We start from the raw sequence: 226,596 nt of genomic DNA on the forward strand, positions 1-226,596 counted from the left end.
ACACGTCGGGAGCGGCGCCGGCGAGGTCCGCAGCTCGCCCGTCGGCCCTGAACGTGTCAGCGAATCGGACATGCGCTGTCGGGTTGGTTGACACTCCGCCCCCCTTCCACCGCTCGATGCCTTGCGCCGGCGGGCGGTCCGGCGTGGCATGGCCTTTGCGACGCATGCCTCGTTACGTGACCGCTCCGATACCTTCTAACCGAGGACATGCGACATGCGTTGGACCGACCCCACCGGCTTTCCCGAAACACGCGGCAAGGCCGCGCGCTGCCTGCTCAACCCGCACGGCGAACCCGCCGGCGAGCCGCAGGCGCACCGGCGGGCCTGTGCCTGGCCGACGGAGGCGGCGCCATGTTGAGATGGGTGCATTTCGGGGATCTTCATGCCTCGAGCGACGACGGCTACGAGAGCCTCGACCATCTCAGGTCGATGATTCGCCTGGTGAATCAAGGCCTGTCCGACCGGGTCGATTTCGCGTTCCTGCCGGGCGACAACGCGAACAACGGAACGCCGGAGCAGTTCCGGCGAATCTCCGCCGAATTGTCGGCGCTGAGGCTGCCGATCTACGTGATTCCCGGCGATCACGATTACGAGCCGGGCAATCTGGACGCGTTCAATGCGTTCGCCCAGGCCCGGTTGCCGGCATCGCGCGTCCTGAATGGCCATCGGTGCATCTTTCTGGACCTCGTCTCGGCGGGGCGCGGCGGCCCCGACTTCCGGCTCTCGGCTCCGGACCGCCAATGGCTCGAACGGGAGCTGGCCTGCTGCGCCCAGGATCGCGAGCCGCCTGCCGTCTTCATGCATGCTTATCCCGGCGACGTCGGCGACGGGCCGGCGCTGGCGGAGGCATTCGCACGCGCCAAGGTGGCCGTGGTGGACACCGGGCACACCCACTACAACGAGCTGCTCAACGACGGCTTCGTGATCTATGCGGCGACGCGGTCCACCGGGCAGATAGAGGAGGACGGCGGCCGGCCTGGCTTCTCGGTGGCAGCGGTGGACGGCGGCGTGGTGAGCTGGAAGTTTCATCCGCTCGATGCGGCCTGGCCTTTCGTCATGATTACGCGGCCATCCGACCGGCGGCTGCAGCGCGGCCTGCCGACGGAGGCGGCGCACCGGCCTGGCGTTCGCGTGCTGGTGTCGAATCACGACATCGTGTCCGTCAGCGGCGAACTGGACGGCATCCCGTTCGAGTGTTCGCCGAGCCTCACCGAAGCGGGGATCTGGCAGGCCACGCTGCCCGCGGTCCAGGCGAGCGACCCGATACCGTTGACCGTGACGGCGCGTGCGGCCGACGGGCGAAGCGGCGAGGATTCGATCACCCTGAGGGCCGGCGGCCCGGCGGGCGGGTGCGTCGAGCGCCCGGCCCCGCTCGGCACCGACGCGCACGTGGTCGAACCGTGGCCGGAGCATGGCCTGCTCGGCTCGCAGCTGGGGCCCAACAAGAACGGACGCCATTGGTGAAACATGACTGCTCTGTATGCGCTCGAAGGATTGAATTTTTTCATGGCCGATGTGCAGGCGGGCATCGGGCCTTTCCTCGGCGTCTTTCTTCAGGCGAACGGCTGGCATCCGCAGATGATCGGCACCGTCATGACGCTCGGCGGCATCGCCGGCATGCTCGCGACTTCGCCGGCGGGCGCGTTCGTCGATGCCACGCATCATAAGCGCGGCGTCATCGTCATCGCCGGATCGATGACGACGCTGGCGTCGCTCGTGCTGTGGTTCTCGCACGGTTACTGGATGGTGGCCGCCTCGCAGGTCTTCACGGCCGTGACGGGTGCCGCGCTGGGTCCGGCGGTAGCGGGCGTGACGCTCGGAATGGTTCGCGAGCAAGGCTTCGACCGGCAGTTTGGCCGCAACCAGGTGGCCAATCACGCGGGCAACGTTATCGGCGCCGCGCTCTCCGGTTGGCTCGGCTGGCGGTACGGCTTCGGCGCGGTGTTTGCGCTCGTCGGCGTGTTCGGCGTCCTGACCATCGTGTCGGCGCTGCTGATCCGCCGCGAGGCCATCGATCACGACAGCGCACGCGGCCTGGGCGGCGCGACGGCGGGACCGCCCGGGCACGCGCAAGCGAGCGGCTTTCGCGTCCTGGCAACGTGCCGCCCGCTGCTGCTGCTCGCCGCCGCGCTCGCCATGTTTCACCTTGGCAATGCCGCGATGCTTCCGCTTTACGGCCTCGCGGTGGTCGCCGCGCATCAGGGCAATCCCAGCGCGTTGACCGCGCAGACCATCGTGGTCGCGCAACTGGTGATGGTCGTGGCCGCGTGTTTCGCGAACCGGCTGATTCAACGGATCGGCTATTGGCGCGTGATACTCGTCACCTTTCTGGCGTTGCCGCTGCGCGGACTGGTGGCCGCGATGTTCATCACCGCCTGGGGCGTATGGCCGGTACAGGTGCTCGACGGCATTGGCGCGGGCCTGCAGAGCGTGGCGGTGCCCGCCCTGGTGGTGCGGCTGCTGCAAGGAACCGGACGGGTCAACGTCGGGCAGGGCGTGGTCATGACCGTGCAGGGCATGGGCGCCGCGCTCAGTCCTGCGCTGGGCGGCGTGCTCGCCCAGCATTTCGGTTACGCGAGCGCCTTTCTCGTGCTGGGCGCCGTGTCGATGGGATCACTCGCGCTCTGGCTGCCGTTTAGCGCATCCCTCAAAAAAGCTTGCGGCATTCGCCGCGACGTCATTGAAGATGGCCCTCTGACCACATGAATCCAACTTTCCTCGCATGGGGCATTGCGCTCGCCGCGACGGCCGGCGTCATCCTGCGGCCGTTCCGCTGGCCCGAAGCGATCTGGGCCGTGCTCGGCGCGCTGATGCTGGTCGTGCTCGGGCTGCTGCCCGCGAAGCTCGCGTGGCAGGCGGTGGGCAAGGGCACGGACGTCTATCTTTTCCTGATCGGCATGATGCTGCTCTCGGAGCTTGGACGCAGCGAAGGCCTGTTCGACTGGGTCGCGGTCCATGCCGTCAATCTGGCCCGGGGATCGCCGCGCAGGCTCTTCCTGCTGGTGTATCTGGTGGGTGTCGTGGTGACGACGTTCCTGTCCAACGACGCGGCCGCCGTGGTTCTCACGCCGGCGGTGTTCGCCGCCGCGAGAAAGGCGCAAACGAAGGCGCTGCCCTTGGTCTATGTCTGCGCATTCATCGCCAACGCGGCGAGTTTCGTCCTGCCGATCTCGAACCCCGCCAATCTCGTGCTCTATGCCAACCACACGCCGGCGCTCGGTTCGTGGGTGGCACGCTTCGCCTTGCCTTCGGTGCTTGCGATTGTCGCCACGTTCCTGATGTTGCGCTGGACGCAGCGGGCCAGTCTCGGTGGTGCGTGCGCGCGCGACTTGCCGGTGGAAGCGCTCGGCGCGAACGGCAAGCTCACGCTGGCGAGCATCGGCGTGACGGCGGTGGCGCTGCTCGTAGTCTCGGCCTTCGATCTGCCGCTCGGTCTGCCCACCGCGGTTCTCGGCATGCTCACCGCGCTGGTCGTGCTGATCAAGAAGCGGCAGTCGCCGCTCGAGCTCGTCGGCGAGATATCCTGGAGCGTGCTGCCGCTCGTCGCCGGTCTCTTCGTGCTGGTCGAGATGCTTGACCATACGGGCGTGATTCGCGAACTCTCCGGCTGGCTGGAGCAGGCTACGCGTCAGAATGCGTCGATCACGGCGGCCTCGGCCGGGCTGGTCATTGCCTTCGGAAGCAACGCGATCAACAACCTGCCTGCCGGACTGATCGCGAGCGCGACGGCGTTGCAGGCGCACGCTCCCGAGCGCGTCATCGACGCGCTGCTGATCGGCGTGGACCTCGGCCCGAATCTGTCGATCACCGGCTCGCTCGCCACCATTCTCTGGCTGTCCGCGATTCGACGGGAAGGCGAAGAAGTGAGCTTCGGGCAGTTTCTCAAGGTCGGTGGGCTCGTCATGCTGCCCGCGCTCGCGCTGGCGCTCGCCAGCCGCCTGCTGATCGGACATTGATGCTACCAACGCACGGAGGTCGGACCAATGAGCCAGGCATGGATCTATCCCTTCATCATTCTGGGCGGCATCCTGCAGGCCGCAGGCGCGCCCGTCAACGGCGAACTCAAGAGGGCGCTCGTCAATCCCTGGCTCGCGTCGGGCGTGTCGTTCCTGCTCGTCACCTTCCTCGCTATCGCCCTGTTCTGGATACGGCCGACGCCGTTGCCGACGCTCGACGACTTACGCAGCATGAAGTGGTGGGCGCCGCTCGGAGGCGTCGTGGGGGCCGTGGCGGTGTTCGCGGGACTGACGCTCGTGCAGAAGGTGGGCGTCGGCACGCTCAATGGCTTGACCATCTGCGCGAATCTGGTGGCATCGGTCGCGATCGATCATTTCGGCCTGCTGGGCGTGGGCGAGCATCCTCTGAGCTGGCTGCGCGCGCTCGGGACGCTGTTGATGGTGGCCGGGGTCGCGCTCGTCATGCGCTTCTGAAGGCCGGCGCCAAGCCGCTTCGGCGCGCTTCGGCGGATGGGCCGCCGGTCATGCCAGCGGCCTGCGATCTGCAGCGCAAGGCCGGCGCAGCCACGGCACGGGCCCGCTGCGGGCCGGGCGATCGCCAACTCGCAGCGCGCCGGCGCAGGCGCCCGGCCGGAGGCCGCGCTCAGCCCGCGCGGCCGGCGCGGCCCTGGACCGGCCGGTGCGGCGCGGCCGCGTCGCGCGCGCTGCCGGTCCGCGCCGGCAGCGCGCGCCAGGCGAACCAGGCGAGCGCGCCGAGCGCCGGGAACACCAGCACGCTGCCCTCGGGGCCGACCGTGCCGCCACTGAGCCAGACCGGCCCCACCGCGTGGCTTTCGAGCAGGCTCTGGGCCGGTATCAGGCCGCTGGTGGGCGCACCGAACAGGAACGACTCGGCCCAGTCCCAGGTCGCATGCATGCCGAATACCCACCAGAGCGAGCCGGTGCGCCAGATCGCGAGGCTGGCGACGAAGCCGTAGATCACCGTCGGCACGATGCCGCCGAGGTTCTCGCCGTGATTGGAAATGTGCGAGAGGCCGAACGCGAGCGAGGTCAGCACGGCGGCCACGGCCGGATGCGTGCCGCGCGCGAGCCGGAAGAACACGTAGCCGTGAAACGCGAGTTCCTCGGCGGCGGCCAGCAGCGCGAACACGAGCGCCCAGGTCAGGCCCGCTCCGAGCGCGGCCGCGAAGCTGCCGCCCGAATAGGTCAGCGTGGTGCCGCCCGTGACCACCAGCAGCGCCATGATCGCCGAGACGGCGATGAGCCCGCACAGGCCGCCAAGCAGCAGATGCCGGGCGCGGTCGGAGGCCTGCAGGCCGAAATCGAGCCACGAGCGCCCGTCGACGCGGCTCATCACGCGCGTGGCGATCAGCACCGCGCCGCCCATCGCGAGCTCGAATAAGAACTGATGGCCCGCCTTGAGATTGCCCTGCAGCCGGAACGGCAGATCGAAACGCGCGGCGGCCAGATCGGCCAGCGCCAGCAGGGCGGCCACGATCGCCGCGTAGAGCAGTGCCGCCCAGCCGCTGCGCAGCCCGGCGGGGCCGAACCACAGATCGCGGAACCGGGGCCGCGGAGCGACGCAGGATCGGTCGATGTGCGAGAGGTCTTTCACCGGGTAGGTCCTCGTTCCTTGTGATGGCGCCAGCCAACGGATCGCCGGGTGCGTTGTAGGCGAATTGAAGGCCGTTCGATGCACGCCAGCGAATTTTCGTGATTATGTGGATCATCGGCGCCGAATGGTATAGCCGCGTCGGTGCGTGAGGAACCGCCTTGCATGCGACACGTTGCACGCCGCGCGCGGCGGCCGCCCTGGCGGGCGGGTTGCACGGGCCGGCACGCCCGCCTCGCGGGCCGTGCGGTGTGCACAAAACGACACAAAACTCGCAGCGCCCGCAGGCCGACGGCGGCGCGCGGCCGTACCCGCCGTGCCTGCGTGCGGCGGCATCGACGGCTTGTTGAAAGGTTTGGGGCGACCCGCGAAAGCGGGCCGAAAAAAAGACGTGGCGGCGAGCGCTGCCCGCCGCCACGCCGTGCCGTGCCGGGTCCCGAGTGCCGCTCCGGGCGGCCTGGCGGTGCCCGTCGACGCCGCTCGAGCGGCGCCGCTAGGCGATACGGCTATGACGCGCTACGAAGCGTCGAGCGCCGCATCGCGCGCGCCGTTGCCGTGCTCGTGCGCGTCGTGCGCCGGCGCGCGCAGCGCGTCGATGCCGTAGCCGCCCGTCTGCTCGATCAGCCCCTTCGCGAGTTCGAGCGCCTGCTGCTCGAACAGGCGCCGGTAGGCGCCGCCCTCGATGCGGATCAGCGCGTCGTGGTTGCCTTCCTCGATCACGCGGCCGTGGTCGAGCACCAGCAGGCGATCGAGCGAGCGCACCGTCGACAGCCGGTGCGCGATGACGATCGTGGTGCGCCCCTCCATCAGCCGTTCCATCGCGTGCTGGATCAGCCGCTCGCTTTCGCTGTCGAGGCTGGAGGTGGCCTCGTCGAGGATCAGCACCCGCGCATCGGCCAGGAACGCGCGCGCGATCGCCACGCGCTGGCGCTCGCCGCCCGACAGCTTCACGCCGCGCTCGCCCACCAGCGTGTCATAGCCGTCCGGCAGCGCCGTGATGAAGCCGTGCGCGCTCGCCAGCTTGGCCGCGCGCACGATCTCCTCGCGCGAGGCGTCGGGACGCGCGTAGGCGATGTTGTCGGCGAGCGACCGGTGGAACAGCACCGGCTCCTGCTGGACGATCGCGATGCGGCTGCGCAGCGAGGCCTGCGTGACCCGCGCGATGTCCTGGCCGTCGATCGTGATGCGCCCGCCGTCCACGTCGTAGAGCCGCTGGATCAGCTTGATGAACGAGGTCTTGCCCGAGCCCGAGTGGCCGACCAGCCCGATCCGCTCGCCCGCCGCGATGCGCAGCGAGAAGTCGGAATAGAGCGGGGCGCTGCTTGCGCCGTAGCGGAACGTGACGTGCTCGAAGCGGATCTCGCCGCGCGTGATCTCGATCGGCGGCGCGCCGGGCGCGTCGTCGATGCCGAGCGGCTGGCTGTCGAGCGCGACCAGTTCCTCCATGTCGTTGACCGAGCGCTGCAGGTTGCGGATATGCATGCCGATGTCGCGCAGGTAGCCCTGCAGCATGAAGAACATCGTCAGCGCGAACGCGATGTCGCCCACGCTCGCGCGATCGTGCGTCCAGAGCCACAGCGCGCTGCCGAGCATGGCCGCCTGCATCAGCACCAGCAGGCTGGCCTGTGCGCAGCCGCTCAGCGTGCCGCGCAGCCAGGTGCGCCGCGTGCGCTGCCGCCATTTGCCGATCACGCGGCCGATCCGCGCCTCCTCGCGCGTCTCGGCGCCGAACGCCTTGACCACCGCATTGCAGCTGACCGAATCGGCGAGCGCGCCGCCCAGCCGCGTGTCCCAGGCGTTGCCGAGCCGCGCGGCCGGCGCGATCAGTCCCAGCGAGAGCGAGACGGTCGCGGCGATGAACAGCAGCGAGCCCACGCCCACCACCAGCCCCATCACCGGCCAGCGCAGGCCGAGCAGCAGCGTCGCGCCGGCCAGCATCACCACCGACGGCAGCAGCGCGATCAGCAGCGTGTCGTTGAGCAGGTCGATCGCCCACATGCCGCGCGTGATCTTGCGGACCGTGGAGCCGGCAAAGCTGTTGGCATGCCAGTCGGTGGAGAAGCGCTGCACGCGGTGGAACGCGCCCGCCGCCACCTCGCTCATCATGCGCAGCGTCAGCGCGATCAGGTTCATGAACATCACCTGGTGCAGCAGCGCGCCCGCCACGCCCAGCGCGACGAGTGCCGCGAACGCGTGCAGCGCGGCAGCCAGGGCGGCGGCGCGGTCGGCGAGGCCGAGCGAGATGGCATCGACCAGGCGGCCCGCGAACATCGGGGTGAGCACGTCGCAGAGCGCCGCGAGCAGCGCGAACAGCGTGACGCCGGTAAAGCGCAGCGGCTGTTCGCGCCAGCGGCGGAACGTGAAGCCGAGCACGTCGTTGAACGGCCGGTTGCCGTGACGATCGGTAGATTGAGTCATATGTCTTGTGGTCCGGCCGCCTCGTGAGCGCCGGACGGGTTCGATGTCGGTGACCAATGGATCGTCGGTTCCGCATGCTGCGCCGCCATGGCGGCGCGGCGAGGGCGAGCCAAGCCGGAAAGCAGGCTCGCGCCCGGCGGCACGCGCGGAACAGGAACAGCGGACGATCGGGAAAAACAGGCGGCAGGCTTCGGTGGCCGGCCGCCGGCAGCGGACCTAGACGGCGCCGTGCCGCATGCCGTTCAGGAAGGCACTATGCGATGGCAGCTTGAGCATCTCGACCTCCCTTGAACGCGAATGGATGGAGCGTGGATCGACACGAAACGGGCGGGCGCCCGCTGCGCAGGAGGGCGAATCATCGCCCGTCGCGTATTCTAAGCACAGCCGCGCGGCCTTGCCAAGCTTGCGCCGCAAGCGGTGTTGCCGAAGCGAGACGCGGGAGGGCGCGATCCGAGCGGGGCGGACTTGGCGGTGGACGGCGCCGCCGGCCGCCTGGTTTGGCACGGGCCGCCCCGCCGCGTCGCCGGGATCGAAGTCGGGCTGCATCGGGGGCGCGTTCTTGCCCAGCGCACGGGCTGGAGCTGTCCGCGCCCGGCGGCTGCCGCTCAGCGCAGCGTCGTCTCGATCCGCGTGCCGCGCTTGAGGAACAGCGTGACGGGCGTTTTCTCGCCGATCTCGCCAAGCCGCGCGCGCTGCGCCGCGTCGAGCGCGTCGCCCTCGATCGTGATGGTGCGGCGCACGTATTGCACGCCGTCGTGGTCCGCGTGCAGTTCCGCGTGCACGTGCAGCGGCACGGCCGGCCAGTCCTTGCGCTGCAGGTACATGCGCAGCGTGGCGGCGGTGCAGGCGCACAGGCTCGCGAGCAGCAGCTCGAACGGCGCCGGGCCGATGCCGCGGCCGCCCTCGCGTTCGGCCTCGTCGCCCTGGAAGCGGTGGGCGCCGGCCTGGATGTCGACCAGGTAGTTCGGCGCATCGGCAGCCATGGCGGCTGCGGCATGGATCAGCGGCATGAGGGGCCTCGATTCGGAAAGCGGACGCGGGCGGGTGCGGGTCCGACAGCGATAGCATAAACGGGTTGCCGCGCGCCTGTCGTCAAGCGCCCGCCGCCCGGCCCCGCAGCCCCGCGCGCGCGGGGCGGCGCGGCGGGCGCCGAGGTCAGGGCAGCCCGTCGCCGCCGCGTGCCGCCTCGCGCACGATCGCGGCCACGCGTTCGCGAAACCAGCGATGCACGCGGTCCGCGTCGCGCGACTCGTGCCAGTAGACATGGATGGCATAGGGCTTCACGCGCAGCGGCAGCGGCTTGACGACGATCGGCAGCAGCCCCGTCATGCGCAGCGCGTAGGAGCGCGGCAGCGTCAGCAGCAGGTCGCCCGCCGCCGCGATCTGGCAGGCGGCGAAATAATGCTGGCAGGTCAGCTGGATGCTCCGGAACTTGCCGTCGGCGGCCAGCAGCACGTCGAGCGAATTCGGCTCGCCGAGCGGCGAAACGCTCACGTGGCGTGCCGCGAAATAGTCGGCGCGGCGCAGCGGCCCGGCCGCGAGCGGATGATCGCGGCGCAGCACCACCACCAGCGCGTCGTCGGCCAGCGCGTCGCGCACCACCTGCGGGCCGGTGGGCACGCGGCGCTCGACCGCGAGGTCGAGCTGACCGCCGGCCAGCTCGCGGCCCAGGTCGGCCAGCGCCACGCGCCGGCTCACCAGCGTGACGCGCGGCGCCTCGCGGGCGAGCCGCTCGGCGAGCTGCGGCAGCGCGATCGATTCGAGCACGTCGCGCACCCCCACCACGAAGCGCTGCTCGACGGTGGCCGGCACGAAGCTGGCCTGCGCGTGGACGGCGGCCTGCAGGCCCTTCAGGTGCCGCTGCACGTCGGCGATCACGGCGCGCGTGCGCTCGGTGGGCGTGACGCGGTTGCCCTGGCGCACGAACAGCGGATCGCCGAAGTGGCTGCGCAGCCGGTTCAGCGCGTGCGTGACGGCCGGCTGCGTCAGATGCAGCGCGCGCGCGGCCGCGCTGATGCCGCCGTGGACGTAGATCGCGTCGAGCACGCGGAACAGGTTCAGGTCGAGGCGCAGGTCGGAACTCACGGGCGGGCGGCGTGGGAAGGCCGCGGCAGCGGCGATTCCGCATATTACTTGCATTGATGTCCCGACATGAAGAACATTCATTTCATCGATCGGATCAATCGGCGTAGGCTGGCGGTCACCCTACCCGGATCGACATCATGGACTTCACGCCCACCGCCCGCAGCCAGGCACTCGCCGAGCGCCTGACCCGCTTCATGCGCGACGAGATCGTGCCCGCCGAGGCCCGCTACGCGGCCGAGCTGACGGGCGGCGCCGACTGGCGGCGCTGGCGCCAGCCGGCCGTGATGGAGGCGCTCAAGCAGAAGGCGCGCTCAGCCGGCCTCTGGAACCTGTTCCTGCCCGAGACCGAACTCGGCGGCGCCGGCCTCACCAATGCCGAATACGCGCCGCTCGCCGAGATCATGGGCCACTCGTTCATCGCGCCCGAGGTGTTCAACTGCAACGCGCCCGACACCGGCAACATGGAAGTGCTGGCGCGCTACGGCAGCGAGCAGCAGCGGCGCGACTGGCTCGCGCCGCTGCTGGCAGGAGAGATCCGCTCGGCGTTCTGCATGACCGAGCCGGACGTCGCCTCGTCGGACGCCACCAACATGCAGGCCACCGCCACGCCCGACGGCGACCAGATCGTGCTGGACGGGCGCAAGTGGTGGTCCACCGGAATCGGCCATCCGCACGCGCGCTTCGCGATCTTCATGGGCCTGACCGACGCGCAGGCCGAGCCGCATCGTCGCCATACGATGGTGATCTGCCCGCTCGACGCGCGCGGCGTGACGATCGAGCGGATGCTGCCGGCCTTCCATCACTACGACGAACCGTCGGGCCACGGCCAGGTGCGCTTCGATCAGGTGCGCGTGCCGGCCTCGAACGTGATCCTCGGGCCGGGCCGCGGCTTCGAGATCGCGCAGGGGCGGCTCGGGCCGGGCCGCATCCACCACTGCATGCGCGCGCTCGGCGCCGCCGAACGCGCGCTGACGCTGCTCTGCACGCGCGCCGCCGAGCGCCGCGCGTTCGGCAAGCCGCTCGCGGCGCTCGGCGGCAATGCCGACATCGTCGCGAACCTGCGCATCGCCATCGACCAGGCGCGGCTCTTGACGCTGAAGGCGGCCTGGACCATCGACACGCAGGGCGTGAAGGCCGCGCTGAGCCTGATCTCGCAGATCAAGGTGGCCGTGCCGGCCGTCGCGCAGCAGGCCGCCGACGCGGCGATCCAGATCCACGGCGGTGCCGGCGTGTCCGACGACGTGCCGCTGACGGCCTTGTATGCCTATGCGCGCGTGCTGCGGCTCGCCGACGGGCCCGACGAGGTCCATCGCGGCGTGGTGGCCAAGCTCGAGATGAAGCGCCAGCTGGCCGAGGCGACCGCGGGGGCGGCGCAATGAGCGCGCCGCTCGACACCGCGCGCGAGGTGCGCGACGAGGACCGGCTCGACGCCGCGCGGCTCGACGCGTTCCTGAAGGCGCAACTGCCGGGCCTGGCCGGCGAGCCGGCGATCCGCCAGTTCCATGGCGGCGCGTCGAACCTGACCTACCTGATCGCCTATCCGGACCGCGAACTCGTGCTGCGCCGCCCGCCCGCCGGCGCGAAGGCCGGCTCCGCGCACGACATGCTGCGCGAGGCGGCGGTGATGGCGGCGCTCGCGCCCGTGTACCCGCGCGTGCCGGCAATCGTCGCGCGCTGCGACGACACGGCCGTGCTCGGCACCGAGTTCTACGTGATGGAGCGCATCGCCGGCGTGATCCTGCGGCGCGATCTGCCGCCCGAGCTCGGGCTCGACGCGGCCGGCGCGCGGCGCCTCTGCGAGCGCTTCGTCGACGGGCTCGTCGAGCTGCACGCGGTGGACGCCTCGGCACCGGCGCTGGCCGCGTTCGGCCGCGGCGAGGGCTACGTGGCGCGGCAGGTGGCCGGCTGGCGAGAACGCTGGCAGCGCGCGCTGACCGACGGCACCGATCCCTGCGAGGACGTGACGCGCTGGCTCGACGCCAAGCAGCCGCGCGACGGCCGGCGCTGCGTGATCCACAACGACTACCGCTTCGACAACGTGGTGCTCGACCCCGCCGACCCGCTGCGCATCGTGGGCGTGCTCGACTGGGAGATGGCCACGCTCGGCGATCCGCTGATGGATCTCGGCGGCTCGCTCGCATACTGGGTGCAGGCCGACGACGAGGCGCCGTTCCGCGCGATGCGGCGCCAGCCCACCCATGCGCCCGGCATGATGACGCGCGCCGAGGTGGTGGCGTATTACGGCGCGCGCACCGGCCTCGACGTGAGCGGCTTCGCGTTCTACGAGGTGTTCGGGCTGTTCCGCCTGATGGGCATCATCCAGCAGATCTACCGCCGCTACGTGCAGGGGCAGACCACCAATCCGGCGTTCGCGGGCTTCGGCGACGCGGTGCGCTACCTGACGCAGCGCTGCCGCGCGCGCATCGGGCAGGGCGAGGGGCGCGCATGAGCGAGATCGTTCTGATCCGCCACGCGCAGGCCAGCTTCGAGGCGGCCGACTACGACCGCCTCTCGCCGCGCGGCGAGGTGCAGGCCGCCAAGCTCGGCGCCTGGATGGCCGCGCGCGGCGCGCGGCCCGCTGCGATCGTCACCGGCACGCTGCGCCGCCATGCGCAGACCGCCACCCTCTGCGCCGCCGCGGCCGGCTGTGCCGACGCGCCGCTGCGCGTGCTGCCGGGCCTCGACGAGCTCGACTCCGACGAACTGATCGCGCGCCACCGCCCCGAGCTGGCCGCGCGCGAGGCGCTGCTGGCCGAACTCGCGCGCGCGGCCGACCCGCGCCGTGCGTTCCAGGCGCTGTTTGCGGGCGCCGTGGCGCGCTGGACCTCGGGCGCGGCCGATGCCGACTATGCGCTCGCCTGGCCCGCGTTCCGCGCCAACGTCCACGCCGCCTGGGAGGCGATCGTGCGCGACGGCGGCGAGCGCGGCGCGGCCGGCGGCGAGACCTGGGTGGTCTCGTCGGGCGGCCCGATCGCGGTAATCGTGGCGGCGCTGGTCGGCGCCGATCCGGCGCGCACCTTCGACTTCGCCTGGCCGCTCGTCAACACCAGCGTGTCGCGCATTCGCGGCGGGCGGCGCGGCGCGCTGCTCGTCACCTACAACGCGTGGCCGCATCTCGACGCGGCGGCCGACGCCGCGCTCGTCACACACCGGTGAGCGCGTAAGCGCTGCCGGCCGAGGTGTTGCGTTACCCGGTTTTCCGTTTTCCTACAGCGAGATTCGACACGATGATAGCTCCCAATCTGTTCGACCTGAGCGGCAAGATCGCGCTCGTCAGCGGCGCGAGCCGCGGCATCGGCGAGGAAGCCGCGCGCCTGCTGGCCGCGTTCGGCGCCCATGTGATCGTCGCGAGCCGGCGCATCGACGACTGCCGGCGCGTGGCCGAGGCGATCACGGCCGACGGCGGCTCGGCCGAGGCCGCCGCCTGCCATATCGGCGAGCCCGGCCAGATCGAGGCGCTCTACGCCGGCCTCGACGCGCGCCATGGCCGGCTCGACGTGCTCGTCAACAACGCCGCCGCGAATCCGTACTACGGCCCGATCGTCGATACCGGCCTCGACGCGTTCCAGAAGACCGTCGACGTCAACATCCGCGGCTACTTCTTCATGTCGACGCACGGCGCGCGCCGGATGGCCGCGAACGGCGGCGGCGCGATCGTCAACGTGGCCTCGGTGAACGGCGTGATCCCCGGCGACCAGCAGGGCATCTACTCGATCACGAAGGCCGCCGTGATCTCCATGACGAAGGCGTTCGCGATCGAGTGCGCAGCCGGCGGCGTGCGCTGCAACGCGCTGCTGCCGGGGCTGACCGACACCAAGTTCGCCTCGGCGCTGACCCGCACGCCGGCACTGCTCGAGCGCGTGCTCGCCCATGTGCCGATGCGGCGCGTGGCGCAGCCCTCCGAGATGGCCGGCGCGATCCTGTTCCTCGCCTCGGCCGCGTCGAGCTACACCACGGGCGCCGTGCTGAACGTCGACGGCGGCTATCTGTCGGTATAGTGACGACGCGCGGCGCGGGCGCGCCGCACGAGGCAATCGACAAGGCAAGCGACAACCCAATCGAAACGGGAGGAGCAGGGATGACGACGATCGGAACGCCGCGGCTCGCCGGCAAATGCGCGTTCATCACCGGGGCCACGGGCGGCCTGGGCCAAGCGATGGCACGGCGCATGGCCGAGCACGGCGCGAAGGTGTTCGTGACCGACGTGGCCGCGCGCCAGGAGGCGCTCGCCGCGCTGGCCGCCGAGCTCAACGACGCGGCCGGCGCGCGCGTGGCCTGGGCCGCCGAGCAGGACGTGCGCGACGATGCGCGCTGGCAGGCGCTCGCGGCCGAAGCCCATGCCGCGATGGGCGGGCTGTCGGTGCTCGTCAACAACGCCGGGGTGGGCTCGCTCGGCAGCGTCGAGCAGATCGAGCAGAAAGAGTGGCGGCGCGTGATGGACATCAACGTCGAGAGCATCATCCTCGGCGTGCGCCACGCGTTGCCGTTCCTGCGCGAGAGCCAGCCGGCCTCGATCATCAACGTGTCCTCGGTGGCCGCCTTCAAGCACGAGCCCGAATACACCGCCTACAACGCGTCCAAGGCGGCGGTGGCCTCGCTGACCAAGTCGATCGCCGTCGACTGCGCGCGCAAGCAGACCGGCGTGCGCTGCAATTCGCTGCATCCGTCGTTCATCCGCACCGGCATCGTCGAGCCGTTCTTCCAGCAGCTCGGCGAGCGCGACGCCACGCGCCGGCTGGTGCGCGGCGTGCCGATGGGGCGCCTCGGCGAGCCCGACGACGTGGCCTATGCCGCGCTCTATCTGGCCAGCGACGAGAGCCGCTACGTGACGGGCGCCGAGCTCGTGATCGACGGCGGGCTGTGTGCGATGTGAGGCGCGCGCGCCGCGCATCGCGCGTGGCGCACCGAACCATCCAATCCGTATTCCAGTGAATTTCCAGGAGCCATCATGTCCGACATCATGAACCGCCAGTTGCGCCTGAAGGCGCGCCCCGAAGCGCGCGTGGGCGCCGAACATTTCTCGCTCGTCGAGACGCCGCTGCCCGAGCTGCGCGAGGGCGAGGTGCTGATTCGCGTGCTGTACCTGTCGATGGACCCGACCAACCGCGTCTGGATGAGCGACATTCCGCAGTACCTGCCGCCGGTGGCGATCGGCGAGACCATGCGCGCGCTCGGCATCGGCCGCGTGAGCGCCTCGCGCAGCGAGAAGTTCGCGGTGGGCGACCTGGTGCAGGGGCTGGTGGGCTGGCAGGATTACGCGCACGTGGCGGCCGACGAGGTGCCCAAGCTGCTGAAGCTGCCCGCCGAGCCGGGGCTGCCGCTGCCGACGCTGCTCGGCGCCTGCGGCATGAGCGGGCTGACCGCCTATTACGGGCTGACCGAAATCGCGCCGGTGCAGCCCGGCGAGACGCTGGTGGTGTCGGCGGCGGCGGGCTCGGTGGGCTCGATCGCCGGGCAGATCGGCAAGATCCACGGCGCGCGCGTGGTGGGGATCGCCGGCGGCGAGGAGAAGTGCCGCTACCTGACCGAGACGCTCGGCTTCGACGCGGCCGTCGACTACAAGGCGCCCGACTGGAAGACGGCGCTGAAGGCCGCCACGCCCGACGGCGTCCATGTGAACTTCGAGAACGTGGGCGGCGAGGTGATGCGCGCGGTGCTCTCGCGGATGGTGATCGGCGGGCGCGTGGCGCTGTGCGGCGTGATCTCGAGCTACAACAGCAACGGCGGCCGGGCCGGCGACGATTTCGGCGTGCTGATCTCGAAGCGGCTGACCATGCGCGGCTTCCTGATCCTCGACTACCGCAAGAACCGCGAGGCCATGCAGCAGCTGGCGGGATGGCTGCGCGACGGCCGCCTGAAGGCCGAGGAAACCGTGGCCGAGGGGCTCGAGCACGCGCCGGAGGTGCTGAACCGGCTGTTCGACGGCAGCCATCGCGGCAAGCTCGTGCTGCGCGTGGCCGAGGACGCCTGAAGGGGGCCGGCCTGGCCGCCGCGCGCGGTCAGTGATAGACCGTGGTGGACGACTGCAGCTGCGTGAGCGTGCCGTTGCGCAGGCGGAACCAGCCCTGCGGGCCCTGCATCACTACCGCGTCGCCCTGCCAGAATACGCGCCGCACGGCGAGGCGCCGGCCCGCGCGCTGCACCAGCGGCGGGCGGCGGCGCAAGTCATAGAGCGCGGGGCCCGCGTCGGTCTGCACCAGCAGGCGCACGACCGCGTTGCCGGCCGCGTCGGGCTCGTCGAAATGCACCAGCGCGTCCGCGCCGAAGCGGTCGAACGCCACGCCGCCGCAGCTTGCCACCACGTCGTGCTCGCCGCGCTCGAATTGCAGGGTGCCGCACGGCGCGGCCAGCGGGCCGGGCGCGCTCGACTGGGCCGGTGCGCCGGTGGAAAATGCGGTGGCCGCGAACGCGGCGAGACACCATCGTTTCATGTCGTTTCAGTCCGGGGATGCGTGCCGGCCGGCCCGGCGGGCCTGACGACCGCGCCGGCCGCGCGGCCTTGCCTCAATGCGCGGCGGCCTGCCGGCGGCCGTTGAGCGTCATGGCCACGCCGATCGTGACGGCCGACAGCAGGAACACGATAAAAAAGCCTTCGAACGCGATCGCGCCGTCGAACGCCGCGGGCGCCTTGGCCCGCACCAGCGCGTCGCAGAACGCATGCTGGCCGCAGAGCGAGATGGTGCCCGCCGCCAGGTCGCGGACCATATCGTAGCAGCCGTAGACGGCCAGCACGGTGGCGAGCCCGAGCCCGAGCAGGCGGCGCCAGGCGCGGCGGCGGGCCCGGCCCGGCGCGGCCGGCTGAGGCTGCTGGCGCGCCAGCGCGCGGTGAGTGCGCACGAAGCTCCGGTAGATCAGGAAGCAGAGGCCCAGCCCGAGCAGGCCGTGCGCCGCGGCGAACACCGCGACGGTGGCGAGGTCGCTCCAGTGCTGGGCCGCGCGTATCTTCAGCAGCATGCCCCAGAGCAGCGAGAACCCGACGACGGTGCCGAAGATGACGAAATCGGTCATCAGGCAATAGGTCAACACGCGATTGTTCATGCCGCTGTCCCCGGGGCGATGGATTTTCGAATCGTTTCCAGGCCATACGATCCGCCTGTTCACCACGGCTTGTCAATCGGCGCGCGCGGGCCCGTGAAAAGCGGCGCGGGGCGCGGGCTCGCCGCCACCGGCGGGCCGGCTGCCGCACCTGATCGGCGCGCGTCAGCCTGCGTTGCGCAGCGGCCGGAAGAACGCGCGGATCTCCTCGACCAGCAACGCCGGCTGCTCCAGCGCCGCGAAGTGCCCGCCGCGCGGCATCGCGGTCCAGCGCCGCACCTCGAACACGCGTTCGAGCCACGAGCGCGGCGGCGTCGGCAGTTCGCGCGGAAACGCGGCCATGCCGAGCGGCGGGAGCACGCGCTCCTGGGCATGGAACGCGAGCGGACGCGCGCGATTCTCCTTGTAGATGCGAAACGAGGCGTCGAGCATGCCGCCGAACCAGTAGATCGAGATGCCGGTCAGCAGCGCGTCGAGCGTGAAGACGCGCTCGAGCTCGCCGTCGCAGTCGCTCCAGGCGCGGAATTTCTCGACCATCCAGGCCGCGAGGCCGAGCGGCGAATCCGTCATCGCATAGGCCAGCGTCTGCGGCCGGGTGGCTTGCTCGGCCGCGTAGGCGCCTTCGCTGGCCGACCACGCCGCGGCGGTATCGAGGTAGGCCTGCTCGGCGCCCGTCACGGGCGGCAGGCCGGCGCCGAGCGGCGGCCGGTAGCTGCCGGGAACGTAGTGCAGATGCAGGCCGGCCAACTGCTCGGGAAAGCGGCGCGCGAGCCACATCGAGACCGCCGCGCCGATGTCGCCGCCCTGCGCGGCGAAGCGTTCATAGCCCAGCGTCTGCATCAGCGTGCGCCACAGGCCGGCGACGCGCCAGGCGCTCATGCCGGGGCCGGCCGGCGGCGCGGAGAAGCCGAAGCCGGGCAGCGACGGCACCACCACATGGAACGCGTCGGCCGCGTCGCCGCCGTGCGCGGCGGGGTCGGCGAGCATCGGAATCACGTGCTCCATCTCGACGAACGAGCCGGGCCAGCCGTGCGTGAGCAGCAGCGGCAGCGGCGCCGGCCCGGTGCCGCGCTGGTGGACGAAATGGATGTCGAGGCCGTCGAGGTTCGCCCGATAGTGGGGCAGGCGGTTCAGCCGCGCCTCCTGCGCGCGCCAGTCGAAGCGGTGCAGCCAGTGGTCGGCCAGCCGCCGCATGAACGCGAGGCTCGCGCCGTCGTCCCAGCGCTCGGCATCGAGCGCGGCGGGCAGGCGCGTGGCACGCAGGCGCTGGCGCAGGTCGTCGAGCTGCGCTTGCGGGATGTCGATCCGGAAGGCTCGCGGGGTCATGGCGCGGTTCCTGTCTCGTCACGATGCGGTGGCGTGGGGGCCGGGGCGGCGAGTCATGGTAGCCCAATGCGGGCCTGCCGGCCGGACGCGCTACGCCGCCGCCGACGGGTCCGCCAGGCTCGACGTGCTCAGGTCCGCCGGCATCGTTTCGCTCGGCGCCCCCGGCAGCGACAGCACGCAGTTCTGCTCGCATTGCCAGGCGATCGCGGCGTCGTAGCCGCACAGTGCCGGATCGGCGCACGGAAACCCGTCGGGCGCGCAGGTGTAGGCGTGCGTATCGGTTCGTCCCACCTTCCAGGCCCAGATGCGGCCGTCGCAGGGCGGCTGCACGCCGGCGAGAATCGCCGCCATCGCGCCGGCCAGGCCATGCGAGCAGTAGATGCCCGGCTGGTAGCCGGCGGCGTTCACGGCCGCTGCCCACGCCGCCAGATAGTCCTTCGAGCCGGCACTGAGCGCGCTGCCGTCCTCCCAGTCGATGAACACATAGCTGCACGCAGGAAAGCCCTCGTCGTGCATCAGCTGCACGGCGGCCAGGCCGTCCGTGCTGCCCTGTGCGCCGGACACATGGTGCGAGCCCGGGCCGATGGTCTGCTGGCCGAGAAAGATCGGCAGCAGGCCCCAGCCCTGCGCCACCAGCGCGGCGCGCTTGCCCATCCAGCTCCGGTCGGCATGGCTGGGCGCGGGGGCGAGATAGTAGCCGCACCACTCCAGGTTGGTGTTGGACCTGAGCCATTGAAGCTGCGCGAGCCCCGGGAACTGGTCGGTATCGAATCCCGCATGGAAATTCATCGTGTGCTCTACTGGTTTGATCAGTAAAACGAAATGACGGGCTCGGGGCGCAGCGCGCGTTCAAGCTCGGCAGCGGCGCAGCGGTGCGCGGACCGGGCCGCTAGACGAGGCGCACGAGCGCGGGGGCCACGCTCGCGAGGCTGCGCATGACCGCCGCCACGGCGTTGTGCGCGGCGGCCGCGCCGATCGCCGGTTCGGCGAGCAGCACGTTGCGCAGCGCGTCCCGATACTGGCTCGCCAGCAATTGCACCTCGTCGCCCGTCAGTTCCTGTTCGTGCTCGGCGATGTATTGGGCCGCGGCCGTCAATTCGGCGATGTGGGGCGGCGCGCTGTCGGCAACCGCGTCCCAGGCGTCCGCGAGGCTGGCGCGCGCGGCCCGGGTGGCGTCGTCGAGGATGGTGTTCCAGTTGGTGATCATGACGTGGGGCTCCTGGCAGGGGTCAGCGGGCCGGCGCGCCGTGCTTCAGCGCCAGCTGGTAGGTGGTGAGGGTGGCAAGCTGGGCGTTCAGCAGTTGCAGCTCGGCGGCGAGCAATGGCGCGTCGAGCGTGTTCTGCCGGCGATGCAGGCGGCGCAGGCGGTCGATCTGGTCGCCGAGGCTGGCGAGCGTCGTGGCGATGTCCTGGTTCGAGCGGCCGGGGGCGGCGCCGATCCGGATCCGCAGCTCGGCCAGTTCCGCCTCGATCGCGGCGTAGAAGCCGGCATCGTAGGCAATGGCGCCAGCGCCGTCCTCGGCCTGGATGCGCCAGGCGATCATGCGGGAATCGATGTCGCGCGTCAGCGTCTCGAGCTGCTGGTCCGCGCGCACGTCATAGGCAATCGGACTGCATCCGCCGCCGGTCGCGCAACAGAGCACGAAACAAAAGAGGGCATGCCGTTTCATGGTCGTTCGTTCTCGGAAATTCATATCACCGGACCCAGTCTAGGGACCGGCGATATTCAGGTCTTGAACGAACCGATTGTCCTCGGGATTTTTTCGCGAATGCGCTGCGTGAAAGGCTGTCGAAATAAGCGGGTTTGACAATAAGCACCGAGCGGATGGCCCGCGCGACGGTGAAATGCGCCCGTGCCAGCGCAATCAAAATGAGCCGGCGCCTTGGCTGCCGGGGCTTGCGGGGGGGGGGGCCGCTGCGGAGCCGGATCAATTAATTTCGCGCTAAATCATCACATCCGACGAATCCATTCGCTGCGGAAACCGCATTTTCGTGAAGGTGGTACGTTTGCGCGCGAATACCCTGTGTGCCATATCCATTGGTTTCTTCAAGCTTTGCCCGCGCTCAATTCATAGACTTTGCCCCAAGACATCGCCGCAACCAAAACCCGCCGCATGTCGATTCCTTCGCCGATATCGGTGAATCCATTCCGACTTACACAAGGAGCTGCAAATGGCATTTCCCACCTCCGTGAACGATCAAATCACCGATTCGGTCACGCAAGCCAACACGAAGGTGCTGGGCGACGCGCCGGCGATGGCGATGGGCAATCTCTACCAGGCCACCGCGCAGGCGCTCGCCAACGCCGCGCACAACGCCACCAACGCACAGCAGCAGAGCTACGTGACCTCGCAGTCGTCCACCACGATGGGCGTGGCCACGCTCTACGCGATCGACACGGCCACCGACGGCATCGCCACCAGCCAGATCCTGAAGACCGGCGTGAAGGGCCTCGGCTGATCCGCCGGGATCCTTGTTACCCAACGCTTAATCCAGGAGACCACACATGGCCTTTCCCACCGCAGTCAACAGCCAGATCACCGATTCGGTCACGCAGGCGAACACCAAGGTGCTCGGCGACGCTCCCGCGATCGCCATGGGCAACCTGTTCCAGGCCACGGCGCAGGCACTCGCCAACGCCGCGCACAACGCCACCAACGCGCAGCAGCAGAGCTACGTGACGGCGCAGGCGGCCACCACGATGGGCGTGGCCACGCTCTACGCGATCGACACGGCCGCCGACGGCATCGCCACCTCGAAGATCCTCAAGAGCTGAGTAGCGACGCAGTCGTTCTCGTTCCACGCAAAGGAGTCACACCATGGCATTTCCGACCGCCGTCAACGACCAGATCACCGATTCGGTCACGCAGGCCAACACCAAGGTGCTGGGCGACGCCCCGGCCATCGCGATGGGCAACCTGTTCCAGGCCACGGCGCAGGCGCTCGCCAACGCCGCGCACAACGCCACCAACGCGCAGCAGCAGAGCTACGTGACCTCGCAGGCGGCCACCACGATGGGTGTGGCCACGCTCTACGCGATCGACACGGCCGCCGACGGCAGCGCCACCACGAAGATCCTCAACAGCTGAGTAGTCTCGCAGTCGTATCCATCCCACTGAAGAAAGGAGTCACACCATGGCATTTCCGACCGCCGTCAACGACCAGATCACCGATTCGATCACGCAGGCCAACACCAAGGTGCTGGGCGACGCCCCGGCCATCGCGATGGGCAATCTGTTCCAGGCCACGGCGCAGGCGCTCGCCAACGCCGCGCACAACGCCACCAACGCGCAGCAGCAGAGCTACGTGACGGCGCAGACGGCCACCACGATGGGCGTCGCGACGCTGTATTCGATCGATACGGCCAGCACCGGCGTGGCGACGACGAAGATCCTCAACGCCTAACGCCTAGCGCCTACCAGGAGCCGCCCTCATGGCCTTCCCGACCACCGTCAACGATCAGATCACCGATTCGGTCACGCAGTCCAACGTTCAGGTGCTGGGCGTCGCCGCCAGCATCGCGATGGGCAATCTCTACCAGGCCACGGCGCAGGCGCTCGCCAACGCCGCGCACAACGCGACCATGGCGCAGCAGCAGATGTACGTGACCGCGCAGGCCGCGACGACCATGGGCGTCTCGCTGCTGTATTCGCTGGACACGAGTGCGAGCGGCTTGGCGGCGGCGAAGGTTCTCGCCGCCGCCTGAGGCCGGCCCCCCTTTCTCTTGAAACGGAGCAATCAAGATGGCTTTTCCTACCGCAGTCAACAGCCAGGTCACCGATTCGGTTTCCGAGGCCAATACCGAGGTCGTGGGCACCGCGCCGGCGGTTGCCATGGGCAACCTGTTCGTCGCCACCGGCCAGGCGCTGTCGAATGCCGCGCACAACGCCACCAACAACCAGAACCAGTCCTACGTGACGCTGCAGACCAGCACCATGCAGGGCGTCTCGACGCTGCTGGGGATGGACACGGCCACCACGGGGGTCGTCTCGCAGAAGATCCTCGGCCTGGTCTGACGTCCGCGGGGCGCCATGCGAGCGCGCGGCCCGGCCATGACGCCCACCGGCCGACGCCGCCGCGATCATGAGCCGCGCCGCACCGGACGGGCTGCCGATCGCGCTGGTGCCTTGCGCCGCCATGGGCATGACGTATCTGGCCATGGCCGACAGCATCGCGCTGGCGATGGCCAACGCCGTCGCCAGCCAGCAGCGCGGGCAGGTGCTGGGCGAAGCGGCGCTGGCGCAGGTGCTCGCGAAGATACTGGCGTCGGCCGCAGGCGGGCAGTCGCCGTGATGGATCAACCTCATTGAATGGAACGGAACATGAGCAACGTGCCTGATACGGTCAACAGTCAGATCATCGATGCCAACGCCAGCATCGTTACGCTCGCCACCGGGCAGGCGCCGGCACAGGCGTTCGGCATGCTGGACGCGGTGCTGCTGGAAACGCTCGGCATCGCGATGTACAACGCGGTCAACCGGCAGCAGGGCTCCGGCATGATGAGCGCGGCCGCCGTCACGACGGCCTGCGCGAAGATGCTGAGCGTGCCGTTCGACCTCGCGCCGCCGCCGCCGCCCGCCGTCGAGCCGCCGCCGGGCGTCGAGCCGCTGCCCGGGCCGCCCGCGCCAACCGATCCCGCCGCCATGGTGGCCGCGGCGAATGCCCAGGCCCAGGCCGCGCTGGCCACGCTGCAGACCCAGGCGCAGCTCGCGCAGCTCACGGCCACGCAGGCGCAGCAGGACATGCAGAACCTGTCGACCAAGCTGCAGGGCGGCGTGGCGTCCGCCTCCCCCTCGTCGGGCAAGTCGGGCACGTCCGGCACGTCCGGCACGCCGGCCTCGGCCGATAGCTCGGGTTCCGCGAGCGCGGCGGCGCCGCCGAGCACGTCGGCCTCGACTGGCGCCCCGGCGTCGTCGAGCACCTCGGCTTCGACCGGGTCCTAGGAAGCCGGCCGGGCCCGAACCGACAATCGTCCGGCAATGGCGAGACATGAGCGCCGGCGCCGAATTCGTCATCGCAGTGATGCCGCGATCCGGCAGCAGTCCGGCGCGATGCCCAAGCTACGGAGTTATCGATGAGTACCCCGAATGTGAATCCCCAAGTGGTCGATGTGATCAACCAGTCGCAGTTGGCGACGATGAGCCCGCAGGTGGTGCTCACGAGCGGCGCCGGCAAGGCCTACCAGGCAGTCGCGCAATCGTCGGCCATCGCGATCCAGGACGCCACCGACGCGCTGCGCAACATCGCCACGATCGCCACCACGGCGGCCGGCGTGGCCATGGCGCAGCTGCTCGCCACCGGCGACCAGAAATACGTCACGGTGCTGCAGCAGGCGCAGTCGCTCGTCACGACCGCATCGAGCGATTTCGGCCAGATCAGCAGCACTGCGGCGGCGCTGCTCAAAGAATTCCCCGCAGGCTGACCGACGACGGAGACGTTTCCATGACGCTGCATATCGCTGCGAGCCAAATCCAGCAGCCCTCCCGACTTTCCGCTTCGGCGCGCTCCTGCCTGAGCCTGATCGACGGCGGCATCCAATGGCTGCAATGGGCGATCCAGTCGCCGGCGCAGCATTTCAGGCTGCCCGACGAAACCCAGATGCTGTGCGCCGTGCAGCAGGGCCTGCATGGCGATCCGTTTTGCCTGCTGCCGGTGTCGGAGCTGCTGGTGAGCCCGGCCAAGCTGATGACCATGGGCGGCAACGACCTGCAGACGCTGACGAGCGTCGAGGCGCAGGGGACGGCCAAGCCCGACCCGGTGCTGGAAAACCAGCTGGCGAGCCTGCTGGCGCGCCATCGGCTGGTGCGCCGCGCCGACATCGCCGCGCTGCCGACCTGGCTGGGCCAGCTCGGCATCGACACCAGCCCGGTGTTCCAGTGCCTGTCGCTCGACGACGCCGTTGCGCTGGTCGAGCTGATGCGCACCGTGCCGAGCCAACGCAGCGCCGACGCCAACGCGGCGCCGGATACGCCGGCCGAGACCCGGGCCTCGGCCGCGTTTGCCGCCGCCGAGGCGCGCACGCCGATGGAGTTCGTCGACTACATGCGCTTCCATCAGGTGCTGTCGGCCCGCAACCTCGCGGCGCAGGCGCAGACGCTGCTGCACGCCACGCTGCCCGAGCTGTTCGGCAGCCTCGAAGGGCCGCAACTGCGCGGCCTGCCGACGCCCGACACGGTCGTGCAGGTGGTGCGCGACTGGTACGCGCAATCGCGCCAGCTCGGCTTTTCGCGGCTCTCGCTCGGCGCGCTGCGCATGGTTCAGCGCACCGGCTATCCGGGCGGCAGCGAGCCCGACGTGCGGACCGCGCTGTGGCGCTACACCACGGCGGCGCAGATCCTGCTGTCCTCGGCCACCAGCGTTTCCGCGCGGATGGGGCAGGACGGTCGCACCTGCAGCTACGAGCTGCGCCGCGGCACGCAGGTCGCGGTGCTGTGCCTCGACAGGCACGGCGTGATCTCGCTCGACGATTTCATCGCCGACACGTCGCCCGCCACGCAGTCCGGCGGTACGTCGGGCGCGCCGGGCGCGGCGCCGGCTTCCGGCGGCAAGCGCGCCGGCACGAGCGGCGGTGCGCAGCCGCAGACGGCTGCGTCGCCGAGCGCGGCGCTCGATGATTTCGCACTCGGGTACGCGGCATGACTCTCTCCCTATTCCGAAAGGCCAGCATGAGCAAAACCAGTTCCGCCAGTCAGAAGCCGCCGGCATCGACGCCGGCCCCCACGGCACCGGCTACGAAGCCGCCGCCGCCACCGCCGCCGCCGCCGCCGTCCGCCTCGCCGGCGCCGTCTGCATCGCCTCCATCGGCCGCGTCGCCGGCCGCTGCCGCGCCGGCCGCCGTGCCGGATCCGTATGCCGCCATCGCGGCGGCGACCCAGCAGGCGCAGGCCGCGCTCGACGGCGCGCAGCAGCTGGTGGAGGCGAACATCCGGCAGTACGAGAGCGCCATGGCGCAGGCGATGCAGGCCGCCCAGCAGCAGATCACCCAGGCGATGCAGGTCACCGAGCAGCAGCTCACGCAAGTGACGCAGAAGCTGGCATCGGCCGCGGCCGGCGCGGCGGGCGGGGTGCCGGCCGCGATGGCGGCCACCCAAGGCAGCGATCGGAGCGTGCAGGACGCGGTGGCGGGCGCCGGCGGCCCGGCTGCGGCTTCGAGCCCCGCGCCGGGCACGGGCCGGAGCCGCCGGAGCTGAGGCGCGCGCACCCGGCCGGCACGAGCCGGCGACGGAGCGGGAGGCCGGTGCGGCGGCGCGTCTGGCGCGATCGCGGGGCTGCCCGCCGCGCCAACGCCGCGGCGCCCGCCCCCGGCGGCCGAACGGCCGCGCGGGGCGGGCGCGGGCGTCACACTTCGATCACCAGCGCGCGCCGGCGACGTGATTGTCTTGGGAGTTGCCGCCGTGCGAGGGCGACCGGCATGGTTGCCCGCATTCGCATGGTCTGGCCGGAGCTGCCGTTCGATGTGAGAGAGCTCGAACGGAATCAAATGAATCATGCCGACGTCGTCGCGTGAACTGTTCTGCACTCCGGAACGTCGTGACGCGATCGGTAGGAAGCGTGTTACGGGGCCATATGATGAAGACGCAGCTTGAGTACGAGAGACCAAGGCAGATCATTTCGGAGACGAATGCGATGTTGCCTTTGCCTACCACGGACGAACTGGAATCCCTCTGGCAAGAATCGGTCGCGCAAGGCGGCGACAACGGCACGTTCCTTTCCACGCTGCTCGCCAACGTGAAGGGCTGGCTGCCGGTCAGCGAGATCATCCTGACCGTGGAGCCGGGGGGCGCGGGCAGCTGGGTGACGCCCGTCTCGGCGGCCCAGCCGCCGCTGTGCTGGTCGGCCAGCGGCATGGCCTGCGGCGCCGGCACGCTCGCCGAGCGCGCCGCCGAGACGCTCGTGCTGCGCTTCGCCGGGCGCCGTCTCGGCACCCTGCAGCTGTTCTGGCTGCCGGGCGCGGGCGCCGACGCGAACAGCTCGGCACTGGTTGCCGAACTGGTGCGGCGCCTGCGCTGGGTGGTGCTGCGGCACACGTTTCATGCGGCCAACCTCGGGCCGATGGCGCGCTCGACGCTTTGGGTGGGCGCGGGCCGCGCGATCCAGCGCTTCACCGAGCATCTCGAGGTGGCCGTGCGCAGCCATTTCCCGGTCTACATCGCCGGCGAGTTCGGCACCGATCCGAGCTCGGTGGCGGGCGCGCTGCACGTGTTCCGCTGCGGCGTCGATGCGCCGTTCGTCGAGATCCGCGGCGCGCATCCCGAAGGCTCGCCGGCCGAATGGTTCGCGCGCGCCAAGGGCGGCACGCTCTACATCAACGGCATCCAGGACATGGATCCGGCGCTGTTGTGCGAACTGCCCGGCTATCTGCCGTCGCGGCTCGGGCAGTGGGCGAGCTCGCCCGCCAAGGGCGAGAGCTGCCATCTGGTTTCGTCGGGGCTCGCGCGCGCCGAGCAACTGATGGAGGCGCCGGCGCTGCCGCGCGCGCTGATGGCCGAGCTCAGTCTCGTCGAGCTTCACGTGCCGCCGCTGCGCGCGCGCATCGACGATCTGCGCGCGCTGTTCTCGCACGTCTGCCAGTGCGTCGGTCACGACATCGAGCTGCATTGCGACGACGATGCCTGGCAGTCGCTCGAACGCCGCGCCTGGCCGGAAAACCAGCTCGAACTGACGCGGCTGGCCGCGCAGCTGGCGCTGTCGGTGCAGGACCGCAGCGTGCGGCTCAGCGACCTCGCACCCGCGGCGGCGCCGGTCGCCTTGCTGCTGGCCCCGGCCGTGCAGGACGCGGCAGCGCCCGCGGACGATGCGCCCGCCGCCGCCGGCGAGGACGCCGCGAGCGGCGAGCGCGCCGACGCGCGAGCGCTGCCACGCAGCGCCGCCTCCTGGGCGCAGTACGTGCTGCAGGCCGAGCATGGCGCGGGCGGCGAGGTGGAGGCGATGCTGCCGCGGGCGCTGGTGCGCGCGCTGCGCCATCTCGCGGCGCACTACTGCGATCCGCTGACCCAGCCCGATCTCGCCTCCGCTGCGTGCACCAGCGCCTCGCACCTCACGGCGCTGTTCCGGCGGCATCTCGGCGTCAACTTCAAGACCCTGCTCCAGCACATGCGCGTGCAGCGCGCGCGCGACCTGCTCTGCGAATCGCGCATGGTGCGCGTGTCCGACGTCGCGATCCGGCTCGGCTTCGCCGATCTCAGCCACTTCGAGCGCTGCTTCAAGCGGATCACCGGCTGCAGCCCGAGGGAATACCGGATGCGATTCGCGCCGTGACGAGGCGCGCGCCCGGCCGGCCCCGTGCTGCGGCGCACGGCCGGTCCGCCGCTGCCGGCGGGCGCGTGCCCGGTTGCCGCCGAGGCAAAAAAAAGCCACGGATTGCTCCGTGGCGATAATTGTCCAGTCAAGAGGGGGGGATGACTGGGGTCTGGCCGCCTCAGATCACCGGGTGCCGGGGTGGCCGGGAGGATGATCGCGAGACGGGTCCCATTCTTCTGCCCCTGCGCCCGCGAGTCAATTTCCGGCAGTTAAGCGCGATTAGGAAGACTTACGAAGTCTTTCCGAAACGAGGGCGCGCCGCCGGCCGGCGGCAGCGCCCGAACGCCGCCGCGCCCGGCTCGGGCACCGCCGCAGGTGCCGTGGCCGTCCGCGCCGGTTCGCCGCCCCGGCTTCGACGATATTTCGGCATCTCACCGAAACTTGCCGCTGCTGCCTTTCGATTGGATCGCCTCGTTCTTTCGGCAGGGTACTGCGCGATTTCGAAATGATATAACATATCGATCTGGTACTTTTCTTCCCCCCGTAAGCCGGCCGGCGCTCGCGCGGCGGGACTCTTTCAATCGAGGGCCCGTCGCGCGTTTAAAATGATACGTTATATCGTGTCGAAATCGCCGGCATGCGCGCGGAGGCTCCTTCACGACAACGCTCGATCACCATGCGCGACTCCGCTCGTTTGCCATCCCGCCTTTCGCCCCGCTCCGCCTCGCGGGTTTCGCCCCGGAGCCGGTCCTGCCTGCCGCCTTGCCGCGCCGCGCGCGGGCTGCCGCCGCTGACGCTGATGTTCTTGGCCAGCCTCGCCCATGCGCAATCGGCCGCCGGATCCGCGGCCGCGCCGGCCATCGTCACGCCCACGCCCACGCTCGCGCCGGTCTTCGTGACCGCGAATCCGACCGGCGACACCGAACTGATTTCGCCTACCGCCTCGATCGGCGGCGACGCGCTCGCGCAGCGCCGCGCGAATTCGCTCGGCGCGACGCTCGACGGCCTGCCCGGCGTGTCCACCACGACCTACGGGCCGATGGTGGGGCGCCCGATCATCCGCGGCATGGACGGCGACCGGATCCGGCTGTTGCAGAACGGCGTCGCGTCCTACGATGCCTCGTCGCTGTCCTACGACCACGCGGTGCCGCAGAATCCGCTGTCGATCGAGCGCGTCGAGATCGTGCGCGGGCCGGCCGCGCTGCTCTACGGCGGCAACGCGATCGGCGGCGTGGTCAACACCATCGACAACCGGATTCCGCGCGAAGCGCTGACGGGCGTGTCGGGTGCCGCCGATGCCAGCTACGGCGGTGCGAACGACGCTCGGGCGGGCGCGGCGCTGGTGGAAGGCGGCAACGGCCGCTTCGCGTTCCATGTCGACGCGTTCGACGACGAGGCCGGCAAGCTGCGGATTCCCGGCTTCGCGCGCTCGGCTCGGCTGCGCGCGCTCGACGGCCCCGACGTCGCGCAGCCCTCGGGCAGCCTGCCGAACAGCGACGGCCGCTCGCACGGCGGCGCGGCGGGTGGCTCGTACACCTGGGCGGACGGCTATGCGGGCCTGTCGTACAGCGGCTTCGAGTCGAACTATGGCTCGGTGGCCGAGAGCGATGTGCGCCTGCGCATGCGCCAGCAGCGGCTGGCCGCGTCGTCCGAGATCCGCAACCTTGCCGGGCCGATCTCGCGGCTGAGATTCGACTTCGGCTACAGCGACTACCAGCACAAGGAAATCGATGACGGCCAGACCGCCACCACGTTCCGCAATCACGGCTACGAGTTCCGTGCCGAGGCGCGCCATCGCAAAGTCGGGCCGTTCGAGGGCGCGTTCGGCGTGCAGGCCTCGCAGAACACGTTCTCGGCGCTCGGCGACGAGGCACTCGTGCCCACCACGCAGACCACCAATGTCGCGCTGTTCGGCCTCGAGCAGTGGCAGGCCACGCAGGCGCTGAAGCTGAGCCTGGGCGGCCGCCTCGAGCACGTGAAAATCGATCCGACGCCGGGCGGCAACGCGCGCTTCGCCGGTGCCGAAGCGCGCGGCTTCACCGCCGGCAGCGCATCGTTCGGCGCGCTCTACAAGCTCGCTCCGCTCTGGTCGGTGGCGGGCAGCGTGTCGTACACCGAACGCGCGCCCACCTTCTACGAGCTCTACGCGAACGGCCCGCACGACGCGACCGGCCAGTACCTGATCGGCAATTCGTCGGCGCGCAAAGAAAAGGCCGTCTCCACCGATCTCTCGCTGCGCTACGCGAGCGGGCCGAACAAGGGCAGCATCGGCGTGTTCTATACGCGCTTTTCGAACTACCTGACCGAATTCGACACCGGCCGGCTCGTCGACGACGAGGGCGAGCCGGTCGCGCCGGGCACCGGCGACGCGCTCGATGAAGCCGTCTACCGCGGCGTGCGCGCCGAGTTCTATGGCTTCGAATCGAGCGGCAAGTGGCGCGTGTTCGAAAAGGGCGCCCACACGCTCGATCTCGAGCTGGCCGGTGACTACACGCATGCGCGCAATGCCGAGACGGGCGAGCCGCTGCCGCGCATCTCGCCGCTGCGCGCGACGCTCGCGGCCGACTACGGCTATGGCCCGTTCGGTGCGCGCGCGCAGCTCACGCACGCCTGGTCACAGCACCGCGTGCCCGAGAACGATCTGGCCACCAGCGGCTACACCTCGCTCGGCGTGGTGCTGACCTACCGCTTCCACGTCGGCGCCACGCGCTGGCTCGCCTACCTGCGCGGCGACAACCTCGGCAATCAGGACATCCGGCTCGCCAGTTCGGTGGTGCGCGATTTCGCGCCGGAAGGCGGGCGCAGCGTGATGGCGGGCCTGCGCACCACGTTCTGACGCGACCGCGGGCGGCTGGCCCGCTGGCGGGGATTCGCGCGGCGCCGCGCAGGTCGTGCCGGCACGGCGCCGCAAGTTCGGTAAGATGGCACGCGCAGAAAGCCGATCACGGCAAGCAACCGCCCACGGCGCCTCGGCTCGCGAGCGCACCGGCGGCCATGCCGGATCACTGTTCCTCCGCCTTATCTTCCGGGATCGATATGACGAGACGAAGCACGACGGGACGACGCGCGATGCGCGCCTGCCTGGGTACCTGCCTGAGCGCCGTGCTGCTGGGCGTGGCCGGCGCGAGCCTGGCCGCGCCGCTCTGCCAGACGCAGACGCAGGGCAGCCACACCTCGAAGCTCTGCATCGAGCAGACGCCGTTCAAGCACGACTACTACACGCTCTGGGTGGACGACGCGCCCGTCTTCATGCTGCCCGACGACTACGTCGAGAACGTCTCGCTCACGCACACCGTGCCCGAGGACGATTCGAACGAGTTTCCGCTGTCGAAGCAGGGCATGCACAGCGTGGCGATCACGGGCGGCTGCCGTCCGCTCGTCGAATTGCAGGGCGCTGGCAGCGCCGCGGTCAGCGTGGAGACGGGGCGCGTCTGCTCGTTCGTCTGGGGCCAGCAGGCGCTGGTGAAGGACATGCGCTTCCGGTTCGAATAATGCGCCCGGACGGCCGGCCGCCTGTCGCGCCTTCGCGCGTGGCGGGTGCGGCGGGCCGTTCGTTCGACAGGCCGTGCGCACGGCCGCGCAGGCGCCACGGCGAGGGCCGCGGCGGGTCGCCGGCCGTCAGCCGCCGGCCTGATCGGCGCGCGCGAAGATATCCCAGCTCGCCATGAACAGCGCGGCCACCAGCGGCCCGATCACGAAGCCGTTGATGCCGAACAGCGCCATGCCGCCGAGCGTCGAGATCAGCACGACCCAGTCCGGCATCTTGGTGTCCTTGCCGACCAGGATCGGGCGCAGCAGGTTGTCGACGAGGCCGATCACGCCGACGCAGAACACGACCAGGATCACGCATTTCCAGATCTGGCCGGTCACCGCGAAATAGACCGCGGCCGGCGCCCACACGAGCCCCGCGCCGATCGCCGGCAGCAGCGACAGGAACGCCATCAGCGAGCCCCACAGCAGCGCACCCTCGATGCCGAGAATCCAGAAGATCACGCCGCCCAGCGCGCCCTGCACGAGCGCGACGGCGATGTTGCCCTTCACGGTGGCGCGCACCACCGTCGTGAACTTGCTCAGCAGCAGGTGCTTGTGGTCCTCGTCGAGCGGCAGCGCGCGGCGTACACGGCGGCCGATCTCGCCGCCGTCGCGCAGCAGGAAGAACACCAGATAGAGCATGACGCCGAAGCTGACCACGAACTGGAACGTGTTCTGGCCGATGCTGAACGCCTGCGTGGCCACGAACTGGCTGATCGCCGCCGCGCCGTCGGTCAGCTTCTTCTGGATGCCGGCGATGTCGGCCAGCCCGTAGCTGTGCAGCACGCGCTGCAGCGAGGTCGGCAGCGCATGCACGACCTGCTGCAGATAGAGCGTCATGTTCGGCTGCGAGGTCTTGACCTGCTGGTACACGTAGGCGATTTCCTGCACCAGCGTGGCGGCCACGAACGTCAGCGGCAGGATCACGATCAGCACGATCGCCGAGAGCGTGACGAGCGCGGCGAGGTTGCGGCGCTTGCCGAAGTGCGCCGCGAGCCAGCGCTGCACGGGCTGGAACAGGATGGCGAGTATCGTGCCCCAGAAGATCGCGCCGAAGAATGGAATCAGAATCCAGCAGAAGCCGATCGTCACGACGGTCAGCAGGAACTGGAAGAATTTTTGATGGTCTTTCGCGCTTTCCATGTGGCGCCCGAACGGCAGGTGAGGAACCCGCGCCGGCACCAGGCCGGGCGCGCGTCCCGATGGGTATGGGAGTGACGTGAGTATGCCTGCAACCGCGGCGCGAGGGTAGCGGCGCCGGGGCCGCGCCGCGCGCGGGCAATAAAAAACGCCGCGGCGTGAGCCGCGGCGTTGCGAGGCGCAGTCCGCTTACGGATTGATGCGCGTGACCTTGGTGCCGTTGACCGACAGGTCGCCCATCAGGCCGGCGTTGGTCAGCACGATGGCCTCGATCGGCGACTGCACCGTATTCGAGTCGATCGCGCCGTTCGCGCCGACCTTCAAGACCGCCACCGACGCGTCGGCGCCTGCCGACCAGCCGTCCGTGCTGCGGAATTTGTCGAGCGCTTCCTGCGTCATGAACAGGAAGATGACCGCCTTCGATTGCGCGCCGGCCTGCAGGCCGAGCGACAGCGACGAGGTGTTGTAGTAGCCGACCGTGCTGCCGCCCACGCGCAGGGCGCCGTTGCCGGTCTGGGCGCCGACGATGAAGCCGGCCTGCAGCACGCTCGGGAACACCAGCACGCCGCGCGACTTGGCGACCAGCTCGCGTGAGCCCGGCACCGTCGAGTACAGGCGCGAGAGCGTTGCGTCGACGCTCGCGTTGATCGCCTGACGCTTCGACGAGTTCTCGGCGGCGGTCGACTTTTCGTTCGGCGGCGTGGTGGTGCAGCCGGTCAGGGCGAGGCTGCCGACTACCAGGGCGGCCGCGGCCTTCATCACAAATGCTTGACGCATGGTTTTTTCTCCTCGTTGCAGGTTGGGATTTGTACTAAGCCGGGGACCGCGGATCAGCGCCGCGCGAGCAGCAGGCCGGCGATGAAGGCCAGCCCGGCGACCACGCCGGCGGCTTGCCACGGGTTCTCGTGGACGGCCTGCGAGACGCGGTCGGCGTGGGCGCGCAGGCGGTAGAGGGCGTCGTCGGCCGCGTCGTCGAGCGTGCCGCGCACTTCGTCGAGGCGGCTGTGCAGGCGCTTGCGCAGCGACTCGACGTCGGCGTCTTCCTTCTTCAGCAGGTCTTCGAGTTCCTCGACCAGCGAGCGCACATCGTCCTTGACGTCGGCATTGAGGTCGCGGGCGGCGTGGCGCGTATCGCGGGCGACGCGACGGCCGGCGCGTCGCACTTCGTGGAGACCGCGATCGAGCTTGTCTTCGAGGCTGTTCGTGAATGCCATGATGGTCGTTCTCCTTAGGATCGATATGAGGTCGATGATGCGACAACTGCTCCGATGTGATTCGCATTTTCGCGATGAGTTTCGCAATTCGTATGCCACCTTCTGACGCGAATCAAAAAAAGCGTTTCGCGACAGGGGCTTGGCGTCGCAGGGAAGCGTGGCGGCACATGTTTCCGATTGAGCAATGGTTTGAGCAAAAATTGCCGTTTTCGGGGTATTGCGGGACGGCAGGAACGATCGATCCACAGCGGGCGCGAGGGTTGCGATCGGCCGGGAACCGTTGCCCCGCATGGCGTCGCCGCGCTGCCGGCGTGCGTCTGCGGCGCGGCCCGTCAGGTACTGCCGCGCGCGGCGCGAGGCGGATGCGGCCGGTTGGCCGGCGCGACGCGGTGCGTCGCGCCGACGGTGCTTTTTTGCACGATCGCAGGGGCGGGCTTGTAGTTTTTTCCGTCGTGGCGAGTCCGCTGCGGCGCTGGCTCGGCGCAGCGCGCGGTGGGGAAGGCCGCGCGTGCGAGGCGGCGATGCCTGCTGCGGCGGGCGCGCCGAACGCGCTGCCGGATATCGGCGATCGCCGCCGCAAGCGGCGTCGATGGCAGCGCGACGCCGAACGCCGACGTCATGGCAAGCCGGCAGATCGATACGAAACGTGCAATGCCTGCTTCATTGGGCCGGCATGGAAACGGTGGAACGGTTCACGAGACCGTATCGGCATGGTGAACGAAGCAAATGACGAGATGCCGCGCAGGTCATCCGGCCAGGGTGTGGCGAACGCTCGTGGCCCCCGTCATCGTGCTTGGCTCAGCGGAGAATGCCGTGGCTTCCAGGCTTGCAGGCTTCCGATTGCCGAAGCCGCCGGCCAGCGCGCGCAAGGCAGAACGAAGGCTGCACGCGATACGAACGCGGGCGGCGTTTCAGCGATGAGACGCGGTCGCGCGGCGTGGCGATCCGCAGCGGCGAGGCAAGTGTCATGGAGGCGGCCGTTGGCCGGCAGGGCAGGGACGGGATCGGCGTCGCCGGCGTGCTCGATGTCGTCGCCGCCGGCAAGGCGGCGACGACATCGAAGACGTGCCCGGCCGTCGCGAGGTACGCGGTCGAGGTGGGCGAGATCGGCCCAGGTCCTTGTTGGGTGCCTGCCGTGATCGGTGCGAAGGCCAGGCGCGCCCGCTGTCCCGCAGCGCGCCACAGCGCGTCAGGCGCCTGCCCCGTCTGCGCCGCCGGCGGCCGCAACCGGTTGCATGAATCGCAATTCACTTCAATATTCTTTATGGAATTTTTTGGATAATTTACCGATTTCTCTCGTCAATCGGAAAATGATTCCTGCAAATCGCGTTTAGTGCCGTCTGCAACAATTGGTAAGCAAATGTGACACGGCGAAAATCCTTTACCAGTAAGGCTTTTCGCTATTTTTTTGCAAACGTTTTGAGCACCGCTTGATTACTCGCAAGGAGCCGCGAGGATCTCTTGTTTCAGTGGGTAACAATACGAGATTGCCATATTGAGATAAACCCTGATGGTGGTATGCTTCATGCACATTAAATTCCGCATCTCTCGGAAAAGCGGATTCGTGCATCGGCGTCGTGAATCGCGGCACTGCTTCAGTGCGCGATGCCTCGACGCGGCACACCGGTATTCGTCCAATGTGCAACCTGGCCGTGATCGCGCATCCCACATGCCCGATCACGTCGCCCCGATCGCAGCCCCGGCCTGGCTGCGTTGTGGAGATATCTATGTTCTTCGATGAGCTGAGCGATGAAGAATGGACACGCGTGTCGACACTGATCGCGGACGAGCCCATCCGGCTTAACCGTCGTGGTCGCCCGCGCGCGGAAACGCGCGTGGTGGCGAACGCGATACTCTGGATTCTGACCACCGGCGAGCCCTGGTCCAAGCTGCCCGGCCGCTATCCGTCTGGGCCCACCTGCCGCCGCCGTTTCGAGGAGTGGCTCGCCAGCGGCACGCTCGGCGAGATGGTGGCGATGCTCAGCGAGATGAGCGGCCGCAGCTTCGCCTATGTGCCGCCGCCGCCCGAACTGGCCGCGCCGGCCCCGTGCCCCGAGCCGGCCGCGAACCATGACCGGCTGCGCGGCGTGTTCTGGCAGAACCCCGAGTCGTGGCGCCTGCCGGTGGCCGACGCCGCCGACTGGCACGACGCGGACGACGTGGACGACGGCGGCGGTGCGGGGCGCCGCGTGGTTCACGACACGCCGTCGGTGGCCGAGGCCGTGCCGATGGTGCAGGCCGTCGCGGGCCAGGCCCACGCCGCCCGGGCGCTGGCGGCAGCGAGCGGGGGCGAGATCGACGCCCAGGCCGATCTCGCCGATCACGTGCGGCCCATGTCGGTCCGCTTCGCCACCGTCGCGCCGCAATCGGAGTCGTACCGCGGCTACACGCTGTACGGCACCGCACAGCCGGTGCAGAACATGATGTACCGCGCCTGGGCCGAGATCGCCTGCGGCGGCCGCCGCATCGAGCGTTCGGGACTGATCGGCCCGCGCTTCTCGGACCCGGAGGCGGCCGAGCGTCACGCGATCGCCTGGGGGCGCGAGTGGGTCGACCAGCACCTGGCGGCCGAGGCCGAGGCCCACGACGAGGCGTCGGCCGCAGCCGTGGCGCAGGCGCTGCCGCCGCAGATGCGCGTGATGCGTCCGGCCAGCGCGGTGCTCGCGACGCTGCCGTCGATGGCGGCCGATCGCCAGGTGGCACGGCACCTGAGCGGCGAGCGCCGCCTCGACCTGGCCGATGGCGCGGCGCGTGCGCACGAGCTTGCGCATCGCGAATTCGCCTATCAGGTCGGTTAGGAAGCCTGACGAGACCGTTCACGGATGCAGGGTCGTTTCACCCGGCCTCGGCGCCGGCGCCTTCGGGCCGCCGGCGCTTTTTTTGATTTTTTCCCGAGCGATGCACCTCTGGCAGGCGCCGCCGGCCTGACAGTCAGCACGGTGCGCGGGCCCCAGGTTCGCCGGCGTACCGCGCGCGGCGGCGCCGCGCCATGACGAGCCGCCGCCCGCCCGGAAGACCGGGCGGGCGGCGGTGCGAGGGAACCGCGGGCAAGCAGGGGGCGGCAGCCGCTGCCGGGAACGGTCAGCCGCGGCCGTAGGTGTCGTCGAAGCGGACGATGTCGTCCTCGCCGAGATATGCTCCCGACTGCACTTCGATCAGCTCCAGCGGCATCTTGCCCGGATTTTCGAGCCGGTGCGTGACGCCGAGCGGAATGTAGGTCGATTCGTTCTCGGACAGCAGGAACGTGTCCTCGCCGCGCGTGATGCGCGCCGTGCCGCACACCACGATCCAGTGCTCGGCGCGGTGGTGATGCATCTGCAGCGAGAGCTGCGCGCCCGGCTTCACGACGATCCGCTTGACCTGGAAGCGCTCGCCCATGTCGACCGAATCATAGTGGCCCCACGGGCGATGCACCTTCCGATGATTCGACGCCTCCGCGCGCGCCGCGCCCTTCAGGCGGCCGACGATCTTCTTGACGTCCTGCACGTGCGCCCGGTCGGCCACCAGCACCGCGTCGGGCGTTTCCACCACGACCAGGTCGCGGGTGCCGACGCAGGCGATCAGCCGGCCCTCGGAGTGCGCGAAGGTGGAGGCCGCGCCTTCCAGCATCACCGCCCCGCGCGCCACGTTGCCGCTTTCGTCCTTCTCGGAGATCTGCCACAGCGCGTCCCACGAGCCGACGTCCGACCAGCCGGCGTCCAGCGGCACCACCACGCTTTCGCAGACCTCCGGCGCGTTGACGAGCGGCTCCATCACCGAATAGTCGATCGAGTTCGCCGGCGAGGCGGCAAAGCTCTCGCGGTGCAGGCGGAAGAACGTGCCGTCGTCGTGGCCGAGCGCCACCGCCTGCTCGCAGGCCGCGTGGATGGCGGGCTGGAAGTGGCGGATCGCCTTGAGCCAGACCGAGGCGCGCACGATGAAGATGCCGCTGTTCCACCAGTAGTCGCCGGCGCTCACGTATTGCTGCGCGAGCTCCAGGTGCGGCTTCTCGACGAAGCCCGCGAGCTTGCGCACTTCCAGGGTGCCCTCGCCGCCGGCGTCGATCGGGCGGCCCACGCGGATGTAGCCGTAGCCGGTTTCGGCGTGCGTCGGCAGGATGCCCATGGTGGCGATCCGGCCTTGCATCGCGTGGCGGATGCCGGCCTCGAGCGCAGCCTGGAAGCGCGCCAGATCGGCCAGCGCGTGATCGGCCGGCATCACCGTCATCACCGCATCGCCGGCCTGGGCGGCGATGCGCAGCGCCGCGATCGTCAGCGCCGGCGCGGTGTCGCGGCCGAACGGCTCGAGCACGATCGACGCGTCCTTGCCGGCCAGGCGCAGTTGCTCGGCGGTCGTGAAGCGGTGATCGTCGCCGCACACCACCATCAGTCGTTCGGAGACCGGATGATCGCCCGCGTAGCCGTCGAGGCGGCGCGTGGTCGACTGCAGCAGCGATTCGTCGCCAAGCAGGCCGATCAGCTGTTTCGGGAACTGTTCACGCGACATCGGCCAGAGCCGCGTGCCGGAGCCGCCCGCCAGCACCACGGGCTGCACGGCCACGCGGGCGGCCGTCGCGGCGCCCTGGGTCGCGCCGCCAGCGGCAGCGGCGGCGCGGGCGGGAGCCGCGGCCGGCGCGGCGGCGGTCGGCGCGCGGCCGACGACGGAGGGAGGATTCATCGTGTACTCCTCGAAAACGTGGATCGGTCCTCAGGTTTTTATCACGTCATTAATGGTGAGAAAAATCGATTTTCTGCACTGCAGCATCGAAGTGCGGCCGTGAAAAATAAAGTAGGACGCGGCTCGAAACATCAAAATTCGATTGGTGAAAAAATGTAAAAAATAGGACACGATTCATAGCTATTCATTGATTCAAAAGGATTTTTCGATCCGTGTTGGACGATATGGGCGAACCGGCGAGATTCGATCCGGAAAATTGTGCAGAGAAAAATTCGCACTAAAAATGTAATAAATTCCGAATATTTTTAGAAATACTTGCGCACTTGCAGCAACAATTTTCTTGCCGCTTCAATAGGGCCTGCAGCAGACGAACCGGCCCCCGAATGGTGCCGTGCCGCTGCGATCCGACCATCTGTCAGGCGAAGGAGCGACCCATGTTGAGCGTGTTGGCGAGAGTGATCGATATCGCGATGGCGGTGGCCGGTGCGCTCGTCGCGGCCGGGCTGCACCGCGGCGGCATCGTGGCGCTCGACGATCTGCAGCGGTCGATGGTGCTGTTCAACGGCATGCTGATCGTCGCGTTCTTCCCGGCCTTCGGCATCTACCAGTCGTGGCGCGGCAAGCCGCTGCGCTCGCTGCTGTGTCGCGTGGCGGTGGCCTGGCTGGCGGTGGAGACGGCCGGGATCCTGATGAGCTTCAGCTTTCACCACTCCGGCGCGCTGTCGCGGCTCTGGCTCGGCTACTGGGCGTTGGTGACGGCCGCGCTGCTGGTGGCTTCGAAGGCGTTGGTCCACTGGGTGCTGCGGCGGCTGCGCCGCGAGGGCTACAACCACAAGGTGGTGGGACTCGTCGGCGACACCAGCGTCACGCGCCGCCTGATCGCGCAGATGCGCGCGCGCCCCGAAGCCGGCTTCACGCCGTCGTGCATCTTCGACGTGACCGGCCAGGTGGGCACGCGCGAGTTCGACGGCGTGCCGGTGGAGCGGCGCTTCTCCGAGCTGGTGCGGCTGGTGCGCGGCCGCTACCTGCGCGAGCTGTGGCTGACGCTGCCGATCACCGAGGAGCGTCAGATCCACCGGATCGTGAAGGAGTTCCAGCATGATTTCGTCAATATCCGCCTGATTCCCGACGTGCGCAGCCTGTCGTTCTTCAACCAGGAGGTGGTCGAGCTGCTCGGCGTGCCCGCCATCAATCTGGCCGCCTCGCCGATCACCGACGTTCGCATCCTGCCGAAATTCGTGTTCGACCGGATGTTTGCGCTGGTCGCGCTGACCCTGCTCTCGCCGTTGATGCTGCTGATCGCCGTGCTCATCAAGCTGACCTCGCCCGGGCCGGTGTTCTTCCGCCAGACCCGCAAGGGCATCGACGGCCACGAGTTCCGGATCTACAAGTTCCGCTCGATGAAGGTGCATGCCGAGGCCAAGGGGCAGGTCACGCAGGCGCGCAAGAACGATTCCCGCGTCACGCCGATCGGCCGCTTCCTGCGGCGCACCAGCCTCGACGAGCTGCCGCAGTTCATCAACGTGCTGAAGGGCGAGATGTCGGTGGTCGGCCCGCGTCCGCACGCGCTCGAACACGACGACATCTACAAGGATCTGGTGCGCGGCTACATGTTCCGCTACCGGATCAAGCCCGGCATCACGGGTTGGGCGCAGATCAACGGCTTTCGCGGCGAGACCGACCGCGTCGAGAAGATGTCCGGCCGCGTCAAGCTCGATCTCTACTACATGCAGAACTGGTCGTTCTGGCTCGACATCAAGATCGTCGCGCTGACGCTCTGGAAAGGCTTTACCGGCAGCAATGCCTACTGAGCGCGGCGCGCCGCTCCTTCTCATTTTCCGATTGACCGATCAACGAGTGGCGGCCGGCAGCGGCCGCAAGGGCTGACAAATGAACCTGACCATCATCGGCAGCGGCTACGTGGGCCTCGTCACGGGCGCGTGCCTGGCCGACATCGGACACGACGTATTCTGCCTCGACGTGGATCCCGTGAAGATCGGCATCCTCAACGACGGCGGCGTGCCGATTCACGAGCCGGGCCTGGCCGAACTGATCGCGCGCAACCGCGCGGCGGGCCGGCTGCGCTTTTCGACCGACGTCGAGGCGGCCGTGGCGCATGGGGACGTGCAGTTCATCGCGGTGGGCACGCCGCCCGACGAGGACGGCTCGGCCGACCTGCAGTACGTGCTGGCGGCGGCGCGCAACATCGGCCGCCACATGAGCGGCTTCAAGGTGATCGTCGACAAGTCCACGGTGCCGGTCGGCACCGCCGAGCGCGTGCGCGCGACGGTGGCCGCCGAGCTGGCCGCACGCGGCGCCGACACCATGTTCTCGGTGGTCTCCAACCCGGAATTCCTCAAGGAAGGCGCGGCGATCGACGATTTCGCGCGGCCCGACCGGATCGTGATCGGCTGCGACGACGACGTGCCGGGCGAGCGCGCGCGCGAGCTGATGAAGAAGCTCTACGCGCCGTTTAACCGCAACCACGAGCGCACGCTCTACATGGACGTGCGCTCGGCCGAGTTCACCAAGTACGCGGCCAACGCGATGCTGGCCACGCGCATCTCGTTCATGAACGAGCTGGCCAACTTCGCCGACCGCGTGGGCGCCGACATCGAGGCGGTGCGGCGCGGCATCGGTTCCGATCCGCGCATCGGCTATCACTTCCTGTACGCCGGTGCCGGCTACGGCGGCTCGTGCTTCCCGAAGGACGTCGAGGCGCTGATCCGCACCGCCGACGCGAGCGGCCAGTCGCTGCGGATCCTGCGCGCGGTGTCGGACGTCAACGCCGCGCAGAAGCACGTGCTGGCCGCGAAGATCGTCGCGCGCTTCGGCGCGGACCTGAGCGGGCGCCGCTTCGGCGTGTGGGGCCTGGCGTTCAAGCCGAACACCGACGACATGCGCGAGGCGCCCAGCCGCGCGCTGATCGGCGAGCTGCTCGCGCGCGGCGCGCAGGTCAGCGCCTACGATCCGGTGGCCACCGCCGAGGCGCGCCGCGTGTTCGCGCTCGATCTGGCCGGCGCGCCCGGGCAGCTCGCGCGCCTGCGCTTCGCCGAGGATGCCGGCGACGCGGCCGACGGCGCGGATGCGCTCGTGATCGTCACCGAATGGACCGCGTTCAAGAGCCCCGATTTCGCGGCGCTCGCCGCGCGCTGGAAGACGCCCGTGATCTTCGATGGGCGCAACCTGTACGAGCCGCTCGCGATGCGCGAGCTCGGCATCGAATACCACGCGATCGGCCGCGCCGGCGCGCAGCGCGGCGCACCGGCCGCGGCGGCCGGCACCGAGGGCGGCGCCGCTCGCCCGGCCGCGCGGGTCCGCCTCTGAGCGGCGTGCCAACCGAGAGGAGGAGGGTCCGATGTTCCAGAAGGTGCTGATCGTCTGCCACGCCAACGTGTGCCGCAGCCCGACCGCCGAAATGCTGTTTCGCACGCACGGCCGCGCCGCGCTCGGCGAGGGCTGCACCTTCCATTCGGCCGGCATCGATGCCAACGACGGCGACGGCATCGATCCGGTGATGCAGGCGCTGCTCGCCGAGCGCGGCGTCGACGCCTCGGCGCACCGCTCGCGCCGGCTCAACAGCGCGCTGGTGCGGGAGGCGGACCTGGTGCTCGCCACCGAGCGGCACCAGATCGACGCGATCGAATCGGTGGACCGGTTCGCGCGCGGCAAGGTCTTCCTGCTCGGCAAATGGGAGGACGCGGAAATTTCCGATCCGCACGGCGGCAGCGAATCCGCCTACCGCGAAAGCTGCCGGTTGATCGAACGTCTGGTCCAGGGATGGCTGCAAAAACTATGCTGAAACGCCTGTTTGCGCGCGATTGCGCGCTCCGCTTCGCCCCCCGCGCCGCACCCCGGGCGGCCCGCCGGGCCGCGCCCGCCATGCTGGCGATGCTGCTGGCCGCCTGCTCGAGCGCGCCCGGCAACTACCTCGACACCTCGCGCCTCGAGGATCACGATCCGACGCCGGACAAGCACTACAACGTGAAGCTGATCACGCCGCAGCTGGTGGTGGCGCAGGCGCTCGCGCAGCGCAAGGAGCGGCCGCTGCCGCCCGACATGTTCAGCGATCCGAACCAGTACGTCTACCGGATCGAGCCGCAGGACATTCTCGGCGTGACGGTCTGGGACCATCCCGAGCTGACCACCCCGCAGGGCCAGACGTTCTCGGCGGGCGGCAACACCACCCAGACCATCGCGGGCGCGCTGCAGCAGCCGTACACCAACGCGCTGCCGGGCCAGGCCGACCCCTACGGCCAGACCGTGGGCGCCGACGGCACCATCTACTTCCCGTTCGTCGGCCGCGTGCGTGCCGCGGGGCGCACCGCCCAGCAGCTGCGCGACGAGCTGACCGCGCGGCTCGCCAGGTACGTGCGCGATCCGCAGATCGACGTGCGCGTGCTGTCGTACCGCAGCCAGAAGGTGCAGGTCACGGGCGAGGTCAAGACCCCCGGGCCGCTCGCCATCACCGACGTGCCGCTGCGCCTGGTGGATGCGATCACGCGCTCGGGCGGCTCGACCGCCGAGGCCGACTTGCAGCGCGTGCGGCTCACGCGCGATGGCAAGTTCTACGTGCTCGACGCGAATGCCATGCTCGATCGCGGCGACGCGGCGCAGAACGTGATGCTGCAGCCGGGCGACGTGATCAACGTGCCGGACCGCAGCGACAGCCGCGTCTTCGTGATGGGCGAGGTGAAGACGCCCGCCACGGTGCCGATGCTCAAGGGGCGCCTGACCATCGCCGACGCGCTGACGGCCGGCGGCGGGATTCTCGATACCGATGCCAACCCGCGCCAGGTCCTGGTGCTGCGCGACATGCAGGACAAGCCGGACTCGCCCGACATCTACCGGCTCGACATGACCCAGCCCGACGCGCTGATGCTGTCGAGCCGCTTCCAGCTCAAGCCGCTCGACGTGGTCTACGTGGGCACGGCGGCCTCGGTCGAGTTCAACCGCCTGTTGCAGCAGATTTTCCCGACGATCCAGTCGGTCTACTACATGAAGCAGATCACGCGCTGATCTGACCGTGCCGGCATCATCCCCGATGCCGGCGACCGAACCCGGAGCGGACAAGCCATCGTGAATACGCAAGTCAAACACCCTTACGCGGACCTCGCCGCGAAGCCCGACGACGAGGACGTCGTCCTCGGCCAACTGATCCAGGTCGTGCTCGACGACATCTGGCTGCTGCTCGGTATCGCGGCGCTGATCGTCGCGCTCGCGGGCGTCTACTGCTACCTCGCGAAGCCGATCTATTCCGCCGACGCCCATGTACGCGTCGAGGCCGCGGACAACACCACCCAGGCGCTCACGCAGACCCAGACGGGCGCCGTGATCAACAGCGGGCCGGCCACCCCGGCCACCGAGGCCGAGATCGAGATCATCAAGAGCCGCGGCGTGGTCGGCCCGGTGGTCGAGCAGTGCAAGCTGAACTTCTCGGTCACGCCGAACACGTTCCCGCTGCTGGGCTCGATCGCCGCGCGCCTGGCCACGCCGGGCAAGCTCGCCGCGCCGTGGTTCGGCCTCAGGTCCTATGCCTGGGGCGGCGAATCGGCGGTGCTCGATTCGATCGACGTGACGCAGGCGCTGGAGGGCAAGAAGCTCACGCTGACGGCCGGCGCGAACGGCACCTACACGCTCGCCGACGAGGGCGGCGGCCTGCTGCTGCGCGGCCGCGTGGGCGAGCGCGACGAGGGCAACGGCGTGGCGCTGACGGTCAGCAAGCTGGTGGCGCGGCCCGGCACGCAGTTCACGGTGGTGCGTCAGAACGATCTCGACGCGATCACGGCGTTCCAGTCGGCGATCCAGGTGGCCGAGCAGGGCAAGCAGACCGGCGTCATCCAGATCTCGCTCGAAGGCAAGGACCCGGACCAGACCGCGATGATCGCCAACGCGCTCGCGCAGTCGTACCTGCACCAGCACGTCACCAACAAGCAGGCCGAGGCGAGCCGCATGCTCGACTTCCTCAAGAGCGAGGAGCCGCGCCTGAAGTCCGACCTCGAGCGCGCCGAGGCCGCGCTGACCGAGTACCAGAGCACCTCGGGCTCGATCAACGCGAGCGACGAGGCGAAGGTCTACCTCGAGGGCAGCATCCAGTACGAGCAGCAGATCGCCGCGCAGCGGCTGCAGCTGGCCTCGCTCGAGCAGCGCTTCTCGCCCGAGCACCCGATGGTGGTGGCCGCCAACAAGCAGCTCGCCGAGCTGCAGCACGAGCGCGACAAGTACGCCGAGAAGTTCCGCAGCCTGCCCGCCACCGAGGTCAAGGCGGTGGCGCTGCAGCGCAACGCCAAGGTGGCCGAGGACATCTACGTGCTGCTGCTGAACCGCGTGCAGGAGCTGTCGGTGCAGCGCGCCGGCACCGGCGGCAACATCCGGCTGGTGGACGCGGCGCTGCGCCCCGGCGTGCCGGTCAAGCCGAAGAAGGCGCTGATCCTGTCGGCCGCGGTGATCCTCGGGCTGATCGTCGGCACCGGCGTGGTGTTCCTGCGCCGCAACATGTTCCATGGCCTCGAGGACGCCGAGCGCATCGAGCGCATGTTCAACCTGCCGATGTACGGCCTGATCCCGAAGAGCACCGAGCTCGAGCGGCTCGACGCCGAGGCGCAGAAGAGCGGCAGCGACATGCGGCCGATCCTGGCCGTCGCGCGGCCGAAGGATCTCAGCGTCGAGAGCCTGCGCAGCCTGCGCACCGCGATGCAGTTCGCGCTGATGGACGCCAGGAACCGCGTGATGGTGCTGACCGGCCCGACGCCGGGCATCGGCAAGAGCTTCCTGACCGTGAACCTGGCCGCGCTGCTCGCGCATTCGGGCAAGCGGGTGCTGCTGATCGACGCCGACATGCGCCGCGGCGGCCTCGACCGCTACTTCGGCGTGCCGCGCCGCAACGGCCTGTCCGAGCTGCTGAGCGGACAGATCGCGCTGGAGGAGGCGATCCGCGAGACGCAGGTGCCGGGGCTGTCGTTCATCCCCACCGGCCAGCGTCCGCCGAATCCGTCCGAGCTGCTGATGTCGCCGCGCCTCGCGCTCTACCTCGACGGGCTCGGCAAGCGCTACGACGCCGTGATCGTCGATTCGCCGCCGATCCTCGCCGTCACCGACGCGACCCTGTTCGGCGTGCTGGCCGGCGCCACCTTCCTGGTGCTGCGCTCGGGCATGCACACCGAGGGCGAGATCAGCGATTCGATCAAGCGCCTGCGCACGGCCGGCGTGCATGTGCAGGGCGGCATCTTCAACGGCGTGCCGGCGCGCGCGCGCGGCTACGGCCGCGGCTATGCGTCGGTCCACGAATACCTGAGCGCGTGATGCGTACTCAACCACGACCACGACGAGGATCCGATCCGATGAAACTCTCCGTACTCGTGCCGACCTACCGGCGTCCCACCGACCTCGCGCGCTGCCTGATCGCGCTGCAGCGGCAGCGCCGCGCGCCCGACGAGGTGATCGTCGTGGCGCGAGCCGACGACACCGCGACCCACGACTGTCTGGCCGATCCCGCGGTGCGCGGCGCGCTGCCGCTCACGGTCGCCCCGATCGAGGTGCCGGGCCAGGTGGCCGCGCTCAATCGCGGCCTGGAACGCGCCGCCGGCGACGTGCTGGCGATCACCGACGACGACGCCGCGCCGCGCCCCGACTGGCTCGAACGGATCGCCGCCGCGTTCGCCGCCGACGCGCGGCTCGGCGCGCTGGGCGGCCGCGACTGGGTGCACGAGCGCGGCCGCGTGATCGACGACACGCGGCCGGTGGTGGGCCGCGTCACGCTGTCGGGCAAGCTGGTCGGCAACCATCACCTGGGCACCGGCGGCGCGCGCGAGGTGGACATGCTGAAGGGCGCGAACATGATCTACCGGCGCGCCGCGATCGACGGGCTGCGCTTCGACACGCGGCTGCGCGGCGCCGGCGCGCAGACCCACAACGACATGGCATTCAGCATGGCCGTGAAGCGGCGCGGCTGGAAGCTCGTCTACGACCCGGCGGTGGCGGTCGACCATTACCCGGCCGAGCGTTTCGACGAGGACCGGCGCGACGCCGCCTCGCGCAACGCGATCGTCAACGCGGCCTACAACCTGCACCTGACGCTGCGCGACCACCTGCCCGAGCCGAAGCGCGAGATCGCCTGGTGGTGGTATCGGTTGGTCGGCACGCGCGTCTATCCGGGCCTCGCGCACGTGCTGCTGTCGCTCGGCTCGCGCGACGGCGCGCGCGTGCGGGAGCGCTGGCGAGCGGTGCGGCAGGGCGCCAGCGCCGCGCGCCGCGACACCCCCGCGCGCAGCCGGCCGCTCGCGGCCGCCTGAGCCCACGCCCGAGCCCACGCCCGAGCCGCCGCGCGCCCCTCGACCATCCGCACCCGGAGCCCTCGCATGACCGCCACGAACGTCCACGTTCATCTGTTCTATGGCGCCGACCCGCGCACCTATCGCCGCGGCGACAACATCGGCTGCCTGTACGGCTATCACCATGCCGAATCGGACGAGTTCGCGATGCACTATTCGCGCGATGCGCGCGAGTCGCGCCTCGTCAGCCTCGCGCGGCGCGCGCTGAAGGCCGCGCTCGGCTTCGACGCGATCCATGCCTGGCGCAATCGCGAGGCGCTGCTGGCGGCCGACGTGATCTGGACCCACACCGAGCAGGAGCACCTGGCCGCCGCGCTGGTGCTGAAGCTGGCCGGCGCGCGCGGCACGCGCGCGCTGCTGCTCGCGCAGAGCGTCTGGCTGCTCGACCGCTGGCCGCGGTTCGGCATGCTGCGGCGCTGGGCCTACCGCAAGCTGCTGGCGCGCGCCGACGTGCTGACCACGCTCGCGCGCGACAACGCCTTGCTGTGCCGCGAATACCTGCAGCGCGACGCGGTGCAGGTCTACTACGGGCTCAACACGCAGGACTTCCCGGTGCGCCGGCCCGAGGCGTGGACGCCGCACCGGCCGCTGCGGATCGCCTCGATCGGCAACGACCGCGACCGCGACTGGGCCACGCTGATCGAGGCGTTCGGCGGCCAGCCGCGCTACGCGGTGAAGCTGGCCACGCGGCGCCGGATTCCGCGCGCGCTGCATCGCGACAACGTCGAGATCGCCTCGGTGTCGGGCATCGCGCGCCAGCGCGAGCTCTACGACTGGGCCGACGTGATCGTGGTGCCGCTGCGGCCCAACCATCACGCCTCGGGCATCACCGTGATGCTGGAAGCGGCGGCGGTGGGCAAGCCGATCATCGTGAGCGACGTGGGCGGGCTCACCGACTATTTCCCGCGCGACTGCGCGGCCTACGTGCCGGCCTTCGACGCGGGCGCGATGCGCGGCGCGGCCGACCGCATGGTGGCGCAGCCCGGGCGCGCGCTCGCGTTCGCGCGCGCCGCCTCGATGCGGCTCGTCGAGCGCGACCTCACCACCCGGCAGTTCGCCGCCCAGCACGTGCGCATCACGCGCGAGCTGCTGCAGCGCCGCCGCGCGCCGGCCGGCGCCGCCGCGCCGCTGCCGCTGGCCGATTCGCGCACGCCGTCCAACTGAGCGCGCCGCCATGAGCACGCCCGCCGTCCCCGCTGCCGCGCCCCCGCAGGCACGCGCGCGCCAGCACGCGCGCCGCCTGCTGGGCGAGCCGAAACACTGGGCCGCGCAGACCGGCCTCTGGACCCTCACCGCGCTGCTGATCCTGGCCCACCAGGGCACGGTGCTCACCCTCGCGTTCCCGGCGCTGTCGATCGCCACCGGCCTGTGGCTGTATTTCCGCAGCCCGGCGCGCTACGTCGGCTTTCTCTGGTGGATGTGGTTCCTCGGTCCCGAGGTGCGCCGGCTCGCCGACTGGTCGCGCGGCGCCTACACGCCCACCAGCCTGATCCAGATCGCGCCGCTCGCGGTCACCATGATCGCGGGGCTCGGCCTGCTGCGCCACTACCGCGTGCTCGCGCAGCGGCGCGGGCTGCCGATGCTGATGATCCTGCTCGGGCTCGGCTACGCCTATCTGGTGGGGCTGGTCTCCTCGGGCGTGCTGGCCGCCACCTACGATCTGGCGAACTGGCTCTACCCGGTGCTGATCGGCTTCCACATCGCCGTGAACGCGCGCGACTACCCGGAATACCGCGAGGTGATCATGTCCACCTTCATCTGGGGGATGCTGGTGATGGGCGCCTACGGGATGGTGCAGTTCTTCGTCATGCCGAGCTGGGACGTGTTGTGGATGGTCGGCTCGCAGATGGCCTCGCAGGGCGAGCCGGTGGCCTACGGCGTGCGCGTGTTCAGCACCATGAATTCGTCCGGGCCGTTCGCGTTCGCGATGATGGGCGCGCTGATCTTCATGCTGGCCGCGACCCAGCGCGTGCGCTGGCTGGCCGGCGCGGCCGGCTTCATCGCCTTCATGCTGTGCCTGGTGCGCTCGACCTGGGGCGGCTGGGTGATCGCGCTCGCGGTGCAGCTCGCCAAGTCGTCGAACCGCGTGCGGGTGCGCATGGTGGTGGGCGCGATGGTGCTGGCCGGGCTGTCGGTGCCGCTGCTCACGATCGGCCCGGTGGCCGACCGGCTCGGCCAGCGGCTCGCCTCGATCACCAACCTCAAGGACGACCGCAGCTACGACGATCGCAACAAGTTCTACGCCACCTTCGCGCAGACCGCGTTCACCGACGTGGCGGGCGAGGGGCTCGGCGCGACCGGCTCGTCCACCAAGCTGTCGAGCGACAGCGGCGAGCTCGGCAAATACGGCAGCTTCGACAGCGGCGTGATGAACGTGCCGTTCGTGCTCGGCTGGCCCGGCACGCTGCTCTACCTGTCCGGCACGCTATGGCTGCTCGCGCGTGCGCTGCGCGTCTCGTTCCGGCTCAAGCAGGACAAGTACGTGGCCGCCTGCGTGAGCCTCGCGATCTCGATCTTCGCGATGCTCGTCTTCACCAACTCCCTGATCGGTACGGGAGGGTCGTTGCTGTTCATGAGTTTGTTTTCGATCTTGTCCGCGTCGCACTGGCAGAAGATCCAGCGAGCCGCCGCCGGACGCATACGGGGAGTAGACCAATGAGAATCGCCATCGTCACCCACGTGGTACGCCACAACGACGGGCAGGGGCGCGTCAACTACGAGATCGCGCGCGCGGCGCTGGCCGAGCAGTGCGACGTCACGCTCGTCGCCTCGCACGTCGCGCCGGAGCTGCTCGAGCATCCGCGCGTGCGCTGGATTCCGGTCCGGCCGGGCCGCTTCTGGCCCACCAACCTGATGCGCCAGCAGGTGTTCGCGCTGAAGAGCGCGCTGTGGCTGTCGCGCCACCGCGCCGAATACGACGTGCTGCACGTGAACGGCTTCATCTCGTGGGTGCGGGCCGACGTGAACACCGCGCACTTCGTGCATGGCGGCTGGTTCGCGAGCCCCTATTACCCGTTCGCGCTCACCAAGGGATTGTGGTCGGCCTATCAGTACGTCTACACGCGCGCCAACACCTTGCTCGAACGCTGGGCCTACCGCCGCTCGCGCGCGATCGTGGCGGTCTCCGGCAAGGTGGCCGACGAGATCCGCCGGATCGGCATCGACGGCAGCCGCGTCGGCGTGATCTACAACGGCGTCGACACGCGCGCGTTCGCCGGCGCGCGCGCCGATCGCGCCGCCTACGGGCTGCCGGAGGACGCGTTCCTGCTGCTGTTCGTGGGCGACCTGCGCACGCCGCGCAAGAACCTCGGCACCGTGCTCAAGGCGCTCACCAAGCTGCCCGACCACGTCCATCTGGCGGTGGCCGGCTACCTGCCGGGCAGCCCGTATCCGGACCAGGCGCGCGCGCTCGGGCTGGAGCGGCGCGTGCATTTTCTCGGGCTGGTGAAGACCATGCCGACGCTGATGTCGTCGGTGAACGCCTATGTGTTTCCGTCGCGCTACGAGGCGATGAGCCTGTCGCTGCTGGAGGCGATGGCGGCCGGCCTGCCGGTGGTGACCGCGCGCACCGCGGGCGGCGCCGAGATCATCACGGCCGACTGCGGCGTGGTGCTCGACGATCCCGACGATCCGCACGCGCTGGCCGGCGCGATCGGCGCACTGGCACGCTCGCCCGAGCGCTGCCGCGAAATGGGCGCCGCGGCCCGCGAACTGATGGACCAGTTCGGCTGGGCGCAGATGGGCGCCCAGTATCTCGCGCTGTACCGGCGGCTGATGCCGTCTTCCCAATCATCGGCGCACGGCGCGCCCGGCCCCGCCGCGGTGGCCGGACCCGGCCCCGTCGCCACGCAGGAGCCATTGTGATGAAAGACGCTTCCCCCTCGACGATCAAGTCGCTGCAGATCGGCATGCACTGGTTCCCCGAACGCGCGGGCGGCCTCGATCGCATGTACTACTCGCTGGTCGGCGCGCTGCCCGGCGCCGGCGTGGCCGTGCGCGGCGTGGTGGCCGGCTCGGGGCGCGTGGCGGCCGATACCGGCGGCGCGATCCGCGGCTTCGGGCCGGCCTCGCAGTCGCTGCCGCGCCGCATGATGGCCGCGCGCAGCGCGCTGCGCGAGGTGATCCGCCAGGAGCGGCCCGACGTGGTGTCGTCGCACTTCGCGCTCTACACGTTCCCGGGCCTCGACGTCACGCGCGGCATCCCGCAGGTCTCGCACTTCCAGGGGCCGTGGGCCGACGAGAGCCAGGTGGAGGGCGCCGATTCGCTCGGCCAGCGCGCCAAGCGCTATCTGGAGCAGGCCGTCTATGCGCGCGCCTCGCGGCTGATCGTGCTGTCGAGCGCGTTCGGCGAGATCCTGACCGCGCGCTACGGCATCTCGCAGGAGAAGGTGCGGATCGTGCCGGGCTGTGTGGACACCGCGCAGTTCGACCTGCCGATCACGCAGGCCGAGGCGCGCCGCAAGCTGCAACTGCCGGTGGGCCGGCCGATCGTGCTGGCGGTGCGGCGCCTCGTGCGGCGCATGGGGCTCGAGGATCTGATCGAGGCCGTGAACACCGTGCGGCGCCGCCATCCGGACGTGCTGCTGCTGATCGCCGGCAAGGGGCGGCTCGCCGAGGAGCTGCAGCAGCGCATCGACGCCGCCGGGCTCGGCGAGCACGTCAAGCTGCTCGGCTTCGTGCCCGACGAGCATCTGGCCGCGCTGTACCGCGCGGCCACCGTCAGCGTGGTGCCGACCGTCGCGCTAGAAGGCTTCGGGCTGATCACGGTGGAGTCGCTGGCCGCGGGCACGCCGGTGCTCGTCACGCCGGTGGGCGGGCTGCCGGAGGCGGTGTCGGGTCTGTCGCCCGAGCTGGTGCTGCGCGGCACCGGCGCCGATGCCATCGCCGAGGGGCTCGACGGCGCGCTGTCGGGCACGCTGAAGCTGCCCGACGCCGAGGCCTGCCGGCGCTACGCGCGCGAGAACTTCGACAACGCCGTGATCGCCAGGCGCGTCGCGCAGGTCTACGACGAGGCGATCCGGGCCGGCTAGCGAGCGCGCGGCGCGGCCCGGCGCCATCTCGCGCGATGGCGTCGCACGCGGCGAAGGGCGGGTGCGGGCCGGGCGCGGCCGGCGCTCGACCGGTGCGGCGCTCGGTGGATCAGCGAGCCGGTCGCCGTGCCGCCCGGGAAATGCCCGGCGTGCGGCGCGGTGCGACGCCGCTCGCCTTCGCGCGGCGCGGGCGCCTCAATGCCGCCCTGCGCGCCATCGCCCCGGCGCGATGCCGAAGCGGCGCGTGAACGCGTGCGTGAACGCGCTCTGGTCGGCGAAGCCGAGGTCGGCCGCGATCGCGGCCAGCGTGTGGGCCGGATCGGCGAGCCGCAGCACGGCCGCGTCGAGCCGCAGCTTCAACAGGTAGCGGTGCGGCGTTTCGCCGAACGCCTCGACGAACAGCTGATGGAACCGGCGCGGGCCGAAGCCGCAGTGCGCGGCCAGATCGGCCACGCGCAGCGGCTCGGCGAGCCGCGCGCGCAGCCAGTGGTCGATCCGCGCGAAATCGAGGCCGGCGGCCGCGCCGCGCTCGGGCGGCGAGCCGAGCAGCGCCTCGCAGAGCCGCGTCGCGGCCAGCCAGTGCAGCCGCGCCGACGGCGCAGGCGCGGCGGCTTCGGCACGCGCGGCGAGCCCGAGCGCGAATTCGTTCACCAGCGCGCCGAGCGCGGGCGCCAGCGCGAACGGCCGCGCGCGCTCGAACCAGCGTTCCGGCACGGCCAGCGAAGCCACCGGCAGATCCAGCACCAACTGGCGATTCGGGCCGAGGCCCGCATAGTCGTGGCGCGTGCCGGCCGGAATCAGCCAGGCGCGCCGGCCGTCGATGCGCTCGGCCACGCCGTCGACGGCCATCACCATCTCGCCGTCCACGCCGAGCACGACCTGATGGAAATCGTGGAGGTCCGACGCCTCGGCCACGCCGTAGCGGCGCAGCGAGACGGACGGGCCGGCGGCGGGGGGCGCGAGCATCGTCGTGAGGGGGAAGGGGGGCTTGCGAAAGGCGGCGGGCGGCGCCGGGCTGGTGGGGCCCGCCGTGCTCAGACGGCCAGCAGCTCGACCTCGAACACCAGCGTGGCGTTCGGCGGAATCACGCCGCCCGCGCCGCGCGCGCCGTAGCCGAGCGAGGCCGGGATCGTCAGGCGGCGCGTGCCGCCCACCTTCATGCCCTGGACCCCTTCGTCCCAGCCCTTGATCACCATGCCGCCGCCCAGCACGAACACGAACGGGTCGTTGCGATCCTTGCTCGAATCGAACTTCTGGCCGTCGGTCAGCCAGCCCGTGTAGTGGACGGTGACGGACTGGCCGGCCTTGGCTTCGGCGCCCGTACCTTCGGTCAGTTCTTCGTACTTGAGGCCCGAATCGGTGGTGACGACGGTCATTCTGCAACTCCTGAGTTGAACGGAAAACCGCCATTGTAGGGGAGCCGGGCCCGGGCGTCGCGGCCGGCAGCCGCGCGTGCCCCGGCCTGCGCCGGCCAACGGCGCGCGTCTGCGGCATCCGCCACGGGCTCGCCGCGCGTGGTGCCGAAGCGCCGGCCGGGGCGCGCCGGCACCACGATCACGAGGCACGGCCACGGTCCGCTCGAACGGCGCGAACGCCCCCGGCATGATGGTCTGCACGTCCCGGCGCGGCATCGCCACGTCCAAGGGCGGCCTGCCGAGCCGCGGCCCATGGCGGCCCGAGGCCGCGCGTGCCGCGTCTGCGGTATGCTCTACTCGGCGTTCCAGACGCACGGTGTGCCGACCACCGCGGCCGGCGTGGCGATGCCGATCCCCGGCCGGGCCGCCGAGACCGCCGCGCGCGACGGCATCCTGCTCGGCCTGGAAGCGGTCGAGCGCTACGAGTCGAAGGTGCCGAACCCTGCCTCGCGAGGCATCGAGCTCTGCGAGCGGATCGGCCGGCCGCACTCGAAGGCTCACCTGCACACCTATCACATCAACATCGAGGAATCCGACGTGATGACGGCGATACGCGAAACCGGCGCGCATCTCAACTATTTCCACTGCGGCGACTTCCATCGCGGCAGTCTGGGCTCGGGCCGCATCGACCTCGCGGCGATCGTTCCCGCACTGGCGGTCTCGGGCTACGCGGGGCCGATCGCGTGCGAGAGCTGCTCGTCGCGCGGGGGCGGGCAGCCGCTCGGGGGCGGGCTCGCGATCCGGCGCGAGCGCCGGCAAGACGCGCGCGCGCTGGCCTCGCACGCGCGGCGCGACACCCGCGCCCGGCTCGAGTCCGTGCTCGAGTCCGCACCGGAGGCGCTCCGGCAGGCCGAGCGCGGCCGCCTGTCATGAGCACGACGCGCGAGGTGGAGTTCGCGGTGCTGCTCGCGCAACTGCGCGAGGCGACGCCGGGCGCGCGCCGGCTGGTGGCCGTGGCGGGGCCGCCCGGCGCTGGCAAGAGCACCTTCGCCGCGCGACTGGTGGCGGCGCTCAATGATGGCGCGCCCGGCCACGCGGCGCTGCTGTCGATGGACGGCTTCCACTACGACGATCGCGTGCTGAACGCGCGCGGCCAGCGCGCACGCAAGGGTGCGCCGCATACGTTCGACGTCGACGGCCTGGCCGCGCTGCTCGCGCGGCTCGCCGCCGACGACGGCCGTGAGATCGCCGTGCCGGTGTTCGACCGCGAGATCGAGATCGCGCGCGCGGGCGCGGCGATCGTGCCGGCGGCGGCGCGCATCGTGGTGGTGGAGGGCAACTATCTGCTGCTCGACGACGCCGCCTGGGCGCCGCTGCGCGCCATGTTCGACACCACCGTGATGCTCGCGGTGCCGCGCGCGGTGCTGATCGAGCGGCTCGCCGCGCGCTGGCAGGGCTACGGCATGGACGAGGCGGCGATCCTCGCCAAGCTCGACGGCAACGACCTGCCGAACGTCGATCTCGTGCTCGGCGGCTCGGTGCCGGCCGATTTTCTGGTCGCCAACGGCTAGCCGCGCCGTTCCGGCTCCGGTTCCTCGTGACGGCGCCGCGCGCACCGGTGTTGTATTTCTGCCGCCGCCGCCGGCTGTTCATGGCGCGCCGCCCTTGTCCGCCCGATGCCCCGGCCCGCGCCGGTTTCAAGCGGGGCGGGCGGGCGAGGCCCGGCGGACCGTCGCGTGCCGGCCGCCGTTTGGAAGCGCGGCACTAAGGCGGGACTTGCGCGTCTGCGGCGAATCGCCGTATCTTTACATTGTTCAATGTAATCGATTTGGTGCGCGATCCGTGCCGCGACCCGGGCGATCGGCCCGGCGGACGCGAGGCGACGCGTGCCGCAAGGAGCACCGACGATGTCCGATTCGTCCGCAGCCGCCGCCGTCGCGGCCGGCATCATGCCCGTGCGCCGGGACCTGCGCTTCGCGCTGCCGGTCGAGCGCGCCAAGGACTGGCACGGCCAGGGGCCGGCCGTCACGCACTTCTTCAACGCGCTGTCGCTGCTGTTTCCGGCCGGCGAGCGCTTCTTCATGGATTCGGTGCGCAACTACCGCGACCGCATCGACGATCCCGTGCTCAGGCAGCAGGTGCAGGGCTTCATCGGCCAGGAGGCGATGCACACGCGCGAGCACGTGGAATACAACGAGGTGCTGCAGGCCAACCGGCTGCCCGCGCGCAAGCTCGACAAGCGCGTCTGGAAAGTGCTCGGCTGGATGAAGCGGGTCATGCCGCATTCGATGCAGCTCGCGCATACGGTGGCCGCCGAGCACTACACGGCGATGCTGGCCGGGCTGCTGCTCGACGATCCGTCGCGGCTCGACGGCGCCGAGGACGGCTACCGGCAGCTGTGGCTCTGGCACGCGCTGGAGGAAACCGAGCACAAGGCGGTCTCGTTCGATGTCTGGAACGCGGTGATGGCGCCCGGGCCGAAGCGCTACCTGATTCGGATCGGCACCTACTTGCTCACCACGCTGACGTTCTGGCCCACGGTGTTCCTGCTCCACACGCGGCTGATCCGGGCGGACCGCTCGTCCGGCCAGCGCGTGCGCGGCATGGGGCGCGTGATCCGCTTCCTGTACGGCCCGCGCCACGGCGTGTTTCCACGCATCGCGCGCGAGTGGCTGAGCTTCTTCCGGCCCGATTTCCATCCGTGGGATCACGACAATCGTCATCATCTGGCGAAGGTCGCGCAGCTGGTGGCCGAGAACCGGGCGCGGCAGGCGGGGTGGGCCGAGCCGCCGGTGCCGGCGGTGCGGCGGCGGCTCGGCGCCGCTTGAGCGGCATGCCCGGCGGGCCGCGGCTGTCCGACGACGTGGCGTGCCGGTAGGGGCTGCGTGCCGGTGGCTGGCGCCGGCGGCCCGCTGGCCTGGGCGCATGCGGGCCTGAGCCGGCCGCTGGCGCTGAAGCCAGCTCGACGGGCAGCGGGCGGGCAGCGACGGAGGCCGGACCGAACGGCGGCGACACGCGAGTGTCGCCGCCGTTTTCGTTTGCCCGGGCCGTTCGCGATGCCTGCGCCACCCTGGCGCGCGCAGCCTCGCGCCGCCGCGCGATCCGTTCATGTGCCCCGATTTGATCGGCGCGTGCTCCGCCGCGTTTTCGCTGCCCGCATAAAACTGTCCCCGTTTTCTCTCTCGACCCTCCCGTAGGTGGGCGGCGTTGTTACGCAGCCGCACGCATCGATCCACCGGCATCGGACCCTTGCAATCATCCGAAATTGGACTAATCTTGTTAGTCAATTCACTTTGAGACTAACAGCCATGTCTCGACCCGCACCGACCCCGCAACCGCCCGCCCCGCAGCCGGAAGCGACGCCCGCGCAGATGTCCGCCGCCGGCCTGCGCGCGTTCTTCAACATTGCGCGCGACTGGAATCTGTCGACCGACGAGCAGATCGTGCTGCTGGGCTCGCCGGGCCGCTCGACGTTCTTCAAATGGAAGGCCTCGCCGCAGACGGCGCGGCTCACGCGCGACACGCTGGAGCGGCTGTCGCTCGTGCTCGGCATCTACAAGGCGCTGCAGATCCTGCTGCCGCCCGAGGCCGCGGACGGCTGGGTCAAGCGGCCGAACCAGGCCGCGCCGTTCAACGGCAGCCGCGCGCTCGACCGCATGCTGGCCGGCAACGTCGGCGATCTGCTCGCGGTGCGGCAGTATCTGGATGCGGTGCGGGGGGGCTGGGCGTGACCGCAACCGATTGCTCGACCCGCTGGCCCGTCTCGCGGCTCGACTGGGCGCCCGCCTACCGTGTGATTCCCACCCGCTTTCCCGCCATCAACCTGTTCGACCGCGTCGCGTCGGCCGACGATTTCGAGGCGCTCTACGCGCTCGAGGCGATGACCAACGACCGCGTGCGCGCCGAGGTCGGCCAGCTCGACCTGGTGCCGCCCGGCGAGCGCCGCTTCGGCCCCGGCTACGGCCCGATCATGGCCGCGTTCACGCACCTGAATCCGCAGGGCAGCCGCTTCTCCGACGGCAGCTACGGCGTGTTCTACTGCGCGCGCTCGCGTCAGACCGCGATCGCCGAGACGCGCCACCACACCGGCCTGTTCCTCGCCGCCACCCGCGAGGCGCCGATGCGCCAGCAGATGCGGCTCTACACCGTGCTGGCGCAGGGCGAGGCGGCCGACATCCGCGACTGGCCCGACCGCGATCCGGCGCTGCTCGATCCGGTCGACTATTCGGCCGGGCAGGCGTTCGGCCGCATGGTGCGCGGCGCCGGCTTCGCGGGGCTGGCCTATCCGTCGGTGCGCGACCCGGGCGGCGATTGCCTCGCCGCATTCCGTACCGCGATGCTGCGCGATTGCCATCACGCCGCTTATCTCGAATACAGCTGGAACGGCACGGCGATCGACGCCGTGTTCGAACTGAACCAGATCGGCTGACCGGGCCGGCGCGGTTCTCTCACTTTCGGAGCACTCGATGAAGACTCTCCCGATGTTGCTGCGCAATCGCCCGCGGATGTGGATCGCGTTCGCGATCGGCGTGGTGTTTGCCTGCGCGGTGCCGGGCCTGCATCATGCGTTCTCGCGCGCGCTGGTGGGCTGGGACGTCGCGGTGTGGCTGTATCTGGCGATGATGTGGCTGCGGATGTCGCGCGCGCATTACGACAAGGTGCGCGAAATCGCGGTGCGCGAGGACGAGAGCGCGACCACGGTGCTGACCGTCGTCTGCCTCGCGACGGTGGCGAGCGTGGCGGCGATCGCCGTCGAGCTGGCGAGCGCGAAGAGCCTCGGGCTGCGCGCGGGCCTCGAGCATTACGCGGTGACGGGCGCGACGCTGTTCGGCGCGTGGTTCCTGATTCCCACCATCTTCACGCTGCATTACGCGCGGCTCTACTACCAGTCGCCGCCGGCGGCGCGCGCGCTGCAGTTTCCCGATCGCGATCTCACGCCCGATTACTGGGACTTCCTCTATTTCTCGTTCACGATCGCGGTGGCCTCGCAGACCTCGGACGTGACGCTGAACAGCCGCGCGATCCGGCGCGCCGGGCTCGCGCAGTCGATTCTGTCGTTCTACTTCAACATGGCGGTGCTCGGCCTGTCGATCAACGTCGCGGCAGGGCTGCTCGGCAGCTAGCGGCGGCTGCACGCGGGCGGCCTGCCGCGCCGGCCGTTCGCCGTCTCAGCGCACCATGTCGTAGGGACCGCCGCGCGCCAGCGCACGGTGGTAGGCGGGCCGCGCATGGATCCGTTCGAGGAACGCGCGGATCGCCGGCAGCTGCGCGACGGCATCGGCGCGCGAGGCGGCCGCCTCCAGCGGAAAGCTCATCTGCACGTCGGCGGCGCTGAACGCGTCGCCGGCGAACCAGCCCGTGGCGCGTAGCGACTCCTCGATATAGCCGAGATGCAGCTTCAGCTGCGGATCGACGAAGCTCGACTGCAGCGTCGCGGCGAACTTGCGTGCGATCGGCTTGACGAAGAACGGCATCGGCGCCTGGGCGATGCGCATGGTCACCAGCTTGAGCAGCAGCGGCGGCATCGCCGAGCCCTCCGCGTAGTGCAGCCAGTAGGTGAAGCGCCGCCGCTCCGGAGTACCGGGCGCGGGGGCGAAGCGCGAGTCCGTGTCGTAGCGTTCGAGCAGGTATTCGATGATCGCGCCCGACTCGGCGACGGTTTCGCCGTCGTCGGTCAGTACCGGCGACTTGCCGAGCGGGTGCACGTCGCGCAGCGCGGGCGGCGCGCGCAACGTCTTCGGATCGCGCTCGTAGCGCTTCAGCTCGTAGGGGATGCCGAGCTCTTCGAGCAGCCACAGCACGCGCTGCGAGCGGGAATTGTTGAGGTGATGGACGGTCAGCATGGGCCTGTTGGTGAACGGGGCGGTGAGTGTGTCGAAAGGGGCGTTCGCATCGGCCGCGCCAGGCGCACGGTGCACGGTGCGCGGTGCACCGTGCACGGCAAGTGGCCGGCGGTGCGCCAAGACGGGTATCCTGCCGGCGAACCCTCCACCGCGCGCGGGCCAGCCCCGCGCCCCTACCTAGCATAGCGAGACCTGCCGATGCCGCTTCCGATGACCCGGGTGATTCTATACACGCACGACGTGACCCGGTTGAAGGTTTTCTACCATACGCACTTCGGGCTGCCGACGGTCGAGGCGATCGAGGGCGAATGGGTCGTGCTCGACGCCGGCGGTGTCGAACTCGCGCTGCATCGGGTCGGCGAGCCGTACCGGCACGCTGCAGCCGGCGGCGCGGCCGGCTCGAACGCGAAGTTCGTGTTCCGCGTCGACGACGACATCGAGGCGCGCCGTGCCGCGCTGATGCAGGCCGGCGTGCCGATGGGCGCGGTCCGGCGCTACGACGGCTTCCACTATCGGCTCTGCGACGGCACCGATCCCGAGGGCAACGTGTTCCAACTGATGCAGGCCGACGACGCGCGCGCCTGAGGCGCGCACTGCCGGATGCCCGCGCGGCAGCGGTGCCGCGTCAGCGCGCCAGCGCGATGTCGAGGATCGCGTTCGCGAACTGGCGTGGGTCCTCGAGCATCATCATGTGGCCGCGGCCCGCCAGCGTGCGATCGCTTTGCGCGCGCGGGCGCAGCCAGTCCGGCACGTGCCAGTCGCGCGCCGAGCGCTCGCCTGCGAGCAGATGCAGCGGCACCTTGTCGAGCCAGCCGGCGATGCGCTGCAGATAGGCCGGCGCGCCGGTCGTCTCGACCACCGAGATGGCCATGCGCTGCAAGGTGCTGGCGGGCTGGAACGCGAGCTGGTCGGCCGCCGCGGCGATCAGCTCGGCGTCGGTGCGCAGCCCGGCACGCGCGAGCCAGCCGGCCGGATCGTCGAGATCGCGCTGCAGTTGCGCCTCGATTTCCCTGAGCGGCATCGAGGCGAGGCGCTGCGACCAGAACGCATCGTCGAGCGCGAAATTGCCCTCGACGCTGACGACGGCCGCGGCGCGATCGGGATACTTCGCCGCGAACAGATGCGCGATCGCGCCGCCCACCGAATGCCCGACCACGAGCCAGCGGTCGGCCGGCCCCGCGGCCTCGTCGATCGCCTCGCGCAGCACGTCGACCTGTGCGGCGAGCGTGATCGAGACGGGGTCGACATCGGCGCAGGCGCCGTAGCCGAGCAGATCGGGCGCCACCACGGTGGCGGGCCGCAGCGCCTCGAGCAGCGCGGGCGCATGCAGATGGCCGGTCAAGCCGTGGACGAGCAGGATGCGGGGAGAGTCGGACATGGACGCGCACCGGAAGGACGGGCCGCCATCGTAGCGAAATCCGTGCGGCGCGGATAGCGTGGCGCGGCGCGATGTGTGATCGCACGCGCGCCGCCGCGAGGGCGGTGCGAGGGGCGCCGCCGCCTGGCCGAGCGCCCCGGGGCCACGCCACCGCGGGGGTGTCGCCGGCGGCGCGCTCGCATTGCAGGGCTTTGCCTCGCCGGGGTCGAGACGTATTTAAAAGCGGTGTCCGGCGCTCGCACCGCCCTGTGATTCGGCGCATACTGGTTATCCCTAGCGCCCGGCACGACGTTTTCCAGTGCCGGCCATGCCTCCGACCGAGACCCGACAAGGAGCGCACCGATGTCCGATTGCCCGCTTGACCCTTACTCACACCGCTACACGCACTGCCTCGCGTTCGGCGCGCAGCCGTGCAGCGCCGCCGCGGCTACGCTGCGCACGCACTTTCGCTTGTGGGCCCCCGCCAGCGCCGAAGTGCGGCTCGAGTTCGGCCTGGACGGCGCGGCCGAGCCGGCCATCGAGATGGCGCATGCCGGCGCCGGCTGGTTCGAGACCTTCGTCGAATGCGGCGCGGGTACGCGCTACCGCTACCGGCTCGACGGCACGCTCGTGATTCCGGATCCCGCGTCGCGCTCGCAGCCCGACGGCGTCGAGGCGGCGAGCGAGGTGATCGATCCGCGGGCCTTCGTCTGGCGCAACACGTCCTGGCGCGGGCGGCCCTGGGAGGAGATCGCGCTGTACGCGATCCGGCCCGACGCGGTCGGCGGCTACGACCAGGTGCGCCGCCGCCTGCCGCAGCTCGCCCGGCTCGGCGTGACGGCGCTCGAACTGCTGGCCTCGACGGACCCCGCGCAGGACAGCCTGCCGTTCGCACCGATCGCCGCCTACGGTGGCCCGCACGCGCTGAAGGCACTGATCGACGAAGCCCACGGGCTCGGTCTGGCCGTGCTGCTCGATCTCGATTACGCGCGCTTCGGCGGCGGCAGCGAAGCGCTGCGCCGCTACGCGGCGCCGTTCTTCCAGACGCGCGACGACCCGCATCACGCGCCGCTCGCGCTCGACCATCCCGAGGTCTGCGACTTCTTCTGCGACAACGCGCTCTACTGGATCGAGGAATATCGCTGTGACGGCCTGCGTCTGCGCGCGGCCGACCGGATCGGCAACGCGGGCCTGCGCGAGATCGCCGACCGCGTGCGCGCGGCGGTGCCGAGCGAACGGCTCGTGCATTTGGTGCTCGGCAGCGAGCGCCACCCTTCGCATCTCGCCGACACGCACTTCGACGCGCAGTGGAACGAATCGGGCGAGCGCGCCTTGCACCGGCTGACGGGCCGCGCCGCGTATCCGTATCGCGAGGCGATCTCGACGCGCCAGACCATTCACATGCTGGCCCGTGCGCTGACGGCCGACGGCTCGGCCTATCAGCGTCCTGGCGGAGGCGAGTCGGGCGGCTGGGAGGGCGGTCTGCCGATGACGTCGCTGGTGCTGTCCGACGGCGCCAGCCGACCGACCGCGGCGACGCGCGAGGCCGGGCTCGCGGCGCTCGCGCTGTCGCTGCTCACGCCGCAGATACCGCTCGTGTTCGACGAGGCGGCGCCCGACGCCGCCAGCCGGCGCTTCGTGCAGTCGGCGCTGGCCGTGCGCGCGAAGCTGATCGCGCCGCGCCTGCTCGATGCGCGGCCGCAATCGGCGGAATTGCTGCGCCTGGCCGACGGCGGCGAGGCCGATGCGCTCGTCGCCGTCTGGCGGCTCGGCGACGGCGAGGTGCTGAGCCTCGCGCTGAACCTGTCGCCGGAGCCGCTCGCGTTCGACCGTCAGCCGGACGGCACCATCGTGTTCGAGACGCCGCCGCGCGCGCGCGATCGCTTGCTGTTCGGCGAACTGCCGCCGTTCTCGCTCGTCGCCTGGGTGACGGGCGACGTCAACCGCTACGCGCTGTCTCACGACACGCGATACCGGCCGCTGACCGGCGCCGGTGCCGGCGCCGGCACGGCGGCGTTCGATGCCTGAGCGCTTGCCGCCGCGCTCGACGGGCGCGGCGGCCGTGTTCCATCGAAGGCCGCTTGCCTTCCGGGCCGGGACCGGGTTCGGTCAGGCCCGCGTCGCGCCGCCCGCCGCCGAGCGGTTTCCCGGCCCAGCGTCGGCGTACCGCGCGGCTTCGGCTTATCCCGCCACCAGGCCCCGAATGCCCGCGACGCCATGCGCCCCGTGCGCGCGCGCGATCGGCAGGTCGTCGCGCGTCATGCCGCCGAGCGCATAGACGGCCAGGCGCGTGCCGGCCACCCATTCGGCGAAGCGCGGCCAGCCGAGCCCCGGCGCGCCCGGATGCGACAGCGTCGGTTTCACCGGCGACAGCGTGGCGAGGTCCGCACCGATGCGGTCCGCGTGGCGCAGCGATGCCGCGTCGTGGCAGGCGGCCGACAGCAGCAGGCCGGCCGCCTCCGGCCGCGACGCGGCGGCGGCGAGCGCGGCGTGGCCGAAATGGATGCCGTCGGCGCCGAGCGCGCGTGCTGCCTGCAGCGTGACCGGACCATTGCAGACCACGCGCGCGCCGGCCGCATGGGCGCGGCCGATCACGCGCTCGGCCAGCGCCGCGTAATCGGCGGCGTCGAATGTCTTCACGCGCAACTGCACGAGCGCGATGCCGGTGGCGAACGCCGCGTCGAGCCGAGAGACGAACGCGTCGAGATCGGCGCGCGCGTTGGAGGCCGGCTCGGGCGTGATCAGGTAGAGCGGCGGCAGCGCGGGCGTCGGCACGGGTTCAGAGCCGCACATGCTGGCTCAGGAAATCGAGGAAACCCTGCACGCGGCCCGTCAGTGCCGCATGCCGGTAATAGACGGCGTTGACGGGCTGCCGATAGTCCGTCATCAGTTCGGTGAGCAGCGGCACGAGCCGCCCCGCGGCGATGTCGTCCGCCGTCATGAAACCGGACAGGCAGACGATGCCGATCCCCGCGAGTCCGAGATGCCGCAGCGTCTCGCCGCTGGAGGCGGTATGCGCGGGGGTGATCGCCAGGCCCGTGCCGTCGTCGCTGCCGTTGCCGCTGCCGTCCGCGCGCAGGTGCAGCGGCCAGCGGTTCAGCGTCTCGATATCACTGAAGCCGAGCAGCCGGTGGCGGGCCAAATCGGCCACGCTGCGCGGCGTGCCGTGGGCGGCCAGATAGGCGGGGCTCGCCAGCACATGCAGCGGGCTCGAACCGAGCGGGCGCGCATGCAGCGTCGAATCGGGCAGCGCGCCGATCCGTATCGCGATGTCGATGCGCTGTTCGATCAGGTCGATGAACCGCTCGTTGTTGGACAGTTCGAGCGCGATGTCGGGGTAGCGCGCCGTGAACGCGGGCAGGCGCGGGACGATCGCATGCAGCATGAACGGCGTGGCCGCATCCACGCGCAGCCTGCCGGCAGGCTCGACGCGGCCGAGCGAGACGGCCGTCTCCGCTTCCTCCACCGCTTGCAGGATCTCGCGCGCGCGGGCCAGCAGCAGTTCGCCCTCGTCGGTCAGCTGCGAGCTGCGCGTCGTGCGGCGCAGCAGCGTCACGCCGAGCTTGCGTTCGAGGCGGTTCAGCGCCCGGCTCACGCCCGACACGGTCTGCCCGAGCTGCTCGGCGGCGGCCGTGATCGAGCCGCTGTCGATGATCGCGACGAAGGTCTGCAACTCTTCGGTCGACGTCTTCATTATTGACCCGGATTCAAGAATGACTTGAGCCTAACACGGTTTTTACGCGTTCCGTCCGCCCTCACACTGGCAGCCATCGAACCAATCGGACCAGGAGTCCAGCATGAAGATCTTCATCACGGGAGCGGGCGGGTTCATCGGCGGCTCGATCGCGGCGCGGCTTGCCGCCGACGGGCATCAGGTGGCCGGCCTGGTGCGGCGCGAGGCGCAGGGCGAGGAACTGCGCGCGATCGGCGTCGAGCCGCGCCTCGGCTCGCTCGACGATCGCGCGCTGCTGGTGCGCGAGGCGCGGGCGGCCGATGCCGTGATCAACGCGGCCGACAGCGACCATCGCGGCGCGGTCGAGGCGTTGATCGAGGGCCTGCGCGATTCCGGCAAGGTGCTGCTGCATACGAGCGGATCGAGCATCGTCGGCGACGCCGCCGGCGGCGAGGCCGGCGGGCAGATCCACCACGAGGACGCGCTGCCCGAGCCGAGCGCCGACAAGGCGCCGCGCGTGGCGATCGACCGGCTCGTGCTGGCCGCCGCGCAGGCGGGGATTCGTCCCGCCGTGCTCTGCAACACGCTGATCTACGGCCACGGCCGCGGCCTGCCGCGCGAGAGCGTGCAACTGCCGCGGCTGGTGCGGCAGGCGCGAAAGAGCGGCGTGGTGCGCCATGTCGGCCCGGGCCGCAACATCTGGTCGAACGTCCATATCGACGACGTGGTCGAGGTCTATCGGCTCGCGCTCGAACGCACGCCGGCCGAGGGCAGGTTCTACTTCATCGAGAACGGCGAGGCCGCGTTCCGCGACATGTCGGCCGCGATCGCGACCGCGATGGGGCTCGGCGCGCCCGAGGACTGGCCGCTCGCGCAAGCGGAGGCGGAATGGGGCTACGAAATGGCGAACTACGGGCTGGGCTCGAACAGCCGCGTGCGCGGCGAGCGCGCCCGGCGCCTGCTGGGCTGGCAACCGAAGCACGCCTCGGTGATCGACTGGATCACGGGCGAGATGATGCGCGGCGCCTGAGCGAGCGGCGGCGGGCCGCGCCGCGAACCAACCAGGACCAGGGTGGGTGGCGGCCGCGCTGCCGCCGCGCCTACTCGTCGGCTTCCTTGAACGCCTTCGGATAGACGCGCACCAGCACGATGCGCGGCCCGTTCATTTTCTTGACCACCACGTCGAAGCGCTCGAACGACACGCGCTGGCCCTCGGTGGGCAGATCGCCGAGCGCCTGGATCACGAGGCCGCCCACCGATTCGGCGCGGCCTTCGTCGATGTCGATGCCGAGCGCCTGTTCCAGCGAGACCACGGGCAGGCTGCCCTTGCCCATCAGCGTGCCGTCGTCCAGGCGCGCCCAGTCGGCGTCGCCCTGGCGGAATTCGTCGTGGATCTGGCCGACCAGCGCGCCGAGCAGGTTGTCGAGCGTGAGAAAGCCGATCGGCTTCTCGTGCTTGTTGCCCACCAGCGCGAAATGCGGCGCGCCCTTGCGAAAGCGCCGGAACAGCTCGAGCGCGGGCATGTCGGGCTTCACGTACTGCACCGGGCGCACGTAGTCGGACAGATCCTCCAGCGCGGCGCCCGCGTGGCGCGCGAGCAGCAGGTCCTTCAGATGGATCAGGCCGGACACCTGCTCGCGCGAGGCGTCGGTGAAGAGCGGGTAGCGGCTGAAGCGATGGCGCGCCACCACTTCCATGTTGTCGACGAGCGGCAGGTCGCAACGCAGGCCGACCATTTCGTTGGCCGGGCGCATCAGGTCCGACACCGTCATCGAGGTGAAGTCGAGCGAATGCGCGAGCGTGTTCCATTCGTCGCGGCTGTAGGCCGCCACCGGAGCCTTCGAGGCGCCCGTCGCGTTGCGCCGGCTGCGCAGGATCAGCTTCAGCTCGTCGGTGGAGTAGTGCGAGTCGCCGCCGTGATCGGCCGTCAGGCCGACGATGCGCAGCACCGCGTTGGCGCTCGTGTTGAGCACCCAGATCGCCGGATACATCACCCAGTAGAACGCATAGAGCGGCAGGGCGAGCCAGAGGCCGACCTGCTCCGGCTGGCGGATCGCCATTGATTTCGGCGCGAGTTCGCCCACCACGATGTGCAGGAACGAGATCACCGAGAACGCGAACACCAGCGAGATGCCGTGGACGAGTTCGGCGGAGTGGATGCCGAGCGCGTCGAGCAATGGTGCGAGCAGGTCGGCGAAGGCCGGCTCGCCGATCCAGCCGAGGCCGAGCGAGGCGAGCGTGATGCCGAGCTGGCAGGCCGACAGGTAGGCGTCGAGCCGCGCATGCACGATGCGCAGGATGCGGCCGCGCAGGCCGTGCTGGCGGGCCAGCGTCTTCACGCGCGTGGCGCGCAGCTTGACCAGGCCGAACTCGGCGGCCACGAAAAATCCGTTCAGGGCTACCAGCAGCAACGCGCCGATTAGCGCGATGATCTGTATCAACGCAACGACTCCGGTAATAAGGGAAGTGTCAGTATAGAGGCGGAAAGGCGAACGTAAACTTCGCCGTTCGGATAAACCGTCATACCGAGGCCGTGCGCGGCAGCGTCAGCACGATGCGCGCGGTGCTGCCGGCCTCGAGCGCCGGCGGCGCGAAGCTGCCGCCGTGCGCGAGCGCGACGCGATGGCACAGCGCGAGCGCCCACGGCGGGCGGCGCGCGTCGCGCTCGAGCAGCGCCTCGCGCCGCGCGCCGCTGTCGAGCGCATGCGGCAGCGAGGGCGCCACGAGCGCGGACGGCGCTGCCGTGAAGCTGGCCTCGAAGCTCACCGTGTCGGCCGCGCGCCGTGCATCGCAGGCGAGCGTGACGGGCGCAGCGGGCGCGCCGGCCTCGATCGCGAACACCGCCATCGACCACAGCGTCTGCGCGAGCCGCTCGCGATCGGCGTTCAGCGACGCGTCGTGCGGCGCCTCCAGCGCGGTCGCGAGGTTCACGCCGCGTGCGTCGCCGAGCGCGAGGCGCGCGAGCACCGCGACCTCGTCGACGAGCGGCGCCAGTCGGCAGCTTTCGTAGGCGAGCGCGAGCGTGCGCGTATCGGCGCGCGGCGCGTCGAGCGCCGAGCCGATCAGCTTCGTCTGCTGCTCGATGCCGATCCGGATGCCGTCGAGCGCGCGCTGCAGCGAGCCGTCGCCGGGCGGCAGCTGGCGTTCGAGCACGTAGGCCCAGCTGTGCATCGCGTTGAGCGGGCTGCGCAGGTCGTGCGAGGCGACCGACAGCGCCTGTTCGCGCGCGAACAGCGCATTTTCCGTGACGTAGCGGGCGGCGCGCTCGCGCAGCAGGGCGGCGGCGGGATCGGCGTGGGACAGGGTCACGAGGCGGGCGTGAGTAAGATGGCGGAATCGCCATTATAGGGACCGTATGGCGAGCGCGTCGCGCGGCCCGACGCCAGCCGCCCTCAGGCCGGCAGTCGCGGGCTGTCTGGCCCGGCGGCGTGCTCCGCGCGGTTCGGCAGCAACTGGCAGGCGAGCAGGCCGGCCAGCATCAGCGCGCAGCCGATCAGCGCGCGCGGGCTCAGCGTCTCGCCGAGCGCGGCCCAGCCGGCGACCGCCGCGAACACGCCTTCCATGCTGAAGATCACCGCCGCATGCGCGGGCGCCGCTTTGCGTTGCGCCACCACCTGCAGCGTATAGCCGACGCCCACCGACAGCAGGCCGCCGTAGAGCAGGGTGGGCAGCGCGTGCTGCAGCGTGGCCGCATCGAGCGTTTCGACGCCGAGGCCGAGCGCGCCGCACAGCAGGCCGCAGACCGCGAATTGCTGGAACGCCAGCACGAGCGGCTCCTGGCGCCGCGCGAAGTGGCCGACCGCGATCACGTGGACGGCGATCAGCACCGCGCAGGCGAGCTGGAAGCCGTCGCCGACCATCACCGTGAAATGCTCGTCGACGCTGAGAAAATAGAGGCCGACGGCCGCCAGCGTGGCGCCGAGCCAGGTGCCGAAGCCGGCCCGGTGCCGCAGCAGCACGCCGATCAGCGGCACCAGCACGACGTAGAGCGAGCTGATGAAGCCGGCGTTGGCGATCTTCGTGTATTGCAGGCCGATCTGCTGCAGCGAGATCGACACGGCCAGCAGCGTGCCGAGCAGCAGCCCCGGCGCGAGCCCGGCCGGACGTCGCGCGAGCGCGGCGAGCTCCGCGCGCGCAGGCGCCTTCGCGAGCAGCAGCGGCACCAGCACCAGCGCGCCGAGCAGGAAGCGCAGGCCGGTGTAGAGGAACGGGCCGATCACCGCCAGGCTGAGCCGTTGCGCGACGAAGGCGGAGCCCCAGATCGCGGCGGCGCCGAGCATCAGCAGGTTCGCGCGGAGGTGTTGGCGAGCGGCAGGCGTCATCGGGAAATCGGAGCGGGGTAGAAAGCATGACAGTGTATATGCCCAAGCGGTGAAGGTCGCCGCAAACCGGCGCAAGGGGATCGGCGCCAAGCCGTGCGCCGGCTGCGTCCGGCTCGGGGCCGATGCCGCGCCGCCGGCTTGCGGCTTGCGCGAGCCGCGGCTTGACGGACCCGGGCACACCGTCGCATGCCCCGTGTACCATGAGCGGCATCGACGGCCGCCGGCGGTTGCACGGGTGTGACGGGTGGGCTGGCGAACGGAGGTGACATGACGCGTGTCCTCGAAATCGTGCTCGGGCTGCCGCTGCCGGGGGGCGGCGTGCCGGCTTCCCGCCGGCGCGGCGCTGCCCGCGCGGTGCGCGACTTCGGCGCGGAGCTGGTGCGGGCATGGCGGATCTGCCCGCCGGTGCGGATGAAGCGCGGGCACGAACGCCTGGCGATCCGTCCGCTCGCGCTGGCCGACGCGGTGCCGGACGCGGGCGGCTGGCTCGCGTGGCATGAGGCGGGCGCTTCGGGGCACCAGGCGAGGGCCGTGCGCACGATGACGTTCGCGCCGGGCGTGGCGGTGCGCGACCGGCTCGACGTGCCGGCGCACGATGCGGCCGAGAGGCGGGCCGATGACTCGGATGTCCACGACAAGGACGGGCTGGCCGGCCGGATAAGCCGCGCACTGGCGCAGGGCTTGGTCGACGGTTACGAAATCGAGCCGGCGCCGGCCGTGCCTACCCCGGCGGCGGCCGCTGTCGAGCGGGCCGAAGCCGGGGCGGCAAAGGGTGTCCCGCCCGCCGCCGAGGCCGGCGACGCGCCATCCGCGCGGTCCGGACCCTCGGTGACGCCGCCCGCCGAGGCGGTGGCCGCTTCCGCCCGCCGGCCCTTCAGCTTCGAATGCGAGCGCCGCCGCGGCCGCTGGCAGCGCGAAGACCGTGCGCCCGTCGAGCTGACGCTCGACGACCTGAGCTGGCGCACCGCCGCCGGCGCCGGCCGCCACTGCGAGCTGCGTCTCGCGGTGGCCGATCCCGGCGATGCCGCCGGCCGCATCGCCGCGCTGCGCGCGCTGTTCGACGCCGCGCGCGAGCTGAGCGGCGCGGGGCCGGCCTTCCTGAAGCCGGCCTCGCTCGTCGATCTGGCCTGCGCCGGCCGCCTGCCCGATCACGACGGCGGCCCGAGCTACGCCGCGCCGGTCGAACTCGGCAGGCTGAGCACGCAGCGCGAGGCACTGTTCGTGCTCGGCGCGAACGTGGCCGCGCAATGGCTCGGCAACGACGCCGGCGTGCGCGACAGCAACGATCCCGAATACGTTCATCAGATGCGCGTGGCGTTGCGCCGCCTGCGCACGCTGATGCGGCTGTTCAAGGACTTTGCCGACGCGGCCTATCGCGACGCGTTCGCGGCCGACATGAAGTGGCTCGGCACCCAACTGGGCGTGGTGCGCGACTGGGACGTCTGCGTCAGCGAAACGCTGCCCGGGCTGGCCGAGGCCGATACCGACATCGCCGAGGCGCCCGGCTGGGCCGCGACGCTCGACGCCGCGGCCCAGCAGCGTGACGTCGCGCGCAGCGAGCTGCGGCAGGCGGTGGCGTCGTCGCGTTACGCGCGGCTCGTGCTCGGCTGGATCGAATGGCTCTGCGTGCTCTCGCTGGGTTCCGACGCCGACGCCACACGCAAGCAGCGCCGTTCGCTGAGGCGGCACGCCGCCAAGCGCGTCGAGCATTTGTTCGCCCGGCTCTACGGCGCGCCGAAGCTGACCAGCATCGATCCGGCCGAGCGCCATCGCGTGCGCATCGACGCGAAGCGGCTGCGCTACGCGCTCGAGTTCTTCGCTTCGATCACCGCGCGCAGCACGCGCGACAAACTCCTCAAGCGCGTGTCGCGCTTGCAGGGCACGCTCGGCGACGCCAATGACGCGCAGGTCGCGCTGCATCATCTCGAACGGCTGTCCGCGCCGGCCGGGCAGCTCGGCTTCGCGCGCGGCTACGGCGCGGCGGCGCAGCGCTACGCGGCGATCGCGGCCGAAGTGCAGCTGCGCCGCCTGTGGCGGCCGAAGATTCGTGGCGTGGGTGGCGGGCAGCGCTGACCGGAGGGCGCCAGCGGGACGGGCGGCGGCCGCGGGCGAGGCCGCCGCTCAGATGCGATGCAGCGGGGCGTTCTGGTCGAGCGTGGCGGAAGTCGGCCGCGATATCGGCCGGTAGTTCGGGTTCGCCTTCCAACGCGCACGCACGTAGGGGCGCTCGTGGCCCGACACCTTCAGGGCCACTTGGGTGACCCAGCGTTGCGACGGCACCGGAATGCCGTGCAGCGTGATGGTGACGATCGCGAGGCTGGCCACCACGGCCGGTACCGACCAGCGATGGGGCTGCGCGCGCCAGGCGATCAGCACGAACGACAGCGCCGCCAGCGCGCCGACCACGCAGCCGGTGATCGCCTCGGACGGCGAATGCGCCGACAGCACCACGCGCGACAGCGACACGGCCACGCCGAGCGCCAGCCCGAGCGCGACGCCGGCGGCCCGCAGGACGGGATGGGCACGGGTGAGCGCGATCAGCATCGCGACCGGATAGACCGAGGCGGAGAGCATCGAATGGCCGCTGAAGCCGGTGAAATCCCAGGTGCGGATGCCGATGCCCCAGCCGAGGAACGCGATCTTGGTCAGCGCGACCGCCGAAATTGCCGCGCCGAGCACGGCGAGCCAGGTCAGCGCGAGGCGCGCCGAATAGCCGAGCGCGAGCCAGACGGCCAGCGTCGCGGCGAGCGGCAGCGTAATGCCGGCGCTGCCGAAGTAGGTGATCCAGTTCCAGAGGCGAAGCGGCAGGTCGTACATCGGGAATCGGCGGCTCAGTCGGGCGTGAAACGGAGCCGGCGCATGCCGCCCGGGCAGGGCGGTGGCGCACGGCGGGCGGCTGGCAGCAGTATACCGGGCTCGCCTCGCTGGCTGTCATGATCGCGCCCCCGGTAAAGCTGCGAAAATGATGCTATTGTGCAATGCACAAAATCATTCCGGCGGCACCTTGCTCGTGCCCCGATTCGACTGCGAGCCGATCGATGACCAAGCGTCTGACCAAACTGTGGCTGGGCGGGATGAAGAAAATGCTGCGCACGCCAGCGTCGCGGCTGCCGGCCGTCATCGCGGATGCGATCTTTGCCGCCCCGCCTGCCACCGAAGCCGTGCCGCCTCGCGCGGCGAGCGCCGAGGGTGCGCCCCATTTCCCCTGGCCGCCGCGCGAGTCGCGCGTGCGGCCGCGCGCGGCCGCCTGGGCGGAGGGCGAGTGGTCGCGCGGCGAGCATCCGCTGCCGTTCGTGGTCGGGCGCTTCGTGAGCCACCTCGGCTATGCGCTCTACGTGCCCGATGGGCTGCCCGCGGGGGCGCCGCTCGTCGTGATGCTGCATGGCTGCAAGCAGGACGCCGCGCAGTTCGCGCAGGGCACGCGGATGAACCTGCTGGCCGATCGTCATGGTTTCGCGGTGCTCTATCCGGAACAGTCGATCCAGGCGCATTCGCATGGCTGCTGGCACTGGTACGACGACACCGAGCGCGGCGGACGCGGCGAGGCGCGTGCCGTGGTCGATCTGGTCGATACGCTGGTGGCGGCCCGCGGTCTCGACGCCTCGCGCGTCTATGCCGCCGGCCTGTCGGCCGGAGCCGGGCTCGCCACGCTGCTGGCGCTGCATTTCCCCGACCGGTTCGCGGCGATCGCGCTGCACTCGGGGCCGGCCTTCGGCGACGCGCATTCCGGCATCACCGCGATGGACGTGATGCGCCGCGGGCTGCATCGCGCACCGGCGGCGATTGCCGACAGCTACGCCGCGCCCGGAACCTATCCGGGCATGCCGGCGCTGATCGTGCACGGCGACGACGACTCGGTGGTGTCGCCGGCCAATGCCGACCACCTCGCGATCGAATTCCTGCGCCTGAACGGCCTGGCCGACGCCGACGGCGAGCCGAGCGGCGTCGAGCGGATCGACACGCAGGCTGGCGAGATCCGGCTGCTCGATTACCGGCGCGACGGCAGGCCGGTGGTGCGGGTCTGCCATGTCGCCGGGCTGGATCACGCCTGGGCGGGCGGAGACGACACGGTGCCGTTCCATGCCTCGGCCGGCCCCGACGCGAGCACGATGGTCTGGGGCTTTTTTGCGGATAAACAACGGCAGACTGCGACAATCTGACGGTTTTTTTTGAAACGCTGGCGGCGCCTACGGGTTTTCCCTATAATTCGGGTTAATACCTAAGCGATAACCCTTGGATTGGAGAATTCGTATGATGTACCTTCTGAGCCGCCTGTTCCTGTTCCTGACGAAATCCTCCGAGCAGATCGCGAAAGAGCGCGCCGACGCCTATCTGGCCGACGCGACCGATCTCTACGATCTCGAATTTCGCATTCGCAAGCTCGATCACGACGCCGCGCACCGCACGCCGTCGTGGATGGCGGCGCGCTGAGCCCGCTCCGCCGGGTTCGTCCGGCATACCTGACTGCGGCGGAATTGTCCGCCGACAAAAAAGGCGTGGCGATCTTTCGATCGTCACGCCTTTCCTTTTGACGCCTCGCTTGCGTCCTTTCCGCTTACCTTTCGCGTCCCGCGCCGGCTTCGTCGCAACCCCGGGCCGCCGCGGGATCCCGCCGCCCGCCTTACGCGATCACGATCCGCACCGGCACGTTGTTGCGCGTCGCGTTCGAGTACGGACACACCTCATGCGCCTTGTCGACGAGTGCCTTCGCCGCTTCCGGCTCGAGGCCCGGCAGCGAGATGCGCAGCTCGACGTCGAGCCCGAAGCCGCCCTGGTCGTTCGGGCCGATGCCGACTTGGCCCGTCACCGCCGTGTCGGCCGGCAGCGCCTGCTTCGTCTGGCCGGCGACGAACTTCATCGCGCTCAGGAAACAGGCCGAATAGCCGGCGGCAAACAATTGCTCCGGATTCGTGCCTTCCGCGCCCGAGCCGCCGAGTTCGCGCGGTGCCGCCAGCTTCACGTCCAACTGGTTGTCTGCCGACACCGCGCGGCCGTCGCGACCGCCCGTGCTCGTTGCGCTCGTCTGATAAAGGATGTTCATGGTGCGCTCCTGTTCATGTCGATAAGGGGGGAACCGGCGCGGCGGACCTGCATCCCGGCTGGGATGCGTCCGCCACGAGTCCGCCGTGGCGAAAATATATCGAACTAATGATTAGCGTGCAAACTAAATTGCCGTGATGCGCGGCTCGCGGCTAGGCGAGCCGGCGGCGGCTCAATCGCCGTTGTGTGCTTTCAGCGCGTCGCGCAGCTGCCTCAATTCCTCACGCAGACGGATCAGGAAGTCCGGCGTCTGCTGCATTGCGCAAAAGAGTTCGGCCGGCACCGGGCGCGCCGTCTGGCGCAATGCCTCGCCTTGCGGCGTCAGCCGCGCGTGGACGAGGCGTTCGTCGGCCGTGCCGCGCACCCGTTCGAGATAACCGAGTGCCTCAAGCCGCTTCAGCAGCGGTGTGACGGTGGCTGAATCGAGATGCAGGCGGGCGGCGATGTCCTTGACTGCGAGGTCGTCGTTTTCCCACAGCACGAGCATCGTCAGGTATTGCGGATAGGTCAGCGAGAGTCGCTCGAGCAACGGCTTGTAAGCCTTCGTCATCGCGAGCGAGGTCGAATAGAGCGCGAAGCAGAGCTGGTCGTCGAGCGTGGTGGGGACGCTGGGCAGATCGTTCATGGCGGAGGCCGTCGTTCGGACACAAAAAGCTTGTACGCTAATGATTTTGCGCCGAACTGTCGCCGCTGGCGAGCGCGGCGCCGGGAGAACCCGCGCCGGCGGGTGGGGCGATCGCGGCGCTTAGCGCGCCGGCGGTGTAGCCGGGCTGCCCGGCTCCTGCACGCCGAAGCAGCCGCGGTAGGTCGCGTAGAACGAGCAGTAGAGCGCGGCCGTGACCACCAACGAGACCGGCATCATGACCACCAACGCATAGGGGCCGGCGCCCACCGCGTGCATCAGCCAGGCCAGCGTGAACGACACGCCGATCGCCACCGCGAACCAGAGCAGCCCGTACAGCGTGAACGCCCAGCGGTTGCGCCAGCAGCTCACGATGCTGAAGAACAGCGCCTTGGCGGGGGGGATCTCGTGCCAGGCGGTCAGTACCGGCGCGAACCAGAACATCATCGACACCGGCACGTAGAGCAGCGCCGAAATCAGCAGCGCGACGAGCGTGTCGACGTTGAAGATCGCGGCCGGATCGAGGCCCTCGACGCCGAGGCCGAACATGATCCGCAGCAGCGTGCCGCCGTCGCCCATGGCCGAGCAGGCGAACACGATCGCGATCGACACGACGTAGAGGCCGCCGAGCGTAAACAGGCGCTGCATCGTCAGCTTCCCATAGGAGCGGAAGCCGTCGAGCAGGATTGTCGGCAGCACCGGCCGGCCGGCCAGGGCATCGCGGCAGGCGGCCATGAAGCCGACCGAGATGCCGGGGATGAACAGCAGCGGCAGCGCCGCGCCGAGCACCGGCACCAGCGACACGATCCTCATCGCCAGCACATAGCTGAAGAACAGCGTGATGAACGCGAGCGGATTGCGGCGGAACAGCCAGATGCCCTGGCGGAACCAGACGTAGCCGGTCTTGGCGGGAACTTCGATCAGTTGCATGGGGCGTGTCGCTCGGGGAGGGGCCGCGCATGTGCGATGCGCTCGCGCAGGATTCGCTCGAAATGGCCCGGGTCGTGCGGCTTGAGCATCTCCGCGGCACGGGGCAGGTGGAAATCATACAGGCGCGACACCCAGAAGCGGTACGCGCCCGCGCGCAGCATGTCGGGCCAATGGCGGCGCTCGTCGTCGGTGAACGGGCGCACCGTCTGATAGGCGCGCAGCAGCGCGTCGGCGCGTTCGGCGTCGAGCGCCCCCGTGGCGAGGTCGGAGCACCAGTCGTTGACGGTCACGGCCACGTCGAACAGCCATTTGTCGCAGCCGGCGAAATAGAAATCGAAGAAGCCGCCAAGGCGCAGTGCCTGGCCGGTATCCGGTGCCGCGCTGGCGAACAGCACGTTGTCGCGGAACAGGTCGCAGTGGCACGGGCCTTCGGGCAGCGCCGCGTAGTCGGCGGAGGCGAAGAAGCGCTGCTGATGCGCGAGTTCGCCTTCCAGCAGCGCGCGCTGGCCGGCGTCGACGAACGGCGCGATCGCCGGCACGTTCTCGCGCCACCACGGCAGGCTGCGCAGGTTCGGCTGGCGGTTCGCGTAGTCGCGGCCCGCCAGATGCATGCGCGCGAGCATCTGCCCGACCTCGATGCAGTGGGCTTCGCCGGGCGCGAGCTCGGCCGAGCCCTCGAGCTTCGTGACGATCGCGGCCGGCTTGCCGTGCAACTCGCCGAACAGCGTGCCGTCGGTGCGCTCGACCGGGTCCGGCACCGGCACGCCGTGCCGCGCGAGATGGCGCATCAGTTCCAGATAGAACGGCAGTTGCGTGGAGGTCAGCTTCTCGAACAGGGTAAGAACGTATTCGCCGCGCGTGGTCGTCAGGAAAAAATTGCTGTTCTCGATACCGGACGGAATGCCGCGAAACGCGACGACTTCGCCGAGATCGTAGTGGCGCATCCATTGCGCGAGATCGGAGTCGGAAACTGCGGTGAAGACAGCCATGCGGGGTGCGTCGAAACGGGTTGGCAGGCCGGCGGGCGCCGGCGGCTGCGGAGAAGGCGGGCTCGCCGCCCCGGCGGGCGGGCGCTGCCGGGCGCGGTGGATCAGTAGTGCAAGTTGATCGACGGCACGCGCGTGACAGGCACGTTGCCGTTGTGCGGATGCGGCGAGATGTCGGGCGTCGAGCTCATCTGGTAGCGGGTGCCGAAGTTCGAGCGCACGTCGATCTCGACTGGCTTGCCGCGATCGCGGAATTCGGTCACCTCGGTGCCGCTCACGCTCTTCTCGTGGAAGCTCGGCGTGCGCTGGATATCGGCGAAATCGATCTTCGACGTCACTTCCGCCCCGGGCCGGTTGATCTTGGTGAGATCCGGCAGGCCGGCGGCTTCATCCTGCGCGGCCCGGGCCTTGGCCCCGTCGCTCGGCGGCGGGCCGTCGGCGTGCGCGGGGCCGACGAGGGCGACGGCCGTCGCGAGCGCGGCGGCGAAAATGAGCGGCTTCATGGGTTTCTCCAATTTAAGCTCAGGATTCTAGCAAAACCGGGCCGTGTGCCGGGCGTGCCGTCGCGCTGATGTGGCGGCTCCGCGTCGTCGGAATCGCGGGGTTCCTGTGATAATGTCGCAAGCAACCGAAGAGGCAATGACAATGAACAACGACACCACTCGCCAACGTCCGCTCTCGCCTGACAACCCGCCCGTCGAGGCGTTCGACGATCCCGTTGCCGCGGTCGCCCGGCTGTCCTCGATCTACGAAACCCACACCGCGTTCCTGCGCGACGCGTTCGCGCGCTACCGGCGCAGCGAGCCGCTCGGCGGCCATGTGCGCGCCTGCTATCCGTTCGTGCGCGTGCGTACCGACGTCAACACCCACATCGATTCGCGCCGTTCGTATGGCTTCGTTGCCGGACCGGGCGTGTTCGAGACCACCGTCACGCGCCCCGACCTGTTCGCGAACTACTACCGCGAGCAACTGCGCCTGCTCGCGCGCAACCATAACGTGAAGATCGAGGTCGGGGTGTCCGAGCAGCCGATTCCGATTCACTTCGCGTTTTCCGAGGGCATCCACCTCGAGGGCGATCTCGACCGTGACCGCCTGCTGGCGATGCGTGACGTGTTCGACGTGCCTAACCTCGCGAACCTGGACGACCGGATCGTCAACGGCACCTACGAGCCGCAGCCGGACGGCCCGTATCCGCTCGCGCTGTTTACCGGCGCGCGCGTCGACTTCTCGCTGCACCGGCTGCGCCACTACACGGCCACGGCGCCGACGCATTTCCAGAACTACGTGCTGTATACGAACTACCAGTTCTACATCGACGAATTCGTCAAGCTCGGCCGCACCATGATGTCGGCGAGCGACGATCCGGCCGTGCGCGACTATCGCAGCCAGTACACCTCGTTCGTCGAGCCGGGCGACGTGATCACTTACAACGCGAATCTCGGCAACGAGCCCGTCGAGGGATCGCCGGCCCCGCGACTGCCGCAGATGCCGGCTTATCACCTGAAGCGCGCGGACGGCAGCGGCATCACGATGGTCAACATCGGAGTCGGCCCGTCGAACGCGAAGACGATCACCGATCACATTGCCGTGCTGCGCCCGCACGCATGGGTCATGCTCGGCCACTGCGCGGGGCTGCGCAACACGCAGCGGCTCGGCGACTACGTGCTGGCGCACGGCTACGTGCGCGAGGACCACGTGCTCGACGACGACCTGCCGCTCTGGGTGCCGATCCCGGCGCTGGCCGAGGTGCAGGTCGCGCTGGAACGGGCGGTCGCGCAGGTCACGAGGCTGGACGGCAGCGAACTGAAGCGCGTGATGCGCACGGGCACGGTGGCGAGCGTCGACAACCGCAACTGGGAACTGCGTGACCACCGCGAGCCGGTGCAGCGGCTCTCGCAAAGCCGAGCGATCGCGCTGGACATGGAGAGCGCGACGATCGCCGCCAACGGGTTCCGCTTCCGCGTGCCCTACGGCACGCTGCTGTGTGTGTCTGACAAGCCGCTGCACGGCGAACTGAAGCTGCCGGGGATGGCCGACCAGTTCTATCGTGCGCAGGTCGACCAGCATTTGCAGATCGGCGTGATGGCGATGGAAATCCTGCGCACCAACGGGCTGGCGAAGCTGCACAGCCGCAAGCTGCGCAGCTTCGCGGAAGTGGCGTTTCAGTGACAAACCCTTGTGGCATAAGGCTTTCCGGGTGATCCGGGAAGCCTTATTGTCTAACTTGAGCGCCAGTGTCTAACTTAGACGGGCCAATGGAACGGGTTGGACGCGTTCGACTTCTCGCGATTTCGTGTAGTGCGCCGTCATGCTTTCGGTCGTGTGGCCGGCCAGGGATTGCGCGGCCGCGGCTCCCCGCTGCCGCTTCAGATCGGTCAGTGCCTTCGCCCGCAGATCGTGGAAGTGCCTGCCGATCAGGTATAGCGGGTTTGGTGTGATTCGCCTTTCTTCGCAGTCTTTCTCGTAGGCCAATCGTGCGCGCTGGCAGGCGCGCTTCCAGCCTTCCAGCCTGAGTACTCGCCGATATAGGTGAAGCGGCCACCGGCATGCGTGCAAATCACTGGCCCGATGGCGGTGATCTTGCCGCCGCGGGCCCGATCCAATGTTTCTCTGAGGTCGGGTGTCATCTCGATCAGCAGGCGCACGCCGCTGCTGTTGACGGTCTTGCTCGGGTGAAACGAAATACCCTCGTCGGACACGTCCTGCCAGTTGAGCGCGAGAAGGTCGCCGATACGTTGAGCGGTCTGGTACGCCAGGTCGATCAGGCAGAGGATCGAGCGGGCCGACGATGTCTTGTAGCCGGCACTGGCCACGACGGCCGCGCGCACCGCCTCCAGTTCGTCGTCGGTGATGTAGCGATCCCGCTTCTTTTCCTTGGCCGCGCCGATCCCGCGCGCGGGATTGCGATCGCAAAGTCCACGCCGAACCGCATGCATGAAGATGAGCGACAGCAACGCCTTGTGTTTGTTGCTGCTGCTTGGCTTGTCGTGGAAATGCTTGTCGAGGAACCGAGCAACGTCGGCCGGCCTGACGTCATCGAGCCACGGCGACCTGGCCTGGGCGTGCATGCACGCGCTCGCGAACGAGCCGCTCGAGGGCGCCGAGCCGGCGGCTGGTGCGATGACGGCGCCGGCGCCGCGCGCGGAGGTTTTCTCGTTCGGCGATCCGGTCGAGGTGATGGATCGGCGCGAACTGCTCGAGTACGTTGAATGCGGATGAGGAACTGGTACTAGCCGCCGCTACCCCTCGACGGGCTCGCGCGCTCGTTCCGAGCCGCGCCGCACCATAGCTCGGCCATCTACGTGAAGCGCAATATCCTGGTGCAGTCGTATGTTGAGCATCCGCTACTGTCGCGTGCGGACTTCAGCCGATTCGTGCTGGAGTACCTGGTCTTCGCGAACAGCTACCTCGAACTGCGCACGAACCGGCTCGGCACGCCGATGGCGCTGAAGTGCTCACTCTCGAAATACACGCAGGTCGGCGTCGAGCCGGATCAGTACTGCTTCGTGACGAACGTGCGTGAGCCGCACGCGTCCCTGAAGGGCTTCGGTCTATCACCTGTACGAGCCGGACCTGAACCAGGAGATCTACGGGCTGCCGGAATACCTGTCGGCACTCAATTCGACCTGGTTGAACGAGAGCGCCACGCTGTTCCGCCGGCGCTACTACAAGAACGGCAGTCACGCGGGCTTCATCCTGTACATGACGGACGCGGCCGAGCGGCAGGAGGACGTCGATAATCTGCGCTCGGCGCTGAAGAACGCGAAGGGGCCGGGCAACTTCCGGAATCTGTTCATGTACGCGCCGAAGGGGAAGAAGGACGGCATCCAGCTCCTGCCGATCGGCGAGGTTGCGGCAAAGGACGAGTTCTGGAACATCAAGAAGGTGACGGTCGAGGACCAACTCGCGGCGCACCGCGTGCCGCCGCAGCTCATGGGGATCATTCCATCGAACGCGGGCGGGTTCGGCGACGTGGAGAAGGCGGCCGGGGTGTTCAACGGGCTGGAGATCGATCCGCTGAAGGCCCGGCTCCGGGAGGTGAACGACTGGCTCGGGGTCGAGGTCGTTCGGTTCAGGGGCTTCGAGATGGCGAAGGGCTGATGTGTAGAAGTCGCGACCCGATCTGACAGTTACCCGTTCCGACGGTGCGTGACTGTCAGATCAGATTCAGGTGGCTCACTTTCTCCTTCCACACCTCCTTGCCCGCGATGAGCGTCTGCAAAGGCGTGCGACCACAACACATCTTACCTTGATGCGTTCGCTCGCCGTTGTAGTACATCAGCCAAGTATCGAGATCGACCTGCAGTTCCGCCAGCGTCAGATAGAGCTTGTGGCGGAACGCGACCTGATAAAACTCCTGCAGGATGGTTTTATGGAACCGCTCGCAGATGCCATTGGTCTGCGGATGTCGCGCCTTGGTTTTGGTGTGCTCGATGTCGTTCAGCGCCAGGTACAGCTGATAATCGTGCGATTCCGGCTTGCCGCAATACTCCGTGCCTCGATCGGTCAGCATGCGGATCACACCCATGCCGTGCTCCTCGAAGAACGGCAACACCCGGTCATTGAGCAGATCGGCCGCCGTGATCGGCGTCTTGGTCGTGTACAGCTTGGCCATCGCCACTTTGCTGTAGGTGTCGACGAAGGTCTGCTGGTAAATCCGGCCTACGCCCTTGATCGTGCCCACGTAGAACGTGTCCTGCGAGCCCAGATAGCCGGGATGAGCGGTTTCGATTTCGCCATGAGCCACATCGTCGTCCTGCTTTCTTTCCAGCGCGGCCACCTGGTCCTCGCTCAGCACGATGCCTTTTTCAGCGACCTGCTTCTCCAGCGCCACGAGCCTCAGCTTGAAGGACGACAACGCGTGACGCAGCCAGATCGAACGAACGCCGGATGCAGACACGAAAATGCCGCGCCGGCGTAATTCGTTGCTGACCCGAACCTGCCCGTGGGCGGGCTGCTCGATGGCATAGGCCAGCACGGCGATTTCCGTCGCTTCATCGACTCGATTCTTGGGATTCGGCTTGCGCCGATTGCTGTCGAACAGGGCATCGACGCCGCCCTCGGCCACGGCGTTCTGATAGCGGTAGAACGTATCGCGCGACAGCCCCATCACCTTGCAGGCTTTCGACACGTTGCCCAGCTCGGCGGCCAGATTCAGCAGACCGATCTTGTGGCGGATGACATTTTGGTTGAGACTACTCACGGGGTTACTCCTTGGCGCTTGCGCGCTGTTTTGATGAAGATTCGCACCTCTATCAAAACGGGTAACCCCGCCTCTTGGCAAGGCCTTACTGTCAGATCAAGTCTGAACTTCTACAGCTGATGCCCTGGTACGCACCTGGCAAAGCCAAGCCGCCGGTCACTTCTGTCCCGACGGCTTTTTTTCTTCGTGGATTTTGGTGGATGTCGCTTTTCGACCCTTAGAGGCCAGTTCAAAAACTCCCGAGAGGGGCTGTTTACTTCCTCGGCAAGCTGTTAACCTTGGGCATCAGAACAACGGAAGTCCAAGGATGGAAGCGCCAATCATTGACGACGAACTGTGGATACTGATCGAACCATTGCTGCCACCTGCGAAGCTTCGAGCGAAGAGCGATCCTGGTCGCCCGCGCGTGTCCGACCGTGCGGCTCTCAACGGCATCCTGTTCGTGTTCAAAACGGGAATTCGTTGGAACCACTTGCCGACTCGTCTGGGCTTTGGCTCGGGCGCCACATGCTGGCGGCGATTGAGCGACTGGCAAAAGGCTGGTGTATGGGACCAACTGCACGAGTTGCTACTCGACAAGTTGCGTGCGGCCGGCCAAATCGATCTGTCATACGCTGCGGTCGATTCGTCGTCCGTGCGCGCCGTTGGGGCGGGCGAAAAACTGGCCCGAACCCCACCGATCGCGCGCGACCCGGTTCCAAGCACCACGTCCTCGTAGACGCCAACGGCGTTCCTCTCGTTGCGATCCTGACTGGCGCGAACACCAACGACGTCACGCAGTTGCTGCCGCTCGTTGATGCGATTCCACCCATTCGCGGCGTTCGTGGCCGACCGCTTCAGAAGCCCGGCGTCGTCTACGCCGATCGTGGCTACGATTCCACCCGACATCGTCGCGCGTTGCGCGAACGCGGTATCAAGCCCGTGATCGCCAAGCGCCGGACCGAGCATGGCAGTGGTCTGGGCAAGTATCGTTGGGTAGTCGAACGTACGCATTCCTGGCTCCACAATTTCCGGCGCCTACGCACTCGCTTCGAGCGACGTGCCTACATTCACGAAGCATTCCTCAAACTTGGCTGCTCGATCATCTGTTGGAACATCTTCAGACGAGCTGAGCAGGGTTTTTGAACTGGCCTCTTAGCGGCCAATCAGTATTCACCAAAGCGGTCGGTCAATTTTGAGCTAAACGCCCAACACTCACTTGGGAACTTCGCGGAGGATCAAACGGGACGGAATAGCGTGGCGGGAGAGATTTTCGCCTGTAGCGTAGCGATGATTTGCTCCAATTCGATACGCGCCTCTGCCTGCAGGCCCAAGCAAGCCGCAATGCCTTCTGCGTCAGTACTAAAGCGGCTGGCCATTGATAAGCGGAAATTTCCGTCTTCGGCTCGGGCCATGCGGTAGGAGTGAAGGTGCAGCGAGTCCCCGATTGCAGCCGGGTTCTTTACGTGGTCAAACTTAAACTCTCCGGTCATGTAAGCGAGAAATTTATCTTGCACCACAAGCACGAGCTTGCGATTTACATGCTCGAACGTCTGCACTTTATGGTGCATTTGAACGAGAATGGTCTTCGCAGTCATCTTCCAGTTCATGCCAAATGGCTTGGTGGATTCTTCATCGTTGTCGTTTCGTGCGACTCCCAACTCCTTAAGCAAGCGCTGGCGCTCCGGCCAGACGGTTCCCGTGGTGTCGAGTGTTTGCAGTTCAATGCCAACGAAATCGCGAATCTTGCCATCCTTAGTTGACACGAGGACATAATCTATGCTTCCACCCGGAACACTCACTTCTGAAACAAGATGCAACTCGTTTCCGGGTTCATGACACGTCAATAAGTGCAAACAATCCACGAAGATTTGCCCCCGCTCGATGAGGCGAGTAGGGCAAATAATGATTGGTTCAAGCGGGCGGCCGTACAAGACAGTACAAGAGCCAATCGAGATTTCCGGATTGGACTTTCGGATCTTGTAGCATCGCTTGGCCAAGAATGGGCAACCCTGCTCGGCAATTGTCTTTTGCCACTCAATTCCCGGAGCGTCCACTGCTTTGCCGAATAACTCAACAACTTTGCTCATAGAAGGCTGTTGCATCTTTCTTGTGATAGTTCGAGGTATTGGCGCGAAATATCGATTCCGATTGACTTAAGGCCAATCTGACGTGCGGCGAGAAGGGTTGTCCCAGTTCCGCAGAAGGGATCAAGAACTACGCCTCGCGGTGGGCATGTTGCGAGTAACGGTCTACGGCAAAGGTCCACAGGATAAGGAGCAAAATGTGTGCCGCGCCGTTGCGTATCCTCGGGAATTATGTCCCACACGTCGCCCGGCTTACTGCCATTGGGATGGTATTTGAGAAAGTAGAAGCCCTTATCCCGGAGTTCCTTAGCTCGCCCCGAGACCTTTTCGCTATCAGAATGGGTCGCACGCTGTTGACCGCGAATGATCATTCGGAAGTCTGAGACATTGCCCGCCGCAAGATCGGCAAGCATCGAATCAAGTGCGGCGAAAGCAGCCTTCTTCTCATTGTCGTCAAGGGCCGTAGACAATTCAATCTGTCGCTTGTACCGAACTCCAGAAACCCCGGTGGCGGAGATGACGGCGCCATTCACAACTTTCGCCTCGCGTGGCTTCGAACGGATTGCGTCAGCGTTGTAGTAATAGCCCTTAGCTTTCTTCACAAAGTGAAATAGGTTTTCGTGAACGTTAGCTAGGCGGTCCTTGCTGTTGTCCATGCCTCCCTTCAACTTGTTCCAGACTACGCTGTTGCGCATAGTCCAACCTTGGTTGTCTGTTAGCTCGAAGGCAACCCGCCAAGGAATACCGAGAAGTCCTTTGCCATCGTATGTATCGCCGAGGTTGAGCCAGAATGATCCAGTCGGTTTTAGAACCCTTTTGAGCTCAAGGAATATTGCAGCGAGGTCGCGGACGAAGTCGCGGTAGTCTGCTTCCAAACCGATGCCGCCGTTCTCATATTCACGCTTACCCCAGTAAGGCGGGGAGGTCATCGCACAGTCGATGCATTCGTCAGGAAGCGCTTGGAGCACGTTGAGCGCATCACCGTTGAGCAATAACGGATTAGTGGTCACCTCCTGTTCGTAGGAAGCGAAAGCCTCGCCAAAGTCTTTTGACGCGATATCGTGCGATACCATGCGGCGATCGCTTACTTTCTGCTTGCGGTTCGATACGCCGCTCACCGCCTCAATGATTCCATCACTCACTAAAAATTCCTGACTTTGCGTGCGGCCAGTTAAGCCGAGAGTTGTAAGTAAAGTAGAAGCGTTTAAATTTGAGCGCTCGGGCGACCACCTGTCACTGATTTTCAAGACTTGTGCCTTAAACCGCTCGCTCACGCTTCCACGGGGCGAACGAGGGGAACGAGCCCTCGTTACTTGGAAGGCTTCTTCTCCAGCAGCGAGCTACAACCGCGCGCGATGATGAGATTCTAACCCGAGAGCAGGAGGCGCGCAGCCGTATCCTAGGGCCTCGTCGCTGAGCGCACGAAATGAACCGCACCGAATTTTGTGGAGGCTCGGATTCTTGAGAGAATGGAGCCATGAACAAGAAGGCAACCAAGTTTTCCCCGGAAGTCCGGGGGCGCGCAGTGCGTCTGGTACGTGAGCAGCGTAGCGAACATCCGTCGATGTGGGCGGCGGTCGAATCGATTGCGCCGATGATCGGCTGTACGCCGCAGACGCTGCTGGATTGGGTCAAGCGCGAGGAGATCGATCGTGGGGAACGTGATGGCGTGAGCACGGCCGAGCGTGAACGCATCAAGGCCCTGGAGCGTGAGGTCAAGGAACTGCGCCGTACCAACGAGATTCTCAAGCTGGCGAGCGCGTTTTTCGCCCAGGCGGAGCTCGACCGCCGATTCAAGTCCTGAAAGCCTTCGTTGATCAGCATCGCGACACCTTCGGGGTCGAGCCGATCTGCAAGGTCTTGCGGATTGCCCCGTCGGGCTACCGACGCCATGCTGCGCGGCTTCGTGATCCGTCCAAACGCTGCGCTCGTGCCAAACGCGATGAGGTCCTGCAACCCGAGATCAAGCGTGTCTGGCAGGCCAACATGCAGGTCTACGGTGTGCCGAAGGTCTGGAAGCAGATGAACCGGGAGGGCATTGTGGTCGCACGCTGCACGGTCGGGCGGCTGATGAAGCTGCAGGGCTTGCGTGGCGCAGTTCGCGGCAAGCGGGTTCGCACGACGAATCCCGATACGAGCGCTGCGCGCCCGCTGGACCGGGTCAACCGGCAGTTCAAGGCTGAGCGCCCAAATCAGCTTTGGGTGTCTGACTTCACCTATGTCTCGACATGGCAGGGTTGGCTGTACGTGGCGTTCGTGATCGACGTGTTTGCCCGTCGCATCGTCGGTTGGCGCGTCAGTTCGTCGATGAGCACGGACTTCGTTCTGGATGCGCTCGAACAGGCGCTGTACGCGCGCCAACCGGGCGACGATGGGACCTTGATACACCACTCCGATAGGGGGGCTCAATACGTCAGCATTCGGTACAGCGAACGTTTGGCCGAGGCGGGTATCGAGCCGTCCGTCGGCAGCCGTGGCGACAGCTACGATAACGCGCTGGCTGAAACGATCAACGGTCTCTACAAGACTGAACTGATTCATCGGCGCGCCCCTTGGAAAACGAGGGAATCCGTCGAACTGGCAACGCTGGAATGGGTCGCCTGGTACAACCATCATCGGCTGATGGAACCGCTCGGCTATATCCCGCCTGCCGAAGCTGAGGCAAACTACTACAGGCAACTCAGAAATGCTGCTGAAGTGCCTGCATTAACTTAAACCAACCGGCCTCCACGATTCCCGGTGCGGTTCAAATTGATGTTCTACCTCGGTATTGATGTTGCCAAAGCCAAGCTGGATTGCTGCCTGCTGGACATGACAAACGGCAAGCGTAGTACGAAGGTTGTTGCCAATAGCCGAGCCGGCCTAACCGATCTGTTGGGCTGGTTGGACAAGAGACACACCGAGCCGAGCCACGTACATGTCGCGCTCGAAGGTACCGGCGTCTATCACGAGATGGCCGCGTGTGGCCTGCACGATGCCGGGCTCTCCGTGTCTGTCGTTAATCCTGCGCAGGTGCGTGCTTTTGCGACGGGAATGGGCGTGCGCACGAAGAACGACATTGTAGACAGCCACGTGTTAGCGCGCTTTGCGATGCACGCACGGCCAATGCGCTGGAGTCCTCCAGCGCCCGAGGCTCGCATACTTCAAGCACTGATGGCGCGCCGTGAAGCGCTTGCACAAGATCTTCAGCGTGAGCGCAACCGGTATGAGAAAGCGGAAATCACGGCTCCAACGGCGCTAGTCCTGCATTCGATTCTCGAGACGATCGAGTTTTTGGAACGCCATTTAGCCAGCCTGCAACGCGAGATCGATGATCACATTGCTGCCCATCCGAGCCTTAAAGCAAACTTGATGCTGCTGCAAAGTATCCCGGCAGTTGGTCCTCAGGTAGGCCGCACGCTGCTTGCCATCATGCACGCGCGCCACTTCGATTCTGCACAACAACTTGCGGCGTATCTCGGCCTGGTGCCGGTGCAGAGGCAGTCGGGATCGTCGATCCAGGGCCCTTCACGTTTATCGAAGGCCGGACCGGCCAAGGTACGGGCAACTCTCTACATGGCGGCCGTCGTCGCTAAACGCTATAACCCCCACATCAAGACATTGTGTGAACGCTTGGCAGCGCGTGGCAAATCCACCATGTCAATAATCGGCGCTGCAATGCGTAAGCTTGTGCATCTGTGTTTCGGCGTTCTGAAGACACGACAGCCTTATCGGGCGAACTACGTCGCAATCGCTTGACGGGCGAGACGGTATCTCCACAAAATCCGGTGCGGTTCATGCCGCCGTTCGCTTTCGGGCTATTGCTGGTGCTTCGGACGCCCGCGGAGCCGCGAAAGGCCTGCAATCAGGGGTATCGACAGCAAAAACGCGACCGCGAAGCTGACGAGCAGCAGGACGCCGACGAAAATGTCCTCGTTTCGCTCACCGCCGGCGGACCCGAGCGCGTGAAACAGTGGCGCCATGACGTTCCAGCCTTCGCCGCCGTTGCCGAACCAGTGTTCCATCCACGGGAGCGAGGTAATCGCGGCTTCAACGGGCAACGTCAGCGCGAACGCGAGCGCTATACGAGCGATCAGTTTCATCGGACCGTGACCCTACCGTATGCCTTGAGCGCTGTACCAGGGACCTGAAAGGCAGCTTGGGATTTCAGGAACGTTCGGAGCCTGTCGAACTGCGCCGGGCTCAACAGCGTGATACAGCCGTCACTTTCACCGAGGCGGCCGACCGGGTGCAGGCGGAAATGCCCGCGGCGGATGCCGTTTATTGTCGTCCAGTCGTCGATTTGCCCGTCGTTGCGGTACAGCGCGAACCATTCGGCCCGATGCGTGTGCAGGGCGAAGTCCTTCGCCGCGTCATAGAGCCAGCCGAGGTGGCCGCCACTCTGCCGGTCGACGATGTAGTAGGTGCCGGCGGGCAGCGGGCCTTTTTCCGACACGGCGGTCGAGTTCGGGTCGTTGATGTAGCGGCCGTTTCCAGAGAAGGCTGGGACACTGCCGAAACCTGGGCAGTTCAGCACGGACATGCTGTGCTTGTTCAAGGCGAAAGTGCATTCCACGGGCATGATGATCCTCGGGGCGTGGCTCTCAGATGGTGTTTGTCATGCGGGATCGGCGCGCCAGATCCCTGCTGCGCCGATAGTGTTGCACTTTCTACCGTGGTCGGCTACTCGGCTCCCTGCGACGGTGAATCAGTACAGTGAAATTACAGTTTGGGCGAGCTTGGACAGCCCTGATTGACCTTGATTAGCCTTGGTTTTGCTGATTGAGAGTCGCGTAAAGCTTTGATTTTTAAAGGCTCCCGGTGTGCCGGTAAAGCTCCGAAGGCAGCGTTCGACCACGCGCAAGAGTTGTCTAACTTGTGCCCGGATTGCTGCCGAAACCCCCATGAAATCGTGGACGCCTGAAAAGGGCTCCCGGGCACCCCGCAAAACGGAATTTCAGCAACCTGCTAGGTCCCGCCGGCGTCGCCATTTCCCATTCGACAAACCCGCATTGCCGCCGTCGCGCGACGATGTCGAATTCATCCGGCCGAGACGCCAGGATGTCGCCCCGTGAAACGGACCCGGTAATGCGATCGAGGCCGCCCGGATCGATCCGGGCGGCCTCGGCATTCTTGCGGCGCCGGCGGGCGGCGCGGCTCGCTTAGCGGCACCCGTTGCGGCCCCAGTGCCCCGGCGGGCAGTGCAGGCGGTCGTGGCGGTGATGCTCCATCCACTCCCGGCGCTCCCAGTAGCGGTGGCCGTCCCAGTAACGGTCGCCGTGCCAGCCGATCACGACGGCCGGTCCGCCGGTGTGGACGGCGACGATTTCTGCACGCGCGGCGCCCGAGCCGGCAATGCCGAGTGCAACGAGCGTCGTGGCGATTAAATTGCGTTGTTTCATGCTCTTCTCCTTGAAACTTGGATCGAAGCGACCGCGCGGCGCATTCGCAAAGCGGTAAGCGGCCCGGCTGCGTGATGCCGCGGCGGTCACGGCATGGGAATCAGTCTGGCCAGCGGCCAGATTAATTGGCGTATGGCTTGGTAAGCTTGGATTGCTGCTGACGATCAGGCATCGGTCTTTTTCGATGGCCGCCTGACGCGTGCCGAAGCGGTCGGCACCCACCGCCGGCCCGGGCGCCGCCCCGTCCGGCGCCCCCGGCGCGAGGCCAGCAAGCGGGTCGCATGTCCGGATACGCCTCGTTACGAATTCGGGCAAATATTTCAGCCGGCAATCCACGAAACCGTCGTGCAGGTCCGCTACGATGTCGCTGCTCGTGATCCGGCCCGCCGCGCGCCCGGCCGACGAAGGTTAACGAAAATCAAGGGTTTTCCCTTATCATCGACCCGGGGCGTCGACTGCGGTGCAAGAACGCGCACCGCGCCCCCACCGGTGTTCATCCGCCCCTCATCCGTTTCCTCATCGAATTCGCAATGCTTCGCCATCTACTCCATCGCATCAGGCACGTCGCCACGGCTCGCCTGAGGACGCTCAATGTGCTCGCGGGCGCCTGGTCGCGCCGCCGGCCCTTGTGGATGGTGTCGTTCTCGATCAATGACGCGAGCCTGTCGGAAGGACTGCGCGCCGCCTGTGCTTCGACGGCGATGCTGGTGGCCGGCAACCTGCTGCACGAGCCCGGGTTCGCCTGGGCCGCGATCGGCGCGTTCTGGACCTGCCTGGCCGACGCGGCGGGCTCGAACCGCACACGCTTCGCGTCGATGGCGAGTTTCGCGGTGCTGTCCGCGCTCTGCGGCGGCATCACCGCGTTTGCCTCCGGCATCGGCACCGCCGCCGCGCTGCTCGCGGTGCTGGTGTTCACCTCGCTCGGCGCGCTGGGACGGATCTGGGGCGCGGCCACCGCACAGGTTGCGATCCTGGCCGCGACCGCCTGCGTGGTGATGGCCGACCGGCCGATGCACGACTGGCACAACGGGCTCGCCTTCCTCGGCGTCTATTTGCTCGGCTGCGTGCTGGCGATCGTACTGAGCCTGACGGTCTGGCGCATCCATCCGTTCGCGCAGAGCCGTGCCGCGGTGCGCGGCGTCTACGTGCGGCTCGCCGACATCGCGCGCGACGCCTCGCGCCTGCTGACGGACGCGCAGCAGACGCAGCGGGCCTGGGAAATACACGCCGCGAAATACCGCTCCGACGCGCGCTCGGCGCTCGAGGCGGCGCGTCGCACGCTGGCCCGCATGCCGGTGGCGAAGACGGACCGGCGCGAGTCGTATGCGAACCTGCTGATCGCGGTGGCCGACGGCGAGCGCTGGTTTGCGCATCTGATCGCGGTGGCGGGCGTCTGCCAGCGGGGCCGCCAGACGCTGCGCGATCCGCGGCGTGCCGCGCGCGTGCTGGCCGGCATCGCCGAACTGCTGCATCGCACCGGCGACGCGATCGACGAGGCGCCGTGGGAGCGGCCCGACGCGTTGCAGCGCCGGCTGCGCCGCTTCGCGCGCGGGCTCGACGCGGCGCTCGGCGAATCGATGACGATGGCCTTGCAGCTGGGACCCGATCCGTCCGATCTCGCGCCGTCGCCGCGCCGGCAGGTGTCGTGGACGCGCAGCCTGCGCCTGGTGCTCGCGCGCGCCTGGGCGACGCTGCACGCGAACCTGTCATGGAAGTCGATCGGGCTGCGGCACGCGGCGCGCGTCGCGGTGGCCACCACGCTCGGCTTTCTGGTGGTGCGGCTGCTCGGCGTGCCGTTCGGCTACTGGACCACGATGGCGACGCTGCTGATCCTGCAGCCGTCGATCGCCGGCACCTGGCCGCGCAGTGTCGAGCGTGCCGCCGGCAGCATCGTCGGCGGCCTGCTGGCGGCTGCGATCGGGCTCGCCGTGCATTCGCCGATCGGCATCTCGCTGGTGGTGTTTCCGCTGGTCTGCGCGACCATGGCGCTACGGCCCGTCAGCTATAGTCTGTTCGTGCTGTTCCTCACGCCCACCTTCGTGCTGGTGGCCGACTTCGCGATGCCGGCCGCGAGCGAGCTGTCCTATGCGCTGACGCGGCTCGGCAACAACGTGCTCGGCTGCGTGATCGCGCTGGTCGCGACCTTCATGCTGTGGCCCACGCGCGAGCAGATCGACATTCGCGGCCAACTGGCCGCTGCGATCGCGGCGAACCTGCGCTATCTGGTCGACGCGATCGAGGCACCGGGCCGTGCGAGCCGCGAGGCCGAGCGCCTGCGCCGCGAGGCGGGGCTGGCCAGCAACAACGCGGAGGAGGCCTTCAACCGGATTCGGCTCGAACGGCTCGACGACACTCGTTTCGACACGGCCGCCTCGACGGTGCTGGGGCTGCTGCGCCGGATGGCCGGTACCGCCGCATACTTGCGCGCCAGCGTGCACGGGCCGCGCATGGAGATCGATCTGGTCGAATGGGTGGCCGCCGCGAGCGACGATATCGACACGATGCTCGCCACCGGCCGCGTGCCGCCGTGCCGTCCGCTGCCGCCGCGCGAGAAGCTCGCGCAGCTCGAGATGGACGCGGTCGGGCAGATCGCGCTGCTGCAGCGCCTGATCGGCGATCTGCAATTGGACGACGGGCCGCTCGCGCGGCGCGGCGTGGCGCCGGCGCGCCGCGTGGGCTGAGACCGTCCGCGGCGCGGCAAGCCGGGCGCCGTCCCAGCTGGCTGCGGTACGCCTGCCGTCAGGCCTGTCGCAGTACGAAGCAGTTCGGCTGCCCGTGCCGGTGCGGCGCCGTGCGGCGCGCAAACAAAAACGGGCGGCGCATCGAGCGTCGCCCGTTCGGGCCGATCAAGCCGCCCGGTGATTACAGATAGAACATCCGGTCGTCGTCGCCGCGTTCGTCGCTCCCCTGGCCGGGCTTTTCCTGCGCGCTGCCGTCTTCGCCGGTGTCCTCGTAGAACGCGAGCACGGCTTCCAGCACCTGGTCCGGATCGTCGATCACCTGCATCAGGTTCATGTCGTCCGGATTGATCAGCCCCATCGGAATCAGCTGGTCGCGGAACCATTGCAGCAGGCCCTGCCAGAACTCGCTGCCCACCAGGATGATCGGCACGAGGCGCGATTTCTTGGTCTGGATCAGCGTGAGCACCTCGGACAGCTCGTCCAGCGTGCCGAAGCCGCCCGGCATCACGACCACCGCGTCGGAGTTCTTCACGAACGTGACCTTGCGCGTGAAGAAATGGCGGAAGCGCAGCGAGATGTCCTGGTAGTGGTTGCCCGACTGTTCGTGCGGCAACTCGATGTTGAGGCCCACCGACGGCGCCTTGCCGGCGTGGGCGCCCTGGTTCGCCGCTTCCATGATGCCGGGGCCGCCGCCGGAGATCACCGCGAAGCCCGCGTCGGAGAGCTTGCGCGCGATCTGGGTGGCGAGCTGATAGTGCGCAGAATCGGCCTTCAGGCGTGCCGAACCGTAGATACTGACGGCGGGGCGGATCTCGGACAGGTACTCGGTCGCCTCGATAAACTCTGCCATAATCGTGAACATCTGCCACGATGCGCGGGCTTTCTTGGCCGTCGCGCGTTCTTGATCTGCGAGCGAACGCAAGCTCGGAATCACTTTTCTCTTATTCATAATGCCTGAAGAACGGAACCTGGAAGGTAAAACCCTGCTATTGGTGGATGGTTCGAGCTATCTCTATCGGGCTTACCACGCAATGCCCGATTTGCGCGGGCCGGGTGGGGAGCCGACTGGCGCGCTCTACGGGATCATCAATATGCTGCGCCGCATGCGCAAGGAAGTCCGAGCAGAGTATAGCGCGTGCGTGTTCGATGCAAAGGGCAAAACGTTCCGCGACGATCTCTTCGTCGACTATAAGGCGAACCGTCCGTCGATGCCGCCCGATCTCGCGCTGCAGATCGAGCCGATCCACGAGGCCGTGCGTGCGCTCGGCTGGCCGCTCCTGATGATCGAGGGCGTGGAGGCCGACGACGTGATCGGCACGCTCGCGCGCGCGGCCGAGGCGCGCGGCATGAAGGTCGTGATCTCGACCGGCGACAAGGATCTCGCCCAACTCGTCACGAGCCACGTCACGCTCGTCAACACGATGACGAACGAGCTGCTCGATCGCGAGGGCGTGATCGCGAAGTTCGGCGTGCCACCCGAGCGCATCGTCGATTACCTGTCGCTGATCGGCGATACCGTCGACAACGTGCCCGGCGTCGAGAAGTGCGGCCCGAAGACGGCCGTCAAATGGCTCACGCAGTACGAGACGCTCGACGGCATCGTCGAGCATGCGGCCGAGATCAAGGGCGTGGTCGGCGACAACCTGCGCCGCGCGCTCGATTTCCTGCCGCTCGCGCGCAAGCTCGTGACGGTCGAGACGGCCTGCGAGCTGAAGCCGCAGGTCGAGTCGATCGAGGCGTCGCTCGCCACCGGTGCGGAGTCGCGCGCCGCGCTCTTGCCGATCTTCGAGACCTATGGCTTCAAGACCTGGCGGCGCGAACTCGACGCGATGCCCGAGGACGGCGCCGCCGCGGCCGCGCCCGAGGGCATCGACCCGGTGCCGGCCGCCGCCGAGATCGAGCGCAACTACGAAACCGTGCAGACCTGGGCGCAGTTCGACGCGTGGCTGGCGAAGATCGACGCGGCCGCGCTGACGTCGTTCGACACCGAGACGACCTCGCTCGATCCGATGGTCGCGCAGATCGTCGGCCTGTCCTTGTGCACCGAGCCCGGCAGCGCGGCCTACGTGCCGGTCGCGCATCGCGGCCCCGACGCGCCCGAGCAACTGCCGCGCGACGAGGTGCTCGCGAAGCTCAAGCCTTGGCTCGAAAATCCGGCGCGCAAGAAGGTCGGCCAGCATCTGAAGTATGACGCGCAGGTGCTCGCCAACTACGACATCGCGCTGAACGGCGTCGAGCACGATACGCTGCTCGAGTCCTACGTGCTCGAATCGCATCGCACGCACGACATGGACAGCCTCGCGCTGCGCCATCTCGGCGTCAAGACGATCAAGTACGAGGACGTGGCGGGCAAGGGGGCGCAGCAGATCGGCTTCGACGAGGTCGCGCTGGACGTGGCCGCCGCCTACGCCGCCGAGGACGCCGACATCACGCTGCAGCTGCACCGTGTGATGTATCCGCAGGTCGAGCGCGAAGCGGGCCTGAAGCGCGTCTATACCGAGATCGAGCTGCCCGTGTCGTTCGTGCTGCGCAAGATGGAGCGCACCGGCGTGCTGATCGACAGCGGCCGGCTCGAGGCACAGAGCCGCGAGATCGCGGTGCGGCTCGTCGAACTCGAACGCGAGGCCTATGCGCTCGCGGGCGGCGAGTTCAACCTCGGCTCGCCCAAACAGATCGGCCAAATCTTCTTCGAGAAGCTGCAGCTGCCGGTGGTGAAGAAGACGCCGAGCGGGGCGCCCTCCACCGACGAGGAGGTGCTGCAGAAGCTGGCCGAGGACTATCCGCTGCCGAAGCTGCTGCTCGAGCATCGCGGCCTGTCGAAGCTCAAGTCCACCTACACCGACAAGCTGCCGCGCATGATCAACGCGAGCACGGGGCGTGTCCACACCAACTATGCGCAGGCCGTGGCCGTGACGGGGCGGCTCGCGTCGAACGATCCGAATCTGCAGAACATCCCCGTGCGCACGGCCGAGGGCCGGCGCATTCGCGAGGCGTTCATCGCCGCGCCCGGCTGCAAGATCGTGTCGGCCGACTATTCACAGATCGAGCTGCGCATCATGGCGCACATCTCCGGCGACGAATCGCTGCTGCGCGCGTTCTCGCAGGGCGAGGACATCCACCGCGCGACCGCCGCCGAGGTGTTCGGCGTGACGCCGCTCGAAGTCAGCACCGACCAGCGCCGCATCGCCAAGGTCATCAACTTCGGCCTGATCTACGGGATGAGCGCGTTCGGTCTCGCCTCGAATCTCGGCATCACGCGCGACGCCGCCAAGCTCTACATCGACCGCTATTTCGCGCGTTATCCGGGCGTGGCGAACTACATGGAAACGACGCGCGCGTCGGCCAAGGCGCAGGGCTACGTCGAAACCGTGTTCGGCCGCCGCCTGTGGCTGCCCGAGATCAACGGCGGCAACGGCCCGCGCCGCCAGGCGGCCGAACGCGCCGCGATCAACGCGCCGATGCAGGGCACGGCCGCGGACCTGATCAAGCTGTCGATGATCGCCGTGGACGGCTGGCTCGAACGCGACGGCTTGCGTTCACGCATGATCATGCAGGTCCACGACGAACTCGTGCTCGAGGTGCCCGATGCCGAACTGGCGCTGGTGCGCGAGAAGCTGCCCGAGATGATGAGCGGCGTCGCCAAGCTGAAGGTGCCGCTGGTGGCCGAGGTCGGTGCCGGCACCAACTGGGAGGAGGCCCACTGAGCGGTGCGATACGGGGCCGGCGGCGCAGGCCGCCGCCCCCTGCCGCCCCGCGGGCGATGCCGTCGCCGCCAGGCACGAACCCGGGCATGTACCGGGGCACGATTCGTGCGGCAGTCGTGCGGCGCGCGCGCCGTGCCATCGCCATCCTGCGAAGCGGGCGCGCCGGCCGCCGGAGACGCCGCTTCGCCTCCGGTCGCATGCGTTACTGAACCGCGAAAGGGGGATCGATGCATCGTTTCATCATCATAGGCGGCGGTGCCGGCGGGCTCGAACTCGCGACCCGGCTCGGCGACCGCTATGGCGCACGCGGCAGGCGCGAGGCCCGCGCCCACGTCACGCTCGTCGACCGTCATCCGACGCACATCTGGAAACCGCTGCTGCACGAGGTGGCCGCGGGCAGCATGGACCCTTTTACACAGGAGCTTGAATATGCGGCCCAGGCGCGCTGGCATGGCTTTGAGTTCCAGCAGGGCGAACTGATCTCGATCGACCGCGGGGCCCGCCGCGTCTTGGTGGCCGCCGTCCACGACGGCGACGGCCTCGAACTGATGCCCGAGCGCGAGCTCGAATACGACACGCTGGTGATCGCGATCGGCAGTACCACCCACTTCTTCGGTGTCGAGGGCGCGCAGCAGCACGCCATCGCGCTCGACACGGTGAGCGAGGCGGAGCGTTTTCGCAAGCGTCTGATCGCGGCCTGCATCCGCGCCGAGCATCGCGTGCCGGAGCCCGCGCAGCCCGGCGTCGAACCCGACCGGCCGCAGGCGGCTCAGCCGGCGGAGCCGGCCGAACCGCGCGTCCAGGTCGTGATCGTCGGGGCCGGCGCGACCGGCGTGGAGCTGTCCGCCGAGTTGCGCAATACCGCTCAGGTCCTGGCCGCGTATGGTCTGCACAAGCTCGACCCGCAGCGCGACGTCGGCATCGTGCTGATCGAGTCGGGGCCGCGCATCCTGCCCGCGCTGCCCGAGCGCGTGGCGAACGCGACGGCCGAACTACTCGGGAAACTCGGCGTGCGGCTGATGACGGGCGAGCGCGTGACCGAGGTCGCGCCGGGATGCGTGCGTACCGCGAGCGGCCAGTCGGTGCGCGCCGACCTGACGGTCTGGGCAGCCGGCATCAAGGCGCCGGCCTTGCTATCGCAGCTCGATGGCCTCGAGGTGAACCGGCTCGGCCAGCTCGTGGTGCGCCAGACGCTGCAGACCACGCTCGACGACGACGTGTTCGCGCTGGGCGATTGCGCCGCCTGCGCGTGGCCGGGTAACGATCGCGGCGTGCCGCCGCGCGCGCAGGCCGCGCACCAGCAGGCGAGCTTCCTGCTGCGTGCGCTGGCCTGCCGGCTCGAACGGCGGCCGCTGCCGTCATTCACCTATCGCGATTTCGGCTCGCTGGTGTCGCTCGGCCACTTCAGCGCAGTCGGCAGCCTGATGGGCGGCCTGATCGGCGGCAACATGCTGATCGAGGGCTTGTTCGCGCGCTTCATGTACATGTCGCTGTACCGGCTCCATATCGCTGCGCTGCATGGCTATCCCCGCATGATGCTCGACACCGTGGCGCACTGGCTGCGCCGCTCCACGCTGCCGCGCGTGAAGCTGCACTGACGCGCCCCGAAGCACCGCGCGCCGGGCCGGCGGTGCGCCGACGGCCGGCGCCACCCGGCGCGGCGTGCTCGAAACAGTTGACGGCGCCGGCCATGTTTCGGCATCGTGTGCGGGTTCCGGACGAACGGGGACGGATGATGACCGTCGTTGCCGTTCACGTCCGTTCGAATTCCCGGTGCCGCCGCCATACCCGGCGGCACCACCGCGCTGAATAATCAGGAGCCCTCCATGCTGAAACCCGAAGTGGACAGTCTCGTTCCCCACGTCCCGTTCAGTCGCCGCCGCTTCGTGCAGGCGGCGCTCGGCGGCTCGTTCGCCGCCGCGGTGCTGCCGGTGTCGGCACAAACGATCACGACCGACAGCAACGGTCTCGATTGCGATACGGTCGAGATCCGGTCGGGCGACGCCAGCGTTCCCGCCTACCGCGCCCAGCCGGACGGCAAGAGCAACCTGCCGGTGATCGTCGTGATCCACGAGGTGTTCGGGGTCCATGCGCACATTGCCGACGTGTGCCGCCGCTTCGCGAAGCTCGGCTATCTCGCGATCGCGCCGGACTTGTATGCGCGGCAGGGCGATCCGTCGAAATACCCGACCATCCAGGGCCTCTACGAGGCGATCGTCAGCAAGGTACCCGATCGCCAGGTCAGCGAGGATCTGGACGCGACGGTCGCGTGGGCCGGCAAGAACGGCGGGGACCCGACGCGGCTCGGCGTCACCGGTTTCTGCTGGGGCGGGCGGCAGGCCTGGCTGTTTGCCGAGCACAATCCGCACGTGCGCGCGGCAGTGGCCTGGTACGGCAAGCTGACCGGCGAGCGCAACGAGATGACGCCGTTCAACCCGATCGATCACGCGGCCGACCTTAAGGCGCCGGTGCTCGGCCTGTACGGCGCGAAGGACGACAGCATTGCGCAGGATACGCTGTCCCAGATGCGCGGCAAGCTGCTCGCGAGCGGCACTCAGGCCGGGCGCGAGTCGGAGATTCTCGTGTATCCGGATGCGGGGCACGCGTTCTTCGCCGACTACCGGCCGAGCTACGTGAAGGCCGATGCCGAGGACGGCTGGAGGCGCGCGCTCGCGTGGTTCCACAAGTACGGCGTCATGTGACGCCGGGCCTGCGGATCAGCGGGTCGGGCCGGTCGCGATCGGCCGCGACGGGTCCGCGCTCCATTCGCTCCACGAGCCCGCGTAGAGCAGCGGGTTGTGGAGCCCGGCGATCTCCATGGCCAGCGCGTTATGGCAGGCCGTCACGCCCGAGCCGCACTGCAGGATCACGTTGTTGGCGGGCTGCTCGCCGATCACGCTGATCCATTCGTCACGCAGTTGATGGCCGCTCTTGAAGCGGCCCTCCGGATTCAGATTGTCCTTGAAGAAGCGGTTCACGGCGCCGGGGATGTGGCCGCCGATGCGGTCGAGCGTCTCGTTCTCGCCGCGGTAGCGGTCCGCGGCGCGCGCGTCCACCACCAGCCGCGCTTTCGATGCCAGATTGGCGACCACGGCCGCCGCGTCGACCACGGTGGCGAGCGGCGGTTGCGCGCGGAAATCGCCGGCGCGTTCGGCCGGCATGTCGCGCGTGAGCGTGCCGCCCGCCGCCTGCCACGCCTGCAGGCCGCCGTCGAGCACCGCCACCGAGTCGTGGCCGAGCCAGCGCAGCAGCCACCACAGCCGCGCCGCGTAAATGCCGCCTTGGGCGTCGTAGGCTACCACCTGCTGGTTCGCGCGCAGGCCCTTCGCGGCGAGCGTGGCGACCAGCGTCTCGCGCGCGGGCAGCGGATGGCGGCCGTTGCTGCCCGTTTTCGGGCCGGACAGATCGCGATCGAGGTGCAGATAGCGCGCGCCGGGCAGATGGCCGGTCGCGTAGGCTTGCGCGCCGGCGTCGGGATCGGTCAGGTCGAAGCGGCAATCGAACACGATCAGGCTGTCCGGCGCGGCGGCGAGACGTTCCGCCAGATTGTCGGCGGAGATGAGCGTCGTGTAATGCGTGTGGGACATGGTAGCTCCTGCGGGGAAACGGGCCGGAACCAACAAGTCTAAACAAAAAAAGACAGGCCGAAGCCTGTCTTTTGCGGATTGTGCCGCCGCGATGCCGGCCGCGTCAGATCGTGCCCAGCTTGCGGCGCAGGAACTCGTGGAAGTGCTGCATGCCGTCTTCCATCGGACTTTGATACGGCCCGACTTGCGATTCGCCGCGCTCCATCAGCGCACGGCGGCCGGCGTCCATGCGCATCGCGATCTCGTCGTCCTCGACCGCGGTTTCCATATAGGCCGCCCGCTCGGCCTCGACGAATTCGCGTTCGAACAGCGCGATTTCCTCGGGGTAGTAGAACTCGACGATGTTGGTCGTCTGCTGCGGGCCGCGCGGAATCAGCCACGACACCACGAGCACGTGCGGATACCACTCGATCATCAGGCCCGGGTAATAGACCATCCAGATCGCGCCGAACTCGGGCGGCACGCCGTCCCGAAAGCGCAGCACCTGCTCGTGCCACTTCTGATACGTCGGGCTGCCCGGCTTGGCGAGCGCGTTATGCACGCCGACCGTCTGCACGCTGTACCAGTCGCCGAACTCCCATTTGAGGTCGTCGCAGGACACGAAGCTGCCGAGGCCCGGGTGGAACGGGACGACGTGGTAATCCTCGAGGTAGACCTCGATGAACGTCTTCCAGTTGTAGTTGCACTCATGCACTTCGACATGATCGAACAGGTAGTCCGAGAAGTTGAAGTGATGGCGCGGGCCGAGGTTCGCGAGATCCTTGGCAACGTCGCGGCCTTCCGCCTCGAACAACAGCCCCTGCCAATTCTGCAGCGGGGTGCGGTTCAGGTTCAGGCAGGGTTTGTCGGGGAAGTGCGGCGCCCCGAGCAAGCGGCCGTCGAGATCGTAGGTCCAGCGGTGCAGCGGACACACGATGTTGCTCGCATGGCCGCGGCCGTTCAGCATGATCGCCTGCCGGTGACGGCAGACATTGGAAAGCAACTCGACGCGGGATTCCTGGTTGCGCACCAGCACGCGGCCTTCCTTTTCGGATGGCAGCGCGAAATAATCTCCAGCCTCGGGCACCATCAACTCGTGCCCGATGTAACGAGGTCCTTGCCTGAAGAGAGTTTCGACTTCGCGCGCCAGAAGCGCCTCGTCGAAATAAGCCGTGACTGGAAGCTGGCTGGATGCCGACTTCAACTGCAGCGCGTCGCTCAGATTGGACATTCCCACTCCCGGTGAAAGCGTGAAAGCAGTGAACAACCCAACCATCGAAGAATCGATTTAGGGGAACCGATGATTATACTCGGAAGTGCATCGAGCGGGTAAGTTAAGTGCCTGATTTGTGTCAAAATTTTGACCGTCGATGGCGAGGCCCCGGTTGCGCGCCTGCTTGGCGGTCCGCACCGACGGGGCGGATCGGCTGCGCGGACGGGGCCCCGAATCCGCTTTTGCCGTAGAATGTCCGACTTGTTTTTAATTTGACACCTCGTCCCATGGCGAAAAACGCAACCCCGGACGCCGCGGCGTCGGGTGCCGGTCCCGATTCGGCGCCGGCTTCCTACGAAACCGCGCTCGAGGAACTCGAGACGCTGGTCGCACGGATGGAGGGTGGCGCCCTGAGCCTCGAGGATTCGCTGAGCGCATATCGCCGCGGCGCAGTCCTCGTTGCGTTTTGCCAACAGCAGCTCGACAAGGTGGAGCAGCAGGTGCGCGTGCTCGACGGGGCCGCGCTGAAGCCGCACTCCACCGGCGTGGCCGCTACGGACGGCGAAGACGACGATCTATGACATTCCAACAATGGATGCGCGCGGTGCTGGCGCGCGTCGAAGATGCGCTTGGCCACTATCTGCCGGCCGACACGGTGGTTCCCGGCACGCTGCACGAAGCGATGCGCTATGCGGTGATGGGTGGGGGCAAACGCGTGAGGCCGCTGCTGTGCCATGCGGCCGGTGAGCTGACGGGCGCGAGCGAGGCGGCCAGCAATGCCGCGTCGGCCGCGCTGGAGATGATCCACGTCTATTCGCTTGTTCACGACGACATGCCGTGCATGGACGACGATGCGCTGCGCCGTGGCAAGCCGACCGTCCACGTGCAGTATGACGAGCCGACGGCGCTGCTGGTCGGCGACGCGCTGCAGTCGCAGGCGTTCGTGGCGCTGACCGACGCGGCCGCGCTCTCGCCGCAGCAGCAGGCCGCGCTCGTGCGCGAGCTGGCGCTCGCGAGCGGCTCGATCGGCATGGCCGGCGGGCAGGCGATCGACCTCGCCAGCGTCGGCCAGATGCTGACGCGCGAGCAGCTTGAGACGATGCACCGGATGAAGACGGGGGCGCTGCTGCGTGCCTCGGTGCGCATGGGGGCGCTGGCCGGCGAGACGCCGACCGCGGACACCATGCGCGCGCTCGACGCCTATGCAGCCGCGGTCGGTCTCGCGTTCCAGGTGGTCGACGACATTCTCGACGTCACCACCGATTCGGCCACGCTCGGCAAGACGGCTGGCAAGGACGCGGCAGCCAACAAGCCCACTTACGTGTCGATCATCGGTCTCGATGCGTCGCGCGAGCTGGCCGCGCAGTTGCGCGCCGATGCGCACGCGGCGCTGCAACCGTTCGGCGCGCGCGCGCAACGCCTTGCCGAACTCGCCGACCTGGTGGTGAACCGGGTCAGCTGACGCGAAAGCCCGCCGCCGCGCCTGGCCTTGCAAGAAGGCGCGCGAAGGAGTGCGGGCGCGTTTGATTTCCTACAATGGAACGACGATGTACGACCTGCTGAAAACCATCGACGATCCGGCGGATCTGCGCCGCCTCGATCGCCGCCAACTGCAACCGCTCGCCGACGAGCTGCGCGCCTTCGTGCTCGACAGCGTGTCGAAGACGGGTGGCCATTTGTCGTCCAACCTCGGCACCGTCGAACTGACGCTGGCGTTGCACTACGTGTTCAACACGCCGGACGATCGCATCGTGTGGGATGTCGGCCACCAGACCTATCCTCACAAGATCCTGACCGGCCGTCGCGAGCAGATGGCCACGCTGCGCCAGTTCGACGGCATCTCGGGCTTCCCGCGCCGCTCGGAGTCGGTCTACGACACGTTCGGCACCGCGCACTCGAGCACCTCGATCTCGGCCGCGCTCGGCATGGCGATCGGCAGCCAGCTGAACGGCGACGACCGGTTCTCGATCGCCGTGATCGGTGACGGCGCGATGACGGCCGGCATGGCCTTCGAGGCGATGAACAACGCCGGCGTGTCGGAGCATGCCAAGCTGCTCGTGATCCTCAACGACAACGACATGTCGATCTCGCCGCCCGTGGGCGCGCTCAACCGCCATCTCGCGCGCCTGATGTCGGGCCGCTTCTACGCGGCCGCGCGCGCCGGCGTGGAGCGCGTGCTGAGCGTCGCGCCGCCCGTGCTCGAACTCGCGCGCAAGCTCGAGGAGCACGCCAAGGGCATGGTCGTGCCGGCCACGCTGTTCGAGGAGTTCGGCTTCAACTACATCGGCCCGATCGACGGTCACGACCTCGATTCGCTGATCCCGACGCTGCAGAACATCAAGGAACTGCGCGGCCCGCAGTTCCTGCACGTGGTCACGAAGAAGGGCCAGGGCTACAAGCTCGCCGAGGCCGACCCGGTGCTCTACCACGGCCCGGGCAAGTTCAACCCGGCCGAAGGCATCAAGCCGTCGGCGGCGCCCGCCAAGAAGACCTACACGCAGGTGTTCGGCGAGTGGCTTTGCGACATGGCCGAGCTCGATGCGCGGGTGGTCGGCATCACGCCGGCGATGCGCGAGGGCTCGGGCATGGTCGAGTTCGAGAAGCGCTTCCCCGCGCGCTACTACGACGTCGGCATCGCCGAGCAGCACGCCGTGACGTTCGCGGGCGGCCTCGCCACCGAAGGGCTCAAGCCGGTGGTGGCGATCTATTCGACGTTCCTGCAGCGCGCCTACGATCAGTTGATCCACGACATCGCGCTGCAGAACCTGCCGGTGGTGTTCGCGATCGACCGGGCCGGCCTGGTCGGCGCCGACGGCGCGACGCACGCGGGCGCCTACGATCTCGCGTTTCTGCGCTGCATCCCGAACATGACCGTCATGGCCGCGTCCGACGAGGACGAGTGCCGTCAGATGCTCTACACGGCGGTGCAGCAGCCCAACCCGACGGCGGTGCGCTATCCGCGCGGCGCCGGTGCCGGCGTGCCCACCGTGAAGGCGATGACGGCGCTGCCGGTCGGCAAGGGCGAAGTGCGCCGCCGTTCGGCGCAGCCCGAGGGCAAGCGCGTGGCGATCCTCGCGTTCGGCACGATGGTCGCGCCGTCGCTCGCGGCGGCCGAGCAGATCGACGCCACCGTGGCCAACATGCGCTTCGTGAAGCCGGTGGACGCGGAGCTGATCCGCGAGCTCGCCGAGACGCACGACTACCTCGTGACGGTCGAGGAAGGCTGCGTGCAGGGCGGGGCCGGTTCGGCCTGCGTGGAAGCCCTGATGGAAAGTGGGGTTATCCGGCCCGTACTACAATTGGGCCTGCCCGATCGCTTCATCGATCATGGCGAGCCGGCCAAGCTGCTGTCGCTGTGCGGCCTCGATGCGGCGGGCATCGCGAAGTCGATTCGCGAGCGTTTCCTGAGCCAGTCCGCCGAGCTTGCCCGGCAGGCGAAGCGGGTGGCCTGACGCAGTGGACGGCTGGGCCGCCGGGCGGCCTGGCCGTCGTGTCCGGAACTGGCGTCCGGATCCGAAAACATGGGCCTGCGGGCCCATGTTGCATTTCCGGCGTAGCGCCTCTGCTGGCGAGGGCGTGCGCCGGCTATGGCGCGCGACACAATAACAAGGATCGAACCAGATGAACCAGATGAACCCCGGCTTCGCGATGCCCGACGTGCAGAGCACCGTCGATACGCGGCAGATCCCGATTCAGCGCGTCGGCGTGAAGGCGGTCCGGCATCCGCTGAGCGTGCGCGGCGGCACCGGTGAGATTCAGCCGAGTGTCGGGACGTGGAATCTCGACGTGCAGCTGCCTGCCGACCAGAAGGGCACGCACATGTCGCGCTTCGTGGCGCTGCTCGAGGAAAACGACCAGCCGCTGACAGCCGAGGTGTTTCGCGGCCTGCTCGCGTCGATGCTCGTCAGGCTCGAGGCGCAGGCCGGCCGCATCGAGGTGTCGTTTCCGTATTTCGTGCGCAAGACGGCGCCCGTGTCGGGCGTGAAGAGCCTGCTCGACTATCAGGTGACGTTGGCAGGCGACCTGCGCGACGGCGTCACGCGGCTGTTCCTGAAGGTGCTCGTGCCGGTCACCAGCCTGTGCCCGTGTTCGAAGCAGATCTCGCAGTACGGTGCGCACAACCAGCGCTCGCACGTGACCATCGACGCCGAGCTGAACGCCGACGTGCCGGCCGAGGATCTGATCCGGATCGCCGAGGAAGAGGCGTCATGCGAGCTGTGGGGGCTGCTCAAGCGCCCGGACGAAAAGTTCGTCACCGAGCGTGCCTATGAGAACCCGAAGTTCGTCGAGGATCTGGTGCGCGACGTCGCGCAGCGGCTCGACGCGGACGATCGGATCGCCGCCTACGTGCTGGAGGCCGAGAACTTCGAGTCGATCCACAACCACAGCGCCTATGCGTTGATCGAGCGCGACAAGCGGATCGCCTGAATGCGGCGCGTGCAAGGGGCAAAGGCCTCCCCTCGTCGCGGCGGGGCGCTCGGGGGCGACGGCGCGCCCCGTGCTCAGCGAGCGAGCGCGGCCAGGTCCCACCTCGGCTTCACGGTGAACGCGTAGTCGCGATTCGCCTGATCCGGCCAGCGTGCGAGGCGCAATGCGCCGGCCAGCGCGATCATCGCGCCGTTGTCGGTGCAGAGCGCGAGATCGGGGTAGTGGACCTCGAAGCCGCGCTGCTTCGCGGCGGCCGACAGTGCCGCGCGCAGTTGCCGATTCGCGCCGACGCCGCCTGCCACCACCAGACGTTTCAGCTTGGTCTGCTTCAGCGCCGCGAGCGATTTGGCGGCCAGCACATCGACGGCCGCGTCGACGAAGCCGCGCGCGAGATCGGCCTTCGCCGCATCGAGCGCTTCGCCTGCCGCGCCGCTCGCCTCGATCTTCTTCATCTGCGTGAGCACGGCCGTCTTCAGGCCGCTGAAGCTGAAATCGAGATCGCCCGAGTGCAGCATCGGCCGCGGCAGCGCGACCGCGCCGGGGGTGCCGTGCTCGGCCAGCTTCGAGACTTCCGGGCCGCCCGGATAGCCGAGGCCGATCAGCTTGGCGGTCTTGTCGAACGCTTCGCCGGCCGCGTCGTCGAGCGTTTCGCCCAGCGTCTCGTAGACGCCTACCCCGGTCACCCGCATCAGCTGCGTGTGGCCGCCCGACACCAGCAGCGCGACGAACGGGAACGGCGGCGGCGCATCCACCAGCAGCGGCGAGAGCAGATGCCCTTCGAGATGATGGATGCCGATAGCGGGCTTGTCCCAGGCCATCGCCAGCGCGTTCGCGATGCTCGCGCCGACCAGCAGCGCGCCCGCGAGGCCAGGGCCTTGTGTGAACGCGATCGCGTCGACGTCCTCGTGCCGCGCGCCGCCTGCGGCGAACACCTGCTCGAGCAGCGGCAGCGCGCGGCGGATGTGATCGCGCGAGGCGAGCTCGGGCACGACGCCGCCGTATTCACGGTGCATGGCGATCTGCGAATGGAGCGCGTGCGAGACGAGGCCGCGCTCGGTGTCGTAGAGCGCGAGGCCGGTTTCGTCGCACGAGCTTTCGATGCCGAGGACAAGCATGGTTCGGTGGAGCGGCCGGAGGGCCGGATAGGCAATGGCAACCGGGCAGTATACCAGCGCGTCCCGTTTCGGCGCCTGGCCGGAGCGCGGGCGATGCCGCGCCGCAAGGCGATCGGGGCGGGCCGCTATCGGCATCGAGCGGATATTGCCGGTATTGCCGTGCGCGCGGCGCCGACCGTCGGCAGGCGGCAGGCGGGCAGCCGGGGCGACGGCGGTTACAATCCGCGCCATGGAACATTTCGATATCGCCGTGATCGGCGCGGGCGCCGCCGGCATGATGAGCGCGGCCGTGGCCGGACAACTCGGGCGCCGCGTGGTGCTGATCGATCATTCGCCGCGCCTGGCGGAAAAGATCCGGATCTCGGGCGGCGGCCGCTGCAACTTCACCAACCTGAACGCCGGCCCCGACAACTATCTTTCACAGAATCCGCGCTTCTGCCGCTCGGCGCTGGCGCGCTACACGCCGCGCGACTTTCTCGCCCTGCTGGCGCGGCATCGCATCAGCTGGCACGAAAAACACAAGGGCCAGCTGTTCTGCGATCAGCTCAGCGACGGCATCATCGACGTGCTGAAGTCCGAATGCGACGCCGGCGGCATCGCCTGGCGGCGGCCGGTGGCGGTGGCAGCGGTGCGTCACGCCGAGGGCACCGGCTTCGCGCTCGACACGAACGCCGGCGCGATCGGGGCGAAGGCGCTGATCGTCGCCACGGGCGGGCTCTCGATCCCGAAGATCGGCGCGACCGATTTCGCCTACCGGCTCGCCAAGCAATTCGGCCACAAGCTGGTCGACACGCGCCCGGCGCTGGTGCCGCTGACCTTCGCGGCCGCCGACTGGGCGCCGTTTGCGGCGCTGTCTGGCGTCTCGCTCGAAGTGCGGGTGGCGACCGGGGGGAGAAAGGACGGCGGCGAGTTCGTCGAGGATCTGCTGCTCACGCACCGCGGCCTGTCCGGCCCCGGCATCCTGCAGATCTCGAGCTATTGGCGTCCCGGCGAGCCGATCCACATCGACCTGCTGCCGCGCGAGGACGCCACCGCCGCGCTGCTCGAGGCCAAGTCGGGCTCGAAGCGGCAGATCGGCGCGCTGCTGTCGGAGTGGGTGCCCGCCCGGCTCGCCCAGGTCTGGCTCGAGACGCAGCGCGTTGCCTCCGACGCGCGGCTCGCCGACCTGCCGGACAAGGCGCTGCGCCAGGTGGGCGCGGCGCTGTCGCGCTGGACGCTGGTGCCCGACGGCACCGAGGGCTACCGCAAGGCCGAGGTGACCAAGGGCGGCGTCGACACGCGCGAGCTGTCGTCGGCGACGATGATGAGCGCGCGGGTGCCCGGCCTGTTCTTCATCGGCGAATCGGTCGACGTGACGGGCTGGCTTGGCGGCTACAACTTCCAGTGGGCCTGGGCCTCGGGCGTGGCCGCCGGGCAGGCCGCGGCCGAACTGACGGGAAGGACTTGACGGGATAGTGCATTTGTGCAATCCGTCTGCTATACTCCCTGATCTTTCTCCGTAAAACTCACTTTTCTGTGACGGGTCATGACGATCATTCGCGTTAAAGAAAACGAGCCTTTTGAAGTCGCGATGCGCCGCTTCAAGCGCACGATCGAGAAGAACGGCTTGCTGACCGAGCTTCGTGCGCGCGAGTTTTACGAGAAACCCACGGCGGAGCGCAAGCGCAAGAAGGCGGCGGCCGTGAAGCGTCACTACAAGCGCATTCGCAGCCAGACGCTGCCGAAGAAGCTCTACTGAGAGCGGCGCGAGTCACCCTATGTCGAAGCGCCGCCAGGCAGTCCGCGCGGCGTGCCGGTGGTCCCATCCTGCAGGCTGTCGATGCCGGATTCGAGCAAACCCGCTTGAGACACTCTCAAGCGGGTTTTTGTGTTGAGGTCCGGCATTCCGGCATTCGATGTTTTTTCCTCACCCGGGTAAAGCCATGAGTTTGAAAGATCAGATCAGCGAAGACATGAAGACCGCCATGCGCGCCAAGGACACCCTGCGGCTCGGCACGATCCGGTTGCTGCTGTCCGCGATCAAGCAGCGCGAGGTCGACGAGCGCGTCACGCTCGACGACGCCGGCGTGACGACGATCGTCGAGCGGATGCTGAAGCAGCGCAAGGATTCGATCTCGCAGTTCCAGGCGGCCGGCCGCGACGACCTGGTCGCGCAGGAGCAGGCGGAAATGGCGGTGCTGATTGCCTACCTGCCGGCGCAATTGTCCGATGCCGAGGTGGCCGACGCCGTGCAGGAGGTGGTGGTCGCGCTCGGCGCGTCCGGCCCGCAGGATCTGGGCCGCGTGATGGCCGCGCTCAAGACCCGGCTGGCCGGCAAGGCCGACATGACGGCGGTGGCTGCGCTCGCCAAGGCGGCGCTCGTCAAGTAAGCGAAGGCGGGCACGCACGCCGTGCCCGCCGCGTTCGACCCAGGCCGCCGTCGTGATCCCGCATTCGTTTCTTCAGGACCTGCTCAACCGCGTCGATATCGTCGACGTGGTGGGCCGTTACGTCCAGCTGAAGAAGGGCGGTGCCAACTTCATGGGGCTCTGCCCGTTCCACAACGAGAAGAGCCCGTCGTTTACCGTCAGCCCGACCAAGCAGTTCTACCACTGCTTCGGCTGCGGCGCGCACGGCACCGCGATCGGCTTCCTGATGGAACACGCCGGGCTCACGTTTCCCGAGGCCGTCGAGCAGCTCGCGCAATCGGTCGGGCTGAGCGTGCCGCGCGAGCCCTCGCCGATGCGTGGCGGCGGTGGCTACGGCGGCCATGGCGGCGAGGGTGCGCCGCTGCCGGCCGTGTCGAAATCGTTGACCACGGCGCTGACCGACGTGATGCAGACCGCCTGCGACTACTATCGCAAGCAGCTGCGCGGCGCGCCGAACGCGATCCAGTATCTGAAGAAGCGCGGCCTGACGGGCGAGATCGCGCTGCGCTTCGGGCTCGGCTATGCGCCGGACGGCTGGCAGAACCTGGAGGAGGCGTTCGAGGACTACCGGCGCGAGGAGCTCGTCGAGGCCGGGCTCGTGATCGTCAGCGAGAAGACCGATGCGCAGGGCGCCGCGCGCCGCTACGACCGGTTCCGCGAGCGCATCATGTTTCCGATCCGCAACGTGAAGGGCGCCGTGATCGGCTTCGGCGGCCGCGTGCTCGACTCCGGCGAACCGAAGTACCTCAATTCGCCGGAAACGCCGCTCTTCAACAAGGGCAGCGAGTTGTACGGGCTGTTCGAGGCGCGCCTTGCGATCCGCGAGCACAAGTACGCATTGGTGGTGGAGGGCTACATGGACGTGGTCGCGCTCGCGCAACTCGGTTTCCCGAACGCGGTGGCCACGCTCGGCACGGCCTGCACGCCGATCCATGTGCAGAAGCTGCTGCGGCAGACCGATACCGTGGTGTTCAGCTTCGACGGCGACTCGGCCGGCCGCCGCGCCGCGCGTCGCGCGCTCGAGGCCTGCCTGCCGCACGCGGCCGACAATCGGACGATCCGCTTCCTGTTCCTGCCGGCCGAGCACGATCCGGACAGCTACGTGCGCGAGTTCGGCGCCGACGCGTTTTCCGAGCAGGTGCGCCGTGCCATGCCGCTGTCGCAGTTCCTGCTCAACGAGGCGATCCGCGACAAGGAACTCGACCAGCCGGAAGGGCGGGCCAAGGCCCTGTTCGACGCGAAGCCGCTGCTGCAGGCGCTGCCCGCCAACGCGCTGCGCGCGCAGATCATGCATATGTTCGCCGATCGCCTCGACATCCCGTTCGAGGAAGTGGCGAGCCTGAGCGAGGTCGATGCGCGGATTCCCGCGCCGCTGCGCCAGGCACCCGCGCGCAACGACCGCCGGCGCGTGACCGACCAGGAGAAGCGCGCGCTGCGCAACCTGATCATGCATCCGCGCATCGCGATGCTGCTCGACGACGACGAGATCGCCACGCTGCGCGGCTTGCCGAGAAATGGGGAACTGTTCGACGAGGTGCTCGGCCATGCGCGTGCACTGGGGGATGCGGCTGAATTCCGGCTGTTGCCCGACGTTCTACGCAGTTCGGCGAACGCGGAAACCTATGACGAAATCATTCGTGAAATTCTCGACTATGATGAAAACGTTCGCGATCTCATGTCGGATCCTGCCGAGGACGGCGAGGCGCAGGAAACCGTGCGGGAGCGGGAGCGGATCGCGGGCGAGGAATTGAAGGCGGCCGTGCTGAAGATGCGCTACGACGCCTGTAACGACCGCTGCAACGAGCTGGCGAGGCTTTCGAAGCCGTCCCCGGAGGAGCTGGCCGAACTCGTCGTACTGAACCGCGCGCGTACCGAAATGAAGGCGCGGCTTGGCCTGTAATGGCGGGGCTGTCCGCAGGCGGCCAATCGGGAAGGAAGTGACTAACGGGGAAGGAAGAGGCTTACCCCAACGTGCTATAATACAAGGTTTTCAGCGGTTTGTTTTCTGAGCACAGAGGCGAAATTCGCAATGGCAAAGACGGCAGGCGGGAAGACAGCAGTGGGCAAGGGCTCCGACGAGCCGACCTCCAAGGTCACGAAGGCCCGATCTGCTGGTTCCGCGAAGTCGGTGTCCGGCGCGTCGCCCGCTGGCAGGAAACGCACCGTGGCCGGCACCGCGAAGGCTGCGCCGGCACCGACGGTTCGTGCATCACGGGCCGTCGCGAAATCCGAATCGCATGCGGCGGCAAGGCCGCCGGCGGAGCGGATCAGTGCGAATAGCGCAAGGGCAGCGGCTGCCGCCGCGGACGAAACGGCAGTACGCACTACTCAAGCATCCACGGTTCAACAGGCTGTTGTCCAGCAGCCGCGAGTCGAATTAGCCGGTACGGCGAACTCCATGACGAAAAAGCTGAACGAAGTATCCGTCGATGACGACGCAACCCAGAGCGAAGAGCAGCCGACGGCCGCTGCAGCGGGCAAGGAAAAGACGACCAAGGCGCGCGACCGCCGCGCGAAGGAAAAGCTGCTGCTGAAGGAAGCGTTCGCGTCGAGCCAACCCGGCACCGCCGAGGAGCTCGAGGAGCGGCGCGTGAAGCTGCGTGCGCTCATCAAGCTGGGCAAGGAGCGCGGCTTCCTGACCTATGCCGAAATCAACGACCACCTGCCCGACAACTTCACGGAAACGGAAGCGCTGGAAGGCATCATCGGCACGTTCAACGACATGGGCGTGGCGGTGTACGAGCAGGCGCCCGACGCGGAAACGCTGCTGCTCAACGATAACGCGCCCGCCGCTTCGTCGGACGACGAAGTCGAGGAAGAAGCCGAAGTCGCGCTGTCGACCGTCGATTCCGAGTTCGGTCGCACGACCGACCCGGTGCGGATGTACATGCGCGAGATGGGCACGGTCGAGCTGCTCACGCGTGAAGGCGAAATCGAGATCGCGAAGCGTATCGAGGACGGCCTGCGCCACATGGTGATGGCGATTTCCGCGTGCCCGACCACGATCGCTGACATCCTCGCGATGGCCGAGCGCGTTGCCAACGACGAGATTCGTGTGGACGAACTCGTTGACGGCCTGCTCGATCCGAACGCAGAGGACACCGACGGCTTCAACGCGAAGGAAGCGGAAGAGGCCGAGGAAGCCGAGGAGGAAGAAGAGGAGGCGAACGAGGACGAGGAAGAGGAGGACGACGACGGCGCCGCCCAGGCCACCGCCAACGCCGCCCAGCTCGAAGCGCTCAAGCGCGCCTCGCTCGAGAAGTTCGCGCTGATCAGCGAGTGGTTCGACAAGATGCGTCGTGCGTTCGAGAAGGAGGGCTACAAGTCGAAGTCCTACCTGAAGGCGCAGGAAACCATCCAGAACGAACTGATGTCGATCCGCTTCACCGCGCGCACCGTCGAGCGTCTGTGCGACACGCTGCGCGCGCAGGTGGATGAGGTCCGGCAGGTCGAGCGCCAGATCCTGCACATCGTCGTCGACAAGTGCGGCATGCCGCGCTCGGAATTCATCGCGCGTTTCCCGGGCAGCGAGACCGATCTCACGTGGGCCGAGAAGGTTGCGGCGGAAAGCCATTCGTATAGCGCGATCCTGGTGCGCAACATCCCGGCGATCCACGAACAGCAGCAGCGCCTGCTCGACCTGCAGGCGCGCGTGGTGTTGCCGCTGAAGGACCTGAAGGAAACCAACCGGCAGATGGCGGCCGGCGAACTGAAGGCGCGCCAGGCCAAGCGCGAGATGACCGAGGCCAACCTGCGTCTCGTGATCTCGATCGCTAAGAAGTATACGAACCGCGGCCTGCAGTTCCTCGACTTGATCCAGGAAGGCAACATCGGCCTGATGAAGGCGGTGGACAAGTTCGAATATCGTCGCGGCTACAAGTTCTCGACCTATGCGACGTGGTGGATCCGCCAGGCCATCACGCGCTCGATCGCGGACCAGGCGCGCACCATCCGGATCCCGGTTCACATGATCGAGACGATCAACAAGATGAACCGGATCTCGCGTCAGATCCTGCAGGAAACCGGCCTCGAACCTGATCCGGCGACGCTCGCCGAGAAGATGGAGATGCCCGAGGACAAGATCCGCAAGATCATGAAGATCGCGAAGGAACCGATCTCGATGGAAACGCCGATCGGCGACGACGACGATTCGCATCTGGGCGACTTCATCGAGGATTCGAACACGGTTGCGCCGGCCGATGCCGCGCTGCATGCGAGCATGCGCGACGTCGTCAAGGACGTGCTCGATTCGCTGACGCCGCGCGAGGCAAAGGTGCTGCGGATGCGCTTCGGCATCGAGATGAGCACCGACCATACGCTCGAGGAAGTCGGCAAGCAGTTCGACGTCACGCGTGAGCGGATTCGCCAGATCGAGGCCAAGGCACTGCGCAAGCTGCGTCATCCGAGCCGTTCGGACAAGCTGAAATCGTTCCTCGAAGGGAACTGATCGGCATCCGTGCACAGCGCCGCCGCCGCCGAAGTTGCCGGCGGCGGTTCTTCACTCCCCAATTATTCGGTACAATGCCGTCCCGGTATCTGCGGCGGGGCGCGCCGCAATGCGAAACCCCCTCGCATCGTAGTCAGGGCCTGTAGCTCAGCGGTTAGAGCAGTCGACTCATAATCGATTGGTCGCGGGTTCGAACCCCGCCGGGCCCACCATTCCTCTCCCTATCGCATCCGATGCGTGTTTGTGCCGTTAAGCATAAAGTGTCCACCTGGACAGGTTATGCTTTATTTTCCGATAGGACGCATTTTGCTTTATCGGGAATCGGTGGTAGCGTGAAAACTTTGTTCGCGGCGTGCAGCCGCGAATGGGCGTAAAAAAGCCGGCGTGCGCGCCGGCTTTTTCGCTGTGAAGGGGGTGCGGGTGCCTAGCTCACGCCCAGCGCCTCCTTGACCTCCTGGAGCACGTCTATGACGCCGCGGATGCTGCCCAGAACCTCCTTGGGCACTCGAGCATTAAGCTCCCGCAGGTTGATGGCCTTGCCGTCGGCGATGATGTCCCGGCATGCCGCCTCGATGACGGTGCGGGCATTGACCAGGCTCTGTTCTTTCCGGCGCTGCATATATTGCCTCCAGCGTTCGGCAAGGACGCGCGCTTCCTTGTTCGCATTCTGGTACAGCAGCCTGGTATCGACGTCGAGGCGGCGTGCTGCCTCCGCTACGCTAATGATGGACGGCAGTCTGCTGAACGTGTGCAATTCGCTGCGAACCTTCTCCCAGTCGATTGAGCGGGCGGTCGCCCGTTTTGTCTCAGCGGGGAACAGCATCGCCAACTGGTGGATTTCTGCCGTGGACGGAGTCCAATCGTCCAAATTGCCCGTTAGCAACCGCTGGAGCGGCAATCCGGTCTGTGACGCGATGCGCAAATGTGCTGTTAACGCAGGAGCGCCGCCTTCCTTCAACCAGTGATGCACCGTAGTCTTGCTCAGGCCCAGACGCCGCGCAAAAACTGCTCCCTTTCCGTTGTCGACCTGGGTAACAAGCGTTTGTATCGCGTCAAGCATTCCTTGGCGGGCAGGCGGCGCTTCGAGTGACGCTTGAGCTTCCAGCATCGCCCCGACCTGAGTCGCCTTCCAGAGCTCCTCCGGAGAAGCAGGCGCAGGCGGCTCTCCATCGCCGAGAAAAGCCCCGCAGTGCGCGCACCAGCCGGGGACGACGTAGGCCGACTTGTGCCGCGCGTCAGCGCGTCCGCAATCCGGACAGATGTGCACCAGATCGACCTTGTGCTTGGCGCATACATTCACTGCCCCCACGTCCCATGCCAGGCGGAAATAAGGCGTTTTGCCGCTGTCCCGGTCCTCTGCGAAGCATGCCGGACACCAACGTGAGCGCGTCGCGGCCAGGCTGGTTTGAGCAATAACGTCACGCCATGGCAGCAGTGTGAGTCTGTCGAGTCGTTCGGCGCTCGTAAGAGCTGAGAGCGCGGCAGACCAGTTGCTTGCTGGTTCCCCGATGCCGCCGATGTTCCCCACGTGCCATTCGTGCTTCTCTGAAAGCTCCCAGCCAACAGTTTTGGCGACTTGCCGGCAAAGCGCCGCCACAGACACGCTATGCGACACGGCCAGCCGGCAGAAGTAGCTGAGCAGGCTTTCAACCTCGGGCGTGCCGAGGCCGATGGGTTCGAGAGCGTGCAGTGTCGAGCGTGGATTTGAAATCGTGTAACTCATGCGGCACTCCTTCTGCCAGCTGATGCCTGACGCTGCGGCCCACGCATGATGCGGGTGAGATCGGGATTGATGGCCTCCTCGCCGTCGAGGATTTCGGCCAATATCCGGTCGCGCTGTGCTTCGGTGAGCAGCGCTCGCCGTAGCGCGTCCTCTGACCAACGCCCGTCGGCTTCGGCCAGCCTGGCTGCTCGAGTGAGCACGCTGCTCAACGTACCGATGCAGCCTAGCGTGTTCTCGTGGAGCGCTTCTGCGTAACGTGTCAGTTCGCCGCGCCAGAGTTCAGGAAGCATCTTTTCGAATGCTTGGATGCAGGCGATGAACGTAAGCGCTCTTTGAAGGACGCCATTGCACGACGAGGCTGATTCACCGAGGCTACGTGTCCATGTTCAATGAGCGTGGACAGGTGTGCATGAACGAGCAACACGGAGGTTTGCAGAGCCGGTTGGTGGCCGATCGCAAGCGAGACGGACGGCGCAAGTACGACGAGGATGCGAAGCGCGAGTTGATACAGGCGTGTCTGAAGCCAGGGGTGTCGATCGCGCGGACGGCCATGGAGCACGACATCAATCCGAACCTCGTTCGGACGTGGATTTCCAAGTATCAGCGCGAACAAGCCGCGGGCGAGATAGCCAGCTCCGCGGCGGAGCCGTCACGAGAGGCTCGCGTCGAGTTGTCGACGGCTTCCGTGCCTGAGGAATCAGCCTTCATGCAGGTCGTCACCTCTGCGGCTGCCCCCACTCCGGCTAAATCGGCTGCGGTGTCCTCGCTGAAGGTGCACTTACCAAACGGCGTTTCCTTGGAGCTGAGCCAGGCGAACTTCGATGAACTGACGATGCTCGTCCAGATGCTCGGGAGGCTGCCGTGTTCCGGTTCGACGAAGGGCTGAAGGTCTACCTGCATCGCGATCCGGTCGACTTCCGCATGGGCATCAACGGGCTGTCGATCCTGGTCGAACAGGCGATGCGCCTGAACTCAATGACCTCGGCGCTGTTCGTCTTCGGCAACCGCCGTCGTGATCGAGTCAAGATCCTCGGCTGGGGCGGCAACGGTTTCTGGTTACTGCTCAAGCGACTCGAAGCCGACCGCTTCGTCTGGCCGAACGGTGGCGACACGATCACGATCAGCACCGAGCAGTTGCACTGGCTGCTCGACGGCATCGACCTGGCCGTGATCCAGAAGCATCCCCAGCGATATTACGCGCGGATGAGCTGAACACCACGCAGGTGGCGTGGTCTAATTGGCCATGCCGAACAGCCCCGTCATGCCGAGTGTTGAGCAATACCAGGCACTGCTCGCCGAACGCGATGCGCTGCGCGGTGAGCTTCGGCTCGTGACGGCTCAGCGCGATCTGGCCGAAGAGAAACTGCGGGCCTACAAGCACGAACTGTTCGGCGCCTCGAGCGAGGCGCGCCATGCCGACCAGCTCGGCCTGTTCAACGAAGCCGAGGCGCTGGCGACGACTGCCGACGCGCCCGCGCGCGAGGATATGCCCGGTACATCGGTCGCGGCCCACACGCGAGGCAAGCGCGGGCGCAAACCACTCGATCCGAATCTGCCGCGCGAGGTCGTGCGGCACGAGCTGCCCGAGTCCGAACGGTTCTGCGCCCATGACGGCCAGGCCCTCGTCGAGATCGGCGTGGAAACGAGCGAACAGCTCGACGTGATTCCCGAGCAAGTGCGCGTCGTTCAGCACCAGCGGGTCAAGTACGCGTGCCCATGCTGCGATCTCGGCATCAAGGTCACGCTGGCGCCGACGCGCATCATTCCGCGCGGGCTGCTCACGGAATCCGCGCTGGCGTGGATCATCACCGGCAAGTATCAGTACGGCATGCCGCTGTATCGTCAGGCCACACTGCTGCGTCGCTTCGGCGGTGACATCTCGTCGAATACGCTGGCCGCCAGCGTGGTGCGGGTAGGTCTGGCCACGCAGCCGGTGATCAACCTGATGCGCGACGCGCTGCTCGAATCGAACTTGATCTACGGCGACGAAACCACGTTCCAGGTGCTGAAGGAACCAGGACGAAGGCCGCAGACGAAGAGTTACCTGTGGGCGCAGGTCAACGGCTCGGGGCCGTCCGTGCGGATGTTCTCCTACTCGCCCGGGCGCGGTGCTCAACATGCGCAGAAGCTGTATGCCGGTGTACAGCCCGGCACTGCGCTGATGACGGATGGCTACGAGCTCTATAACGGCATCGCCCACGATCACCAGCTCGTGCATCTCGGATGCTGGGCACACGTGCGCCGCGGCTTCATCAAGGCCGAGGAGTCGGTGCCGAAGGCGGCACGCTCACCGGATCTGCTGGCCACACGCTTCGTGGCACTGATCGGCAAGCTGTTCGCGGCCGAGGCGCGCAGTGCGAAGTGGGAGTCTGAACGTCGGCGACGGCTGCGCGCCCGGTACAGCGCCCGCGTGCTCGTCATCATCGAGCGCATGCTAATCGAGCATCTGCCGGGCGTCGTGCCGTCGAGTTTGCTCGGCAAGGCATTGCAGTACATGAACGGACAGTGGCCCAAGCTGGTCCGCTACGTCGAGAACGGCAACTGGCCGATCTCGAACAACCTGTGCGAGAACGCGATAAGGCCGTTCGTCGTCGGCCGCAAGGGCTGGCTGTTCTCTGATACGGTCGCCGGTGCGCAGGCCAGTGCCAACCTGTACTCCCTCGTCGAGACGTGCAAGGCGAACGGCATCGAGCCGTATCGCTATCTGGTCTGGCTGTTCACCAGGTTGCCGCTCGCTGCAACCGCCGACGACTACGCCGATCTCATGCCTTGGAGAATGTCTGCTGGCCTCAACCGCTGAGGGGCGTCGTTAAAAGACCGCGTACCGATGAACGCTCGAACATCCTCGGGACGGTCCTGCCGATAGCGTTCGAAATGCAGGACATGCGAGCGTCGGGCGAGTTGGCCGGACAACGACATGAGTCGGTACAGGTCGTAGGAGCCGACCAACACCATCTGCGTGCCGCACTGGTTCACCAATGACTTCAGCGTATCAAGCTGAATCTCCAGCTTGGAACTGCCGCGCGTCTGGTGAATGATGTGAGCGGCTTCGTCAATGACGAGGAACTGGACTTGCCGCTCGCGCAGCCCACGTTCGACGGCCGTTCTCAGCGCCGCGAGGCTGTTGCCACTGGCGCCGCGCGGCCGGACCATGCGTCCAGACTGCTGGTCGATACCATAGGCCGCTTTCGGCGAGTCGAGGTCGTCGCCAAGCTGAGCGAGAATCTGCCGATAGAAAAGTCTCCACGAGAACTCGTTCTCACCAGAGGCAGGTGCCTCGACGAAGATGGCCGGAATCGTTCCGGCGTCGGCTTCCATTGCGGCGGAGGCGCGCTCAACTGCCGCCTCGACCATGTATCAGGCCAGCGTGGTCTTGCCGGCGCCAGTCGGGCCGCAAACGAGGAGCGTGCTGTCCTGGCTGCCGGGGTAAATCAAGGTTTCCAGTTCAGACATGACCTGCGCGATGCGCGGGTGTCTGATGCGCTTGCCGAGCAGCATGCTCGCCGAATTCGGAATCGGCGAAAGTGGTGCGGAGTGTTGTTTCATGAATCACCTCAAAACGTGTCAAGGTCGGGAATGTCGTCCCACGCTGCTGCCTCAGGCAGCGATTGGACCGGATTGGTTGGTGTCGATGACCTTGTCTCTGCCGGCGATTCGGCAGCGCTCGATGTTTCCTCGGTGAGGCTAAATCGGTGTAGCGGCGCGACGGGAGCAATGCTCGCGAACTGCAAACTGTTATACAGCGACTTGTTTTCAACCTGGCGCTCGAAGGCAACGGCCAACGCGCCCTCCGGCGTGAAGGTGCGCATGAATTCCTTGAGCCGTTGCGCATCCTGCTCGTCACTGACAGATGTGCGGTAGCGTCGGTCGTATTCCTGCGTCAGAGCTTTCCGTTCATTCTCGGTAAGTTGACCAAGGCCGTTCAGGCTCGGGCAAATAGCCTGAACCCATTGGTCCTTCACGCGTACATAGACGGACGATGCATCCCACGGGTCGTACCGGACTGGGAGTCGTTGACCAGCGACTTGGAACGACTGGAACGCAGGATTGTGGTAAAGCCTCTCGTTCACTTTTACGCCGCGCTGCGGATGAACTCGACGCAAGCCTTCTCGGTCAACCGGAGGGCATGTGGCAATCAGGAAATCGCGGTTGAACTGGATGTGCAGGTGTTCCCGCGAGCCGCTCTCGCGCAAGCCGCGCAGAAATGCTTCACGCGGGGACTCGCCTAGAACAGGATGCTGCTCCTGGTCGTAGTATTCCGTAGCCCAATACTCGACCCCGTAATAGAGTGGTTCGAGCGTCCACTCGGCGAGATTCTTGGGCAGATGCGAACCGGAAACCATCCGGACGTGCTTTGTGGCCTTCGTGTTGCCCGCGAGGCCGTGGATGTAGTCGACGTTCAGTCGCCCGAACATGCGCTCGAGTACCGTACCGTGACGTGGGTTGCCGGACGGACGAAAACGGAGATGACAACCCATCGCCTTGAGAAAGGACTTGAATGCGTCGGACCGGAAGTCGCTGCCGTTGTCCACAAAGACGAGTTCTGGCAGTCGTTTGAATCGCCGGACTATGTCACGAACCACCATCATCACGGAGTGGTACGACGGCGGGTCATAGCTCAGGAATATGCCGACAATACGCCGCGGATATGCGTCCACGGCGAGGGACAACCACGGCCTGCCGAGATTCTTGCTCGTGCGGCTGGAGATTAGTTCAATGTCCAGTTCAGTGTGGTCGATATGTACATACTGGAACGGTCGGCTGCCATGTATCGGCGTGTGGTAGTGCATGACATGTAGAAGTTCAGACTTGATCTGACAGTAAGGCCTTGCCAAGAGGCGGGGTTACCCGTTTTGATAGAGGTGCGAATCTTCATCAAAACAGCGCGCAAGCGCCAAGGAGTAACCCCGTGAGTAGTCTCAACCAAAATGTCATCCGCCACAAGATCGGTCTGCTGAATCTGGCCGCCGAGTTGGGCAACGTGTCGAAGGCCTGCAAGGTGATGGGGCTGTCGCGCGATACGTTCTACCGCTATCAGAACGCCGTGGCCGAGGGCGGCGTCGATGCCCTGTTCGACAGCAATCGGCGCAAGCCGAATCCCAAGAATCGAGTCGATGAAGCGACGGAAATCGCCGTGCTGGCCTATGCCATCGAGCAGCCCGCCCACGGGCAGGTTCGGGTCAGCAACGAATTACGCCGGCGCGGCATTTTCGTGTCTGCATCCAGCGTTCGTTCGATCTGGCTGCGTCACGCGTTGTCGTCCTTCAAGCTGAGGCTCGTGGCGCTGGAGAAGCAGGTCGCTGAAAAAGGCATCGTGCTGAGCGAGGACCAGGTGGCCGCGCTGGAAAGAAAGCAGGACGACGATGTGGCTCATGGCGAAATCGAAACCGCTCATCCCGGCTATTTGGGCTCGCAGGACACGTTCTACGTGGGCACGATCAAGGGCGTAGGCCGGATTTACCAGCAGACCTTCGTCGACACCTACAGCAAAGTGGCGATGGCCAAGCTGTACACGACCAAGACACCGATCACGGCGGCCGATCTGCTCAATGACCGGGTGTTGCCGTTCTTCGAGGAGCACGGCATGGGTGTGATCCGCATGCTGACCGATCGAGGCACGGAGTATTGCGGCAAGCCGGAATCGCACGATTATCAGCTGTACCTGGCGCTGAACGACATCGAGCACACCAAAACCAAGGCGCGACATCCGCAGACCAATGGCATCTGCGAGCGGTTCCATAAAACCATCCTGCAGGAGTTTTATCAGGTCGCGTTCCGCCACAAGCTCTATCTGACGCTGGCGGAACTGCAGGTCGATCTCGATACTTGGCTGATGTACTACAACGGCGAGCGAACGCATCAAGGTAAGATGTGTTGTGGTCGCACGCCTTTGCAAACGCTCATCGCGGGCAAGGAGGTGTGGAAGGAGAAAGTGAGCCACCTGAATCTGATCTGACAGTCACGCACCGTCGGAACGGGTAACTGTCAGATCGGGTCGCGACTTCTACACATGACATCCACAAACGCATCCTTCTGGTACGCCAGGCGTTTGCCCTCACGAATCCGGGTGTCATGGTTGGTTGTCTGCGATTTAATGTGCTTAATCAACGTCGGATACGACGGTGTCGTTACGTTTTCCTGCGAACACACCACTACAAGATGCCGATGACAGGTTTTGTAGTTAATCGCCTTGCTGTTTCTCCAGTGCTCGTCGATGACGCGGTCCATCAGGTCAATCTGCTCCTCACTCAGACGAGCGGTGCGGTTTCCGCGCGCAGCGATGTGAGGTACCAATGCCAGAATCTCATGGTCTCCATTGGCGCGTGCGATGGCCTGGCAGGTATTCCATCGCCGCAAGGTACGCGCGGAAACCGTAGCCGTCGCCGATTCCGAATGAAGCAACGTCTGGCGCCGAAGGGCTTCCGCGTATTCAGCCTCGGTATATCGGCTCAGACCGAGGTCGTTGGGAGCCGTAGCCTCGATGACTCGGATTCGATTTCGGTCGTGAGCGGCCAATAGCCAGTCACGCTGAAGCGCCATAGTCGTATGGTCCTGCCTGTTGCAGACAACGCTCTTTTCGCCGACCAGTGTGATGGTCAGTTCCTGACCTTCGAACTCGAACCTGGTGCCGACGGCGATGTGAAGCGCGAAGTGTTCGTAACCTGGCGGCGTTGCTCGATGTGAACCGCACCGGGAATCGTGGAGGCCGGTTGGTTTAAGGTAAGCGCGAATTTAAGCGCACCTAGAATTCCCGGATGAATGCGCGCAGGCTTGCGTCCGCAACCACAACTTGCGGACGCAACCTATGACAGAGAACGAAGTTGATTTCTTTCCGCTGCGGGTGACGGGCGTGACCGCCACCGGCAAGCGACGCTTTGATCCAGAGGGTAAGCGCAAGCTGATCGAGGCCTGTATGCAGCCAGGTGCGTCGATTGCCGGACTTGCGCTGAAGGCCGGCGTCAACGCGAACCAACTGCATAAATGGATTCACTTGCGCGAGCGTACGAGCGGGACTGCGCTGACGACAACTCGTAAGCCGGCGCCATCGGCATTCGTACCGGTCGTGACCGTCAACGACGTGATGTCCGTGGCGCAGCGCGCACCCGCGCCTGAATCGCCGAAGAAGAACCACTCGATAAGCTCCGCCGTGCAGGCTCGACTTTCGGCGCAGTTGCCCAATGGCGTGACGCTGCGACTCGAATGCGCAGCGCACGATGCCGCCCTCGTGCGAGCGATGATCGAAGCATTGGGAGTGCGCTAATGTTTCGGCTCGACGCCGAATTGCGGGTCTACTTGCACCGCGATGCGATTGATTTCCGAGCCGGCATCAACAGCCTCGTGATGCTGGTCGAGCAGTCGTTACAGCTCGATCCGTTCGCGCGAGCGATATTCGCGTTCCGCAATCGCAAGCGCAATCGGGTCAAGCTGCTGCTGTATGAGCGCACCGGCTTCTGGCTCATGTTAAAGCGTCTTGAAGCGGACCACTTCGTCTGGCCCCACCGAGAGCAAGCGGTGATCGAGTTGACGACCGAGCAGCTTCACTGGCTGCTCGACGGCATCGATATCGACGCCATGCAGCGACACCCGGCGCGCCGGTATCGTCATGCGAGTTGAAGGCGGCGCCAACTGATGTTGTCGGTAAACAACGCGCGCGACGGTTGTTGCCCATTTCCGTAAACCCACTGGGCGCGCCGCTCCGGTATGGTGAGCGGCATGGACGAACATGACTTCTCGCAATTGCCGTCGGCCGCTCAGGCCTATATCCGAGAACTGGAGGCGCGCAACCGACAACTAGGCGAACGCATCGCCCAGTTGGAGGAGCAGTTCCGCTTGGCGCAGAGCAAACGCTTCGCACCGAGCAGCGAGAAGCTGAAGGACCGCGTATTCGACGAGGCCGAGCAGATGGCTGCGGCAGCGCCATCGGAGGACCCCGACGACGACGCGTTCGCGTTGCCGGACACAGGGCTGCCCGCACCCGATGAGCCAGAGCGGGGCAAGCGAGGCCGCAAACCGTTGCCGGCCGAGCTGCCGCGCCAGCGCATTGAATACGATCTACCCGACGATGAGAAGGTCTGCCCCTGCTGCCGCAGCGCGATGCATCGCATGGGCGAAGAAGTCAGCGAGCAACTGCACTTCGAAGTGAAAGCCTCTGTGCTGCAGCACGTTCGCTTCAAGTACGCATGTCGCCACTGCGAGCGCAATGCCGAGAGCACGCCGATCGTGACCGCCCCGATGCCGGCGCAGCCGCTGCCGGGCAGCAATGCGAGCGCAGCGCTCATCGCCACCGTGACGGCGGGCAAATATGTCGATGGCACGCCGCTATACCGCATGGAGGATGCGCTCTCGCGCGCGAACATCGCGGTGGGCCGCGGCACGCTGGCCAACTGGATCATCCGGCCCGCTCAACTGCACTACAGCCGACTGTACGAGGCCTTGCGCCAAACGCTGCTATCGCAACAGTTGATTCACGGCGACGAGACGACGGTGCAGGTTCTCAAAGAACCGGGCAAGACCGCGCAAAGCACCTCGTATATGTGGGTCTATCGCAGTGCCGAGCAATGCGAGCAGCCGGTGGTGCTGTTCGACTACCAGCCAGGGCGCGGCCAAGAGTATCCGCAAGCGTTCCTGGCCGGATACACGGGCATGCTGATGAGTGACGGCTACGCTGCGTGGCGCACGCTCGACGCAGCGACGCACTTGGGCTGCCTTGCCCACGCCCGTAGGGCGTTCGTCGATGCGCTCAAAGGTCAGAAGAAGCCCGGTGGGCGTGCGGCACAGGCTCTTGAGTACTTCAAGGCGTTGTATCAGGTCGAGACGCTCGCCAAGGGCGGTCTGCCCGAAGGAGAAACCCGCGACGATTACACGTACCGATTACGCCAGGAACATAGCGTGCCGTTGCTCACTGCATTCAAGACCTGGCTGGACGAGCAGGCGCCACACGTGTTGCCCGAAAGTCTGCTGGGCAAGGCGATCAGCTATACGCGCAATCAATGGGAGTATCTGAGCCGCTACGTCATCGACGGCCGCGCCCCAATCGACAATAACGTTATCGAACGCGACATCAGGCCCTTCTGCACAGGCCGCAAATCTTGGCTGTTCAGCGACACGGTCGCTGGCGCGAAGGCGAGCGCAATGGTCTACAGTCTCATGCTCACGTGCCGCGCATGCAACGTCGAGCCGTATGCCTACCTGCTTCATGTGCTCACCGAACTGCCTCAGCGAGCCCCGGATGCCGACATCACGGACTTGCTGCCGTTCAACTTCGCGAAACGGCAAACGGCTACACCGCCGCCGCCTTGATCGATCGAGCGCATAGCTTCGGCCCGACCGTCAACGTGTGGCGAATTGAGCGCTTACGGTTTAAGTTAATGCAGGCACTTCAGCAGCATTTCTGAGTTGCCTGTAGTAGTTTGCCTCAGCTTCGGCAGGCGGGATATAGCCGAGCGGTTCCATCAGCCGATGATGGTTGTACCAGGCGACCCATTCCAGCGTTGCCAGTTCGACGGATTCCCTCGTTTTCCAAGGGGCGCGCCGATGAATCAGTTCAGTCTTGTAGAGACCGTTGATCGTTTCAGCCAGCGCGTTATCGTAGCTGTCGCCACGGCTGCCGACGGACGGCTCGATACCCGCCTCGGCCAAACGTTCGCTGTACCGAATGCTGACGTATTGAGCCCCCCTATCGGAGTGGTGTATCAAGGTCCCATCGTCGCCCGGTTGGCGCGCGTACAGCGCCTGTTCGAGCGCATCCAGAACGAAGTCCGTGCTCATCGACGAACTGACGCGCCAACCGACGATGCGACGGGCAAACACGTCGATCACGAACGCCACGTACAGCCAACCCTGCCATGTCGAGACATAGGTGAAGTCAGACACCCAAAGCTGATTTGGGCGCTCAGCCTTGAACTGCCGGTTGACCCGGTCCAGCGGGCGCGCAGCGCTCGTATCGGGATTCGTCGTGCGAACCCGCTTGCCGCGAACTGCGCCACGCAAGCCCTGCAGCTTCATCAGCCGCCCGACCGTGCAGCGTGCGACCACAATGCCCTCCCGGTTCATCTGCTTCCAGACCTTCGGCACACCGTAGACCTGCATGTTGGCCTGCCAGACACGCTTGATCTCGGGTTGCAGGACCTCATCGCGTTTGGCACGAGCGCAGCGTTTGGACGGATCACGAAGCCGCGCAGCATGGCGTCGGTAGCCCGACGGGGCAATCCGCAAGACCTTGCAGATCGGCTCGACCCCGAAGGTGTCGCGATGCTGATCAACGAAGGCTTTCAGGACTTGAATCGGCGGTCGAGCTCCGCCTGGGCGAAAAACGCGCTCGCCAGCTTGAGAATCTCGTTGGTACGGCGCAGTTCCTTGACCTCACGCTCCAGGGCCTTGATGCGTTCACGCTCGGCCGTGCTCACGCCATCACGTTCCCCACGATCGATCTCCTCGCGCTTGACCCAATCCAGCAGCGTCTGCGGCGTACAGCCGATCATCGGCGCAATCGATTCGACCGCCGCCCACATCGACGGATGTTCGCTACGCTGCTCACGTACCAGACGCACTGCGCGCTCCCGGACTTCCGGGGAAAACTTGGTTGCCTTCTTGTTCATGGCTCGATTCTCTCAAGAATCCGAGCCTCCACAAAATTCGGTGCGGTTCACTGCTTGATCCATTCAACGCGGGACATCTGCATTTCTCTATCATCAAGAAGCTCGCCACCAAGCCCACGATGGACATCGTGGTTCATCTCAGCACTGGCGATATCCAACGCAACATTGCGGCGGGCCTTGAAGCGGACCACTCGCCGCTGGATAACTTCGCTCCCGGCTGGCGTCACGTTGTGAAGAAACAGAGCTCAAAGCATGCAATGCGGGATGCTTTCGTCGGGCACTGGAGAGCCCTGGTGAGCAAGGCGGGGATGCACGTTTGTGACACGATGTACCCGGTCCGGAACAGCAAGGAGTCGACTATTTATTGGCTATGCCTTATTGCTCGACACCCGCTCGCGGATAAGTTGTGGCGTGAAGCATGTCAGCTGGAAACTCGAAGTCTCTTTTGACGTCGGAGCTGTCCGCGCCGGCGGCGCAAAGCTGACGCCAACTGGAATCCATCCGGCATACGGCGCACGCTGGTGGGCTTGTGCGGCAGTGTGACGATAAGGGTCTGCGGACACACCGCGTGCGAGACAACATACCGTCAGCGTTGCTGAGTATCGCGTGCCGATGCGCGACCTGCGCCCCACCGGATGCCGTGCGATCGGCGATGATGCATTTCGCGCGCCGTTGCATCTCGTCACCTGGCATGATTTGCAAAGCCCTGCCGCGTCGCACTTCCGTGAAGCGTTGCTGACATTTGTCCAGCATCACCCGCATCGCGAATAATTCTGAGAAGGGCAGGGCGGCCTGTGTAACAGTCCGTTCGAAGATCAGTTGACGGGCGCTAGCAGTCTTCTATCATCAACGCGTTGATAGGCATGCGCGTCCTTCATTCAAGGAGATTGGCAACTGGAGCAGCCCCCTGAAACGCCGGACACAGTCACCCACTTACAGTAACGGGTAGGCATACGACTGTGTTTTTGACTAACACCAAGCAAGAAGTGATGGAAGTATTGACGGGACCCGAGCGCCGGCGGCGGTGGTCGGTAGAAGAAAAAGTGTCGATGGTCAGGGAGACCTTCGAGCCGGGCAAGACGGTTTCGATGGTGGCGCGCCTGTACGGCGTGAATCCGAATCAGCTGTTTCATTGGCGCAAGCTCTACCAGGACGGCAGCCTCTCGGCAGTCAGTGCTGGCGAAGAAGTTGTGCCGGCGTCGGAACTGAGCGATGCCCTCAAGCAAATCCGTGAGCTTCAGCGACTGCTCGGCAAAAAGACCATGGAAAACGAAATTCTTCGTGAGGCGGTGGAGGTGGCGAAGTCGCGAAAATGGATTGCGCGCTCACCCTCATTGCCGGGGGACGAGCAGTGAAGCAGGTCTGCGACGTTCTCGGTGTAGCGCGCTCGAACATGGCGGCAAGGCTTGCAAGGCCGGCAGATTGGCTGGATGGACGTAGTGCCAGGAAGACGGACGATGCCGGACTGGTGGAAGAGATTCGGCAGACCGTCGCTGAGCTGCCGAGCTACGGCTACCGCCGCGTTTGGGGCATGTTGCGCCGCGAGCGGGAGCGCCGGGGTATCGCTCCCGTGAACGCCAAACGCGTGTATCGGGTGATGCGCGTTCACAGCTTGCTGCTACAACGCCGGCCCTCTCCACCACGGCCGCAGCGTCGGCACGATGGCAAGGTCGCAGTGGCTAAGAGGCCAGTTCAAAAACCCTGCTCAGTTCGTCTGAAGATGTTCCAACAGATGATCGAGCAGCCAAGTTTGAGGAATGCTTCGTGAATGTAGGCACTTCGCTCGAAGCGAGTGCGTAGGCGCCGGAAATTGTGGAGCCAGGAATGCGTACGTTCGACCACCCAACGATACTTGCCCAGACCACTGCCATGCTCGGTCCGGCGCTTGGCGATCACGGGCTTGATACCGCGTTCGCGCAACGCGTGACGATGTCGGGTGGAATCGTAGCCGCGATCGGCGTAGACGACGCCGGGCTTCTGAAGCGGTCGGCCACGAACGCCGCGAATGGGTGGAATCGCATCAACGAGCGGCAGCAACTGCGTGACGTTGTTGGTGTTCGCGCCAGTCAGGATCGCAACGAGAGGAACGCCGTTGGCGTCTACGAGGACGTGGTGCTTGGAACCGGGTCGCGCGCGATCGGTGGGGTTCGGGCCAGTTTTTCGCCCGCCCCAACGGCGCGCACGGACGACGAATCGACCGCAGCGTATGACAGATCGATTTGGCCGGCCGCACGCAACTTGTCGAGTAGCAACTCGTGCAGTTGGTCCCATACACCAGCCTTTTGCCAGTCGCTCAATCGCCGCCAGCATGTGGCGCCCGAGCCAAAGCCCAGACGAGTCGGCAAGTGGTTCCAACGAATTCCCGTTTTGAACACGAACAGGATGCCGTTGAGAGCCGCACGGTCGGACACGCGCGGGCGACCAGGATCGCTCTTCGCTCGAAGCTTCGCAGGTGGCAGCAATGGTTCGATCAGTATCCACAGTTCGTCGTCAATGATTGGCGCTTCCATCCTTGGACTTCCGTTGTTCTGATGCCCAAGGTTAACAGCTTGCCGAGGAAGTAAACAGCCCCTCTCGGGAGTTTTTGAACTGGCCTCTAAGGCAGCCGGCTCGAACCGCCGACGGCCGCATCGATGTGGTTCGCGCACCGTCCAAACCGACAATATCACGCCTCGACGGGCGATCATGCTGCATCCAGCAAGGCGGTGAGCCCTGTCCTCGGGCGGAAATTTCAGGAGCATGGGGTGAGGGGGAATGGAAATCCTTGAAGACCCACGAAGAAGAAATTTTTTAGAAAAAAAATCCTGAACGGATCGCTAGACTGTTTCGTGTCGGCGAGGGTGGGAGCCTTGGCACCTTTGCTTTCGCGCCGATGCCACCTGCGATGGAAAGTGACCCGGGAGGCCACGCGCTGCCGGCTCCCGGCATGACGCTGTGCGCGCCACGGCGGCATGGGCATATCGAGCCTTTTGGTCTTATGTATAGGAATGCGACGTGGGCGGTATCGAACGAGGTGACGGAAGCTAGCCGCTAGGCGGATGTCACCAAGAATCGTCGTGCGGTGCTGATCGACTTCCGAGCCGAATGGGCGGACCGTGTAAGGAACCAGCGCTCGAAAAGGTGGCGCGCAGCTTCGGCGAGCAGGTCGATATTGTCAAGGTGGACGTTGTCGTCGGTTCGTCCGATCCTGGCGAGTGCGCGGTCGCGCGGGCACCGCGACCGCCGGGGGCAAAGCCGCAACTGTCGATCTGTCGATCGTGGCGGACAAGGCCGTGTTGGGGAGCAAGGTGGTGGTGGGCGACGCGGCACTGAAGCTGCGTGATCAGGCTGCCGCGAGGCAGGGCGAACTGCTCGCCGTCACCATCAATGCGAATCAGCACGTGGGGCGATGTGGCCGCGATCCTCGCGGCGCCGCAGGGCGGCAGCCTGAACAAGATCAGTTTTGCGATGCAACCGAAGAAGGCCCCGCAATGATGATGAATCGAGCATTCCCGATCGACCGCGCGGAGGATCGGGACGCCAGGCGTCACTTTCCATCTGTCTGGAAACTGACCACGCCGTATTGGGCCACCAGGGAGGGCGCACTATCGGCGTTGGTGCTCGCCTTCGTGCTCGGCCTGGAGCGCAATCTATATCGCCCTCTGGTTGAATCGCTGGACTGGCACGTTCTACGACGCCGTGGGGAGCAGCAGGTTTCAGACACTGCCGTCGCTGCTATTGCAATTCCTGTTGATGTCGATAGCGGGCATCGTGCTGGCGATGTCCACCGAGGTGCTGCAGTCGATCGTCGAAATTCGCTGGCGCCGATGGTTGACTACCTGGCTGGCCGAACAATGGCTGGCAGCGCGCCGTGTTCGTGCCGCAGCGCAGCTACATCCGCGCCGGCACCTTGAAGGCAGCGATCGCCTACCCGCGCGAAGCCTTGGCCTACAGCGCCAGCAAATGTGCGGAAGTGCTGCGCGCCTGTGGCCTGGGCGCCTTTGCCGGATCGTTGCTCGATGCCGACCGCTGGAGCGACCGACTTTCCGGCGGCGAGCAGCAGCGCGTGGCGTTCGCGCGCGTGCTGCTGGCCCGCCCGTCGACGATCTTCCTCGACGAATGCACGTCGGCCCTCGATCCGCAGAGCGAGCGCCATCTCTACCAGCTGCTGATCGACCGGCTGCCTCATGCCACCGTCCTCAGCGTCGCGCATTGCAAGGAACTGCTGGCCTTTCATCAGCAGACCATCGATTTCTCGCCCAAGCCGCAAGCGGCGGCATGGGGAGGGCCGGCCGGCCCGGCGCCGTCCGCGTATCCTGCATGACCCCGCGATGGCGTCGCGACGATGCCGGTGGGTCGGTCGGGCAAGGCCCGACGAGATAGAACTTGTAAACAGGGAACTGAAATGAGCAGCTTGAAAAGTGTGACCGAAGCGAGCTTCGAGGCCGATGTGACGCTGAACAGCCGTCCGGTGCTGATCGACTTCTGGGCGGAATGGTGCGGGCCGTGCAAGGCGCTGGCGCCGACGCTCGAGAAAGTGGCGCGGAACTTCGAAGGCAAGGTCGACATCGTCAAGGTCAACGTCGACGAGCATCCTGGCCTGCGCGAGCGCTTTGGCGTGCGCGGCATCCCCGCGCTGGTGCTGATGAACGGTGCCAACGAGGCGGGCCGCATCGTGGGGAACCGCACCGCCACGCAGCTCGCGAGCTACCTGGATGCGCACCTGGGAACCGTGACGCAACTGGCGCGCCCGGAAGTGACGCTGTCCGCGTTCGGCGGCGATGCGCAGGCGAAAGCGGACCGTATCGCTCGATTGCGCGACTACCTCGAACGCAAGCAGGCCGATCCGAATACGCCCATGTGGCCGGAAAAGGTCACCGGTGCGCTCGCCTACGTGGCCGGCTCGTCCGATCCGGACGATTGCGCAGTCGCGCTGGGTATCCCGAGCGCCGTGGTCGAGGTCGTGAACTCGTTGTTTACCTATAGGGGAACCAATTTCAATGCTGCGCTGTTCGTGGCCGATTGGCTGGAAAGCGTACCGGTGGGCGCCGACCTTTCCAAGCTGCCGGGTCAGCTGCTGACTTCGATTCTGGCAGGCCCCATCGTCTCGGAAACCCTGAACGGGGAGCCGAGGTTGCTGGCGATTCGCGACGCGCTGGTTTCTCTCCACGCGGCCGAAACGAACGGCTCCCCGGTGGGTGACGCGAGCTGGGCGGAGCACAAGCAGGCTTGTCAGGCGGTGGCAGCCGGGCTCGGAGAGGGTAACGCCGCCAGGGCAGCCGCCGTGCTGGAGGTGGCCGCGTCCTCTGCGGCCAAGAATCCTGACATGTTGAGGGGCTTCGTGGCCGCTGTTTGCGGTTTCGTCCGGAAGTGCCGGCAGGCCGAGTGCAATTGGAGCCCGGAGGACGATTCCCGCTTTTCCAGCATCGCAAAAGGGATTTACAAGCATGCGATCGAGACCGGTGCCGAGCCTCCCATGGGCGATGCGATGCGTAAGCGGATAGCGGAAGTCGATCCGGAACTCGTGGCGCGCTTCAAGTTTCATTACGACGAAGGCTGGCGCAGCGCGCAGGAGCGCGGCACGGCGTTCGGCGACCTGCTGATCGCGCTCACCAGGCAGACTGAAGTGGCTTCGCCAGTTTAGACGGTGGGAAAGGCGCCGCGCTGCACCTATCACCGATGAGCGGCGTGCGGCTGGCGCCGGCGGCCGGCGACGCGGCGCTGCAGCCGCGCGCGCGGGCGCCGGCGTGGCGCCGCTCAAGGCGCTGCGCGTGCCGGCCGCGCTCGACGCTCGACCGGTTGAACTGGGCGCCCGTGCCGGCGCACCAGGCCGGGGTGAACACCGGCCTGCAGGCGGCCCACGCCTGGACCAGACCAACGCCGTGCGTGCGGCGCCGCGCGAGGCCTTCGTGCTGCGGCTCGCCTGCGCGACCACCCCCGCCAACGTGACAGCGCCCTTCGAAGCCGTACATCCCGAGGCGCCACTGATGCCGATGTGGCCGCGGCGGCGATCAAAGCGCGCCCGCGCGCGACCGATCGTGGGAAATTCAGCTCAGCCCGGGCGGCGCATACCCCATCGAGATCAACGCCGCCTGCACCGCCCCGAACAGCACGATCGCCGCCGCGCCGGCGATCCCCACCACGCGCTGCGCGGTCTGCAGCCGCGCCCGCAGGCGGATGCCGCGCCCCATGACGAAGCGGTTCGCGCCGATCGCGCCGAGGCCGAACAGCGTCACCGTCACGGCCACACCGGCGGCGATGGCGAATGCGGCCGCGATGCCGATCCACGGCGCGCGCGCCGTCACCGACGCGATCAGCACGAAGATCGAGCCGACGCAGGGCCGCACGCCCGAGGCGAAGCCGGTCGCGAGAATCTGCAGTGTCACCGTCCACGTCGACGGGTTGGCCACCATCGCGCGGCGCGATGAGCGGGCATGCACGCGCAGCTTCGCGCCGAGGTAGGCGGGTGTGTTGCCGTCGGATTCGCGTCCGATGTCGCGTGCGTCGGGCACGAGCCTGGCCGCGCCGGGTTCGACGCAGCAATCGCGGCGCGTCAGCGTGTTGTAGAGCATGAAGAGGCCGGCCATGCACAGCAGCAGGTAGCTGACGACGTCGAGCGACGCCGCGTTCGACAGCACGTTCGACATGCCCTCCTGCGCGAACCATGCCGCGCCGAACACCAGCACGATGGCGCTCATCGCCTGCACGGCCGCGCCCCAGCTTGCCAGGCCGATCGCCTGCGCCACGCGCGTGCGCCGCGAGCCGAGATAGGCGCCGGCCACCAGCTTGCCGTGCCCCGGCCCGATCGCATGCAGCATGCCGTAGGCGAACGACACGGCCAGCAGCGTCAGCCAGGCCCACGGCGAGGCGTCGCGCCGCAATTGCGCGGCGACGTCGGCGATGTGCGCGTTGAGCCTGCCCTGCCAGATCAGCGTGGTCACCAGCACCGTGCGCGCGAATTCCGGCAGCACCAGCGCGTGCCGCGCCTCGGGCTCGGGCGCGGGCGGCGCGGCTGGCGTGGCGGAGGCCGACGAGGCCGGCCGGATCGGCTGGCCGAACACGTCGACGGTGGGCGCGGCAGCGCACGACGGCGTCGCGCAGCCGATGCCCGCGAGGGCCACGCAGCACGCAAGGAAAAAAGCCAGCGCGGGCCGCGAAAAATTCAGCATGACAAGGCAAATGCCTGCGGTAGATAGAGGCCGTTGAAGATGGGATGCGCGCGATCCTGGAACGCCTTCGCGGTGCAGGTGGCGGCGGGACGGCCTTCCAGCGTCACGGGCGTCGTGCCGTTCGGTTCGTAATCCACGAAGAAGGAGTCGTCCCAGATGCCGAGCGACACCTTGCGCGCGCTGCTGGCATCCACCGGTGCCTTGAGCGGCAGCGTAAACGTGTAAACAAGCTTGCCGTGATCGATCGACACGCGAAAGCCGGTCGGCTCGCCGAACGGCTGCGCTTCGCCGTTGACGAACAGGTGGCTGAAATACTGCGCGCCCTCGAGCGAGGAAAACGCCTGCTTGCGGAAGATTTCGGTTTGCCTGGCATCGAGCGGCCCGTTATCGGGCAACGTGTCGATGCCGACGATCTGCACCGGGAAGCCTGCCGAGAAACGCCAGGTTTCGGCGATGGCGGTCACGGCCGTGCCCTGCATCTGCACGCGCGCCGCATACCGGATCCACACATGCGGGTGTGCGGCGGCCGCGACCGACAAGACCAGGGCCGCGGCTCCGGCGAGCCGCCTGACGACAGTAAGATTGCACATCGCTTTCGATTGTTGGTTCCGGCAGGCCGAGGCGCCGCGCCTCGCTGCGCGCGACGACGCGAGTATAGCGGGGCTTCGGCCGAAAGCGGCGCGGGTGTTGAAATCCGTGAACGTTGCCGGCGGCTGCGATCGTGCTGCTGATACCGCCTGCACCACGCTGTCTCGGAGCACCGCAGTCGAGATGCGCCGCCCGACTGCCGAGTGCTGCTTCGTCAAAGGGCCGAGGCGTTCAGGATACGCGGTGCCTTGCCGATGAGTCCGTCGCTGGCGGCCGGCACGGACCGGATCAGCAGCAAGCGCCGCCGAAGCCTGTCGCTTGCCGCTATCGTTCAATCCAGGTTGGCAGGCCGTTGAAGACGATGTTTGCCTGGTCACGGCCGAGAGATTGCCACCGCCTGCTATCGCGCCCCTTCAGGGCGATCACCCCGGGGGGACGACTCGGATTGGGCGCGATCCTATCCGGGCGCCCGTATTCTCATCAATGGCCACCGGCTTGATTTCCGTCCCGGCCTCGGCATCGAGGAAGCGTACCAGGTCACCGCCGCCGCGGTGCTGGCGTCCCCACGCGCCAATCATGAACAGCACCGGCAAGACGTCACGTCCACCCGCGGTCAGAACATATTCCTCTCGCGGCGGGTTCTCGGAGTAGAGCCGCTTCTCCAGCATGTCTTCCTCCGTCAGCTTCGCCAGCCGGCGGGAAAGAATCGTCGGAGCAATGCCGAGGCTTTTGCGGAACTGGTCGAAGCGGGTCAGCCCGGCATGGGCGTCCCGCAGGATCAACAGACTCCAGGCGTCGCCGAACACCGCCAGGCTGCGCGCGATCGGGCAGGGCTCGGCACAGGGAATTTCCTTGTCCATACTGTTTCGATAGTTACTGTGTTAGGATGGTCGATATCGATTCGATAGTAACACCTTCGACACATGGCCTCCCCACGATCTGGAGAATGGATGATGAGCAAGAACGACATGCGTGTCGCCGTGGTAACCGGGGCCTCCTCCGGCATTGGGCGGGCCACGGCCCTGGCACTCCGGCAGGCGGGCTACCGCGTATTTGGGACCAGCCGCAAGGCACCTTCCGCAAGCGCCGACGGCATCACGATGCTGAGGTGCGACGTGACCGACGACGATTCCGTGCAGAAGATGGTTGCCGAGGTATTGGCGGCCGCCGGGCAGATCGACCTGCTGGTCAACAACGCAGGCATCGGCCTGTTCGGTGCCGCCGAAGAGTCGTCTGCCGCGCAGGCCCGCGCGCTCTTCGACGTGAATTTTTTCGGTGTGCTGCGCATCATCAACGCCGTGCTGCCGCAGATGCGCCGCCGACAGCAGGGGCGCATCGTCAACATCAGTTCCGTGCTGGGTCTGATTCCATCCCCCTACAGCGCCCTGTACGCCTCGACGAAGCACGCCGTGGAAGGCTATTCCGAATCGCTGGACCATGAGTTGCGCACCCATGGCATCCGCGTCGTGCTGGTGGAACCCGCCGTGACCCGCACCTCGTTCGAAGAAAACACGATCAAGCCGGACCGCGAACTGCCCGTCTACGATTCGGATCGCGCCCGGATCCATGCTCAGTTACCGGCCATGATGGCAGCGGGTGACGCTCCCGAGGTCGTCGCCGCCACGGTGCTGAAAGCGGCGACGGAGATCGCGCCGAAGCGGCGATACACGGCAGGCAAACAGGCCGGTCAAGTACGCTTTCTGCGCCGCTATCTGCCCGAGTCCCTGGTCGACAAAGCCATTCGTAAATTCAATCGATTGCCGGCATAGGCGAGCGAAGGCGGCGAAGTGCGCTCCCGAGGTCCTCGCCGAATGCTTCGGTATCCGTAGCAGTGCCGAGAGTAAGCCCGCAAGGGCTACCAGCCGGTAGAGCCGGCCCGGGGTCGTGGGCCGGTGCCGGTATCGACGGCCTGGATCGTGCCGCGGGCCTCACCCGCGCCGATCGTCGCTGGGCTCGGGTACGGGCCGCCCGCCGCGCCGGCGAGGCGCCTGCGCGCCGCGCCGGCGGGTCCCCGCTTCAGGGCGTGCCGACCAGCGCCGCCACCGGCAAGCCGGCGAGCAACTCGGCCACCCGCAGCCGCCCGTTCGCCGCCGCCACGCGGCGCTCCGCGCCGAGCCGTTCGAGCCATTGGGCGGGCGCGTCGTCGGGCAGCACGAGCGCGGTGTCGCCCCAGTAGCGCGCGTCGATGCGCGGCCCGCCGCCGTCGGTGGCCAGCCTGCCGTGCGCGAGCCGGCTGCCGACCACCAGCACGGCGCTGCGCGTGTCGCGCCGCAGCAGCGCGATCGCGTGCTCGCGCGCCGGGCCTTCCAGCGTGAGCGGCAGGTAGGCGCCGTGGGAGAAGGTGGCCGCGTGGTCGGCGCGCAGCGCCAGCATGCGCGTGACGAGCGCGCGCTTGATGCGGCCGTCGGGCCAGGCGCGCAGATAGTCGGCCAGCGGCCCGTCCACCGGCGTGGCGCGCCGCTCGGCGAAGTCCACCTCGCGCCGGTTGTCGGGATCGACGAGGCTGAAGTCCCACAGGTCGGTGCCCTGGTAAAGATCAGGCACGCCGGGCGAGGCGATGCGCAGCACCGTCTGCAGCAGCGAATTGAGCACGCCGGCCGGTGCGATCTGCGCGACGAACGCGTGCAGCGCATGGACGAAGTCGTCCTGGCCGCGCGGCCTGAGCAGTTCGCGCACGAATGCCTCGCAGGCCGCTTCGTAGGCCGCATCGGGCGCGAGCCAGCTGGTTTCGCGCTTGGCCTCGCGCAGTGCCTTGGTCTGCCATTGCACGACGCGCTCGGCCAGCGCGGCGAGGCCCTCGGCGTCGTCGGGCGCGAGCGCGGGCGGCCAGCAGCCCACCAGCGTCTGGTACAGCATCGCCTGCGCCGCGCGTCCCGGCGCCGGCGGCGCGCCCTCGGCCGGCACCCGGCAAAGCGCGTCGTTGCGTGCGATCCAGGCGTCGACGGCGGCGCGCCACGGCACCGGCACCTCGCTTAGCACCGCGAGCCGCGCGCGCACGTCCTCGCCGCGCTTGTGGTCGTGCGTGGCCGTGGCGAGCAGCGTGTGGGGCGTGCGCGCCGCGCGCTCGAGATTGCGCAGGTGGAACGCGTCGGGCGAGAGCGCGAGCTGGCCGGCGTCGGCGCCGACTTCGTTGCGCGACAGCAGGCGCCCGTAGCGATAGCAGGCGGTATCCTCCACGCCCTTTGCCGCGAGCGGCGAGCTGAGGCGTGCGAACGCGATGCGCGCCCGGCGCGCCAGCGCCGGGTCCGGCCCGGCGTCCGCCTCGATTGCCGTTTCCGCGTCCGTCCGCGCGTCGCCCCGCGCGATCTCGGGCCAGCCGAGCCAGCCGAGCACGCGCTCGAGCGCCTCGTGATCGGTGCGCGGCAGCGCGCGACGCGCGGCGCGGCTGGCGGCCTCGATGAACGGGCGCTCGGCGGCGCGCTCGCCGTCGAGCGGATAGAGCCGGTAGACGGGCAACTGCGCGGCCAGCTCGGCCACCACGCGGCGCAGCGGGTTGCGCGCGAAATCGCGCGTGCGAGCATCGGCGCGCGCGATCGCGTGCAGCGCGTCGGTCACGCGCTCGATCTCCACCGCGAGCTGCCGCGAGGCCGCCTCGCGCTTGCCCGTCAGCGCCTCGTCGGCGAACGTCGCGCTGCTGCCCGACAGCTCGGCCCAGTGCTGCGCGAGCGGCTCGGCGCCGGCCGGATCGTGCAGCAGCGCGCCCACGTCGTTCATGAAATCGTAGCCGGTGGTGCCGTCGGTGAGCCAGTCGGCGGGCAGCGCCTCGCCCGGCGCGAGGATTTTCTCCACCACCAGGTACGGCGCCGGGTCGCGCAGCTCGGCGAGCCGCGCGCGCAGCTTGCGGCAGTAGCCGCGCGGGTCGGCCAGGCCGTCGACGTGATCGATCCGCACGCCGTCCACCAGCCCCGCGTCGACGAGCCGGAACAGCAGCGCGTGGACGTCGTCGAACACCGCGTTGTCCTCCACGCGGACGCCGGCCAGCGTGTCGATGTCGAAGAAGCGGCGCCAGTTGATCTCGTCGGGCGCGGTGCGCCACCAGGCGAGCCGGTAGGCCTGCCGCTCCAGCAGCGCGTGCAGCCGCGCGCGGCCGGCCTCGCTGTCGCTCGCGTAGTGGCGCAGCGCGCCGTCGAGCGCGGCCGCGCCGTGGGCGGCCAGGTGTTCGCGCAGGGCCGCGCCCGCAAGGCTGGCCTGCGGCGTGCCGGGCGGCGCGTCGGCCAGCGGCGCGAGGCGCGCCGCCAGCGCGTCGAGCCCGGGCTGCTGCGCGGCGCGCAGGATCTCGGGATAGGCGGCGAGCGCGACGGGCAGCGTGCGTCCCGAGCAGGCGATCGTGAAGCGGCCGGTGGCCGCGTCGCAGCCGAGCACCATCTCGCCCGCGGCGAGCGCCTCGCCGTACGGGCGGCCCAGGCAGGGCAGCAGCACGCGGCCGTGCAGCAGCGGATCGGCGGGGCGCCAGTCGATGTCGAAGTGGCGCGCATAGCGGCTGCGCGGTCCCCATTCGAGCACGTCGTTCCACCAGCCGTTCGACGAGCCGGCCACCCCCATGTGGTTCGGCACGAAATCGACGAGCGTGCCGATGCCGTGCCGGCGCAGCGCGCCGACCAGCCGCACCAGGCCATGCTCGCCGCCGAGCGCCTCGCTCACGCGGCCGTAATCGACGGTGTCGTAGCCGTGCATCGAGCCCGGTTCGGCCTGCGTGATCGGCGACAGATAGAGGTGGCTGATGCCGAGCTGCGCGTACAGATCGACCTGGGCCGCCGCGTCGTCGAACGTGAAGCCGGCGTGCAGCTGCAGCCGCAGCGTGGCGCGCGGCGCGCTCATGACGCCTCCGGGCCGGTGCGCCGCGCCAGCGCGATGGCGGCCAGCGTCGCGCCGGCGGCGTCGTCGAGCAGGCCCGCCGTCTCGCGCGGCATGCGGCGGCGCCAATTCGGATGGCCGACCGGCGGCCCCGGCAGATTCGGCTGGGCGGGCAGCGCGAGCAGATCCTCGAGCGGCACCAGCGCGAGCGCCGAGGCGCTGCGCGCGACGAACGCGAGCGCGGCGGCCACCGGCGGTGCCTCGGGCGGCGTGGGCGAGGCCGACGGCGGCACCACCCGCGCCTCGGCGAGCGCGCGCCACAGCGCGGCGCGCTCGGCGGCGCGCTCGGCCAGGTCGGGCGGCAGCGGGGCAGGCGCGGCGGCGGGCGCGTGGGCAGGGGAGGATGAATTCATGTCGCTGGGCACCGGATGGGTTGAAGACGGGGAGGCGGCCGGGGCCGCCGTTTCGGCATCGCGCGCGAGCGGTGCGGACGCGCCGGGCGTGCTGGCGGCGGCGGGCGAGGCCGGGGCCGGGGCCGCCGGCGGCCAGGTGAGGGGCGGGTCGGCGGGCGAGTGCGACGCGCCGAACGCCTCGTGCCGCGCGGGTGCGCACGGCGCGGCGGCCTCTCCCGGTGCGCGCGCCGCCTTGCCGCCGGCTTCACGCCCGGCGTCGAGCGCCGTCACGTGCCGCCGCCAGGCCAGATCGACGCCGCGCCACCAGCCCGCCAGCGTCGGCAGATCGTGGGTGGACGGCATTGCCACCGCGTCGCGGTCCCATTGCTCGGGCCGGCGAAACGCGCCGTCGGCGTCGCGCTCGAACCACAGCACGCGCATCCCGGCGATGCCGCACGCCGCGAGCCGCTCGCGCAGCCCGCCGGGCACGGTGCCGAGATCCTCGCCGATCGCGATCGCGCGATGCCGCGACGATTCGAGCGCGACCAGCCGCAGCAGGTCGTCGAGCGGATAGCGCAGGTAGGCGCCGTCGCGCGCCGAGGTGCCGTCGCGCACGATCCAGAGCCGCGCGAAGCCGAGGATGTGATCGATGCGCACGCCGCCGGCATGGGTCAAGGCCGCGCGCAGCAGCGCGATGAACGGCGCGAAGCCGCTCGCGCGCAGCGCGGCCGGGGTCCAGGTCGTGACGCCCCAGGCCTGCCCGTCGGCGTTGAACAGATCGGGCGGCGCGCCGATCGAGGCCGCGCCCAGCAGCGAGCCGGGCGCGGCCCACGCGTCGCTGCCGTCGGGCGCGCAGCCCACGGCGAGATCGGCCACGGTGCCGATCGACATGCCCGCGCCGCGCGCGGCCCGGTGGGCACGCTCGAGTCCGCGCGCGGCGAGCCACTGCGCGAACGCGAAGAACGCCACGTCGTCGGCGTGCGCGGTGGCGAACGCGCGTACCCCGGGCGCCTCGGGGCCGCCGCGCAGCGCCTCGGGCCAGCGCCGCCAGTCGGCCTCGCGCCGGTCGGCCAGCATCTGGGCTTGCAGCGCGTCGAAGCAGGCATGGGCGTGCAGCGCGGCGCCGCCGTCGGCGACGAAGCGCGCGAACCCATCGGCATCGGGCGACGGATGCGCCCGCCAGCGCTCGAACAGCGCGCGCAGCACGCGCAGCTTGGTGCGGACCGCGAGCGGCCAGTCCACCAGCGGCGCGGCGGCCAGCCGGGCGGCGGTGTCGGCCAGCCCGGTGTCGGCGAGCACGGCGGCCGTGGCCTGCGGGCCAGCCACGTCGTCGGGATCGAGGTAGGCGAGGTTGTGCCAGCGGCGCGAGGACGGCGAATACGGGCTGTCGCGCTCGGGCTGGGCCGGGAACGTGGCATGGGTCGGGCTGATCGCCAGCGCGTCGGCGCCGAGCCGCGCGGCGCCGCCGGCCAGGGCCGCGAGCGCGGTGGTGTCGCCGATGCCGAAGTCGCCGGCGCGGCGCAGCCCGTAGAGCTGCGCGGCGAGCCCCCACGGCCGCTGGCGCCCGGCGACGAAGGCCGCGTCGCCGATGGTCCAGCCGCGCGCGGGCGCCACCGCCACCGTCACGCTGGCTGCGTCGGTTTCCACCCGGTGGTAGCCGGCCGCGTCGATCGCGGGCAGCAGCGCGCCGCGGCCGCCCGGATCGGCCAGGAGCCGGCCGGTGCGCCGGGTGCCGTCCTCCAGCGTGAGCGCATAGCCGCCACCGGGTCGCCCGGCCGCGGCCGGCCACGGCACCGCCTGCCCCGCCGCGGCCGTCACGAGCGGCGGCGGTGCGGCCGGCGCCGTCAGCGCGGCCAGGCTCGCGTCGCGATCGGCGGCCGTGGCGGCGGGCAGGCCGAGCGCGTCGAGCAGCACCGCGAGCGCGTCGTCGCCGACCCGCCGCGGCTGGTCGGCCGCATCGGTCCATTCGGGTTCGAGCCCGGCGGCGCGGGCCAGCGCGGCGAGCGAGGTGTGCTGGCCGGTGCTCATCGTCCGCGCCCCTCGGCCGGCGTGCCGGCCGGCGCGTCGAGCCAGGCGAGGCAGGCGTGGGGGCCGAGCCGCCCGTCGGCGAGCGCGTCGCGCACGCGCGGCGGGGTCTCGAACACGATCTTGCCGGACGGCGGGTCGGGCAGCGCGACCGGCGTGTCGTCGAGATTCAGCGCGATCGCGAGCCGCGCGCCGTTGCCGAGCCGCCAGCACGCGATCAGCGCGCGCGGCGCCTGGCCGGCGGGTGCGTGGTGGCTGGCCGGGTGGCCCGGAGCGCCGCCGCCCGCCTGGTCGCGCTCGATCGCGGCGGCGAGCGTCGCGGCCGCCTCGCGCTCGGCCGGCTGCGCGGGGTCGTCCGGCAGCAGGCGCGAGCGGTCGGGGGCGACGCCGGGGTTGCCGTGGCGCGGATCGTCGTGGGCCGCGCCGGTGCCGGCGCCGCCGTCGAGCAGGCTGACGCCCTCGGCGCGCGTGCCGGGCAGATGCGGCACGAGGAAGCCGTTGCGCACCGCCAGCGCGCCGCGATAGAACGCCCGCCAGCTGCGGGCGTCGTCGCTCTCGCGGTCGGCCTCGACGGCTTCGGGCGAGGAGCGCGCGAAGGTGGCCGGATCGTTCGGGTCGGGAATCAGGTCGCGGCGCTCGGGATTGGCGAATGCCGGAAACGCGGCGAACTCGCGGCGGCGCCCCTCGCGCACCGCGTCGGCCAGCTCGCCTTCGTAATCGGTGAAGAACTGGAACGGCTGCGTCGAGCCGGTTTCCTCGCCCATGAACAGCAGCGGCACCTGCGGCGCGAGCAGCAGCAGCGCGGTGGCCGCGCGCAGCGCGTCGTCGTTGACGAGGGCGCGCAGCCGCTCGCCGAACGCGCGGTTGCCGATCTGGTCGTGGTTCTGCAGGAACGCGACGAATGCGGTGGGCGGCAGGTGCGCGCTGGGCTCGCCGCGCGGGCGGCCGTCGTGCAGCGGCGAGGGCTCGCCCTGGTAGGCGAAGCCTTCGGCCAGGGTGCGCGCGAAGTGCTGCAGCGGCTTGTCCGCATAGGCCCGGTAATAGCCGTCGCGCTCGCCCGTGAGCAGCACGTGGGCGCTGTTGTGGAAGTCGTCGTTCCACTGCGCGTCGAAGCCGACGTCGGCCAGCAGGTGCGCGCTGTTGCGCTCGTTTTCCAGCACCAGATGGACGTGCCGCTCGCTGCCCGCATAGGCGCGCACCAGCGCGGCCAGCTCGCCGAGCCAGTGGTCGTCGTCGATCGCGTGCGCGGCGTCGATGCGCAGCCCGTCGATGCGGTATTCCTCGAGCCAGTAGAGCGCGTTGTCGATGAAGAAGCGGCCCACCTCGTCGCGACGGAAGTCGATCGCCGGCCCCCAGCCGGTGGTCTTGCCTGCGCGGAAGAACGACGGCGCGTAGCGCGCGAGCCAGTTGCCGTCGGGGCCGAAGTGGTTGTAGACCACGTCGACGAATACCTGCAGCCCCAACTCGTGCGCGGCATCCACCAGCGCCTTCAGTTCCTCGGGCCGCCCGTAGGACGACGACGGCGCGAACGGCAGCACGCCGTCGTAGCCCCAGTTGCGCGTGCCGGGACATTCGGCGAGCGGCATCAGCTCGATCGCGGTCACGCCCAGCGCGGCGAGTTCGCCGAGCCGCTGCGTCACGCCGCGATAGCCGCCGAGCGCGCCCACGTGCAGCTCGTAGAGCACGGTCTCGTGCCAGGGCCGGCCGCGCCAGTCGTCCTGGCGCCAGCGATAGGCGCAGGGATCGACCACCTGGCTCGGGCCGTGGACGCCCTCCGGCTGGAAGCGCGAGGCGGGATCGGGCACGGCCTCGCCGCCGTCGAGCCGGTAGCGGTAGCGCGTGCCGGGGCCGAACGGCACGGTGGCGTCGAACCAGCCGCCCTCGCGCGCCGTCATGGCCACGCTGGCGCGGCGTTCGCCGTCCTCCAGCTCCACGCTCACCGCTTCGCAGGCAGGCGCCCAGAAGCGGAAGTGGGTGCGGTGCAAATCGATGCAGGTGGCGCCGAACGAGGTCGGATACGCGTGGCGGCCGGGAGCGGAAATCAGGGATTGGGTCATCGCGATGTCTCGGAGGCGGGCCGGTGTCGTGCTCAGGACACCGGCGTGGGTTCGTCATGGGCCGGCGCGGGGCCGGCGGTCGGCTCGGGTTCGGGCTCCCGTTGCGGAGCGGGCGCCGCCTGCGGCTGCGCCGCGTGGTCGGCGTCGTCCGGGGGGGCGTCGCCCTCGTCCGCGGGGCGCGCCTCGCCGGCGGCGCCCGCACCCGCGTGGTCGGGGCGCGTGCACTGCTCGGCGGGCAGCCTTGCGGCCGCGATCACGGCCGCGTGAGCGGCCAGCTCGATGCCTTCGGCCGGCAGCGGCTGCGGCTCCAGGTCGGGCCGCGCGCTGTCGGCCAGCACGCGGAACGCCAGACGCGGCGCGGGCGGCACGAATACCAGCGGCTGCGCCGAGCCGTTGAGCATCAGCAGCAGCACCTCGGTGTGGCCGTCGCGATCGGGCCCGACGCGGCGCATCATCAGCGCGCGCAGCTCGCGGTTCTGCCAGGCGGGCACCGGGATCGCCTCGCCGCGCTCGTCGAACCAGTCGATCTCGCGCAGCCCCGGCGCGGCCTCGCGGTCGCCCGACGGATAGCCCGGCCCCGACAGCAGCGGGTGCTCGCGGCGCAGCGCGGCGAGCCGCGCGACGAAGCCGGTGAGCCGGCGCCCGGCGTCGCTGGCGGCGGCCTCCCAGTCGAACCACGCGAGCTCGGTGTCCTGGCAATAGGCATTGTTGTTGCCCTGCTGGCTGCGGCCGAACTCGTCGCCGCCGAGCAGCATCGGGGTGCCGAGCGCGGCGTAGAGCGTGGTCAGCATCGAGCGCGCCACGCGCTCGCGCACCTCGCGGATGTCGGCGTCGTCGGTCGGGCCTTCCACGCCCCAGTTCGCGCTGCAGTTGTCGTCGCGGCCGTCGCGGTTCTCCTCGCCGTTGGCCTCGTTGCGCTTGGACGAGTACGAGACGAGGTCGGCCAGCGTGAAGCCGTCGTGGGCCGTGACGAAGTTCACCGAGGCCCACGGCTTGCGCCGGTGGTGGTTGAACAGGTCGGCCGAGCCGGCCAGCCGCGCGGCCAGCTCGGGCCGCATGCCGGCGTCGCCGCGCCAGAAGCGGCGCACCGTGTCGCGGAACTTGTCGTTCCATTCGCCGAAGCCGGCCGGATGGTTGCCGAGCTGGTAGCCGCCGGGGCCGAGGTCCCACGGCTCGGAGATCAGCTTGCGGGTGGCCAGCACCGGGTCCTGGCACAGCGCGTCGAAGAAGCCCGAGCCGCGGTCATAGCCGTGCGGCTCGCGGCCGAGCGTGACGCCGAGGTCGAAGCGGAAGCCGTCGATGTTGAAGGCGGTACACCAGTAGCGCAGCGAGTCCATCACCATCTGCAGCACGCGCGGATGCGACAGGTTCAGCGTGTTGCCGCAGCCGGTCTCGTCGATGTGGTAGCGCGGGTCGTTCGGCTGCAGCCGGTAGTAGCTGGCGTTGTCGAGGCCGCGCCACGACAGCGTCGGGCCGAGCTGGTTGCCTTCGCAGGTGTGGTTGTAGACCACGTCGAGCAGCACCTCGATGCCGGCCGCATGCAGCTGGCGGATCGCGATGCGCATCTCGTCGAGCCGGCGCGTGGCGAGATACGACGGCTGCGGCGCGAAATACGCGAGCGTGTCGTAGCCCCAGTAGTTGCGCAGCCCGCGGTTGACGAGCTCGCGGCTGTCGAGGAACGCCTGCACCGGCAGCAGCTCGACGGTGGTCACGCCGAGCCTGAGCAGATGGTCGATGAAATCGGGCGAGGCGAGCACCGCGAAGGTGCCGCGCTCCGGCGTGCGCAGCCCGTCGCGGCGCATCGAGACGCCGCGCACGTGGGTCTCGTAGATCACCGTGTCCTGCCACGGCACCGCGGGGCGGCGGTCGTCGTGCCAGTCGAACGACTCGTCCACCACCACGCACTTGGGCATGGCCGGCGCCGAATCTCGGCGGTCGATCGACAGGTCGGCGCGGTTCGAGTGGAGCCGGTAGCCGAACAGCGCGTCGGACCAGCGGAACTGGCCGATCAGCTTGCGCGCGTAGGGGTCGAGCAGCAGCTTCGAGGAATTGAAGCGGTGGCCATACTGCGGCTGGTACGGGCCGTCGGCGCGAAACGCGTAGACGGTGCCGGGATGCGCGCCCGGCAGGTAGCCGTGCCAGATTTCGTCGGTGCATTCCGGCAGGTCGAGCCGGGCGATCTCCTTGCGCCCGGTGGGGTCGAACAGGCACAGCTGAAGGCGCGTGGCGTGCGCGGAAAACACCGCGAAATTAATGCCGAGGCCGTTCCAGCTCGCTCCGAGCGGATACGGCTTGCCCGGCTCGAGCCGGTCGGCGGTCGCAGCACGCATGATGGTGTTCTCCTCGTTGTCGCGTGTTGTTTCGGATCACGATGTTTCGGGGGCGGCGCCGCACCGGCGCGGCTCAGGCCGGGCGCAGCCAGAGCGTGGCGAGCGGCGGCAGGCGCAGCGTGGCCGACCAGCGCTGGCCGTGCAGCGGCGCCTCCTGCGCGAACACGGCGCCGTCGTTGCCGAGGTTGCTGCCGCCGTAGGCCGCGCTGTCGGTGTTGAGCAGCTCGGTCCAGCGGCCGGCCGCGGGCAGCCCGAGGCGATAGCCGTCGCGCGGCACCGGCGTGAAGTTGCAGACGGCCACCAGCAGGCGGCCCTCGCCGTCGCGGCGCACGAACGCATAGACGCTGTTGGCGGCGTCGTCGCCGATCAGCCAGCCGAAGCCCTCGGGGCGGCAGTCGAGCCGGTGCAGCGCGGGCTCGGCGGCCAGTTGCCGGTTCAGGTCGCGCACGAGGCGCTGCACGCCGCGATGCTCGGGCGCGTCGAGCAGCTCCCAGGGCGGCTGCGCGTCGTGCGCGAACTCGCCGGGCTGGGCGAACTCGCCGCCCATGAACAGCAGCTTCTTGCCCGGATGCGCCCACATGAACGCATAGTAGGCGCGCAGCGTCGCGAAGCGCTGCCACGGATCGCCGGGCACCTTCGCGAGCAGCGAGCCCTTGCCGTGCACCACCTCGTCGTGCGAGAGCGGCAGCACGAAGCGCTCCGAGAACGCGTAGACCAGGCCGAACGTCAGGCGGTCGTGGTGGTAGCGGCGATGCACCGGGTCCTCGCGCAGATAGGACAGCGTGTCGTGCATCCAGCCCATGTTCCACTTGAAGTCGAAGCCCAGGCCGCCGTCGGCGACGGGCGCCGTCACGCCGGGCCAGGCGGTCGATTCCTCGGCGATGGTCAGCACCCCGGGCGGCGCGCCGGCGCCGTGCAGCGTGTCGTTGAGCGCGCGCAGGAACGCGATCGATTCGAGGTTCTCGCGCCCGCCGTAGCGGTTCGGAATCCACTCGCCCGAGGCGCGCGAATAGTCGCGATAGAGCATCGAGGCCACCGCGTCCACGCGCAGGCCGTCCACGTGATGGTCGCGCACCCAGGCCAGCGCCGAGGCGATCAGGAACGCGCTGACCTCGTGGCGGCCGACGTTGAACACCAGCGTGTTCCAGTCGGGATGGAAGCCCTCGCGCGGATCGGCATGCTCGTAGAGGGCGGTGCCGTCGAACTGCGCGAGGCCGTGCTGGTCGGTCGGGAAGTGCGCCGGCACCCAGTCGACGATCACGCCGAGCCCGGCCGCGTGCGCGCGATCGACGAAGCGCGCGAAGCCCTCGGTCGGCCCGAAGCGCGCCGACGGCGCGAACGGCGAGAGCGGCTGGTAGCCCCACGAGCCGCCGAACGGATACTCGGCCACCGGCATCAGCTCGACGTGCGTGAAGCCCATGCCCGCCGCGTAGGGGATCAGCCGCTCGGCCAGCTCGTCCCAGCTCGGCGTGCGCGGCGGGTCGCCGAGCCGCTGCCATGATTCCGGATGCACCTCGTAGACCGACATCGGCGCCTGCGCCGCGTCGGCCCCGGCGCGGCGCGCGAGCCAGGCGCCGTCCTGCCACGCGTAGCGCTCGCGCGCGGCGGTATCGGCCACCACCGAGGCGGTCAGCGGCGGCGCCTCGGTGGCGCGCGCGCAGGGGTCGGCCTTCAGCGGCAGCACGCGGCCGTCGTGCGCGCGCAGCTCGTACTTGTAGCGCGCGCCCGCATGCACGGCCGGGATGAACAGTTCCCAGACGCCCCACGGCCGGCGCAGCCGCATCGGGTTGCGGCGCCCGTCCCAGGCGTTGAAGTCGCCCACCACCGACACGCGTGCGGCGGCCGGCGCCCAGACCGCGAAGATCACGCCGGCCACGCCGTCGATCTCGGCGGTGCGCGCGCCGAGGCACTCGAGCACGGCGAACGGGTCGCCGCCGGCGAAGCGCGCGAGCGCCGCGTCGTCGAGCAGCGGCCCGAACGCATAGATGTCCTCGATCTCCTGGGTGGCCGTTATCCAGTCGATCGCGAGCCGGTACGGCTGGTCGGCCTCGATCTCGCCGGCGAAGCAGCCGGCCGGCGCCACGCGTTCGAGTTCGCCGAGCACGCGGCCGCCGTCGCGCGCCACCACCTGCACGGCGTGCGCGCCGGGAAACAGCGCGCGCACCACGGTGCGGTCGCCGACGCGATGCCGGCCCAGGCACGCGAACGGGTCCGGGTGCCGCGCGTCGAGCAGGGCGGCGATGTCGTCCGGGGCGAACAGCGTGTCGCTCATGGTTTTTTCTCCGGTGCAGCTGGGTGATCGGGTGAACGGGGGGGAGCGGCAAGCGGGCGCCCGAGCAGCTGCGCGGCCAGCGAGGCGAGCCCGACCACCGGCACGCGCAGCCAGTCCGGGCGGTTCGCGGCTTCGTAGCCGAGCTCGTAGGACGCCTTCTCGATCAGGAACAGCATCAGCAGCCGCTCGCCATGCTCGGCTGCCACGAACGGCTCGGCCGCGGCTTCGCAGGCCTCGCGATAGCTGGCGAGAAAGCGGTCCGCCGCGGCCTGCCCGAAGCGGTCGAACAGCGCGCGCTTGAGGTCGGCGGTCGGCGCGGGCGCCTTCTCGATCGCGAACTGCGCGGCCGCGCTCGCATACGACAGCGAGCGCAGCAGCCCGGCCACGTCGCGCAGCGGATGCGACTTGGCGCGGCGTGCCGCGAGCGGCCGGGCCGGCTCGCCCTCGAAATCGATCAGCATCGCGTCGCCGTTGACCTCCAGCACCTGGCCGAGATGGAAGTCGCCATGAATGCGCATGCAGGTGGCGCCCAGTTCGCGCGGCACCAGCGTGCCGATGGCCTGCGCGATCGCCTCGCGCGAGGCGAGCAGCGCGGCCGCGGCCTCGCGCGCGTCGGCGTCGAGCTCGTCCAGGCGCGGCGCGAGCAGCGCGGCCGCGCGCTCGAACATGGCCAGCGCGTCGGCGGTCCAGCCCTCGACGTGGGCCGGCGTGGCGCGCTCGGGCGCGAACGCCGGATCGTCGCTCGGCGCGGCCAGCACCACGTGCAGCTCGCCGAGCCGCTTGCCGATCGCGCCGGCGAACGCGGCGTAGGTGTCGAGTTCGAGCGCCGCCTGCGCCGATTCGCCGGCTTCGGCTTCGGGCGTGGCCGCCGCCGCGAGCGCCAGGTCGCTCACCGCGCGCTTGAGGAAATCGAGCGCGCGGGCCCAGGCGTCGCCCTGGTTGTCGACGAAGTTCTGCACGATCGCGACCGTGTGCGGCGTGCCGTCGGGCGCCACGCGGCGCACCTCGCCGACCAGCGCCGGCGCGTTGCGGTAGCCGGCGCGCGTGAGATGGCGGCTGACCTCGGCCTCGGGATGGATGCCGGGCGCCACGCGCCGCACCAGCTTCAGCACCAGCGCCTCGCCGATCACGAGCGAGCTGTTGCTCTGCTCGGCGGCCAGCCAGCGCACCTCGGGCGCGTCGCCGAGCGCGTACTGCGCCAGCGCCGGCGCCGGCTCGGGCGAGAACACCAGCGTGCCGCCGGCGGCGAGCGGCACGTCGCGCGGGTCCGCCAGCCGGCGCAGCACGCCGTGCGCGAAGCACGGCAGCGCGAACGCGTCGGTCAGGTAGCCCACCGTCGGGCCGCGCCGCACGCGCGCCAGCGCCAGGCGCATGAACAGCGGATGCGAGGTCTCGTCGCCCCAGGCGGCCGCGAGCGGCACCGCGTAGCGATCCTCGCGGCCGTCGACGGTGGCCACCAGCTCGGCGTACTGGAACGCCTCGCCCGGCACCGGCGTGACGCACTCGAAGCGCACCGCCTGCAGCGCGCGGTCCTTCGAGGCGAACCAGCGGCGCCGCGTGAGCCACGACGGCAGCACCTCGGCTTCCAGCGTGGCGACCAGCGCCGCGGCCGGATGCGTATCGCCGCGCCGCATCACGAGCGTGGTGAACTCCGGCAGCGGCTCGGCATGCGGGCGGTGCCAGGCCGGCTCCGCGCCGCTCGCCGAGAGCTGGAACCAGAGGAAGCCGTAGGGCGGAAAGGTCAGCAGATAGGGCAGCTCGCCGATCGCCGGAAACGGCGAGTCGGACGTCATCTCCACCGGCACGCAGCCGGCGAATTCGGACAGGTCCAGCTCCACGGCCTGCGAGGCGCGCGACAGGTTGGCCACGCACAGCACCGGCGTGGCGTCGGGCAGCTCGCGCAGATAGGCGAGGATCTTGCGGTTCTCGGGGCGCAGGAAACGCAGCGTGCCGCGCCCGAACACCTGGGTGGCGCGGCGCGTGGCGAGGATCCGGCGCATCCAGTTCAGGAGCGAGTGCGGATCGCGCGACTGCGCCTCCACGTTCACCGCGTCGTAGCCGTACAGCGCGCCCATCACGGGCGGCAGCACCAGCTGCTCGGGATCGGCGCGCGAGAAGCCGCCGTTGCGGTCGGCCGACCACTGCATCGGCGTGCGCACGCCGTCGCGGTCGCCGAGGTGGATGTTGTCGCCCATGCCGAGCTCGTCGCCGTAGTAGATCACGGGCGTGCCCGGCATCGACAGCAGCAGCGAGTTGATCAGCTCGATGCGGCGCCGGTCGCGCTCCATCAGCGGCGCGAGGCGGCGGCGGATGCCGAGATTCAGGCGCGCGCGGCGGTCGGCGGCGTAGGTCTGCCAGAGCAGGTCGCGTTCGGAATCGGTGACCATCTCCAGCGTCAGCTCGTCGTGGTTGCGCAGGAAGATCGCCCACTGGTTGCTCGGCGCGAGTTCCGGCGTCTGCCGCATGATGTCGATGATCGGAAAGCGGTCCTCGCTGGCGATCGACATGTAGATGCGCGGCATCAGCGGGAAGTGGAACGCCATGTGGCATTCGTCCTCGTCGCCGAAATATTCCTGCACGTCCTCGGGCCACTGGTTCGCCTCGGCCAGCAGCATCCGGTTCGGATACTCGGCGTCGATCGCCGCGCGGATCGTCTTCAGGATCGCGTGGGTCTCGGGCAGGTTCTCGTTGCTGGTGCCCTCGCGCTCGACCAGGTAAGGCACCGCGTCGAGCCGCAGCCCGTCGATGCCGAGATCGAGCCAGAAGCGCATCACCTGCAGCACCTCGCGCACCACCGCCGGATTGTCGAAGTTCAGGTCCGGCTGGTGCGAATAGAAGCGGTGCCAGTAGTACTGGCCCGCCACCGGATCGTGGGTCCAGTTCGACGGCTCGCTGTCGACGAAGATGATGCGCGTGCCGGCGAACTTGGTGTCGGTGTCCGACCAGACGTAATAGTCGCGATGCACCGAGCCGGGCTTGGCGCGGCGCGCGCGCTGGAACCACGGGTGCTGGTCCGAGGTGTGGTTGATCACCAGCTCGGTGATCACGCGGATGCCGCGCGCGTGCGCCTCGCGGATGAAGCGGCGCACGTCGGCGAGCGTGCCGTAGTCGGGGTGGACGTTGCGGTAGTCGGCGATGTCGTAGCCGTCGTCGCGGCGCGGCGACGGGTAGAACGGCAGCAGCCACAGCGCGTCCACGCCGAGCGAGGCGATGTAGTCGAGCTTGGAGATCAGGCCGGGGAAGTCGCCGATGCCGTCGCCGTTCGAATCGAAGAACGACTTCACGTGCAGCTGATAGATGATCGCGTCCTTGTACCAGAGCGGATCGGCGGGCGCGGCGCCCGGCCCGGCGGCACGGGATGCGCCGGCGCGGCGCGCGCCGCGCCGCGGGCTGCCCGCGGCGGGCTGGAACGGAGCGTGCGGCAGCTGGTCGAGCGGTTCTTCGCGGATCATCGCGGGTCTCCCGAGCCGGAGGCGGCCGGCTGCATGGTCTGGGCGGACGGCGGCGCGTCGGGCGCGATGCGCCAGATCGCGAACGGCAGCCCGTGCGGATCGAGGTTCACGTACTGGCGCGTGCCGTGCCAGTGGCCGGCGTGGCCCGTGGCGAGGTCGGTGGCGCGCAGCGCCGCGCCCTCCGGCACGGCCCAGCCCGCGTAGAGCGCCGCGTCGAGCATGAAGTCGGTGGCCTGCGGCGCCCAGGGGTCGAGGCTCACGGCCGCCACGATCACGCTGTCGAGATTCGGCGTGGCCTTGCGGAACACCAGCACCGCATCGTTCGGCGCCTCGAGGAACGTGATGCCGAGGTGGGTCTGCAGGGCCGGATGGGTGCGCCGCACGCGGTTCAGGAGCGCGATCTCGCCGGCCAGGTTGCCGGGCCGGTGCCAGTCGCGCGCGCGCAGTTCGTATTTCTCGGCGTCGCGGTATTCCTCGCCGGCCTCGTCGAGCGGCGCCGATTCGCCGATCTCGAAGCCGCTGTACATGCCCCACACGCCCGACAGCAGCGCCGCCAGCGCGGCGCGGATCACGAACTGCGAGCGCGGCGCGTTGTGCAGGTAGCGCGGGTTGATGTCGGGCGTGTTGACGAAGAAGTTCGGCCGGAAGAACTCGCGCGGCGGCCCGTCGGCCAGCTCGCGCAGATAGGCGCGCAGCTCGTGCTTGCTCTCGCGCCAGGTGAAGTAGGTGTACGACTGCGAGAAACCGATCTTGGCGAGCCGGTACATCATCGCCGGGCGCGTGAACGCCTCCGACAGGAACACCACCTCCGGATGGCGCGCGCGAATGTCCTCGATGAGCCAGGCCCAGAACGGCAGCGGCTTGGTGTGCGGGTTGTCGACGCGGAACAGCTTCACGCCCGCCTCGATCCAGTGCAGCACCACGTCGCGCAGCGCGATCCAGAGATCGGGCATCGCGTCGGCCGCGTAGAAGTCGGGGTTGACGATGTCCTGGTAGCGCTTCGGCGGGTTCTCCGCGAACCGCAGCGAGCCGTCCGGGCGCCAGGCGAACCAGCCCGGATGCTGCGCGAGCCATGGGTGATCGGGCGAGCATTGCACCGCGAAATCGAGCGCGATCTCGATGCCGTGGGCATGCGCCGCCTGCACCAGCGCGCGGAACGAGGCGAGCGTGCCCAGGCTCGGATGGACGTCCGCGTGGCCGCCGATCGGCGAGCCGATCGCGTAGGGGCTGCCGACGTCCTCCGGCCCCGCGCGCAGGCTGTTGTTGCGGCCCTTGCGCGCCGTCAGGCCGATCGGATGGATCGGCGGGAAATAGAGCACGTCGAAGCCCATCTCGCGAATGCGCGGCAAATGACGGGCGACGTCCTCGAAGGTGCCGTGGCGCTGCGGGTCGTCGGCCGCCGAGCGCGGGAACATCTCGTACCAGCTGCCGAAGCGCGCGGCGCGGCGCTCCACGTCGATCGGATAGACGCTCGGATCCTGCGTCGCGGCGCTACGCCGGCCGAGCGCCGCGTAGGCCGCCGCCGTCGGCGGCGCCAGCACCAGCGCGAGGCGCCGCTCGGCGTCCGACGCATCGAACTCGGCCACCAGGCGGCGCAGCTCGGCCACCGAGTCGCCGCCGTGGGTGCCCTGCGCGGCGTCGAGCGCGTCGGCCAGCAGCGCGCGCGCCTCCTGCAGCTCCAGCGCCACCTCCTGGCCGGCCTGGTGCTTCTTGCCGATGTCGTCCACCAGCGAGCCCCAGTCGTCGCGCCAGGCCACCACGCGGAACAGGTGGCGGCCGATCCGGTCGAGCGGGAACGCGGCCTGCCAGCGGTCGTTGCCGAGCGGCGCGAGCGGCACCTCGTGCCACTCGGCCTCGTCGGCCGCGCGCCACGCCACCACCGCGCCGAGCCGCGCATGGCCGTCCGCGATCAGCGTCGCGCTGACCACCGCGCGCTCGCCGACCACGCGCTTGGCCGCGAAACGGCCGCCGTCCACCGCCGGCTCCACCCGCTCGATCGCGATGCGGTCGGCCGCCAGCGCCGCCGCGAGCGCGTTCGCGCCGGGCTTGCCGCGCCGCCGCGCGCCGCCGCTGGCGTCGTCGGACGCCTCCTTGCCGGCCTTGCCCCTCGCGTGCCTGGCGTCTTTGGTGTCTTTGGCGTCCTTGAGATCCTTGCCCGGCTTGACCGGCTTCGCGCGCGAGGCGCGCAGCAGCGCGAGGCCGCCCGGCGGCAGCTCGAGCGCCTCGAGCGGCGCGGCCTTCGCGCGGCGCGCGGCGGCCAGCGGCGCGAAGCGCGTGAACGCGCCCGGCACGCCGGCCAGGCAGGCGGCGGGATCGACGCGCGCGGCGCGGTCGAGGTCGGGGTTCAGCGCGATCAGCAGCGCGTCGTCGGCCTGTTCGAGCGAGGCGCCGCTGCCGCGCAGCAGCACCGTGGCCGCGGCCTCGGCGCCGCTCAGCGCCGCCAGCTCGCCGCGCGAGGCGAATACCGGCGCGGCGCGGCGCCAGCGGTTCGCCTCGGCCAGCGCATCGGAGAGATCGAAGGGCGCCGCCTCGAACGCGTCGCGGAACGCGCCCGGCTGCGCGTGCGGCGTCATCAGCGGGGTGGCCACGCCGCGCTCGAAGCCCATCGGCACCAGCCAGCCGGTGCCGAGCGCCGCCGCCGTATCGAGCGCGCGCCGGTAGCCGCGCTCCAGCACCTCGCGCGAGGCGCCGCGCAGGTCGTGGGCGAGGCGCGGGCCGTCGAACGCGTCGGGGTAGGCGATCGGCGAGCCCACCCGCCGCAGCAGCGCGTGCTCGTCGACGAGCCACGGCGCGCGGCCGTCCCACCAGCGCAGCGACGAGAACACCCCGTCGAAGCCGGCGCCCTCGAAGGCCGCCAGCGTCTCGCGCGCATGGCCCGGGATGCCGGCCAGCCAGCGCACGTCGTGCAGCTCGCCGCGGCGCGACGCGAGCCAGGCGCGCCACCATTGCGCCGGCAGGCGCTGGGGCGCGTCGATCAGGAAGCCCGCGACGCCGGCCGCCGAGAGCGTCGCGAAGCGGCCGTGCCACCAGCCCGATAGCGCGTCCGCCACCTCCGGGCGGGCGAGGTCGGCATAGGCCACCGTCTGCTCGAACGCCGCCGTGCGCGGATCGATGCGCGCGTCGTCGTGATGGCGCTCCACGTACCAGTCGGGCGAGGCGCGCCGCAGCGGATGCTCGATCGCGATCCGGTCGAGCGTGACTTCGAGCATCAGCTTCAGGCCGAATTCGCGCGCCTGTTCGGCGAGCCGGGCGAGCGCGTCGGCCGTGTCGAGCTTCGTGGCCAGCGCCTCGGCCGGGCGATCGTGATCGGCCACCACGCGCGGATGGCCGCCGCGGCCCACCGCGCTGAATGCGCCGATCAGCACGTGATCGAAGCCGCCCGCGGCGATCCGTTCGAACCACGCCGGCCAGGCTTCGAGCGCCCCGACGAAGCGGGCGTCGCAGAAGTAGAGATGCGGGGAGAAAGGGGAATCCATTTAACCGTCCACGAGGTGGAGTGGGGCGGCCCAAGCCGCTGACGGCGATGAACGACGCAACCCGCGTGCCTGCTGTTTTGCCGTAATGGGGACAGGGGTGTGCGCGGTGCCGCGCGGGGGCGTGGGATCGGCTTGCTGCGCCGCGATGCAAACTGGGCGCGCCAGTGTAGTTTTTACAGCGCGCCGCGCCCCCCGCAGCTGCGGCCGGCGCGGCCTGGAGCGGACCGTGAATTGGTTACAATTCTTGCGGATTGTCCTGGTGATGGTTACAGACGCCTTTCGCCTGCTTGGCTACACTCGCATCGTCGTTCGTTCACATCCTTTCCTGATATCGAAGAGCTTTGACCATGACCAAGCTACTGACCCGACTCGTTGCGGTGGCGGCCCTCGGCGCCGCGCTTTCCACGCCGGCGCTGGCGCGCGGCGATCTCAACAATGCCCTGGGCGGCGCGCTCGGCGGCGTGGCCGGCGCGGCGCTCGGCGGCGCGGTGGGCGGCAGCACCGGAGCGGTGATCGGCGGCGCCGTGGGCGGCGGCGCGGGCGGCGCGGTGACGTCGAGCCGGCGCGAGCGCACCGGGGCGATCATAGGCGGGGCTCTGGGCGGCGGAGCGGGAACGGCCGCGGGCAACGCGATGGGCGGGCGCTCGGGCGGCTTGATCGGGGCCGCGCTGGGCGGCGGGGCGGGCTCGGCGCTGGGCGGGAACCTGTCCCGGTCGAATTCCTATGAGGACGACTACCGGCGCGGGCGCCACGGCCACGGGCGCCATCATTATCATGGCCCCCGGCGCTGGGATTGAGCGCACGGGCGGCGCGCCGCGCCGTCCATCTCACCCAGTCACGAATGAGCGCCTGGTGGTCGTGACGGGTTCATGAAGGCCGCGCTCGCCGCCGCCGGGCTGTCAGCGCCCGGCATGGAGGCGGAACCGGCCCCGACGCACGGGCAGCCTGCCGCCGATCGCTCCGCAGCCTGCCGCATCAACGCAATGCCGGCCGCCATGGCCGGCACCGGCTGATGGCCGGGCACGCCGCCCCGGGCCGGCCGCCGCCCCCGGCGAGGTGGCTCGATCGGCCGCCACGGCGCTCATCGATGAGCGGCGCGATCCTGTTCCCGATTCCGTTGCCGCGACCGCGCAGGTCGATGGCTCGCCGCACCGGATGCCGCCTTTGCCTCCGGCATGCACTATCCCCACCCTATCCCCACCATTTGCCAGCCGCGCCTTGTCCGCGCGCGGGCCACGCGCATGACGCGGGCGGTCGCCGTGCCGCGACGCCCTCCGGAGCCAAGCCAATCCGTGGCAGTACTGAAAAACTTCGCGAAGCTTCTCGCCTGGCCGGGAGGTTTGCTCGATCAGGCAGACCCTCGGCAGGTTCGGTCGCGTGCTTGACCAGGCTGCCATCTGCGGGCATGACGGCAGGACTGCGAACGAGTGCGGCGCGTGAGACTGACAGGCCGGCGCCAGCGAAGGAGCCCGCCGCTGGCGAACGCGCTTTCGCGTGCCTTGAACGGAACCCGTGCCGCGGGGAGCCCGCTCAGGGCCGACCCGCGTCAGCGGGAGGCCTGCACCGAAGGCGCCTTGCTGATAGGCCCCTATCGTCCTGAGGCAAGTTCCCGAAGCGCGGTATCCCGATCGGCCTCCCTGCGCCGCGGGACAGGCAGCGTCGACCCGACAACGATGCTTGCCGGCCATGTCATCTTGTCGCAGGCAGAGCGGACAGGCCCAGGCCAATAGGTGTGCAGCGCCGGGTCCTGAATGCTCGACCGGGAAGTCGAGCACAGGGTCTTCCCACCCCTTCAGTCATTTTGCAGGCGGCCGTAAACAAGGTGGAAGAATGTTCCGACACGGATTGGGAGCCGCAATGAAAAACATGACTGTATCCACCCGCCTGATCGCCGGGTTCGGGTTGTTGACCGCGCTGTTGCTGGCAGTGGCGGCAATTGGCTTTTACGGGTTGTCTCAGTTGAATGGCACGCTGGACGATATCGCGCGCGTGAACAACACCGAGACGAAGCTGGCGAACCGGCTGCGCTCCTCGATACAGGATCGGGCGATCGCCGTGCGAAATTTGGCGCTGCTCAGCGACGCGCAGGACATGGCCAAGGAGGCCGAGCGCATCAGCAAGCAGGAGCAGATCTATGCCGACGCGTACCAGAAGCTGTCGCAGATGTTCGCGGACGAACCCGGCACGACGGAGCGGGAGAAGACGCTCCTCGCCCAGCTCAAGCAGGACGAAGCGGCAGCCCTGCCGCCGCTGCGCAAGGCCGCCCAGTTGGGCTTGTCGAACGACAGGGCCGGCGCGACCCAGGAACTGCTGCAGAATGCCAGGCCGCCGCAACGGAAATGGCTGGCACGTGCGATCGAGCTGGCTGATTTCGAGGACCAGCTCAACGACCAGGCGCAGGGCAGCGCCGTGAGCCTGTACTCGAGCGTGCGGGTACTGATCGCGGCCATCGTCGCGGCCTCGCTGCTGGTGGCGGCCGTGACCGCGGTCCTCATTACGCGCAGCATCCTGAGGCAGCTTGGCGGCGAACCCGGCCTCGCGCAGTCGGTGGCGGCGGAGATCGCCAATGGCAACCTGATGGTGGACCTGCATCTGAAGCCCGGCGATTCGACCAGCCTGATGGCCTCGCTGGAAGCGATGCGCGCCAGGCTGACCTCGATCGTGCACGGCATCAAGACCTCGGCCGAATCCATCTCGGTTGCCGCCAACCAGGTTGCGCAGGGCAATGTGGATCTCTCCCAGCGCACCGAGGAACAGGCGGCATCGCTCGAAGAGACGGCGGCCAGCATGGAGGAACTGACCTCGACGGTGAAGCACAACACCGACAATGCCCGGCAGGGCAGCACGCTCGCGGTCACGGCTTCGCAGACCGCTTCGTCGGGCGGTGACGTGGTCCGGCAAGTGGTGGGCACCATGGATGACATCGCGTCGAGCTCGCGCAAGGTTGCCGAGATCATTTCCGTGATCGAGGGCATCGCCTTCCAGACCAATATCCTGGCGCTCAACGCGGCGGTCGAGGCGGCGCGCGCAGGCGAGCAGGGGCGCGGCTTCGCGGTGGTCGCCGGGGAGGTGCGCACGCTGGCGCAGCGCAGCGCGGTGGCGGCCAAGGAAATCAAGGAACTGATCGAGACGTCGGTATCGCATGTGGCAGCGGGCTCGCAATTGGTGGCCGGTGCCGGCACGACCATGGACGAGATCGTGCGCTCGGTGAAGCGGGTCAGCGACATCATGGGCGAGATCGCGTCGGCGTCGGCGGAGCAGAGCACGGGAATCGAGCAGGTCAACGTGGCGGTGGCGCAGATGGACGAGGTCACCCAGCAGAACGCGGCGCTGGTGGAGCAGGCCACGGCCGCGGCGCAGTCGATGGCGGATCAGGCGGAAAATCTGCGGGCCACGGTGTCGATCTTCCGGGTCGATGCGAGGGCGCAGACGGAGCCCGCTGCCGCCGTGAAGCGGCAGGTGAGCGTCGCGCCGAAGCAGGTCAAGCGCCGTCTCGAACCGGCACGGCTGCCGGCACGGGTGGCCGCGCCGGCGGCCGCCGCGGCCGGGGCGGGAAACGGCGAGTGGGCCACGTTCTGACGCGCAGGCACGAGCTGAGGCCGCGGCTTAGCGGGTCCAGCGATGCCGTGGCGGGTTCGGGCCCGAGGCGCGGCGGGTGGCTGCGATCCCAGGCGGGCAGCCCGTCCGGCATGTGAAAAATGCAGGAAGCCGGCCGTGTCGAGGTTCGGGTCGCGGCGACGGCACGTCGATCGGTGCTCCATCAGGCAATGCCGGTCAGATGCCGTCGAAACGACAAGCTAGTGCAAAATCGGTCATGCGCGCATCAAGACCCGCAGTCCGAAACTTCAACTTTCGGGGCAACAACTTGAATCAGCAACGAACGTCGTGGTCACGCACCGCCGCGCCTGGCGAAGTCATCTACTCCGAAGGTTTTGCCGGCGAGCCGGTCATCTACGTGATTACCGAAGGCAAGGTGGAAATATCCACGCAGTGCGACGAGAAAAAAGTCGTGCTGGCCGCGCTGGGCAAGGGCGAGTTCTTCGGCGAGGCGGCGCTGCTGCCCGCGGAGCCGCGAGCGCATACCGCCAAGGCGCTGAGCTTCTGTCAGCTGACCGTGATCCCCGCCGGTCTGCTGGAAGAAGAGCTGGAGCGCGCGTCGCCGCTATTGCGCCACATGCTGCGCACCATGATCCGCCGTGCGAAAAAGAAGGACGACGTGCTCGCCACCTACACGCATGCCGATTTCCTGCCGGGCATCGTGTCTTACGCGCATGTTCTCGCGTTGATGGCCAATCACGATTTTGCCGATGCGCTCGACGGGCGGGGGCGGCGCTCGTCGTCCAGCGAAGCGTCCGTGGTGCTGTCGGACGTCATCAAGAAGCTCCACGCCATTGCGGGGCATTCGCGCCCGCATGTGATGGCGATGCTCAAGCGCATGGAGAAACTGAATCTCGTCGCGCTCGAGCCGGGCCGTTCGGATCGGCTGAGCACGGCGCCCTTGCGCTACGGCGCACCGGATGGCGTGACGAGCCGCCAGCTGGTCCGGTTCGATCCGGTGAGGATCACGGAACGCGCGCAGCAGGTCGCGAATGCCGAGCTGGACATGTCGATCAGCAGCGAACTCGAGCTGATCGGGCTCACGGACCTGGAGGCGCTGATCGGCGTCGAAAAGCAGGTGATTCTCAACAAGCTCTCTCACGCTGAAATTGCCGAAGACGTGTTCGCGTTTCGCAAGACCAAGGTGTTGAGCTACGTCGAAGAGAAGGGCATCGCCTATTTCTCGCGACGCAGCGTGTCGCGCGCCAGCGATCTGCGGTCACTCGAGGATCTCGAATGGGTCGATCAGCGCACGCTGTTCGAAGCCATCAGCGCGTTCGACACCTACGATCTCGCCAAGCTGCTGGCCTCGATCGAGGGCTCGCCGATTGCCGAGCGCTTGACGGCGGCGATGACCGAGGCGCGCAAGAAGGAAGTGTCGTGGGTGATGCGGCGCGGCATCAAGCTCGATTCGCTGGAAGTCGCCGAGATCGAGGAGCGGTTCGTCGAGACGGTGCGCGCCATCAAGACGCCGGCCGGCAACCTCGCGGCGCATCCCGCACCGGGTGCCTGACAACGGCATCCCATCGCTTGAGAGGGACGTATGGATCTCTTGACACTGTTTGGCGTGGTATTCGGCGTGGCGGCGATTGCCGCCGGATTCACCCTGGAGGGCGGCCATTTCGCCAGCCTGATTCAATTGCAGGCATTCGTGATCGTGCTGGGCGGCACGCTGGGCGCCGTGATGATCCAGAATACGTGGTCGCGCTTCTTTGACGGCGTCAAGCAATTGCGGCTCGCCTTCGTCAAGGTCAGGCCCGTCGACCAGCAGAGCCTCGCGGTGCTGCTCGAATGGGGCGACCAGGCCAAGCTCAACGGCATGATGGCGTTCGAGTCGATCGACACCGCCGGCATCAGCCCGTTCGCCAAGCGCGGGCTGGAACTGCTCGCGAACGGCGTATCGACGGCGGTGCTCGAAGACGCGCTGCAGCGCGAGCTGGACGCCTACCAGCGCAACCACATGACGGCCGCGCGCATCTGGCAGCAGGCCGGCGGATACGCGCCGACCTTCGGCATTCTCGGCGCCGTGCTGGGCCTGATCCAAGTGACGAGCCACATGCTGGAGCCCGCGCAACTGGGACAAGGCATTGCGGTGGCCTTCGTCGCGACGCTCTACGGCCTGGCGCTGGCCAATCTGGTGTTTCTGCCGATCCATGGAAAGATTCGCGCGCAGATAGAGAGTGAAATGCGCTTCCAAACCCTCTATCGCGACGGCCTGCTCGCGATATCGCGCAAGGAGTCGCCGCACACCATCGCGACCCGCCTGGCCGGCGACGTGCGGGAACGCGCCGCCGAGTCGCTCGGATAGTGCGCCCTCCTCATGAGCGCTCCTTCCGACAACCAGCAGGCCACCGCCGGCAAGGCCGCATACGGCGACGAGACGGACGAGCAGTCCGGGCGTTGGCTCATTTCGTATGCCGACCTGATTACCACGCTGATGGTGCTGTTCCTCGCGCTGTACGTGCTGCAACTGGCGAGATCCCGTGAGCTCGAGCTCCGGTCGGTCGAGAAGCAGGCGGCGAGCCAGACGACGCAGGGCACCCGCGCGGGTGCCGAGAGCACGGCTGCGCGGCAACGCATGCTCGCCTTGCTGGAGCCCTTGCGCGCGAAGCACGAGATTTCGATTGCCAGCCTGCCCCAAGGCGTCGAGGTCACCATCAACGCGAAAATCCTGTTCAACTCGGGAGAGGCCCATCTGTTGCCCGAGTCGATGGACGTGCTGGACCAGGTTGCCGCGGTCCTGCGCGATCCGTTGACCGCCAACATTATCGTGGAGGGGCATACCGACAGCGTGCCGATTTCGACCTCGAAGTACGAGTCGAACTGGGAGCTTTCCTCGGCACGCGCCGGCGCGGTGGTGCGGTTCTTGATGGACAAGGGGGTGGGCGCGCACCGGATGGCGGCAGTGGGCCGGGCCGACAACGTCCCGCTGGTGCTCGGCGAGCAGGCCGCCGCGAGGGCAGCCAATCGGCGCGTCACGATTCTTGTCGAGCCATGACGCGCGCCGGACCGATGCGCCCGCGTCGAGGCCCGTGCTTGCGCAATTGCCTGGCGCCAACGCGCCGCAAGCCGCTCTGATCCGGGCCGAGGCCGCACATCGGCTCGCATCCCGGCGCGCTCCACCATCGCGATAATCCGGCCGAGCCGCGCTGGCCGGCGCCGCCGGGCGCGTCCCGGCAGCGCTTGACCGACATCCGGGAGCCCGAGCGCCGGCCTGCGGGAATCCCGCGTAGATACGAGACGTCGCCGGGCCTGGCGTTGCGGTCGAGCAAGCGTTCGGCGCCGAGCCCCGGACGACGGTCCACCGTGGCGCTCTCCCTGTTGCGGCGCATGCTTTCCCTTCATCCCGGCGGCGGTCGATGATGCCGCGGCGGCGGCTCGAAGACGGGCCGTGCGCGGCGTCGGCGGGCGTCGGCCCTCATACGCCGGCCGGCTTCGCGCGTGCTACCATTGCTCGATGGGTTACCGGTAACCAATGAAGCCGGCCGGAGCGGGCCGACGCGACGGCGCCGGCACCCATATCGAGAGGAGACGGTCGCGGCGCCGCGAGGCCGGGAGCGACCAGGACACGGAGAACGGCAAGATGACGCAACACACCACGCGGCGGCTGCGCAGCCAGGAGTGGTTCGACGATCCGGCGCATGCCGACATGACGGCGCTCTATGTCGAGCGTTTCATGAACTACGGGCTCACGCGCGAGGAAATCCAGTCGGGCCGTCCGATCATCGGTATCGCGCAGACGGGCAGCGACCTCGCGCCCTGCAACCGCCATCACATCGCGCTGGCCGAGCGGACCAAGGCCGGCATTCGCGACGCGGGCGGCATCCCGATGGAATTCCCCGTGCACCCGCTCGCCGAGCAGAGCCGCCGGCCCACCGCCGCGCTCGACCGCAACCTGGCCTATCTCGGCCTGGTGGAAGTGCTGCACGGCTTCCCGCTCGACGGTGTGGTGCTGACCACCGGCTGCGACAAGACCACGCCGGCCTGCCTGATGGCAGCCGCGACCGTGGACATGCCGGCCATCGTGCTGTCGGGCGGGCCGATGCTCGACGGCTGGCACCAGGGCAAGCGGGTCGGCTCGGGCACCGTGATCTGGCATGCGCGCAACCTGCTCGCGGCGGGCGAGATCGACTATGAGGGCTTCATGGCGCTGGCCACCGCCTCGTCGCCGTCGATCGGCCACTGCAACACGATGGGCACCGCGCTGTCGATGAACAGCCTCGCCGAGGCGCTCGGCATGTCGCTGCCGGGCTGCGCGAGCATCCCGGCCGCCTATCGCGAGCGCGGCCAGATGGCCTACGCCACCGGCAAGCGGATCGTCGGGCTGGTGCGCGAGGACGTGCGGCCGTCGCAGATCATGACCCGGGCGGCATTCGAGAACGCGATCGTGATCGCCTCCGCGCTCGGCGCGTCCACCAACTGCCCGCCGCATCTGATCGCGATCGCGCGTCACCTCGGCGTGGCGCTGTCGCTCGACGACTGGCAGCGCGTGGGCGAGGCGGTGCCGCTGATCGTCAACTGCATGCCGGCGGGCGACTATCTCGGCGAGAGCTTCCACCGCGCGGGCGGCGTGCCGGCCGTGTTCCACGAGCTGTCGCGGGCAGGCCTCGTGCATCGCGACTGCCTGACCGTGTCGGGCGAGACCATCGGCCAGATCGCGGACCGCTCGCCCACCTCGGAGCGCGACGTGATCCGCACCACCGACGCGCCGCTCAAGCACGGCGCCGGCTTCATGGTGCTGTCGGGCAACTTCTTCGACAGCGCGATCATGAAGATGTCGGTGGTGGGCGAGGCGTTCCGCCAGACCTACCTGAGCGAGCCGGGCAGCGAGAACGCGTTCGAGGCGCGCGCCATCGTGTTCGACGGCCCCGAGGACTATCACGCGCGCATCAACGACCCCTCGCTCGAGATCGACCAGCACTGCATCCTGGTGATCCGCGGCGCCGGCACGGTCGGCTATCCCGGCAGCGCCGAGGTGGTCAACATGGCGCCGCCCGCCGCGCTCGTGCGCGCCGGCATCGGCTCGCTGCCCACGCTCGGCGACGGCCGCCAGAGCGGCACCTCGGCGAGCCCGTCGATCCTCAACATGTCGCCGGAGGCGGCGGTGGGCGGCGGCCTCGCGCTGCTGCGCACGGGCGACCGGATCCGCGTGGACCTGAACGCGCGCAGGGTGGACGTGCTGGTGGACGAGGCCGAGCTCGCGCGCCGCCGCGAGACGGCCGAGTTCTCGGTGCCGGTCTCGCAGACGCCGTGGCAGGAGCTGTATCGGCAGACGGTCGGCCAGCTCTCGACGGGCGGCTGCCTGGAGCCGGCCACGCTGTACCTGAAGGTGATCGAGACGCACGGCAACCCGCGGCATTCGCACTGAGCGCGCGGCCGCCGCGAGGCGGGATGGCGGCGCGGCACCGGGCGCGCCGCGCCGCCCGGCCGGGTGGCCTGGCCTGCCGCTGCGTGCGTTACTTGAACTGTCCCGCGAGCCGCTGCTCGGCGTGCTGCATGTGCAGCCCCATCGCCAGGCTGATGCGGCGCACGTCGCGCTCGTTGAGCGCCGCGTAGATCTCCTCGTGCTCGTCCATCGACTCGGCCCACCACGGCGCGCTGAGGAAGTGCTGCTCGAGCGTCATGTAGAGCGGCGTCGTGCGATGGATCCAGAGCTGGTCGAGCAGCACCACGTAGGCGCTGTTGCCCGAGGCTTCGGCCAGGCTCAGGTGGAACTGGCGGTCGTATTCGTTCAGTTGCGGATCGCCCACCTTGCTGCCGCGCAGCTTGTCGAGCCAGCCGAGCACCGTCTCGATCTGCGCGTCGGAGGCATGCCGCACCGCCTGCACGGCGATCTCGGGCTCCAGGTAGGCGCGCGCCCGGATCACGTCGAACGGCGAGACCGCCGGCATGCGCGGCGCGGCGGCGGGCGGCGGGGCCGCCGCGTTGCCGTTCGCGCCGCGCCGCCGCACGAAGATGCCCGAGCCGCTGCGCACCTCCACCATGCCCTCAATCTCGAGCGCGATCAGCGCCTCGCGCAGCGACGAGCGGCTCACGCCGAGCCGCGCGCTGAGGTCGCGTTCGGCCGGCAGCCGTTCGCCGACGATGAATTCGCCCGCCTCGATCAGGTCGGTGATCTGCGCGGCGATCTGGCTGTAGAGCCGTTTGGTTTCGATCGGCTGGAAGGGCATGGCGGGATGCGTCGGTGCTGGCCGTAGCGGGGCGGGCGCGCTTACAGCTTGAACGGCACGACCGTCTGCTGCTGCTCGCCGAGCCCCTCGATGCCGAGCCGGATCACGTCGCCGGCGCGCAGGAACTGCGGCGGGTTCATGGCCATGCCGACGCCGGGCGGCGTGCCGGTGGTGATCACGTCGCCGGGCATCAGCGTCATGAACTGGCTCAGGTGGCTGACGATCTCGGCCACGTCGAAGATCATCGTCTTCGTCGAGCCGTTCTGCATGCGCTTGCCGTTCACCTCGAGCCACATCGCCAGGTTCTGCGCGTCGGGAACTTCGTCGCGCGTGACGAGCCACGGGCCGATCGGGCCGAACGTATCGCAGCCCTTGCCCTTGTCCCATTGCGGCGTGCGCTCGAGCTGGAAATGGCGCTCGCTGACGTCGTTGATCGTGCAGTAGCCGGCCACGTGCTCGAGCGCCTGGTCGCGTTCCACGTAGCGCGTCACGCGCCCGATCACCACGCCCAGTTCCACTTCCCAGTCGGTCTTCTCGGAGCCGCGCGGCAGCATCACCGGATCGTTCGGCCCCTGGATGCACGAGATCGCCTTGGTGAACACCACCGGCTCCTTCGGCACCGGCATGCCGGTCTCGGCCGCGTGGTCGGAGTAGTTGAGGCCGATCGCGAGGAACTTGCCGATGCCGTTGATCGGGCAGCCGTAGCGCGGCGAGCCTGCCACCACCGGCAGCGAGGTGACGTCGAGCGCGCGCAGTTTATCGAGCGCGCCGGCATCGAGCGTGGCCGGCGTGATGTCGGCGATCACGCCGCTCAGGTCGCGCAGCTTGCCGTCCTGATCGACGAGGGCCGGCTTTTCGTGGCCGGGCTGGCCATAACGGGCGAGTTTCATGGAGTCTGCTCCTGGTGAATCCGGGTGAAAACGAAGGGCGAGGTCAGATGGTCATGCCGCCATCGACCGAGTAGGTCTGGCCGGTGACGAACGCGGCGTCGTCGCTGGCGAGGAACGTGACGATCGGCGCGATTTCCTCGGCGCGCGCGATGCGGCCCATCGGCTGGCGCGCGACGAAGGCCTTGCGGGCCGCCTCGGGATCGTCGTAGGCGTTGATGCGCTGCTGCAGCGAGGGCGTATCGACGGTGCCCGGCGAGATCGCGTTGCAGCGGATGCCCTGCTGCACGTAGTCGGCGGCCACCGCCTTGGTCAGCCCGATCACGGCCGCCTTCGAGGCGCCGTACACGAAGCGGTTCGGCAGGCCGCGGATGCTGCTCGCCACGCTGGCCATGTTGACGATGCTGCCGCCGCCATGCTCGAGCATGGAAGGTAGCGCGGCGCGAATGGTCCAGAACATCGAGCGCACGTTCAGGTCGAACGCGAACGACCAGTCCTCGTCGGTGGCCTCGAGGATCGTGCCGTTGTGGACGAAGCCGGCGCAGTTGAACAGCACGTCCACGCGCGGCAGCGCGGCGAAGAACGCGTCGATCGCCGCGCGGTCCATCACGTCGAGCGGGGCGGTGCGCACGTTGGCGACGCCGTCGAACGCGCCGAGCAGTTCGGGCTTCACGTCGGTCGCCCAGACCAGCGCGCCGTCGCGCGCCAGCGCATGCACCGCCGCCTTGCCGATGCCGGCGCCTGCCGCCGTGACCACGGCTACCTTGCCTTCCAGTCTCATCGTGTCTCCTGTTTGGTGTCCGGCCGGGCCGTCGGAATTGGCCGGACCAGTGGGCCAATCGCGATCTTAACGGGGAACCGGAGACGAGGCAACGAAGGGCGGGGTGGGATTTGTGCCTAGACGGGCGTGGTTGCGCGGAGTTGGGCGCCTTATCGGTAGGATTTCTTGGTATTTCATGCGAACTTGCGGGCAGGATCAGGCCGGCGGCAGGGCTGCGCGGATGCCGGCCATGCTGGGAGCGAGCGAAGGCCGGAGGATTGAAATATATTTTTATGGTCTGACTGCATGGCGGATGATCGGTGTGTCGCAAGGCCCGGCTGCCGCGCAGCCGGGCCTTGCGCGTCAGAGCGATTTTCCGGCGCCGAGGCCGAGGAACGTGAACGGCGGCGCGGCCCGGAACTCGCCCGACACTTCCCCGCTGAAGGTATTTCGCTGGTCGCGGCCGAGGTCCAGGCGCCTGACGGGCGCGCCGGCGGCGAAGTCGAGCTTCTTCAGGTCGACCCAGAACGTGTTCGGCGTCAGGGTCGACTCGAAGAAGTAGAGCAGGCGCCTGTGGTCGGCCACGGTGCGCCAGCGCCTTGACGAGATGTTCGGCTCGTTTTCGGTGCTGATCCCGTACGGCACGGACACGTTGCGGATTACGCTGAAGACGCTGGCCAGCGCGACGGTCGGATCCTCGCTCTTCGGGATCGCATTGACGTAGAACGAGGCGCGCGCGAAGCGGTCGGCCGCGCGATTGGTGCCGGCAGCCAGGCCATGCCGCCGATCCGCTGCCAGCAGGCGTTCAGCGCGAGCTGTTCGTCGAAGGTCGGCGAGTTCGTCATCACCTGATACTGCCGGCCGTGGTGGATCACTTGCCTGCCGTCGATGTACTCGATGATGGCGCTGTCGCCGCTGGCATCCGACATCGACAGGTGCAGCGTGGCCAGCCGCTGTTCGCCGGGAACGCTGTCGGTGACGACGGTGAACGGCTCCTTGCCAAGCGCGTCCACGGCCTCGGCCACGGTCGCGAAGTTGTCGGGCACGTACTGCGCACAGGCGGCGATGGTGAGGCCCGGCTTCGAGCGTTGATCGAACGTCGGGTACCGCGATTCGACGAGCCAGAGCAGTTCGGCGGCGAGGCCTTTCTCGTTCATGCCGTCGGTGGTGGCGACGTCGTAGGCGGTGGCCACCACGCTGCCGTACCTGGCGACCCATTTCAGCGAGTTCGGGCCGGCCTCGCCGTTGCGGGCGACGCCGCGCGGCAGAACGTAGAGATGGGTGGCGATGTCCTGTTTCCAGTCCATCGAGCGCGCCGTGATGACGTCGTCGTTGGCGCCCAGATAGACCACGCGTGTGCAGGCAAGCGCGGCGATCGGCATGACGGCCAGCGCCGCCGCGGCGACGTCGAGACGGGCGGCATCGCCGCCGATTCGCTTGAATGCCGGCGCGTGGGCGGCGTGCCGTTCGCGGTGCTGCAGCCGGCCGTCAGCGATGCGGTGCTGGTGACGCACGAGCAGATCCGCGAGGCGCGGCGCAGCCGATGGGACGCGCTCAGGGTCGTCGCGGAGCGCCGGCGGCGCGACCGCGTTCGCGGCCCTGACGTCGGGCGCCTATGCGCGCTCGCCCGGCGAGCGGATCGCCGTGATCATCTGCGGTGGCAATGCCGATCCGGCCTCGTTCGCATGAGGCCCGGCGGGGCGGGAATGAACGCCTCGATGTGCCACGCGTCGCGCATTTCGGATGATCGGGATTTTCCAGCGCCGCGACGAGCGATGCAGCACCGAGGGGCGACCGGGGCGCCCGCGGTGCGCCGGCGCGAACGATCCGGTGCAGCGCGCGCGTCCTTGACTCGTCAAGCTCCGGGCGACCACCTGGAAGGCTAAAATCGGCTTAAAAGCAGAACCTACGTTGTTTGTCCAGGAATGGAATCCCTGCTTTTTTCGCATTCCCCGTCGTTTCGTTCGGGCGCGCTGATTCCTTGCCGGTGATACTGGAATCTGGCGCGACGATTTTTGTCTCGTCCGAAATGCACGCGGATTAATTTTTTATTCGCGGCCATCGTCGTTTTTAGCTGCGTTTGATGCTTTCCGGTCGACTCTATGGCGTGGCGAGAACAAAGTCAAACATCACTCATGCAGGGTAATCACTATGGCAAAGAAAAAGGCATACCTTATTGTTAGCGACGGCAATTTCATCCTGACTTTTCAAGGCGGCAGTGCTGCCGGAAAGAACCGGACGGGAAATCATCTGCCTGGCGGGACATTTTATCCGACGAAAACCTCCATTGGTGGAGAACGTTTTGCCGGCCCGGAAACGCTCGAAGATAGAATAAGTGCGGAGTTGAAGGAAGAGACGGGTTTTGCGTTCGATCGCGCTGCCGGCAGCATCAGTGACTTCGAGATGCTTTTAGACGGCACGTCGGTGACTTTCATGGTGCAGAAAGTACCCGATGTGGAAGGAAGTCCTTATTGGCGTGATCCGTTTGTGACGCCGCCGACGATCGACCCCGATGACACGCCTTTCACGTCCCTGAAAAAATATCGCATTGAAGATTGCAAAGTTGGAAAAGGGATTTTCCAGATAATTCAAGGTACCGATTGGTTTGCAAAAGGCGTGGAAGAGGCAGTGAAGCGAGGGCTTATCTAGATCAAACTTCAAGAATCGCCAACACAGGTCATCCACGAATCGCGAGCCGATGACAGCGGCAGGCAGGACGAGCAAAGCCGCAGGAATATCGAGGCACGGCTCGAAGCGGATCCGAAGCTTGCCGGATCCGGCAGGCCGGGCCTGCTTGCGCTTGACGACCCAACGGTGCCGCTCGAGCCGCCCGCCTGCCTCGGCCGCCTGCCCGAAGCCGGCCGGCGGCCGAGGCGCGCCTAGATATTCAGGAACGCCGCGATCGACACGCCCACGCCCGCCAGCCCCGCGAAGCCGACCAGCACGAACAGCCGCCGGCTGCCCGTCAGCGAGGTGATCGCCGCCAGCGAGATCGCCGCGCTGATCAGCGCGAGTGCCTGCCCGAACATGTGCTGCGGGTGTTCCCTGCCCTCCGACTTGCGGTTCGCTTCCTCCACCTGCCGTTCGAGATCCTTCGCCTTGTCCGAGATGTCCTTCTTGCGCGCGTTGTACTTGTCGATCTGCTCGCGGAAGCGCGCCTGCTTTTCCGGGCCGGCCAGCTCGGCCGCGACTTCCATCATGTGGCCTTTGTTCGACTGCGCCTGATAGAGGTTCCATTGGTCGCTGGCCTTGCTCTGCAGCAGCACGGCGTCGTTCTTGTACATCAGCGCCTGGGTCTGCAGCACGCCTTCCTCGTAGTGGAGCAGGCTGGCCAGCGCGGCGAGGATCGCGGTGAATACCGCGACCCAGCGCGAGAGCGGGTCGCCCGAGCGGGCGGCGTGTTCGACGGCGTGATCGTGGGGAGCGTGTTCGTGGGACATCGTGAGTCTCGGTGCTTCGTGTAAGCGATGAAAGCCTCGCGCGGCGCGCGAGCGGTTGGGGACGAGCGGGGGATTATGGCAGGCTCGCGTGTCGTCTCGCCACTCGCCAATAGCGGGACCCGTCGCTGGCCTCGCAGCGGAGCCCGCGGCGCGGCCATGCCGGCGCGCGCCGCGAACGCCGTCGCCGCTGGCGCCGCTGGCGCACGGCGGGGCGCGCGCGTTTGCCGTTACACTGCTGCCTGTCAGTGAGCAACAGCAAGTGCGCAACAGCAAGTGCGCAACAGCAGCGAGGAGCAAGCGATGTCTCAGGTATGCATGCGGATGCCGTCGCCGGTCGGCGAGTTGACGCTGGTGGCGCGCGGCGACAAGCTGGTCGCGATCCTCTGGGACAACGACCTGCCCACGCGCGTGAAGGTCGGCGCGATGCGCGACGACCCCACGCATCCGACGCTCGTCGAGACGGCGCGCCAGCTGCGCGAATACTTCGCCGGCGAGCGCACCGTGTTCGAGATCGCCCTCGAATTCCACGGCACCGAATTCCAGAAGCGGGTCTGGCACGCGCTGCTGACGATTCCGTTCGGCGAGACGCGCAGCTACCGCGATATCGCCGTGCAGATCGGCAACCATCGCGCCACGCGCGCGGTGGGCGCCGCCAACGGCCGCAATCCGCTGTCGATCGTCGCGCCGTGCCATCGCGTGATCGGCAGCTCGGGCGACTTGACCGGCTTCGCCGGCGGCAAGGATCGCAAGGCCGCGCTGCTCGCGCTCGAAGCGCGTTCGCGGCAGCCGGCGCTGTTCTGAACGGCGCCGGCTGCCGCGCTTTCCGGTTGCCGGCTCGCCGCGACGGGCTGCCGGCTGCCTGCCTCCCCGCCACGATACCAACCAGAGAGAATCTTGATGCTGCCATCGCATTCCCCGCGCCCCTGGCCGGCGCGCGCGGGTCTGCCCCGTGTCGACACGGCCCGCGCGCTCGCCGCGCTGACGCTGCTTGCCGCGGCGCTGGCGAGCCCGCCCGCCGGCGCCGACACGCGCACGCTCTGCACGATCGTGGCCGACGCGGCCTCGGGCCGGGTGCTCGCCGAACGCGGCGAGGGGTGCGCCACGCGCGTCACGCCCGCCTCGACCTTCAAGATCGCCCTGAGCCTGATGGGCTTCGATGCCGGCGTGCTGACGGACGCGCACGCGCCCGTGCTGCCGTTTCGTGCCGGCTACCCCGACTGGGGCGGCGACGCGTGGCGCCAGCCGACCGATCCGGCGCGCTGGATGCGCTATTCGGTGTTCTGGTATTCGCAGCAGCTCACGCAGCGCCTCGGCCAGGCGCGCTTCGCGAGCTACACGCAGCGCTTCGGCTACGGCAACGCGGACGTGGCGCCCGGCCCAGGCGAGTTCGCCGGCATGAAGGGCGCCTGGAACTCGGGATCGCTGCGCATCGCGCCGCGCGAGCAGATCGCGTTTCTGCGCGCGATCGTGAACCGCACGCTGCCGGTGAGCGCGCATGCGTTCGAGATGACCGACCGGATCACGCTGATCGACGCGCAGCCGGACGGCTGGATCGTGCACGGCAAGACCGGCACCAGCTCGCCGGGCGACGACGGCCGCTTCGATCGCGCGCGGGCCTATGGCTGGTTCGTCGGCTGGGCGGCGCGCGGCACGCGCGCCGTGGTGTTCGCGCACCTGATTCAGGACGACGCGCCGCACGACGTGAGCGCCGGCCTGCGCGCGCGCGACGCGCTGCTGGCCGAACTGCCGGCGCTGGCGCTGCCGGCTGCCGGGGCGGTGCCGCCCGCGCGTTGAGCGCCGTCGCCTGCCTCGACGGCAGGCGCCGCGCCCTCGAACCGCCGGCGCGCGCAACGCGGCGTGCCGCGGCGGCGGGGGCCGATCGATCGCGCGACGGGCGCGGCCGCCGCGCGCCTCAGTTGCCGTCCGGCGCGTACCGCACCGGCGTGTCGACGTACAGCTTCGGGTAGCCGGCCTTCAGCGCGGCCACCTTCGGCAGGTCGTTGATCACGATGTACGGGTAGGCGGGGTGGCGCACCAGGAAATCCTGATGGTAGGCCTCGGCCGGATAGAAGCGCTGGCCGGCTTCGATGCTCGTCACGATCGGCGCCGGGAACGCGTGGGCGTCGGTCAACTGCCGGATGTAGGCGAGCGCGATCGCCTTCTGCTGCGCGTCGACGGGGAAGATCGCCGAGCGGTACTGGGTGCCGGTGTCGGGGCCCTGGCGGTTCAGTTCGGTCGGATCGTGCGCGACCGAGAAGAAGATCTGCAGCAGCCGCCCGTAGGTGATCCGGCTCGGATCGTAGACCACCCGCACCGATTCCGCGTGGCCGGTGTCGCCCTCGCTGACGGCCTCGTACTGCGCCGTCGAGGCCGCGCCGCCCGCGTAGCCGGCGGCGACCTGCTCGACGCCGGCCACGTGCTCGAACACGCCCTGCACGCCCCAGAAGCAGCCGCCCGAGAACACGGCCGTCTCGGTGCGCGTGGCGCCCGGTGTTTCGTCGAGCACGGGCGCGGGCAGCGGCCTGGCCGCGTCGGCCAGCGCGGCCGGCTGCCAGCCGAGCAGCACCGCGGCGAGCGCGCCGAGCGCGGCGGCGCCGCCGGCCAGGCGCATGAGCAGGCCGGCGCGCGACGCGCGGCGGCGCGGGCAGGGGGCAAGATCGTGTCGAATCGGCTTCATGATGTGGGTTCCTTGCGCAAGTCGGAGATCGGATGATGCGGGTTCAACCGAACGTGAACGCGAATGCCTGCACGCCGGGGTCGAGGAATTCGATCGAGAACGTATGATCGGCGATCGGGCCGCGCTGCCGGATCAGTTGATAAAGGCGCTGGCCGGCCACGGTGCCGGTGCCGTCGGCGCCCACGTCGGCGCCGTGCGAGGCGCCCGGCGCGCTGCCGTCCAGCGTCACGCGGAATCGCACCGGCGCGCCGCCGCCGCCCGGGCCGAGCACCAGATGCAGGTCGCGCGCATGGAAGCGGTAGACGATCCGGCCGCCCGGTTTGACGAGCGTGGCCTGCTCGCCGCCCACCTTCCAGCTACCGGCCAGCCCCCACTGGCCGAGGCCCGGTTGGGCGGGCGCCGCATAGTCGTGCTCGCTGTCGTGCAACTGGCCGCCCGGCGAGGCGAAATGCTCGGCGCGCGCGTAGCCTACGTAGGTTTCCGGCGAACGCATGTCGGTGTCGTCCGCGGCGGCCTGGGCGCCGCTCGCCGCCGGGCCGTCGATGCCGACCGGCACCTGGGCCGCGTCGGGATGGCCGGCCTCGACGAGCAGTTGCTGGATCGCGCGTTCCGATTGCAGATAGTCGCCCTCGCCGAAGTGGTGATAGCGGATGCGGCCCTGCGCGTCGACGAAGTAGTGCGCCGGCCAGTATTCGTTGTTGAACGCGCGCCAGATCGCGTAGCCGTTGTCGATCGCCACCGGATAGGTGACGCCGAGATCACGGGTGGCCTGCTTCACGTTGCCGGGGTCGCGTTCGAACGCGAATTCGGGCGCGTGGACGCCGATCACCACCAGGCCGTCGTTCTTGTACTTGCGCGCCCAGGCCTTCACGTAGGGCAGCGTGCGCAGGCAGTTGATGCACGAGTAGGTCCAGAAGTCGATCAGCACCACCTTGCCGCGCAGCGAGGCGTTGGTGAGCGGCGGCGAATTGAGCCACTTGGTTGCGCCCGACAGCGGCGGCAGCGTGCCTTCCACGGGCAGCGCCGGGGCCGAGACGCGCAGCATCGACGCGTCGCGGCGCGCGGCGCGGGTGGCCGCGGACATCAGCGCGTTCGCGGCGGGGGCGGTGCCGGCGGCTGCGTCGGCGCCCGCGCCGTTGGCGGCGGCGCGCATGGCGTCGCCTGCGGCCATCATCGCCGGGCCGCTACCGGCGGCTGCGTGGTTGCCCGCGCCGTTGGCGGCGGCACGCATCGCATCGCCCGCTGCCATCATCGCCGGGCCGTCGCCGGCCGCCGCGCTGCTTGCTGTCATGGCCGGGCCGTTCGCGTTCGCCACGGCGCCGCCCGCGGCGCCGTGCATGGCATTGCCGCGCGGCGCGAAGCGATTGACGAGCGATTGCTCCAGGCCGCCCGTGGCGATCGTCGAGACCTGCGCGAGCACGCCGGTGTCGAGGCCGAGCGCGATCGCGCCCACGCCGGCCAGCATCGCCGCGCCGAGCCCGCGGCGGATCCATTCGCCGGCGCCGAGCGAGCGCTTCATCGCCGCGAACAGCCTGCCGCCCACCAGCAGCGCGGCGGCCAGCGAGGTGGCCGCGCCGGCCGCGTAGGCCACCAGCAGCAGCGTGGTGCCCACGCTCGCGCCGCGCAGCGCGGCGCCGGTCAGCACGAGCCCGAGGATCGGGCCGGCGCACGGTGCCCACAGCAGGCCGGTGGCCACGCCGATCAACAGCGACGCGCCGATGCTGCTGCGGCCCTCGCCGTCGGCCGTCGAGGCCACGCCGGTCAGCCGGTTGCCGAGCGCCACCAGCGGGCGCGTCATGTGTTCGGCGAGGCTCGGCAACAGCAGCGTCAGGCCGAACACGCCGACCATCGCGATCGCGAGCCAGCGGCCGGCCTGATTGGCCTGCGCGATCCAGCCGCCGCCGACGGCGGCCAGCGTCGCGACGGCGGCGAACGTCACGGCCATGCCGGCCAGCAGCGGCAGGCCGTTGCGCACGAACGGGCGGTCCGCGCGGGCGAACACGAAGGGCAGCACCGGCAGGATGCAGGGGCTCACGATGGTGAGCACGCCGCCGAGATAGGCGAGGATCACAAGCAACATGGCGAAGTCCTGGTAGGAATTCTTGCAGGAAGATGGTGGGGCGGGCTCAGGCCGACGACGGGCTGAACGTCATCGCCGTGCCGTTCATGCAGTAGCGCAGGCCGGTCGGTTTCGGGCCGTCGTTGAACACATGGCCGAGATGGCCCGCGCAGCGGCGGCAGTGGACTTCGTCGCGCACCATGCCGAACGAGGTGTCGGTCGAGGTCACCACGGCGTGGTCGAGCGGCGCCCAGAAGCTCGGCCAGCCGGTATGGCTGTCGAACTTGGTGGCCGACGAGAACAGCGGCAGCGCGCAACCGGCGCACGCGAAGGTGCCCGAGCGATGTTCGTCGTTGAGCGGGTTGCTGTACGGACGCTCGGTTCCCGCCTCGCGCAGGACCGTGTACTGTGCCGGCGTGAGGCGCTTGCGCCATTCGGCGTCGCTGAGCGTGAGTTCGGCCGGGGCGGCAGGCTTGGGCGGCTGTTGCGCGAACACGCCGCTGCGCGTGATTGTGGCGACGGCGCCGGCGAGCGCGGCGCCGGTGAGCAGGAAAGCTCGGCGGCTGGTCATGGTGGACTCCTGTCGGACGGTGGGTGACTTGCCGCACAGCGTAAGGACCCCACGGTCGCGAAGTCCTCACGGAAAGTTAAAGTTTTCGTGATAATTCGGCCGCGAACGGGCGGGCGACGGCGGTGCAACCGGCGCCGGGTGCGGGCGCAACCGATGCCGCGCCGCCGCAAGCTCGTGCCGGAGCCGCGTTGGGGCTGCATTGGGGCTGCATTGGGGCCACGCTGGCGCCAACCTGGAGCCACGCAGGAGCCACGGCGAGTCATCACGAAATCGTGACGACTCGCCGCCGCGAATGTCCGACAATCGGGCCATGCCGCACGGTGCCGGCGCAGGCCGGCCCCGACTCTTCAATTGCCGTCACGCCTATGGACTCACTGAAACGCATCCTGATCGTCGAAGACGATGCCGACATCGCGAACGTGCTCGCGCTGCACCTGCGCGACGAGCGCTACGAGGTGGTCCACTGCGCGAACGGCGACGACGGCCTGCGGCGCCTGGAGCAGGGCGGCTGGGACGCGCTGATCCTGGACCTGATGCTGCCCGGCGTGGACGGCCTCGAGATCTGCCGGCGCGCACGCGCGATGGCGCGCTACACGCCGATCATCATCATCAGCGCGCGCTCGAGCGAGGTGCACCGGATTCTCGGCCTCGAGCTCGGCGCCGACGATTACCTTGCCAAGCCGTTCTCGATGCTGGAGCTGGTGGCGCGCGTGAAGGCGCTGCTGCGGCGCGTCGAGGCGCTCTCGCGCGACACGCGCGCCGAGGCCGGGCGCGTGGAGGTGGGCGGCCTGAGGCTCGATCCGCTCACGCGCGAGGCCGCCGTGGACGGCGCCGCGATCGACCTGACGCCGCGCGAATTCGACCTGCTCTATCACTTCGCGCGCCATCCCGGCAAGGCGTTCTCGCGCACCGATCTGCTCAACGCCGTATGGGGCTATCAGCACGAGGGCTACGAGCACACCGTGAACACCCACATCAACCGGCTGCGCGCCAAGATCGAGGCCGACCCGGCGCAGCCGGCGCGCATCCTGACGGTCTGGGGCCGCGGCTACAAGCTGGTCGCGCCGGGGCCGGCGGCCGGCGCGGGCCGCGAGGCATGATGCGGCGCCTGAGTCTGGGCCAGCGCCTGTCGCTGGTGTTCTCGGTGCTGCTGCTGGCCTGCTGCGGCGCCTCGGCGTGGCTGCAGATCCGCGCGAGCGACATGCACGAGAAGGAAGTGGTGCAGCGGCTGTCGCGCGACCTGGCCGGCCACATCGCGCGGAGCACGAGGCTGATGGACGACGGCGGCCTGCGGCAGGACGCGGTGCGCCGGCTGTTCGGCCAGCTGATGGGCGTGAATCCGAGCGTCGAGGTCTACCTGCTCGACAACGCAGGGCGCATCCGCGGCGACGACGCGCCGCCGGGCCGGGTGCGGCGCGAGCGCGTCGATCTCGCGCCGGTGGCGCGCTTCCTTGCCGGCCAGCCGCTGCCGATCCTGGGCGACGATCCGCGCAGCCTCGACGCGCGCAAGGTGTTCAGCGTCGCGCCGCTGCAGTTGCCGGGCCGCGCGCCGTCGGGCTACATCTACGTGGTGCTGCTCGGCGAGGCGCACGACGAGCTGGCCGCGCGCGTGGCGGCCAGCTCGGTGCTGCGTACCACGCTCTGGTCGATCGCGCTGGTGGCGCTGCTCGGGCTGCTGGCCGGCCTGACCGGGTTCGCGCTGATCACGCGGCCGCTGCGCCGCTTCTCCGAGGCGATGCGCCGCTTCGATGCGAACGGCGAGCCCGACGCGCAGCCGCCGCTGCCGCATTCGTCGGCGGCCGGGGCGCGCGACGAGATCGCCGTGCTCGAAACCACCTTTGAGCAGATGGCCGCGCGCATCGGCGCGCAGTGGCGCGCGCTCAAGCAGCAGGACCGCCAGCGCCGCGAGCTGATCGCGAACCTCTCGCACGACCTGCGCACGCCGCTGACCGCGCTGCACGGCTACCTGGAAACGCTCGCGCTGAAGGGCGCCGCGCTCGCGCCGGCCGAGCGCGAGCGCTATCTGTCGATCGCGCTGGCGCAGAGCGACAAGGTGGGGCGCCTCGCGCGCGCGCTGTTCGAGCTGGCGCGGCTCGAATCGGGGCTGGTGCAGCCCGCGCTCGAGGACGGCTCGCTCGTCGATCTGGTGCAGGACGTGCTGGCCAAGTTCGAGCTGGGCGCCAAGGCGCGCGGGATCACGCTCGACGCGCGGATCGAGCCGCGCCTGCCGAACGTGCATGCCGATTTCGGCATGATCGAGCGCGTGCTGACCAACCTGCTCGACAACGCGCTGCGCCACACGCCGGCAGGCGGCCAGGTGGCGGTGGAGCTGGCCGCGCACGGCGGCGCGGTCGGCGTGACCGTGCGCGACACCGGGCCCGGCGTGCCGGCGGCGCTGCGCGAGCGGCTGTTCCGGCGCTCGGTGGCAGCCTCGCCGAGCGCTCCGGACGGCGCGCCGGGCACGGGCGAGGCGCAGCGCGGCGGGCTCGGCCTGCTGCTCGTGCAGCGCATGCTGCAGTTGCACGACAGCGAGGCGCGGCTGGTCGACGATCCGCGCGGCGGCGCGGTATTCACGTTCGCGCTGCAGGCGGCCGGGACCGCCGCGCGTTAGCGCCGCCGGTGGCCGGAACTTCAATGGCTATTTCGAGAACGGGAGCGGACACCAGCGTGACGCAACACAATCCGGGGCTGATTCACGATCGGCATGGCGTGCCGCGCTGCTATTGGCAGCCGGACATGCCCGACTATCACGACGCCGAATGGGGCCTGCCGGTGGACGACGAACGGCGGCTGTTCGAGAAGATCTGCCTGGAAGGCTTCCAGTCCGGCATGGCCTGGATCACGATCCTGCGCAAGCGCGAGAACTTCCGCGCGGCGTTCGACGATTTCGATTTCCGGCGCATCGCCGGCTACGGCGAACCCGACATCGAGCGCCTGATGGCCGATGCCGGCATCGTGCGCAATCGCGCCAAGATCCGCTCGGTGATCAACAACGCGCGGCGTGCCATCGAGGCCGTGGACGCATTCGGTTCGCTGGCCGGCTGGCTCTGGCAATACGAGCCGGCGCCGGGTGCGCGGCCCGCCACGATCGATCTCGACTACTGGCGGGGCAACCCGACCTCGCCCGAGTCGCATGCGCTGTCGGCGGCGATGAAGCGGCGCGGCTGGACCTTCGTCGGGCCGACCAACATCCATGCGCTGATGCAGGCGGTCGGCATGGTCAACGATCACCTGACGGGCTGCGCCTGCCGCGAGACGGTCGAACGCGCGCGCCGCGAGTTCCGGCGGCCGGCCTGCCGCTGAGCCGCGCCGCCCGGGCCCGGCCGGCCGCCGGTTTGATCGGCCGGTCGGTCGGCGCGCTGGTCCGTCCCGCTCGGCCGCCTCGCTCGTCTGCGCCGCTCGGCCGCCTGGCTCAGCCGGCCGCCTCGCGCAGCTCGGCGAGCGCGCGCCGCTGGCGCCCGTCGGCGTCGAAGTTCTCCGGCGCGAGCCAGGCGGCGAAGGCCCGCTTCACGCGCGGCCATTCGATGTCGAGGATCGAATACCAGGCGGTGTCGCGCGAGCGGCCCTTGTAGACGATCGCCTGCCGGAACACGCCTTCGAAGCGGAAGCCGAGCCGCTCGGCGGCGCGCCGCGACGGCGCGTTCAGGCTGTCGCATTTCCATTCGTAGCGGCGGTAGCCGAGCGTGTCGAACGCGTAGGCCATCAGCAGATAGTGCGCCTCGGTGGACAGCGGCGTGCGCTGCAGGTCCGGCGAGAACGTCACGCTGCCCACCTCGATCACGCCGTGCGCCGCGTCCTGCCGCATCAGCGCGAGCGTGCCGACCGCGCGGCCGGTGGCGCGGTCGAGCACCGCGTAGTGGCGCGGGTCGGTGCTGCGCGCGGCGCCGTCGGCATAGGCGCGATATTGCTCGACGCTCGCGAACGGGCCGACGGGCAGGTAGGTCCAGTCGCGGCCGTCCGGCGCGCCGAGGTAGGCGGCGGCCAGATCGTCGGCATGGCGCGCCGCGTCGAGCGGTTCGAGCCGGCCGTGGCGGCCTTCGAGCGTGACGGCGGCGGGCAGCGCGCGTGCGCGCCAGCCTTCGACGGCCGGCCCGATCGGCTGGCCGTGTTCATTGGTGCGGGTGGACATCGGTTCCTCGGCGAGCGGCAAGAAGATGCGCCCACTGTAGTGGCGCCGCGGCCCGAAGGGAAGAACCCGTTGCGGCCGCAACGCTGGTGCCACGCACGCGCGGCGAGCCGGCGGCGGGCAGGGCGGGCCGTCAGGTCTTCAGGCCGTGGGGCCCGCCGTGGGCTCGGCCGCTTCGGCCAGGATCTGCCGGATCGCGCGCTCGAAGGCCTCGGCGGGCTGGCCGCCCGTCACCAGGTAGCGCTCGTTGAAGATGACCGACGGCACCGAGCTGATGCCCAGCGCCTGCGCTTCGCGCTCGGCCGCGCGCACCTCGCCGGCATAGGCGCCGCTTGCCAGCACCTCGCGCGCGCGTTCGGCGTCGAGCCCGGCGGCCTGCGCGGCGGCGGCCAGCAGCTCCGGATCGTCGGTGCGCTTGCCCTCGCCGTGGCAGGCGCGCAGCAGCTCGAGCTTGAGCGGCAGTTGCCTGCCCTCGAGGCCGGCCCAGTGCAGCAGGCGATGCGCGTCGAACGTGTTGTGGATGGCCTCGCGCTGGCCGAACGTGAAGCCCACGCTCGCGCCGCGCTCGCGGAGCATGGCCTGCGCTTCGGCGACCTGCTCGGGCGTGCGGCCGTATTTCTTGCCGATGTGCTCGACGATCGACTCGCCCTCCGGCCCCATGTTCGGATTCAGTTCGAACGGATGCATGCGGATCTGCACGTCGGCCGCGTCGCCCACGCGCTCGAGCGCGATCAGCAGCGAGGACAGGCCGACCGCGCACCACGGGCACGCGACGTCGGAAACGAAATCGATGGTCAACGGTTGAGACATGACGAAAATCCTGGCGGAACGCGATAGGCCGACAGGGTAGCGCGAATCGCGCGGGCCCGCAGGCGGCGCCGCGCCCGAGGCGCCCACTATCTGGGCCGCGCGGCCCGCGTTTTGCGTTTCGCGGCGCGAGCGTGTATCAGAGCGGAACGGCGGCCGTCGCGGCGATGCGGCGGCCGGCCACGAACCGTCACCCGACCGACTACCGATGACCGATACCACCGTTTCCTCCGATCCGAACCGACCCGCCGGCGCGCCGGCCGCCACGCTGCTGGTCGATGCCCGCCACGTGCTCGGCGAATGCGCGACCTGGTGCGGGCTCGCCCACGCGTTCTACTGGACCGACATCGAGGGGGCGCGGCTCTGGCGCCACCGCCCCGGCGCGACCCCCCGGACCGAAAGCTGGCCGATGCCCGAGCGGCTCGGCTGCTTCGCGCTGACCGAGGAGCGCGACGTGCTGCTGGTGGGGCTCGCCTCGCACCTGGCGCTGTTCGACCTGCGCGACGGCCGCTTCGAGCGCATCGTCGAGGTCGAGCCGGGGCAGCGCTCGCGCGTGAACGACGGGCGCTGCGACCGCGCCGGCAATCTGGTGTTCGGCATGAAGGACGAGCACGATCCGCTGCAGGCCACGACCGGCTTCTACCGGCTCAACGCGGACCGTTCGCTCGAACGGCTCGCGCTGCCGCCCGCGGCGATCGCCAACAGCATCGCGTTCTCGCCCGACGGCGCGCGCATGTACTTCTGCGATACGCTCACGCGACAGATCATGGTGTGCGACTACCGCCCCGACGGCCCGGTGGCGAAGGTGCGGCCCTTCGTGGCCCTGGCCGACGCGACGGGCGGCCCGGACGGCTCGACCGTCGATGCCGAGGGCGGCCTCTGGAACGCGCAGTGGGGCGGCGCGCGCGTGGTGCGCTACGACCCGAACGGCGTGGAGACGGATCGCATCGCGATCCCCACCACGCAGCCGAGCTGCCCGTCGTTCGGCCCGGCGCCCGAGCGCGCCGGCGAGCCGGCCGACGGCGCCGAGGGCTGGCGCACGCTCTACGTGACGAGCGCGCGCGAGGGCCTCGACGGTGACGCGCTCGCCGCCGATCCGCACGCGGGCGGCGTGTTCGTCGCGGCCACCGCCTATCGCGGGCTGCCGGAGCCGCGCTTCCCGCTGCGCGGCGCGCGCTGAGTACGGGCGGGCGCCCCGCGGGCTACGGGCGGCGCCGCGCCGCCGCGAGCCGCCCGCGCAGCAGCGGCAGCGCCACCTCGCTCCAGAACGGCGGCGAGACCATGCCGCTCGACCTGCCGCCATGCGCGAACGCCGGCACCTGGGCGGGCTGCCGCAGCGACAGCGGCTGCCCGGTCAGATCGGCATAGGCCGAGGCGATGCAGGCCTCGAACGCCTCGTCCGAGTCCGGCAGCGGCACGCCGGCCAGCCGTGCGCGCAGCGCGTCCCACAGATGCGGATCGCCGCGCAGCCCCCACCGCTCGGGCGGCGGATCGAACAGCGCGGCCAGGCCGTGCCGCGGCACGGCATGCGCAAGCAGATCCTCGCGCGTATCGACATCGCGCAGCACGCCCGGATCGTCTACCTCGATGTGCTCGACCGGATGCGAGCCGAGCAGCGCGCGGGCGCCGGCATCGCCGCCCAGCGCGGCGAGCGCCTCGCCGTGCACGGCCGCGAAGCCGACCGGATGGCCGCGCCGGCCGCCGTGCCGGGGGGCCGCGATGCCCGCGCGGCCGGTCGTGATGGCCTGCGCCACGGCACGGATCGCGGCCGTGCCGATCCACGGCATGTCGCCAAGCGCGACCAGCCAGCCGCCCGCCTCGCGCGTGGCGCGCACGGCGGCGGCCAGGCTCGCGCCCATTCCCTGTTTCGACGCCTCGGCCGGCAGCACGCGGCAGCCGGCGCCGGCCAGGTAGTCGGCCAGCCGCCCGGCGCCGGGCCGCACCACGGCGTGGACCTCGGGCGTCACGGCGAGCAGGCGGCGCGCGGCGGCCACCGCCACCGGCGTGCCGTCGGGCAGCGCGGCGAGCAGCTTGCTGTCGCGGCCGCGCGGATCGAAGCGGGTGCCGAGGCCGGCGGCGAGCAGCACGCCGACGAGCGCCGGGGAGCGGACGGGATCTGGCATCGAAGCAAGCGGTGGCGGCAGGTGAGGGCGATTGTGCGATCGGCCCCGGCGAATCGCAAGCGGGGCCGGCCGCAAGGCGCATGATGCGGGGGCTTGCGCAGCCTGGCGGGACGCGCGGCGCAAGCCGGGCCGCCCCGGCGCCGGCTCAAGCGCCGCCGGTCTCGCCGCGCGCGTAGCGCGCGAGGAACAGGTCGGCCGTCGTTTCCGCGAGCCGCAGGCGCGCCTCGCCGTCCACGGCCGGCTGGCCCATCGCCACCTGCGGCCAGAAGGCGAACGATTTCACGAGCCCCTGCAACTGCTGCGCGGCAAACGGCGCATCGTCGGTGGCGAGGCGCCCGGCGGCGGCGGCCTCGCGAACCCAGACCGTCAGGTCCTCCTCGCGCTCGCCGAGCCGCACCACCATCTCCCTCGCCCGTTCGGGGGAATGCATCGCGGCCGCGATCGCGACGCGCACCAGCGCCAGGAAGGTTTCGTCGCTGAGCAGCCGCAGCTTGCGCAGCAGCAGTTCGATCAATTGGCCGCGCAGCGGCGCGGCGGGCCGGTAGGCGGGCGCGTCGCCGGCGCGCGTCGCCTCCCACAGCCGCTGCAGGATCGCCGCGAACAGCGCCTCCTTGCTCGGGAAGTGGTTGTAGACGGTGCGCTTCGACACCTGCGCACTGGCCGCGATGCGGTCCATGCTGGTCGCGTCGTAGCCGGCCGAGAGGAATTCGTCGATCGCCGCGCCGACGATCGCGGCGCGTTTCCGGTCGGTCAGGCGGGTGGGGGGAGCGTGGGAATCCATCGGCAAATTTTATACCGGACGGTTTACTTTTCTCGAAAATAAACTACACTGGCGAGTCTACTTTTTGCGCCGGACCGATTCGATGACTTCCGTTACCCGCCGGCTCGGCCGCCTGCTCGGGATGGCCGCCGCAAGACGCTCGCGGGCGTGGGCTGCGGCGTCGCCGCAGCACGACGGCGAGCGCTTTCGCAACCTGCGGCCGCGCCCGGCGGAGGGCGCAGGCAAGAGGTTGTCGATCGCCTGGAACGTGCTCTTCAAGAAGCCGGGCGGCACGGCGCCGGCCGCCGCGCTGCCGGTGGACGCGCTCACGCGCGCCGGGCTCGAGGCCGCGCCCGACCGGAGCCTGTTCCGGCTCGGCCACTCGACCCTGCTGCTGAAGCTGCGCGGCCGCTTCTGGCTGACCGATCCGGTGTTCGCCGAGCGCGCCTCGCCGTTGCGGCGCTTCGGCCCGAAGCGCTTCCACGCGCCGCCTGTCGCACTGGCGGACCTGCCGCCGCTGGCCGGCGTGATCCTCTCGCACGACCACTACGATCACCTCGATCGCGACACGGTGCTCGCGCTCGCGGCCGGCACCGGCGTGTTCCTGACGCCGCTCGGCGTCGGCGACCGGCTGATCGAATGGGGCATTGACGCGGCGAAGGTGCGCCAGTTCGACTGGTGGCAGGGCACCGAACTGCACGGCGTCGCGTTCACGGCCACGCCCGCGCAGCATTTCTCGGGGCGCAGCCTGTTCGACGGCGATCGCACGCTGTGGGCCTCGTGGACCATCGTCGAGGGCGGCCTGCGCGTGTTCTTCAGCGGCGACACCGGCTATTTCGACGGCTTTCGCGAGATCGGCGAGCGCTGCGGCCCGTTCGACGTGACGCTGCTGGAGACGGGCGCCTACGACGCACAATGGCCCTACGTCCACATGCAGCCCGAGCAGACCGTGCAGGCCCACGTGGACCTGCGCGGCCGCTGGCTGGTGCCGGTCCACAACGGCACCTTCGATCTGGCGATGCACCGCTGGCAGGAGCCGTTCGAGCGCGTGTTCGGGCTCGCCGCCGCGCGCGGGATCGCGCTCGCCACGCCGCGCATGGGCGAGCGGCTCGATCTGCAGGCGCCGCATCGCGGCGAGCGCTGGTGGCGCGCCGTGGCCGACGCGCCGGCGAAGCCCGCGCGCTGGCGCGGCTGGCGCGGCGGCCGCGAGGACGCGTCCGGGGTGTGAGGCCGCCCGCTGCCTGGGCCGGCTGCGCCGGGCGGTGCGCTGGGCCGATGCGTGCGCGGCATCCGCGATCCGCCGCCGCGCTCGCGAGCCGTGACGGCGGCCGTCAGCGCCGCCGCGCCAGCTTCACGCGCGCCGTCTCGTGCTCGGCGGCGCACAGCGCATCCTCGTAGACGAACTCGCCGCCGACCAGCGCCGCCACCGCCACGCCGTCGCGATAGAGCACGCGGTTGCCGGCCAGCGCCGCTACCTTGCGGCCCGGCAGCAGCGTGCCGGCCAGATTCAGCGGATCGGCGCCGCTGACCACGGTCCACTGGCCGTCGGCCGGCTGCCGGCGCAGCTCGCGCAGCACCGGGATCGCCTCGGGCAGCGCGAACTGCTCGCCCGCCAGCCCGGCCACGAAACGTCCGCCGCGAATCTCGCCGCGCGCCTCGAGCCGCTGGTACACGCGCAGCAGGTCGCGCCACGGCGGCAGCCACGCGGCCTCGCGCTCGAGCAGCCGCCAGAACACCACGCCGTAGCGGCGCAGCAGCGTCCAGGCGATGTGCTCGAGCGCCTCGCGCGGCGCCGGGCCCGCAGCGCTGGTGCGCGAGGTGCCGGCGCGGGCCAGGGGTTCGCCGCCTGCGCCGTCGATGCCGTCGCGGTGCGCCGCGGCCGCATCGGCCTCGGCGCCGGCGGCCGCCGTCACGGGCACGGGCCGCCGCACCAGCGCCCAGCGCCCGGCGTCGTCCATGCCGCCGATCAGCGCGCCGCCGCGGCGCGTGCGCGGCGAGTAGTACGCGCTGCGCTTGACGGCGGGACGCAGCAGCGCGCGCAGCCCGGCGAAGCTGTCGGCGTTCACGCGGCCGGCCGCGACGAGTTCGCCGAGGGCCTGCTCTAGTTCGACGGGCAGCAGGCGTGCGTCGTCGACGAGTTCGTCGAAGAACATCGCACCGTGCGCGGCCAAGGCGTCGTGCACGCGCTGCGCGCGCGCCGACAGCGCCGGCTGCGCGCGTTCGTCGTGCAGCGCCTGCCAGGCGCCGACGTTGCGGCGCGGCAGCAGCACGATCGGCGTGGTCTTCAGCGGGCCGGCGGCGGTTTTCGCGGCGCCGCGCGGGCCGCGCCCGCCGCCTGCGCCCGCGTCGGCCGCCGGCGCGCGCTCGCCCGGCGAGCGTGCCGGCGGCGCGATGCGGGTCCAGACGACGCGGCCCGAGCGGCACAGCTCGTCGATGCCGCCCGTCGCGTAGTCGGCCACGCGGGCCGGCAGCAGGTCGTCTTCCCACGCGCCGGCGGCCGCCTCGAAGCCCTCGAGCTGCTCGATCACGGCGGCCAGCGCCTCGCGGCCCATGCCGCGCGTATCGGCGCTCAGGTGCTGCCAGTGGAACAGGAAGCGCATGAAATCGGCGCGCTCCACGGGCTCGATCTCGCGGCGCAGGCGCTTGACCGTATAGCGATGAATCCGCGCGAGCAGATGGCGCTCGCACCACTCCTCGGCGAGGGCGCCCGGCGTGAAGCGCCCGCGCATCACGTAACCCTCGCTTTCGAGCGCGACCAGTGCGGCTTCCACGGCGGCCTGCGGCAGCCCGAGCGGCGCGGCGATCGCCGCGGCCGGCAGCGGCCCGAAGCCGGTCAGCCGCGCGCGGATCACGTCGAGCAGCGCGGTGTCGGCCGTCCACGGCGTGCCGCCGCGCTCGGGCGCGGCGAGCGCCGGCTCCAGGCGCGCCTCGGGATGCAGCGCGCGCAGGCAGGCCACGCGTTCGGCGCCGAGCCACAGCGCCCGGCCGTCGGCAAGCCGCAGCGCGGCCACGCGCCGGGCGGCCGCCAGCTTCGTCAGCGCCGCGAGCCAGCCGTGGTGCGCGCGCGCTTCCTCGTCGGACACGCAAGCCAGGCTGGTGAGCGCGTCGTGGACTTCGTCGGCGTCGCGCACCGCCGGCCACGCTTGCTCGCGCACCGCGTCGATCGCATCGGCATCGAGCGCGCCCAGATCGTCGGCCGATTCGGGATCGGTCCAGCGGCGCGCCAGCACGGCCTGGGTGCGGCGCTCCTCGAGCGGCGCGTCGTCGAGGAACGCATAGGGCTTGGCGTTGAGGATCTCGGCGGCAAGCGGCGAGGGCGCCGGCAGGTCGCGCGCGATCAGCTCGATTTCGCCGGCCTCGATGCGCGCGAGCAGCGCGAGCCAGCCCTCGGTGTCGAGCGCCTCGTGCAGGCAGTCGTCGAGCGTCTGGTCGACGAGCGGATGGCGCGGCACCTCGCGCTCGCCGACGAGATTCTCGGCGCAGGCCACCTGGTCGGGGAACACCGTCGCGAGCAGGTCCTCGCTCTTCATGCGCTGCAGTTGCGGCGCGGTGCGGCGCCCGCCCGTGTAGCGCGGCAGCGCGAGCGAGGTGGTGGCGTTCCAGCGCCAGCGCACGCCGAACAGCGGGGCGTCGAGCAGCGCCTGCACCAGCACGTGCTCGGCCGTGGCGGTGCGCAGGTAGCGCCAGACGTCGGACAGCACGAAGCTGTGCGCGAGCGACAGGGAGAGGATGATCGCGTCGTCGGTGGCGGCCGCCTGCAGCTCGAAGTTGAACGCGCGGCAGAAGCGCTTGCGCAGCGCGAGCCCCCAGGCGCGGTTGATGCGGGTGCCGTAGGGCGAGTGGATCACCAGCTGGGTGCCGCCCGATTCGTCGAAGAAGCGCTCCATCACGAGCGTGTCGCGGGTCGGCAGCGCGCCGAGCGCGGCCCGCGCGCGCGCGAGGTATTCGACGATCTGGCGCGCGGCCTCGTCCGGCAGGCCGAGCGAGCCGGTGAGCCAGGCCAGCGCGGGCGCGAGCCGGCTCGGCGCGAGTTCCGGCGCGGGGTCGGCCGCGCCGGCGCCGGCCGCGGCCGGATGGGCGGGAGGCGAGGCGTGCGCCGCCCGCCGTCCTGCGCGCGCCGTGTCGATCGCACGCGAGGCGGCCGGCCGCGCCGCGTCGAGTTCGCCCTGTTCGAGCAGCGCGTCGATCTGCGCGCGCAGCCGCGCCACGCCGGCCGACAACTCGTCGCTGCGCCCCGGCGCCTCGCCGAGCCAGAACGGCAGGTTCGGCGCCTGCCCGCGCGCATCCTCCACGCGCACGCGGCCCGTCTCCACACGCAGGATGCGGTACGACTGGTTGCCGAGCTGGAACACGTCGCCCGCCAGGCTCTCCACCGCGAAATCCTCGTTGACGGTGCCGATCTGGGTTCCCTGCGGTTCGAGCAGCACCGTGTAGTCGGCGTTGTCGGGGATCGTGCCGCCCGAGGTCACGGCGGTCAGCCGCGCGCCGCGTCGGGCGCGCACGGTGCCGGTGCTGCGGTCGCGATGCAGGTAGGCGCGGCGCGGGCCGCGCCGGCTCGAGAACCCCTCGGCCAGCATCGCCAGCACCTCGTCGAAACGCTCGCGCGACAGGTCCGCATAGGGCGCGGCGTGCGTGAAGCGCCGCCAGAGCTCGGTCTCGTCCCATTCGGCGCAGGTCACCTCGGCGACGATCTGCTGCGCGAGCACGTCGAGCGGCGCGCGCGGCACGCGCAGCCGGTCTAGCTCGCCGCGCGCCACGCAGTCGAGCAGCGCCGCGCACTCCACCAGCTCGTCGCGCGAGAGCGGGAACAGGCGCCCCTTCGGCGTGCCGCCGACCTGGTGGCCCGAGCGCCCGACCCGCTGCAGGAACGGCGCGATGCCGCGCGGCGAGCCGATCTGGCAGACCAGCTCGACCTCGCCGATGTCGATGCCCAGCTCGAGCGAGGCGGTGGCCACCAGCAGCTTCAGCCGGCCGTGCTTGAGGCGCTGCTCGGCGTCGAAGCGGGATTCCTTGGCGAGGCTGCCGTGGTGCGCGGCGATCAGGTCGTGGCCGAGCCGCTCGCCGAGATGGCGCGCGAGCCGCTCCGCCATGCGCCGCGTGTTGACGAACACCAGCGTCGTGCGATGCCCTGCCGCCAGCTCGGCGATGCGGTCGTAGACGCGCTCCCAGACGTCGTTGGCCATCACCGGCTCGAGCGGCACGGGCGGCAGTTCGAGCGCGAGATCGCGCTCGCGTGCGTGGCCGACGTCGACGATCGCGCAGTCGGCGGGCCAGGCCGCCGCGGCCGCCTCGGGCGTTGCCGTCGCGGCGGCCGCGCGCCGGGGCCGGCGCGGGCGCCCGCCCGCTGCCGGGTGGGGCGGCGGGGCGCTCGCGCCCGATCCCTCCGATGCGCACGGTTCGCCTGATTCTTCCGATTGTCCCGATTCTTCCGATTGGCCGGCCCCTGCCGGGCCGGGCGCGCTGTCGTGCGCCGCGCGGTTGGCCGCCTCGCCGCTGCGGGCGTCGGCTCGCTCCGTCTGCGGGTGCGCCGCCGCGTCCTTGCCGCCCACCAGGAAGCGCGCGACCAGCCCGATCGGCCGCTGCGTCGCCGACAGGCCGATGCGCGGCAGCGGCCGGCCCACCAGCGCGTCGAGCCGTTCGAGCGTCAGCGACAGGTGGCTGCCGCGCTTGTTGCCGGCCAGCGCGTGGATCTCGTCGACGATCGCGGTGCGCACCGTCGAGAGCATGCGCCGCCCCGATTCCGACGACAGCAGCACATACAGCGATTCCGGCGTGGTCACGAGGATATGCGGCGCGCGCTTGCGCTGCGCGTTGCGTTCGGCCGGCGTGGTGTCGCCGGTGCGCACGGCGGTGCGGATCTCGGGGACCGGCAGGCCGCGCCGCGCGAGCTCGCGCGCGATGCCGGCGAGCGGGGCGTCGAGGTTCACGCGGATGTCGTTGGACAGCGCCTTGAGCGGCGACACATACACCACCAGCGTCGCGTCGGGCAGCATGCCGTCGTGAGCGAGCGCGTCGCGCACCAGATCGTCGATCGCGCAGAGGAACGCCGTGAGGGTTTTGCCCGAGCCGGTGGGCGCCGCCACCAGCGTCGAGCGGCCGGCCTTGATGAGCGGCCAGGCGCGCGCCTGCGCGCCGGTGGGCGCGGCGAAGGTATGCGCGAACCAGCCGGCGACGGCCGGATGGAACGCGGCGAGCGCGGGGTCGGCGGGCTGGGCGGCGGCGGCCCCCAGCGGGGCGGAAACGGGCAGCGGCAACGGATCGGACAAGTGGATGAGCGCGGCGCGCGACGAAGGTGTGAGGTCCAGTGTGCCAGACCCGCGAGGTGTCTGCCGGGGGCCGGATCGAGGCGGTTCAGGACGAACCGGGGCGGGCCCGCGCCGGCGGCCCGCCGTGCCGCCGGCGCGGGCTCGTGCAGCAGATGGGGACGGCGGCGCCGATCGCAATGGCGGCGGTGCCGACTCGCGTGCCGGCGGCGCCGCCGCTGTCATCGCGCAGTCGCGCCCGCGCCGCCTGCGTCACGCCCGGCGCCTGGCCGGCCGCTCAGCGCCCCGGCTCGTAGAACAGCGCGAACAGCTCCGATTGCGAGCTGACGCCGAGCTTCGCGTAGATATGTTTCTTGTGCGCGCGCACGGTCTCGAACGAGATCGTCAGCCGCTCGGCGATCGCGCGCGTGGAGAATCCGCTCAGGCCGAGCCGCACCACTTCCACCTCGCGCGCGGTCAGCGGTGCGTGCCCGCGCTGCTGCACCACGCGGTCGAAATGCTCGACATAGCCGGCTTCGTCGCGCGCGGCCACGGCCGCGGCGGCATCGACGGCTTCCACCGGGCCGGTTGCCGCGCCCTGGGCGCTGCCGCCGGTGAAGGTTTCATAAGGCAGGCGCTGGCGCATCAGCGCGATCACCCATGGCGCCACCAGCGCGAAGCTGGCGAGGTCGCGCTCGCCGTAGCGGCGCGTCGCGCCGAGCGAGAAGATCAGCGTGTGGCCGGCATCGATCGCGTGATTGAACTGCACCTCGTCGCCGATGATGTTGCGCTTGAAATAGCGCTGGTAGTAATCGGTCATTCTGAAATTGTCGGGCGCGACCGATTCGAGCGTGACGAGCCCCGAGACGGGCCGCTCGCAGGCGGCGATATAGAACGGGTCGAGCTGGTAGAGCGCGCCCAGGTAGCTCTGGAACATCTGGTCGACGGTGCCGTCGGGCGTCGGCGATTCGGCGCACACGAGCGGCGCGCGATCGCGCGCGAACAGCAGCCCGACCCAGCTGTCGAACGGCGCGAAGCGCTGCAGCACGCGGGCGAGGCGGGTCCAGAAGTCGGCGCTGTCGAGCGCATCGATCAGCGTCGCGACGTGGTGGTGAAACGCGAGATCCCGCCAGTCGAGTTCCATGTGTCCTCCGATCGTGGTAACCCAGGTGGGGAATTCCTGGACAAAAATAACGTCCCGATAATAGCGCCACGCCGCCGCCCGAGCGGCCGGCGAAATGCGAGCGCGAGTCTATCGGCCCGCCATACAGGAGGCAAGCAATGCAAATCGAACTCGCCCAGATTCCGGTCGCCGACGGCAAGATCGCACCGAATCTGGCCCGCGTGACCGAGGTGATCCGCGCGCGGCGCGACGGCACCGACCTGATCGTCTTCCCCGAGACCACGCTGACGGGCTTCCCGACGCGCGAGAGCGTGCGCGACGTGGCCGAGGCGCTCGACGGCCCGTCGGTCGCCGCGGTGCGCGAGGCGGCCCGCGCGGCCGGCGTGGGCGTGGCGGTGGGCTTCGCGGAGCGCGACGGCGGCCGCTTCTTCAACACCACGCTGCTGATCGACGCGCATGGCGAGATCGCGCTGCGCTACCGGAAAACGCACCTCTGGGCGTCCGACGTCGGCGTGTTCGAGCCCGGCGATCGCTACGCCGTCTGCGAATTCAAGGGCATGACGGTGGGCCTCTTGATCTGCTACGACATCGAGTTCCCGGAGACTGCGCGCGCCATCGCCTCGCTCGGTGCCGACCTGCTGATCGTCACCAACGGCAACATGGACCCGTTCGGCCCCGTGCATCGCCGCGCGATCGTCGCGCGCGCGATGGAGAACCAGATGTTCGCCGCGCTCGTGAACCGGATCGGCGACGGCGACGACAACCTGACCTTCCCCGGCGAGTCGGCGCTGATCGGCCCCTCGGGCGACGTGCTGGGCGAGCTGCGCGGCGAGGACGCGGTGCTCTGCGTGAGGCTCGATCCGACGCTGCTGGCCGCGAGCCGCGAGCACTACAGCTATCTGCACGACGCGCGGGTGGGCCTCGTGCTGCACGACGATCCGCAGGACGCCGCGGCCGCGCCGTTCGACGGCCGCGGCCGCGTGATCCGCGCGCGCTGAGCGGATCGTCATTTCGTTTGCCGCTGGTTGTTTTTGCCGTTCGTTTTGCGCTGTCCGTTTTCGCCGTAACCACCCATGATCCCCATGCCGCCACCGCGGCGCCCCGGCGTGCCGACCGGCCACGCCGTCACGCGGTGCGGCGCCGTGCAACCTGGTGTTTTGCGTTCGGACGCGCCTGGCGCGTTCACTGGAGACCCGACCATGACTCAATCCTCCCCGGCGCGGCTCGCGGCCGGCCACGAGCCGCACCTGAAGCGCGCGCTCGGTCTGCCGTCCGTGCTGCTGTTCGGCCTTGCCTACATGGCCCCGCTGATCGTCTACGGCACCTACGGCGTGCTGGCCGGCGCGAGCCAGGACACGGCCGCGCTCGCCTACCTGCTGGCGCTGATCGCGATCGTGTTTACCGCGCTCAGCTACGGCAAGCTCGCGCGGCTGTTCCCGGTGGCGGGCTCGGCCTACACCTATACGCGCAAGAGCTTCAACGCGCATCTGGGCTTCCTGGTCGGCTGGGCCACGCTGCTCGACTACTTCTTCCTGCCGATGGTGATCTGGCTGATCGGCGCGGCCTATCTGGGCGCGGCGTTCCCGTCGGTTCCGGCATGGATCTGGATCGTGGCGTTCATCGTGCTGACCAGCGCGCTGAACATCCTCGGCATCGAGCTGGCGACCCGCTTCAACATCGTGCTGATGCTGGTGCAGCTCGTGATCGTGGCGCTGTTCGTGGTGCTGTGCTGCCACTACGCGCTGGCCGCGGCGGGGCCGGGCGGGCTGGCCGCGGCGCAGCCGTTCTTCAACGCCAAGGTGCCGCTGTCGGCCACCATGGCCGGCGCCGCCATCGCCGCGTATTCGTACCTCGGCTTCGACGCCGTCTCGACCTTGACCGAGGAAACCGTCGAACCCGAGAAGACCATCCCGCGCGCGATCGTGCTGATCGCGCTGATCGGCGGCGCGATCTTCGTGATCGCGGCCTATACGCTGCAGCTCGCGCATCCGGGCGCGGTATTCAAGGACCCCGATTCGGCCGCGTTCGAGATCGCCAAGAAAGTGGGCGGCGACGTGTTCGTGTCGGTGTTCCTCGCCGGGCTGATCCTCGCGCAGTTCGCCTCCGGCATCTCGGCGCAGGCCAGCGTCGGCCGGCTGCTCTATGCGATGGGCCGCGACGAGGTGCTGCCGCGCCGGATCTTCGGCTACGTGCACCCGCGCTTTCGCACGCCGGCGCTCAACATCGGGTTCGCCGGCATCGTCGGGCTGATCGCGCTCAAGCTCGACGTGGCCACCTCCACCTCGTTCATCAACTTCGGCGCGTTCCTCGCGTTCACGGCCGTCAACCTCTGCGTGATGCGCCAGTACCTGGTCACGCCGCCGGCGCAGCGCCGCTTCGGGCCGGTCGGCGGGCTGCTGTTTCCGGCGCTCGGCGCGATCGCCGATGTCTGGCTGCTGCTGAGCCTCGAAAAATCGGCGCTCGTGCTCGGCGCGATCTGGTTCGTGCTCGGCCTGGCCTACCTCGGCTGGCTGACGCGCGGTTTTCGCCAGGCGCCGCCTGACATCGCGGTGTGAGGCATGCCGGCCCGGCGTGGCGGCGGTTCGCCGGGCCGCGGCCGGCATGCAGTTGCGACACCGCACGACGCATCCCGACGGCCGTCGGCGCGCGGCCCGTGGGCCAGCAATAGCCGCCTTTGACGCCGTTCGACGGCTGGCCGCCGCGGCGCTGCCGCCCGGAAACCGGCACCGAAGACCCGATTCGGAGCGCTCCCCAGCCCGCATTGGCGGCGCTCGACGCCATTTGCCGTAGGCGCCGGTGACGCGCCGTCGCCCAGCCCATGAGCTCGGGGCCCTCCCGGCCCGCGCCGGCCTCCGTCACCCGACACCCGCCCCCCGCACTCTCGAAAGCTGATCGATTCGATCATTGCCGCCGTTCCTCGTGCGTTCCGGCGCGCTCGGCACGCCCGCAACGCTAGCTTCCGACGCGTATGCGCAGCCGATCACGTTTCTTTTTTGATTGACTCGATCAAGTTTTCGGGTTTTCCCTTGGTTGAATTGCGCGTTTCGATCAAATAGGATGACGCGAACGATCAGCTGGGCGGCGGGAAGGCGCCGCTGATGCAACGGGATTGATCGAATCGGTCAAAAAGCCTGCCGGAGACGAAACAGATGATGAGAAGCTCCACCGCCTTGCTTGGCTTGTTGGGCGTCGCCATGGGCGCGCACGCGCAAAGCAGTGTCACCCTCTACGGTTTGCTCGACACCTCGCTCGTCTACACGAACAACCAGAAAGGCGCCGGCAACTACCAGATGTCGAGCGGCGTCGAATCCGGCAGCCGCTGGGGCTTGAAGGGCGCGGAAGATCTCGGCGGCGGCTACGCGGCCATCTTCCAGCTCGAGAACGGCTTCAGCGGCACCGCGGGCACGCTGGGCCAGAACGGCCGCATGTTCGGCCGCGCCGCGTGGGTGGGCGCGGCCACGCCGTACGGCACGCTCACGCTGGGCCGCCAGAACGAACCGTCGGCGGACTTTCTCGGGCCGCTGGTGGCGTCGAACCAGTTCGCCGGCGGCATCGGCGCGCATCCCGGCGACACCGACAACCTCTACGTCAACTCGCGTATCAGCAACAGCGTGAAGTTCTCGAGCCGCAGCTATCACGGCTTCCGCGCCGGTGCGCTGTTCAGCTTCGGCGGCACGGCGGGCGACTTCAACCGCAATCGCATCTGGAGCGTCGCGGCCGGCTACGACCAGGGCCCGCTCGCGCTGGGCGTGTCCTATATCGACACCTCTCGCCCGAACACGGCGCTGTGGGACGGCACCGCGGGTTCGCCCGCGATCTCGCCGAACAATTCGCCGATCTTCTCCGGCTACACCTCGGCACGCGCGCAGCGCGTGGCGTCGGTGGCCGGCAACTACAGGTTCGGCAAGGCCAGGTTCGGCCTCGCGTATTCGAACTCGCGTTTCGAGGATCTCGGCTCGGGTGCCGCCGCCGCGCCGGTCGCCGCCTACCGCAACGCCACGGTCGTGTTCGACAACGCCGAAGTCAGTTTCAGCTACCGGTTCACGCCCTCGGTGCTGCTCGGCGTGGCCTACGGCTACACCAACAGCCATGGCGCGGGCAACGCGCACTACCACCAGCTCAACATCGGTGGCGACTACCTGTTCTCGAAGCGCACCGACGTCTATCTCACGGCGGCATATCAGCACGCGAGCGGCACGGATTCGACCGGCAAGGCCGCCGTGGCCGCGCTCTGGCCGATCACGGCATCGAGCAATTCGCATCAGGTCGTCGCGGCATTGGGGCTGCGCCACAAGTTCTAGGGGCGTGGGCGCGGATTGAAAACCCGGCGGCGTTCGAGGCGGGCGCCGCCAACTGCGTCGCAGGCACGACGCTGCACCGCGCGTGCAGCAGAGCGCGGTGCGACGGCGACGAGGAGAGACGAGCATGACAGTGAATTTCCGGGGCATCGTCCCCGCCCTCATCACCCCGATGAATGCCGACGAGGAGGTCGACGAAGCGGGCCTGCGCACCCTCGTCGAGCGCCTGATCGAAAAGGGCGTGCATGCGCTGTTCGTGCTCGGCACCAACGGCGAATTCATCGCGCTCTCGGAAGCCGAGAAGCTGCGCATCGCACGCATTGCCGTCGATCAGGCGCGCTCGCGCGTGCCCGTGATCGCCGGGACCGGCGCCTACGCCACGCGCGAGGTGATCGCCCTCAACACGAAGATGCAGGACGCGGGCGTGGATGCGGTCTCGGTCATCACGCCGTACTTCAACGGTGCGACGCAAGCCGAACTCTTCAGGCATTACGAGCGCATCGCGCGCGCGACGCCGCTGCCCGTGATGCTCTACACGATTCCCGCCAAGGCCGGCATCACCTTGACCGTCGACACGGTGCGCCGCCTCGCCGAGATTCCGAACATTCGCGGCATCAAGGACAGCGGCGGCGACTTCGACCGCCTGCTGCAGCTCATCGGCCTGCGCCGCGATGATTTCGCCGTGTTCACCGGCACCGATTCGATGATCCTGTGGACCCTCATCGCGGGCGGCGACGGCGCCGTGGCCGCCACCACGAACGCCGTGCCCGACGTCGTCATGTCGATCTGGAATCACTTCCAGGCCGGCGAGATCGAAGCCGCGCGGCGCGCCCAGGAGTCGCTGCGGGCCCTGCGCGACGCATTCGCGCTCGGCACCATGCCGGTCGTGCTCAAGACCGCCGCGGCGCTGCTCGGCATGCCGGCCGGTCCGGCACGCGCGCCGGCACAGGCGCTCGACGCCGCCACGCGCGAGAAGCTCGCCCAGGCGCTGGCGAGCTATCCGCGCGTCGCCTGAGGCCGCCGTCGAAATCCGAGCGAAGCGCAATCCAAGCCCGGGCAGACGCCGCGGCGTCGCCCAAACCGAGACTCACGACATGAAGCCCGTTTATCACTTTCAGACCGTCAAGCACGTCGTGCATGGCGCCAACAGCCTCGACCAGCTGCCCGAGAAACTCTCGCTGCTCGACACGCCGGTGCGCCGCGTGGCGTTCATCACGCAGCCCGTGATGGAGAACAACGGCGTGGCCGCGCGCGTGATCGCGGCGCTCGAGGCGCAAGACGTCGAGGTGCTGCTCGTGCGCGACGTGCAGCCCGAGCCGACCATCGAAAACGTGGAGACGGTGTTTCGCGGCCAGATCGCGCCGTTCCAGCCCGACGCCGTGCTGTCGATCGGCGGCGGCAGCGTGCTCGACGCCGCGAAGCTGTTCGCCGTGCGCCTCACCAACGACCAGCCGCTGCGCGAATGGCTCGGCATCGACCTCATTAGGACGCCGGGCGTGCCGCTCATCCTGGTGCCGACCACCGCGGGCACCGGCTCCGAAGTCACGCCCAACGCCATCGTCACGCTGCCCGACGAAGAGCTGAAGGTGGGCATCGTCAGCCGCCATCTGCTGCCGCAACTCGTGATTCTCGACGCGGCGCTCACGCTCGGGCTGCCCAAGCCGATCACCGCCGCCACCGGCATGGACGCGTTCATTCACGCGCTCGAATCGTATCTCTCGACCAAGGCGAACCCGGTCAGCGACATGTTCGCGATGGAGTCGATGCGCCTGATCGGCGCGAACCTCGTGGAAGCCTACCAGAACGGCCATTCCCTGCAGGCGCGCGAAGCCATGATGCTCGGCTCGATGTACGGCGGCCTCGCGCTCACGGCGGCGGGCACGGCGGCCGTGCACGCGCTCGCGTATCCGCTCGGCGGCATGTTCAACATCACGCATGGCGTGGCCAATTCGATGCTGCTGCCGCATGTGATGGCGTTCAATCTCGACGCCGTCGTCGGCCGTCTGGCCACCGTGGCGCACGCGCTGAACATCGCCAAACACGGCGACAGCGAGCAGGCCGCCGCCGAGCAGTTCCTCGCCCGCCTGCGCGAGTGGACGGCGGCGCTCGCGATCCCGCAGGATCTGCGCGAATTCGGCGTGTCGGAGGCGCATCTCGACGCGCTTGCGGTGGCGGCCGCCAAGGTCAAGCGCCTGCTCGCCAACAACCCGAAGCCGCTGAGCCTCGACGACATCAAGTCGATCTACGCGCGCCTGCTGCCATGAGGACGCCGCGCCTGCTGATGCTCGGCGACGATCTCTCCGGCACCGCCGACTGCGCCGTGACGGGCACGCAGCGCGGGCTGGCGAGCCTGGTCTGCCTCGATGCGGCGCAGGCGCTCGCCGGCGCCGCCGCGGCCGCCGAAGCCGCCAGCGCGGACGTGCTCGCCATCGACACCGACTCGCGCCGAGCCTCGCCGGCCGAGGCGGGCCGCGCGAACGCCGAGGCGTGGCGCGCACACGCGGCGGGCCGGCGCGTCTACAAGAAGATCGATTCGACGCTGCGCGGCAACGTGGCCGCCGAAGTGGCCGCGCTCGCGGCGCACGCGGGCATGGCGATCGTCGCGCCCGCGCTGCCCGAAGCGGGGCGCACGGTGGTGGACGGCCGGCTGCTCGTGCGCGGCACGCCCGTGGAGGCCACCGAACTATGGCGCAACGAAGGCATCGAAGGCGGCGGCCAGATACCCGCGATGCTGGCCGGCGCCGGGCTGAACGTCGCGCATCTCGATATCGAGGCGGTGCGCGAAGGGGCGGCGGCCTTGCGTGCGCGGCTCGATGCGCAGCGTGCGAGGGGCGTGCATGCCGTGGTCTGCGACAGCGAAACGGATCGCGATCTCGGCATCGTTGCGCAAGCCTCGGCCGAACTCGACGGCGTGTTCTGGGTCGGGTCGGCGGGTCTCGCGCGAACGCTGATCGCCGCGTTGCCCGGCGCCGACGAGGGTGCTCGTGCCGCGCAGCCGCATGCCCCCGCAACGGCCGGCCAGGCGCGCGATGCGCGCGGCGTGCTCGTCGTGGTCGGCAGCATGTCGAGCGTCTCGCACGCGCAGATCGAGGCGCTGCGTAGCGCGGCCGCCGAAGCCTTCGACTGTTTCAGCATCGATGTCGCCGCGCTGCTCGATCCCTCGAGCGCCGCTTCGCTCACGCTCGGCCGGCGCGTGTCGGACGCGTTGACGCGCGGGCGGCACGTGATCGTGGCGATGAATCAGGCCCAACGCGCGCATCCCGCCGTCGCCGCTCAACTCGCCGCCCAGCTCGCGGCGCGCCTCGCGCCCGCCGTCGCGCATGCGGGCGCGCTCGTCGCCACCGGGGGCGAAACGGCGCGCGCGCTGCTCGCGGCCGTGGGCGTGCAGTCGCTGCGCGTGATCGAGGAACTCGAGCCTGGCGTGCCGCTGCTGGCCGCCACCGGGACGGCGCGCGTGCCGGCCGTCGCCACCAAGGCGGGCGGCTTCGGCGCGCCGGACACGCTCTATCGCGTGTGGCGACGGCTCGCCCACGCGCACCCCGACACCACCCGATCCACCGAATCCTGCGCAAACCGCAAAATCAGCAACGAGGAAGCCATGACTTATCGTCCCGTAATCGGCATCACGATGGGCGATGCCGCCGGCGTGGGCCCGGAAATCATCATGAAGAGTCTCGCTCACCAGTCGGTGTACGAAGGCTGCCGCCCGCTCGTGATCGGCGACGCGAAACGTCTCGCCGACGCGGCCAGACGCGCCAATGTCGCGCTCGAAATGCGTTCGATCGCCACGCCCGCCGATGCCCGCTTTCAGTTCGGCGTGGTCGACTGCATCGACCTCGGCCTGATTCCCGAAGCGCTGCCTTACGGCCAGCTCTCGCCGGTGGCCGGCGACGCCGCTTACCAGTACCTCGCGCGCACCGTGGCGCTCACCTCGGCGGGCGAACTCGACGCGATCTGCACCGCGCCGCTCAACAAGGAAGCGCTGCACGCGGGCGGCCACATCTTCCCCGGCCACACCGAAATGCTCGCGCACCTCACCGGCATTCCCGAAGTGTCGATGATGCTGGTGGCGCCCAAGCTGCGTGTGATTCACGTGACCACCCACATCGGCCTGCTCGATGCCATCCGCAAGATCGAGCCGGGCCTCGTGCAGCGCACGATCGAGCGCGCGCACGACACGCTGGTACGCGCGGGCATCGAAGCGCCTCGCATCGGCGTATGCGGGATCAACCCGCACGCCGGCGAAAACGGCCTGTTCGGCTATGGCGAGGAAGAGGAAAAGATCATGCCGGCCGTGGCCGTGCTGCGCGAGCGCGGCTGGAACGTGGAAGGCCCGCTGCCCGCCGACACGCTGTTCTTCCGCGCCGGACGCGGCGACTTCGACGTGGTGGTGGCGATGTATCACGACCAGGGCCACGGCCCCGTGAAGGTGATGGGCCTGGAAGCGGGCGTCAACGTCACGGTCGGCTTGCCCGTGATCCGCACCTCGGTCGATCACGGCACGGCGTTCGATATCGCGGGCCGGGGCGTCGCCGACGAACGCAGCATGCTCGAAGCGCTCAAGCAGGCAAAGGACCTGGCCACGCGCCGCGCCGTGCACGCCGCCTGAAGCCCGCGCGTCCGCATGCGCGCCGCAGACGGCGCGCGCGGGCGGAGCGTCCGCCCGGATTCGCACGCGCTTGTCGAGGTCACAACGATCGGAGACAGAAGATGAATCAATTCACCGCATGGGATACCGCCATCATCATTGCGATGGTGCTCGTGTACATCGTCGTCACGGCCTGGATCAGCATCCGGCTGCGCAGCAAGACCACCGAGCAGTTCATGGTCGCCGGCCGCACCACGCCCGCCGTCGTGATCGCCATACTGCTGATGTCCGAGTACATCGGCGCGAAATCCACCATCGGCACCTCGCAGGAAGCGTTCAGCGCGGGCATCGCGGCGTCGTGGTCGGTGATCTCGGCTTCCATCGGCTTCCTGCTGTTCGGCCTGTTCATGGCCAAGCGCCTGTATCGCTCGGGCGAATTCACCATCTCGGGCTTCATCGCGCGCAAGTACGGCAAGTCGGCCAAGCTCGTGGTCTCGGCGGTCATGATCTACGCGCTTTTCATCGTGAACGTGGGCAACTACGTGAGCGGCGCGGCGGCCATTTCCACCGTGATGCGCGTGAATCTTCCCGTGGCCGCGTGCATCACCGCGATCGTCTCGACCGTCTACTTCGCATGGGGCGGCCTCAAGAGCGTGGCCTACGTGACGATCCTGCATAGCGCGGTGAAGCTCATCGGCATCGGTATTCTCGTGTGGGTGGCCTGGTCGATGACGGGCGGCATCGCCCCGATGCGGCAGGCCATGCCCGAGCAGTACTTCACCTGGAACGGCGCGCTGGGCGGCGGCACCATCGGCGCGTGGATCATCGGCACGGCGGGCGCGATCTTCTCCACGCAGTTCATCATCCAGGCGATCTCCGGCGCGAAGTCGGCGCAAGACGCGCGCAACGCCACGCTGATCGCCGGCGCGCTGTGCCTGCCCATCGCACTGGCGCTCGGCTTCCTCGGGGTGGCGGCCAAGTTCCTGTTCCCGAACATCAAGAGCCTCTACGCGCTGCCGATCTTCTTGCAGCACATGAACCCGCTGCTCTCGGGCGTGGTCACGGTCTCGCTGGTGGCGTCGATTTTCGTGAGCGTGAGCACGGTGGCGCTCGCCATCGCCTCGCTCATCGTCAAGGATTTCTACGTGCCGCGCTATCGCCCGACGCCCGAGCGCGAACTGCGCGCCACGCGCGTGATCTCGTTCGTGGTGGGCTTCCTGCCGCTGATCTTCGTGCTGTTCGTGCCGCAGATCCTCGCGCTCTCGTTCTTCACGCGCGCGCTGCGTCTTTCGGTGACGGTGGTCGCGCTCATGGGCATCTATCTGCCGTTCTTCAACAGCAACCGCGGCGCGGTCTGGGCGCTCGTGGTCGCCACGCTCGCCACGACGGTCTGGTACCTGCTAGGCAATCCGCTCGGCATCGACAACATGTATATCGCGCTCGTCAGCCCCGCGCTCGTGCTGGTCATCGACAGGCTGCTCACGCCCACGGCGCGCGACCACGGCCGGCGCATCGCGCATACGGACTCGTAGGCGCCCTGTCTTGCGCCCGGTACCGCGCCCCCGACACGCAACCAAGGAATTCATCATGACGACTGCTTCCACGCTGCCCGCCGCCGCGTTCACGATGCCCGGCCGCCTGCACGCGGCCGCCGGCGACGCCGCGCGCACCGACGCCTACCTGCCCGCCGCGACGGTGCAATGCCATGCGGCCAACCTGCTCGCGCTCGCCAACGGCGACCTGCTGTGCGCGTGGTTCGGCGGTACCCAGGAAGGCGTGCCCGATATCTCGATCTACTGCTCGCGCCTCGAAAAAGGCGGCGCAAGCTGGAGCGAACCCGTGCGCCTGTCGGACGACACCACGCGCTCCGAGCAGAACCCCGTGCTGTTCGCCGCGCCCGACGGCGACCTCTGGCTCCTCTACACGGCGCAGCTGTCCGGCCACCAGAACACCTCCATCGTGCGGCGGCGCATTTCGAAGGATCAGGGCCGCACATGGGGGGCCATCGACACGCTGTTCGACAAGCCGGGCACCTTCGTGCGCCAGCCCATCGTGGTGGCGCGCGACGGTGCGTGGCTGTGCCCGGTGTTCCTGTGCCGCGTGCAGCCGGGGGAGCGCTGGTCGGGCAATGACGACGTGAGCGTGGTGATGCGCTCGACCGACGGCGGCGCGACCTGGAGCGAACACGCCGTGCCCGACAGCGTGGGCTGCGTGCACATGAACATCCAGATGCTCGCTGACGGCACGCTGCTCGCGCTTTATCGCAGCCGCTGGGCCGACCATATCTACGCGAGCCGTTCGCGCGACGGCCTCGCATGGAGCGCGCCCGAAGCGCTGGACTTGCCGAACAACAATTCGTCGATCCAGTTCGTCACGCTCGCGAACGGCCATCTCGGCCTCGTGTTCAACGCGAGCAGCGCCGCACAAAGCACGGCGCGCCGTGCCTCGCTCTACGACGACATCGAAGATTCCGAAGACAGCGGCGAGCTCGTCGCGCAGGCGGCCTCCGCGCGCGGCACGGCGTTCTGGGGCGCGCCGCGCGCACCGATGACGCTCGCCATTTCGCTCGACGGCGGCCGCACCTGGCCGGTGCGGCGCAACCTCGAAACCGGCGACGGCTATTGCATGACCAACAACTCCGTGGACAAGCTCAACCGTGAGTTCTCGTATCCGTCGATCGCGCAGTCGCCGGACGGCCGCCTGCATATTGCCTACACGTACTTCCGCCAGCGCATCAAGTACGTGAGCGTGACCGAAGACTGGGCGAGCGCGGCGAAGCAGGACGCCGACGCGGCGCCCGCCCGCGCGTGAGACGCCGATAGACCCCCGCGAGATGGGCGACAGGCGACGGAAAATAATGGATACACTACGTGCGCGCCGGATCGTCCGCGCCGCTTGCCTCGCTGCGGGGCGACGTCCCGAACCCAACCCCGAATCGCCCATGAAAGTAGCCCGCCGCCGTGAAGCCATGCTCCAGGCCGTTCTCTCCGGCATGACCGAAGTGTCCGAGTTGTGCGAACACTTCGGCATGTCCGAGGCCACCGTGCGCCGAGATCTGCGTGCGCTCGCCGACGAGCGGCTGATCCTGCGCACCTATGGCGGCGCGGCTTCGGTGAGCACGCACGCGCCCGAGGAGTCGCTCGAACAGCGGCGCCGGAGCTTTCAGGCGGAAAAGGACGCCATCGGTCACGCGGCCGCCGCGCACGTGCAAGCGGGCGACACGATCTTTCTCGACAGCGGCACCACCACGGCCGCCCTTGCGCGCGCGCTCGCCGGGGCGGGCCGTCACAACGTGCGCGTGGTCACCAACAACCTGCTGGTCGTGCAGGCGCTCGCCGCGAGCAACGTGCCGCTCACGCTGATCGGCGGTGAGGTGCGCGAGTCGAGCATGAGCACGCTCGGCCCCATCGCCCAGCTCGCGCTCACGCGCGTGACCGTCGATAAGGCGTTTCTCGGCGCCGACGGCGTCGTGCCCGGACGCGGCCTGTGCGAAGCCACCGCCGACCAGGCCTACCTCAAGGAATGCTTGATGCGCCAGGCCGCGCGCCTCTATGTGCTGGTGACCGCCGACAAGCTCAACCGCGACAGCCAGCAGCACTGGGCGCCCATCGACAAGCCGTGGACGCTGATCACCGACGCGAGTGCCTCGCACGCCGAATTGCAGGCGTTTCGCGAATTGACGGGCGTGACGATCGAGCCGGTCGCGGTCATGGCCAGCGCGGCGGGTGGGCCGGGCGCCTTGCAATCGCACTGACATCGCGCTCATGGACAACGCACTGCCGCAACGTTTTGTCGTCACGGGCGCAAGCTCGGGTATCGGTTACGCGATCGCGCGGCACTTGCTCGACGCCGGCCACGCCGTCATCGGCGTGAGCCGCGGCGCGCCCGATCTGCATGGCGCGCGCTTCACGCACGAAGCCGCCGATCTCGGCGACACGGCCCTCATCGCGCCACTCGCCGCGCGCATCGGCGCGGTGGACGGATTCGTGCACGCGGCGGGATTCATGCAGACCGCGCGCCTTGGCGAGCTCGACGCGCAAAGCGGCGAGGCGATGTGGCGTTTGCACGTGGCCGCGGCAGCCGCGCTCGCCGATTCGCTCGTGCCCGCGATGCGCGCCGGCGGGCGCATCGTGCTGATCGGCAGCCGCGTGTCGGGCGGCGCGGCGGGCCGCAGCCAGTACGCGAGCGTGAAGGCCGCGATGGTCGGCATGGCGCGCTCGTGGGCCATCGAGCTCGCGCCGCGCGGCATCACCGTGAACGTGGTCTCGCCCGCGGCGACGGAAACGCCCATGCTCAGGGACCCGCAGCGCACGTCGAGCGCGCCCGTGCTGCCGCCTATCGGCCGCTACGTGCGTGCGGAAGAAGTGGCGTCGCTGGTCGCGTATCTGCTCGGGCCGCAAGCCGGTGCGATTACCGGCCAGCAGATCATGATTTGCGGCGGCAGCTCGCTTTAATCCTGCAATGCGCTTCGATCGCATTTGCTAAGAAAGGACGCCGGAAACGTTGAACGCGTTGCCAGGCCCGTCGCCCGGTCAGCGCGCCAGACCGCCCCGGGCCTTGCCACCGGCACCGGAGGTTGCACGGCATCGTGCGCCGAGTCGTTTCGTTTGCGCCTGCCGGACCGGTCTGCAAGCGCGAATCCGCCTGGTTTGCGCTGACCCATCGGACGCGGCAGCCGACCCGCGCGGGCGCGGCGTCACGCGGCTGATGCGCCGAGCGATGTCGGCCGCTCGGCGCGCAGGCGCTCCAGCGCGGCCCGCGCGTGCCGCAGCGCGGTCACGAGCGGCGGCGAAGCCGGCGTGATCGGCATGCGCACCTCGGCCGTGATGCCGTGCGTGAGCGACAGCATCGCCTTGATCGCGGCCGGATTCGGCGCCGAGAACAGCAGCTGCAGCACCGGCCGTAGCGCCTCGAAGCGCGACTGCGCCTCGGCCACGCGGCCGGCCTCATGCAATTGCTGCACCTCGACGAACAGGTCGGCGCAGACGTGCGCGCTCGCCAGCACGCCGCCTGCACCGCCTGCCGCGAGGCAGGCGGCGAACGCGTCGTCGGTGCCGCACAGCACCTCGAGCGGCGCGGCGCGCAGTGGTTCGAAGTGAGCCGGCACGCATTCCTTGATGCCGACGAGGTTGGAATGGCGTGCCAGTTGCCCGACGGTGGCCGGCTCGATCGCCACGCCGCAGCGATGCGGCACGTCGTAGAGCATCACGGGGCGCCGCGTGCGTGTCGCGATTTGCCCGAAATGCCAGAGCAGCCCGGCCTGACTCGGGCAGAGATAGGCAGGCGGCGGCACCAGATAGCCGGTCACGTCATGCAGTTCCAGGCGGTCGATCTGGTCGAGGAAATCCCGCGTGTCGATGCCGCCGACGCCGACGAACACCGGCAAGCGGCCGGCCGCGACGCCGATGATGGTCTTCAGCGCGGCGGCGCGCTCCGCGTCGTCGAGCAGCGCGGCCTCGGCCGTGGTGCCGAGTGCGACGAAGCCGGCGATGCCGGTGTCGAGGTACGAGGCGCTCAGCGCTTCGAGCGCGGCCAGATCGAGCCGGCCGCCGCGAAACGGCGTGACGAGCGGAAGCCAGATGCCCTTGAGCATGTCAGTGCCTCCCGCGTTGACCGACCACGGTGCCGTGCGGGCGGGAGTGGGAAGGAGGAACGGCGGCCTGACGGTGGCTCATGCGATGGACCTTGACCCGGGCGGGTAGGGAGGATCCCGCAAGCGTAGCGTGGTGCGCATCAAAACCGTATAAAAAAACCGGACGGCTCGCATCAGCAAGGGGCGGCTGGGGCCGCCCGCGGGACCGGATGCCGGTGCTGGCCGCCCGCGGCGCGCCGGTGTTTGCTCAGGCCGCCCAGCCGTTCGCCGTGCCCTGTTCCACCACGTCGAGGAACACGTGCTTGAGGGCGCTGCCGTCCTCGACCCAGATCAGGCCGAGCAGCGCGCGATGCGAGGGCAGCGCCAGCGGCCGCGCGACCACGTTCGGCGGCACGGCCGCGGCCGCCTCGGCGGGGATCAGGCCGATCCCGAGGCCGGCCGCGACGAGCGCGAGCATGGTGGTGTATTCGCCGAGTTCGCGTGCGATGTCGAGCGTGACCCCGCGCGCGCCGAGCGCCACCAGCAACGCGTCGAAGAAGCCGGGCGCGTAGCGGCGCGCGAGCACGAAGGCGTGCTGGCCGCGCAGCTGTGCCGGCTCGATTTGCGTCTGCCGGGCGAGCGCGTGCGAGGCCGGCACGGCCACCACGAACGATTCTTCCAGCACCACGCGCGAGGCCAGGCCGCTGGCGGCAACCGGCAGCCGCGCGATGCCGAAGTCGAGCGTGCCGCCCTGCAGCGCGGCGATCTGGTCCGGCGTCGGCATGTCCTTCAGATCGAGCGCGATACGCGGGTAGCGCGCATGCATGGTGCGGATCAGCGTCGGCAGCAACTTCGGCAGCACCGACGAGACGAAGCCGAGCCGCAGCGTCCCGATCTCTCCCTGCGCCGACAGCCGTGCGACCTGCGCGGCGCGGGCGGCCTGTTCGAGCGTGGCGCGCGCCTCGGGCAGGAACAGGCTGCCCGCGGTGCTCAGTGCCACCTTGTGACGGTCGCGATCGAACAGCCGCACGCCGAGAGCCGTCTCGAGCGCCTTGATCTGCATGCTCAGCGCGGGCTGCACGATGCAGAGGCGCCCGGCCGCGCGGCCGAAGTGCAGTTCCTCGGCAAGCGCGACGAAGGCGACGAGGTGTTTCAGTTCCATCCGATCGTGACGACGGGCGAAATCAGGATGCCGGCATGTTAGGCCGGGCGCGGTGCGCCGACAACGGGCGAATCGAGGCGGAGCGTTGCGGCGGCACGCGTGCCGGCATGCAGGTCCGGCGCCTGCCGGACATGGTGGGGGACGCTTAGGATTGCATCCAATTCCGGCCGTCGTGCCGGTCGATCAGGTCTTCGGCGTAGCGCAGCGAGGCACGACGCGCGGCGCCGGTGCTCGGGAACGGCGGGGTCTCGCTGAGCTTGAACGTGTCGCTGAAGGTGAGCGCCGTGTCGGCCTCGCGCAGGCAGATTTTCACGGCGGCGTCGAAGCCCTGGTCGTTGTAGCCGTTGTAGCGGCCGGCGCTTTCCTGCGCGCGGGAATGCGGATAGATCAGTGGATAGATCTCGAAGCCGCGGTACAGATGCATGCTCATGTCTGGCTCCTGATAGGTGGGGCGACGGTAAGGTGACAGGACGCGCGCCCCGCGCAGGCGCGGCACGCGCTTGCTGCGTGGGTGGCGAGGGTCGATCGGGAGGGATGCCGGAATGCAGCGATCGAGGCGGTTTGCGGTCAGGACGGCGCAATGATTGGAACCTGACGATTCGGTCCATCATACGCTGATTGCCGCCGTCCCCCCCGATTTAAATTGCTCGACGGCACGGGTTCCGATCGGCTCGGCTCAGGCGCGAGCCGCATCGTATGCGCCTGGCGCGCCAGCCCATGGCCGCTCGGCCGCTATCGGCGTGCGCTGCCGCGCGCGGTTGGGGGCCCGATCCGCAGCGGGATGCAGCGCCCGACGCGTCGAAACAACTTGACCAGATCGGCGACAACGCGTAAGGTTGCTGGCTGAAGTCTTCAAGAAGCGCGATTGCTGCTCATCACTGACCGCGGACCGCGGTATTCGTTGTCCTCTCCCTCCTTGATCTTTCGCACCTTGCCAATTGCGGGCGCGAAGCTTCGTTCGTCCCTACCCTCAAAGGAGCATCATGGATACCGGTATCGTCAAGTGGTTCAACGACAGCAAAGGTTTTGGCTTCATCTCGCCGGACAACGGCAAGGATGATCTGTTTGCCCATTTTTCCGAAATTCGCGGCGACGGCTTCCGCTCGCTGGCCGAAGGCCAGCGCGTGAGCTTTGAAACCAAGGTCGGCCAGAAGGGCCTGCAAGCGGCCAACATCACGCCGCTCTGAGCCGCGTCTGGCCGCTCGAAATCGCATGGCGCGGCAGGCCGCGCGATGCGTTGGCGATGCCGCCGCCCGGCATCGCTTGCGGAACGGGGGCGCCGAAGTCTGCGGCCCCGGCAGCCTCCCGCCGGCATGATGGCGCCGGCCGGCAAGCGTGAAGATCACGATCGATCGGCCCCCGGTGCCGCCTGTCGCGCTTGGCTGCATGCCCCGCGCGGCATGAGCGTTCGCGCGCCGTGTCGCTCTCACTCAGTCAATGGAGAGATCAATTTGGCGAAGGAAGAACTGCTGGAACTGGACGGCGTCGTCGAGGAAGTGTTGCCCGACAGCCGCTATCGCGTGACGCTGGAGAACGGCGTCGTGGTGGGCGCATACGCGTCCGGAAGATTGCGCAAGAACCATATCCGGATTCTTGCCGGCGATCGCGTCCGGCTCGAACTTTCGCCGTACGATCTGACCAAAGGCCGGATCAATTATCGTCACAAGGACGAACGTGCCGGAGCGGGCGCGCCGCGCGCGCGTACTTTCCGGCGCTGAGCCGCACCCGGCCTTGACGCGCGGCACCGCAGGTGCCTCGCGGCTTCATCGACAACGACGACGATACGGCGCGCCGCTCGCGGCGCGACCAATGGTGAAGCCGCCGATGCGGCCCGTGCAATGGGCTGGCCGCATCGATCAAACCCGACGCCGGCATGGCGCGAGCCGGCACGGATTCGTGCCGTATTCTTGAAGCGTGGCAGGGCGACGTGAGCGTCGCGCCACGAAGTCCGAAGTTGCCTCCACGCACCCGCGCTCGCGATGCCGGTTCGTATGCGTCTTCCTCGATTTTCCCGCTGATTTCGCGCCGATTGGCCGGTTGCCCGACAGACGGCCTCATCGGCTGCCTCCAAGGCCGCCTCACCGGACCCGGCCCAGGCGCTCGCGCGTGGGTCTCATGCTCACCCAATTCTGTTTTTGCCCGGCCCGCGTCCGGGCGACACCGGCTCAGGCCGGATTTTCCCGCCCGCCGCGCAGCATTGCCGGCGGTGCGAATCCATAACGGCAGGATTCCTGACGATCACCCGGCCATGCCGGACCGTGTCATTACCAATCCATGCTCATGACTATCTCGACTCATCATGCAACAGACCAACATCGAACAATATCGCGGATACGCGGTTGCCCCGTCGGCCCACCGTCTGCCTGACGGCTGTTTCTCCTCCAATCTGACGCTCACGCGCGTCGATCCGCGCAGCGGGCCGATGTGCTACGAGTTCTACACGCTCGACTATTTCGGCAGCGCGGAGGCCGCGCTGCGCCATTCGTGCCGCTACGCGCGCCAGTGGATCGACACGCGGGGCTGAACCCGGCCCGCCGTCGCCTCGCTCGGATGGCGACGCGCAGCATCATCGCCCCGGCCGAGCATCATGGCGAGCGGCTTGCCGGCGCGGCACTGCGCGCGGCCACCGGCGAACGTCCGGTGCCGGGCACGAGGCGCGGCCTGCACGCGTGACGGCATCGGCTGACGGCTCATGGCCGGCGTGCTGCAGCGCGTCAGCCGTCGCGGCTGCCGGCCAGGCCGGCACGCGCGGCAGCGCCAGCTTCCCAATGCAGGCGAATCGGCCCCCGGACGGGGCGCCGCCGCCGGGGCCGCCGCCCCCGGGCCGCTGCGTCCGGGGCCGGTGCGTCCGGGGCCGGTGCCGTCGCGCCCGCGCGCGATGTCGGAATTAATGCATCTGACACGCGCGGCTGCGATAATCGGCGCACGAACGAATGTGACGTCTCATGGAGGTGTGCGATGAACGACCCCCGCATCGAAGGCGATGCCGCCGAATTGCAAGCGCAGGAGCGCCGGCGCCGCCTGGAGGAAGACCTCGTCGATGCCTATGACGAAGAACTCGAAATGGAGCTCGACGACCGCCGCTTCGACGATCCGGATGCGATCTTCACGGCCGAGCGCCGCGAGGCGCGCAAGCAGTATTTCCGCGAACTGTTCCGCCTGCAGGGCGAGCTCGTCAAGCTGCAGGACTGGGTGGTCGCCACCGGCCACCGGATGGTGGTGATCTTCGAAGGGCGCGACGCGGCCGGCAAGGGCGGCGCGATCAAGCGCATCACGCAGCGCCTGAACCCGCGCGTGTGCCGGGTGGCCGCGCTGCCGGCGCCGAACAACCGCGAACGCACGCAGTGGTACTTCCAGCGCTATGTCGCGCACCTGCCGGCCGGCGGCGAAATGGTGCTGTTCGATCGCAGCTGGTATAACCGCGCCGGGGTGGAGCGCGTGATGAACTTCTGCACCGATGCCGAATACGAGGAGTTCTTCCGCTCGGTGCCCGAGTTCGAGAAGATGCTCGTGCGCAGCGGCATCCAGATCGTCAAGTACTGGTTCTCGATTACCGACGAAGAGCAGGAAACGCGCTTCCAGAGCCGGATCGAGGATCCGCTCAAGCAATGGAAGCTCAGCCCGATGGACCTCGAGAGCCGCCGCCGCTGGGAAGCCTATACGATCGCCAAGGAGGAGATGCTGGCTCGCACGCATATCCCCGAGGCGCCTTGGTGGGTGGTGCAGGCGGTCGACAAGAAGCGCGCGCGGCTGAACTGCATCGACCATCTGCTGAGCCTCGTGCCCTACCACGAGGTCGAGCGCGAGCCGGTGCAACTGCCCGAGCGGGTCCACCACGCCGACTATCTGCGCCGCCCGGTCCCGCAAGAGATGATCGTTCCCGAGCGCTATTGAGCCGCCGGGCCGGGACGGGGATTGACAAAGCACGCCGCATCGCGGATGCTCTCGCACATGAACCGTCACGCCTTCCCGATCGCGCACATTATTCACACCATTCATCGAATGGTGGGTTAGCGCGCGCAGGAAGCCGACACGAAACCCGCCCCCGAGGCGGGTTTTTCGTATCCGTCTCCGGGCATGAATCCCAGCCAGGAGCCTCCGATGTCATCGCCGTCCCCCCGTCGTCCGGAATCCGTCACACCGCCGCGCGCGCGTTCGTCCGAGGCGTTGGCCATGCCGCCGGCGGTGAAGCCGCCCGCGCAGCCGGCCGATTGCGCCGCCGCCGGCATCGATGCCTACCTGAAGAAGATCCTCACCGCGCGCGTCTACGACGTGGCGGTCGAAACCGCGCTCGAGGCGGCCCGCAACCTGTCCGCGCGCGTGCACAACCGCGTGCTGCTCAAGCGCGAGGACAACCAGCCGGTGTTCTCGTTCAAGCTGCGCGGCGCCTACAACCGCATGGCCCAGCTGGGCGCCGACGCGCTCGCGCGCGGCGTGATCACCGCCTCGGCCGGCAACCACGCCCAGGGCGTCGCGTTCTCGGCCGCGCGCCTGGGCGTGAAGGCGGTGATCATGGTGCCGGTCACCACCCCGCAGGTCAAGGTCGACGCGGTGCGCGCGCACGGCGGGCCGACCGTCGAGGTGATCCAGGCCGGCGAATCGTTCAGCGACGCCTATGCCCACGCGCTCGAGCTGCAGCGCCAGCGCGAGCTGACCTTCGTGCACCCGTTCGACGATCCCGAGGTGATCGCCGGCCAGGGCACCGTGGCGATGGAAGTGCTGCGCCAGCACCAGGGGCCGATCCACGCGATCTTCGTGCCGATCGGCGGCGGCGGGCTCGCGGCCGGCGTGGCCGCCTACGTGAAGGCGGTGCGCCCGGAGATCCGCGTGATCGGGGTGCAGACCGAGGACTCCTGCGCGATGGCGAAGTCGATCCGCGCCGGCGAGCGCGTGATGCTCGCCGAGGTGGGCCTGTTCTCGGACGGCACGGCCGTGAAGCAGGTCGGCGAGGAAACGTTCCGGCTCTGCCGCGCGCTGCTCGACGAGGTGATCACGGTGGACACCGACGCGCTGTGCGCGGCGATCAAGGACGTGTTCCAGGACACGCGCAGCGTGCTGGAGCCGGCCGGCGCGCTGGCCGTGGCGGGCGCCAAGCGCTACGCGGCGCGCACCGGCATCGAGGGCGAGACGCTGGTGGCGATCACCTCGGGCGCCAACATGAACTTCGACCGGATGCGCTTCGTGGCCGAGCGCGCCGAGGTGGGCGAGGCGCGCGAGGCGGTGTTCGCGGTGACGATCCCCGAGGAGCGCGGCAGCTTCCGGCGCTTCTGCGAGCTGGTGGGCGAGCGCAGCGTGACGGAGTTCAACTACCGGATCGCCGACGAGCGCGCCGCGCACATTTTCGTGGGCGTGCAGATCCGGCGCCGCGAGGAATCGGCCGAGATCGCGGCGAACTTCGGCGCGCACGGCTTCGAGGCGGCCGACCTGACCGGCGACGAGCTGTCGAAGGACCACATTCGCTACATGGTGGGCGGGCGCTCGCCGCTCTCGCGCGACGAGCGGCTGTTCCGCTTCGAGTTTCCGGAGCGCCCGGGCGCGCTGATGAAGTTTCTCTCGGCGATGGCGCCGAACTGGAACATCAGCCTGTTCCACTACCGCAACCAGGGCGCGGACTACAGCTCGATCCTGGTCGGGCTGCAGGTGCCCGGCGCCGATCACGCCACGTTCGACCGGTTCCTGGCCGCGCTCGGCTATCCCTATCACGAAGAGACCGCGAACCCGGCCTACCGGCTGTTCCTGGCCTAGCGCCCGACGCCGGGCCGGGGCGCGGTGCGCCCGCCGGCGACGGCGCGGGCGCGCCCGCCGCGTTCACTCGAAGGCCGGGAAGCCCGCGCGCCCCTGCGTGGCGTCGCGCAGCGTCTCGCGCGCGGCGGCCACCTCGGTCACCGGCAGCCGCACGACCAGCCGCACGGTCATGCCGTAGGCACTGTCCAACAGTTCGGCGCCGCTCTGTTCGATCCAGCGCCGCACGCGTGCCTCGTCGGGATAGCCGATCTCGATCGCGAGCCGCGCGAGCGCGATGCGCTCGACGCGCTGCGCGCCGAGCAGCGCGCCCGCGATCGCATCGGTGTAGGCGCGCACCAGGCCGCCCGCGCCGAGCTTCACGCCGCCGTAATAGCGAATCACGGCGGCCAGCACGCCATCCAGGTCGTGATGGCGCAGCACTTCGAGGATCGGCCGGCCGGCCGTGCCGGACGGCTCGCCGTCGTCGGACATGCCCGACTGGCCGCCCGCGAGCAGCGCCCAGCAGACGTGCGTGGCGGCGGGATGCGCGTCGCGCAGGCGTTGCAGCTCGGCCATCGCGGCATCGCGATCGGCCACCGGAATCGCCTGGGCGATGAACCGGCTCTTGCGGATCTCGATCTCCTGCGTACAGGTTTGCGCGAGGGTGTAGGTCATGGTCGGGCGGCGGCGCGGCGTCTCGGGTTCGGCGGCGGGTTCGCGGGGCCCGCGCCCGACGGCGTCGTGCAGCGGAGCACGAGGCGGGGCGGGCGTGAGCCTCGCGAGAGAAAACCCGACATTCTACGGCCATGCCCGCTCGCGCGGCCCGGCGGCGGCGCCGCGCGCGGCGTGCGGGGCCGCCGGCGGCTCAGGCCGTGCCGCCGCCGGCGGCCGGATAACGGTCCGCCCAGGCCGGCGGCGCGTGCCGGTACATCAGGTGCAGGCTCTCGCTCAGCGAGCGCACCCGCAGCCCGTGGCGCCCGGCCAGCATCGCGAGCGCGCGCGCCGAGAACAGCGAGAGGTGGCCGTTGCGCGGCATGCAGTACCACCACCTGTCGATACCGGCTTCCAGCACCGCATCGGTGACGAGCACGGTGGTGAACAGGATCGTGCCGTCGGCGTCGAGCAGGCGCAGCAGGGTCTGGACGAGCGCGTGCGGATCGGGATCATGCTCGAACACCTCGAACGCCAGCACCACGCGGCTGGCGCCGGCGGGCGGCGCAGCCGCCATGCCCGCGGCGTCTTCGGCGAGGGCATACGGATCGAACGAAGTGATGCCGGTGAAGCCGCGCGCGCGCAGCTCGCGTTCGAGCAGGCCGAGGCCCGCGCCGAAGTCGAGCAGCCGCGCATGTGCCAGCTCGGGGAACTGCCGCGCGATCAGCTCGGCGTTCGCCAGCGCGCGTCGGCCGGCATAGTCGGGGTCCTGGCGCGCGTAGTCGGCGTTGTAGAGGTGGGCGGCGAAATCCTCGCGGCGCCAGTCGTCGAAACAGCGCGTGAACACGAAGCGGCAGCGGATGCAGCAGTGGTAGTAGACCGGCACTCCCGCGTACGGATCGAGCTTGCGGCCGGCGAGGCGGTCGGCGCCGCCGACCGAGAAATCGACCAGGCCGCAGAGCCGGCTTACGGCGCCGCAGCACTTGCAGGCGGTCTCGGGTTCGGCGACACGCAGGCGATGTAACGGCATGGGAAGGCTCGGAAATCGACGCGATGCCGCCATGATGCCAAGTTTCCGCCGGCCGCGCCTGCACGCGTGCGGGCCCGTCTGCGCCGGGCAGGCGGGCCCGGATGGACGGCGCGGCGAGCCGGCCGCCGTGCCGCCATCCGGCTCACATCGACCGATGTCGATGTAAACATCGACACGTTGATATGGGTCATGCTTTTTTGACTCACTACGATCGGCTGCAAGCCATTGACACGCGAGAAGGGAGCCTTTCGATGAGTTCGACGGAGCAGCAGGTGTTGGCCGCCGCCGATGCGTTGATCGACGCGTTCGGCCGCCACGACAGCACGGCCTACTTCGCCGCGTTCGCGCCGGAGGCGACCTTCGTGTTCCATCACGTCGACACGCTGTTGGAATCGCGCAATGCCTACCGGCGCCGCTGGCGCGAGTGGGAGCGCGACGAGGGCTTCGCCGTGCTCGCCTGCGAATCGCGCGAGCGCGCCGTGCAGCAGGTGGGCGGCGACGCGGCGATCTTCACGCACGCGGTGCGTACCACGCTTCGCACGCGGGCGGGTGAAGTGCGTCTCGACGAGCGCGAGACGATCGTGTTCGCGCGCCGCGGCGAGCGCTGGCTCGCGATCCACGAGCATCTCTCGCCGCTGCCGGCTGCCGCCGGCGGCGCCTGAGCCTTCCCCCAAAGCAGCCGGACCTGACGTTGGCCGCCACCCGGCGCGGCGCATGAATCAGGATAACTGAACAAGGAACCCACATGGAACATCCCGGCACGGCCGACCTGAGCGGCGCCGCGGCGCCCGCGCAGGCACGCTTCTCGACGATCGAGACCCGCTCGATCGACTATGTGCCCGACAGCGAGCGGCACGGCAGGGTCATCGACCAGGGGCCGTTCTGGTTCCTCGGCAATTTCCAGTTCTTCACCATCGCGATCGGCTTCGTCGGCCCGGGCATGGGGCTTTCGCTTGGCTACACGATCCTCTCGGGCGTGCTGGGCATCCTGTTCGGCACCCTGTTCATGGCGTTCCACGCCTCGCAGGGCGCCCATCTGGGGCTGCCGCAGATGATCCAGTCGCGCGCGCAGTTCGGCTATCGCGGCGTGGTGGTGGTGCTGCTCGCCACCGCGTTTACCTTCGTCGCGTTCAACGTGGTGGACGTGGTACTGATGGCGAGCGGCCTGCATGCGATCTTCGGCTGGTCGCCCACCGCGATCACGCTCGCCACGGCGCTGCTCGCGCTGCTGCTCGCCGTGTACGGCCACGACTGGCTGCACCGCGCGTTCAAGTGGATGCTCTACGCGAGCCTGCCGCTCTACGTGGTGCTGTCGGCCGCGATCCTCACCGGCGGCGTGGCGCCGAAGGTCGGCCACGCGGGCGGCTTCAGCCTCGTCGCGTTCGCCTCGCAGTTCGCGGCCAGCGCGAGCTACAACATCACCTACGCCCCCTACGTATCCGACTATTCGCGCTACCTGCCGCGCCACACGCGGCCGCGCGCGATCATCGGCGCGGTGTTCGCCGGTGCCGCCTCGTCGGCGATCTGGCTGATCGCGCTCGGCGCCTGGCTCGCCTCGCGGCTCGGCGCGTCGGACGGGCTGATCGCGCTGAACGCGGCCGGCAACATGCTCTTCCACGGCTTCGGCGCGCTGATCTCGATCGTCTCGATCGGCGCGATGGTCGCCACCATGGGCCTCAACAACTACAGCGCGATGCTGACGCTGATCACCGGCCTCGATTCGTTTCGCGCCGTCAGGCCCACGCGCGCGATCCGCGTCGTGACGCTGGTGCTGGTGAGCGCCGCCTGGGTCGCGATCTCGATGCTGTTGACCGGCAACGCGATCGATATCCTGTTCGCGGCGCTGACGATGATGCTCTATCTGCTCGCGCCGTGGACCGCCGTGAATCTGGTCGACTACTTCTTCGTGCGGCGCGGCCGCTATGCGATCACGCACCTGTTCTCGGCCGACGGCATCTACGGCGCCTGGGGCCTGCGCGGGCTTGCCTCCTATGCGATCGGCCTGCTCGCCTCGGTGCCGTTCTTCGTGCTGCCGGGCGTTTACACGGGCGCGCTCGCGGCGCGCCTGGGCGGCGTGGACGTGGCCTGGGCGGTCGGGCTCGCGGTGGCGACGCTCGCCTACCTGCTGCCCTGGCGCGGCGTGACGGCGCGCGATGAAGCTGCGGCGATCGGCGAGAGCGACGACGCGCTGGGGCTGCGCTAAAGCGTGGCAGGCCACGTCAAGGTCGCGCCGATACATCGCCAATGCGTCATCGATATGATTTCGTCCGCCATCGCCGTTGACCGGCCGCGGGCTGCTCACCACAATCGTTTCGCGCGATCCTCGCGCCCGCCTGGGCCGTGGCCGAGCACGGCGGGCTGCTTGACGCCGCGCCGTGCCGCGCGCCTCCGGCCCGGCGGAACCTCGCGGGGCCGGCGCAGTCGGTGAAGACGGGGCGAGATGGCGCTCCATGACGATAACGATGATCCAATTCATCGAAACAGGGAGAAACACCACATGAACAAGAAGGTGGCGGTGGCGATCGCGTGCCTGGTTGCGTCGTATGGCGCGCAGGCACAGAGCAGCGTGACGCTGTTCGGCGTGCTCGACGAGGGCATCAACTACACCGGCAACGCCGGCGGCCATGCCGCCTGGCAGCAGACCAGCGTCGATCTCGCGACCAGCCGCTGGGGCATCAAGGGCAACGAGGATCTCGGCGGCGGCCTGCATGCGATCTTCGATCTCGAAAGCGGCTTCCAGCTCGACAACGGCCGCATCTACTACGGAGACCGCCTGTTCGGCTACCAGTCCTATGCGGGGCTGCAGTCGGAGCGCTTCGGCACGCTCACGTTCGGGCGCCAGTTCGATACGGTGGCCGACGTGCTCGCGCCGCTGACGGCGAACGGCAGCTGGGCCGGCTACCTGTTCTCGCATCCGTTCGACAACGACAACACCGACGCCTCGTTCCACGTCGACAATGCCGTGAAGTTCACGAGCACGAGCGTAGCCGGGCTGACGGCCACCGCGCTCTACGGCTTCAGCAACCAGGCCGGCGGCTTCGCGCAGAACCGCGCGATCGGCGTCGGCCTCGGCTACACCTACCGGACCCTGACGCTGGGCGCCGTCTACGAGGATCTCGGCGCGCCCGGCACCACCGCCGGCGGCAGCGTCGCGACGGGCGACATGGTGTTCGCCGCCGCGAACCAGAAGATCTACGGCATCGGCGCGAACTACGGCATCGGGCCGGCCACGCTCGGGCTCGTCTACACGCACGTGATGGTGCAGCGGCCCACCGAGTCGGTCTACGTGGGCGCGCTCGGCGTGCCGGTCGCGACGCTGCGTTTCGACAATCTCGAAGCCAACGCGAAGGTGCAGGTGCGGCCGGACCTGTTCGTGGGCGCGATGTATACCTATTCGCGCGCGCATCTCGACACGGGCGGCGGCGCCTCGCTGCACTGGAACCAGCTCGGCTTGATGGCGCAGTACGCGCTGTCGAAGCGCACCGGCCTCTACTCGCAGGTCGCGTATCAGACGGTCGGCGGCGGCGGCACCGGCACGCCGCTCGAGAACGCCTACGTGCTCGGTTCGGCTGGCGCGTCCTCGAACGGGCACCAGGTCGTCGCGCGCGTCGGCATCACGCATTCGTTCTGAGCCATGCCCCGGGCCGGCACCTCAGAACCGGCAGGCGAGCAGCAGCTCGAAGCGCCGGTCGCTGCCGATCAGGTATTGCGTCTCGTTGTAGTAGGCGCTCTCCACGTAATGGCGGTTCAACACGTTGCGGGCGCGCGCCGTGATGGTGGTGTCCTTGCGCGGCGTCCAGGCGAGCGCCAGATCGACGGTGGTGTAGGACGCCATCGACAGCTGGTTCGCCGCGTCGGCATAGCGCCTGCCCACGTAGCGCAGCCCGCCGATGCCGGTCCACCGCGAGGCGAAGCGCCAGCTCACCCACAGGTTCGCGAGCCGCTGCGGCACCGAGGCCGGCACGTTGCCGTCGCGCGAGACGAGCCCGCTGCCGCTGGCCTCGGTGAAATCGTCGTACTTCGCGCGCAGCGCGGCGACGTTCGCGTCGATGCGCCAGTCGCGCGCGAGCTGCGCGCCGACGCTCGCCTCGATGCCGCGTGACGACTGCCGGCCGATCTGGATCGATTGGTTCGGGTGCTGCGGATCGGCGGCCACCAGGTTGTCCTTGACGATCCGGTAGGCGGCAAGCGTCCACTCGGCGCGGCCGCCGAGCAGCGACTGCTTGAGGCCGACCTCGATCTGGCGGCCGGTGGCGAGGCGGAAGTTGGCGCTCGACGCATTGAGCATCAGCAGCGAGCCGACCGGGTCGGCCGCCGCCGAATACTGGCCGTAGACGGTGACGGCCGGCGTGATGTCGTAGACGGTGCCAAGGCGCCAGCCGGTGTTCGCGTAGACGCGCCCGAAGCCGCCGCCGGCCACGAGGTCGTCGCGGTTCACGCTGGCGTGGTCGTAGCGCAGGCCGCCCACCACCGACCAGCGCTGCGTGAGCGCGAGGCGGTCCTCGGCGAACAGGGCGTACTGGTTGGCCTGCGAATCGTACTTCGGCCGCGTGCCGGCGATGTTGATGAAGCTGCCCGGGTCGAACGCATCGGGATCGACCAGCGAGCTGCCCGAGTACGGCGAGTTGTTGTCGTGGCGGAAGCTGGTGTGGTTGAACTCGAAGCCGGCCGAGAACGTGTTGCGGCGGCCCAGCACGAGGCTCTCGACGGTGGCCGTCGTGACCTCGCCGAACTGCTGCTGATCGTGCAGGATCTCGGTGTAGCCGCTGCGCGCGATCTGGCCGGTGGCCGGCACGAACGCGTAGTTCTCGGCGTCCTTCCAGTGGCGGTGGCTTTTCATCCGGTAGAGCGTGCTGGTCACGCGCAGCTGGTCGCTCGGCTGCCAGCTCGCGGCGAGCGTGGCCCAGCTGTCGCGAAACGAGATCAGGCTGTCGCCGACGTTGTAGTTCTTTTTCAGCAGCGCCGGATCGAGCACGCCGTTGTCGAGCGGCACGCCGAAATAGCGCATCGGATGCTGAAAGCCCTGCGCATACGAGGCGGTGATCGACAGGTCGGGGCGCACGTCGTAGCGCAGCGCGCCCGACACCGACAGGTTGCGCGAATGGCCCGCGTCGACCCAGTTCGCCGAGCGATTGCCGCTCGCATCGAAGCGGTAGGACAGCCTGTCGTCGATCGCGCCGCCGCTGCCGAACGCGGCGCGCGCCGTCCGCTCGGTGCCGATGCCGAGCTGCAGCTCGTTCTCGACCGGCCCGCGCGCGGGTTTCTTGGGCACCACGTTCACCACGCCGCCGATCGCGCCTTCGCCGTAGATCACCGAGGCGGGGCCGCGCAGCACGTCGATGTGATCGACGGCCCCGGTATCGAACGGATAGGTGACCCCGATCGCGCCGTAGGGGCGCACGCCGTCGAACAGCTGGGTGACCGACGAGGCGCCCACGAAGCCGCGCGCCGACAGTTCCGAATTGCCGTTGCCCGGATGCGGGGACGCGGCGATGCCGGTGGCGCGGCTGACGGCATCGACGATCGATGCGTCGCCGCGTTCGGTCAGCGCGGCGCGGCTGAGCTGCTCGACGCTGGCCGGGGTTTGGCGCGGCGTGAGGCCGAGGTGGCTGCCGGTGTCCTGCACGCGGTCCAGTGCGCCGGGGCGCGCGGCCTTGACCTGCAGCGCGGGCAGCGCGAGGTCGGGCGGCGCGGCGTCGGCCTGGGCCTGAGCGGGGTTGGACAGCGCGCCGAGCGCGGCGGTGAGGGCGGAAAGCGAGCGAGGCTTCATGGCAGCAGTGATGAGGCGAGTCGAGAGCGGAACGAGACAGCACGCAGGCCCGGCGCGGGGCTGCGTGGCATGGGACGGCGGGCGGCCCGACCCGGGCGCGCCCGGCCATCGCGTCGCCGTGAGCGGGCGAGGCGGGCAGGGTGGCGGTGGCGAGGGCGGAGCCGACCAGAGCCGCTGCGAAACGACGACGGACGACGGACGATGCGCGGCGGCGCGGCGCCGGATCAGGCGGCGTCCGGCGTCGGCAGGCGCGTCAGGCGAAGCGCGTCAGGGGCAGGCGTAGTCGGGAGGGGCACGCGCACCGGGGCGCGCATGATGCGGCGGACGGCGCGGGCGCGTCATGCGCGGCGCGGCGCGGCGCCCGACGATCGTGAGGCGCGTCCATCGCAGGCATGCGAGTACGGCGAACGGAATCGCGATGGCGAACGCGGCGCTGAACGGGCACAGCTCGCCGCCTTGCATCAGGCCGGCGTGAGGCGCGTCGAGGGCGCCGGCACGGCCGGGCGTGGCCGCGAGCGCCTGCTCGAGCGCAGCGGCGGCCTGCGCGGCGGCGCCCGTCGCCTCCAGCGGGCCGTGCCCGGTGCAGATCACGAGGCCCGGCCAGCCGCCGCCCGCGCTCGTGTCGAGCATCAGACCGGTCGGGAGGATCAGGCGGAACGCCAGCACGCAGAGCATCAGCGCCGACAGCAGCGGATGATTCGCGCGCCGCGCCAGCAGAGGGCGGAGTCGGCTCATGGCGGCGGTATTGTAGCCGCACGGCTGCGGTCGTCCGCTCCGCGACGGGATGTCGCACCACATCGAAAGCCGGGCTCGGCAGCGCTGTCCGAGGTGATGTGTGAAGCGGCGCAGGCCGGTGCCGCCAGGCAAGACGCGCGGCGCCCGCCATCGAGTTGCCGGGCCGGCCGCCCTGATGCCGGCGATTCGGCGATCGCGCTTCACGGCCGCCGCAGCAGGGGGTTACAATCGCGCCGCCATGAACGCACTTCGCCATTTCCTGTTGCGGAACGGCGTCGCGACACGACTGCTGTGGGGCCTGATACTGGCCGTGCTGCTGTCCCGCGCGCTGATTTCCGGAGCCGTGATGCTCGACCCGGATTCGCCGGGCGCGGGCGGCGTGGTGCTGTGCTCGGGGCACGGCCCGCTCGTGATCGACGCGCCGGGGCGCTCCGTCAGCTTCGACGACGCCTCGCCGATCACGCCGGCCAACGACGCGATGGCGCTCGCGAGCCTGCTTTCGCCGCGTGGGCACGACGCTTCGTCGGGCGGGTCGACGCCCTCCGGCTCGAGCGGTGCCGTATGTGCGTTCGGCGCGGCCTTGTTCGTCGCGCTGAGCCTGAGCCTGTTGCTCGTGGTGCTGTTCCCCGTCGCCGCAGCGCGGCGAGTCTGGCCGCGCTGCGCCGCGCGCGTGGCCGCCTGTTCACCGTCCGACGTTGGTCCGCCGTCGCGCGCCCCTCCCTGCTTGGCCTGATCGATCCGTCGCCGCCGCGCGCCTGACGCGGCCCGCGTCCGTCACCGCGTCAGACGCAACCGAACCATCAATCCTGTCGACCGCTCGCGTGCCGCGAGCGCCGCCGTCGCGCGCGCTGCCCGCGCATGCCGGCCGCGTGCCGCCGCGCGTCGCCGCCGATTGCAAGGAGCTGAGCCATGTCCACCACCCTCGAGCGCGCGAGCGCGGCCGTGCGTTCCCCGCAGGCCGGCTATCGCACGCTATGGCGCTGGCATTTCTATGCCGGCCTGTTCGTGATGCCGTTCCTGATCGTGCTCGCGATCACCGGCACGCTCTATTGTTTCCAGCCGCAGATCGAGCCGCTGCTCTATGCACACCGCCTGGTCGTGACGCCGCGCGCCACGCCCGCGCTCGATGCCGATACGCTGCTGGCGCGTGCGCGCGCCTCGCTGCCGGACGGCGCGCAGCCGGTGTCGGCCGAAATCCGCCGCGCGCCCGAGCGCAGCGCCGAGTTCGTGTTCCGCCTGCCCGGCGGGCGGCGCGAGAGCGTCTATGTCGATCCCTACGACGGCGCCGTGCTCGGCACGCTCGGCGTGGACGATCGCTTCATGCAGATCGTCCGGATGGTGCATCGCAAGCTGCTGCTCGGCAAGCCGGGCGAGCTGCTGATGGAACTGGTGGCGTGCTGGACGCTGGTGATGATCGGCACCGGCGTGGCGCTCTGGTGGCCGCGCGAGCCGGATCGCGCGCGGCGCCGCTGGTGGCCCGACCCGCGGCTGCGCGGCCGGGCGCTCTGGAAGAGCGTGCATGCCTGGCTCGGCATCTGGCTCGCGGCCGGCGCGCTCGGGTTCGTGCTGAGCGGGCTGCCGTGGACGGGCTCGTGGGGCCAGGGCTTCAAGGCGGTCGCCGCGCGTGTGAAGCTCGGCTCGCCGCCCGGCGCATGGGGGGCTGGGTCGCTGCGCTCGGCACGTCCCGGCGCGGCCAGCGCGGCATCGGACGCGCCCACAACGGACGCACCGCCGGGCGCGAGGCATCACTCCGCCGGCGCCGCCGCCGCGATGCTGGGCATGGTGATGGACGACCTGCCGGTGCGGCTCGCGCCCTGGGCGGTCGGCCAGGTGCCGGTGCCCGAATCGGCTGCGGCGGCGCCGGGCGCGCGGCCGCTCACGCTCGACCAGGCGATTGCCGCGATGGCCGCCCACGGCTTGACGAGCGGCTACACGCTGGTGCTGCCCGCGAATCCGGACGGCGTGTATACGGCCTCGTACTTTCCCGCCGATCCGAAGGCGGAGCGCACGCTGTCGCTCGACCAGTACAGCGGCGCGGTGCTGCGCGACATCCGCTATGCCGATTACGGCGCGATCGCGCAGGGTGTCTCGTATGGCACGTCGCTGCACATGGGCCGCTATTTCGGGCTCGCCAACCAGTTGATTTGCGCGGCGCTGTCGCTCGGCCTCGCGGCGATGGCGGTGAGCGGTTTCGTGATGTGGTGGAAGCGGCGCCCGGCGCTCAAGCTCGGCGCGCCGCCGCGCGAACGCCGGCCGCCGCCGATGCGTGCCTGGATCGCCGGGCTCGTGCTGCTCGGCAGCGTGTTTCCGCTGATGGGCGCGAGCCTCGTCGCCGTCTGGCTTGCCGACCGGCTGCTGTTCGGCCGGGCCACGCGCGCGCTGGCCTGATGCAAGCCCCGCCGGCGCCGTTCGATCGGCGCGCCGGCGGCAGCGCGGGGCGCCCGGGTGGCGCGCCGCCGCCGATCGATCTCCCCGCGCCGGCGCGGCATGCCGGCCGGCCCATGTCGCTGCACGGTGCTGCGCAAGCCGATTGGCAGTCCTAGCGAGCAGCACCGGCGAGCCGCCGCGCTGGCGGCCCGGCCACGAACCGATTCCGATCACTACCCTAACCACATGATCCGCTTTTCCCGACTCGCGGCCGCCTTGTCCGGCGTGCTGTCCGCCGTTGCCGCATCCGGCGCGGCCGCGCAGGCCGGCGTCGCCGCCGGCGGCGCGGCCGAGCCCGCGTCCGCCACGCCGCTGCCGCCGATCGCCGTCGATGCCCGGCCGATCGCCTCGCCCACCTCGCTGTCCAGCGCCGCTCTGAAGCGCCGGCTCGACCAGACGGCCGGCTCGGTCGGCTTCGTCGACGCGTCGAGCTACCTGAACACCTATGCGTTCACGCTGCGCGACGTGCTGCAGAACGCGCCGGGCGTGTTCGTCGAGAACCGCTACGGCCAGGAGCTGCGGTTGTCGATCCGCGGTTCGGGCATTGCGCGCGGCTATCACGCGCGCGGCCTCGACATTCTGCAGGACGGCATCCCGACCAACCTCGCCGACGGCAGCGGCGACTATTACCAGATCGATCCGCTCGCGCTGCAGGCCACCGAGATCTACAAGGGCGGTAACGGCCTGCAATACGGTGCGTCCACGCTGGGCGGCGCGATCAACTTCGTGACGCCGACCGCCCATACGGCCGAGGCGCCGAACCTCGTGCGCGTGGAGGGCGGCAGCGACGGCACGCTGCGCACCGGCGCGCAGCTCTCGCGCGTGATCGGGCCGCTCGATTTCCTTGCCACCTTCAGCGTGAACCATGCGCACGGCTGGCGCGACCACGAGCGCGGCCGGTACCGGCAGTTCAATGCGAACCTCGGCTACCGCTTCAGCCCGAGCGTGGAGACGCGCTTCTACGTCGGCGCCTACCTGGTCGACCAGCAACTGCCCGGCTCGCTCTCCTTGTTCGATGCGCTGCATCGTCCCGCCGCCGCGTCCCCGGGGGCGCTGTCGGGCGACCAGGCGCGCAACTCGCGCACCGAGCGCATCGCGAACCGCACCACGCTCGAGCTGGGCGGCGGCGAACTGCAGTTCGACACCTGGGCGATCCACAAGAGCCTCTATCACCCGATTTTCCAGGTCATCGACCAGGACGGCTGGACCTACGGCTTCGCGCCGCGCTTCACCGCGCATCCGGTAGCGGCCGGCATGCGCGATGACCTGATGGTCGGCGCGCGCTTCTTCGGCGGGCGCACCGGGGCCAGCCAGTTCGTCAACGTACACGGCGAACGCGGCGCGCAGACGCTCGACGCGCGGCAGAGCGCGTTCAACTACGAGGCCTATCTCGAGAACCGGCTGTTCTTCCTGCCCACCGTCGCGCTGATGACGGGCGTGAAGGTGCTGCACTCGGTGCGCGAATACATCGACTACGGCGGCCTGCCGGGCGATGCCGCCTACCGCTCCACGCGCGCCTCGTACAGCGGCCTGAACCCGAAGCTCGGCCTGCTCTGGCGGCCCGCGCGCGAGATCCAGGCATTCGCCGACATCACGCGCAGCCAGGACGTGCCCGACTTCACGGACCTCTCGCAGACCTTTGCCGCCACCACGCGCTTTACGCCGCTCGCGGCGCAGCACGCCTGGACCCTCGAGCTCGGCACGCGCGGCACGCGCGATCGCCTCAGCTGGGACCTGACAGCCTACCGTTCGCTGGTGCGCGACCAGTTGCTCCAATACACGACCGATCCGGCCATCCCGGCCGCGACCTTCAACGCCAACAAGACGGTGCTGCAAGGCATCGAGGCCGGCGCGTCGATCGAGCTCTGGCGCGACCTCACGCGCCGCGGCGCAGGCGATCGCATCACGCTGTCGGGCCTCTGGAACGTCAGCGATTTCCGCTTCCAGGACGATCCGCAATACGGCTCGAAGCGCATCGCCGGCGTGCCGCTCCACGTGCTGCGCGGCGTGCTCGGCTATGCGCGGCCCAACGGCTTTCACGTCTCGGCCAGCCTCGACTGGGTGCCCTCGGGTGCCTGGGCCGACGACGCGAATACGCTGCGCGTGCCCGGCTACACGGTGTTCGGCATGCAGGCGGGGATGGATTTTCGCAACGGTCTGTCGATTTATATCGATCTGCGCAATCTCGCGAACAAGCGCTACGTGTCGGACATCAGCACGGTGGCGAACGCGCGGACCGCGTCGAGCACCGCGATCTTCTATCCGGGGGCCGGGCGCAGCCTGTTCGCGGGAATGCGCTGCGCGTTCTGAGAGCGTGCGTGGCACGGCGGTGATGCGCTGCAGCGTTGCCGACGCGCGTTTCGGCCCGCTAGAATCGTGGCTCGCCGCCTTCATGCACGGGAGCCATGCCGATGTCTTTACCCACGCAGTTCTGGATGGTCGAGGGCGCGCCGACGCCGGTCGGCCCGTTCTCTCACGCGACCGAGCGCGACGGCTGGATCTTCGTGACCGGCCAGATGCCGACGCAGCCCGACGACGACGGCGCGCCGCTGCCCGACGGCATCGTCGCGCAGACGCGGCGCGTGATGGACAACCTGATCCTGGTACTGAAGGGCATGGGGCTCGGCCTCGAGCACGTGATGTCGGCGCGCATCTTCCTGACCGAGTTCAAGCGCGACTACGCGGCCATGAACGAGACCTACGCGTCGTATTTCCCGCAGGGCCGGCTGCCGGCCCGTACCTGCGTGGGCGTGACGGGGCTCGCGCGCGACGCGATCGTCGAGATCGATTTCATCGCCAAGCGGCCCTGACTCGGTCCCGATCGAATCGGGAACGGAAATCGAAAACGGCGACGCCGGCTGTCTGGCCGGCGTCGCCGTTTCATGTCGGATGCTGCCGGCGGCGCATCGCGCGCCGGGGCAGCCCGGCCGCTCACTGCACGGTGAACGTATAGGTGCCCTGGGTGCGATGGCCGTCGGTGGCGACGGCGACCCAGTGGACGGTATAGACGCCCGGCTTCAGCGCGGCGAGCGCGACGCTCATGCGCTTGCCGGCATCACCGCCCACGCTCGACTTGCCGCGCGTGACGGACTGGCCCGCCGCGTCGGTCACCTTGATCGAGCTGAACGCGGGTTCGAGCCCCTCGTCGAAATCGATCGTGACGGCCGTGGTCGAGGCCGGCGCGGTGGCGCCGGCGCCGGGCGTGCGTTCGGTCGGATGCGCGTGCGCGAACGCGAGCGGCGCGGCGGCCGCGAGCAGCAGGGCGGCAGCGCCGCGTGCAGCGAACTGGCGAAGTGTCATGGAAGGCTTCCTGGTGGCGTGATGGAGGGGGGCCATGGCAAGGCGCGGCCGCTCATTTCGACATCGTCTTCGGGCTTTCCAGCAGGCACGGCGAACTGAGCTTCTCGCCGTCGCTGAACGTGAAGGTCAGCGGGATCGTGGTGCCCACCTTGAGCGCCTGCTTCGGCTCTTCCAGCATCACGTGATAGCCGCCCGGCGCGAACGACAGCGTGCCGTGGGCCGGCACCGTCGCCTTGTCCACCATCACCATCTTCGACATGCTGCCGTTGCTCTGCGTCTGGTGCAGCATGACCATGCCGAACGCGTCGGTGCTCACCTCGGTCAGGTCGACGGGCTTCGCGCCCGAGTTCGCCACCTCGAAGAAGCCGCCCGACGGGATGCCGGCCGGCATCGCGCGGATCCGGCAATGCGAGATGGTCAGGGTGCCCGGCGCGGCCAGCGCGGTGGCGCAGGCAGCAGCGAGGGGGACGGCGGCGAGCAGACGGAATGCGATGTTCATATTGGACTCCTGATGGGATTCGAGGGTGGGGCAGCGCGGCCTGCGGCTCACGCGTCTTGCTTGAGCAGCAGCGGCAGATCGTGAACCCACGGCGCGGTGCCCTGGCCGTCGCGCGCGAACAGGCGCGGCTTGCCGCTCGGATCGAACACGATGCTGGCGGCGGTGTGGTTCATCGAATAGTTGTCGGCATTGGAGCCGGCCACCTGCTCGTAGGTGATGCGGAAGTCGCGGCTCACCTGTTTCAGCTGTGCCTCGTTGGCGGGCCGCAGCGCGCGGAACGACGGATCGAAGGCGCTCACGTATTGCGCGAGCACCGGGTTCGTGTCGCGCTTCGGATCGACGCTGACGAACAGCACCTGCACGCGTTTCGCGACGTCGGGGCCGAGCTGGTTCAGCGCCTGCGCCAGTTCGGCGAGCGTGGTCGGGCAGACGTCGGGGCAATGCGTGTAGCCGAACAGCAGCACCACGACCTTGCCGCGATAGTCGGCCAGCGTGCGGATCCTGCCGTCGGTGTCGGGCAGCGAGAAGTCGCGGCCGAACTGCGTGTTGCCGGTGATGTCGAGATTGGTGAACGAAGGCTCGCTCGGCTTGCAGCCGGACAGCAGCGAAACGCCGGCGAGCGCGCCGACGATCGCGAGGGTGGCCGCGCGCCGCGAGGCGCGGAACGCGGGAGGGGCAGATCGGGTGGACATGGTGAAGGTCGCCACGAAAACGGAGCATCGAAGGAAAGCCTCGATCGCGCGCCGGGCGGACGCGGCAGCCGCACGGGCGAGCCCATGCGGCCGTCGGGCGGCCCCGCTCGGGCGCCGCGCGATCGAACACGAAGCGGGTATCAGGCCGACGGCGGCGGCGCGCGTGCCGAGGCGGCGAGCGTCGCGAACGAACGCGGCGCCGGCACGGGCAGCGGGGGCGCCGCGCGTTGCACGAGCGGATGCAGCGGCAGGGCGGCCGGCGCGGGCGTGGGTGGGGCGTAGGAATGGGCGGCGAGCAGGTCGCAGTAGCCGCAGGCGGACAGCGCGGTGCCGGCCGGAGCATGGCGGGCCGAATGCGCGGCAGTACAGATCGCCGCGTCGGGCCGGCGCGCGGCCGCCGCCTCGGCCAGCTGGCTCGCGAGCGGCATCAGCACCAGCAGCCAGACGGCCAGCAGGCCGAGCCAGGCAGTCAGGCGGCGACGGGAATCGGTAGGAGGCGGCATCGCGCGATGGTAAACCAGTTGCGCGCGGCCTGCGTCATCGGCGTGACACCGCTCACCACGTGACGGGCATTCGCGGGGAAGGGTGGGGCGATTTGTCGCGCTTGCGGGCGTCGCGACCGCCCGGCCGCCGGTGCGGCTGCCGGCCCCTGGAAGCAGGGGCGGGGACGAACGCGCCTCGGGCCGCATGACCGCGCGATGGCGCCCCCCACGACGAACCCCCGCCGGCGCTCCGGAAGGCGCCGCTCAGGCGCCGGCGCCGAGGCCGCGGATCGCCGGCCTCGGCGATTGGGGCGCGATCCGGCCGGCCGCGGCCAGCAGCGAGCGGCCCGACTCGGTCAGCTCGGGCCGTGCGATGCCGTCGTCGTCGGCCTCGACGCGCACGAGGCGATATTGGAGCAGGGTGCCCAGTTCGGCACGGTCGGGATCGATCGCCTCGGGCGCGCCGTCGATCAGCATCAGGGTGGCAAGTTCATGGGGACTCAGCATGGTGGACTCCGAAGGCAAGGCTGCCGCGCGATGCGCGGGACATCGGAAATACCGCATCGACGTGACGCGACGATGACGGTGCGCCGGCCAGCCCGGCGGCGCACCGGCACGCCGCCTCGCTGGCCGGCGCGCCGCATCTGTCATGCAGCGATGGACCGGCTCGCGCGGCCGCCCGTTCCCGCGATTTTGTTACGTTCGATCACGGCGCCGCGCCGGCGTAACATGGGGTCGCGCACCATGCGGCTGCGCAGCAAGGGCACGCGCGCCGGCTCGCGCGGCCGGGCGCGTGCCGCCGGCCCGCCATGCCGCGCGCGCAGCATCGCGCGGCGCCGCCTATTGCTGGACGAAGCGCTTGAGCTCGATGGTCCGCGGGCGGTCGAAGATCTGCTCGGGCGGCCCGCTCTCCCAGATACGTCCCTGATGCATGAACACCACCTGGTCGCTGACGGCGCGCGCGAAGCGCATCTCGTGCGTGACCATGATCAAGGTCATCTCGTCGCGCGCGAGCGCCTCCACCACGCCGAGCACCTCGCCGACCAGCTCCGGATCGAGCGCGGAGGTGATCTCGTCGCAGAGCAGCACCTCCGGCTTCATCGCCAGCGCGCGCGCGATCGCGACGCGCTGCTGCTGGCCGCCCGAGAGCTGGTCCGGATAGGCGTCGAACTTGTCGCCGAGGCCGACCCGCTCCAGCATCAGCTCGGCGACGGCGCGCGCCTGATGGCGGTTGGCCCGCTTGACCACGGTCTGCGCGAGCATCACGTTGCGGCCCGCGCTCAGGTGCGGGAACAGGTTGTACTGCTGGAACACCATGCCGACCTTCAGCCGCAGCGCGCGCAGGTCGCCGCGGCGCGCGTCGACCGTGGTGCCGTCGATCGAGATCGAACCGGCGTCGATGCTCTCCAGGCCGTTGAGCGTGCGCAGCAGCGTGCTCTTGCCCGAGCCGCTGCGGCCGATGATGCTCACCACCTGGCCGCGTTCGACGCTGAAGTCGATGCCTTTCAGCACATGGTTCGGGCCGAAGTTCTTTTCGAGGCCCCGGGTTTCAACGA

Annotated in this window: 199 protein-coding genes, 1 tRNA gene, 6 pseudogenes and 2 other annotated features (2 of these 208 running past the window's edge); of the genes and pseudogenes, 117 read left to right on the forward strand and 89 right to left on the reverse strand. The window is 69.0% G+C overall.

Features of this window, described 5'->3' with window-relative positions:
* Nucleotides 1–351: 351 nt before the first annotated feature.
* From KS03_RS05920 to KS03_RS05935, 4 genes are read left to right on the forward strand one after another with little or no spacing between them, the layout of a single operon-like run.
* The gene (locus tag KS03_RS05920; protein ID WP_015877711.1) at nt 352–1,464 is read left to right on the forward strand and encodes a metallophosphoesterase family protein; all 1,113 of its coding nucleotides are present in this window, start codon (nt 352–354) and stop codon (nt 1,462–1,464) included.
* A gap of 3 nt (nt 1,465–1,467) precedes the next feature.
* Nucleotides 1,468–2,706: an MFS transporter gene (locus KS03_RS05925; protein WP_015877710.1), complete on the forward strand. Its 1,239-nt coding sequence runs from the start codon at nt 1,468–1,470 to the stop codon at nt 2,704–2,706.
* The gene (locus KS03_RS05930) at nt 2,703–3,956 is read left to right on the forward strand and encodes an arsenic transporter (RefSeq protein ID WP_015877709.1); all 1,254 of its coding nucleotides are present in this window, start codon (nt 2,703–2,705) and stop codon (nt 3,954–3,956) included. The genes KS03_RS05925 and KS03_RS05930 overlap by 4 nt, the downstream gene beginning before the upstream one ends.
* A 27-nt stretch (nt 3,957–3,983) precedes the next feature.
* Nucleotides 3,984–4,430, forward strand: a complete 447-nt coding sequence (locus KS03_RS05935; protein ID WP_015877708.1) for a DMT family transporter — start codon at nt 3,984–3,986, stop codon at nt 4,428–4,430.
* 169 nt (nt 4,431–4,599) lie between these two features.
* Here KS03_RS05935 and KS03_RS05940 read toward each other — a convergent pair whose 3' ends face one another.
* From KS03_RS05940 to KS03_RS05960, 5 genes are all read right to left on the reverse strand, one after another.
* Nucleotides 4,600–5,553, reverse strand: a complete 954-nt coding sequence (locus tag KS03_RS05940; RefSeq protein WP_045678797.1) for a CPBP family intramembrane glutamic endopeptidase — start codon at nt 5,551–5,553, stop codon at nt 4,600–4,602.
* Between the two features lie 531 nt (nt 5,554–6,084).
* On the reverse strand, nt 6,085–7,986 hold the full coding sequence (locus tag KS03_RS05945; protein ID WP_015877706.1) for an ABC transporter ATP-binding protein: 1,902 nt from the start codon (nt 7,984–7,986) through the stop codon (nt 6,085–6,087).
* A 216-nt stretch (nt 7,987–8,202) separates the two neighbouring features.
* The gene (locus KS03_RS05950) at nt 8,203–8,532 is read right to left on the reverse strand and encodes a hypothetical protein (RefSeq protein ID WP_035983832.1); all 330 of its coding nucleotides are present in this window, start codon (nt 8,530–8,532) and stop codon (nt 8,203–8,205) included.
* Between the two features lie 59 nt (nt 8,533–8,591).
* Nucleotides 8,592–8,996: an OsmC family protein gene (locus tag KS03_RS05955; RefSeq protein ID WP_015877705.1), complete on the reverse strand. Its 405-nt coding sequence runs from the start codon at nt 8,994–8,996 to the stop codon at nt 8,592–8,594.
* 145 nt (nt 8,997–9,141) lie between these two features.
* Nucleotides 9,142–10,071 (reverse strand): LysR family transcriptional regulator, encoded by a 930-nt coding sequence (locus KS03_RS05960; RefSeq protein ID WP_015877704.1) that lies wholly within the window; start codon nt 10,069–10,071, stop codon nt 9,142–9,144.
* Nucleotides 10,072–10,208: 137 nt separating this feature from the next.
* On the opposite strand from KS03_RS05960, the gene KS03_RS05965 reads away from it, so the two are divergent.
* From KS03_RS05965 to KS03_RS05990, 6 genes are all read left to right on the forward strand, one after another.
* Complete coding sequence (locus tag KS03_RS05965; protein WP_015877703.1) at nt 10,209–11,450, forward strand: acyl-CoA dehydrogenase family protein; 1,242 nt, start codon at nt 10,209–10,211, stop codon at nt 11,448–11,450.
* Nucleotides 11,447–12,520, forward strand: coding sequence for a phosphotransferase family protein (locus KS03_RS05970; protein WP_015877702.1), 1,074 nt, complete (start codon nt 11,447–11,449; stop codon nt 12,518–12,520). Before KS03_RS05965 ends, KS03_RS05970 begins: the two co-directional genes overlap by 4 nt.
* Nucleotides 12,517–13,227, forward strand: a complete 711-nt coding sequence (locus tag KS03_RS05975) for a histidine phosphatase family protein (RefSeq protein ID WP_045678735.1) — start codon at nt 12,517–12,519, stop codon at nt 13,225–13,227. Before KS03_RS05970 ends, KS03_RS05975 begins: the two co-directional genes overlap by 4 nt.
* 71 nt (nt 13,228–13,298) lie before the next feature.
* Nucleotides 13,299–14,069 carry an SDR family oxidoreductase gene (locus KS03_RS05980; protein ID WP_015877700.1) on the forward strand — a complete coding sequence of 257 codons (771 nt, stop codon included), beginning with the start codon at nt 13,299–13,301 and terminating at the stop codon, nt 14,067–14,069.
* Nucleotides 14,070–14,149: 80 nt separating this feature from the next.
* The gene (locus tag KS03_RS05985; RefSeq protein ID WP_015877699.1) at nt 14,150–14,944 is read left to right on the forward strand and encodes an SDR family oxidoreductase; all 795 of its coding nucleotides are present in this window, start codon (nt 14,150–14,152) and stop codon (nt 14,942–14,944) included.
* A gap of 75 nt (nt 14,945–15,019) precedes the next feature.
* A complete protein-coding gene (locus tag KS03_RS05990) occupies nt 15,020–16,042 on the forward strand; it encodes an NADP-dependent oxidoreductase (protein WP_015877698.1) in 1,023 nt (340 codons plus the stop codon).
* 28 nt (nt 16,043–16,070) lie between these two features.
* Here KS03_RS05990 and KS03_RS05995 read toward each other — a convergent pair whose 3' ends face one another.
* The 6 genes from KS03_RS05995 to KS03_RS06020 form a co-directional block, all read right to left on the reverse strand.
* Nucleotides 16,071–16,502 carry a hypothetical protein gene (locus tag KS03_RS05995; RefSeq protein WP_015877697.1) on the reverse strand — a complete coding sequence of 144 codons (432 nt, stop codon included), beginning with the start codon at nt 16,500–16,502 and terminating at the stop codon, nt 16,071–16,073.
* A 73-nt stretch (nt 16,503–16,575) separates the two neighbouring features.
* Nucleotides 16,576–17,109: a hypothetical protein gene (locus KS03_RS06000; protein ID WP_035981610.1), complete on the reverse strand. Its 534-nt coding sequence runs from the start codon at nt 17,107–17,109 to the stop codon at nt 16,576–16,578.
* Nucleotides 17,110–17,271: 162 nt separating this feature from the next.
* Nucleotides 17,272–18,432, reverse strand: a complete 1,161-nt coding sequence (locus tag KS03_RS06005) for an epoxide hydrolase family protein (RefSeq protein ID WP_015877696.1) — start codon at nt 18,430–18,432, stop codon at nt 17,272–17,274.
* Nucleotides 18,433–18,522: 90 nt separating this feature from the next.
* The gene (locus tag KS03_RS06010) at nt 18,523–19,221 is read right to left on the reverse strand and encodes a glycoside hydrolase domain-containing protein (protein ID WP_015877695.1); all 699 of its coding nucleotides are present in this window, start codon (nt 19,219–19,221) and stop codon (nt 18,523–18,525) included.
* 100 nt (nt 19,222–19,321) lie between these two features.
* Nucleotides 19,322–19,639, reverse strand: coding sequence for a hypothetical protein (locus KS03_RS06015; RefSeq protein ID WP_017433030.1), 318 nt, complete (start codon nt 19,637–19,639; stop codon nt 19,322–19,324).
* A gap of 22 nt (nt 19,640–19,661) precedes the next feature.
* Nucleotides 19,662–20,102 (reverse strand): hypothetical protein, encoded by a 441-nt coding sequence (locus KS03_RS06020; RefSeq protein WP_017433031.1) that lies wholly within the window; start codon nt 20,100–20,102, stop codon nt 19,662–19,664.
* Nucleotides 20,103–20,604: 502 nt separating this feature from the next.
* On the opposite strand from KS03_RS06020, the gene KS03_RS06025 reads away from it, so the two are divergent.
* From KS03_RS06025 to KS03_RS06090, 14 genes are all read left to right on the forward strand, one after another.
* Nucleotides 20,605–20,892: a RebB family R body protein gene (locus KS03_RS06025; protein WP_015877694.1), complete on the forward strand. Its 288-nt coding sequence runs from the start codon at nt 20,605–20,607 to the stop codon at nt 20,890–20,892.
* 46 nt (nt 20,893–20,938) lie between these two features.
* Nucleotides 20,939–21,208: a RebB family R body protein gene (locus KS03_RS06030; RefSeq protein WP_015877693.1), complete on the forward strand. Its 270-nt coding sequence runs from the start codon at nt 20,939–20,941 to the stop codon at nt 21,206–21,208.
* 43 nt (nt 21,209–21,251) lie between these two features.
* A complete protein-coding gene (locus KS03_RS06035) occupies nt 21,252–21,521 on the forward strand; it encodes a RebB family R body protein (RefSeq protein WP_015877692.1) in 270 nt (89 codons plus the stop codon).
* 46 nt (nt 21,522–21,567) lie between these two features.
* Nucleotides 21,568–21,837: a RebB family R body protein gene (locus KS03_RS06040; RefSeq protein ID WP_015877691.1), complete on the forward strand. Its 270-nt coding sequence runs from the start codon at nt 21,568–21,570 to the stop codon at nt 21,835–21,837.
* A gap of 28 nt (nt 21,838–21,865) precedes the next feature.
* The gene (locus KS03_RS06045; protein WP_015877690.1) at nt 21,866–22,138 is read left to right on the forward strand and encodes a RebB family R body protein; all 273 of its coding nucleotides are present in this window, start codon (nt 21,866–21,868) and stop codon (nt 22,136–22,138) included.
* 37 nt (nt 22,139–22,175) lie between these two features.
* Nucleotides 22,176–22,448, forward strand: a complete 273-nt coding sequence (locus tag KS03_RS06050; protein WP_015877689.1) for a RebB family R body protein — start codon at nt 22,176–22,178, stop codon at nt 22,446–22,448.
* Nucleotides 22,449–22,515: 67 nt separating this feature from the next.
* Nucleotides 22,516–22,725, forward strand: coding sequence for a RebB family R body protein (locus KS03_RS06055; RefSeq protein WP_015877688.1), 210 nt, complete (start codon nt 22,516–22,518; stop codon nt 22,723–22,725).
* Between the two features lie 29 nt (nt 22,726–22,754).
* The gene (locus KS03_RS06060; RefSeq protein ID WP_017423224.1) at nt 22,755–23,375 is read left to right on the forward strand and encodes a RebB family R body protein; all 621 of its coding nucleotides are present in this window, start codon (nt 22,755–22,757) and stop codon (nt 23,373–23,375) included.
* A 131-nt stretch (nt 23,376–23,506) separates the two neighbouring features.
* Nucleotides 23,507–23,854 carry a hypothetical protein gene (locus KS03_RS06065; RefSeq protein ID WP_015877686.1) on the forward strand — a complete coding sequence of 116 codons (348 nt, stop codon included), beginning with the start codon at nt 23,507–23,509 and terminating at the stop codon, nt 23,852–23,854.
* 20 nt (nt 23,855–23,874) lie between these two features.
* Nucleotides 23,875–25,071 carry a hypothetical protein gene (locus tag KS03_RS06070; protein WP_015877685.1) on the forward strand — a complete coding sequence of 399 codons (1,197 nt, stop codon included), beginning with the start codon at nt 23,875–23,877 and terminating at the stop codon, nt 25,069–25,071.
* A 197-nt stretch (nt 25,072–25,268) separates the two neighbouring features.
* Entirely contained in the window at nt 25,269–25,622 is a 354-nt protein-coding gene (locus KS03_RS06075) for a hypothetical protein (protein ID WP_035979740.1), read from the forward strand.
* Nucleotides 25,623–26,058: 436 nt separating this feature from the next.
* The gene (locus KS03_RS06080; protein ID WP_015877684.1) at nt 26,059–27,690 is read left to right on the forward strand and encodes a helix-turn-helix domain-containing protein; all 1,632 of its coding nucleotides are present in this window, start codon (nt 26,059–26,061) and stop codon (nt 27,688–27,690) included.
* Between the two features lie 781 nt (nt 27,691–28,471).
* Nucleotides 28,472–30,508 carry a TonB-dependent receptor gene (locus KS03_RS06085; RefSeq protein WP_015877683.1) on the forward strand — a complete coding sequence of 679 codons (2,037 nt, stop codon included), beginning with the start codon at nt 28,472–28,474 and terminating at the stop codon, nt 30,506–30,508.
* A 233-nt stretch (nt 30,509–30,741) separates the two neighbouring features.
* Entirely contained in the window at nt 30,742–31,164 is a 423-nt protein-coding gene (locus KS03_RS06090; RefSeq protein ID WP_015877682.1) for a hypothetical protein, read from the forward strand.
* 126 nt (nt 31,165–31,290) lie between these two features.
* On the opposite strand, the gene KS03_RS06095 is transcribed toward KS03_RS06090, so the two are convergent.
* From KS03_RS06095 to KS03_RS06110, 4 genes are all read right to left on the reverse strand, one after another.
* The gene (locus KS03_RS06095) at nt 31,291–32,346 is read right to left on the reverse strand and encodes an AI-2E family transporter (protein WP_026051775.1); all 1,056 of its coding nucleotides are present in this window, start codon (nt 32,344–32,346) and stop codon (nt 31,291–31,293) included.
* Between the two features lie 186 nt (nt 32,347–32,532).
* Nucleotides 32,533–33,120 carry a BPSL1445 family SYLF domain-containing lipoprotein gene (locus tag KS03_RS06100; protein ID WP_015877680.1) on the reverse strand — a complete coding sequence of 196 codons (588 nt, stop codon included), beginning with the start codon at nt 33,118–33,120 and terminating at the stop codon, nt 32,533–32,535.
* A 53-nt stretch (nt 33,121–33,173) separates the two neighbouring features.
* Nucleotides 33,174–33,557 carry an ElaB/YgaM/YqjD family protein gene (locus KS03_RS06105; RefSeq protein ID WP_015877679.1) on the reverse strand — a complete coding sequence of 128 codons (384 nt, stop codon included), beginning with the start codon at nt 33,555–33,557 and terminating at the stop codon, nt 33,174–33,176.
* Nucleotides 33,558–33,889: 332 nt separating this feature from the next.
* A complete protein-coding gene (locus KS03_RS06110; protein WP_017432809.1) occupies nt 33,890–34,177 on the reverse strand; it encodes a hypothetical protein in 288 nt (95 codons plus the stop codon).
* A 1,107-nt stretch (nt 34,178–35,284) separates the two neighbouring features.
* On the opposite strand from KS03_RS06110, the gene KS03_RS06120 reads away from it, so the two are divergent.
* Complete coding sequence (locus KS03_RS06120; protein ID WP_015877678.1) at nt 35,285–36,355, forward strand: transposase; 1,071 nt, start codon at nt 35,285–35,287, stop codon at nt 36,353–36,355.
* Nucleotides 36,356–36,638: 283 nt separating this feature from the next.
* Here the strand turns inward: KS03_RS06120 and KS03_RS06125 are convergent, their stop codons facing one another.
* Complete coding sequence (locus tag KS03_RS06125) at nt 36,639–38,213, reverse strand: mannose-1-phosphate guanylyltransferase/mannose-6-phosphate isomerase (RefSeq protein ID WP_015877677.1); 1,575 nt, start codon at nt 38,211–38,213, stop codon at nt 36,639–36,641.
* Between the two features lie 434 nt (nt 38,214–38,647).
* Between KS03_RS06125 and KS03_RS06130 the strand changes: the two genes are divergently transcribed.
* The 10 genes from KS03_RS06130 to KS03_RS06175 all read left to right on the forward strand — a co-directional run bounded on the left by KS03_RS06130 (nt 38,648) and on the right by KS03_RS06175 (nt 51,573).
* Nucleotides 38,648–40,024 carry an undecaprenyl-phosphate glucose phosphotransferase gene (locus KS03_RS06130; RefSeq protein WP_015877676.1) on the forward strand — a complete coding sequence of 459 codons (1,377 nt, stop codon included), beginning with the start codon at nt 38,648–38,650 and terminating at the stop codon, nt 40,022–40,024.
* A 79-nt stretch (nt 40,025–40,103) separates the two neighbouring features.
* Nucleotides 40,104–41,540 (forward strand): UDP-glucose dehydrogenase family protein, encoded by a 1,437-nt coding sequence (locus KS03_RS06135; protein ID WP_015877675.1) that lies wholly within the window; start codon nt 40,104–40,106, stop codon nt 41,538–41,540.
* Between the two features lie 31 nt (nt 41,541–41,571).
* Nucleotides 41,572–42,015, forward strand: coding sequence for a low molecular weight protein-tyrosine-phosphatase (locus KS03_RS06140; protein WP_015877674.1), 444 nt, complete (start codon nt 41,572–41,574; stop codon nt 42,013–42,015).
* An 80-nt stretch (nt 42,016–42,095) separates the two neighbouring features.
* Nucleotides 42,096–43,232, forward strand: coding sequence for a polysaccharide biosynthesis/export family protein (locus KS03_RS06145; RefSeq protein ID WP_173941239.1), 1,137 nt, complete (start codon nt 42,096–42,098; stop codon nt 43,230–43,232).
* A gap of 57 nt (nt 43,233–43,289) precedes the next feature.
* Nucleotides 43,290–45,515, forward strand: a complete 2,226-nt coding sequence (locus KS03_RS06150; protein ID WP_035977576.1) for a polysaccharide biosynthesis tyrosine autokinase — start codon at nt 43,290–43,292, stop codon at nt 45,513–45,515.
* 38 nt (nt 45,516–45,553) lie between these two features.
* On the forward strand, nt 45,554–46,504 hold the full coding sequence (locus tag KS03_RS06155) for a glycosyltransferase family 2 protein (RefSeq protein ID WP_015877671.1): 951 nt from the start codon (nt 45,554–45,556) through the stop codon (nt 46,502–46,504).
* A 66-nt stretch (nt 46,505–46,570) separates the two neighbouring features.
* The gene (locus tag KS03_RS06160) at nt 46,571–47,707 is read left to right on the forward strand and encodes a glycosyltransferase (RefSeq protein WP_015877670.1); all 1,137 of its coding nucleotides are present in this window, start codon (nt 46,571–46,573) and stop codon (nt 47,705–47,707) included.
* Nucleotides 47,708–47,717: 10 nt separating this feature from the next.
* Complete coding sequence (locus KS03_RS06165; protein WP_015877669.1) at nt 47,718–49,202, forward strand: glucose-6-phosphate isomerase; 1,485 nt, start codon at nt 47,718–47,720, stop codon at nt 49,200–49,202.
* On the forward strand, nt 49,199–50,407 hold the full coding sequence (locus KS03_RS06170; RefSeq protein ID WP_017923836.1) for a glycosyltransferase family 4 protein: 1,209 nt from the start codon (nt 49,199–49,201) through the stop codon (nt 50,405–50,407). Before KS03_RS06165 ends, KS03_RS06170 begins: the two co-directional genes overlap by 4 nt.
* A complete protein-coding gene (locus tag KS03_RS06175; RefSeq protein ID WP_015877667.1) occupies nt 50,407–51,573 on the forward strand; it encodes a glycosyltransferase family 4 protein in 1,167 nt (388 codons plus the stop codon). Before KS03_RS06170 ends, KS03_RS06175 begins: the two co-directional genes overlap by 1 nt.
* A gap of 195 nt (nt 51,574–51,768) precedes the next feature.
* On the opposite strand, the gene KS03_RS06180 is transcribed toward KS03_RS06175, so the two are convergent.
* Both KS03_RS06180 and KS03_RS06185 read right to left on the reverse strand, forming a co-directional pair.
* Entirely contained in the window at nt 51,769–52,539 is a 771-nt protein-coding gene (locus tag KS03_RS06180; RefSeq protein WP_015877666.1) for an AraC family transcriptional regulator, read from the reverse strand.
* A gap of 68 nt (nt 52,540–52,607) precedes the next feature.
* The gene (locus KS03_RS06185) at nt 52,608–52,949 is read right to left on the reverse strand and encodes an FKBP-type peptidyl-prolyl cis-trans isomerase (protein ID WP_015877665.1); all 342 of its coding nucleotides are present in this window, start codon (nt 52,947–52,949) and stop codon (nt 52,608–52,610) included.
* 291 nt (nt 52,950–53,240) lie between these two features.
* Between KS03_RS06185 and KS03_RS06190 the strand changes: the two genes are divergently transcribed.
* The 6 genes from KS03_RS06190 to KS03_RS06215 all read left to right on the forward strand — a co-directional run bounded on the left by KS03_RS06190 (nt 53,241) and on the right by KS03_RS06215 (nt 58,051).
* The gene (locus KS03_RS06190) at nt 53,241–53,861 is read left to right on the forward strand and encodes a sugar phosphate isomerase/epimerase family protein (RefSeq protein ID WP_050811452.1); all 621 of its coding nucleotides are present in this window, start codon (nt 53,241–53,243) and stop codon (nt 53,859–53,861) included.
* Entirely contained in the window at nt 53,858–54,499 is a 642-nt protein-coding gene (locus KS03_RS06195; RefSeq protein ID WP_015877663.1) for an AAA family ATPase, read from the forward strand. Before KS03_RS06190 ends, KS03_RS06195 begins: the two co-directional genes overlap by 4 nt.
* Before the next feature lie 336 nt (nt 54,500–54,835).
* Nucleotides 54,836–55,756 (forward strand): metal-dependent hydrolase, encoded by a 921-nt coding sequence (locus tag KS03_RS06200; protein WP_015877662.1) that lies wholly within the window; start codon nt 54,836–54,838, stop codon nt 55,754–55,756.
* A 480-nt stretch (nt 55,757–56,236) separates the two neighbouring features.
* Complete coding sequence (locus KS03_RS06205) at nt 56,237–56,659, forward strand: MbcA/ParS/Xre antitoxin family protein (protein ID WP_015877661.1); 423 nt, start codon at nt 56,237–56,239, stop codon at nt 56,657–56,659.
* On the forward strand, nt 56,656–57,357 hold the full coding sequence (locus KS03_RS06210; RefSeq protein ID WP_015877660.1) for an RES family NAD+ phosphorylase: 702 nt from the start codon (nt 56,656–56,658) through the stop codon (nt 57,355–57,357). Before KS03_RS06205 ends, KS03_RS06210 begins: the two co-directional genes overlap by 4 nt.
* A 37-nt stretch (nt 57,358–57,394) precedes the next feature.
* Complete coding sequence (locus tag KS03_RS06215) at nt 57,395–58,051, forward strand: DUF1345 domain-containing protein (RefSeq protein ID WP_015877659.1); 657 nt, start codon at nt 57,395–57,397, stop codon at nt 58,049–58,051.
* Between the two features lie 45 nt (nt 58,052–58,096).
* Here KS03_RS06215 and KS03_RS06220 read toward each other — a convergent pair whose 3' ends face one another.
* Nucleotides 58,097–58,771, reverse strand: coding sequence for a glutathione S-transferase family protein (locus KS03_RS06220; RefSeq protein ID WP_015877658.1), 675 nt, complete (start codon nt 58,769–58,771; stop codon nt 58,097–58,099).
* Between the two features lie 198 nt (nt 58,772–58,969).
* Between KS03_RS06220 and KS03_RS06225 the strand changes: the two genes are divergently transcribed.
* Entirely contained in the window at nt 58,970–59,356 is a 387-nt protein-coding gene (locus KS03_RS06225; protein WP_015877657.1) for a VOC family protein, read from the forward strand.
* A gap of 40 nt (nt 59,357–59,396) precedes the next feature.
* Here KS03_RS06225 and KS03_RS06230 read toward each other — a convergent pair whose 3' ends face one another.
* Nucleotides 59,397–60,149 (reverse strand): alpha/beta fold hydrolase, encoded by a 753-nt coding sequence (locus KS03_RS06230; protein ID WP_015877656.1) that lies wholly within the window; start codon nt 60,147–60,149, stop codon nt 59,397–59,399.
* A 342-nt stretch (nt 60,150–60,491) separates the two neighbouring features.
* On the opposite strand from KS03_RS06230, the gene KS03_RS06235 reads away from it, so the two are divergent.
* Nucleotides 60,492–62,156, forward strand: coding sequence for a DUF3459 domain-containing protein (locus tag KS03_RS06235; protein WP_015877655.1), 1,665 nt, complete (start codon nt 60,492–60,494; stop codon nt 62,154–62,156).
* 153 nt (nt 62,157–62,309) lie between these two features.
* Here the strand turns inward: KS03_RS06235 and KS03_RS06240 are convergent, their stop codons facing one another.
* Nucleotides 62,310–62,921: a thiamine phosphate synthase gene (locus KS03_RS06240; RefSeq protein ID WP_015877654.1), complete on the reverse strand. Its 612-nt coding sequence runs from the start codon at nt 62,919–62,921 to the stop codon at nt 62,310–62,312.
* The gene (locus KS03_RS06245; protein ID WP_015877653.1) at nt 62,908–63,822 is read right to left on the reverse strand and encodes a LysR family transcriptional regulator; all 915 of its coding nucleotides are present in this window, start codon (nt 63,820–63,822) and stop codon (nt 62,908–62,910) included. Before KS03_RS06245 ends, KS03_RS06240 begins: the two co-directional genes overlap by 14 nt.
* Before the next feature lie 103 nt (nt 63,823–63,925).
* Between KS03_RS06245 and KS03_RS06250 the strand changes: the two genes are divergently transcribed.
* Nucleotides 63,926–64,831: an NAD-dependent epimerase/dehydratase family protein gene (locus tag KS03_RS06250; RefSeq protein ID WP_015877652.1), complete on the forward strand. Its 906-nt coding sequence runs from the start codon at nt 63,926–63,928 to the stop codon at nt 64,829–64,831.
* Nucleotides 64,832–64,901: 70 nt separating this feature from the next.
* Here the strand turns inward: KS03_RS06250 and KS03_RS06255 are convergent, their stop codons facing one another.
* From KS03_RS06255 to KS03_RS06265, 3 genes are all read right to left on the reverse strand, one after another.
* Nucleotides 64,902–66,242 carry a hemolysin family protein gene (locus KS03_RS06255; protein WP_015877651.1) on the reverse strand — a complete coding sequence of 447 codons (1,341 nt, stop codon included), beginning with the start codon at nt 66,240–66,242 and terminating at the stop codon, nt 64,902–64,904.
* A gap of 79 nt (nt 66,243–66,321) precedes the next feature.
* Nucleotides 66,322–67,110 (reverse strand): sensor histidine kinase, encoded by a 789-nt coding sequence (locus KS03_RS06260; RefSeq protein ID WP_015877650.1) that lies wholly within the window; start codon nt 67,108–67,110, stop codon nt 66,322–66,324.
* 83 nt (nt 67,111–67,193) lie between these two features.
* Complete coding sequence (locus KS03_RS06265) at nt 67,194–68,123, reverse strand: DMT family transporter (RefSeq protein WP_015877649.1); 930 nt, start codon at nt 68,121–68,123, stop codon at nt 67,194–67,196.
* Between the two features lie 267 nt (nt 68,124–68,390).
* Between KS03_RS06265 and KS03_RS06270 the strand changes: the two genes are divergently transcribed.
* Nucleotides 68,391–70,196, forward strand: a complete 1,806-nt coding sequence (locus KS03_RS06270) for a CHAD domain-containing protein (protein ID WP_015877648.1) — start codon at nt 68,391–68,393, stop codon at nt 70,194–70,196.
* A gap of 48 nt (nt 70,197–70,244) precedes the next feature.
* Here the strand turns inward: KS03_RS06270 and KS03_RS06275 are convergent, their stop codons facing one another.
* Nucleotides 70,245–70,940 carry a phosphatase PAP2 family protein gene (locus KS03_RS06275; protein WP_015877647.1) on the reverse strand — a complete coding sequence of 232 codons (696 nt, stop codon included), beginning with the start codon at nt 70,938–70,940 and terminating at the stop codon, nt 70,245–70,247.
* A gap of 221 nt (nt 70,941–71,161) precedes the next feature.
* On the opposite strand from KS03_RS06275, the gene KS03_RS06280 reads away from it, so the two are divergent.
* Together KS03_RS06280 and KS03_RS06285 are read left to right on the forward strand one after the other, a co-directional pair.
* On the forward strand, nt 71,162–72,283 hold the full coding sequence (locus tag KS03_RS06280) for an extracellular catalytic domain type 1 short-chain-length polyhydroxyalkanoate depolymerase (protein ID WP_035978882.1): 1,122 nt from the start codon (nt 71,162–71,164) through the stop codon (nt 72,281–72,283).
* 94 nt (nt 72,284–72,377) lie between these two features.
* Complete coding sequence (locus tag KS03_RS06285) at nt 72,378–72,554, forward strand: DUF3563 family protein (RefSeq protein ID WP_015877645.1); 177 nt, start codon at nt 72,378–72,380, stop codon at nt 72,552–72,554.
* Nucleotides 72,555–72,744: 190 nt separating this feature from the next.
* On the opposite strand, the gene KS03_RS06290 is transcribed toward KS03_RS06285, so the two are convergent.
* The 5 genes from KS03_RS06290 to KS03_RS06310 all read right to left on the reverse strand — a co-directional run bounded on the left by KS03_RS06290 (nt 72,745) and on the right by KS03_RS06310 (nt 76,204).
* Nucleotides 72,745–73,164, reverse strand: a complete 420-nt coding sequence (locus KS03_RS06290) for an organic hydroperoxide resistance protein (protein ID WP_015877644.1) — start codon at nt 73,162–73,164, stop codon at nt 72,745–72,747.
* A 171-nt stretch (nt 73,165–73,335) separates the two neighbouring features.
* Nucleotides 73,336–73,788: a MarR family winged helix-turn-helix transcriptional regulator gene (locus KS03_RS06295; protein ID WP_015877643.1), complete on the reverse strand. Its 453-nt coding sequence runs from the start codon at nt 73,786–73,788 to the stop codon at nt 73,336–73,338.
* A 120-nt stretch (nt 73,789–73,908) separates the two neighbouring features.
* On the reverse strand, nt 73,909–74,715 hold the full coding sequence (locus KS03_RS06300) for a BPSS1780 family membrane protein (RefSeq protein ID WP_015877642.1): 807 nt from the start codon (nt 74,713–74,715) through the stop codon (nt 73,909–73,911).
* On the reverse strand, nt 74,706–75,704 hold the full coding sequence (locus KS03_RS06305) for a homoserine kinase (protein ID WP_015877641.1): 999 nt from the start codon (nt 75,702–75,704) through the stop codon (nt 74,706–74,708). The genes KS03_RS06300 and KS03_RS06305 overlap by 10 nt, the downstream gene beginning before the upstream one ends.
* A gap of 101 nt (nt 75,705–75,805) precedes the next feature.
* Nucleotides 75,806–76,204 (reverse strand): hypothetical protein, encoded by a 399-nt coding sequence (locus tag KS03_RS06310; protein ID WP_015877640.1) that lies wholly within the window; start codon nt 76,202–76,204, stop codon nt 75,806–75,808.
* Nucleotides 76,205–76,346: 142 nt separating this feature from the next.
* On the opposite strand from KS03_RS06310, the gene KS03_RS06315 reads away from it, so the two are divergent.
* Nucleotides 76,347–77,870, forward strand: coding sequence for an AMP nucleosidase (locus KS03_RS06315; RefSeq protein ID WP_015877639.1), 1,524 nt, complete (start codon nt 76,347–76,349; stop codon nt 77,868–77,870).
* A gap of 245 nt (nt 77,871–78,115) precedes the next feature.
* On the opposite strand, the gene KS03_RS06320 is transcribed toward KS03_RS06315, so the two are convergent.
* Nucleotides 78,116–78,769 carry a site-specific integrase gene (locus KS03_RS06320; RefSeq protein ID WP_230674379.1) on the reverse strand — a complete coding sequence of 218 codons (654 nt, stop codon included), beginning with the start codon at nt 78,767–78,769 and terminating at the stop codon, nt 78,116–78,118.
* A 52-nt stretch (nt 78,770–78,821) separates the two neighbouring features.
* Between KS03_RS06320 and KS03_RS06325 the strand changes: the two are divergent.
* A pseudogene (locus KS03_RS06325) lies at nt 78,822–79,802 on the forward strand (phage portal protein).
* Nucleotides 79,803–79,857: 55 nt separating this feature from the next.
* On the opposite strand, the gene KS03_RS06330 reads toward KS03_RS06325, so the two are convergent.
* Complete coding sequence (locus KS03_RS06330) at nt 79,858–80,904, reverse strand: IS481 family transposase (protein WP_015877383.1); 1,047 nt, start codon at nt 80,902–80,904, stop codon at nt 79,858–79,860.
* A 307-nt stretch (nt 80,905–81,211) separates the two neighbouring features.
* Here KS03_RS06330 and KS03_RS29620 point away from each other — a divergent pair.
* Nucleotides 81,212–82,029, forward strand: a protein-coding gene (locus KS03_RS29620; protein ID WP_085962356.1) for an IS5-like element ISBugl2 family transposase whose coding sequence is annotated in 2 segments (ribosomal slippage) — nt 81,212–81,560 and nt 81,560–82,029 — 819 coding nt in all. Because the reading frame shifts where the segments join, the coding sequence is not laid out codon by codon here.
* Between the two features lie 92 nt (nt 82,030–82,121).
* On the opposite strand, the gene KS03_RS06335 is transcribed toward KS03_RS29620, so the two are convergent.
* Both KS03_RS06335 and KS03_RS29625 read right to left on the reverse strand, forming a co-directional pair.
* Nucleotides 82,122–82,973: a NotI family restriction endonuclease gene (locus KS03_RS06335; RefSeq protein WP_015877638.1), complete on the reverse strand. Its 852-nt coding sequence runs from the start codon at nt 82,971–82,973 to the stop codon at nt 82,122–82,124.
* A complete protein-coding gene (locus tag KS03_RS29625) occupies nt 82,970–84,217 on the reverse strand; it encodes a DNA-methyltransferase (RefSeq protein WP_197964222.1) in 1,248 nt (415 codons plus the stop codon). The genes KS03_RS06335 and KS03_RS29625 overlap by 4 nt, the downstream gene beginning before the upstream one ends.
* A 230-nt stretch (nt 84,218–84,447) precedes the next feature.
* Here KS03_RS29625 and KS03_RS06345 point away from each other — a divergent pair.
* Both KS03_RS06345 and KS03_RS06350 read left to right on the forward strand, forming a co-directional pair.
* A protein-coding gene (locus tag KS03_RS06345) for an IS3-like element IS1416 family transposase (RefSeq protein ID WP_085962428.1) occupies nt 84,448–85,685 on the forward strand; the annotation gives its coding sequence in 2 pieces (ribosomal slippage) (nt 84,448–84,739 and nt 84,739–85,685; 1,239 coding nt in all).
* Nucleotides 84,729–84,845 (forward strand) — a sequence feature (AL1L pseudoknot). It overlaps the preceding gene by 117 nt.
* A gap of 39 nt (nt 85,686–85,724) precedes the next feature.
* Entirely contained in the window at nt 85,725–86,708 is a 984-nt protein-coding gene (locus KS03_RS06350; protein WP_015877636.1) for an IS110 family RNA-guided transposase, read from the forward strand.
* 59 nt (nt 86,709–86,767) lie between these two features.
* Here the strand turns inward: KS03_RS06350 and KS03_RS06355 are convergent, their stop codons facing one another.
* The 3 genes from KS03_RS06355 to KS03_RS06365 form a co-directional block, all read right to left on the reverse strand.
* Nucleotides 86,768–87,052, reverse strand: coding sequence for a hypothetical protein (locus tag KS03_RS06355; protein WP_015877635.1), 285 nt, complete (start codon nt 87,050–87,052; stop codon nt 86,768–86,770).
* Entirely contained in the window at nt 87,049–87,531 is a 483-nt protein-coding gene (locus KS03_RS06360) for a DUF2778 domain-containing protein (protein ID WP_015877634.1), read from the reverse strand. Before KS03_RS06360 ends, KS03_RS06355 begins: the two co-directional genes overlap by 4 nt.
* Before the next feature lie 580 nt (nt 87,532–88,111).
* Entirely contained in the window at nt 88,112–88,351 is a 240-nt protein-coding gene (locus KS03_RS06365; RefSeq protein ID WP_015877633.1) for a hypothetical protein, read from the reverse strand.
* 530 nt (nt 88,352–88,881) lie between these two features.
* On the opposite strand from KS03_RS06365, the gene KS03_RS06370 reads away from it, so the two are divergent.
* Nucleotides 88,882–91,032, forward strand: coding sequence for an FUSC family protein (locus tag KS03_RS06370; RefSeq protein WP_015877632.1), 2,151 nt, complete (start codon nt 88,882–88,884; stop codon nt 91,030–91,032).
* A gap of 181 nt (nt 91,033–91,213) precedes the next feature.
* Here the strand turns inward: KS03_RS06370 and KS03_RS06375 are convergent, their stop codons facing one another.
* On the reverse strand, nt 91,214–91,981 hold the full coding sequence (locus tag KS03_RS06375) for an LOG family protein (RefSeq protein WP_015877631.1): 768 nt from the start codon (nt 91,979–91,981) through the stop codon (nt 91,214–91,216).
* 1 nt (nt 91,982) lies between these two features.
* Here KS03_RS06375 and polA point away from each other — a divergent pair, with 1 nt between their 5' ends.
* The 3 genes from polA to KS03_RS06390 all read left to right on the forward strand — a co-directional run bounded on the left by polA (nt 91,983) and on the right by KS03_RS06390 (nt 97,438).
* The gene (gene polA / locus KS03_RS06380; RefSeq protein ID WP_015877630.1) at nt 91,983–94,736 is read left to right on the forward strand and encodes a DNA polymerase I; all 2,754 of its coding nucleotides are present in this window, start codon (nt 91,983–91,985) and stop codon (nt 94,734–94,736) included.
* A 227-nt stretch (nt 94,737–94,963) separates the two neighbouring features.
* Entirely contained in the window at nt 94,964–96,334 is a 1,371-nt protein-coding gene (locus KS03_RS06385) for an NAD(P)/FAD-dependent oxidoreductase (protein WP_017423610.1), read from the forward strand.
* Nucleotides 96,335–96,562: 228 nt separating this feature from the next.
* A complete protein-coding gene (locus tag KS03_RS06390) occupies nt 96,563–97,438 on the forward strand; it encodes a dienelactone hydrolase family protein (RefSeq protein WP_015877628.1) in 876 nt (291 codons plus the stop codon).
* A 15-nt stretch (nt 97,439–97,453) separates the two neighbouring features.
* Here KS03_RS06390 and KS03_RS06395 read toward each other — a convergent pair whose 3' ends face one another.
* On the reverse strand, nt 97,454–98,323 hold the full coding sequence (locus KS03_RS06395; protein ID WP_017432263.1) for a sulfurtransferase: 870 nt from the start codon (nt 98,321–98,323) through the stop codon (nt 97,454–97,456).
* A gap of 103 nt (nt 98,324–98,426) precedes the next feature.
* Nucleotides 98,427–99,533 (reverse strand): aromatic ring-hydroxylating oxygenase subunit alpha, encoded by a 1,107-nt coding sequence (locus KS03_RS06400; protein WP_015877626.1) that lies wholly within the window; start codon nt 99,531–99,533, stop codon nt 98,427–98,429.
* 269 nt (nt 99,534–99,802) lie between these two features.
* Here KS03_RS06400 and KS03_RS06405 point away from each other — a divergent pair, with 269 nt between their 5' ends.
* From KS03_RS06405 to folE2, 4 genes are all read left to right on the forward strand, one after another.
* Nucleotides 99,803–100,096 carry an exodeoxyribonuclease VII small subunit gene (locus KS03_RS06405; protein WP_015877625.1) on the forward strand — a complete coding sequence of 98 codons (294 nt, stop codon included), beginning with the start codon at nt 99,803–99,805 and terminating at the stop codon, nt 100,094–100,096.
* Nucleotides 100,093–100,977 carry a polyprenyl synthetase family protein gene (locus tag KS03_RS06410; protein ID WP_015877624.1) on the forward strand — a complete coding sequence of 295 codons (885 nt, stop codon included), beginning with the start codon at nt 100,093–100,095 and terminating at the stop codon, nt 100,975–100,977. Before KS03_RS06405 ends, KS03_RS06410 begins: the two co-directional genes overlap by 4 nt.
* Before the next feature lie 85 nt (nt 100,978–101,062).
* Nucleotides 101,063–102,967 carry a 1-deoxy-D-xylulose-5-phosphate synthase gene (gene dxs / locus KS03_RS06415; protein ID WP_015877623.1) on the forward strand — a complete coding sequence of 635 codons (1,905 nt, stop codon included), beginning with the start codon at nt 101,063–101,065 and terminating at the stop codon, nt 102,965–102,967.
* A gap of 169 nt (nt 102,968–103,136) precedes the next feature.
* Nucleotides 103,137–103,943: a GTP cyclohydrolase FolE2 gene (gene folE2, locus KS03_RS06420; RefSeq protein ID WP_015877622.1), complete on the forward strand. Its 807-nt coding sequence runs from the start codon at nt 103,137–103,139 to the stop codon at nt 103,941–103,943.
* Between the two features lie 74 nt (nt 103,944–104,017).
* Here the strand turns inward: folE2 and tsaD are convergent, their stop codons facing one another.
* The gene (gene tsaD / locus KS03_RS06425) at nt 104,018–105,058 is read right to left on the reverse strand and encodes a tRNA (adenosine(37)-N6)-threonylcarbamoyltransferase complex transferase subunit TsaD (protein WP_015877621.1); all 1,041 of its coding nucleotides are present in this window, start codon (nt 105,056–105,058) and stop codon (nt 104,018–104,020) included.
* A 34-nt stretch (nt 105,059–105,092) separates the two neighbouring features.
* Here tsaD and KS03_RS06430 point away from each other — a divergent pair, with 34 nt between their 5' ends.
* From KS03_RS06430 to dnaG, 4 genes are all read left to right on the forward strand, one after another.
* Complete coding sequence (locus KS03_RS06430) at nt 105,093–106,505, forward strand: BaiN/RdsA family NAD(P)/FAD-dependent oxidoreductase (protein ID WP_257739411.1); 1,413 nt, start codon at nt 105,093–105,095, stop codon at nt 106,503–106,505.
* 78 nt (nt 106,506–106,583) lie between these two features.
* Entirely contained in the window at nt 106,584–106,796 is a 213-nt protein-coding gene (gene rpsU, locus KS03_RS06435) for a 30S ribosomal protein S21 (protein ID WP_006479415.1), read from the forward strand.
* A 184-nt stretch (nt 106,797–106,980) separates the two neighbouring features.
* On the forward strand, nt 106,981–107,427 hold the full coding sequence (locus KS03_RS06440; RefSeq protein WP_015877618.1) for a GatB/YqeY domain-containing protein: 447 nt from the start codon (nt 106,981–106,983) through the stop codon (nt 107,425–107,427).
* Nucleotides 107,428–107,479: 52 nt separating this feature from the next.
* Complete coding sequence (dnaG, locus tag KS03_RS06445) at nt 107,480–109,366, forward strand: DNA primase (protein ID WP_015877617.1); 1,887 nt, start codon at nt 107,480–107,482, stop codon at nt 109,364–109,366.
* Nucleotides 109,367–109,440: 74 nt separating this feature from the next.
* Here the strand turns inward: dnaG and KS03_RS32655 are convergent, their stop codons facing one another.
* Nucleotides 109,441–109,791: an RNA polymerase subunit sigma gene (locus KS03_RS32655; RefSeq protein WP_230674369.1), complete on the reverse strand. Its 351-nt coding sequence runs from the start codon at nt 109,789–109,791 to the stop codon at nt 109,441–109,443.
* Between KS03_RS32655 and rpoD the strand changes: the two genes are divergently transcribed.
* A complete protein-coding gene (gene rpoD / locus KS03_RS06450) occupies nt 109,733–111,913 on the forward strand; it encodes an RNA polymerase sigma factor RpoD (RefSeq protein WP_230674368.1) in 2,181 nt (726 codons plus the stop codon). The genes KS03_RS32655 and rpoD overlap by 59 nt on opposite strands.
* Before the next feature lie 136 nt (nt 111,914–112,049).
* Nucleotides 112,050–112,125: transfer RNA gene (locus KS03_RS06455), tRNA-Ile, on the forward strand.
* A 212-nt stretch (nt 112,126–112,337) separates the two neighbouring features.
* On the opposite strand, the gene KS03_RS06460 is transcribed toward KS03_RS06455, so the two are convergent.
* Nucleotides 112,338–113,636: a TniQ family protein gene (locus KS03_RS06460; RefSeq protein ID WP_015877615.1), complete on the reverse strand. Its 1,299-nt coding sequence runs from the start codon at nt 113,634–113,636 to the stop codon at nt 112,338–112,340.
* On the reverse strand, nt 113,633–113,926 hold the full coding sequence (locus KS03_RS31045; protein ID WP_017432261.1) for a hypothetical protein: 294 nt from the start codon (nt 113,924–113,926) through the stop codon (nt 113,633–113,635). The genes KS03_RS06460 and KS03_RS31045 overlap by 4 nt, the downstream gene beginning before the upstream one ends.
* Nucleotides 113,927–114,045: 119 nt before the next feature.
* Here KS03_RS31045 and tnpA (KS03_RS06465) point away from each other — a divergent pair, with 119 nt between their 5' ends.
* Genes tnpA (KS03_RS06465) through tnpC (KS03_RS06475) form a run of 3 tightly spaced genes read left to right on the forward strand, consistent with a single transcriptional unit; the run spans nt 114,046 to nt 116,436 of the window.
* Nucleotides 114,046–114,522: an IS66-like element accessory protein TnpA gene (gene tnpA / locus KS03_RS06465; protein WP_012734051.1), complete on the forward strand. Its 477-nt coding sequence runs from the start codon at nt 114,046–114,048 to the stop codon at nt 114,520–114,522.
* Nucleotides 114,498–114,848: an IS66 family insertion sequence element accessory protein TnpB gene (tnpB, locus tag KS03_RS06470; protein WP_012732753.1), complete on the forward strand. Its 351-nt coding sequence runs from the start codon at nt 114,498–114,500 to the stop codon at nt 114,846–114,848. Before tnpA (KS03_RS06465) ends, tnpB (KS03_RS06470) begins: the two co-directional genes overlap by 25 nt.
* 31 nt (nt 114,849–114,879) lie before the next feature.
* Entirely contained in the window at nt 114,880–116,436 is a 1,557-nt protein-coding gene (gene tnpC, locus KS03_RS06475; protein ID WP_012732752.1) for an IS66 family transposase, read from the forward strand.
* Here tnpC (KS03_RS06475) and KS03_RS06480 read toward each other — a convergent pair.
* The 3 genes from KS03_RS06480 to KS03_RS06485 are packed head-to-tail and all read right to left on the reverse strand — an operon-like array spanning nt 116,388 to nt 118,426.
* A complete protein-coding gene (locus KS03_RS06480) occupies nt 116,388–116,990 on the reverse strand; it encodes an AAA family ATPase (protein ID WP_017432184.1) in 603 nt (200 codons plus the stop codon). The two genes, tnpC (KS03_RS06475) and KS03_RS06480, sit on opposite strands and share 49 nt — an antisense overlap.
* A 3-nt stretch (nt 116,991–116,993) precedes the next feature.
* A complete protein-coding gene (locus KS03_RS32660; RefSeq protein ID WP_015877614.1) occupies nt 116,994–117,182 on the reverse strand; it encodes a P-loop NTPase family protein in 189 nt (62 codons plus the stop codon).
* A gap of 8 nt (nt 117,183–117,190) precedes the next feature.
* Entirely contained in the window at nt 117,191–118,426 is a 1,236-nt protein-coding gene (locus tag KS03_RS06485; protein ID WP_017432186.1) for a Mu transposase C-terminal domain-containing protein, read from the reverse strand.
* 119 nt (nt 118,427–118,545) lie between these two features.
* On the opposite strand from KS03_RS06485, the gene KS03_RS06490 reads away from it, so the two are divergent.
* On the forward strand, nt 118,546–119,592 hold the full coding sequence (locus tag KS03_RS06490; RefSeq protein WP_015877613.1) for an IS481 family transposase: 1,047 nt from the start codon (nt 118,546–118,548) through the stop codon (nt 119,590–119,592).
* Nucleotides 119,593–119,621: 29 nt separating this feature from the next.
* Here KS03_RS06490 and KS03_RS31050 read toward each other — a convergent pair whose 3' ends face one another.
* Nucleotides 119,622–120,176, reverse strand: a complete 555-nt coding sequence (locus tag KS03_RS31050; RefSeq protein ID WP_127913895.1) for a hypothetical protein — start codon at nt 120,174–120,176, stop codon at nt 119,622–119,624.
* A gap of 265 nt (nt 120,177–120,441) precedes the next feature.
* Between KS03_RS31050 and tnpA (KS03_RS06495) the strand changes: the two genes are divergently transcribed.
* The 3 genes from tnpA (KS03_RS06495) (at nt 120,442) to tnpC (KS03_RS06505) (ending at nt 122,936) form a co-directional block, all read left to right on the forward strand.
* A complete protein-coding gene (gene tnpA, locus KS03_RS06495) occupies nt 120,442–120,897 on the forward strand; it encodes an IS66-like element accessory protein TnpA (RefSeq protein ID WP_012732735.1) in 456 nt (151 codons plus the stop codon).
* Nucleotides 120,897–121,250, forward strand: coding sequence for an IS66 family insertion sequence element accessory protein TnpB (gene tnpB / locus KS03_RS06500; RefSeq protein WP_012732734.1), 354 nt, complete (start codon nt 120,897–120,899; stop codon nt 121,248–121,250). Before tnpA (KS03_RS06495) ends, tnpB (KS03_RS06500) begins: the two co-directional genes overlap by 1 nt.
* A 99-nt stretch (nt 121,251–121,349) precedes the next feature.
* Nucleotides 121,350–122,936 (forward strand): IS66 family transposase, encoded by a 1,587-nt coding sequence (gene tnpC / locus KS03_RS06505; protein WP_012732733.1) that lies wholly within the window; start codon nt 121,350–121,352, stop codon nt 122,934–122,936.
* 60 nt (nt 122,937–122,996) lie between these two features.
* Here the strand turns inward: tnpC (KS03_RS06505) and KS03_RS06510 are convergent.
* A protein-coding gene (locus KS03_RS06510) for an IS3-like element IS1416 family transposase (RefSeq protein WP_088499505.1) occupies nt 122,997–124,234 on the reverse strand; the annotation gives its coding sequence in 2 pieces (ribosomal slippage) (nt 122,997–123,943 and nt 123,943–124,234; 1,239 coding nt in all).
* Nucleotides 123,837–123,953: a sequence feature (AL1L pseudoknot), on the reverse strand. (Overlaps the previous gene by 117 nt.)
* Here KS03_RS06510 and tcmP point away from each other — a divergent pair.
* The 3 genes and pseudogenes from tcmP to KS03_RS31060 all read left to right on the forward strand — a co-directional run.
* Nucleotides 124,219–124,683: a three-Cys-motif partner protein TcmP gene (gene tcmP / locus KS03_RS29635; protein WP_232252141.1), complete on the forward strand. Its 465-nt coding sequence runs from the start codon at nt 124,219–124,221 to the stop codon at nt 124,681–124,683. The two genes, KS03_RS06510 and tcmP, sit on opposite strands and share 16 nt — an antisense overlap.
* Nucleotides 124,684–124,846: 163 nt before the next feature.
* The gene (locus tag KS03_RS31055) at nt 124,847–125,005 is read left to right on the forward strand and encodes a type 2 periplasmic-binding domain-containing protein (RefSeq protein ID WP_230674592.1); all 159 of its coding nucleotides are present in this window, start codon (nt 124,847–124,849) and stop codon (nt 125,003–125,005) included.
* Between the two features lie 218 nt (nt 125,006–125,223).
* Nucleotides 125,224–125,942 (forward strand): annotated as a pseudogene (locus KS03_RS31060) (transposase); the annotation flags it as partial.
* On the opposite strand, the gene KS03_RS29645 reads toward KS03_RS31060, so the two are convergent.
* Nucleotides 125,927–126,744 (reverse strand): IS5-like element ISBugl2 family transposase gene (locus KS03_RS29645; protein ID WP_085962427.1). Its coding sequence is split into 2 segments (ribosomal slippage): nt 125,927–126,396 and nt 126,396–126,744, totalling 819 coding nucleotides; the frame shifts between segments, so codons are not numbered across the junction. The pseudogene KS03_RS31060 and the gene KS03_RS29645 sit on opposite strands and share 16 nt — an antisense overlap.
* 1,135 nt (nt 126,745–127,879) lie before the next feature.
* Between KS03_RS29645 and KS03_RS32665 the strand changes: the two are divergent.
* From KS03_RS32665 to trxA, 3 genes and pseudogenes are all read left to right on the forward strand, one after another.
* Nucleotides 127,880–128,044, forward strand: a pseudogene (locus tag KS03_RS32665) (hypothetical protein); the annotation flags it as partial.
* 40 nt (nt 128,045–128,084) lie between these two features.
* On the forward strand, nt 128,085–128,537 hold the full coding sequence (locus tag KS03_RS32670) for an ATP-binding cassette domain-containing protein (protein ID WP_050811451.1): 453 nt from the start codon (nt 128,085–128,087) through the stop codon (nt 128,535–128,537).
* An 81-nt stretch (nt 128,538–128,618) separates the two neighbouring features.
* Nucleotides 128,619–129,857: a thioredoxin gene (gene trxA, locus KS03_RS06535; RefSeq protein WP_015877611.1), complete on the forward strand. Its 1,239-nt coding sequence runs from the start codon at nt 128,619–128,621 to the stop codon at nt 129,855–129,857.
* A gap of 403 nt (nt 129,858–130,260) precedes the next feature.
* Here trxA and KS03_RS06540 read toward each other — a convergent pair whose 3' ends face one another.
* The 3 genes from KS03_RS06540 to KS03_RS06550 all read right to left on the reverse strand — a co-directional run bounded on the left by KS03_RS06540 (nt 130,261) and on the right by KS03_RS06550 (nt 132,830).
* Nucleotides 130,261–131,382, reverse strand: a complete 1,122-nt coding sequence (locus KS03_RS06540; RefSeq protein ID WP_015877610.1) for a nickel/cobalt transporter — start codon at nt 131,380–131,382, stop codon at nt 130,261–130,263.
* Entirely contained in the window at nt 131,376–132,188 is an 813-nt protein-coding gene (locus KS03_RS06545) for a DUF1007 family protein (RefSeq protein ID WP_232252142.1), read from the reverse strand. The genes KS03_RS06540 and KS03_RS06545 overlap by 7 nt, the downstream gene beginning before the upstream one ends.
* Nucleotides 132,189–132,392: 204 nt before the next feature.
* Nucleotides 132,393–132,830 (reverse strand): winged helix-turn-helix transcriptional regulator, encoded by a 438-nt coding sequence (locus KS03_RS06550; protein WP_015877608.1) that lies wholly within the window; start codon nt 132,828–132,830, stop codon nt 132,393–132,395.
* Nucleotides 132,831–132,923: 93 nt separating this feature from the next.
* Here KS03_RS06550 and KS03_RS06555 point away from each other — a divergent pair, with 93 nt between their 5' ends.
* Entirely contained in the window at nt 132,924–133,739 is an 816-nt protein-coding gene (locus tag KS03_RS06555; RefSeq protein WP_035977649.1) for an oxidoreductase, read from the forward strand.
* A 247-nt stretch (nt 133,740–133,986) separates the two neighbouring features.
* Here KS03_RS06555 and treY read toward each other — a convergent pair whose 3' ends face one another.
* From treY to KS03_RS06590, 7 genes are all read right to left on the reverse strand, one after another.
* Entirely contained in the window at nt 133,987–136,788 is a 2,802-nt protein-coding gene (treY, locus tag KS03_RS06560; protein WP_015877606.1) for a malto-oligosyltrehalose synthase, read from the reverse strand.
* A complete protein-coding gene (gene malQ, locus KS03_RS06565) occupies nt 136,785–139,184 on the reverse strand; it encodes a 4-alpha-glucanotransferase (RefSeq protein WP_045678736.1) in 2,400 nt (799 codons plus the stop codon). Before malQ ends, treY begins: the two co-directional genes overlap by 4 nt.
* Nucleotides 139,181–141,238 carry a malto-oligosyltrehalose trehalohydrolase gene (gene treZ, locus KS03_RS06570; RefSeq protein ID WP_015877604.1) on the reverse strand — a complete coding sequence of 686 codons (2,058 nt, stop codon included), beginning with the start codon at nt 141,236–141,238 and terminating at the stop codon, nt 139,181–139,183. The genes malQ and treZ overlap by 4 nt, the downstream gene beginning before the upstream one ends.
* 32 nt (nt 141,239–141,270) lie before the next feature.
* Nucleotides 141,271–143,568 carry a glycogen debranching protein GlgX gene (gene glgX / locus KS03_RS06575; protein WP_015877603.1) on the reverse strand — a complete coding sequence of 766 codons (2,298 nt, stop codon included), beginning with the start codon at nt 143,566–143,568 and terminating at the stop codon, nt 141,271–141,273.
* A gap of 73 nt (nt 143,569–143,641) precedes the next feature.
* A complete protein-coding gene (gene glgB, locus KS03_RS06580) occupies nt 143,642–145,840 on the reverse strand; it encodes a 1,4-alpha-glucan branching protein GlgB (RefSeq protein WP_015877602.1) in 2,199 nt (732 codons plus the stop codon).
* Complete coding sequence (treS, locus tag KS03_RS06585) at nt 145,837–149,292, reverse strand: maltose alpha-D-glucosyltransferase (RefSeq protein ID WP_015877601.1); 3,456 nt, start codon at nt 149,290–149,292, stop codon at nt 145,837–145,839. Before treS ends, glgB begins: the two co-directional genes overlap by 4 nt.
* Nucleotides 149,289–152,768 (reverse strand): maltotransferase domain-containing protein, encoded by a 3,480-nt coding sequence (locus KS03_RS06590; RefSeq protein WP_015877600.1) that lies wholly within the window; start codon nt 152,766–152,768, stop codon nt 149,289–149,291. The genes treS and KS03_RS06590 overlap by 4 nt, the downstream gene beginning before the upstream one ends.
* Nucleotides 152,769–153,115: 347 nt before the next feature.
* On the opposite strand from KS03_RS06590, the gene KS03_RS06595 reads away from it, so the two are divergent.
* From KS03_RS06595 to KS03_RS06620, 7 genes are all read left to right on the forward strand, one after another.
* On the forward strand, nt 153,116–153,565 hold the full coding sequence (locus KS03_RS06595) for a hypothetical protein (RefSeq protein ID WP_015877599.1): 450 nt from the start codon (nt 153,116–153,118) through the stop codon (nt 153,563–153,565).
* Nucleotides 153,566–153,637: 72 nt separating this feature from the next.
* Nucleotides 153,638–153,781, forward strand: a complete 144-nt coding sequence (locus tag KS03_RS31990) for a hypothetical protein (RefSeq protein WP_155297086.1) — start codon at nt 153,638–153,640, stop codon at nt 153,779–153,781.
* An 844-nt stretch (nt 153,782–154,625) separates the two neighbouring features.
* Nucleotides 154,626–156,347: a methyl-accepting chemotaxis protein gene (locus tag KS03_RS06600; protein WP_015877598.1), complete on the forward strand. Its 1,722-nt coding sequence runs from the start codon at nt 154,626–154,628 to the stop codon at nt 156,345–156,347.
* 286 nt (nt 156,348–156,633) lie between these two features.
* Nucleotides 156,634–157,878 carry a Crp/Fnr family transcriptional regulator gene (locus KS03_RS06605; protein ID WP_015877597.1) on the forward strand — a complete coding sequence of 415 codons (1,245 nt, stop codon included), beginning with the start codon at nt 156,634–156,636 and terminating at the stop codon, nt 157,876–157,878.
* 30 nt (nt 157,879–157,908) lie between these two features.
* Nucleotides 157,909–158,673 (forward strand): flagellar motor protein, encoded by a 765-nt coding sequence (locus tag KS03_RS06610; protein WP_015877596.1) that lies wholly within the window; start codon nt 157,909–157,911, stop codon nt 158,671–158,673.
* A 12-nt stretch (nt 158,674–158,685) separates the two neighbouring features.
* The gene (locus KS03_RS06615; protein ID WP_015877595.1) at nt 158,686–159,363 is read left to right on the forward strand and encodes an OmpA/MotB family protein; all 678 of its coding nucleotides are present in this window, start codon (nt 158,686–158,688) and stop codon (nt 159,361–159,363) included.
* Between the two features lie 585 nt (nt 159,364–159,948).
* A complete protein-coding gene (locus KS03_RS06620; protein WP_015877594.1) occupies nt 159,949–161,733 on the forward strand; it encodes an IlvD/Edd family dehydratase in 1,785 nt (594 codons plus the stop codon).
* 88 nt (nt 161,734–161,821) lie between these two features.
* Here KS03_RS06620 and KS03_RS06625 read toward each other — a convergent pair whose 3' ends face one another.
* From KS03_RS06625 to KS03_RS06640, 4 genes and pseudogenes are all read right to left on the reverse strand, one after another.
* Nucleotides 161,822–162,535 (reverse strand): FadR/GntR family transcriptional regulator, encoded by a 714-nt coding sequence (locus KS03_RS06625; protein ID WP_015877593.1) that lies wholly within the window; start codon nt 162,533–162,535, stop codon nt 161,822–161,824.
* 41 nt (nt 162,536–162,576) lie between these two features.
* Complete coding sequence (locus KS03_RS06630; RefSeq protein WP_015877592.1) at nt 162,577–163,425, reverse strand: fumarylacetoacetate hydrolase family protein; 849 nt, start codon at nt 163,423–163,425, stop codon at nt 162,577–162,579.
* A gap of 43 nt (nt 163,426–163,468) precedes the next feature.
* Nucleotides 163,469–164,203, reverse strand: a complete 735-nt coding sequence (locus KS03_RS06635; protein ID WP_015877591.1) for an SDR family oxidoreductase — start codon at nt 164,201–164,203, stop codon at nt 163,469–163,471.
* A gap of 342 nt (nt 164,204–164,545) precedes the next feature.
* Nucleotides 164,546–165,564, reverse strand: a pseudogene (locus KS03_RS06640) (linear amide C-N hydrolase).
* A 769-nt stretch (nt 165,565–166,333) separates the two neighbouring features.
* Here KS03_RS06640 and KS03_RS31070 point away from each other — a divergent pair.
* Complete coding sequence (locus tag KS03_RS31070; protein WP_015877590.1) at nt 166,334–166,831, forward strand: hypothetical protein; 498 nt, start codon at nt 166,334–166,336, stop codon at nt 166,829–166,831.
* Between the two features lie 230 nt (nt 166,832–167,061).
* On the opposite strand, the gene KS03_RS06645 is transcribed toward KS03_RS31070, so the two are convergent.
* Complete coding sequence (locus tag KS03_RS06645) at nt 167,062–167,622, reverse strand: DUF4337 domain-containing protein (RefSeq protein WP_015877589.1); 561 nt, start codon at nt 167,620–167,622, stop codon at nt 167,062–167,064.
* A gap of 300 nt (nt 167,623–167,922) precedes the next feature.
* On the opposite strand from KS03_RS06645, the gene KS03_RS06650 reads away from it, so the two are divergent.
* Complete coding sequence (locus KS03_RS06650; RefSeq protein ID WP_015877588.1) at nt 167,923–168,423, forward strand: methylated-DNA--[protein]-cysteine S-methyltransferase; 501 nt, start codon at nt 167,923–167,925, stop codon at nt 168,421–168,423.
* A gap of 96 nt (nt 168,424–168,519) precedes the next feature.
* Nucleotides 168,520–169,416, forward strand: coding sequence for a class D beta-lactamase (blaOXA, locus tag KS03_RS06655; RefSeq protein ID WP_015877587.1), 897 nt, complete (start codon nt 168,520–168,522; stop codon nt 169,414–169,416).
* A gap of 118 nt (nt 169,417–169,534) precedes the next feature.
* Here blaOXA and msrA read toward each other — a convergent pair whose 3' ends face one another.
* Genes msrA through msrB form a run of 3 tightly spaced genes read right to left on the reverse strand, consistent with a single transcriptional unit; the run spans nt 169,535 to nt 172,929 of the window.
* Nucleotides 169,535–170,299, reverse strand: coding sequence for a peptide-methionine (S)-S-oxide reductase MsrA (msrA, locus tag KS03_RS06660; protein WP_015877586.1), 765 nt, complete (start codon nt 170,297–170,299; stop codon nt 169,535–169,537).
* A 43-nt stretch (nt 170,300–170,342) separates the two neighbouring features.
* Nucleotides 170,343–172,379, reverse strand: a complete 2,037-nt coding sequence (locus KS03_RS06665) for a cytochrome c biogenesis protein DipZ (RefSeq protein ID WP_015877585.1) — start codon at nt 172,377–172,379, stop codon at nt 170,343–170,345.
* 46 nt (nt 172,380–172,425) lie between these two features.
* Nucleotides 172,426–172,929, reverse strand: coding sequence for a peptide-methionine (R)-S-oxide reductase MsrB (gene msrB / locus KS03_RS06670; RefSeq protein WP_015877584.1), 504 nt, complete (start codon nt 172,927–172,929; stop codon nt 172,426–172,428).
* Between the two features lie 365 nt (nt 172,930–173,294).
* On the opposite strand from msrB, the gene KS03_RS06675 reads away from it, so the two are divergent.
* From KS03_RS06675 to KS03_RS06685, 3 genes are read left to right on the forward strand one after another with little or no spacing between them, the layout of a single operon-like run.
* Nucleotides 173,295–174,029, forward strand: coding sequence for a response regulator transcription factor (locus tag KS03_RS06675; RefSeq protein WP_015877583.1), 735 nt, complete (start codon nt 173,295–173,297; stop codon nt 174,027–174,029).
* Entirely contained in the window at nt 174,029–175,540 is a 1,512-nt protein-coding gene (locus KS03_RS06680) for a sensor histidine kinase (RefSeq protein WP_035981911.1), read from the forward strand. Before KS03_RS06675 ends, KS03_RS06680 begins: the two co-directional genes overlap by 1 nt.
* 23 nt (nt 175,541–175,563) lie before the next feature.
* Nucleotides 175,564–176,232, forward strand: a complete 669-nt coding sequence (locus KS03_RS06685; RefSeq protein ID WP_045678737.1) for a DNA-3-methyladenine glycosylase I — start codon at nt 175,564–175,566, stop codon at nt 176,230–176,232.
* 118 nt (nt 176,233–176,350) lie between these two features.
* Here the strand turns inward: KS03_RS06685 and KS03_RS06690 are convergent.
* Nucleotides 176,351–177,058 (reverse strand): annotated as a pseudogene (locus KS03_RS06690) (GNAT family N-acetyltransferase); the annotation flags it as partial.
* 138 nt (nt 177,059–177,196) lie between these two features.
* On the reverse strand, nt 177,197–177,865 hold the full coding sequence (locus KS03_RS06695; protein WP_015877579.1) for a DsbA family oxidoreductase: 669 nt from the start codon (nt 177,863–177,865) through the stop codon (nt 177,197–177,199).
* A gap of 205 nt (nt 177,866–178,070) precedes the next feature.
* Between KS03_RS06695 and KS03_RS06700 the strand changes: the two genes are divergently transcribed.
* Entirely contained in the window at nt 178,071–179,042 is a 972-nt protein-coding gene (locus KS03_RS06700) for an SMP-30/gluconolactonase/LRE family protein (protein ID WP_015877578.1), read from the forward strand.
* A 355-nt stretch (nt 179,043–179,397) separates the two neighbouring features.
* Here KS03_RS06700 and KS03_RS32680 read toward each other — a convergent pair.
* Both KS03_RS32680 and KS03_RS06710 read right to left on the reverse strand, forming a co-directional pair.
* Nucleotides 179,398–179,985: pseudogene (locus KS03_RS32680) on the reverse strand (nucleotidyltransferase family protein); the annotation flags it as partial.
* A 145-nt stretch (nt 179,986–180,130) separates the two neighbouring features.
* Entirely contained in the window at nt 180,131–180,766 is a 636-nt protein-coding gene (locus KS03_RS06710) for a TetR/AcrR family transcriptional regulator (protein ID WP_015877576.1), read from the reverse strand.
* A gap of 82 nt (nt 180,767–180,848) precedes the next feature.
* Between KS03_RS06710 and KS03_RS06715 the strand changes: the two genes are divergently transcribed.
* Nucleotides 180,849–181,973 (forward strand): MBL fold metallo-hydrolase, encoded by a 1,125-nt coding sequence (locus KS03_RS06715; protein ID WP_015877575.1) that lies wholly within the window; start codon nt 180,849–180,851, stop codon nt 181,971–181,973.
* A 103-nt stretch (nt 181,974–182,076) separates the two neighbouring features.
* On the opposite strand, the gene KS03_RS06720 is transcribed toward KS03_RS06715, so the two are convergent.
* Both KS03_RS06720 and KS03_RS06730 read right to left on the reverse strand, forming a co-directional pair.
* On the reverse strand, nt 182,077–186,975 hold the full coding sequence (locus KS03_RS06720) for a DEAD/DEAH box helicase (RefSeq protein WP_015877574.1): 4,899 nt from the start codon (nt 186,973–186,975) through the stop codon (nt 182,077–182,079).
* Nucleotides 186,976–187,285: 310 nt separating this feature from the next.
* Nucleotides 187,286–188,131: a helix-turn-helix transcriptional regulator gene (locus tag KS03_RS06730; RefSeq protein ID WP_015877573.1), complete on the reverse strand. Its 846-nt coding sequence runs from the start codon at nt 188,129–188,131 to the stop codon at nt 187,286–187,288.
* A 137-nt stretch (nt 188,132–188,268) separates the two neighbouring features.
* On the opposite strand from KS03_RS06730, the gene KS03_RS06735 reads away from it, so the two are divergent.
* From KS03_RS06735 to KS03_RS06780, 10 genes are all read left to right on the forward strand, one after another.
* Entirely contained in the window at nt 188,269–189,108 is an 840-nt protein-coding gene (locus tag KS03_RS06735) for a carbon-nitrogen hydrolase family protein (protein WP_015877572.1), read from the forward strand.
* A gap of 201 nt (nt 189,109–189,309) precedes the next feature.
* A complete protein-coding gene (locus KS03_RS06740; RefSeq protein WP_015877571.1) occupies nt 189,310–190,665 on the forward strand; it encodes an APC family permease in 1,356 nt (451 codons plus the stop codon).
* A 597-nt stretch (nt 190,666–191,262) separates the two neighbouring features.
* Entirely contained in the window at nt 191,263–192,411 is a 1,149-nt protein-coding gene (locus tag KS03_RS06745; protein WP_474117470.1) for a porin, read from the forward strand.
* 124 nt (nt 192,412–192,535) lie between these two features.
* Entirely contained in the window at nt 192,536–193,423 is an 888-nt protein-coding gene (dapA, locus tag KS03_RS06750; RefSeq protein ID WP_015877569.1) for a 4-hydroxy-tetrahydrodipicolinate synthase, read from the forward strand.
* A 79-nt stretch (nt 193,424–193,502) separates the two neighbouring features.
* Nucleotides 193,503–194,672, forward strand: coding sequence for an iron-containing alcohol dehydrogenase (locus KS03_RS06755; protein ID WP_015877568.1), 1,170 nt, complete (start codon nt 193,503–193,505; stop codon nt 194,670–194,672).
* Nucleotides 194,669–197,017: a 4-hydroxythreonine-4-phosphate dehydrogenase PdxA gene (pdxA, locus tag KS03_RS29665; RefSeq protein WP_015877567.1), complete on the forward strand. Its 2,349-nt coding sequence runs from the start codon at nt 194,669–194,671 to the stop codon at nt 197,015–197,017. The genes KS03_RS06755 and pdxA overlap by 4 nt, the downstream gene beginning before the upstream one ends.
* Before the next feature lie 101 nt (nt 197,018–197,118).
* Nucleotides 197,119–198,528, forward strand: coding sequence for a sodium:solute symporter family protein (locus KS03_RS06765; RefSeq protein ID WP_015877566.1), 1,410 nt, complete (start codon nt 197,119–197,121; stop codon nt 198,526–198,528).
* Nucleotides 198,529–198,583: 55 nt separating this feature from the next.
* Nucleotides 198,584–199,807 (forward strand): sialidase family protein, encoded by a 1,224-nt coding sequence (locus KS03_RS06770; protein ID WP_015877565.1) that lies wholly within the window; start codon nt 198,584–198,586, stop codon nt 199,805–199,807.
* A gap of 130 nt (nt 199,808–199,937) precedes the next feature.
* The gene (locus KS03_RS06775; RefSeq protein ID WP_015877564.1) at nt 199,938–200,750 is read left to right on the forward strand and encodes a DeoR/GlpR family DNA-binding transcription regulator; all 813 of its coding nucleotides are present in this window, start codon (nt 199,938–199,940) and stop codon (nt 200,748–200,750) included.
* 10 nt (nt 200,751–200,760) lie between these two features.
* Nucleotides 200,761–201,450, forward strand: a complete 690-nt coding sequence (locus tag KS03_RS06780) for an SDR family NAD(P)-dependent oxidoreductase (protein WP_015877563.1) — start codon at nt 200,761–200,763, stop codon at nt 201,448–201,450.
* Between the two features lie 242 nt (nt 201,451–201,692).
* On the opposite strand, the gene KS03_RS06785 is transcribed toward KS03_RS06780, so the two are convergent.
* The 3 genes from KS03_RS06785 to KS03_RS06795 all read right to left on the reverse strand — a co-directional run bounded on the left by KS03_RS06785 (nt 201,693) and on the right by KS03_RS06795 (nt 204,160).
* Nucleotides 201,693–202,589 (reverse strand): dihydrodipicolinate synthase family protein, encoded by an 897-nt coding sequence (locus KS03_RS06785; protein WP_015877562.1) that lies wholly within the window; start codon nt 202,587–202,589, stop codon nt 201,693–201,695.
* Nucleotides 202,590–202,836: 247 nt separating this feature from the next.
* Complete coding sequence (locus KS03_RS06790; protein WP_015877561.1) at nt 202,837–203,730, reverse strand: LysR family transcriptional regulator; 894 nt, start codon at nt 203,728–203,730, stop codon at nt 202,837–202,839.
* A 145-nt stretch (nt 203,731–203,875) separates the two neighbouring features.
* On the reverse strand, nt 203,876–204,160 hold the full coding sequence (locus KS03_RS06795) for a hypothetical protein (RefSeq protein WP_015877560.1): 285 nt from the start codon (nt 204,158–204,160) through the stop codon (nt 203,876–203,878).
* A 553-nt stretch (nt 204,161–204,713) separates the two neighbouring features.
* On the opposite strand from KS03_RS06795, the gene KS03_RS06800 reads away from it, so the two are divergent.
* The 5 genes from KS03_RS06800 (at nt 204,714) to ilvA (ending at nt 209,475) form a co-directional block, all read left to right on the forward strand.
* On the forward strand, nt 204,714–204,917 hold the full coding sequence (locus KS03_RS06800) for a cold-shock protein (RefSeq protein WP_015877559.1): 204 nt from the start codon (nt 204,714–204,716) through the stop codon (nt 204,915–204,917).
* A 264-nt stretch (nt 204,918–205,181) separates the two neighbouring features.
* Nucleotides 205,182–205,448, forward strand: coding sequence for a translation initiation factor IF-1 (gene infA, locus KS03_RS06805; RefSeq protein WP_015877558.1), 267 nt, complete (start codon nt 205,182–205,184; stop codon nt 205,446–205,448).
* A 581-nt stretch (nt 205,449–206,029) separates the two neighbouring features.
* On the forward strand, nt 206,030–206,254 hold the full coding sequence (locus tag KS03_RS06810) for a hypothetical protein (protein ID WP_015877557.1): 225 nt from the start codon (nt 206,030–206,032) through the stop codon (nt 206,252–206,254).
* 434 nt (nt 206,255–206,688) lie between these two features.
* A complete protein-coding gene (gene ppk2, locus KS03_RS06815) occupies nt 206,689–207,624 on the forward strand; it encodes a polyphosphate kinase 2 (protein ID WP_015877556.1) in 936 nt (311 codons plus the stop codon).
* A 207-nt stretch (nt 207,625–207,831) separates the two neighbouring features.
* Complete coding sequence (gene ilvA, locus KS03_RS06820) at nt 207,832–209,475, forward strand: threonine ammonia-lyase, biosynthetic (RefSeq protein WP_015877555.1); 1,644 nt, start codon at nt 207,832–207,834, stop codon at nt 209,473–209,475.
* A 63-nt stretch (nt 209,476–209,538) separates the two neighbouring features.
* On the opposite strand, the gene KS03_RS06825 is transcribed toward ilvA, so the two are convergent.
* Nucleotides 209,539–210,129, reverse strand: coding sequence for an IMPACT family protein (locus KS03_RS06825; RefSeq protein WP_015877554.1), 591 nt, complete (start codon nt 210,127–210,129; stop codon nt 209,539–209,541).
* Between the two features lie 190 nt (nt 210,130–210,319).
* A complete protein-coding gene (locus tag KS03_RS06830; RefSeq protein ID WP_015877553.1) occupies nt 210,320–211,135 on the reverse strand; it encodes a class I SAM-dependent methyltransferase in 816 nt (271 codons plus the stop codon).
* A gap of 251 nt (nt 211,136–211,386) precedes the next feature.
* On the opposite strand from KS03_RS06830, the gene KS03_RS06835 reads away from it, so the two are divergent.
* The 3 genes from KS03_RS06835 to KS03_RS06845 all read left to right on the forward strand — a co-directional run bounded on the left by KS03_RS06835 (nt 211,387) and on the right by KS03_RS06845 (nt 214,766).
* Entirely contained in the window at nt 211,387–211,797 is a 411-nt protein-coding gene (locus KS03_RS06835; protein ID WP_015877552.1) for a nuclear transport factor 2 family protein, read from the forward strand.
* 83 nt (nt 211,798–211,880) lie between these two features.
* Entirely contained in the window at nt 211,881–213,338 is a 1,458-nt protein-coding gene (locus tag KS03_RS06840) for a purine-cytosine permease family protein (RefSeq protein ID WP_015877551.1), read from the forward strand.
* A gap of 294 nt (nt 213,339–213,632) precedes the next feature.
* Nucleotides 213,633–214,766, forward strand: coding sequence for a porin (locus tag KS03_RS06845; protein WP_015877550.1), 1,134 nt, complete (start codon nt 213,633–213,635; stop codon nt 214,764–214,766).
* Nucleotides 214,767–214,787: 21 nt separating this feature from the next.
* On the opposite strand, the gene KS03_RS06850 is transcribed toward KS03_RS06845, so the two are convergent.
* Nucleotides 214,788–216,905: a TonB-dependent receptor gene (locus KS03_RS06850; protein WP_015877549.1), complete on the reverse strand. Its 2,118-nt coding sequence runs from the start codon at nt 216,903–216,905 to the stop codon at nt 214,788–214,790.
* 267 nt (nt 216,906–217,172) lie between these two features.
* The gene (locus tag KS03_RS06855) at nt 217,173–217,640 is read right to left on the reverse strand and encodes a hypothetical protein (protein WP_035980875.1); all 468 of its coding nucleotides are present in this window, start codon (nt 217,638–217,640) and stop codon (nt 217,173–217,175) included.
* Nucleotides 217,641–217,878: 238 nt separating this feature from the next.
* Here KS03_RS06855 and KS03_RS06860 point away from each other — a divergent pair, with 238 nt between their 5' ends.
* From KS03_RS06860 to KS03_RS06875, 4 genes are all read left to right on the forward strand, one after another.
* Nucleotides 217,879–218,373 (forward strand): hypothetical protein, encoded by a 495-nt coding sequence (locus tag KS03_RS06860; protein ID WP_015877548.1) that lies wholly within the window; start codon nt 217,879–217,881, stop codon nt 218,371–218,373.
* Between the two features lie 176 nt (nt 218,374–218,549).
* Complete coding sequence (locus KS03_RS06865) at nt 218,550–220,028, forward strand: PepSY-associated TM helix domain-containing protein (protein ID WP_015877547.1); 1,479 nt, start codon at nt 218,550–218,552, stop codon at nt 220,026–220,028.
* 225 nt (nt 220,029–220,253) lie between these two features.
* Nucleotides 220,254–222,377, forward strand: a complete 2,124-nt coding sequence (locus tag KS03_RS06870; RefSeq protein WP_015877546.1) for a TonB-dependent receptor family protein — start codon at nt 220,254–220,256, stop codon at nt 222,375–222,377.
* A gap of 101 nt (nt 222,378–222,478) precedes the next feature.
* Nucleotides 222,479–222,877 carry a RidA family protein gene (locus KS03_RS06875; RefSeq protein ID WP_035980879.1) on the forward strand — a complete coding sequence of 133 codons (399 nt, stop codon included), beginning with the start codon at nt 222,479–222,481 and terminating at the stop codon, nt 222,875–222,877.
* A gap of 121 nt (nt 222,878–222,998) precedes the next feature.
* Here the strand turns inward: KS03_RS06875 and KS03_RS06880 are convergent, their stop codons facing one another.
* Nucleotides 222,999–223,367: a copper resistance protein CopC gene (locus KS03_RS06880; RefSeq protein ID WP_015877544.1), complete on the reverse strand. Its 369-nt coding sequence runs from the start codon at nt 223,365–223,367 to the stop codon at nt 222,999–223,001.
* Between the two features lie 52 nt (nt 223,368–223,419).
* The gene (locus KS03_RS06885; RefSeq protein ID WP_015877543.1) at nt 223,420–223,866 is read right to left on the reverse strand and encodes a copper chaperone PCu(A)C; all 447 of its coding nucleotides are present in this window, start codon (nt 223,864–223,866) and stop codon (nt 223,420–223,422) included.
* A gap of 47 nt (nt 223,867–223,913) precedes the next feature.
* Complete coding sequence (locus KS03_RS06890; protein WP_015877542.1) at nt 223,914–224,558, reverse strand: SCO family protein; 645 nt, start codon at nt 224,556–224,558, stop codon at nt 223,914–223,916.
* 140 nt (nt 224,559–224,698) lie between these two features.
* Nucleotides 224,699–225,061 carry a DUF2946 family protein gene (locus KS03_RS06895; RefSeq protein ID WP_015877541.1) on the reverse strand — a complete coding sequence of 121 codons (363 nt, stop codon included), beginning with the start codon at nt 225,059–225,061 and terminating at the stop codon, nt 224,699–224,701.
* 243 nt (nt 225,062–225,304) lie between these two features.
* A complete protein-coding gene (locus tag KS03_RS06900; RefSeq protein WP_015877540.1) occupies nt 225,305–225,547 on the reverse strand; it encodes a hypothetical protein in 243 nt (80 codons plus the stop codon).
* 333 nt (nt 225,548–225,880) lie between these two features.
* On the reverse strand, nt 225,881–226,596 hold the 3' portion of the coding sequence (locus tag KS03_RS06910; RefSeq protein WP_015877539.1) for an amino acid ABC transporter ATP-binding protein. The gene runs 7 nt beyond the window's last position; the window shows 716 of its 723 coding nt (coding positions 8–723); its start codon lies beyond the right edge, outside the window — the gene reads right to left on this strand; it ends in the stop codon at nt 225,881–225,883.
* On the reverse strand, nt 226,590–226,596 hold the 3' portion of the coding sequence (locus KS03_RS06915; RefSeq protein ID WP_015877538.1) for an amino acid ABC transporter permease. The gene runs 644 nt beyond the window's last position; 7 of the gene's 651 nt are visible here — the last part of the coding sequence; its start codon lies off the right edge, out of view — the gene reads right to left on this strand; the stop codon is at nt 226,590–226,592. The genes KS03_RS06910 and KS03_RS06915 overlap by 14 nt, the downstream gene beginning before the upstream one ends.

The sequence above is a fragment of the Burkholderia glumae LMG 2196 = ATCC 33617 genome (assembly GCF_000960995.1).
Classification (GTDB): domain Bacteria; phylum Pseudomonadota; class Gammaproteobacteria; order Burkholderiales; family Burkholderiaceae; genus Burkholderia; species Burkholderia glumae.

What these genes read in the sequence shown, in the direction of transcription:
- KS03_RS05920 (WP_015877711.1), top strand. Translation starts at nt 352, where the DNA reads ATGTTGAGATGGGTGCATTTCGGGGATCTTCATGCCTCGAGCGACGAC.
- KS03_RS05925 (WP_015877710.1), top strand. Translation starts at nt 1,468, where the DNA reads ATGACTGCTCTGTATGCGCTCGAAGGATTGAATTTTTTCATGGCCGAT.
- KS03_RS05930 (WP_015877709.1), top strand. Translation starts at nt 2,703, where the DNA reads ATGAATCCAACTTTCCTCGCATGGGGCATTGCGCTCGCCGCGACGGCC.
- KS03_RS05935 (WP_015877708.1), top strand. Translation starts at nt 3,984, where the DNA reads ATGAGCCAGGCATGGATCTATCCCTTCATCATTCTGGGCGGCATCCTG.
- KS03_RS05945 (WP_015877706.1), bottom strand. Translation starts at nt 7,986, where the DNA reads ATGACTCAATCTACCGATCGTCACGGCAACCGGCCGTTCAACGACGTG.
- KS03_RS05950 (WP_035983832.1), bottom strand. Translation starts at nt 8,532, where the DNA reads ATGCAGCCCGACTTCGATCCCGGCGACGCGGCGGGGCGGCCCGTGCCA.
- KS03_RS05955 (WP_015877705.1), bottom strand. Translation starts at nt 8,996, where the DNA reads ATGCCGCTGATCCATGCCGCAGCCGCCATGGCTGCCGATGCGCCGAAC.
- KS03_RS05965 (WP_015877703.1), top strand. Translation starts at nt 10,209, where the DNA reads ATGGACTTCACGCCCACCGCCCGCAGCCAGGCACTCGCCGAGCGCCTG.
- KS03_RS05970 (WP_015877702.1), top strand. Translation starts at nt 11,447, where the DNA reads ATGAGCGCGCCGCTCGACACCGCGCGCGAGGTGCGCGACGAGGACCGG.
- KS03_RS05975 (WP_045678735.1), top strand. Translation starts at nt 12,517, where the DNA reads ATGAGCGAGATCGTTCTGATCCGCCACGCGCAGGCCAGCTTCGAGGCG.
- KS03_RS05980 (WP_015877700.1), top strand. Translation starts at nt 13,299, where the DNA reads ATGATAGCTCCCAATCTGTTCGACCTGAGCGGCAAGATCGCGCTCGTC.
- KS03_RS05985 (WP_015877699.1), top strand. Translation starts at nt 14,150, where the DNA reads ATGACGACGATCGGAACGCCGCGGCTCGCCGGCAAATGCGCGTTCATC.
- KS03_RS05990 (WP_015877698.1), top strand. Translation starts at nt 15,020, where the DNA reads ATGTCCGACATCATGAACCGCCAGTTGCGCCTGAAGGCGCGCCCCGAA.
- KS03_RS05995 (WP_015877697.1), bottom strand. Translation starts at nt 16,502, where the DNA reads ATGAAACGATGGTGTCTCGCCGCGTTCGCGGCCACCGCATTTTCCACC.
- KS03_RS06000 (WP_035981610.1), bottom strand. Translation starts at nt 17,109, where the DNA reads ATGAACAATCGCGTGTTGACCTATTGCCTGATGACCGATTTCGTCATC.
- KS03_RS06005 (WP_015877696.1), bottom strand. Translation starts at nt 18,432, where the DNA reads ATGACCCCGCGAGCCTTCCGGATCGACATCCCGCAAGCGCAGCTCGAC.
- KS03_RS06010 (WP_015877695.1), bottom strand. Translation starts at nt 19,221, where the DNA reads ATGAATTTCCATGCGGGATTCGATACCGACCAGTTCCCGGGGCTCGCG.
- KS03_RS06015 (WP_017433030.1), bottom strand. Translation starts at nt 19,639, where the DNA reads ATGATCACCAACTGGAACACCATCCTCGACGACGCCACCCGGGCCGCG.
- KS03_RS06020 (WP_017433031.1), bottom strand. Translation starts at nt 20,102, where the DNA reads ATGAAACGGCATGCCCTCTTTTGTTTCGTGCTCTGTTGCGCGACCGGC.
- KS03_RS06025 (WP_015877694.1), top strand. Translation starts at nt 20,605, where the DNA reads ATGGCATTTCCCACCTCCGTGAACGATCAAATCACCGATTCGGTCACG.
- KS03_RS06030 (WP_015877693.1), top strand. Translation starts at nt 20,939, where the DNA reads ATGGCCTTTCCCACCGCAGTCAACAGCCAGATCACCGATTCGGTCACG.
- KS03_RS06035 (WP_015877692.1), top strand. Translation starts at nt 21,252, where the DNA reads ATGGCATTTCCGACCGCCGTCAACGACCAGATCACCGATTCGGTCACG.
- KS03_RS06040 (WP_015877691.1), top strand. Translation starts at nt 21,568, where the DNA reads ATGGCATTTCCGACCGCCGTCAACGACCAGATCACCGATTCGATCACG.
- KS03_RS06045 (WP_015877690.1), top strand. Translation starts at nt 21,866, where the DNA reads ATGGCCTTCCCGACCACCGTCAACGATCAGATCACCGATTCGGTCACG.
- KS03_RS06050 (WP_015877689.1), top strand. Translation starts at nt 22,176, where the DNA reads ATGGCTTTTCCTACCGCAGTCAACAGCCAGGTCACCGATTCGGTTTCC.
- KS03_RS06055 (WP_015877688.1), top strand. Translation starts at nt 22,516, where the DNA reads ATGAGCCGCGCCGCACCGGACGGGCTGCCGATCGCGCTGGTGCCTTGC.
- KS03_RS06060 (WP_017423224.1), top strand. Translation starts at nt 22,755, where the DNA reads ATGAGCAACGTGCCTGATACGGTCAACAGTCAGATCATCGATGCCAAC.
- KS03_RS06065 (WP_015877686.1), top strand. Translation starts at nt 23,507, where the DNA reads ATGAGTACCCCGAATGTGAATCCCCAAGTGGTCGATGTGATCAACCAG.
- KS03_RS06070 (WP_015877685.1), top strand. Translation starts at nt 23,875, where the DNA reads ATGACGCTGCATATCGCTGCGAGCCAAATCCAGCAGCCCTCCCGACTT.
- KS03_RS06080 (WP_015877684.1), top strand. Translation starts at nt 26,059, where the DNA reads ATGTTGCCTTTGCCTACCACGGACGAACTGGAATCCCTCTGGCAAGAA.
- KS03_RS06085 (WP_015877683.1), top strand. Translation starts at nt 28,472, where the DNA reads ATGTTCTTGGCCAGCCTCGCCCATGCGCAATCGGCCGCCGGATCCGCG.
- KS03_RS06090 (WP_015877682.1), top strand. Translation starts at nt 30,742, where the DNA reads ATGCGCGCCTGCCTGGGTACCTGCCTGAGCGCCGTGCTGCTGGGCGTG.
- KS03_RS06095 (WP_026051775.1), bottom strand. Translation starts at nt 32,346, where the DNA reads ATGGAAAGCGCGAAAGACCATCAAAAATTCTTCCAGTTCCTGCTGACC.
- KS03_RS06100 (WP_015877680.1), bottom strand. Translation starts at nt 33,120, where the DNA reads ATGCGTCAAGCATTTGTGATGAAGGCCGCGGCCGCCCTGGTAGTCGGC.
- KS03_RS06105 (WP_015877679.1), bottom strand. Translation starts at nt 33,557, where the DNA reads ATGGCATTCACGAACAGCCTCGAAGACAAGCTCGATCGCGGTCTCCAC.
- KS03_RS06110 (WP_017432809.1), bottom strand. Translation starts at nt 34,177, where the DNA reads ATGACGTCGGCGTTCGGCGTCGCGCTGCCATCGACGCCGCTTGCGGCG.
- KS03_RS06120 (WP_015877678.1), top strand. Translation starts at nt 35,285, where the DNA reads ATGTTCTTCGATGAGCTGAGCGATGAAGAATGGACACGCGTGTCGACA.
- KS03_RS06125 (WP_015877677.1), bottom strand. Translation starts at nt 38,213, where the DNA reads ATGAATCCTCCCTCCGTCGTCGGCCGCGCGCCGACCGCCGCCGCGCCG.
- KS03_RS06130 (WP_015877676.1), top strand. Translation starts at nt 38,648, where the DNA reads ATGTTGAGCGTGTTGGCGAGAGTGATCGATATCGCGATGGCGGTGGCC.
- KS03_RS06135 (WP_015877675.1), top strand. Translation starts at nt 40,104, where the DNA reads ATGAACCTGACCATCATCGGCAGCGGCTACGTGGGCCTCGTCACGGGC.
- KS03_RS06140 (WP_015877674.1), top strand. Translation starts at nt 41,572, where the DNA reads ATGTTCCAGAAGGTGCTGATCGTCTGCCACGCCAACGTGTGCCGCAGC.
- KS03_RS06145 (WP_173941239.1), top strand. Translation starts at nt 42,096, where the DNA reads ATGCTGGCGATGCTGCTGGCCGCCTGCTCGAGCGCGCCCGGCAACTAC.
- KS03_RS06155 (WP_015877671.1), top strand. Translation starts at nt 45,554, where the DNA reads ATGAAACTCTCCGTACTCGTGCCGACCTACCGGCGTCCCACCGACCTC.
- KS03_RS06160 (WP_015877670.1), top strand. Translation starts at nt 46,571, where the DNA reads ATGACCGCCACGAACGTCCACGTTCATCTGTTCTATGGCGCCGACCCG.
- KS03_RS06165 (WP_015877669.1), top strand. Translation starts at nt 47,718, where the DNA reads ATGAGCACGCCCGCCGTCCCCGCTGCCGCGCCCCCGCAGGCACGCGCG.
- KS03_RS06170 (WP_017923836.1), top strand. Translation starts at nt 49,199, where the DNA reads ATGAGAATCGCCATCGTCACCCACGTGGTACGCCACAACGACGGGCAG.
- KS03_RS06175 (WP_015877667.1), top strand. Translation starts at nt 50,407, where the DNA reads ATGAAAGACGCTTCCCCCTCGACGATCAAGTCGCTGCAGATCGGCATG.
- KS03_RS06180 (WP_015877666.1), bottom strand. Translation starts at nt 52,539, where the DNA reads ATGCTCGCGCCCCCCGCCGCCGGCCCGTCCGTCTCGCTGCGCCGCTAC.
- KS03_RS06185 (WP_015877665.1), bottom strand. Translation starts at nt 52,949, where the DNA reads ATGACCGTCGTCACCACCGATTCGGGCCTCAAGTACGAAGAACTGACC.
- KS03_RS06190 (WP_050811452.1), top strand. Translation starts at nt 53,241, where the DNA reads ATGGCGGCCCGAGGCCGCGCGTGCCGCGTCTGCGGTATGCTCTACTCG.
- KS03_RS06195 (WP_015877663.1), top strand. Translation starts at nt 53,858, where the DNA reads ATGAGCACGACGCGCGAGGTGGAGTTCGCGGTGCTGCTCGCGCAACTG.
- KS03_RS06200 (WP_015877662.1), top strand. Translation starts at nt 54,836, where the DNA reads ATGTCCGATTCGTCCGCAGCCGCCGCCGTCGCGGCCGGCATCATGCCC.
- KS03_RS06205 (WP_015877661.1), top strand. Translation starts at nt 56,237, where the DNA reads ATGTCTCGACCCGCACCGACCCCGCAACCGCCCGCCCCGCAGCCGGAA.
- KS03_RS06215 (WP_015877659.1), top strand. Translation starts at nt 57,395, where the DNA reads ATGAAGACTCTCCCGATGTTGCTGCGCAATCGCCCGCGGATGTGGATC.
- KS03_RS06220 (WP_015877658.1), bottom strand. Translation starts at nt 58,771, where the DNA reads ATGCTGACCGTCCATCACCTCAACAATTCCCGCTCGCAGCGCGTGCTG.
- KS03_RS06225 (WP_015877657.1), top strand. Translation starts at nt 58,970, where the DNA reads ATGCCGCTTCCGATGACCCGGGTGATTCTATACACGCACGACGTGACC.
- KS03_RS06230 (WP_015877656.1), bottom strand. Translation starts at nt 60,149, where the DNA reads ATGTCCGACTCTCCCCGCATCCTGCTCGTCCACGGCTTGACCGGCCAT.
- KS03_RS06235 (WP_015877655.1), top strand. Translation starts at nt 60,492, where the DNA reads ATGTCCGATTGCCCGCTTGACCCTTACTCACACCGCTACACGCACTGC.
- KS03_RS06240 (WP_015877654.1), bottom strand. Translation starts at nt 62,921, where the DNA reads ATGTGCGGCTCTGAACCCGTGCCGACGCCCGCGCTGCCGCCGCTCTAC.
- KS03_RS06245 (WP_015877653.1), bottom strand. Translation starts at nt 63,822, where the DNA reads ATGAAGACGTCGACCGAAGAGTTGCAGACCTTCGTCGCGATCATCGAC.
- KS03_RS06250 (WP_015877652.1), top strand. Translation starts at nt 63,926, where the DNA reads ATGAAGATCTTCATCACGGGAGCGGGCGGGTTCATCGGCGGCTCGATC.
- KS03_RS06265 (WP_015877649.1), bottom strand. Translation starts at nt 68,123, where the DNA reads ATGACGCCTGCCGCTCGCCAACACCTCCGCGCGAACCTGCTGATGCTC.
- KS03_RS06270 (WP_015877648.1), top strand. Translation starts at nt 68,391, where the DNA reads ATGACGCGTGTCCTCGAAATCGTGCTCGGGCTGCCGCTGCCGGGGGGC.
- KS03_RS06275 (WP_015877647.1), bottom strand. Translation starts at nt 70,940, where the DNA reads ATGTACGACCTGCCGCTTCGCCTCTGGAACTGGATCACCTACTTCGGC.
- KS03_RS06280 (WP_035978882.1), top strand. Translation starts at nt 71,162, where the DNA reads ATGACCAAGCGTCTGACCAAACTGTGGCTGGGCGGGATGAAGAAAATG.
- KS03_RS06285 (WP_015877645.1), top strand. Translation starts at nt 72,378, where the DNA reads ATGTACCTTCTGAGCCGCCTGTTCCTGTTCCTGACGAAATCCTCCGAG.
- KS03_RS06290 (WP_015877644.1), bottom strand. Translation starts at nt 73,164, where the DNA reads ATGAACATCCTTTATCAGACGAGCGCAACGAGCACGGGCGGTCGCGAC.
- KS03_RS06295 (WP_015877643.1), bottom strand. Translation starts at nt 73,788, where the DNA reads ATGAACGATCTGCCCAGCGTCCCCACCACGCTCGACGACCAGCTCTGC.
- KS03_RS06300 (WP_015877642.1), bottom strand. Translation starts at nt 74,715, where the DNA reads ATGCAACTGATCGAAGTTCCCGCCAAGACCGGCTACGTCTGGTTCCGC.
- KS03_RS06305 (WP_015877641.1), bottom strand. Translation starts at nt 75,704, where the DNA reads ATGGCTGTCTTCACCGCAGTTTCCGACTCCGATCTCGCGCAATGGATG.
- KS03_RS06310 (WP_015877640.1), bottom strand. Translation starts at nt 76,204, where the DNA reads ATGAAGCCGCTCATTTTCGCCGCCGCGCTCGCGACGGCCGTCGCCCTC.
- KS03_RS06315 (WP_015877639.1), top strand. Translation starts at nt 76,347, where the DNA reads ATGAACAACGACACCACTCGCCAACGTCCGCTCTCGCCTGACAACCCG.
- KS03_RS06320 (WP_230674379.1), bottom strand. Translation starts at nt 78,769, where the DNA reads ATGCACGCCCAGGCCAGGTCGCCGTGGCTCGATGACGTCAGGCCGGCC.
- KS03_RS06335 (WP_015877638.1), bottom strand. Translation starts at nt 82,973, where the DNA reads ATGAGCAAAGTTGTTGAGTTATTCGGCAAAGCAGTGGACGCTCCGGGA.
- KS03_RS06350 (WP_015877636.1), top strand. Translation starts at nt 85,725, where the DNA reads ATGTTCTACCTCGGTATTGATGTTGCCAAAGCCAAGCTGGATTGCTGC.
- KS03_RS06355 (WP_015877635.1), bottom strand. Translation starts at nt 87,052, where the DNA reads ATGAAACTGATCGCTCGTATAGCGCTCGCGTTCGCGCTGACGTTGCCC.
- KS03_RS06360 (WP_015877634.1), bottom strand. Translation starts at nt 87,531, where the DNA reads ATGCCCGTGGAATGCACTTTCGCCTTGAACAAGCACAGCATGTCCGTG.
- KS03_RS06365 (WP_015877633.1), bottom strand. Translation starts at nt 88,351, where the DNA reads ATGAAACAACGCAATTTAATCGCCACGACGCTCGTTGCACTCGGCATT.
- KS03_RS06370 (WP_015877632.1), top strand. Translation starts at nt 88,882, where the DNA reads ATGCTTCGCCATCTACTCCATCGCATCAGGCACGTCGCCACGGCTCGC.
- KS03_RS06375 (WP_015877631.1), bottom strand. Translation starts at nt 91,981, where the DNA reads ATGAATAAGAGAAAAGTGATTCCGAGCTTGCGTTCGCTCGCAGATCAA.
- polA (WP_015877630.1), top strand. Translation starts at nt 91,983, where the DNA reads ATGCCTGAAGAACGGAACCTGGAAGGTAAAACCCTGCTATTGGTGGAT.
- KS03_RS06385 (WP_017423610.1), top strand. Translation starts at nt 94,964, where the DNA reads ATGCATCGTTTCATCATCATAGGCGGCGGTGCCGGCGGGCTCGAACTC.
- KS03_RS06390 (WP_015877628.1), top strand. Translation starts at nt 96,563, where the DNA reads ATGCTGAAACCCGAAGTGGACAGTCTCGTTCCCCACGTCCCGTTCAGT.
- KS03_RS06395 (WP_017432263.1), bottom strand. Translation starts at nt 98,323, where the DNA reads ATGTCCCACACGCATTACACGACGCTCATCTCCGCCGACAATCTGGCG.
- KS03_RS06400 (WP_015877626.1), bottom strand. Translation starts at nt 99,533, where the DNA reads ATGTCCAATCTGAGCGACGCGCTGCAGTTGAAGTCGGCATCCAGCCAG.
- KS03_RS06405 (WP_015877625.1), top strand. Translation starts at nt 99,803, where the DNA reads ATGGCGAAAAACGCAACCCCGGACGCCGCGGCGTCGGGTGCCGGTCCC.
- KS03_RS06410 (WP_015877624.1), top strand. Translation starts at nt 100,093, where the DNA reads ATGACATTCCAACAATGGATGCGCGCGGTGCTGGCGCGCGTCGAAGAT.
- dxs (WP_015877623.1), top strand. Translation starts at nt 101,063, where the DNA reads ATGTACGACCTGCTGAAAACCATCGACGATCCGGCGGATCTGCGCCGC.
- folE2 (WP_015877622.1), top strand. Translation starts at nt 103,137, where the DNA reads ATGAACCAGATGAACCCCGGCTTCGCGATGCCCGACGTGCAGAGCACC.
- tsaD (WP_015877621.1), bottom strand. Translation starts at nt 105,058, where the DNA reads ATGCTTGTCCTCGGCATCGAAAGCTCGTGCGACGAAACCGGCCTCGCG.
- KS03_RS06430 (WP_257739411.1), top strand. Translation starts at nt 105,093, where the DNA reads ATGGCAACCGGGCAGTATACCAGCGCGTCCCGTTTCGGCGCCTGGCCG.
- rpsU (WP_006479415.1), top strand. Translation starts at nt 106,584, where the DNA reads ATGACGATCATTCGCGTTAAAGAAAACGAGCCTTTTGAAGTCGCGATG.
- KS03_RS06440 (WP_015877618.1), top strand. Translation starts at nt 106,981, where the DNA reads ATGAGTTTGAAAGATCAGATCAGCGAAGACATGAAGACCGCCATGCGC.
- KS03_RS06460 (WP_015877615.1), bottom strand. Translation starts at nt 113,636, where the DNA reads ATGAGTTACACGATTTCAAATCCACGCTCGACACTGCACGCTCTCGAA.
- KS03_RS31045 (WP_017432261.1), bottom strand. Translation starts at nt 113,926, where the DNA reads ATGCTTCCTGAACTCTGGCGCGGCGAACTGACACGTTACGCAGAAGCG.
- tnpA (WP_012734051.1), top strand. Translation starts at nt 114,046, where the DNA reads ATGAACGAGCAACACGGAGGTTTGCAGAGCCGGTTGGTGGCCGATCGC.
- tnpC (WP_012732752.1), top strand. Translation starts at nt 114,880, where the DNA reads ATGCCGAACAGCCCCGTCATGCCGAGTGTTGAGCAATACCAGGCACTG.
- KS03_RS06480 (WP_017432184.1), bottom strand. Translation starts at nt 116,990, where the DNA reads ATGGTCGAGGCGGCAGTTGAGCGCGCCTCCGCCGCAATGGAAGCCGAC.
- KS03_RS32660 (WP_015877614.1), bottom strand. Translation starts at nt 117,182, where the DNA reads ATGAAACAACACTCCGCACCACTTTCGCCGATTCCGAATTCGGCGAGC.
- KS03_RS06485 (WP_017432186.1), bottom strand. Translation starts at nt 118,426, where the DNA reads ATGCACTACCACACGCCGATACATGGCAGCCGACCGTTCCAGTATGTA.
- KS03_RS31050 (WP_127913895.1), bottom strand. Translation starts at nt 120,176, where the DNA reads ATGGCGCTTCAGCGTGACTGGCTATTGGCCGCTCACGACCGAAATCGA.
- tnpA (WP_012732735.1), top strand. Translation starts at nt 120,442, where the DNA reads ATGACAGAGAACGAAGTTGATTTCTTTCCGCTGCGGGTGACGGGCGTG.
- tnpB (WP_012732734.1), top strand. Translation starts at nt 120,897, where the DNA reads ATGTTTCGGCTCGACGCCGAATTGCGGGTCTACTTGCACCGCGATGCG.
- tnpC (WP_012732733.1), top strand. Translation starts at nt 121,350, where the DNA reads ATGGACGAACATGACTTCTCGCAATTGCCGTCGGCCGCTCAGGCCTAT.
- KS03_RS31055 (WP_230674592.1), top strand. Translation starts at nt 124,847, where the DNA reads ATGCGCGACCTGCGCCCCACCGGATGCCGTGCGATCGGCGATGATGCA.
- trxA (WP_015877611.1), top strand. Translation starts at nt 128,619, where the DNA reads ATGAGCAGCTTGAAAAGTGTGACCGAAGCGAGCTTCGAGGCCGATGTG.
- KS03_RS06540 (WP_015877610.1), bottom strand. Translation starts at nt 131,382, where the DNA reads ATGCTGAATTTTTCGCGGCCCGCGCTGGCTTTTTTCCTTGCGTGCTGC.
- KS03_RS06550 (WP_015877608.1), bottom strand. Translation starts at nt 132,830, where the DNA reads ATGGACAAGGAAATTCCCTGTGCCGAGCCCTGCCCGATCGCGCGCAGC.
- KS03_RS06555 (WP_035977649.1), top strand. Translation starts at nt 132,924, where the DNA reads ATGAGCAAGAACGACATGCGTGTCGCCGTGGTAACCGGGGCCTCCTCC.
- treY (WP_015877606.1), bottom strand. Translation starts at nt 136,788, where the DNA reads ATGAGCGCGCCGCGCGCCACGCTGCGGCTGCAGCTGCACGCCGGCTTC.
- malQ (WP_045678736.1), bottom strand. Translation starts at nt 139,184, where the DNA reads ATGAGCACCGGCCAGCACACCTCGCTCGCCGCGCTGGCCCGCGCCGCC.
- treZ (WP_015877604.1), bottom strand. Translation starts at nt 141,238, where the DNA reads ATGACCCAATCCCTGATTTCCGCTCCCGGCCGCCACGCGTATCCGACC.
- glgX (WP_015877603.1), bottom strand. Translation starts at nt 143,568, where the DNA reads ATGCGTGCTGCGACCGCCGACCGGCTCGAGCCGGGCAAGCCGTATCCG.
- glgB (WP_015877602.1), bottom strand. Translation starts at nt 145,840, where the DNA reads ATGAGCGACACGCTGTTCGCCCCGGACGACATCGCCGCCCTGCTCGAC.
- treS (WP_015877601.1), bottom strand. Translation starts at nt 149,292, where the DNA reads ATGATCCGCGAAGAACCGCTCGACCAGCTGCCGCACGCTCCGTTCCAG.
- KS03_RS06590 (WP_015877600.1), bottom strand. Translation starts at nt 152,768, where the DNA reads ATGGATTCCCCTTTCTCCCCGCATCTCTACTTCTGCGACGCCCGCTTC.
- KS03_RS06595 (WP_015877599.1), top strand. Translation starts at nt 153,116, where the DNA reads ATGACCAAGCTACTGACCCGACTCGTTGCGGTGGCGGCCCTCGGCGCC.
- KS03_RS31990 (WP_155297086.1), top strand. Translation starts at nt 153,638, where the DNA reads ATGAAGGCCGCGCTCGCCGCCGCCGGGCTGTCAGCGCCCGGCATGGAG.
- KS03_RS06600 (WP_015877598.1), top strand. Translation starts at nt 154,626, where the DNA reads ATGAAAAACATGACTGTATCCACCCGCCTGATCGCCGGGTTCGGGTTG.
- KS03_RS06610 (WP_015877596.1), top strand. Translation starts at nt 157,909, where the DNA reads ATGGATCTCTTGACACTGTTTGGCGTGGTATTCGGCGTGGCGGCGATT.
- KS03_RS06615 (WP_015877595.1), top strand. Translation starts at nt 158,686, where the DNA reads ATGAGCGCTCCTTCCGACAACCAGCAGGCCACCGCCGGCAAGGCCGCA.
- KS03_RS06620 (WP_015877594.1), top strand. Translation starts at nt 159,949, where the DNA reads ATGACGCAACACACCACGCGGCGGCTGCGCAGCCAGGAGTGGTTCGAC.
- KS03_RS06625 (WP_015877593.1), bottom strand. Translation starts at nt 162,535, where the DNA reads ATGCCCTTCCAGCCGATCGAAACCAAACGGCTCTACAGCCAGATCGCC.
- KS03_RS06630 (WP_015877592.1), bottom strand. Translation starts at nt 163,425, where the DNA reads ATGAAACTCGCCCGTTATGGCCAGCCCGGCCACGAAAAGCCGGCCCTC.
- KS03_RS06635 (WP_015877591.1), bottom strand. Translation starts at nt 164,203, where the DNA reads ATGAGACTGGAAGGCAAGGTAGCCGTGGTCACGGCGGCAGGCGCCGGC.
- KS03_RS31070 (WP_015877590.1), top strand. Translation starts at nt 166,334, where the DNA reads ATGGCAAAGAAAAAGGCATACCTTATTGTTAGCGACGGCAATTTCATC.
- KS03_RS06645 (WP_015877589.1), bottom strand. Translation starts at nt 167,622, where the DNA reads ATGTCCCACGAACACGCTCCCCACGATCACGCCGTCGAACACGCCGCC.
- KS03_RS06650 (WP_015877588.1), top strand. Translation starts at nt 167,923, where the DNA reads ATGTCTCAGGTATGCATGCGGATGCCGTCGCCGGTCGGCGAGTTGACG.
- blaOXA (WP_015877587.1), top strand. Translation starts at nt 168,520, where the DNA reads ATGCTGCCATCGCATTCCCCGCGCCCCTGGCCGGCGCGCGCGGGTCTG.
- msrA (WP_015877586.1), bottom strand. Translation starts at nt 170,299, where the DNA reads ATGAAGCCGATTCGACACGATCTTGCCCCCTGCCCGCGCCGCCGCGCG.
- KS03_RS06665 (WP_015877585.1), bottom strand. Translation starts at nt 172,379, where the DNA reads ATGTTGCTTGTGATCCTCGCCTATCTCGGCGGCGTGCTCACCATCGTG.
- msrB (WP_015877584.1), bottom strand. Translation starts at nt 172,929, where the DNA reads ATGACCAGCCGCCGAGCTTTCCTGCTCACCGGCGCCGCGCTCGCCGGC.
- KS03_RS06675 (WP_015877583.1), top strand. Translation starts at nt 173,295, where the DNA reads ATGGACTCACTGAAACGCATCCTGATCGTCGAAGACGATGCCGACATC.
- KS03_RS06680 (WP_035981911.1), top strand. Translation starts at nt 174,029, where the DNA reads ATGCGGCGCCTGAGTCTGGGCCAGCGCCTGTCGCTGGTGTTCTCGGTG.
- KS03_RS06685 (WP_045678737.1), top strand. Translation starts at nt 175,564, where the DNA reads ATGGCTATTTCGAGAACGGGAGCGGACACCAGCGTGACGCAACACAAT.
- KS03_RS06695 (WP_015877579.1), bottom strand. Translation starts at nt 177,865, where the DNA reads ATGTCTCAACCGTTGACCATCGATTTCGTTTCCGACGTCGCGTGCCCG.
- KS03_RS06700 (WP_015877578.1), top strand. Translation starts at nt 178,071, where the DNA reads ATGACCGATACCACCGTTTCCTCCGATCCGAACCGACCCGCCGGCGCG.
- KS03_RS06710 (WP_015877576.1), bottom strand. Translation starts at nt 180,766, where the DNA reads ATGGATTCCCACGCTCCCCCCACCCGCCTGACCGACCGGAAACGCGCC.
- KS03_RS06715 (WP_015877575.1), top strand. Translation starts at nt 180,849, where the DNA reads ATGACTTCCGTTACCCGCCGGCTCGGCCGCCTGCTCGGGATGGCCGCC.
- KS03_RS06730 (WP_015877573.1), bottom strand. Translation starts at nt 188,131, where the DNA reads ATGGAACTCGACTGGCGGGATCTCGCGTTTCACCACCACGTCGCGACG.
- KS03_RS06735 (WP_015877572.1), top strand. Translation starts at nt 188,269, where the DNA reads ATGCAAATCGAACTCGCCCAGATTCCGGTCGCCGACGGCAAGATCGCA.
- KS03_RS06740 (WP_015877571.1), top strand. Translation starts at nt 189,310, where the DNA reads ATGACTCAATCCTCCCCGGCGCGGCTCGCGGCCGGCCACGAGCCGCAC.
- KS03_RS06745 (WP_474117470.1), top strand. Translation starts at nt 191,263, where the DNA reads ATGAGAAGCTCCACCGCCTTGCTTGGCTTGTTGGGCGTCGCCATGGGC.
- dapA (WP_015877569.1), top strand. Translation starts at nt 192,536, where the DNA reads ATGACAGTGAATTTCCGGGGCATCGTCCCCGCCCTCATCACCCCGATG.
- KS03_RS06755 (WP_015877568.1), top strand. Translation starts at nt 193,503, where the DNA reads ATGAAGCCCGTTTATCACTTTCAGACCGTCAAGCACGTCGTGCATGGC.
- pdxA (WP_015877567.1), top strand. Translation starts at nt 194,669, where the DNA reads ATGAGGACGCCGCGCCTGCTGATGCTCGGCGACGATCTCTCCGGCACC.
- KS03_RS06765 (WP_015877566.1), top strand. Translation starts at nt 197,119, where the DNA reads ATGAATCAATTCACCGCATGGGATACCGCCATCATCATTGCGATGGTG.
- KS03_RS06770 (WP_015877565.1), top strand. Translation starts at nt 198,584, where the DNA reads ATGACGACTGCTTCCACGCTGCCCGCCGCCGCGTTCACGATGCCCGGC.
- KS03_RS06775 (WP_015877564.1), top strand. Translation starts at nt 199,938, where the DNA reads ATGAAAGTAGCCCGCCGCCGTGAAGCCATGCTCCAGGCCGTTCTCTCC.
- KS03_RS06780 (WP_015877563.1), top strand. Translation starts at nt 200,761, where the DNA reads ATGGACAACGCACTGCCGCAACGTTTTGTCGTCACGGGCGCAAGCTCG.
- KS03_RS06785 (WP_015877562.1), bottom strand. Translation starts at nt 202,589, where the DNA reads ATGCTCAAGGGCATCTGGCTTCCGCTCGTCACGCCGTTTCGCGGCGGC.
- KS03_RS06790 (WP_015877561.1), bottom strand. Translation starts at nt 203,730, where the DNA reads ATGGAACTGAAACACCTCGTCGCCTTCGTCGCGCTTGCCGAGGAACTG.
- KS03_RS06795 (WP_015877560.1), bottom strand. Translation starts at nt 204,160, where the DNA reads ATGAGCATGCATCTGTACCGCGGCTTCGAGATCTATCCACTGATCTAT.
- KS03_RS06800 (WP_015877559.1), top strand. Translation starts at nt 204,714, where the DNA reads ATGGATACCGGTATCGTCAAGTGGTTCAACGACAGCAAAGGTTTTGGC.
- KS03_RS06810 (WP_015877557.1), top strand. Translation starts at nt 206,030, where the DNA reads ATGCAACAGACCAACATCGAACAATATCGCGGATACGCGGTTGCCCCG.
- ppk2 (WP_015877556.1), top strand. Translation starts at nt 206,689, where the DNA reads ATGAACGACCCCCGCATCGAAGGCGATGCCGCCGAATTGCAAGCGCAG.
- ilvA (WP_015877555.1), top strand. Translation starts at nt 207,832, where the DNA reads ATGTCATCGCCGTCCCCCCGTCGTCCGGAATCCGTCACACCGCCGCGC.
- KS03_RS06825 (WP_015877554.1), bottom strand. Translation starts at nt 210,129, where the DNA reads ATGACCTACACCCTCGCGCAAACCTGTACGCAGGAGATCGAGATCCGC.
- KS03_RS06830 (WP_015877553.1), bottom strand. Translation starts at nt 211,135, where the DNA reads ATGCCGTTACATCGCCTGCGTGTCGCCGAACCCGAGACCGCCTGCAAG.
- KS03_RS06835 (WP_015877552.1), top strand. Translation starts at nt 211,387, where the DNA reads ATGAGTTCGACGGAGCAGCAGGTGTTGGCCGCCGCCGATGCGTTGATC.
- KS03_RS06840 (WP_015877551.1), top strand. Translation starts at nt 211,881, where the DNA reads ATGGAACATCCCGGCACGGCCGACCTGAGCGGCGCCGCGGCGCCCGCG.
- KS03_RS06845 (WP_015877550.1), top strand. Translation starts at nt 213,633, where the DNA reads ATGAACAAGAAGGTGGCGGTGGCGATCGCGTGCCTGGTTGCGTCGTAT.
- KS03_RS06850 (WP_015877549.1), bottom strand. Translation starts at nt 216,905, where the DNA reads ATGAAGCCTCGCTCGCTTTCCGCCCTCACCGCCGCGCTCGGCGCGCTG.
- KS03_RS06855 (WP_035980875.1), bottom strand. Translation starts at nt 217,640, where the DNA reads ATGAGCCGACTCCGCCCTCTGCTGGCGCGGCGCGCGAATCATCCGCTG.
- KS03_RS06860 (WP_015877548.1), top strand. Translation starts at nt 217,879, where the DNA reads ATGAACGCACTTCGCCATTTCCTGTTGCGGAACGGCGTCGCGACACGA.
- KS03_RS06865 (WP_015877547.1), top strand. Translation starts at nt 218,550, where the DNA reads ATGTCCACCACCCTCGAGCGCGCGAGCGCGGCCGTGCGTTCCCCGCAG.
- KS03_RS06870 (WP_015877546.1), top strand. Translation starts at nt 220,254, where the DNA reads ATGATCCGCTTTTCCCGACTCGCGGCCGCCTTGTCCGGCGTGCTGTCC.
- KS03_RS06875 (WP_035980879.1), top strand. Translation starts at nt 222,479, where the DNA reads ATGTCTTTACCCACGCAGTTCTGGATGGTCGAGGGCGCGCCGACGCCG.
- KS03_RS06880 (WP_015877544.1), bottom strand. Translation starts at nt 223,367, where the DNA reads ATGACACTTCGCCAGTTCGCTGCACGCGGCGCTGCCGCCCTGCTGCTC.
- KS03_RS06885 (WP_015877543.1), bottom strand. Translation starts at nt 223,866, where the DNA reads ATGAACATCGCATTCCGTCTGCTCGCCGCCGTCCCCCTCGCTGCTGCC.
- KS03_RS06890 (WP_015877542.1), bottom strand. Translation starts at nt 224,558, where the DNA reads ATGTCCACCCGATCTGCCCCTCCCGCGTTCCGCGCCTCGCGGCGCGCG.
- KS03_RS06895 (WP_015877541.1), bottom strand. Translation starts at nt 225,061, where the DNA reads ATGCCGCCTCCTACCGATTCCCGTCGCCGCCTGACTGCCTGGCTCGGC.
- KS03_RS06900 (WP_015877540.1), bottom strand. Translation starts at nt 225,547, where the DNA reads ATGCTGAGTCCCCATGAACTTGCCACCCTGATGCTGATCGACGGCGCG.